This is a genomic window from Halomonas litopenaei (assembly GCF_017303055.1).
Taxonomy (GTDB): domain Bacteria; phylum Pseudomonadota; class Gammaproteobacteria; order Pseudomonadales; family Halomonadaceae; genus Halomonas; species Halomonas litopenaei_A.
Map to the genome: position 1 here is coordinate 519,045 of NZ_JAEKJT010000003.1, position 230,686 is coordinate 749,730.

Here is a 230,686-nt window from a genome sequence, read left to right on the forward strand (position 1 = left end):
CACAGATCGAGATTCCATGAACGTACCCATCAAGACGCCCGACGAAATCGAAAAAATGCGCGAAGCCGGCCGCCAGGCGGCCAGCGTGCTGGAGATGATCACCCCTCACGTCGTCGCTGGTGTCAGCACCGGCCACCTGGACAAGCTGTGCCACGACTACATCGTCAATGAGCTCGGCTCGACCCCTGCCCCGCTCAACTATCATGGCTTTCCCAAGTCCATCTGCACCTCGATCAACCATGTGGTCTGCCACGGCATCCCCGACGACAGCAAGAAGCTGAAGAAGGGCGACATCATGAACATGGACATCACCGTGAAGACTGCCGATGGCTACCACGGCGACTCCAGCGTCATGTTCATCATCGGTGACACCATTCAGGGCGAGCGCCTGTGTCGCGTCACCCAGGAGTGCCTGTACCGCAGCATGGCGCTGGTACGCCCCGGGGTGCGGCTGTCCGAGCTCGCCCGCGCCATTGAAAGCCATGCCCAGGCCAACGGCTACTCCGTCGTTCGGGACTTCTGCGGTCACGGCATCGGCGCCGGCTTCCATGAGGATCCCCAGGTACTGCACTACGATGGCTACGCCCCGGAAGCCGACATCGAACTGGCGGCCGGCATGTGCTTTACCATCGAGCCAATGATCAACGTCGGCGACCATCGCACCAAGGTGCTGCGCGATGGCTGGACGGCGGTCACCAAGGACAAGGGACTGACTGCCCAGTGGGAGCACACCCTGCTGGTGACCGAGACCGGGGTCGAGGTGCTGACCGCTCGCTCGGATGAAGACCTGTCCTTCCTCGAGCGCTGAGAGCCCATGCTGCTGCACCACTACCGCTTCGCACCGGAATTCGAGCTGTTCGACGTCGACGACTTTGCTCGCCAGCTCGACGGCCAACGTTCTCCCATCGCTCCGTTCAAGGGGGCGCTAAAGGAGATTCAGGCCCGACTCGATGAGCGCTTCCTGGGAGGCGCAGACATCCGTGATCTGGTACGCGGGCGGGCCTGGTGCCTCGACCAGCTGCTGGCCCTGGCCTGGTCACGTCAGACGGGACTGGACGACGGGGTGGCCCTGCTCGCCGTAGGCGGCTACGGCCGCGGCGAACTGCATCCGCATTCCGATATCGACCTGATGTTCCTGCTGAAAGACGATGACGACACCCCTTATCGGGAAGCGTTGACCTCGTTTATCACCTTTCTGTGGGACATCGGCCTGGAAATCGGCCATAGCGTGCGCTCGCTCAACGACTGCGCGCGCGAGGCCGAAGCCGACGTCACCGTCATCACCAACCTGCTGGAATCTCGCACCATTGCAGGGCGGGAGGCGCTGCGCCAGGCCATGCGTGAGCGGCTGGCGGCGGAGCACATGTGGCCGGCGGATCGCTTCTTCGAAGCCAAGTGGCAGGAACAGATCGCCCGCCACTATCGTTTCAACAACTCCGAGTATCATCTGGAACCGAACATCAAGAGCTCACCCGGTGGGCTTCGCGATATCCAGATGATCGGCTGGGTCGCCAAACGCCATTTCGATACCGAGTCCTACGAGGATGTGGTGGCCAAAGGCTTCATGAACGACGCCGAACACCGCATCCTGAGCCAGGGCCAGGCGTTCCTGTGGCAGGTTCGCTACGCCCTGCACATGCTCACCGGGCGCGCCGAAGACCGCCTGCTGTTTGACCATCAGAACACCATCGCCGAGCTGTTTGGCTATCGCGACAACCCTGAGCGTCTGGCGGTAGAGCAGTTCATGAAGCGCTATTACCGTCATGTCACCGCCCTGGCTGGGCTCAATGACATGCTGCTGCAGCACTTCGACGAGCAGATCCTGCGCCCCGACGAGCCGATTGCGGTCACCCCGCTCAACGAGCGCTTTGAAGTCGCCGGTGGCTACATCCAGGTACGCTCGCGCACCCTGTTTCGGGACCAACCCTCGGCCCTGCTCGAGCTGTTCTACCTGATGGCAGAACATCCTGAAATTGAGGGCGTGCGCGCCGATACCATTCGCCTGATCCGCGACCATCGACACCTGATGGACGATCGCTACCGCGATGACCCTCGCCACCAGGCGCTGTTCATGGCGCTGTTGCGCTCTTCCGGCAATGTCGCACGCCAGCTCCGTCGCATGAACCGCTATGGCGTACTGGGCAAGTATCTGCCGGCCTTTGGCCAGGCGGTCGGCCTGATGCAGCACGACCTGTTCCACATCTACACGGTAGATGCCCATACTCTGCGCCTGCTGAAATGCCTGCATGGATTTCGCAAGCCGGAGTCCAAGAAGGAATTTCCCGTCGCGGCCACCCTGATCCACCAGGTGCCGAAGATGGACATCCTGTGGATTGCCGGACTGTTTCACGACATCGGCAAGGGCCGCGGCGGTGACCATTCGCTGATCGGAGCGCGCGAGGTCGAGGTCTTCGCTGAGCGACACGGACTCAGCCAGCGCGACACCCGCCTGGTCAGCTGGCTGGTGGAGCATCACCTGCTGATGTCGATGGTGGCCCAGAAGCGGGACATCACCGACCCCGAAGTGATACGCGACTTCGCCGCCACGGTGGTCGATGAGACGCGCCTGGACTACCTGTACATTCTCACCGTCGCCGATATCACCGCCACCAATCCGACGCTGTGGAATGGCTGGCGCGCGTCGCTGATGCGCCAACTGCACGCCGAAACACGGCGCGCCTTGCGTCGCGGACTCGAGAACCCGCTGGAGCGTGACGACTGGGTGCGCGAAACCCGTGAAGAAGCCCACTCGCTACTGGCGACCATCGGCGCCGACATGGCGCGGGTAGATGCCCTGTGGCGCTCTCTGGGAGAAGACTTCTTTCTGCAGTACGCGCCGAGCGAAGTGGTCTGGCAGACCCAGGGCATGCTCGATCACGCCGGCAGCGACATGCCGCTGATCCTGATCAATGCCCCCACCGACGACATGCCCGAGGGCGGCACCAAGGTGTTCATCCATACCCGCTCCGTGGATGACCTGTTCGCCGCCACCGCCGCGGCAATGGAGCAGCTTGGTCTGTCGATCCACGACGCCCGCATCGCCACCTCGCTCAATGATTGGACGCTGAATACCTTCATCGTGCTCGACGATCACGACCAGCCGATTCGCGACGCCGTGCGCCTGGAGGAGATTCGCCGCCATCTGGTCGAGGAACTGGATGATCCGGACGACTACCCCACCATCGTGACGCGCCATACACCGCGCCAGCTCAAGCATTTCAAGGTCGCCACCCAGGTCGCCATTGAACAGGACCCCAACGGCGAACGCACCTTGCTGGAGCTTACTGCCCCTGACCGTCCAGGCCTGCTGGCCCGGGTCGGCAGCATCTTCATGGAGCAGGGCATCACACTGTCGGCGGCCAAGATCGCGACCCTGGGCGAGCGCGTCGAAGACGTGTTCTACGTCACCGACCGCGCCGGCCTCCCGATCACCGACCCGCAGCGCCAGCAGGCGCTGCGCGAGCGACTGATCGAAGTGCTCAGCGTGTAACGACGGGGAGCCGTCGGCGCCCGTGCATTTGAGGCGGGCCCGACGCTTCCCTATAATCGCCGACAGCCCCATTCCCGCGATGACAACGACGCCCCAAGGGCGCGCCAGGACCTCATGAACCCTGATCTCGATGCCTTGCAACCGTATCCCTTCGAGCGCCTGGCGGCGCTGAAGGCCGACCTGACGCCACCGGCGCACCTAAACCACAGGCCGCTGACCATCGGCGAACCCCAGCATCCGCCCTACCAGGCGGCACTGGACGCCCTGGTGCGCTATCAGGGGGAATTCGCGCGCTACCCCGCGATCGCTGGTCTGCCACCATTGCGCCAGGCCATCGCCGCCTGGGCCAGCCGCCGCTTTGCTCTGCAAGGCCTGGATGCCGAGCGCCAGGTATTACCGGTCAATGGCACGCGGGAAGCCATCTTCGCCTTCGTCCAGGCCTGCCTGGACCGCTCACGTCCGGCGCGTGTGGTGGTGCCCAACCCGTTCTACCAGATCTATGAAGGCGCCACCTTGCTGGCCGGCGGCCAGCCGCTCTATCTGGACTGCCGTGCTGACAACGGCTTCCGGCCAGACCTGTCCGCCATCGATGCCGACACATGGCGCGACGTTCAAATGGTGTTCATCTGCTCACCGGGCAACCCCACCGGCGCCGTAACGCCCCTCGAGGATTTTCAGCAGCTGATCCGCCTGGCCGACGAACACGATTTCATCATCGCCTCGGACGAGTGCTACTCGGAGCTGTATCTGGACGAACAGGCGCCACCTCCGGGCCTGCTCGAAGCTGCCGCCGCCATGGGGCGCCACGACTATCAACGTTGCCTGGTCTTCCACTCCCTGTCGAAGCGCTCGAACTTGCCGGGACTGCGTTCGGGTTTCGTTGCCGGTGATGCCGATCTGATCGCTCGCTTCCGTCGCTACCGCACCTACCACGGCTGCGCCATGGCCCTGCCGATTCAGCATGCGTCCATCGCCGCCTGGGCCGACGAAACCCACGTGCGCGACAATCGCGACGCCTATCGCGCCAAGTTCGCGGCAGTCACGGAGATTCTCTCGTCGGTGGTCGACTTTCCTACTCCGGAAGCCAGCTTTTATCTGTGGCCAGCAGTGCCCGACGGTGACGATGAGGCACTGACCCGGCGCCTGTATGCTGAAGCGCATGTCAGCGTGCTACCCGGCAGCTATATGGGCCGGATCGGTGCCGATGGCAGCAATCCCGGCAGTGGGCGCCTGCGCCTGGCTCTGGTCGATGAGCTCACCGCCACCTGCGAGGCAGCAGAACGCATTCGACACCTGCTGGCCAGCGGCTGACGTCGCTGCCACCACGACGCCCCACTTCGAGGACAGGCCATGCTGACGCTCTATGTGATCAAGAACTGCGACACCTGCCGCAAGGCGCAAAAGGCACTGGACGCAAGCGGACACCCCTACCAGGTGCATGATCTGCGCGCTGACGGTGTCTCTGCCGCCCTGCTCGAGCACTTTCTCGAGTCGGTTGCCGTCAAGACGCTGCTCAATACCCGCAGCACTACCTGGCGCCAGCTGCCCGACGACGACAAGCAGGACGTCGACGCCAACAAGGCCCGCGAGCTGATGCTGGCCAACCCGACACTGATCAAACGCCCGCTGCTCGACAAGGGTGATGACATCCTGGTCGGCTATCGCGACGGCGATTACGACGCTCTCTAACCCCGATTGAACACGTTCACTTTAAAGGACATACGGCATGCACAGCTTTGCACTTGGTATCGGCACTCAGAACACCCAGGGCGACTGGCTCGAGGTCTACTATCCGGCCCCCCTGCTGACCCCTGACGCCAGCCTGGTCGAGGCCGCAGCCAAGGTCCTCGATGCGCCCAAGGGCACCGCCGTGGTCAGCTTCCTGCCCGAGCACTGCCAGGCACTGGCTGATGCCCTGCGCGACGCAGGTCATCCAGAACAGGCCGACCTGGCCGCCAGCCTTGCTGCCAGCCAGCGCCCGCTGGTCGCGACCTTCATTGACCAGGACCTGCCTCCGCAGTCGGCCCCCGAGGTCTATCTGAAGCTGCACCTGCTGTCCCACCGTCTGGTCAAGCCGCACCAGCTCGACCTCACCGGCATGTTCGGTCTGCTGCGCAACATTGCCTGGACCAGCGAAGGTGCGATCGACGTCATCGAGCTGCCGGCGCGCCGCCTCAAGGCCCGCCTGGAAGGCCGCACCCTGTCGGTGGACTGCGTCGACAAGTTCCCCAAGATGACCGACTACGTGGTACCCGGCGGCGTGCGTATCGCCGATACCGCGCGGGTACGTCTGGGCGCCTACCTGGGCGAGGGCACCACCGTCATGCACGAAGGTTTCGTCAACTTCAATGCCGGTACCGAGGGCCCCGGCATGATCGAAGGACGCATCTCTGCTGGCGTGATGGTTGGCAAGGGTTCCGACCTGGGTGGCGGCTGCTCGACCATGGGCACCCTTTCCGGCGGCGGCAACATCATCATCTCCGTGGGTGAGGGCTGCCTGATCGGCGCCAACGCCGGTATCGGCATCCCTCTGGGCGATCGCTGCACCGTGGAGGCAGGCCTCTACATCACCGCGGGCGCCAAGGTCACCCTGCTCGACGACCAGAACCAGGAAGTTCGCACCCTGGCAGCCCGTGAGCTGGCGGGTCAGAGCGACCTGCTCTTGCGCCGCAACTCGACCAACGGCCGCATCGAGTGCCTGACCAACAAGAGCGCCATCGCCCTGAACGAAGCGCTGCACGCCCACAATTGATCCTGAGTGCGGCGGCCCCGGCCGCCGCCCCTCACCGAGACCGCCATGCCGACTACCGATCTTCCCGCCCCGACCGGCGCAACTGCGCCGTCCGAGACGCTTTCGCCCACCCTGGAGCTTGCCCTCGAGCTGCTGCGTCGTCCATCGGTGACACCGGACGACATGGGCTGCCAAACCCTGATGATCGAGCGCCTGGAGCGGCTTGGCTTCAACGTCGAAACGTTGCGCTTCGGCGACGTCGACAACTTCTGGGCGGTACATGGGCATCATGGCCCCGTCCTGGCCTTCGCTGGGCACACCGACGTTGTACCCACAGGCCCGGAGCACCAGTGGCAGACGCCTCCCTTCGCTCCTGAGATTGATGCCGACGGCATGCTCAGGGGGCGTGGAGCGGCTGACATGAAGGGCAGCCTGGCGGCAATGATCACAGCGGTGGAGCGGTTCATCCAGGAGCACCCCGATCATCCTGGGCGTATCGCCTTCTTGATCACCGCTGACGAGGAAGGACCGGCAGTGGACGGCACCCGTGCCGTCGTCGAATGCCTGCGCGAGCGCAACGAGCGTCTGGACTACTGTATCGTCGGCGAGCCGTCATCGACGGAGCGTCTGGGCGACGTCATCAAGAACGGGCGTCGCGGCTCGCTGGGTGGCGTTCTCACCGTGCGTGGCATCCAGGGACATGTGGCCTATCCGCATCTGGCGCGTAATCCGATCCACCAGATCGCTCCGGCTCTGGATGCGTTGGCCAACGAACACTGGGATTCGGGCAACGACTGCTTCCCTGCGACCAGCTTTCAGGTATCCAACCTGCGCGCCGGCACGGGAGCCACCAACGTCATTCCTGGCGAAGTGGAGGCCACCTTCAACTTCCGCTTCTCCACCGAGACGACCGACCAGGAGCTGCGTGATCGCACCGAAGCCATCCTGCGTGACTTCGACCTGGACTTCGATATTGACTGGACCTTGAACGGCCAACCCTTCCTGACCCGCGAAGGGGCCCTGGTCGATGCCGCCGTCGCTGGAGTACGTGATATCACCGGCATTACCCCGGTGCTGTCCACCTCCGGTGGCACCTCCGACGGCCGCTTCATTGCCACCCTGGGCACCCAGGTGGTCGAGCTTGGCCCGCTCAATGCCACCATCCATAAGGTGGATGAGCGTGTCCGCGCCGCCGATCTCGATGACCTCAGCCACGTCTATGAAGCCATCCTGACGCGGCTTTTCGCCAGCGCAACGAAGTGAGGTGATGATGGAGCGCTATCCCGATATCGAGATCTACCTGGGCGATTGCGACCCTGAGCGCATCAGTCGCTGGCTGGCAGAGACTATCGACGCTGCACCGCTGGTATCCCGCGGCAAGTTCAAGTGGAGCACTCAAGGGCAGCGCGAAGGCAGCGTGATCCCGGTGTTGCTGGTGGCCAAGGCGGCAGACGGTTTTGCCAGCCTGTGGCTCGACAGCGCCGACTCCCCTTGGGCTACTGACGCAGAGTTCGCCCGCGCGGCGGCCAAGGCGCTGGAGTGCGAGGTCCGCTGTTCCTTGGGCGGCTGGCAGCCTGGCGATGACCCTGACCGCTTCCTGCGGGTGCTGCCCGACGGCAGCGAAAGCGCCTTCGACTGGCCTGACTCCGGCCATTGAGGGACCGGCTCAAACGACGACGCCCCGCACATGGCGGGGCGTCTTCAGGGTAGCGACGATAGCGGAAAGGGGTCAGGTGATGACCGTTACATCGTCGGCTTGCAGCCCTCGCTCATTTTCGACCACGTAATAGCGGACCTTTTGGCCCTCGGCCAAGGTGCGATGTCCGCGACCGCGTATCGCCCGAAAATGCACGAACACATCGTCGCCACCATCACGTGTGATGAAGCCGTATCCCTTGTTGACGTTGAACCATTTGACCTCACCAATCTCGCGGTCGTCATCTTCGACATCAGCAAGATTGACCAGGCGCGGCGTCAGCGCATTAAGCGATAGGGTAGCCAGCAGCAACACGGCAAAGATGGCGCTGGCTGCAGCGACATAGCCGATCAGCAACGCCTCTTCACCGACAACCCCATGCAATGCCTCGACTGACACACCCGTGGCAAGACTCACCGCCAGGGCAATCAGCAGCGGCGCAGGAGCGGCCAGCAGCACACTGATCACACAACAACGAAAGAAAACCCTTTTATTCATGGACGTAAAAAACTCTCTTGGCATGATGAAGATAGATGGAAAGACCATGGGATCATCGTCTATGCCAATGACACAGGCGAGACCCTTCCGCCACGACTTCTTGGAAAAAGCCCAAGGCAGGCAGCAGACACGATGAACAGTGACACACCGCAACATGAGTCTATCACGGGTATTGACAAGCCGTCCGCCGATCTAGCAAAGCGTGTCGAAGATTTGGAGAGCCGGCTGGCCTATCAAGAACACTGGCTCGACAGCCTGGATGCGACCATCGCCTCCCAAGAGCGCCGAATGATGGAGCTGGAGCGCATCAACCGCCTGATGCAGCAGCGTTTGCGCGAACTGTCAGCGGATAATGAACGTGACCTTGGTGATGCTCCCGGCCCCGAGGACGAGCTTCCCCCCCACTACTGAAGCCCCCACCTCATAGATAAAAAAACACCGCCAGACGGATGCCTGGCGGTGCTGCTGTCAACGGCCTGACGGGGCGTCAGGCCGCTAGCGCTATGACTTTACACGAGACCGTCCAGATATCGCTCCACGTCCAACGCCGCCATGCAGCCGCTTCCGGCTGAGCTGACCTTGTGAAAAGGCGCCGGGCGATCACCTCAGACGAGGCTGTCCAGATACCGCTCTACATCCAACGCCGCCATGCAGCCGCTTCCGGCTGAGCTGACCTTGTGAAAAGGCGCCGAGCGATCACCTCAGACGAGGCTGTCCAGGTACCGCTCTACATCCAGCGCCGCCATGCAGCCGCTTCCGGCTGAGGTAATCGCTTGGCGATAGACATGGTCCATCACATCACCAGCGGCAAACACCCCAGCCACACTGGTCGCCGTGGCGTTACCTTCAAGGCCGGACTTGACCTTGATGTAGCCTCCGGCCATATCCAGCTGACCTTCAAAGATCGCGGTGTTCGGGCTGTGGCCGATCGCGATGAACACCCCAGGGGCGCTGATGTCGCGGGTTGCGCCGGTCTCGACGGACTTGAGTCGGGCACCGGTCACGCCGGTGTTGTCACCCAGCACTTCATCCAGCGTATGGTTCCATACCAGCTCGACATTGCCGTTCTCAGCCTTTTCAAACAGCTTGTCCTGCAGAATCTTTTCCGCCCGCAGGCTATCGCGACGATGCACCAGGGTAACCTTGGAAGCGATGTTGGACAGGTACAGCGCTTCCTCCACCGCGGTATTGCCTCCGCCGACGACGACCACTTCCTGATTGCGATAGAAGAAACCGTCGCAGGTGGCACAGGCAGACACGCCCTGTCCCATGAACTGCTGCTCGGAGGGCAGTCCCAGATAGCGGGCGCTGGCCCCGGTGGCAATGATCAGGGCATCACAGGTGTAGGTACCGTTATCCCCCTTGAGCGTGAAGGGGCGCTGACGCAGTTCCACTTCATGGATATGGTCAAACAGCACTTCCGTATCGAAGCGCTCAGCGTGACGACGCATCCGCTCCATCAGCTCGGGACCCTGTACACCAGCATCATCACCAGGCCAGTTGTCCACGTCGGTGGTGGTGGTCAGCTGCCCACCCGTCTGCATGCCGGTGATCAGCAGCGGCTTCAGGTTGGCCCTGGCAGCGTATACTGCGGCACTGTAGCCGGCCGGGCCGGAGCCCAGAATAATCAGACGTTCGTGGCGCGCTTCACTCATGGCTACCTCACTGGACCAGATGGCTGCAACGTCCAGAGAGAACGTGCAGCAAATTCAGAAAATGATTCGGCAGATTCGCCGCTGGTGACGTCGTCGTGCAGTCATCGAGGAGCTGCGTTCATCACCATGGGCCAAGCTGCGTCTTCTTCACCCTGCCTGCGGCCGACGGGGCGGGCTCGCCGCCCCGTCCACCACTGGCGCCAATCTACCCGAGACTGGCCCCAGCCATACCTTTACAGTGCGCTGGAGTGCGCGCCCAGGTACTTGGCAACACCTTCTGCGGTGTCCTTCATGCCTTCCTGGCCTTCTTCCCAGCCAGCGGGGCACACTTCGCCATGCTTCTGGTGATGCTGCAGCGCCTTGACCATGCGCAGCATCTCGTCAACGTTACGGCCCAGCGGCAGGTTGTTCACCACCTGGTGCTGTACCACGCCGTCTTCGTCGATCAGGAAAGAGGCACGCATGGCAACGCCGGCGTCCGGGTGCTCGATGCCGTAGGCCTGGGTGATCTCGTGCTTGACGTCGGCCACGATCGGGAAACCGACTTCACCGATGCCGCCGGCGTCGGGGCTGGTCTTGCGCCAGGCGTAGTGGGTGAACTGGGAGTCGATGGAGACACCGATCACCTCGACGCCCAGGTCCTTGAACTGCGCCAGACGGTTGTCGTGGGCGATGATCTCGGAGGGGCACACAAAGGTGAAGTCCAGCGGCCAGAAGAACAGCACGCGCAGCTTGCCGTTGCTGTCGGACAGCTTGAAGTTGTCGACGATCTCACCGCTGCCGGTTACGGCAGCAGCTTCAAAATCGGGAGCTTGACGTCCTACCAGTACGCTCATGAAAGTCTCCTTGGGGATTGAAGCGTGATAAGGGAAGCTATCTTTGTTCCCAGCAAGGCGTACAAGACAAGGGCATACCCTAGGCGAGCACGTCCTGCTGGGCCAATCGACCAGCATCACTGGTCCGATAGAGGCTCGCTATTGTCACCTGCCGAGGATGACGCCGCAATGACCCTGTCATTGCTCGGCGGTAACGCGCCTCGCGGCCGCCACTGGCCGGCCACCGCTCAAGCGCTTAGATGACCTCGTCATCGTCTCCGGCCACCACGGAGAGGATCTCTTCCGTCACCGGGTCCACCTCGATACGAAAATGAATGGGTGCGCAGCACTGAGAGCAGTCCTCCCAGGTTTCGTGGCTGCCCTGGGACGTGTCCACCAACACCTCGATGGTGGCATCGCAGTAGGGACAGTCGAGCGTCCACTCAGGCAATGTCGATTCATGCATGCCACGCCTCCGTGGTTGGCCAAGGCCTGTCGAAGGACCCACCATGGGGTTGGCCGACGCTGCTTTCAAGGCCCGATCCGGCACCCGATTTCATCACCATGGTTGAATAACGCAACTATGATGACCAAGTACTACTAAGGGATCTGCCGCAAGACCTCGCCGATCCCCGCGAACCTGGACCGTTCGACTCAATGCCTCAGGAGGAAAGCATGAGCAGTGATTCCCTACCGGATACTCGCCAGACCCTCGACGTTGGCGGGACGCAGTACGATTACTACAGCCTCGCCCAGGCCGCAGACGCCCTGGGGGATATCCAGCGCCTGCCGATGACCCTCAAGGTGCTGCTGGAAAACCAGCTGCGCTTTGCTGACGACGAGAGCGTGTCCAAGGAAGACCTGCAGGCCTTGGTCGACTGGCAGAAGGAAGGCCGCTCCGACCGTGAGATCGGCTACCGCCCGGCGCGGGTACTGATGCAGGACTTCACCGGGGTTCCGGGGGTGGTCGACCTGGCGTCCATGCGCGCTGCCGTGGAAACACTCGGGGAAGAGCCTTCACGGATCAATCCGCTGTCACCGGTCGATCTGGTGATTGACCACTCCGTCATGGTCGACAAGTACGGCGACCCATCCGCCTTCAAGGACAATGTGGCGCTGGAGATGGATCGCAACCGTGAGCGTTACGAGTTCCTGCGCTGGGGGCAGGATGCCTTCGACAACTTCCGCGTCGTTCCTCCGGGAACCGGCATCTGTCACCAGGTCAACCTGGAGTACCTGGGCAAGACGGTGTGGACGCGGGATGACAATGGCAAGACCCTGGCCTACCCCGATACGCTGGTCGGCACCGACTCCCACACCACCATGATCAACGGCCTGGGCGTGCTGGGCTGGGGCGTCGGCGGTATCGAGGCAGAGGCGGCCATGCTGGGACAGCCCGTCTCCATGCTGATCCCCGAAGTCATCGGCTTCAAGCTGACCGGCAAGTTGCGTGAAGGCATTACCGCCACCGACCTGGTACTGACCGTCACCGAAATGCTGCGCAAGAAGGGAGTGGTCGGCAAGTTCGTCGAATTCTACGGTGACGGCCTCAAGGACCTGCCGCTGGCTGACCGCGCCACCATCGCCAACATGGCCCCCGAGTACGGCGCGACCTGCGGCTTCTTCCCGGTGGACGATGAGACGCTGAACTACATGCGCCTGTCGGGCCGTGACGAGGCACAGATTGCGCTGGTCGAGGCCTATTGCAAGCAGCAGGGTCTGTGGCGAGAGCCGGGCCACGAGCCGATTTTCACCGATACCCTGGCGCTGGACATGGGCGACGTCGAAGCCAGCCTGGCCGGCCCCAAGCGCCCACAGGACCGGGTTGCCTTGAGCCAGCTCGCGCAGACCTTCGAAAAGCTGATGGCCGACGAGGGGACGCCATCGTCCGATAGCCGCAATGACAAGCTGGGCTCTGAGGGTGGCCAGACCGCCGTCGGTGTCGAGCGCAGCTATCGCCATTCCAGCAGCCAGGACGTCAACTACAAGGGCAAGGATTTCAGCCTTGACCCAGGCGCCGTGGTGATTGCCGCCATTACTTCCTGCACCAACACCTCCAACCCCAGCGTGATGATGGCCGCCGGCCTGCTGGCCCGCAAGGCCAAGCAAAAGGGCCTGACCACCAAGCCCTGGGTCAAGACGTCGCTGGCCCCCGGTTCCAAGGTGGTGACCGACTACCTGGCCGCAGCCGGGTTGCAGGATGATCTCAACGAGCTGGGCTTCAACCTGGTCGGCTACGGCTGTACCACCTGCATCGGCAACTCCGGGCCGCTGCCGGAACCCATCGAAGAGGCGGTGAAGGACGGGGACTTGACCGTGGCCTCGGTGCTGTCCGGTAATCGCAACTTCGAGGGCCGGGTGCATCCGCTGGTGAAGACCAACTGGCTGGCATCACCGCCCCTGGTGGTGGCCTTTGCCCTGGCCGGCAATGTGCGCTGCAACCTGGACAAGGACCCCATCGGCGAGGATAGCCAAGGTGAGCCGGTCTACCTGAAGGACATCTGGCCATCCCAGGCCGAGGTGGCCGAGGCCGTCGAGAAGGTCAACACCGAGATGTTCCACAAGGAGTACGCGGAAGTCTTTGATGGCGACGAGGTGTGGAAAGCCATCAAGGTGCCGGAAAGCGAGGTCTACGAGTGGGACGACAACTCCACCTACATTCAGCACCCGCCCTTCTTTGAGGGCATGGGCAAGGAGCCGGCCAAGGTCGAGGACGTCAAGGACGCCCATATCCTGGCGATGCTTGGCGACAGTGTCACCACGGACCACATCTCCCCTGCCGGCGCCATCAAGCCCGACAGTCCGGCTGGCCGCTACCTGCAGGAAAACGGGGTCAAACCCGTCGACTTCAACTCCTACGGCTCTCGCCGGGGCAACCATGAAGTCATGATGCGCGGCACCTTCGCCAACGTGCGCATTCAAAACGAGATGCTCGATGGCGTGGTCGGCGGCGAGACTCGCCACGTGCCCAGTGGTGAGCAGATGGCGATCTACGATGCGGCCATGAAGTACCAGCAGGAAGGTACACCGCTGGTGGTGGTCGCCGGCAAGGAATATGGCACCGGGTCCTCCAGGGACTGGGCCGCCAAGGGGACCTTGCTGCTTGGGGTACGCGCAGTGCTGGCGGAATCCTACGAACGCATCCACCGCTCGAACCTGATCGGCATGGGCGTGGTGCCGCTGCAGTTCCCCGAAGGCGAGGACCGCAAGTCGCTGGGCATGACCGGTGACGAGACCGTGTCCATCGAGGGGCTGGATAGCCTGCGTCCCGGTGGCAAGGTCAAGGTGACCATCAAGAGCGACAAGGGCGAGAAGACCTTGGATGCGCTATGTCGTATCGACACCGCCAACGAGCTCGAGTACTACCGCCACGGCGGCATTCTGCACTACGTCCTGCGCAAGATGATCGGCGCCGCCTGATCAGCCAGCCAGGAGCCCTCGCTCCTGGTGTTATCGCCATAAAGACCCTGCTCCGGCAGGGTCTTTTTTGTCTGTGCCGCTAGCGGCAGGCTGGAAGCTGCAGCTAAAAACACAGAACCCTGCCGACCGGCAGGGTTCCTCGTGTGGTGTTGACGTGCGGGATGATTAGAAGGCGCGACGCCGATAGTCCCTGTAATTCGGACTCCAGCAGCTCTTCTCGATATCCCGACGCAACTTGGTGCCGTCACTTTTCAACGCCACCCCTTCATGCTGGGCCTGGGCCGCGACGTCGAAGGCGATGGACTTGGAGATCTCGCGGATACGCGACAGCGGCGGCAGCATGGCGCCCTCGCCTTCCTTGACGATCGGGGCTTCACGCGCCAGCGCACGGGAGGCGGCCATCAACATGGCGTCGGTGACCCTGCGGGCGCCGCTGGCCACCACTCCAAGGCCAATGCCTGGGAAAATGTAGGCATTGTTGCACTGGGCAATGGGAATGGTGCGGCCGTTGATCTCGACCGGGGCGAAAGGACTGCCGGTGGCGACCAGCGCATCACCGTTGGTCCACTCCAGCACGTCAGCGGGCACCGCTTCAGCACGGGAGGTCGGGTTCGACAACGGCATGATCAGCGGCATCTGGCAGTTGGCATGCATCGCCTTCACCACCTGTTCGGTGAAGATGCCCTTCTGTCCGCACACACCAAGCAGCACCGTCGGTTGCACCTGCTTGACCACCTCCAGCAGGTCCTGGCCGTTCCAACCTTCGACTGACTGTGCGGGGTGTGCCAGGCGCCGCTGGAAGTCTCTCAGCCAGGTCTGATCATCGGTGACCAGGCCCTCGCGATCGACCATGTAGACGCGCTCACGGGCCTGGGACTCGGTCAGCCCTTCGGCCATCATCGCCACGACCACCATCTCGGCAATCCCGCAGCCGGCAGAACCGGCACCCACGAAGACGACCCGCTGACGAGCCATGCCTTCGCCACGCGCCTGGCATGCTGCCATCAATGTCCCCACGCAGACCGCAGCGGTGCCCTGGACATCGTCATTGAAGCAGCACATCTCGTCGCGATAACGCTCCAGCAACGGCATGGCGTTGGCCTGGGCAAAATCCTCGAACTGCAGCAATACCTTGGGCCAACGACGCTTCACCGCCTGCATGAAGGTCTCGATGAACTCGTCGTACTCTTCCTGGCTGATGCGCGGATGACGCCAGCCCATATAGCGGGGGTCATCCAGCAGCTGCTGGTTGTTGGTCCCTACGTCCAGCATGATCGGCAGGGTATTGGCGGGGCTGATGCCGCCACAGGCGGTGTACAGCGACAGCTTGCCGATGGGAATGCCCATGCCGCCGATGCCCTGATCCCCCAGGCCCAGGATGCGCTCGCCGTCGGTGACCACGATCACCTTGACGTTATCCTTGGTGGCACTTCTGAGGATGTCATCCATGTACTCGCGATCCGGGTACGAGATGAAAAGGCCCCGGTGGTTGCGATAGATATTGGAGAATTCCTCACAGGCCTTGCCGACCGTGGGGGTGTAGATGATCGGCAGCATCTCTTCGAGATGGCCGGACACCAAGCGGAAAAACAGCGTCTCGTTATCGTCCTGAATCGCCCTCAGATAGATATGGCGGTCCAGATCATTCTGGCACTGCTGGTACTGGTGATAGGCGCGCTCGACCTGCTCGTCGATGGTCTCGACGTTCTGTGGCAACAGGCCAATCAGGTTGAACTGCAGACGTTCCTTCTGGGTGAAGGCACTACCCTTGTTGAGCAGCGGCATCTCCAACAGAGAGGGGCCAGCGTAGGGAATATAGAGGGGACGCTTAGGTTCTGTGCTCATCTCTCGTCTCGTTTGGTGACTCGGTCAAGGGACTCTTGTCAATCGCCCTTCTCAGGGGGCTCGGTCGAGTCCGAGTACTCTTGCGGTACCCTTTGTGCCCACTCTAGCACGCCAGCGAGCAGGCCCCAGGAAAAGCGGTGGTGCTAGGGGACAGTCATGCGCAGTTTGGCTCAGACCCCAGGAGGCCGACCATAAGGATGCTGCCCCCGTGGGCCGGAGCCAGCATCCCTTGCGGCGTCAGACGAAGCGGCCAAGGCCTGAGGCAATGCGCAGGCGGTCCATCAAGGGAGCCGCCTCGGCCCGGGCACGCTCAGCGCCCTTCTTCAGCACTGACTCGATGTGGCCTGGGTCTTCCATCAGGGCGTGATAACGCTCCCGAGGCTCGCGCAGCTGCTCGTTGAGCAGCTCGAAAACGCGATTCTTGGCATCGCCCCAGCCGATACCGGCGACGTAATCGTCTCGCATGGCCTGAGTATCGGACTCGCTGGCAAACGCAGAGTAGATCTGAAACAGCGTACAGCTGTCGGGGTCTTTCGGCTCGCCGGGCTCGAGCGAATTGGTCTTGATCTTGCGCACCAGCTTCAGAAGCTTCTTCTCAGGCACAAACAGCGGAATGGTGTTGTTGTAGCTCTTGGACATCTTGCGTCCGTCGAGTCCACCAAGCACCTGCACGCGCTCATCCACCACCGCCTCGGGCAGCGTGAAGAAGTCTCCTTTGTACAGGTGATTGAAACGGCCAGCCATGTCACGCGCCATTTCAATGTGCTGAATCTGGTCACGCCCCACCGGCACACGATTGGCCTGGAACATGAGAATGTCCGCAGCCATCAGCACCGGATAACCGAACAGGCCCATGGTGACGCCCTTGTCCGGGTCCTGGTTGCCCGCCTCTTCATTGTCTGCCACGGCGGCCTTGTAGGCATGTGCGCGGTTCATCAAGCCCTTGGCGCAGACGCAGGACAGCATCCAGGTCAGCTCGGGAATCTCAGGAATGTCGGACTGCCGATAAAAGATGGCATTGTCGGTATCGAGCCCAAGAGCCATCCAGGTCGCTGCGATTTCCAGGCGTGATTGCTGAACCCGCTGGGGATCCTGACACTTGATCAAGGCATGCAGGTCGGCCAGGAAATAATAGGACTGGACGCTCGGATCGAGACTGGCTTCGATGGCAGGCTTGATGGCACCAACATAATTGCCCAGATGAGGCGTACCGGTCGTGGTAATACCGGTGAGAACCCGGGTCTTGTCGGAGGCTGCGGAAGTAGCGGACATGAACGACACTCTGTATCGGCAAATGCCCGCTATGGTAACGCCAAGGCCGAACGATGGCGACCTGCCCGGCCACATTGCGTCGTGCTGCCAGCAGCGACGCAGTGGACATGCTCAGGGCTCGCCAGTGGAGCGGCGAGCTCTGCCCATCGGGAACAGCGCAGCCCGTCAGCTTAGAACGCTGTCGACACTGACCACAGGAAGTGAGAACGCCTCGCCCACAGCCGCATAGGTCAGCTTGCCGTCGTGCACGTTGAGCCCCGCCGCAAAATGGCGGTCTTCCGCCAGCGCGCGGCGCCATCCCTTATCCGCCAGTGCTACCACAAAGGGTTGCGTGGCATTGGTCAACGCCTGGGTCGAAGTGCGCGCGACCGCACCCGGCATATTGGCCACGCAGTAGTGCACGACGCCATCGACAATATAGGTGGGCGCCGCGTGGGTGGTCGGCCGCGAGGTCTCGAAGCATCCCCCCTGGTCAATGGCCACGTCGACCAGCACCGCACCAGGCTTCATGTCGGCCAGCATGGCCCGGGTAATCAGCTTCGGAGCTGCCGCCCCAGGCACCAGCACCGCACCAATGATCAGATCGGACTCGCGCACCGCCTCATCCAGCGCATCGGCGCAGGAGAACACCGTTTTCATGCGCCCTTGATAGCGGTCATCCAGTGTTTCCAGGCGGGGAATCGACTTGTCCAGCACAGTCACCTCGGCGCCTAGACCCAGCGCCATACGGGCCGCGTTTTCGCCGACGACACCACCACCAATCACGGTGACCCGGGCCGGAGCGACGCCTGGCACGCCTGGCAATAGCACGCCAGCTCCACCCTGCGCCTTCTCCAGACTATGGGCACCCGCCTGTACCGCCATACGTCCTGCAACAGTGCTCATCGGGGCCAGCAGCGGGAGCCCGCCTTGGGCAGCGGTAATGGTTTCATAGGCGATGCAAGTAGCTCCGCTGTCCAGCAGACCCTTGGTCAGGGTTTCCTCGGCAGCCAGATGCAGATAGGTAAACAGGGTATGCTGGGGTCCTAGCCGAGCCACCTCTTCCGGCTGCGGTTCCTTGACCTTGAGAATCAGCTCCGCCGCCTGAAACAAGGCCTCGACGTCGGCCTCGATGGAGGCACCGGCGGCGATGTAGGCATCATCGCTATAGCCAGCACCGTCACCGGCACCGGACTGGACCACCACCTGATGACCACGCTCGCTCAATTCCCGCGCACCACTAGGCGTCAGCGCGACACGGTACTCATGGTTCTTGATTTCCTTGGGTACGGCGATCTGCATGATGGCGTTCTCCACACGTGATAACGATAGCGAGCACCTGTAGTGCTTTTCTCTTCATCACCAGTGAAGCACAAGATTTTTTTGCGGTGGAAGCGCCCCATCAAAAACGGAAAAATCCTTAAAAAGACAGCGACCAGGCAAAACAACCCTCTTCCGTCAGAGGGTTAAACAGCAAGACAGACTGGCAAGGCTGGGGGGGGAGGAGCGCAGCCCCCTCCCGAACGTCACGGCGTGGCAGCGAGCTGGGAGGGGGGCACTTCAAGAGGGTGGAGAGGTTCTTCGGCTTCTGCTCACACCTTCACTTAGTAAAGGGCAAGAAACGCCTTGATCGTATCTTTTAGCGCCATCTCCAGGGGCTGGCTTTCGTCTGTTGCTACTAGTGGATAGACACTCCTGATAAAACGCCTCACTCCATTCACCTCAGCATCAATATAAATAATAAATATCGATGCATCGTTGGGGTTTTCCTCCTCCGAGTACACGCCCCTTAAATACTCCTCACCTGAGAAATATTCTTCAAACTCATTCTGGTCCATGACCGTGAAGCTAAAATCCGCCTCATGGTTCATCATCGATGTCGCTACGGCTGCACCGATAAGCCCGAAAACACTACCTGCTGCCTGAGCTTTTAGCGCCTTTCGCATATTCGAATAGATAACAAAATGATGAACCTTGATTTCAACAGCATCCTCGTCAGGCGAAATAGCATCAAATGCCATATGCTGAAACAGCCTTAACGGAGACGGGTCTGTCGCATCATGATTCACACGGTATATACCGTAGGCATCGCTTGTCACTAGATAACTGAAGGTTTCCAACTCTGACTCTGAAGCCGGCCTAGAATCATGAATAATCACCGACTCCGATTCATGCAAATTATGTACATCCATTTTCATCGGACTGGCGGAGCACCCCACAAGCGCCAAGGCCAACATCAACCAAACCATACATCGCATCTTCACACTCCAGAACATTGTTATTTTCAACAAAAGATAACCTAAGCGTTGATCAAGGCAGAGCTACTACCGAAAGAGCTTAGCCGCAGGTTCTAAGGTCAACACCTGCGCACAAAGACTCCGCCTGTGGCACGCACAATGTGATGTCACACCTGCTTTTTTCATGCCGATACGATAATAGAGACACAGCCATCCGCCATTAGCATTAGCAGCTGGCGTCCTATCGATCGAGCAACATCACTGCCTCCGCCATCATAGAGCTGAGGCGGTCGCGCCCTGCCCCCCCCCTGTCGACAGCAAGCTCAAAGTACGACAATTAACCGAGGGGTTACCAGGCAGAATTATCCTGAATCCAGCATTCGAACGAACCACGTTAGTCACTATCGAGCAATCAAAGAAAAAGCAGAACAGAGTCATTTAAACCGATATCCTAGCTCGCCCTTTGGTGGGCGAAAAAAAGATAACTATCACACTATCTTGAAGTGCCCCCCTCCCGCGCTGCACAGGCTATAGTGCAGCCATCAAGAGGATGACATAAGAAACAAACCTACCGTGAAACGCTAGACTGTGAAGCGTAAGGCCGCTAATTAATGCAAACATCATCGCTGACGGTATGGTTCAGGGCGTCGCCGGTCTAAACCAGGCAGCCCTGTCTCAACCGCACAGGCATTGAGGTCCTTGGTGGCATGAAGGGCGTCGCCAAATGCTCCAGACTCCGGTAGATGCAATGAAGGACTGGCAGAAGAAGCGCCCGGAGCTATTTACCAAGAAAGCTTAGCCGCAAATTCTGAGTGCAACACCTGACCAAACCGGGAAGGTGTTGTATTTATGGCCTAATCCGGACTCTGCACTGAAGAAAGCGCCATGATCCAGGTTAGCCTCGAGCAAGGCTTGAGCATCCGGAAGATGGCGGCTCTGCTCCAGCGGTCTCCGTCGACGATTAGTCGGGAAATCCGTCGAAACGGCTCGCCCGATGGCCGATACCGTGTACCATATGCACAACAGCGTCGCCGAGATCGCAGGGCCGTCTGTCGGCCAAGGCGAAAGCTGCTTTCTGAAAGCCCCCGCTTCGCCTTGATTCAGCACATGTTGCGTCGACGCTTGTCTCCCGAGCAGATCAGCGGCAAGCTCAAGTATATGACTATCCCTAACCTCCGAGACGCCTACGTCGCCGTGAAACAATTTACAACGCTATCTATGCGTTGCCCGTTGGCGAGCTACGAAAAGAGCTGATCCACTGCTTACGGCAAGGAAAGTCCACCCGAAAGCCTCGGCGAGGGCAGGTCGATCGGCGTAATCAGATCCCTGATATGGTCAGCATTCATCTTCGTCCTCCCGAGGTGGAAAAACGTGAATTTCCTGGGCACTGGGAAGGCGACCTGATCAAAGGCAAGGGCAATGTATCCGCTGCTGGTACCCTTGTCGAACTGAAAAGCGGCTACCTGATCCTGGTGAAAATGGATGATGCGACCGCCACCTCCGCCGTGGAAAGTTTCAGCGCTGCACTGAACCTCATGCCACTGGCGGCACGGAAAAGCATGACATTTGACCAGGGGCACGAAATGACACGGCACAGAATACTGGCGTTGCCATCTATTTCTGTGACCCACACAGTCCGTGGCAAAGAGGCGCCAACGAAAACATCAATGGGCTCATACGACAGTACTTGCCCAAGGGGACGGACCTATCGATCTACAGACAGCAGGACCTGGATGACATCGCGCTGGAGCTGAACATGCGTCCACGGAAACGTTTCGACTTCAAGTGCCCCATTGAAATGATGAGTGAGCTAATGGCGAAGTACCATGAAGCTCCTCCATCAACCATTGATCGTGCTGCACTCAGAAACTGTATCCGCCAAGTCATTAATCATCCGGGACTTGACATCTACCTGCCGGCCCCAAAGTACTGCGGTTATTCTATGACTCCAGGATGATCAGTGGGCAGAGGGCGAAGTACTATGAGGTCCTCAATCGATCCATTGATCGTGTTGTACGCAAAAACTGCATCCTCCCTAATCTATTGCTCTACTATTTAAAGCTAAAGGACCTAGTTCGGTCACTGTGAAATATCTCGTTCTGATATCGCTAGCAGGCTCCAGCCCGCCAAAGAATTCGTCAACTTTAACGAAAGTCGAAATTGACAGCAATATCTCTTTAATTTCAGTCATATATATGTCTAACTCACACCACTCACATTCAAAAAACATATTCATGTCAATGCGAGCCACACTATTACAACTAACAAAAAAAATCTTATAAAAACAATAGACAACGTGAGATTATCCGAGATCTCTAACTCTCGAATCACTGTAGAAATATAAATGCTTTCCTCACACCTCTCCATTTTATAAACAATTTCATCAGTGAAACCACTATAGTATTCGCATTTTTCCCCATCAAATAGCGAAACCTCAAACGGTTCACGTGATTTACTCCACAAGTGTTGCATAAGCTTACCTAGATCTTGTATTTCGACGCCTTCTACAACAGCTTCAAAAGAGTCTTTCATATTCTATCAATCGATAAATCTCTTAATCTCCCCATCTGAGTTCAATCTTATTTCCCGACCATCATCAATCTTAGGCATCTTGAGAAGAAATAGTGCGAACTACTGGCATTTCAGTGCATAGTACCTCAACCCAGTCATTCTGAGTCAACACAGCCACATGGATAATGCTGTCTTCCAAGTAAACACCGCAACTTTGCTCTTGGAACCAGTCAAGGAAATCCGATCCTGTTACAATAACTATAGGCCCTATTGGCTCGTCACTTTCTTCCACATCCCAAGACATGGACAAGTAACTTCCTTCGTCCATACTTCTAACTGCCAAATTAGAATAACCAAAATCAACTTCAAAAATTTGTCGATGACCACTACCAAGCTCGGCCACACAAACTCTACACCCACGCTCATCCAACTGTAACGAAACAAAGTCAATCACAGAAGGAAGCTCAAGAGGGATTCTATGGTGAGTTCTTTTCTTCACGACTAATACCTAATTTTAATTCGTGTTCGATCAAGATTTTGAATCTCAAGAGTTGGCTGACTAAAATGCCCTGGAATTCTCTCTGAACTTCTCGAGCGTACTACAACCTTTCGTCCATCTGACAATGTCCCAACTCTTCCAGACCCACCGGAGGGCATAGAAATCTCTCGAACATTACTCAGACCAAGCGAGTCAAAGTCAGCATTTGCCCTGTCATACCCACCATTTTTCTGGAACTGAATGCTCTTTCCACCAGTACTTGGCAATCGAGAGCCTTGAGAGAGCAAATCATCAACAGTCTGTCTTAGTGAAACACCCGCCGCCCCCGATACCCGCGACTGCAGCAACCTTCTAATCCCCGACGCCGCAGCCTTGGCTGCAACACCACCACCCGATAGCGTCAGTACAATGTCAACATCGGTGGTGTCGACTTCAGCGCCGCCCCCCATGGCACTCCAGTAGGCCTGATCATACACCCTGGTGGTATCGGCGGAGCCAGCGCTGCCAATCGAAGCCATCTCGCCCTGGTGGTGGACAGTTGCTCCCAGACTATACGGTGAGTCGAGCCCACTTCCCCAGTAGCTGGAATCCACCGCTCCAAACAGGCTGCCATCTTGGTACTGGGCCTCGCTGGCTTGGAACATGATCACTGGCTCACCGTGAGCGACGATAACTTCTCCATCACTCCACCTGAGCGGCTGACCAACGTACTGTTGCCTTATTTCATTGTAGGCGGCCTGTGCGACCTGAAGGTCATCCAGAAAACGAGCATACTGTGGGTTGTTTGCATTGCTGGATGTGTCCAAGCTGGCGAGCAAGTCACTGAAGGCGGTGGTTTGGCTAGCATCCAACTGAGAGCCAGAGACCAACGCGAACATATCGTCCCAGCTCAGGTCACCAACACTAGGTTCACCCCGCTCCGCTGCTAGCTCGCGAGACCGGTCTGCCAGAACCTCCCGCTCCTGCGGATGCAGCAGCCGGTTATACTGCGTCGCACTGCTCGCCACTTGGGCGCCGATCTGCAGCTCGTTGTCGTCATTGCTAGCGATCTCGGCGGCGATCACGCCGATGATCTGGGAGTTCATTACCAGCAGCCGGCCTTTATCGGCCTGGTTCAGGTCGCTGTACTCTCCAGCGAGCTTGTCGACCAGCAGCTCGTTGGCCCCGGCGGCGAGTGCGCCGGTGGTGAAGTCACCGCCTGCGGCTTCGGCGGCCAGGCCGCCCATGACGGCATGCAGGGCAGCCTTGTTGAGGCTGCCGTTTTCAAGGGAGGTATTGCCGATGGCGTTGAAGCCAGCGGCGGCTAAGGTGTTGGCCAGGCTCGCCTGGAGCGCGTCACCCAGCTCGGCGTCGCCGCCCAGCGCCCGGTCCAGCAGCGCGGAGGTGGTGTTCTGCAACAGCTGATTGGCGCCGAACTGGCCCGCCCCTTGCCAGGTGCCAAGGGGGGCGCCTGTGACGGTCCCGCTATTAGGAAAGCCGGTGGTGGTGCCGGTCTGGGTGCCGGTCCAGCCGTCGTACAGGCCGCTGGTCAGCCCGGCGGTCACGCCCGCCACGGCGTAGCCACGCAGGGCATCACTGGAGGTGACGTCGCCCCAGGCCTCGCCCAGGTCCCCCTGTTGATTGATGGTGCTGACAGCGGCGTTGCTGGCCATGCCCGTCAAGGCGGCGGTGGCGGCCGCATTGGCCCAGCCCGCTGCAGTGGTGGTCGTGGCCGCGGCCCAGGCAGTGCCAGCGGCGGCACTGGCTCCCGCGCTGCTCGCGGCAGCGGCCACTAGCTCACTGGCCGCCCCTGCGGTGAAGTAGGCCACCACAATCGCCACCACCAGCTGCGCGGCGGCGCTCATACCCGAGTGGTCATAGTCCCACTGGTCATGGAGGGCCTTGACCTCGCGCCAGTCGACGTCGCCACGGGCTTCCATCTCGGCCAGCCAGGCTAGGCTCGGGTCGGCCTCGACCATGGCGGTGATGGTCTGGTGGATGCTCTGTTCATCGACCTGCTCGATGTCGACGTTGACGCCCTGGGCGGCGCGGATGATCCGCTCCCCCTGGGCCACCAGCTCACTCTGGCGCAGGGTCTCGACGGTCTCGCCTTCGCCCTTGGCCGACTGCCAGACGGCATTGCTCGAGCTCTTCTCGTGGGTCTCGCTATGCAGGTCGCGGGCATGGGCGAAGGTGATCTCGCCGCCGCTGTCCAGCACCAGGTCGTTGCCCGCATCGAGTCGGGCGCCTTCATAGGTCTGGTCGCCGTCGCTTGCGATGATCAGATCACCACCGCTTTCAATCTCGCTGCCCTGGGCGCGCAGGTCCTGCACTTCATCGAGACGATGCTTGTCACCGCCGAACAGGCCACCTCTCTCGTTCTTCTCGTAGCGGGAGTAATCCTCGTCGTTGGCGGCCAGCAGGGCCACGTCACCACCGGCATACAGATACGCCTCATCACCGGCACTGGCGGTGCTTGCCACCAGGGTGAGATCGCCCCCGGCGGCCACCGTCAGGTCGGTGCCGGCCGCCAACTCGCTGCCTTGCTGACGCACCGTGCGGGTGTCGTAGGTCTTGTTGGGCTTGCGGGTGTGGCTCTCGCTGGAGTTGGCCGCAGACGCCAGGGTGATGTCGCCGCCGGCGACCAGGCCCAGCCCCTCGCCGGCCTCGACGCGGCTGGCGAGCAGGCCGATATCGCCTCCGGCGCTAAGGCTCGCACTGCCTCCCGCCTCAAGAGTACTGCCCACCTGGGTCACGTTATCGGCGGTGGTGATCTGGCGACGACTGACGTCGCGGCTGGCGCCGCGGTCCTCGCCAGAGACAATGGCCATGTCGCGCCCGGCGGCCAGCACCAGGTCATCACCGCTTAAGACCTGACTGGCGTCGATCGCGATATCCCGTCCGGCCTGCCAGGTAAGATCGCCCCCGGCGGTGGTGGTTGAGCCGAGCGTCGTGGCGCTGTCCTGATAATCGCGACCACGGGCATCCTGCCAATGGCTGACGTCCACCACGGCTCCGGCCACGATGTCACGACCGGCGGTCACGGACAGGTCAGCACCGCTTGTCAGGCGGCCACGATTGATCACGTCACGCCCGGCCTGGATGTCGAGTTGATCGCGGGCGCTGATGCTGCCGCCCTGGTCGAGATAGCTGCGATAGTCCCGTGAGGTGCCAGCCGCCACGCTTAGGCGGTCGTTGACCACGTCCCCCTCAAGGGCCGTCAGGCTGACCCGATCGCCGCGAATCTGTCCCCCCATGGCGTTGCGGATATCGTCGCGGGCGGTGAGGGTCAGGGCGTCTCCGGCCTCGACCAGGCCGCCCTGCAACACTGACCCAGCAGCGTAGGCATTAAGATCGTGGGTGGCGCGCAGGGTGCCGACGTTGACCAAGTCACCGCCGCTGATCAGGTCGATGTCACGGCCCTGGATCACCCCACCACCGCGCACGTCTCGGCTGTCCAGGTTGGCCAGGTACAGCACCGGCGCGAGCACCGTCTGGCCGTCGATCTGACGCTCCTCCAGCCAGACGATGTCGTGGGTCAGCGCCGCCACCTGCTCGGGGCTCAAGCCCACCCCCAACGCCAGGGACAAACGGTCCTTCGAGGCCAGGGCGTTATCCATCAGGTAGCGATACTGGGCGTAGTCATCGCCCAGCCCCTCACTGAGATAGCGTTGGCCGGTAGTGGCCAACACCGCCTGGCGGATCAGCCGGGATTCATAGCGACCATCGCCGAGCAGCCGATAGGCCTCGTCGTCGGTGTAGCCGAGCTTGTCGAGCAGGTAGTCGGAACCGCGCCACTGCTCGAGGTTGGTGAATTCCGGGTTGGTCTCGACCAGATAGCGCCCCTGGGCCTCGGGGGCGCGCACGAACAGGCCATAGTCACCTTCCGGCAGCCGGAAGGACGGCGTCTGCGCGATATCGACCCGCAGGAAGGGCGCGTCGTCGAAGACCCAGACGCCGCCTCCCGCGTCAAAGCCAGCGCCCACGCTGGCGTCCAGTGCACCGTCAAGCCCCCCGCCAGCGGTGCTTGGCGTTGCGCCGATATCCACCAGCGACGCATCGCGGCTGGCACCACTGCGGTCCACTCGCGATGGCGCGTTCAGCCCCTGGGCACTGGCCTGGTCGGCATCACGGCCCAGGGTCATGGACAGCGTGGAAACCGGCCCCTGGGTCGCCGCATCACCAAGACGCCCCTGCAACTGGGCCAGGGTATGTTCCTGGATATCTCCGTTATGGAGTTGCTCGGTGGCGGTAATGGAGACACGGCCACCGGCGGAAATCACGGCGGGAGCACCACCAGGGAGAATGGTGCGGGTTTCCACCTCGCTGACCTTGACCACATCATCAGTGAGAAAAGGAAGAGGAAGAAGCGTGTTGCTGCTATCAAATCCACTCGTTGTATTCCAGCTATCGAATCGAGAGTTGGATTCATCAATGAACAATCGATAGAAACGGCCACCGCTGCCGCTATAGCCCATGCAGCGATTAAAGTTTTCTCTCTTTGTACAGGCTAGTGCGTCTTCGTCCGTTGCCAACACGGTGGTTTTTTCGACCAAGGTGTTGGACCGGCCGGTATTTTCCAAGGTGTCAGTACGAATCACCACATCGCCGTTGGCAGCGATGATACTGGCATCATTCACCAGTTCATCGGTGAGCAACGTGACATTACCCCCGGCCACTATTTCGGCAGCAGCGGACTCCAGGCTGACACTATTTTCGAAGCGCTCAACGAGCTGGTATTCACCGAAATGATCGATAGTGCCCAGAAGCGTGATGGTTTCTGTCGCTCCGCTCCCATCATGGCCGTCGTGGTCCACCGTTTTGCGATACATACGAACTTCGTACTGAGTGCCCGAAACTTCACGACCTACCAGCTGTTGCTCTGTAGAAAACGCATCAACGGTATTTGTGACATTGCTCACCGCGACCGTCATATCCCCCTCGGCCTCGATGGTGCCGGAGCGGTTTTCCAGCCGGTCCGCCTTGGCCAAGGCGCTGTTGCGTGCCAGGGTCAGGTCGCCCCGGCTATAGATGTCTCCATAGCGGTTGAACAGCTGCTGCGTATGCAGCGTCATGTCGCCACCGGCGAACAGCAGGGTATCGGGGGCATTGGTGATGCTGGCGCTATCCAGGCGCAGGTCGCCCAGGCTGCCCAGGGTGCCCTGGTTATCGAGCGAGGCCGCGCTCAGGGTCATGTCGCCCTGGCTGGTCAGGCGTCCCAGGTTGGTCACATCACCGCTCAAGCGGAAGGAAGCGTCGCCGGCACTGGCGATGCGCCCGCCGTCCTGGGTCAGGCCGGTGGCGGTCACCTCCAGACGGCCCTGGCTCGACAGCTGCCCGGTATTGTTCAGCGCGCCGTCCAGCGTCAGGGTCAGGCTGTCGTTGGCCGCCACCAGACCGGCATTGACCAGCCCCGCCGTCCGTAGGCTCAAGGCCATGGCGCTGGACAGACGCTCGCTTTGGCCGACGCTCAGCGCGGCGTCACTGGCGAGGACCAGCGGACCATTGGCCTGCCACTGCCCTACCCCCTCGACACGGCCAAGCTCGGCACTGACGCCACCGGTTCCCTGAAGGCGGCCGTTGAGGTTGGCCAACTGCTCGGCCACCAGCTGCACCACCCCGTCACCATCATGGCGTAGCGTTCCATCGCGGTTGTCGATATCCGCAGCGTTCACACGGGCGTCGCGGCTCCCCAGCTCGATCACGCCGCCACGGTTGTCCAGGCGCTGACGCGCGCTGAGGGTCGTCGTCTGACCAGACAGGCTTCTTAGCGTGCCGCCGCCATTGACCAGGCCATCGACGTCAACGCTCAGCGCGGCGCTGGACTCGACCAGGCCTTGCTGGTTGTCGAGCATGCCGGTGGTCAGGCTGAGACCACGACCGGCCAGCTGACCGCCCAGGTTGGTCAGGGCCGCGCTGTCCACCCCCAGCACGCCATTGGCCAGCATTCGTCCGTCGCCGTTATCCAGCGCTCCGCTGAGCTGCACCTCCAGGTCACGCTCCACCGCGGTCAGCGTGCCCTGACGGTTATCGAGGCGCGCCCCGGTCAGGCGGACGCCGTCGCCCTGCAGACGGCCTGCGCGATTGTCGACGGTGGCGATGTCCAGCGTCAGCTCGCCGCCCTGGGCGGCCAGCAGGCCGGCCTGGTTGTCGAGCCGGTCTGCCGTGATGGCGGCATTGCCCTGCACCGCCGCCAGCTGACCGTCGTGGTTATCAAGGCTCGCGGCCTCAAGGGTGAGCCGGTCGGCGCTGATCGACCCGGCCTGATTGTGGATCGCCCCCTCGGCCGCGACGATGGCGAGCGTGCCATCGGCCACGTCGATCACACCGTCGGCGTTATTAAGCGCAGCGTCCTGACCGGTGAGGGTGATCACCGCGCCGTCGCGCTCGGCCAGAATGGCGCCGCCCTGGTTGCCAAGGGTCGTTGCCCTCAGCCCGATCCGGTCCGCCAGCAGCCTGCCCTGGGTGTTGTCGACGCGGGTGGCCGCGACATTCAGCCGAGCGGCCTCCAGCGTGCCCGAGGCGTTGACCAGGTCCTCCTGAACGGTCAGGTCCAGCGTCTCGGCGGCGCTGATCAGCCCTTGCTGCGTGTTATCGACGGTGGTCGCCGCCACGCGGATCCCATCGGCGACGAGCTGGCCCTGTCGATTGTCCAGCCGACCGATATTGACGAGGGACAACTGCTGGCCTACCAGCACGCCCTGGCGGTTATCCACCTGGGTGGCGTCGCTCAACTGCAGCTGTCCGTCGGTGACCTGCAGCCGTCCTCCCTGGTTGTCGAGCGCGCCGTTCAGCGCCAGACCCAGCGCCTGCGTGGCACTGATCAGCCCCCCGGCGTTATGCAGTTCCGCCAAGGTCAGCACCAGCGACTGCCCCAGTACCCGCCCCTGGGTGTTGGACAGCGACCCGGCCGTCAGGCGCAGGTCATCGGCCAGCAGTAGGCCGCCGTCGCGATTGTCGATGCCCTGGTCCGGGTCCAGGCCAAGGTCCAGATCCAGCTGGCCGGCGCTCAGGGTGCCACCACGATTGTCCAGACGCCGGGCCGCGACCTGCAGCTCGCCGTGGTCGGCGTCGAGGACCCCGCCCTGGTTATCGAGGGCGTCATCGATGGCCAGCGTCAGATAGGAGGCGGTCAGGCGGCCGTCCTGGCGATTGTCCAGGCTCCCTGCATCCAGGCGCAGCTCGTCGCCGACCAGCTGCCCCTGACGATTGTCGACGGCGCCTTGCGAGGCCACGCTGAGCCGCCTGGCGACCAGGGTTCCCTGCTGATTGTCGAGGCTGCCCAGGCGCGCCTCGAGACCTCCCTCGACCACCTGAATCTGGCCCTGACGGTTGGCCAGCGCCTGGGTCACCGTCAGCGCCAGAGCATCGTCGGCACTGATCATGCCCCGGGCGTTGTCCAGGGTCTGGCTGTGGATCCGCACATCGCCTGCCAACAGCGCGCCATCACGGTTATCGAACTGCCCTGTGGTGAGCACGACCCGCTCGGCGCCCAAGGTGCCGCCGTCGCGGTTGGCCAGGTGGCCGCTCAGGGTGGCCGTCAGGTCGCCGTCGGCCACCACCTGGCCCCCTGGGTTCTCGAGATGCCGGGCGACGATGGCAAGTTGCCCGGCACTGATGCGACCGTCCGCGTTATCCAGGCTTTCGCTCAGGCTCACGTTCAGGGCGCCGGCGGCAACGGCCTTGCCGCCCTGGTTGTCGAGTTCCGCCGCGGTCAACGTCAGCGAGCCCTGACGGGCCTGCAACGTGCCCCCGGTATTGATGATCTCCCCGTCGCTGGCCAGCGCCAGCGCACCGGTCTCGGCGCTGATCAGACCACTGCGGTTATCGACCCAGGCCGCGCTCAAGGCGATGTCCTTGGCCGCCAGCTGACCCTCGGCATTGTTCCATTGACCGATGTCACCTTTGAGCGAGCCGTCCAGAACAACGCGCCCGCCCTGGTTGTTGAAGCGCTCCAGGTCGAGTCGCAGATCCTGCCCCGGGGCGAACACCAGCGAGCCGCCCAGGTTGGCCAGGCGTCGCGTCTCGAGCTCAAGGGCGCTACCGGCGGACAGGGTCGCCTGGTCTCCACGGTTGATCAGGTCCGGGGCCGACAGCGCCAGCCGCTCGGCGTACAGCGTGCCCTGATTATCGATGCGCGTGGCGCTCAGGCTGGCGTGATCGGCCTGAACACGCCCCTGCTGGTCGATGACATCCGCTGTCAGCGCGACACGCTGTCCCTCCACCAGCCCCTGGTTAGTGAGCTGGGTGGCGTTCAGGGACACGCTGTCCGCCAGGATCTCTCCGCCATTGTCCAGACTCTGGCGCGACGTCAGCGCCAGCTCGCTTGCCAGCATCTGGCCTCGGTTGTGGGTCACGCCGGAGGTCGCGGCCAGACGGTCACTGGCGTCGAGTCGGCCACGGTTGTCCAGGGTGGCGGCGGTGATCGCAAGCTCAGCCCCCGCGCGTCGCTGTCCGCCGCGGACGCCGGCCACTACATCACCGGTGGTGGTCAGGCGCTGCGCTGACAGCGCGATATCCCCACCGCTGGTCAGCCGGCCAGAGATGTCCAGGGCATTGTCGGCCTGAATGTCGGCCCCTTGGTCGGCATGCACGTCACCCCCAAAGCTAGCGTCACTGGACTGGGTGATCAGGCGCGCAGGGGTCGAGGCGTCGGCAAGCCTCAGCTGGCCATCGGCGGTGATGCGAATGTCGCCGGCACTGGCGGCCATGTCACCGGCCAGGCGCACGCCGACCCCGGCGTCGGTACCGACCAGGCGGATGCGCTCGGCGTACATGCCGCCCAAAGCGGAGGAATCGATGGCCAGGGCCGGACGGGACCCTGTGCCACTGCGAGGCGTGGCGTTCAGGCTCGCGGCATCGATATCGTTGGCACCTGCGACGATCGTCAGGTCCTGGGCGTGCAGCTCGGCGTTGAGCGCCGCGGCCCGGGTAAGGATCTCGAACTGATCCACCTCACGGGCGTCCAGCCCCAGCCCCTCGATGGCGACCTGCCCCTGGTCCACCGCGTAGTGGTCCAGCCGGCCATCCTCGATCACCGGCGCACCGGTGGTCAGGGTGACCCGGGGGCTGTTGATGAAACCGCAGCCATCACATGAGATGCCGTAGGGGTTGGCCACCACCACCTTGGCGGCCTGGCCGGCCACTTCGGTGTAGCCCGCCAGTCGGCTCGGATTGCCGCCATTGACCTCATTGAGGATGACCTGGGCCGCCTGACCGCGCAGATTGGCATTGCCGACCACGATGCCGCCAAGCTGGGTCGACTGAGTCTTGCCGGTAGCGTTGTTGAGGATGAGCCCGCGGGCGTCCACGTTGTAGTCGCGAAAGCGGTTGTGGGAGAGCCCCTTGTCGTTGGGGGTGGCGATGTTGACCACCGGCACGCCGTTGCCCGCCTGATCGAGCCGGGTGTTGCCCCCCGGCGCCACCACGATGCCGTCTGCCAGCACCACCACGGGATGCCAGAACAGGGCGTTGATCATGACGATGGCCAGATGGCGAAACAGCGGACGGCGTGGGTTCATCAAACGTCCCTCCTGGAGGGCATGGCACGTATCTGGCGCGGCCACTAGAAGCGCGCCTGAACGGTGAAATAGACGGGACTTTCGCGATGATCGATGGCATCGGGACGGTCAATGGACTTGGCCAGGGTGACACTGGCACTGAGGTAGTCGCCGCTGACGCCAAGCCCCAGGGCCATGCCACTGAGACGACCGTGCTGGTCGCCGCTATCGTCATCGTGGCGGATGACGCCCACATCGTAGGCAAGGCTTGCCTCGAGCCGATCCACCAGGGGGACCTCCGCAGGTAACGGACGGGCCCAGCTGATCTCATTGCGCCAGTACCCCCCGCTGTCACCGCTCAGGGTCTGGTCCTTGTAACCACGCACCGAGTGCTGGCCGCCCAGGCTAAGCCGCTGGGGGCTGTAAAGGGCATCGTCGCTCCATTGGCCGCTGGCCAGGCTGGTCACGGTCAGGGACTGGCCCAGCACCTCGAACGGTCGGGCATAGCTCAGCGTCAGGGTGGTGCGCTCGCCCTGGGCCTTGGGCGACCCCGCGGGCTGGTCGTCATCGTCCTGGGCGCCCAGGATGTCGAGGCCCTTGTGCCAGCCCAAGTCCGCGTTGATCAGCCCACGCCCGAGGCGGCGGCCATGGTTCAACCCCAGGCTCAGCTCGCTAAGACGCTGACTGCTGACCTCGATGCGCGTTTCGTCCAGGTCATTGCGCGTGCTCAGCCGGCTGACGCCGACGCTGGCAGAGGTGGTGCTGACGCGGTCCCGGTGCATCAGACGCTCGGCCGACAGGCTGTGGCGCTCGCTGGCACCGTCCAGGTCGAAGCGAAACCCATCGGCGCGGGCGATGCTGCGATAGTCGCTGCGGCTGTACTGATAGCGAAAGTTCCAGCGCCCCCAGGGCAGCCGATAGGCCAAATACTGGTTGCTGGAGCCAATGCCGGGGGCGCCAGTGACATCGTGACCGAACTGCAGACTGAGCTGATCGGCCAGCCCCAGAGGGCTGTCCCACTCGCCGCCCAGGGTCCACTGCTGCTCGCCGGTCTCGCGGCTGCCGTCATTGCTGCGACCCAGCGCGACGCGCACGGGGCGCCCTTGCCCGGCATCCGGGTCGATGCGCACGCGGCTGCCGCCCAGGTCGTCACCCGGCAGCAATTCCATCTGGGCGCGGCGTGATGGCAGGCGGTTCAACTGGTCGATCAGCTGTTCAAGATCACGCAGATTAAGGATGTCCCCCGGGCGCGTGGGTGACGCCATCAAGACTTCTCGGGGGGAAGGTCGCACTCCGCCGCTGTCCAACGCTTCCAGGCGACCTTCGGCAACGACCACCCGCAGCCGCCCCTGAGTCAGGTCCTGTTCTGGCAGATAGGCGCGGGTGGTGACGTAGCCACGTTCGAGGTACCACTGGGTCACCTCACCCAGCAGCCCATTGAGCTCAGCTGCTGACAGGCAGCGTCCCAGATAGGGCTGCAACAGCCGCCCTCGCTGCCTCTCGCTGAGCAGGCTCGCGCCTTCCAGTTCAATCTCATGAATATCCAGGCAGCCCCCGTCATCAGGGCGCACCTCTGGAGCCACCACGGCCTCACCGGGCAAGCGCTCCAGCTGATCCAGGCGTTCACGCTGCTGCTCAAGCAAGCGCTGCTGATCGTCACGAATGAAGTTTTCGTTGAAGGTGGCATTGGGTGGAACCGCTGAAGGCAGCGACACCGGTGGCTGTACCTGGGCGAGTACCGAGGTCGGACAGCACGCCACCATCGCCAACAGTGTTGCGCCAATCAGGCGTAAACACCTCGGGTCAACAAGAAACGCCACGCCCGGCCTAGACGCGTCGACGCAATGCACCATCATCTATGAGATTCCCCTGCAAGAGACACTGACTCGTGGTCGCTGGCCTGGCCTGCTCCACGTTTTATTGACGACGTTGAGCCGTCATATTGTTATGCTGATTCACGCACTCAAAGTGGCTACCTTTAACTTCTTTTTCGAATTGCTATCTCGACTTCTATCTTTCATTCCCATCTTGATTTTTTATCTCTAACTTCCGCCTCTAACTTCCACCCCTAGCGTCTATTCCTGGCTTCCATCCTTAGCGTCGTTATCTTTTTCCCTTCATTTTCTTCTACCCAACTCACCCACCACCCTGCGTGGCTGGCCATCCGGAAGCGTGGCAACAGCACGGCTACCGCGACACCTCGTTCGGCGTTATGGCGGACAACTATCGTGACTCGGCTCAAGATTGCCAGCCACATAATGTCTCTAACATTGACCCCCAGCCACTGCTGAGGTGGTTGACAGTAGCGTGATGCTACCTCAAGGAGTGAAAGTGGAAAAATGCACCAGAAATGAATGTCGTAGCGAAAAAGCACAACGATAGAAGGATTGACATAAAAAGGCCGAGGGCAGGAAAGCAGTTACTGAAAAGAGGTAATGCCGCCTCATCTAGCATTGTCCACTATTTCCTACAAACAAAACCGATATCTCTTAAAGAGGCGCGGCATGAATAACAAAAAATAGCCGACCTACTCCGCATCTCTCTGGGAAAGAGAATAAGCAAGAGCACGGATGGCAAGGGAGAGCAGGAAGCAGAAGGAAAGGGAAAGCAGGAAGCAGAAACGATCGCCGCCGTCAGCACAGGTATTCGCAGATAGCCAGGTGCATCGACAGCACTCGGCCGAAAAGCGAGGTTCCACGCTCTAAGCCTCTGCCACCAATGCCCCCCCATAGGCGCTGACAAACTCAGGAGGCAGACGACGTGGACGACCGCTGGACAGCGCAATACATGCGTAGCGCGTGCGTGCCCGCAACAGGGTCGCCCCATCATCGGGTCGGAAGAGTTGGAATCGACGTGTCAGGGTAAGGCGTGCGTCACAGGCCACGATCCAGGTCGCCATGGCCAGTTGCTGGCCCTCAAACCCTGGCGCCAGATAATCGAGTTCGTGGCGGTGCACCGCCATGGCACGATCCAACGCCCGGTAGTGATCCAAGGTCAGACCTAGCTGAGCCGAGTGTGCCCAGCTGGCCTGTTCGACCCAGCGCAGGTACTGGGCGTTATTGACGTGGCCGTAGTGGTCGATGGCATCCGCTGTCACAAGGATGTCGATGACGAAGGGATTAGGCAGGTCCCAGTTGGGCTGGCTGCAGACAGACACTATTTCTGATCCTCGCGCTCGGTACCACAGTACCAGCAGGTATCGAAGGCGACCTCCAGCTCCTCACCACACACCCGGCAGCGCCACTCGCCCCCAGGCGAGGATGCGCGCAACGCCTGATGAATGACCGCCTCGGCGCGCTGGCGATTGTGCTCGGCCACCCACACCTGGGGTTCACACTCGAGCGGTGGCAACTCGCCGGCACCACCCCCCAGGGTCATGTTGCGAAGCTCCGTGGGTATGCCTGCTCCATTGAGCAGGTTACGTACATGCCCCACCATCAGGGCATTGCTGTCGGAGAAGACCATCGTCCAGGGCACGTCGTTCATGGCGGATATCCTTATCGTTGCAAGGGCCGCAGCCTTACTGGCCACGATGCGCCCAACCCCGCCACAAGGACAAGCCCTGATCGATACTCGAACGACACTTGATCCCCCCGCCTTAACGAGGGTCGATCATGTCGCCCGCCCTCCTTGGAGCAGACGTCGTGGAAGGGGGTATCGCGCCGCCCTCAATCACGAAACACGCGAACGCCCAGCGCCTTCAGATAGGCGGTCTCGGGAATGGCGGGATGCACCGGATGGTCCGGGCCCTGATGTCCCTGGAACAGGATCTGGCCATGGCGATCCTGATGGCGCACTGCGCCGCGCACGACGTCGGTCAAACGCTCCGGCGCCAGATGCATGGAGCAGGAGGCTGACAGCAGCAGACCATCGCGCCCCAGCAGACGCATGGCATCGCGATTCAAGCGGGCATAGGCACGCTCACCGTTGGCAATATCCTTGCGGCGCTTGATGAAGGCGGGAGGGTCGAGCACGATCACGTCGAACTTCTCGCCATCTGCCTTGAGCGCGGCCAGCGCCTCGAAGGCGTCACCATGACCGACGGCGACGCGTTCGTGCTGACCGTTGAGGGCAGCGTTCTCCGCGACGCGGTCCAGTGCGGACTCGCTGGCATCGATACACAAGACCTCGCTGGCGCCATGGGCCGCCGCCTGGACACCCCAGCCACCGACGTAACTGAACAGGTCCAGCACTCGCTTGCCGGCGACCTGCTGGTTCAACCAGGCACGGTTGACGCGATGGTCATAGAACCAACCGGTCTTCTGCCCGTCCATGACGGGGGCGATAAACTGCACGCCATTTTCTTCCAGCAGCACCTGGTCGGGAAGCGCGCCCTTGACCACTTCAATGGTTTCGCCAAGACCTTCCTGACGACGGCCACTGGTGTCATTGCGCAACACCACACACCCTGGCGATACCACCTTGTCGAGGGCATCCAGCAGCTCGTCCTTCACCGCTTCCATGCCTGCTGTGTTCAGCTGTACCACCAGCACGTCGGCATAGCGATCGATCACCAGACCGGGCAGCAGGTCGGCTTCACCATGCACCAGACGGTAGAAAGGCTTGTCGAACAGGCGATCACGCAGGGCCAGCGCCTGGTTGAGGCGATGCACCAGCAGCGAGCGATCCAGGCGCTGGCTCGGATCACGCGACACGATACGTGCACAGATCAGCGAGTTCGGGTTGATATAGGCCAGCCCCATGGGCTTGCCATTGGCGGCTTCGACGATGACCTGTTCGCCAACCTCAAATGCCTTGAGCGGTGTCTCGGTGGTATCGACCTCGTTGGAATACAGCCATAGATGGCCAGACTTGAGGCGACGATCGGCATTCTTTTTCAAGCGCAGCGGTCGAGTCACGGTGATCACTCTCTTCAAGATATCTAAGGTGTGGAGGTGCCAGTGCTATCAGCGCTGACAGCGAGGACAAAAGACACTGGCCCTCTGCCCCAGGGTCACATGCTTGAGTTCGCCGCCGCAGCGGCGACAGGGCGCTCCAGCGCGACCATAGACATTGAGGCGCTGAGCGAAATAGCCTGGCTCGCCGGTGCCGCTGACAAAGTCACGCAGCGTCGTGCCCCCTTGGGTGATGGCTGCGGCAAGTACATCCTTGGCAGCCGCGGCGAGCCTGTCATAGCGCTCGCGGCCGATGCGCCCGGCTGCTCGCCGAGGGTCGATTCCCGCCAGAAACAACGCTTCGCTGGCATAGATATTGCCCACGCCAACGACCACAGTATTGTCCATCAAAAACGGCTTCACCGCGGCTTGCCGCCCACGGGAAAGGGCGTACAGGCGAGCGCCATCAAACGCTGGCGATAGCGGCTCAGGGCCGAGACGCGACAATCGCGTATCCTGAGACTCGTCCTCGCGCAGCCAATCGACAAAGCCAAAACGACGAGGATCGTGGTAGCGCAGAATCGCGCCGCCTTCGAGCACCAGGTCGACGTGGTCATGCTTCTTCGGCAGATCGCCAAGACGAGCGATCCGCAGGCTGCCCGACATGCCCAGGTGCCAGAGCAAGGTACCCCGTTCCCGGGGCGCTTCCACCTCGTCCGCCGTAGCGCTATCCGAGGGAGACAGGACAGGCAACAGCAAGTACTTGGCGCGACGACGAATCTGACCAATCCGCGCCCCTACCAGGCGCTCGGCAAGGGTCTCGGGCACGGGCACTCTCAGGCGCGACTGACGCACCAGCACCTCGCGCACTTCTCGCCCTTCCACATGGGGAGCGATACCGCGCCGGGTCGTCTCGACTTCAGGCAACTCGGGCATGTTGCACCTGCGGCAGTGAGGCTGATATCCGGACGTCAGGCGACACATTCTCGCCAGGCGCCGCGTCAGCACCTTCATACGCAAGAACCCGACCTCGGGGCCGGGTTCTCGTCGACAGGCGGCTCGCCTGCGGTGGAAGCGAGATCAAGCCTTACTTGATCTTGGCTTCCTTGTACATCACGTGCTTGCGAACCACCGGATCAAACTTCTTCATTTCCATCTTGTCCGGAGTGTTACGCTTGTTCTTGTCGGTGGTGTAGAAGTGGCCGGTACCGGCGCTGGACACCAGACGAATCTTGTCACGCATGAGAATTCTCCCAGATTGCTGCCTGGTACGTTCGCCACACCAGGCCAGTCATTCAAGTCGGCCGGAACCTGTGATACGAGCTACGCTCTACAGGCTCCGAGTGACGACATCCTTAGATGGCGTCGCCGCGCTTACGAATATCGCTGAGCACCTCGTCGATGCCCTTCTTGTCGATGATGCGCATGCCCTTGGAAGAGACGCGCAGAGTCACGAAACGCTTTTCGGACTCGACCCAGAAGCGATGGCTGTGAAGATTCGGCAAGAAACGACGACGTGTCTTGCGCTGGGAGTGTGAAACGTTGTTACCAGTCACCGGGCGCTTGCCGGTAACCTGACATACTTTGGACATGAGAGCCTCCAACCGCGTGGCGAGTTGTTCAAAACCTGTCGGGCAAACCGGGAAGGGCGAGAACCTTAACTGAATAAGTGGCGTGCCTGTCAGCCTGTGTCGCAAACCCGCCGCGCGGTGTCGACGCAGATCCGCAGTCATCAAGCCTCAGCAACCTCAAGCCCTGTCATGAGCCCCGTGCTTTCAACCCAAGGGAATTCAAAGGGTGCACTTTATACCAGAACCCTGCCGCCTGGGCAAGAGTTACGCCAAGCTTCGCCATCCCGTTCGCGCCGTTGCCTGTCTCGTGTGTTGCATCGAAGCGGCAAGGGTGCGTTCACGGCGGTGGCGTGGCGTTGTCGATGGTAGAGGATCCCGGTGTCGTCATGCGTCGTAGACGCCGCCGATAACCACCCGGTTCCTGCGCGCGGCGTATTATACCCACCCTCGCTCGGCAAATGACACCACTTCTGCGTCTCCCACCACAAAATGATCCAGCACACGGATATCGAACAGCCCCAGCGCCTCCCTCAGTCGTTCGGTAATTCGTCGATCTGCGCCGCTGGGCTCGGCAACGCCGGACGGATGGTTATGACACAGGATCAGCGCTCCGGCCCCCAGAGCGAGCGCCCTCTTGGCGACTTCTCGCGGATACACCGAGGCGCTGTCCAACGTGCCATGGAACAACACCTCGAATCGAATCACTCGGTGCTGGCTATCGAGAAACAGCGCGGCGAAGACTTCGTGGTCAAGGTGGCGCAGCTGGGCGGCCAGGAAGGCCCTCACTCGACTGGGGGAATCCAACGGCTGACCCCGTTCAAGGTGGCTCGCAAGGTGCCGGCGCGACATCTCCTGGGCAGCCTGCAGCTGGACGAACGTCGCCACCCCCAGGCCGCGCTGGGCGCAGACCTCTTGCTGGCGAGCTTCAAGCAGCGCGCGCAGGCCACCAAACGCCACCAGTACATCCCGAGCCAGGTCCACGGCGGAGCGCCCTGCCACACCGACGCGCAGCAGGATCGCCAGCAGCTCGGCATCTGACAGCGCACCGGGCCCCATGGTTAAAAGCTTTTCCCTGGGCCTTTCTCCTTCAGGCCAATCCCGTATCGACATCCCTGTCTCCTTTATGAACAGCGCTCTTGCCGCGCTTTCTGGTCAGCCTGTGTTATCCGCCCCTCTGGCCGCCCGCTGTTGTCAGCCTCTCTTGTCAGCCCCTCTTGTCAGCCTTTCTAGTCAGCTCTTGTTGTCTGCCCTTCTTGTCTGCCTGTCTGACCGCCCTCCCGCTGCCTTGTCCCGCTGTGGGTGGCGGCCTTTCCCTGGGTAGCGATGCGCGCCAGTGTCGGCGAGCGCCGACATACCTGATGAGTCTAGTGGCATCAGCGATGACCTGGGACGGGGGTGCGCGGCTACGCATGATCCGACACCGGTGGTAAGGTAGGACTCTTACCCCGGTCGTGGATCGTTTTGCATGCTTCAACCATCTTCCTCTACGCGCTATGGCCCTCCGGCGCTGCGCGCAGGACAGCGTGTGCTGCTTGGTATCAGCGCTGGCATTGCTGCCTATAAAAGTGCTGTGTTGGCTCGCTTGCTGGTGCAGGCAGGCTGCGAGGTCCAGGTTGTCATGACGGAAGGGGCACAGGCCTTCATCACGCCGCTGACGCTGCAGGCGCTGACGGGACGTGCGGTGAGGACATCACTGCTGGATCCGGATGCGGAACTGGGCATGGGGCACATCGAGCTGGCACGCTGGGCCGACCTGATCCTGATCGCCCCCGCAACTGCCGACCTCATGGCACGCCTGGCCCAGGGCATGGCCAACGACCTGCTGACGACCGCCTGTCTGGCTAGCGATGCGCCACGAGTAGTGGCACCGGCCATGAACCAGGCCATGTGGAGCCATCCGGCTACGGCGCGCAATGCCGCCCAGCTGCGCGACGATGGATGGCAGTTGCTGGGCCCCGATCAAGGCGATCAAGCCTGCGGTGATGTAGGCCCTGGACGCATGATGGAGCCCGAGCAGATCGTCACGGCCTTGTTCCGGGATACCACAGAGGCGACTGTCGCGGCACAGAGTGAAACGAGCACACCACCTTCCGCAGTGGCGCCCCATATCGTGATCACCGCAGGGCCGACGCGCGAGCCTCTGGATCCGGTGCGCTACCTGAGCAATCACAGCTCGGGCAAGATGGGATTTGCGCTGGCGCAGGCAGCTCGCGACAGCGGCGCCCGGGTCACGCTGATCGCTGGGCCTGTCAGCCTGCCTACCCCGGCCGGAGTGACTCGCATGGATGTGGATACCGCTGAGCAGATGCTCGCCGCGGCCGAAGGCCTAGTCGCCGAGTGCGACATCTTCATTGGCTGTGCAGCTGTGGCCGATTACCGCGCCGCGGCACCCGCCGAACACAAGATCAAGAAGCAGGAAGGCGAGGACGGTCTGACGCTGACACTGGTCAAGAACCCGGACATCATTGCCACCTTGGCGAGTCGTCACCCACGCCCCCTGATTGTCGGCTTCGCCGCCGAGACCCGTGACCTCGAGCGCTACGCCAAGGACAAGCTCAGGCGCAAGAATCTTGACATGATCGTGGCCAATGACGTTTCCCGCGCAGGACTCGGCTTTGGCTCCGATCGCAATGCGGCATTATTGATGTGGCGCGACGGCGACCAGGTCAACACACGCCACGAGGCCGAACAGGACAAGACGCGCCTGGCCGAGGCTGTCATCGCCCAGGCCAGCGCCTGTCTTGCCGCTCGCCAGCACCACGACTGACACTTCGCGCCGGTCGTGCGGTGCCGTGGCACTGTATCACTGCGGCCGACCATGCGGTCGCTGCACTACGCTCAACACGGGGGCCGGAAGCGCTCTCACGACTCAAGGATTTTGCATGTCCAGCACAGCCACTCGCCCCACCATGGCGGTCAGGATACTCGACGAGCGCATCAAGGACCGCATGCCGCGCTATGCCACTGAAGGCTCCGCCGGCATGGACCTGCATGCGCTGCTCGATGCGCCGTTGACGCTGGCGCCAGGAGACTGCGAGCTGGTGCGCACCGGCCTCGCCATCCACATTGCCGACCCGGCACTGGCCGGGTTGATCCTGCCGCGCTCAGGCCTCGGCCACAAGCACGGGATCGTGCTCGGCAATCTGGTCGGCCTGATCGACTCTGACTATCAGGGCGAACTGATGGTGTCCGTGTGGAACCGCTCGGACCGCTCCTTCACCCTGGAACCCTTTGAACGCCTCGCCCAGTACGTGCTGGTGCCGGTGGTTCAAGCCAACCTGGAAGTGGTCGACGACTTCTCCGCCAGCCTGCGCGGCGATGGCGGCTTCGGCAGTTCTGGCCGTCACTGATCGCGACTCACCTGACCCAGCGCTACGTCAAAAGGAAAGGACCTGCCCATGACACACGTACCTTCCACGATCTTTCGTGCCTATGACATTCGCGGCATCGTCGACGACACCCTGACCGAGGCGGGGGTCGAAGCCATTGGCCAGGCCATCGGCAGCGAGGCCCAGGACCGCGGGGAAACCCGGGTGGTCGTCGCCCGTGACGGCCGCCTGTCCGGCCCCCGACTGATCCAGGCCCTGACCCGCGGCCTCACCGCCAGCGGCTGCGATGTCATCGACATCGGCATGGTGCCGACCCCGGTGCTGTATTTCGCGACCCATACTCTCGACGGCACCAGTTCCGGGGTCATGTTGACCGGCAGCCACAACCCGCCGGATTACAACGGTCTGAAGATGGTCCTTGGCGGCGAGACGCTGTCCGGCGACGCGATCACCGCGCTCTACACGCGTCTTGAGAACGGTGATCTGCGTTCAGGTCAGGGCCAGGTCTCCGAGCAGGACGTTCGCGAGGCCTATCTCGCACGCATCCTTGGTGACGTTTCGGTATCCGGCAAGATCAAGGCGGTGGTCGACTGTGGCAACGGTGTCGCAGGTGAGCTTGGCCCACAGCTGGTCAAGGCACTGGGCGCTGACACCATCCCCCTGTTTGATGAGATCGATGGCACCTTCCCGAACCATCACCCGGATCCGGGCAAGCCAGAAAACCTCAAGGACCTGATCAAGGCAGTGGCCGAGCACGGCGCCGATATCGGCCTGGCCTTCGACGGCGATGGCGATCGCCTGGGTGTGATCACCCCCAAGGGGCGACTGATCTACCCCGACCACCTGCTGATGGCCTTTGCCGAAGACATGCTGAGCCGCAATCCGGACGCCCGCGTCATCTTCGACGTCAAGTGCACCGGCAAGCTGATCGAGGTGATCGAGCAAGCCGGCGGCACGCCTGAGATGTGGCGGACCGGTCATTCTCTGATCAAGGCTCGCATGAAGGAAACCGGCGCCCTGCTGGCCGGCGAGATGAGCGGCCACATCTTCTTCAAGGAGCGCTGGTACGGCTTTGACGACGGTCTCTACGGCGCGGCCCGCCTGCTCGAAATCCTGTCCCGCTTCGACGGTGACGCCGACACTTTCTTTGATCGCTATCCGCAGAACATCAGCACGCCGGAGATCAATATCGAAGTGACCGACGAGACCAAGTTCGATCTGGTCGATCGCCTGGCTCGGGAGGGGGATTTCGGTGACGACGGCGTCAAGACGACCCTCGATGGCATCCGTGTGGACTACGCTGACGGCTGGGGCCTGTGCCGCGCGTCGAACACCACGCCGATGCTGGTGCTGCGTTTCGAGGGCAATGATGGTGATGCCCTGGCACGCATTCGCGAGCGTTTTGCCAAGGCTCTGGCGGCGGTAGACGCCTCGCTCACCCTTCCGAACTGAACCCGCAGGAGACACTACGCCAATGAGCGAACAGGCTCACGATCCGCGCCTGGTGGTGGAGGTCCTCTCTGAGGCCCTCCCCTACATCCAGAAGTTTTCCGGCAAGACCGTAGTGGTCAAGTATGGCGGCAACGCCATGACCGAAGATGCCCTTATCGACTCCTTCGCACGGGACATGGTGTTGATGAAGGAAGTAGGGATCAACCCCGTCGTGGTCCACGGCGGAGGCCCTCAGATCGGCGAGTTGCTGGCGAAGCTCAACATCGAGTCACGCTTTGTCGGTGGCATGCGGGTGACCGACGCCGAGACCATGGACGTGGTGGAAATGGTGCTGGGCGGCCTGGTCAACAAGGACATCGTCAATCAGATCAACCAGTGCGGCGGCAAGGCCATCGGCCTCACCGGCAAGGACGGCGCGCAGATTCGGGCTCGCCAGCTCAAGGTGGAACACCAGAGCCCGGAAATGACCGCTCCAGAAATCATCGATATCGGCCACGTGGGTGAAGTGGAGCATGTCTCCACGGACCTGATCGAAATGCTGGCCGCGCGGGACTTCATTCCCGTCATCGCTCCTATCGGCGTCGATGGCGAAGGCCATAGCTACAATATCAACGCCGACCTGGTAGCGGGAAAGGTGGCCGAAGCGCTGGGTGCTGAAAAGCTGATGCTGCTGACCAATGTGGCAGGCCTGATGAACCGTGACGGCGAGGTGATGACAGGGCTGTCTACCGCGCAGGTCGACGAATTGATCGCCGATGGCACCATTCATGGTGGTATGCTGCCCAAGATCCGCTGCGCGCTGGATGCGGTCAAGGGCGGCGTGGTCAGCGCCCATATCGTCGATGGCCGCGTGCCCCACGCCACCCTGCTGGAAATTTTCACCAATGCCGGCGTCGGCACCCTGATCACCAACCACGCACCTGACTGATACCGCCCAGCGGCGCCAACAAGACTGACACGCAAGGAAGATGCGGTTCGCCAGCCAGATCGTCGAATCGCAAGGGAACTCGCCCGCCGGATAGCCTGGCGGGCCATCAACGATAAAGAACTCGACACCATGACGCAGGAAAACACCCCAAGCCGGCGGGACCAGATTCTGCAGGCCCTGGCCCTGATGCTGGAGGAAGACAGCGGCAAGCGCATCACCATTGCTGCCCTGGCCCGACAGGTGGGCGTCTCGGAAGCCGCGCTCTATCGCCACTTTCCGAGCAAGGCCAGGATGTATGAAGGTCTGATCAGCTTTATCGAGGAAACCTTGTTTGAACGCATCACGCGTATCCTCGACGAGCAGCAGGAGGCGCTGCCACGCTGCCATCAGATCATGACCCTGGTGCTGGCCTTTGCCGAGAAGAACCCCGGACTGTCGCGCCTGCTCGGCGGCGATGTACTGACCGGTGAAACCGCCAGGCTACGCCTGCGCATTCACCAGCTGTTCGAGCGCCTGGAAACCCAGTTCAAGCAGGTACTCCGCGAGGCGGAACTTCGTGAGGGACGTCGTCTGGCCATGCCGGCGAGCGCCAGCGCGAATCTACTGACAGCACAGATCGAGGGGCGTATCGCCCAGTACGTGCGCAGCGACTATCGCCACCGTCCCACCGAGTACTGGGAAGATCAGTGGCCTGCGCTGTCGTCTCAGTTGCTCAGAGACAGCGCGGTGCCCGCCTGATTCTGAGGGCTGCCGCGAACGGACCGGTCTTTACGCAAAGCGCCCGAACCTGACGGTTCGGGCGCTTCTTTTCGTGGGCTGGCACTGCTGCTGAACATAGCTTGCGTTTAGGCTTGCGTTCAGGCCAGTGCCGAAGGGACCTCCCCTACCGCCGCTTAGGCAGCCAGGGCATCGCCAAGACGCTCACGAATCTTCTTCATGGCGTTTTTCTCAAGCTGACGAATCCGCTCAGCCGATACCCCATAGACGTCCGCCAGCTCGTGCAGCGTCGCCTTGTTCTCGGCTAGCCAGCGCTGGGTCAGGATATCCCGGGAACGCTCATCCAGGTCCGCCAGCGCTCCTTGCAGGCGACGGGTGGCGTCTTCTTCCCAGTCGCTGTCCTCAAGCTGAGTCGCCGGATCCTGGCTGGCATCATCCAGATAATGCACCGGGGCCTGATACGCGCTTTCCTCGTCATCGGACGGAGCAGCATCGAAGCCGGCATCGTGGGAGGCCAGCCGGCCTTCCATTTCCCGCACCACCTCTGGCTTGACGTCCAGATCCTTGGCAATCGCATCGACTTCGTCGCTGTTCAGCCAGGCCAGACGCTTCTTGGCACCACGCAGGTTGAAGAACAACTTGCGCTGGGCCTTGGTGGTGGCGATCTTGACGATGCGCCAGTTGCGCAGCACGAACTCGTGGATTTCCGCCTTGATCCAGTGCACGGCGAAGGACACCAGCCTGACGCCCTGGGTCGGATCGAAACGCTTGACCGCCTTCATCAGGCCAACATTACCTTCCTGAATCAGGTCAGCCTGGGGAAGCCCATAGCCGGAGTAACTGCGTGCGATGTGCACGACAAAACGAAGATGGGACATGACCAGACGGCGGGCGGCTTCCAGATCACCTTCCTGTTGGAGGCGATGGGCCAGATCCTGCTCTTCTTCCACCGTCAGCAGGGGAATGCGGTTGACGGCTTGAATGTAGCCGTTCAGGTCGTGCCCCGGTGATAGATGACCCACCGGCAGAAGACTGTTGCTCATGTGCAGATTGTCTCCTCGAAGACCAACAAGATTTCGAATGCACCTTGGAGGAACACACGCTCAAAAAGTTCCCCTTTCGTCGTATAGCCCTTCAGGGTGCTTCCGACGAAACCACCTGGTGGCGCCTCAGGCTTCGCTGACGACTCACGTGCGCTATGAGATGACCGTGCGCAACGTGATGACCTAGCGGGGCTTGATGCCCGCCAGATGACGACTGACGGCGATCCAGGCACCTAACCAGCCCAATAGTGTACTACAACTCAGCAATATTGTAGAACCAGCCAGCCCCAGCGCGGGCAGCTGATAGTGTGCCCCATAGCTCGCAGCCAGCGACGCTACCGGGGCTGACAGCCAGTCACTGCCAAGAGTGAGCAATGCCCAGGCCAGCAGGCCACCGCCGAGCCCATACCAGGCACCGCTGTAAAGGAACGGGCGGCGCACGAAGGCATGGGTGGCACCAATCAGCGTCACCACTTCGATTTCCTTGCGGCGATTCTCCACCGCCAGCCGGATCGTGTTGCCGACCACCAGCAACACCCCCAGTCCGAACAGTACGCCTAACGCCAGCGTGACACGCCGTCCCACCTCGGCCAGCTGCCGCAAGCGTTCGATCCAGGCCAGATCAAGGCGTACCTCGGCAATGCCCGGCATGGCCGTCAGCCGTTCGGACAACGCCGTCATTGCCTCGGGTGACGGCGACTGCGGCGATATCACCACCGAAGCGGGCAGTGGATTGGTCTCGAGTCGGGCCAGCGCGTCGTCAAGACCAAGCGCCTGCTGGAACTCCGCCATGCCCTCAGCCGCGGTAATCAAGCGCGTACTGGCGATATTCGACTGTGCCTCGATGGCCTCGAGAATACGCTGGGCCTGGGCCTCATCCACGCCCTTGTCCAGATAGGCGGTCAAGGTGGCGCTGGCATCGAGCTCTGCATCGACCAGCTTGGCACTGTCCAGGGACAGCCACAGCGCACTAGGGAGCACCAAGGCAATGGCGATGGCCAGCATGGTCAGCAGGCTGCCCACCGGCTGGCGAATCAGCCGGCGCAGGCTGTCGAGGCACATGGCCCGGTGATGACGCAGCCATGACCGCCACTGTCCTTGCGGCCTGGCGGACTGCTGACGGGCACCACCCTGGGCCGGCGTACCCGCGGTTCGACCGGCTGGTCGGTCCGACCTGACGGCACCCCGACTGCGGGCTCCAGTGCTGCGCGGCGTGGCCGCTCTTCTACGGGGGGGATCTAGACTCACGCAGCCTCCTCATCACCCACCAGCCGTCCCTCGCTCAGGCGCAGGGTCCGGTGACGCAGGCGCGCAATCAGTGCCAGGTCGTGGCTGGCAATCATCACGGTGGTGCCGATGCGATGGAAATCTTCGAACAAGCCCATGATGTCAGCGGATAACTGGGGGTCCAGATTACCGGTGGGTTCGTCGGCCAGCAGCAGGGCCGGCTTGTTGACGACGGCACGGGCGATTCCAACACGCTGCTGCTCACCACCGGACAATTCGATCGGCAAGGCCTTCTCACGGTGCAACAGGCCGACCTTGTCGAGGGCGGCACGCACACGTCGAGCCGTATCTCGCGGCGGTAGTCCGCGGATTTCCAGCGGCAGCGCCACATTGTGATAGATGGAGCGATCAAACAGCAGCTGGTGATCCTGAAACACCACACCAATCTGACGCCGGTAGAAGGGCAGCTGGCTCGAGTGCAGCTTGTCGATGTCGTGTCCGGCCACCAGCACGCGCCCTCGACTCGGGCGCTCCAGGCGCATGATCAAACGCAGCAACGAGCTCTTGCCGGCCCCGGAATGCCCGGTGAGAAACACCATTTCTCCGCGGGAAACACGGAAGTCGATATTGGAAAGCGCCTCGAAGCGCCCTCCATAGCGCTTGCCGACGTGCTCGAAGGCGATCATTCGTCGCCGTCACTCGAGCGACGATCAAACAAGGCATCGACAAAATCCTCTGCCTTGAACGGTCGCAGGTCATCGAGGCTCTCGCCGACACCGATAAAACGAATCGGCGTCTTGAGTTGCTTCGCCAGGGCAAAGATGACGCCGCCCTTGGCGGTGCCATCGAGCTTAGTCAGAGTAATCCCGCTGACCGGCACGGCCTCGTTGAAGGTCGCCGCCTGGGACAGAGCGTTCTGGCCAGTGCCTGCATCCAGTACCAGCATGACCTCATGGGGCGCATTGGCATCCAGCTTGCCCATCACGCGGTGAACCTTTTTCAGCTCTTCCATCAGGTGGGACTTGTTGTGCAGACGCCCCGCCGTATCGGCGATCAGCACGTCGACTCCGCGAGCCCGCGCAGCGGCCACCGCGTCGTAGATGACCGAGGCACTGTCGGCACCGGTGTGCTGAGCCACCACGGGAACGCTGTTGCGCTCGCCCCAGACCTTGAGCTGCTCGACCGCGGCGGCACGGAAGGTATCTCCCGCCGCCAGCATCACGCTCTTGCCCTCGCGCTGGAAGCGCTGGGTCAACTTGCCGATGGTGGTGGTCTTGCCCACCCCGTTGACGCCCACCACGAGAATCACAAAGGGTCCGCCATCTTCCGTGGTCAGGGTCAGCGGATCGCTGACCGCCCCCAGCATACTGGCCAGCTCCTGCTGCAGGGCACGATACAGCGCCTCGGGATCCTTCAGCTCCTTGCGCGACACTCGCTCGGTCAGTGCCTCGATAATCTCACTGGTCGCCTCGATCCCTACATCCGCCATCAGCAGCTGGGTTTCGATATCCTCGATGAGGTCGTCATCGATCTGCTTGGCCCCCATGAACAGGTCGGCCAGCCCATCGCTAAGATTGGCCCGGGTCTTGCCCAGCCCCGCCCGCATGCGGGCAAACCACCCCTTTTTCTCTGCACCTTTATCGGCAGCCGCGGCCCTCGGCTTTTCCTGCAGCGCAGGCCCGCTGGAGCGGCTGGGCTCGATGACCTCGGCGTGCTCGAGACGCTGAGAGGAGGGCTCTAGCTCTAGCTCTGGCTCTGGCGACGCCTCGACCGTCGGCGCATTCTCGTGCCCCGCTTCGGTCTCGACGGGTCGCTGGGGAGCGGCATCAGCGGCAGGCGTCCTTGTTTCGGAGGCCTCCGACGCTGCCTGAAGATCTCGCTCGGTCTTTTGCCCAGCCGCTGTCTCAACCCCTGTCTCAACCCCTGTCTCAACCCCTGACTCAGCACCCGGCTCGCGCTCTGATTGGGCCGCAGGTGTGGCTGCGGCCTCGGGCTCGGCCTGCGAGGTGCTGGCCTCACGCAAGGCGTCAGGCTCGATGGGCTCCGGCACCAGCGCCTCGGCAGGCTCGCCAGCTGCTTGCTGCTGAGACTCGCTGTGCTGTTGCGCCGATGTGACATCCGAGTCTGCCCCGTGCTCAGCGGCCGGAGTCGACCTTTCCTCATCAGCCCGAGGTGCCGCATCGGGGGACGACTCAGCGTGATCCGGCGTCTCAGCAGGACCCTCGCTCGACCGCGTCTCTTCCTCGCGGGATGCCAGGTCCTGTGACTGCTGATCCTCAACGGGTGTTTCACCCGACTGCTTCTTCTTGCGCTTGAAAATACCGAACATGGATGACCTGCCGCCTCAGCCGGTGAACGAACCGCCACATCCTACCACCCTGCCCGTCTTCTGTGGACTCGCAAGGCAGGCTGTCGAACTCACTAGCGGACCTGTCAGCGGCTTTTGCGCCGTTCAGGGTCCAACCCAACCACCACCCGACGAACAAAGATGACGCTGAGGCCGTCCTTGGCATGACGCAGCCACTCGGCACGGGTAAAATCTCTCGCCATGAGCCGACATCGCCCTTCTCGACCGCGCCCCCGTCCCGGCGCCAAAACAGCAGCCACAGGCCGCGCCCCTGGCAAGCTGCGTATCATCGGTGGCGACCACCGACGCCGACTGCTGCCCGTCCTCGACAAACCAGGCCTGCGCCCGACGCCCGATCGCGTGCGCGAAACGCTGTTCAACTGGCTTGGCGGTACGCTCTACGGCAAGCGAGTGCTGGACCTGTTCGCGGGTACCGGCGCCCTGGGCCTGGAAGCGTTATCACGCGGCGCCAGGGCCGCCACCTTCGTCGAGCGTGATGGCCAGGTCGCCAAGGCCATCAACGACAACCTGGCCACGCTCTCCATCAGTAGCGCCGAGGTGATCACTCAAGATACCTTGACGATGCTCTCGAACCCGCCCGAGGTAGCGTTTGACATCGCGTTTATCGACCCGCCCTTCCGCCAGGCACTGGCCGAACCCTGCTGTTCTGCGCTGGAGCAAGGCTGGCTGACCGACGATGCCTGGATCTATGTCGAGGTGGAAAGCGGACTGGAGCTGAGCGTACCGGAGCACTGGCATCTACACCGGGAGGTCAAGGCGGGCGACAGTTTTGGGCGGCTCTATCGGCGTCATACGACGTCGAGCTGAGCCCTCTTACCGCCCCTTACGACGTGCTTTCCAGGCCTCTCGACCATTGCGCTGTGCCCCGGAGGGATACCGGCACTCTCTATCAGACAGCGTCGCCGCGTCGCGACGCTTGTCCACCGACGAGCTCGGCGTTACGCTCATGCCATCGGGGCGCGCGTTGCGCCCTCACCCCACGTCATGTCAGGAGACGAGGATGAGCACGGAACTCTTCAACCAACTCGAAAAGAAGGTCACCAGCGCGCTGGAGGCCCTGGAATTGCTGAAACTGGAAGCTGAGGAGTTGCGCGAGGAAAACGCTCGACTGAAGCAGGAGCGTGAGGAGTGGGAGCGCCGTCTGACGGCTATCCTGGGCCAACTCGACGACGTGGATGCAGAACAGGGCAGCGCGCAGCCAGCACCGGCGCACAGCGTCTAAGCATCACGATCCAGGCACCACGATCTAAGCACCGCGAGCCACACCGCCCGATCCGAGGGCTCCAAGAGGAGCCCTTGAAGAGAGCCCCTTGAAGAGAGCCCCTTGAAGAGAGCCCCTTGCATCTCGCGCGCTTAGGCCAGCGTCAACGACATCAGCACCGCGTCGACGCGTTCACCACCCGGCTCGTGGGCGGCGCAGTGAGCAGCATAGTAAGCGCGACGCAGCCCATCCTGGGTGAAGCCGAGCGCACGATAGAGGGCGATCGCCTCAGCGTTATCCGCGCGGACTTCCAGCAGCAGCCTTTCTGCCCCCCAATCTCTTGCTTGCTCTACCAACTGCGACAGCAACAAACGACCGAGCCCCTGGCGCCGCGCATCTGTGGCCACCAGTATGGCCTCCAGTTCGGCTTCAAAGGGCAGCCGCGACACCAGCGCGTAGGCGGCTAGACCTCCGTTGCTATCCTCGACTCCCAGCAGCAGGCGCTGCTCATCGACGAAGGCCTGCTCAAGGGCCTGTGGCCGAGACAGTCGATGGGTCTGGGACGCCTCGAGAGCCTCGAGAGCAGCCAGGTCATCAGGCCTCAACTGGCGCACCACGAAGGGCTCGGTGTCCCGTCCAGGCTGCTGCCCAGCACCCCGCCCGGCGGATCCGGTCGTCATGCCTCGCGGCCCTGTTGCCATAGGGTTTGCCAATCGGCACTCGACACCCACAAACGGCGCTTGGCCGTCGCACTGGTCAGCAGCTCATCAAGGCCTGGCCCACTCCATTGGGGGAGTGCCAGAGTGCTGGAATGCCCTGATTCACTGGCCGCTGTCGGTTCGGCGCCGGCAGCCTGCCCGGCTTCACCCAGGACCTGCATCAAGGCGTCTTCGTGGCCGAATACCAGCACGCGTTCAGGCGCCCAGCCCCGCCGGGCTCGACCAGCCACGAAGGCCTTGAGCCCTTGACGAGCCTCTTCCAGAGGACGCCTGACCGGCAACCCTTCCGCCAGAGGCCAGGTCAGCGTCTCGAATACCGGACGCTGCTCGGCCGTCACTCCACTGCAGTGCAGAATGTTGAACAGCAGCCGCTGATGCTCCACGCCCAACGGCGCCTGCTGGGCCACCAACAACAACCAGCGTCCATCGAGACAGGCCACCTGGCAGACAAAGCGCAGCGGCTCGGCGTCCTCGACACCCTCTTCTTCGCTGTCCAGTGCCGGTATGGCGCTGGTCGCCTCATCATCAGGCACCATATCGCCCAGCAGTGCTCTCGCCTTGCGGGCGACCGGCGCTGCAGGCTGAGACGGCTCTGGAGACGGCGCCTGGGCAGTGGACGCCGCCGTGACGGCGACGCTGCTGTCCTGGGCAGCTTCGTGGCTGCGCGCTGCAGGCACCTCATCCAACAGCGCGTGCAAGCCTCGGGCCCCCGTTTCCGGCGGCTGCTGAGGCTCCAGCTCAGGCCAGTCACAGACCTCGGTTTCCCGCGCATTGGGGAACTGATACCGGGCGACCCAAGCGGTCAGCCCCATGGCATCCAGATAGGCCAGTCGTGTCGGCTCAGGCGTCACGAGCGCGAGCCACCCATGCAGTTGGGCGAGTCAGGGCGTGCCGCGCCACGGCTCAGCCACTCGGCAGGGGTGTAGAGGTGAAGGGCCAGGGCATGCACCGGGCCGGACAGCTCATCGGCCAGCAACGAGTAGATCTGCTGGTGACGCTTGACCGGCATCAGGCCGGCGAAACGCTCAGACACCAGCGTCACCTTGAAGTGGGTTTCCGAATTCGGCGGCACGCTATGCATGTGGCTTTCATTCTCGACCACCATTTCGGTGGGTTCGAGAGCCGCGAGCTTGTGTTCAATGGTCGCCTGAATACTCATGATGAAATCTCTTGTCATTGCCTCGGTCGAGACGGCAAACATGGCTACGATGGACGTCAATTCGACGCACCCCTGCATGATTGTCGCGAAGGCACGACAAACCTTGCGGGCTGTCCTCAGTACTATGCCATTGTACGCATTCATAGCCTGGCTGACTAAGCTTGACCTGATGCCTCGCGGCGGGCCGCCTTCTTTTCTTCACGGGCGATACGGTACGCACGCTGGGCCATCGGCAGTCGCACCAGGCTGATCAACAGCGCCAGCAAGGTGGTGGCAGCGCCCACCCACAACGACTGCTGAACCCCCGCCCCGACCGCCAGACACAGGCCCACCAACGCCACCCCCAGCGACTGCCCCACCGTGCGGGTGGTACTCATCACGCCAGAGGCGTTGGCACTGCGAGACTTCGGCACGCTGGTCATCAACTCACGATTGTTAGGCGGCTGAAACAGGCCAAAGCCAGCGCCACACAGGGCCGTGCGCCATAGGCTATCGAGGGCCGTCGCATCGCTGTCCAGGCTGGCCAGGCTGAGCAACCCCACCAGCAGTACGGCAAGGCCGACACTAGCGACCAGACCGGGATTGAAGCGATCTGCCAGACGCCCGGCCAACGGACCGACAATCATGATGGTCAGTGGCCAGGGAGTGAACAACCAGGCGGTGTGCAGGGCGGAGTAGCCCATCTGCTGCTGATACAGAAACGACAGCGCGACGAAGGTCAGCCCCTGGCCGATAAAGGCCGTACCCTGGGCCGACACGGCCAGGCTGAAGCGTGGCTCGCGAAACAGTCCCAGCGGCAGCAGCGGATGCGGCGCTCGCCCCTGGCGATGGATGAAGGCCCACGCAGACCCCAGCGTCACTGCCAGCCACAACGCGATATCCAGCATCGGCGCACGATGGCCAATGGCATCCATGGCCATGAACAGCCCCGCCAGCATGGCCATGGACGCCAGCGCGCCAGGTCCATCGAAGCTACCCTCGCGGCGTGTTTCCCTGGGCAGCGCCTTCCACGCCATGAAGGCCGCGGCGATCCCCAGCGGCACGTTCAGCGCAAACAGCCATGGCCAGTTGGCCACCGACAGTACCAGCCCGCCGATGGAAGGACCTGCAGCATAGCCACCGGCCACCACCAGCGACGACAGGCCAAGTGCGCTACCCAACAGGCGCGAGGGAAAAATCGAACGATACAGGCTTGGCCCGATGGACAGCGTGGCTGCGGCGCCAACGCCCTGCAAGGCACGAAACACCAGCAGGGTCTCGAAGTTAGGCGACAGCGCGCTGCCCAGGGCGGCCAGCACAAACAGCGACAGCCCGGCGACGTAGACCTTGCGCCGACTGAGCAGCTCGCTGGCCGCTGCAAATACCAGCAGCATCGCCGCGCAGACCACCTGAAACAGGTTGGTGATCCATACGGCGCGGGCATCCGACACGCCGAGATCGCGAGCCATGGAGGGCAGCGCGATATTGATCATGGTGGTGTCGACCACCGCCATCAAGGTGCCCAACACCAGGGCGATGACCGCCAGACGACGTTCCGGCCCGGGCAAGCCATCGTCGCCGTCACGGGTAGAGAACAGTCGACTCATGCAGGTATCGTCCCGTCCTGGGGCGTCATGGGGAACCAGCGCGAACGCTGATAGGACCGGCCTGGGCCGGTCCTGTCAGCAAAGAGGCGCGTTGCACATGCGGCAAGCAGGCCTGCCGCTGGGTGCCGAGCTCAGTCCTGTTCGAGGTCGGCCAGCAACTCGTCGTCAACCTCGGAGATTTCAAGCGCCGCCTCGCTATCCAGATCGATGGCCAGATAGCTGTGCTCGACTTGAAGGAAACGCTGGAACAGCGCCCAGTCCAGCGATTCAGGCCACTGCCGCTCGTCCTCTTCCCAGGCGCGCAGCTCGTTCTCGAGCACCTCGAGATACCGCTCGCGAACGAAGGCTTCCAACGCCTCGGGAGTATCCATTTCTGGAATCAGGTAGACCGTACTCTCGCGGTCGACGTCGGACAGGTTGAGATCGTCATCGCCCATGGTCGGTTCCAGGGCATTGATCCAGTCAACAAAGTGCTGGGTGGGTCTGACGCTCAGTGCGGAGCGGTTGAGCAGTTTCATCGCGATCTCCTCGACGTCGAATCGCAGTCTCGAATCGCAGCCATTATGGGTGCTATGGGCGTCCCTTGCCAATAAAACCCGGCCACTGCGGCGCGGTTTCGCCTGCGGCCGCTCGGAAAGGCTCCCAGCGGCCGCCCGTTTGGTTCACGCGTCGCCGGCTTCCGGGCGCATGGCCGGGAACAGCAGCACGTCGCGAATCGACGGGCTGTCGGTGAACAGCATGACCAGACGGTCGATCCCGATACCCTCACCAGCGGTGGGCGGCAGCCCGACTTCCAGTGCGCGCACGTAGTCGGCGTCGTAGTACATTGCCTCCAGATCGCCGGCATCCTTCTCGGCAGCCTGGGCACGGAAGCGCTCGGCCTGGTCCTCGGCATCATTGAGCTCCGAGAAGCCATTGGCAATCTCACGGCCGCCGACGAAGAACTCGAAGCGATCGGTGACGAACGGGTTGGCGTCGTTGCGGCGTGCCAACGGGCTCACCTCCGCCGGATATTCGGTGATGAAGGTCGGCTGATCCAGACGCGACTCGGCCACTTCCTCGAAGATCTCGGTCTGCAGCTTGCCAAGCCCCCAGCCGTCCTTGACCTTGATACCCAGACGGCCGGCCAGGGCGCGGGCAGGCTCGAGTTCGTCGATGTCCGCTGCCTCGATGCCCTCGCCGTGGGCCAGAATCGCCTCACGCAGGGTCATGCGCACGAACGGCTGACCGAGATCGTAGGTGGAACCCTGGTAATTCAGGGTGGTGGTGCCCAGCACTTTCTGAGCGATCTCCCGCAGCATGGTCTCGGTCAGGTCCATCAGCGCCTGGTAGTCCACGTAGGCCCAGTAGAACTCGACCATGGTGAACTCGGGATTGTGGCGGGTGGAAAGCCCTTCGTTGCGGAAGTTACGGTTGATCTCGAAGACTCGCTCGAAGCCGCCTACCACCAGGCGCTTGAGATAAAGCTCCGGCGCGATACGCAGGTACATGTCGATGTCCAGCGCATTATGGTGGGTGACGAAGGGACGCGCGGTGGCCCCACCGGGAATCGGCTGCAGCATCGGGGTTTCCACCTCCATGAAGCCGCGATCCTCGAAGAAGCGGCGCATGGCGCTGATGATGCCGGCGCGAGTCTCGAACACCCGACGCGAGTCCGGATTCATGATCAGGTCGACATAGCGCTGGCGGTAGCGCGCTTCCATGTCGGTCAGGCCGTGGAACTTGTCCGGCAGCGGACGCAGGCTCTTGGTCAGGAGCTTGGCCTCACGCATCATCACGTACAGGTCGCCCTTGCCGGATTTGTGCACCGGGCCATGGCCAGCCACGATGTCGCCGATGTCCCAGCTCTTGATGTCCTCGAGCAGGGCGGGATCGAGCCCCTTCTTGTCGACGTAGAGCTGAATCTGGCCGCTGACATCCTGAATCACGATGAAGGGACCACGCTTGCGCATGATGCGCCCGGCCACGGCCGCCTCACGCCCCAGCGATTCCAGCGCTTCCTTGTCCTTGTCGCCAAGCTCGGCATCGAGTTCGGCCGCCAGGCTGTCACGGCGAAAGTTATTGGGAAAAGCACTGCCACCTTCGGCCTCGGCCAGCTTGCGACGGGCGGCAAGCTTGGCGCGGCGTTCCGCGATCAGACGGTTTTCTTCGGCGGCGGCGTCCTGAGGGGAAGGCGTATCCTGTTGGGCCATGGCTAGTCGTCTCTGTCACGAAGGGGAAGGCCAACGAACGACCTTCCCGGATGGTCCCGGCAGGGACCCATGAATGATGGTGGCGAAAGGCCCCAGGCACGAGCGCCTGGGGCTGGGTGGCGGCGTCGACGGTCGCTTAGAGCCCCTGCTTGAGGCTGGCGACGATATACTGGTCGAGGTCGCCGTCGAGCACCTTGTCGCAGTTGCTGGACTGCACGCCGGTACGCAGATCCTTGATGCGCTGGTCATCCAGCACATAGGAGCGAATCTGGCTGCCCCAGCCGATGTCGGCCTTGGAGTCTTCCGCTTCCTGCTTGGCGGCGTTGCGCTTCTGCATCTCCAGCTCCCACAGCTTCGCCTTCAACTGCTTCATGGCGAAGTCGCGGTTGGCGTGCTGGCTACGCTGGCTCTGGCAGGACACCACCACGCCGGACGGCTCATGGGTGATGCGCACCGCTGAGTCGGTGGTGTTGACGTGCTGACCACCGGCGCCACTGGAGCGATAGGTGTCGACGCGAAGGTCCGCCGGATTGATCTCGATCTCGAAGCTGTCGTCGATTTCAGGCGACAGAAACACCGACGCAAACGAGGTGTGGCGGCGACCGCCAGAGTCAAACGGACTCTTGCGCACCAGGCGATGTACTCCGGTCTCGGTGCGCAGCCAGCCGAAGGCGTACTCGCCCTGAATATGCACCGTCGCCGACTTGATGCCCGCCACTTCACCGGCAGACAGCTCAGTGATCTCGGCCTTGAAACCGTGGGCCTCGGCCCAGCGCAGATACATACGCAACAGCATGTTGGCCCAATCCTGAGCCTCGGTGCCGCCAGAGCCTGCCTGAATGTCCAGGTACGCGCTGTTCTCGTCCATCTCACCGGAGAACATGCGACGAAACTCAAGCTTCTCGAGATTGGCCTGAAGCGAATCAAGCTCCTTCTCGACTTCCGCCACGGTCGCTTCGTCGTCTTCCATCTCGGCCAGTTCCAGCAGGTCACGGCTGTCGCCGAGTCCCTGGTCCAGCTCGTCGATGGTGGCGACCACCAGTTCCAGCGAGGCGCGCTCCTTCCCGAGCTTCTGAGCGTAGTCCGGGTCGTTCCAGACCGCCGGATCCTCAAGCTCGCGGGTCACTTCTTCTAGCCGATCTTTCTTTTCGGCATAGTCAAAGATACCCCCTAAGAACATCTGTCCGCTCAGACAGGTCCTTGATCTGGTTGTGAATCGGATTGGTTTCCAACATGGTGCTCGCCTTGTGTTGTCCCTCGCCACAGGGCGGCCAGGGCACGTGAAATGGGCTTTGGTCGAACGTCGCCAGGGGCAACGCGATAAAGGGGGAGCATTGTAGCCAAAACGTCTAACCCCGTCATCCTGACCAGGGCGGCCACCCCTCATGGCAAAAGGGCTCGCGCCGGGCTATCGACGAAACGCAAGACGCTATGAAAATTTTCGTCTGGACAGCACCAGCGACTCAGCGCGATGGTCATTAGCGACTAAGCGGGCTTAGCCGATGTCGTACACCTTGTGCGACCTTCTCAGGCTCGCCGCAGGCGCTACCAACGGCCCTGCCCGCCACAACAATGCCAACATCAACAAGGAACTGACATGATCGCGATCCGTCCTCGCTGGGTGCGCCAGCTAGGGCTGGCCTCTGGCCTGACCCTGTCCACACTGGCTGCCGTCATCGCCGCACCGGCCATGGCCGAGACTCTCGACCTGGGCGTCACCGGCGAACTCGCCTCCTTCGACACCTCCCAGATCTCGGGCGGTATCTGGGAATCCCAGATCCTGATGGACGTCTACGAGGGCCTGGTCAAAAAGTCTCCGGAAGGTAAGGTCCTGCCCGGCATGGCCAGCGACTGGCAGGTCTCCGAGGACGGCAAGACCTGGACCTTCAGCCTGCGCGAGGATGCCCGCTGGTCCGACGGCGAACCGGTCACCGCCGAGGACTTCGTGTTCGGCTGGCGCCACCTGCTGGACCCGGCCAACGCTTCCAAGTACGCCTACATGCTGTATCCGCTGGTCAACGCCCGGGAGGTCAACACCGGCGAGCTTGCACTGGAAGAACTGGGCGTGGAAAGCCGTGACGATGGCCGCACCCTGGTCGTCCAGCTAAACCAGTCCACGCCTTACTTCCTGCAGCTGTTGACCCACTACACCGCCTACCCACAGCCGCAGCACACCTTCGAGCAGTACGGCAAGGAGTACGTGGATCTCGAACACATCGTCACCAATGGCGCCTTCACCCCTACCGAGTGGATCTCCCAGTCACGCATCACCACGGTCAAGAACCCCGAGTACTACGAGGCCGACCAGGTGGCGCTGGACGGCGTGCGCTACCACACCATCGAGGATCGCAACGCCGGCGTCTCGCGCTTTCGCGCAGGCGAGCTGGACATCATGCGCGAGTATTCCTCGAGCATGTATCCGCTGTTGAAGGAAGAGATCCCCGAGGCCACCCACATGGCCACCTACCTGGGCAGCTACTACTACGTGTTCAACCATCGCGACGGCCATCCCACAGCCGACCCCAGGGTACGCGAGGCGCTCAACATGGCCGTACGCCGCGACGTCATCGCCGACAACATCATGGGCGGCACCTTCCAGAAATCACTGTCCTTCGTGCCCGATGGCATCGATCACTACCAAGTCCAGAACGCAGCCTTCGACGACGCCGAGGGCAACGACATCACCGGCGATTTGAACGCCCGCATGGCCCGCGCCAAGGAACTTCTCGAAGACGCCGGCTACGACCAGGGCAACCCGCTGACCCTGCGCCTGCGCTATAACACCACTGACGAGCACAAGAAGATCGCGGTGGCAGTGTCCTCCATGTGGCGACCGCTGGGGGTCGAGGTGGAGCTGGTCAACGCCGAGGCCACGGTGCACTACCAGACCATCGCCGAGGGCGACTTCGACGTGGCCAGGGCCGGCTGGATTGCCGACTACAACGACGCCGAGAACTTCCTCGCGCTGCTGCGCTCCGGCGTCGGCAACAACTACGGGGCCTATGCCAACGAGGCGTTCGATACCCTGTACGACGAGGCGGCCACGACCCTCGACCTGGACGAGCGCAAGGCTATCCTGGAACGTGCCGAGGCCCTGGCCATGGACGACGACGCGCTGATCCCGATGCTCTACTACGTCTCACGCAACCTGGTGAACCCGGCGATCAGTGGTTGGGAAGACAACATCGAGGACGACCACCCCTCACGCTGGGTTTCCTTCGAGGAATAGACAAGGCTGTCACCGACAACCTGAGCTTCCCCGGTCCCGAGGCCCTCTCGGGACCGGGCCACTGTCTCCTCGCCGCTCCGCAAAGGATACCCCCCATGTTGCATGCCGATTCTCGTGCTGGCTCGTTCTCGACCTTGCGGTCCGTGGCCCGTGCGATCTTCACGCTGGCGTCCGCCTCACTGGCCCTCGGCGCTCAAGCCGCCACGCTGCAGGTAGGCAACGGTGCCGAGCCCAGTACCCTGGATCCGCAGAAGGTCAACGGCAACTGGGAGAGCCGGATCACCCGGGAGCTGTTTGATCGGCTGATCAATTACGGCCCCGACGGCTCACTGGAGCCGGGCCTGGCCGAATCCTGGACGCTGTCCGAAGACGGCCTGGTCTACACCTTCACACTGCGCCAGGCTCACTGGTCCGACGGCGAGCCGATCACCGCCGACGATGCCGTCTTCGCGCTGCAACGTCTGGTGACGCCGGCCACCGCCAACCACAACGCCAACCTCTACTACCCCATCGTCAACGCCCGAGCGATCAACACCGGGAAGGCCGAGCCGGAGAGCCTCGGCGTCAGCGCGCTGGACACCCACACCCTGGAAATCCGGCTGTCCGAGCCCACCGCCTATTTTCTTCAGGCCATGGCGATGACCGAGGCCGCCCCCCTGCCCCGTCACCTGCTTACCAGCGGCGTCGAGGACTGGACCCGGCCAGGCACCCTGGTGGCCAGCGGCCCCTTCGTGCTGGTCGACTGGAAGCCCCAGGACAAGGTCGAGGTTAGCCGCAACCCCCACTACTACGCCGCCGATGAGGTGGCCCTCGACGGTGTCGACTTCCACGCCATCGAGGACACCTCGGCGCTGATGAACCGTTTTCGCTCGGGCGAACTCGACATCGCCTACGGCGCGGTGCCTTCCGCGCGGTTCGAGTGGGCCCAGGAGAACCTGAGCGAATCGCTGCGGGTAGGTCCGCTGATCGGCAGCTACTTCTATATGCTCAACCTGCGTGACGGCACGCCGCTGAGCGATAAGCGAGTGCGCGAGGCACTGAATCTGGCGCTGGACCGCGAGGTCATCACCGAACGCCTGCTGGGCATAGGCCAGACGCCGTCTTACTGGTTCGTGCCGCGCACCATCGCCTCGCCCACCTCGGCCCGCCTCGACTTCCATGACCAGGACATGGACAGCCGCCGAGCCAGGGCCCGGATGCTGCTGGAACAAGCCGGCTACGGGCCCGATCGACCGCTTGAACTGGAGCTTTCCTACAACACCCTGGAAGACCACAAGAAGATCGCCGTGGCCATCGCCGCCATGTGGCGCCCACTGGGTGTGGAGATCGAACTGGTCAATCGCGAGGCGGCGGTGCACTTCGCCGGCCTGCGCCAGGGCGACTTCGAGATCGCCCGCTACGGTTTCGTGGCCACGGTCAACGACCCCTACGACTTCCTCAACGCCTACGCGGCGGGCGGCTCGGCGGCGGCCAGCACCGGCTACGCGGATCCCGAGTACGACGCCCTGGTCGAGGCCAGCACCCATGAGCTCGACGTGGACCGACGCGCCGCGCTGATGACCGAGGCCGAGAAGCGCCTGCTGGACGCCGACGTGATGCTGCCGATCTACGACTACGTGGTCGTCAATCTGGTCTCGCCGGACGTCGAGGGCTGGCAGCCCACGGCGCTCGATGTGCATCCGCTGCGCTACGTGTCCGTGGACGAGGCAGCCGCAAAATGAGCAAGCCCGGCCCCACCCTACCGCTGGGACACCCTCGCCCAGCCCCGATCCATGAACCCATTGGGCGCGGCCGCGAACGCCCCGCCCGCCGCCGCAAGCGAGGAACGGCACCATGCTGAGCTATACCCTCAAGCGCCTGGCTCAGGCCATTCCGACGATGCTGATCGTCATCACCATCGCCTTCTTTCTGATGCGCATCGCTCCCGGCGGCCCCTTCGACGGCGAACGCGCGCTGCCACCGGAGATCGAGGCCAACCTGATGGCCGCCTACCACCTGGACGAGCCGCTGTGGCAGCAGTACTTCCGCTATCTGGGCAACCTGGCCCAGGGCGACTTCGGCCCCTCGTTCAAGTACAAGGACTTCACCGTCACCGAACTGATCCTGCAGGGCTTCCCGGTGAGCCTGCAGATCGGCGGTCTGGCGATGCTGCTGGCGCTGGCGATCGGGCTGCCGCTGGGCATCATTGCCGCGCTGAAACGCAATACCGCCGTGGACTACGCGGTCATGGGCACGGCGCTGGCCGGGATAGCGGTGCCCAATTTCGTGGTCGCCCCGGTGCTGGCGCTGGTCTTCGGGGTCATGCTGGGCTGGCTGCCTGCCGGTGGCTGGAACGACGGCGCCCTGCCCAATCTGATCCTGCCGGTGATCGCCCTGTCGATCCAGCAGATCGCCTACATCGCCCGCATGATGCGCGCCAGCATGATCGAGGTGATGGGCAGTCACTATATTCGCACCGCCCGGGCCAAGGGCCTGACCGAGGCCGAGGTGGTCTGGCGCCACGCGCTGCGTCCGGCGCTGCTGCCGGTGACCTCCTACCTGGGTCCGGCCATCGCCGGCATCATCACCGGCTCGGTGGTGATCGAACAGATCTTCGGCATCCCCGGGATCGGGCGTTACTTCGTCCAAGGCGCGCTCAACCGGGACTATACCCTGGTGATGGGCACGGTGGTGTTCTACGGCGCGCTGATCGTGCTGATGAACCTGATCGTCGACCTGATCTATTCCGCCCTCGACCCCCAAATCCGCTACGACGACTGAGGCGACGCCATGACCACCGATACCCTCGCCCCCAGCGCCCCTGCCGGCGACAGCCTTGGCCGCGATGCCTGGCGGCGCCTGACTCAGAACCGCGCCGCCATGGTCAGCCTGTGGCTATTGGGCGCCATGACCCTGGCCTGCTTTATCGGCCCCTGGCTAACCCCCTGGGGGCTGGCCGACGTTGACTGGAACGCCTTTGATGTAGGACCCACCCTGGAGGGTGGCCACTGGCTCGGCACCGACGCCAACGGCCGCGACCTGCTGACCCGAACCCTCTACGGGGGCCAGGTATCGCTGTCGGTGGCGCTGGTGGCGACCTTCGTCAGCCTGATCATCGGCGTGCTGTATGGCGCCATCTCCGGCTATGTCGGCGGTCGCCTGGACAACCTGATGATGCGCTTCGTCGACATCATGTACTCGCTGCCCTTCATGTTCCTGGTGATCCTGCTGATGGTGGTATTCGGCCGCAACATCTTCCTGATCTACGCCGCCATCGGCGCGGTGGAGTGGCTCGACATGGCCCGCATCGTGCGCGGCCAGACCCTGGCGCTCAAGCAGCGTGAATTTGTCGAGGCGGCCCACGCGCTGGGCGTCAAGGACGGCAAGATCGTCACCCGTCACCTGATTCCGAACGCCATCGGCCCGGTGATCGTCTACGTCACCCTGACGGTGCCCAAGGTCATCCTGCTGGAGAGCTTCCTGTCCTTCCTCGGCCTCGGCGTGCAGGAGCCGCTGACCAGCTGGGGCGTGCTGATCTCCGAGGGGGCCGACATGATGCAGACCTCACCCTGGATGCTGCTGGTGCCCTCGGTGTTCCTGGCGCTGACGCTGTTCTGCCTGAACTTCCTCGGCGACGGCCTGCGTGACGCCCTGGACCCCAAGACCCGCTAAGTGACGACGGAGACGCGACCATGACCGACACACAACATAAGCCCACCCGTCGTCCCGCCCGCGAGGCGCTGCTCGAGATCGAGGGGCTCAGCGTCAGCTTCGAGCTGCCCCACGGCACCGTCCAGGCGGTCAAGGACGTGAGCTTTGCCATCAGCCCCGGCGAGACCCTGGCGCTGGTAGGGGAATCCGGCTCCGGCAAGTCGGTGACCTCCACCGCCGCCATGCGCCTGTTGCCGGAGCTGGCCCGCGCCGAGGGGGTGATTCGCTTCAAGGGCGAGGAACTGCTGAGCGCCACGCCCAAGCGCATGCGCCGGATTCGCGGTGGCAACATCGCCATGATCTTCCAGGAGCCGATGACCTCGCTCAATCCGCTGCACCGCATCGGCGACCAGATCAAGGAAGTCCTCGACCGCCACCAGAACGTGAAAGGCAAGGCAGCGACCGCCAAGGCCATCGACCTGCTCGAGCAGGTCGGTATACCCGAGCCAGAACGGCGCATCGCGAGCTATCCCCATGAGCTGTCCGGCGGCCAGCGCCAGCGGGTGATGATCGCCATGGCGCTGGCCGGCGAGCCGGAGCTGCTGATCGCCGATGAGCCCACCACCGCGCTGGACGTGACCGTTCAGGCCCAGATTCTGGATCTGCTCAAGGACCTGCAGCGCCGTTATGGCATGGCGATCCTGTTCATCACCCACGACCTGACCATCGTCAAGCACTTCGCCGACCGGGTCTGCGTGATGCGCCACGGCGAGCTGGTGGAACAGGGCGTCACCGCCGAGGTCTTCGCCCACCCACACCACGACTACACGCGCATGCTGATCGACGCCGAGCCGCGAGGGCGCAAGGCCACGGTGCCTGACAGCGAGCCCATGGTGCTGGAAGCCAAGGATATGCGCGTGCGCTTCGCCCTCAAGAAGCGCCTGTTCGGGCCCAGCGAGTACTTCGAGGCGGTGCGCGGCATCGATGTCACCATCCGCCGGGGCCAGACGGTGGGTATCGTCGGTGAATCCGGCTCGGGCAAGTCGACCCTGGGGCGTGCCCTGCTCAGGCTACTCAAGAGTCAGGGCGAGATACGCTTCCACGACACCCGACTCGACGTGCTCGACAAGACCGCCATGCGGCCGATCCGCTCGAAGCTGCAGGTAGTGTTCCAGGATCCCTACGGCTCGCTGTCGCCACGCCTGACCGTGGGCGACATCATCGGCGAGGGGCTCAAGGTCCATGCCCCGCACCTGTCCCGCGCCGAGCGCGACGCCCAGGTGATGGCCAGCCTGCAAGAAGTCTCGCTGGATCCCGCCATGCGCAACCGCTACCCCCACGAGTTTTCCGGCGGCCAGCGCCAGCGCATCGCCATCGCTCGGGCGCTGGTCCTCAAGCCCGAGTTCCTGCTGCTGGATGAGCCCACCTCGGCGCTGGATCGCTCGGTACAGGTCACCGTCATCGACCTGCTGCGCGAGCTGCAGCAAAAGCATGGGCTGACCTACCTGTTTATCAGCCACGACCTGGCCGTGGTGCGGGCGCTGGCCGACACCGTGCTGGTGATGAAGGACGGCCAGGTGGTGGAACAGGGCAGCGCCGAGGACTTGTTTGCTGCACCCAAGACCGCGTACACCAAGCGCCTGCTGGCCGCCGCCATGCTCGACCAGGTGGCGTAACGAAGGGTCGCCAGCATGACACCAGGCTCTGCCTAGACAGCGCCTGGTGTGCGATGGCAGCGGTCGCCGCCTTCGCTATTGCTCGCTTGGTGTCCTTACTCTGCCGGGTGCTCACCTGCGTAGACGCGCTCGGCCTGGGCCAGCGAGCAGCTCATCAACAGGTCCAGGGCACCCAGCGACTGGTCGCTGACGAAGGGGTGTGGAGCGCCTTCCTCACGCTGCTTCAAGGCCTCGATACGCTGAAGAGAGTTGTCCCGGGTGGGATGGTTGGAGAGAAAGACATCGACGTCATGTTCTGCGGCGATCGCCTTCATCCGCGCGGCTGAGGCTGAGTACTCACGCAAGCGAGCTTCATCCGGCCCGAAATTGAAACCGGTGCCTCCCCAGAGCACGGCGTGGTGGGTCGACTCACCATCCTTGAGTGGAATGACCAGCGACAGTGTGCCCGGCGTATGACCAGGGGTAACGTAGGCGTCGATAGAGGTATCACCAAGGGTGATCGCTTCGCCATCGGCCACGGTGACATCACGGACCGGAGGCTCGCCCCAGCGCGGGTTATCGATCGCCAGCTCCGGCTGCTCCAGCGCTATCCAGTCAGCATCGCTCATCACTACCTGGGCACCGTAGGCGTCGACCAGATATTGCTGACCACCATAGTGATCACCATGGGCATGGGTCACGATCAGGGTAGTGATGTCGCCAGGATCAAGCCCGAGATCGACGAGCCCTTGCTCGATAAAACGCTCGGCTTCCTCATTGTTGTTCAGGGCATCGATCAGAATGATGCCCTCACTGGTGGTGACCGCCCAGCTCGCGACGCCCGGAGTACCGACATAGTAGAGGTTATCAAACACCCGGGTCGGCATTGGTTCTGCCGGGCCGCGCCGGTTTTCCCGGTGGGACTCACGATGCTCGTGCTCGGCGCCACTGCCCTTGGGACGCTGCCCTGCCACCTTGAGACGAGTGGACAGGTCACACAGGCTAGCCAACCCCGGAAACGCCTGACCGGCAGCCAGGCCCCGTTCGGCGATCGCCTGAGCCAGGATATCGGGCGCTTCGCTGTCAGCAACGTCCGCCACTGCTGACAGGCTGATCAGCGCCACCGGCAGACCTAGACCCAGCGTGATCGCCTGCCGTGCCACGTTTCGCCGAGTCGGATTGGATAGGTGCTTCATTTTCAGTTCCTTAAACAAAATCAGGGCGGCATCGATTCGATAGAGGCCGGTCATCACGTGCTCAGAATTCCATCTCCAGCCCAACCCAATAGCGTCGTCCATCATCAACATGGCCGAAATTGTCGTAGTCGATATCCTTGTCAGTCAGGTTGTAGATGCCTGCCAATAGCTCTAGCCGAGGCGTCGCCTGCCATCCCAGGCCGGTGTCCCAGGTGGCATAGGATGGGGCACGAATGGAGGTACTGCTGTTACTCGACAAGTTGACCGGCTGGCTTTCCTCACCACGGAAGGTAAAGCGCAGCCAGGGCGCTAAGCTGTCACTGGCCTGCCAGTTCAGCGTGGTTGTGAACAGGTGGCGCGGCACCTGGGTCAGAGGCTGTCCCTCGTTGTCACCGCTCTTCTGCTCGGAGTCGGTGTAGGTGTATGACGCCAGGGCCTGAACTCGCTGCCCTACTGGTATGGTGAGACTAGCTTCCACTCCCTGGGTAATAGCGTCATCAATGTTGACGTTGGTGCGAGCATCCGGATCCCCCGTCGCCGCATCGCCGCAGTCACGGCCCCCGCAGCCCACGGTGGCAATCTTGTCATCGAAGTCGTTGTAGAACAGGGTCAGGCTGGCCTGCAGGCCTCCGGCGCCATCATGGACCAGCCCCATCTCGTAGCTGCGAGACTCTTCCGCATCCAGATCCGGGTTGCCGTAAATATCGCCCCCACGACTCTCCTGGACCCACTCCCCTGACAGCTCACGCAGGTTAGGCGCACGAAAACCAGTGGACATGCCACCTTTCATCGTCCATTCGTCGGCAAAGTCCCACACACCATAAAGACGGGGGCTGTAGTGGTCGCCGAAGAACTCGTGATCATCCATGCGAAGACCTGCGGTGAGGGCAACGCGGTCCGTCAGAAACCACTCATCCTCGACAAACAACGCGTACTGATAGACGGTGATCTCGTCGGTATCGGAGAGCGCATTGGTCGTCGTATCCTGAAGCCTTTCGTCTTCCCAGGTAGCGCCAAAGGTGACGAAGTGATCGGCCAACGGCAGCACCCAGCGCGAATCGGCTACGGTGTTGCGGATCTCGATATCGCGCCCAACGTTGTCGGTCTCTTCCCGCTGGAGGTAAGAATCGGAGGTCATGGCGCCCCACCTGCCCTGAAGGGAGAGCGCTAGCGTCTTGTGCCGGTTCTCGGTTTCGCTGTCGCTTGATCGCTCTGGCAATGAAAATCCCGCCCGGCTGGTGCGCTCCTGCTTGCGCCGACTGGCATCAAAGGAAAAGGCGTGCTCGTCGCTTGCCTGCCAGGAGAGGCGAGCCGCCAGATTGTCGAACTCGCGCTTGGCATAGCCCCGCTCGATCTTGTCTTCCTGACGATGCTGGTATTGGCCACTAAGCTGCACACCGAGCACATCGCTGATCAAAGGTCCCGACACATATAGCTGGTTGTTGAATTCGTTGCCGGAATCGCTGTCTTCCTGAATTGTCGCTTCGCTGCGCACGCTGGTGACCCATTCATCACTGACCTTGCGGGTGATGACGTTGATCACACCTCCTATCGCGTCGGAGCCGTAAAGAGTCGACATGGGCCCCCGGATGACCTCGATACGCTCGATGGCGCTGAGCGGCGGCAGCCAGTCCTTCTGAAAGCCGCCACCACCACTGGGCTGGGATTCCCGAGAGGTTTGGCGGCGGCCATCCACCAACCACAGCGTGTATTGGGGGGGCATACCCCGCAAGCTGATATCTTCACCGTCGCCACCTCCCGTGACGACAACCCCTGGAACATCCTGGAGAGCATCGGTGATGTCACGATATGCACGCCTCTCCAAGGACTCGCGAGTGACGACACTGACGGAAGCTGGGGCATTGCTGACGGTCTGCTCGTAACCCGCGGCAGTGACGACGATATCGTCAAGATTGATGTCATCCTGAGCGTGGACCACCAGCGGGGCAGCGCCACTAAGAGGAACAACCACCCAAGGGAGCAAAGATCGCGAAAGCATGGAGAACACCAGTATCGTCAATTCGTATTGAACGTTATTAGTTCTCAATTCTAGAGAGGTCGATGCCGTCCAAACAGCGTTAAGCGGCCTTTTGGCCATGCTTTCGTCACAACGGCATGTTCTATTTTCCGCAACCATGCCGCTCGTACCCATCGCCGCAGATGGCTATCGCCCTCGTCCACAGCGCCACGTTGACGGTTGCGCCAAGCGGCAATGCGAACCCTCGGGAAAGCGCTGAGCGCAATGAGAGACCAGGCGCCCGCAGCACAGTCCATGGCGCCTATGTGATACAGGTGAAGAATGAGAGCATCGCGCAACGTAGCGAATCGTCCGCGCAGCCGTTTCTACCGTGGTTCCTTAGCTACCTACCAACGACAGCGCCCCTCCAGGGAGGGGCGCTGTGGGGCCAGTGTCTGTGGCCGTGGCCGTGGTCTTGCGACCAAACGGATCAGAAGCGGTAGGTGACCTGGGCACCAAAGGCCTGGGCGGTGTTCTCGAAGTCCGCCTCGTAGGTGCCGCGGTTTTCCTCTTCCTGGGACAGTTCCGCGTCGGACTCATGAATGTAGCTGTAGGCCACGTCCACGGTCAGATCCGGCATCGGCGTCCAGCCGGCACCGAGTGAGAAGATGATGCGATCATCGGACGGCACCCGCACGCTGCGATATTCGTCCTTGATCGGTGTCTCGTCGTAGGCCAGGCCGGTACGCAGGACCCACTGGGGATTCAGCTGGTAGGTAGTACCCACGGAGTACTGCCAGCTGTCCTCGTAGTTCTGGGCCTCGACGATTTCACGCACATCATTCTCGACGCGCAGCTCGTCAAACTCGCTCCAGTTGGTCATGGCGGCACCGGCCATCACCGTCCATCGGTCGTTGATCTGGTGAGTGGCCGAGAAATCCCAGACGGCAGGCAGGGTAATGGACAGGGCGGCGTCCGCAGCCTGGGTCCGCGTACCTGCCGCGATTGTGCCAGGGAAGGGGCCGGCCTGCGCGCCACGGACGTTGGTAAAGCGCGCCTTGCCCTCCAGGTCATACTCCACTTCGGAGTGATAGGCGAAGCCGAAGGTGGTGTGTTCCCAGGGCTTGTACATGGCGCCCAGGGTATAGCCCCAGGCGTTGTCATCACCCTCAATGTCGACATCGCCTTCACCCGCGATACCATTGCCGCCCAGAGGCGCACCGGTTGCAGCGTCGAACAGGCCTACGGGGCCACCCTGGGTATTGGCGGTCAGCTCGCCGTCGATCTGGTTATAGGTCAGACCGAAGCCCGCCGAGAACTGTTCGCTGAACTTGACCGAGATGGTCGGCTGGACGGTCACCACCTCAACCTTGCTGCGATCGCCAAAGAAGCGGCCCTGGAATTGACCTTCGTAGTCGGTGATCAAACCGAAGGGCGCATACACGCCGAGACCGAAGTGCAGGTTGTCATTGATCGGCTGCACGTAGAAACCGAACGGAATCACACTGTTGGGCACCATATCGCCTTCGTTGGAACCCGTTGCGCTGCCATCGGCATTCTTGATATCGGTATCCACGGTCAGGAAGGCGGCACCGGCGGTGACCTGAGCGCGATCAAGAAACGACATGCCGGCGGGGTTGCCGAACACGATGCTGGCATCATTGACGGTAGAGGCGCGGCCCGCATTGGAAGTGCCCTGCCCGCTGACACCTTGCTCATTCAGCTGGAAGGCACCGGCCATGGCTTGACCAGAAAGAGCGGAGGCGGCCACGGCAACCGCCAGGGTCAACGGCTTGACTTTGTTATAGATCATCTCGACGTCCTTAATATCAGCAAGCGTGTCGGCGCATTTATTATCGGCTGGCACCGCCTTTGTTAGCGGGCTTGATCGCAGTGTTTGCGAAGGCGGGCTAGAGTTCAAGGCCAAACGTTCGTTTTAATAGCTAATTTGCTCATACTTTGGTCCAACGAATTTTGCTGATAACGTCAATTCAGTGACTTAGGACTTCATGCTTTGTTGTTTACGGCATACAAAATATCCCCTTGACCATTGGGTAACACAAAGGTTTTACACTGACATTGCACCACATCGCTCCCTGTCCCGCGCCACCCCGCCCAAGGAGACAAGATGAAAGTCAGTGAACTGGCCGTATCCGTAGGGGTCACGTCCGAGACCGTTCGTCACTACACCCGAGAGGGCTTGCTGTCCCCGAGCAAGGACCCAGCGAACGGCTATCACCGCTACTCGGAGCAGGATCGTGAACGCCTGAGCTTTGTTCAGCGTGCCCGCACCCTGGGCTTCAGCCTGGCCGACATACGCCAGATCCTGGTTCATGCGGACCAGGGAGACTCTCCCTGCCCACTGGTCCGCGACCTGTTGGCGGAGCGGCTGCCGAAGATACGCCAGCGTATTGCGGAACTGGAAGCGCTGGCTCAGCGCATGGAAGATGCCATGCACAGCTGGCAACACCTGCCCGACGGCGTCCCGGACGGACACAGTCTGTGCCGTCTGATCGAAAGCGTGCCGAAGGCGTCCGTACCGGAATCCACCACGGCCAGACAGCAGGAGTCATCATGAATCACCTCGAGGAGCACCAGTTTCAGGTGAGCGGAATGTCCTGCCAGGGCTGCGTCGGGCGCATGCGCCGGGCCATCCAGGAGCGTGACAACACGGCCAGGGTCGAAGGTGATCCCGGGAGCGGCAGGCTCTCGGTCGCCTCGGCACTCGGTGCCAGTGAGGTGAAAGCCCTGCTGGCACAGGCCGGCTACCCCGCCGAGCACACTGACGCCACCAACCCTCCGGTCTGTGACGACCCAGCGGCCTGTGGCAAGGCGACGACCTCCCCCGTACCGGACGAACCACCCTCACAACCCGACGCCTCCACCGCTTCGGCCCAGCGTCTGGCGATCCAGGGCATGACCTGCGCAGGCTGTGTCGCTAGCGTTCAAAAGGCTCTGGCGCATACCCCCGGTGTCGAACAGGCAGACGTCAACTTTGCCTCTCATACGGCACGGGTGCGGGGCAGCGTCGATCCCCAGGCACTGGTGCAAGCGGTCGAGTCGGTGGGATATGGCGCCACGCCCATTGTCGACCTGCGCGAGGCGGAAAAGCAGCGAGCACAGCGCAACCAGCAGGACTACCGGCGCATGCTCAAGGGCAGCATCGCCTCCCTGGGGCTCGCCGTCCCCCTGATGATCATGATGCTGATCCATCACCCGGCCCCAACCGGCGTGGCGCGTCTTGGCTGGGGACTGGTCGGTCTGGCGACCCTGGCAGTGCTGATCGGCCCGGGGCGCCAGTTCTTCCGTGGCGCCTGGAAAGCCCTGCGTCATCATCAGGCCAATATGGACACCCTGATTGCCCTGGGCACCGGTACCGCCTGGCTGTATTCCATGGTGGTGGTGCTGGCAGCGCCCTGGCTACCCGAGGCCGCCCGAGGCCTCTATTTCGAGGCGTCCGCCATGGTCATCGGTCTGGTGCTGCTGGGCAAGGCGCTGGAGCTGCGCGCCCAGGGGCATACCTCCGAGGCGCTGCATCGGTTGCTCGATTTGCAGAGTCAAACCGCCCGCCTGGTGACCCAGCATGGTGATCAAGAAGTCGCCATCGACGACGTCACCGAGGGCGACCTGATCCGGGTACGACCCGGCGAACGCCTGCCGGTGGACGGCCAGGTGACCGAAGGCAGCAGCTACATCGACGAATCGATGCTGTCAGGGGAGCCGGCCCCCGTCGCCCGCGGGCCAGGGGACGAGGTCAGCGCCGGCACCGTCAACGGACGCGGCTCACTGGTATTCCGCGCCACCCGCATTGGCGCGGACACGCGGCTGGGGCGGATCACCGAACAGGTGGCGACGGCCCAGGGGTCGAAGCCGCCCATCGGCAATCTCGCGGACCGGGTGTCTGCGGTCTTCGTGCCCAGCGTCATGATTATCGCGGTGTTGACCGCTCTGGCCTGGTACCACCTGGGCCCCGAACCGGCGGTGATTCACATGCTGGTCACTGCCACCACGGTGCTGATCATCGCCTGTCCCTGCGCCCTTGGGTTGGCCACGCCGCTGTCGACCATGATCGGGGTAGGCAAGGCGGCCGACCACGGCGTACTGATCCGCTCGGGCGAGGCGCTGCAGACGGCCAGTACGCTGACCACCCTGGTGGTCGACAAGACCGGCACACTGACCGAGGGACGTCCCAGAGTGACCGACGTGCACTGGTTCGATTCGCGTGGGCTCGAACGCTCATCGCTGCTGGCACTCATCGCGAATCTCGAGAGCCGGTCCGAACACCCGGTGGGGGAAGCGCTGGCGCGTTTCGCCGAGCAGCAAGCCGCCTCCGCTCACCACGGCGACGTCACCGTCGACGACTTCGAGAGCATCACCGGTCAGGGGGTCAAGGCACGAACAGCGCAAGGGCCTACGCTGGCGATCGGCAACGGGGCATTGATGGAGGCACGAGGCATCGATCTGCACGCCGCTGTTGACACGCTACCTGACTGGCAACAGCAGGCACGCACCCTGGTCTATGCTGCGCTAGACGATCAACTGACAGCAGCCTTCGCGATCGAGGATCCGCTGCGCGAGGACAGCCGAGACGCCATCGCTCGCCTCCAGGCCGATGGCATCAAGGTGGTCATGCTGACCGGCGACAACGCCGCCACCGCAACAGCCATCGGCGAAGCCGTCGGCATCGACGAGGTCCATGCGGAGCTGTCGCCCAGTGACAAGCATGCCGACATCGAACGACGCCAGGCCCAAGGGGAGATCGTCGGCATGGTAGGTGACGGCATCAACGACGCGCCAGCGCTGGCCCGCGCCAACGTGGGCTTTGCCATGGGCCAGGGCACCGACGTGGCCATTGAAAGCGCCGGCATCACGCTGATGCGGCCTTCTCTCCACGGGATCGCAGCGGCCATCGAGATCAGCCAGGCAACCTTGAGCAACATTCGCCAGAACCTGTGGGGCGCCCTTGGCTACAACGCCCTGTGTATCCCCATCGCTGCAGGTCTGCTGTATCCGCTGACAGGCACCCTGCTGTCACCGATGATCGCCGGCGCGGCAATGTCCGCTTCTTCCATCACCGTGGTCGCCAACGCCAACCGACTGCGTCTTAAACGGCTGCAGGGTGCTATGACGCAGCCCTCGGCAGACGCCGACTCTTCTACAGCGTCAGGAGTCTCTTCATGAGTATCATCGTGACATTGGCGGGGCTGGGGCTCATCGCGCTGATCATCTGGTGGTTCTGGCTATCCTGAAAGAGCACTCCCAGCGTAAGGACCACATCGCTGGGCCAGACAGGCGTGAAGACGGGAAAAGGAGGCAAGACCATGAGCCAAGCGGAATCGCCCACGGGCCCCACCCTCGATCGAGTGCTGGAAACGGCGCTGTATGTGGCCGACATGGCCAAGGCACGACAGTTCTTCGAGTCGGCCCTGGGCCTGTCCCCCTTTACCGCAGACCATCGCTTTACCGCCTATCAGGTGGGGCCCTCGGTACTGTTGTTGTTTCTGGAAGGGGGAACCCTGGAAACCGTCGTACTGCCGGACAACGGGGGCACCATTCCGCCCCACGACGGTCGCGGCTGGGTCCATATGGCCTTTGCCATTCGCCACGCAGAGTTGGCGGCATGGGAGTCCCGACTCCATGCCCATGGTGTCGAGATCGAAGGCCGAACGCGCTGGTCGCGTGGCGGAGAAAGCCTCTACTTCCGAGACCCGGATGGCCATCTGCTGGAACTGGCGACCCCGGGAGTCTGGCCCCATTACTGACGGCGACATCGTTGAGCACCGGGGCGAGCCCCTCACTGTCCCCCCAGGGAACGACCGTTCCACCTCAATCACGGCCGTTCCACCTCAATCACAGCCGTTTCACTTAGCTAGCTGGCGCGGTTCAGGGCTCGACGCTGGCCTGTGCTTGGAAGGTATCAATCGACGGGGTCTGCGTGTTCGACCATCAGCTGCAGGGTTTCGCGCCCACGGTAGCGATTGCGATTGAGCTTGTAAGCACAGTGCAACGTCGACCCCACATCAAAGTCGGGCAGTTGGCCAGGTGTCAGACAGCGAAACCAGATGGCTTTCAGCGTCAGCCCCTGACACGACAGTTCGAGTGACAGGTGACTGCCATCCCCTACTGGCTTGAGCCGCTCCACCACAAAGCGTCCCTCGAACAAGGGGGCCTCGAACTCGCGACCGAAGGGACCGAGCCCCTCGATCTCGACCAGGGTCTCGAGACGTAACTGCTGTTCAGAGAGCTCACCGTCGGTGTCGATACAGGGTACCAATTCCCGCTCGCCCAACTGTTCGCGTACCGCGGTCAGCATCGCAGCTCGAAAAGCGTCGAGACGCGACTGCACCACACCGACTCCAGCCGCACCGCGATGGCCTCCAAAACGGACCAGAGCATCGGGGGCAAGCTGATGGGCACGTTGCAGCGCATCACGCAGATGCAAGGCGTCTACTGAACGCCCGGAACCTGTCAGCATACCGGCTTCTGCCGCAGGAGTGAGCACCAGCGTGGGACGACCATAGGCCTGCACCAGGCGCGATGCGACAATCCCCTGAACGCCAGGATGCCCCTCCTCCAGATGCACGATGATCATCGGGTCATCGGCCTCCAGCGCCACTCTGGCCAATGCCTTGGCATCAGCCACCATCTCCGCCTCGATGGCCTTGCGTGACTGGTTGTCGGCATCCAGCGTCTCAAGATGGCGCCGCGCCACGCTGTCATCGCTGGCCAGCATGAAATGCAACGCGGCGTAAGGATCATCCAGGCGCGAGCGTGCGTTGATGCGGGGCCCCATCTGGAAGCCTAGAGTCTCGGCATCGAAGGGCACGCTATCCGCTCCCAGCCGCTCGGCCATCACTCGCCAGCACGGCTCGCCCATGCGATTGATCACGGCCAGACCGTGACGAACCACGGCACGATTGATGGCGCTTGCGCCCAGGGAGACACAATCGGCCACCGTGCCCAAGGCCACATAGGACAGCCAGGGCGACAGCTTGGGCGTCGACGGTGACAGCACCGCCTGCTCGATCAATGCCTGGCGCGTCAGCGACATCAACAGCCACGCCACCATGCAGCCGGCGATGGTGGCATCGGGATAGTCACAGTCCTGTCGGGTCGGGTTGACCGTGGCATAGGCCGACGGCGGCGGACCCTCCACGGGCAATGCGTGGTGGTCGCTCACCACCACGTCAATGCCGGCCTGCTTCAGCCGGGCAATACGCGCTTCATCACTACTGCCGCAATCGGCGGTGATCACCAGGCTTGGGCGGGGACTGAGCCGCAGGGTGCGCTCCACCAGCGGCAGGCTGATGCCATACCCATCATGAATGCGGTGACCAATCAGGCTGTGAAGTCGTGATGCCGGTACGCCAAACAGCTCGTTCAAGGTGCGCCGGATCACCACGTGGGACGTGATGCCGTCGACATCGTAGTCGGTAAGAATACCGATATGCTCCCCTTCGGCCACCGCCCTGGCGATGCGCTCGGCGGCACGCGGAGCATCGGCCAGGCGTTCAGGGTGTACCAGGTAGCGCAGACTGGGATCGACCAGGGGCTCGAGCTCACCTTTGTAGTCCACCAGGCGGCCAGCCAGCAGGCGTGCCTGCAGCTCGGACAGGCCGGCGTCCAGGCCCTGACGGTAGAGGGATTCATTGCGCTGACGGCGCTGTATTCTCGGACGTGGCTCGACAAAGGGACGCGGGGCACTGTCGATCACAGAAGACTCAGACATCGGACTCTCGGGATATGGGGGTAGGTGACGTTCCGGCGTCTATCCGGGGTCAGCGGGACAAATTGGCCCCTCGGCAGGTCAGCCACTCCCTCAGCAGGCGACGTCGGCCTCAGCTGATCGGCAGCATCACATGTTCGCGGTAGGCGGTGCGCTGGGTCAGCTTGCCGTACCAGGCCTCCAGGTGGGGAAGCGTGGGGCGTTCGATGTCCAGCTCAAACCACAGATAGACATAGGCCCCCAACGGAATATCGGCCAGGCCAAAGGCATCGCCCGATAGCCAGGGTTGCTTGGCCAGCACCCCGTCCGCCAGGCGCAGTGCTTTTTCGAACCCCGACAGCCCGCGCTCGATCGCGGCATCATCACGGGTCTCGGGCGTTCCCCGCACCAGGTTCATGATGAGGTCACGATAGGGCCCCGCCAGGCTGGCCAGGGCCCAGTCCATCCACATGCCCGAGCGACCGCGCTCGGCGGGAGTCGCCGTGTTCAGCTGAACGTTACCGTAGGCATCCGCCAGGTAGCGCACGATTGCATTGGACTCCCACAGGACGAGGTCGCCGTCTTCGAGGCAGGGAATCAGCCCGTTCGGATTCTTGGCCAGATAGTCCGGCGTATCCAGCCCTCCGAAAGGCCCTCCCACGTCGATCCGTTCGAGCGTGATACCGAGCTCGGCGGCACACCACATGGGCTTCTTCACGTTGACCGAATTGCTGCGTCCCCAAAGCTTCATGATTGTCTCCCTGGCGAAACGGAATGGTCGAAGCAAGATCCTCGCCTCGACCGGAACGGGCAAGCCTAGCGGCGGCGATGCTCGGCCACGAAGGCCTGTACCGCTTCGAGTCTAGCGGGAAGCACCTCGTAGCGTTCCTCACGCTCCAGCAGGTCTTCCATATGTGGCGGAAGCGGCACACCAGGGAAGCCCGCCTTGACCACTGCCTCGGCGAACTTGGCCGGATGGGCCGTTGCCAGGGTAATCATCGGCGTGGCGGCATCCCTGCGCTCGCGCTCGGCGGCACGGTAGCCTGTCGCGGTATGCGGGTCGAGAATTTCCTGGGTCCGGTGATGAGCCTCGCGGATCACCTCCAGAATGGTAGCGTCATCGACGCTATGGCTGGCAAAAATGTCGCGCAGTCGGCCCAGGGGCGCGTCGGCCAACGCGGTCGGCTCCTGCTGGAAGCGTGTGAGCAGCGCATCGACGGCTGCGCCGTCCCGCTCGTAGGCTTCAAACAGCAGACGCTCGAAGTTGGACGACACCACGATGTCCATGGACGGTGCCAGGGTGGCCAGCAGGTCCTTCTTGGAGAAGTCATTGTCGGCCAGGGTGCGGTGAAGAATGTCGTTGGCGTTGGTCGCGATGATGAATTGCTTGACCGGCAGTCCCATGCGATATGCCACATAGCCGGCAAAGACATTGCCAAAGTTGGCCGAGGGCACGCAGAAGCTGACCTGGCGCTGGGGCGCCCCGACGGCCACCGCCGACGCCACGTAATACACCACCTGGGCCATGATACGCGCCCAGTTGATCGAGTTGACGGCTACCAGCCTAGTCCCCTCGAGGAAGCTCTGGTCAGCGAAGCTCGCCTTGACCATGGCCTGGGCGTCATCGAAGTTGCCTTCGATAGCGACATTGAAGACGTTGTCGGCCAGCACCGTGGTCATCTGGCGGCGCTGCACCTCCGACACCCGGTTGTGGGGGTGAAGAATGAAGATATCCAGGTTGTCACAGTGGCGGCAGCCTTCAATGGCCGCAGAGCCGGTATCCCCGGACGTGGCGCCCATGATCACCGCGCGCTCGCCGCGCTTCTGCAGGAAGTGATCGAGAATGCGGCCCAACAGCTGCAGTGCCACGTCCTTGAACGCCAGCGTCGGCCCGTGGAACAACTCCAGCAGGAAGTGGTTGGCATCCAGCTGGTTGAGCGGGACGACCGCATCGTGGCTGAAGGTGGCGTAGGCGTCCCGGACCAGGCCGCGGAAGGTGTCGTCGTCGATCTCACCGCCGACAAACGGCTTCATCACACGAAAGGCGATCTCGGCATAGGAGAGACCGGCCATGTCGGCCAGATCATCCGCGCTGAGTTGGGGAAAGTCCTCGGGCACGTAAAGGCCGCCATCGGTGGCCATGCCGGTGAGAACGACATCTTCAAAGGACAGCGCGGGCGCCTGCCCACGGGTGCTGATATAGCGCATCTTGTGATTCCTTGCCGCCGCTGCAGCGCGGCCTGAGGGGTCCAGCGAAGCGCCATGGGGCATGGCCGCGGCCGCCCCATGGACATCGTCAATCCTGCTCGTCGAGGCTCTCGACACGGATTCGGGTCACCGAACCCGCGATGTCGGCCAGGGCCTCGATCCGGCGGATGGCCTCGTTCATCTGCTTCTCGAGGGTGCGGTGCGTCATCAGGATAATCGGCACCAGCTCACCTTCGGTCGCTTCCTTCTGGATCAGCGCCTCGATGGAGATGCCTTCCTCGGACAGGATGGTGGCCACACGAGCCAGCACCCCGGGACGATCAACCGCCAGCAGTCGCAGATAGTAGGCGGTGGTGATCTCCTCCATCGGCATGATCGGCAGCTCGTCACAATCGTCGCTGACGCCGCTGAAGGCCAGGTAGGGGGTCCGGTAGCGGTGCTCGGTGGAGATATCGCGGGCAACGTCCAGCAAGTCCGCGACCACGGCAGAGGCGGTCGGTTCGTCGCCGGCACCGGCGCCGTAATACAGGGTCGGGCCTACCGCATCCCCCATCACCGCGATGGCGTTCTTCACGCCGTGCACGCTGGCCAGCAGGCGCTCCTTGGGGATCAGGGTCGGATGCACCCGCAGCTCAAGGCCACAGCCGGTGCGCTTGGAAATCCCCAGGTGCTTGATGATGTAGCCCAGGTTATCGGCCTGCTCGACGTCCTCTGCGGTGATCCGCGAGATACCTTCGGTGTAGGCCTTTTCGAACTGCAGCGGCACGCCGTAGGCGATCGACGCCAGAATGGTCAGCTTGTGCGCGGCATCGATGCCCTCGACGTCGAAGGTCGGGTCCGCCTCGGCATAGCCAAGCGCCTGGGCCTCGGCCAGCACATCTTCAAAGGCACGGCCTTCGTCGCGCATGTGGGTCAGGATGTAGTTGCCGGTACCGTTGATGATGCCAGCCACCCAGCTGATGCGGTTGGCCCCAAGACCTTCACGCAGGGACTTGATGACCGGGATGCCGCCGGCCACCGCCGCTTCGAACGCCACAATCACGCCCTTGTCGTGGGCGGCCTTGAAGATCTCGTTGCCGTGCACGGCGATCAGCGCCTTGTTGGCCGTCACCACGTGCTTGCCATTGTCGATCGCCGTCATGACCAGGTCACGCGCCACCTCGTAGCCACCGATCAGCTCGACCACCACGTCCACGTTCGGGTTGGTCGCGACTTCGAAGACATCCTTGGTGGTACGGATACCGGTAAGATCACAGTCGGGGTTGATGCTGCGATGGGCGACCTGCTCAATGACAAGCGGACGCCCTGCCCTGCGGGCAATTTCATCGGCGTTTCGTGTCAGTACGTTGAAGGTACCGCCGCCGACGGTACCTAGCCCACAGATTCCCACTCTTACCGGTTTCAATGTCATTCTCCCTTACTCGCTGCCGCCACGGGCGGCAGTTGTGTCAGCGATGCGTGGTGGCCCGAATCTGCGTCGAGCCTTGTCGATGCGGGAGGCACCGGCCGCGCCAGCGCTCCCGCTCATTATTGGTCCGTCTTGCAGACAGCTGGCGATCAGCCGTCGATGCCCAGGCGTTCGGCCAGGCGCTCCGCCGGAACGTAGCCAGGCACCATGGTGCCGTCCGGCAACACGATGGCAGGCGTCCCCTGGACCCCGAGTTCAAGCCCCAGATGATACTGCTGCTCGACCGGATTGTCGCAGCTTGCAGCGTCGCTCGGAACCTCTCCCTCTTTGGCCGCGGTCATGGCTTCAGAGCGATTGTCGCTACACCACACCTGAGTGAGCTGACGCGCGCCCTCGCTCTGCATGCCGCCGCGCGGGAAGGCCAGATAGTTGACCTGAATCCCCAGCTCGTTCAAGCGCGGCACCTCTTCGTGCAGCTTGCGGCAATAGGGGCAGGTCGAATCGGTAAAGACGTGGATGGTGGCCTTCGGCTCGTCCACCCCACGGTAGACGATCTGGTCGGACTCGGCGACGGCGGCCAGACGCTCGGCGCGGCTGGCGTTGCGGCTCTGCTCGGACAAGTTGACCAGGCCGTCCTCGGCATTCTCGTAGAGATCGCCCACCAGAAAATGGCTACCGCTGGCGTTGGTGTAGAACGTTTCACCGGTTTCCAGACGAACCTCGTAGATCCCGCTCATCGGGGTGTCGAGCACTTGGCTCACCGGCATCTTCTGGCCATTCACGGACAGCTCGTTGAGCGCAGCGGGCGGCGCGGCAACGGCACTGCCGGCGGCCAGGGACGTGGCGAGCAGCGTGGCGGGAAGCACGCTGGTCAGCAGGGTCGCGAAGGAGGGGCGATTCATGAGTCAGCCTCGAGGATGATGATCGGCATGCAGGGCTTCCAGTCGCGCCTGCGCCACATGGGTGTATATCTGGGTCGTCGACAGGTCCGAGTGCCCCAGCAGCATCTGTACGACACGCAAGTTTGCCCCATGATTCAAAAGATGGGTGGCAAAGGCATGCCTCAGTGTATGGGGAGAGAGGGGGCGGTCGATACCCGCAACACTGGCGTAATGCTTGATTCGGTGCCAAAAGGTCTGGCGCGTCATGGCGTTGTCCCGCCTTCCGGGAAACAGCGCTGGCTTCTGGATATCGCTCATCAGTTCAGATCTGCCCTGGCGCAGATAGCGTTCCAGCCAGTCGCATGCCTCTTCGCCCAACGGCACCAGCCTGTCCTTCTGGCCCTTTCCGCGCACGCGCACCACGCCTTGCCGCAGGTTGATGGCGTCTGTGGTCAGGCCGATCAGCTCGCTGACCCTGAGCCCAGCACCGTACAGCACCTCAAGCATGGCCCGGTCGCGTAAGCCCAGGGCGGCGGTCACATCTGGCGCCTGCAGCAGGCGCTCGACCTCGTCCTCATCCAGGGTATCCGGCAACGCGGGACGCACCCGGGGCAGACGCACCTTGACCAACGGGTCCTCGTCGATCAGGCCTTCCGCCAGGGCCCAGCGGTAGAACCGCCGGAGACTCGACAACAGCCTGGCATTGCTGCTGAGCTGATAGCCTCCCTCGCGGCGCTGATCCAACCAGGCCGGCAGACTCTCTGCCCCCGGTGCCAACAGCGTCAGAGCGGCCTCGTCCAACCAGGCCTGCCAGGCCTCGAGGTCATGACGATAGGCACTCAGGGTATGGTCGCTCACCCCTTGTTCCAGCCACAGGGTGTCGAGAAAGGTGTCGATGATCTGACCGTGGCCTGCGCTCATTGCCTGCCTCGCTGCCTGGGCGACCGGACGAATGCCAGGGCCTCAATGCACAAACACCCCGCCCCACAGAGGTGGTGACGGGGTGTCGGGAGAGGGAGGAAGGTCCTCCCTCGGACTGACTGACGCTTAGGGGAAACACTGCATAAATGCCTGCGCGGACGAATCGCTGCGTTGCGCGCTGCTCGAACTCCTCACCTATACCGCATAGGCTCCGGGTTCTGCGCTGCGGGCGCCTGGCACCTCAATCCGCTCGGCTGATGTATTCAGCGCTTCCTCAGGCGTCTTAGGCCAGCTTTTCCTTGATACGTGCAGACTTGCCGCTACGCTCACGGAGGTAGTACAGCTTGGCCTGACGCACGTCACCGCGACGCTTGACGCTGATGGAGTCAACCAGCGGGCTGTAGGTCTGGAAAGTACGCTCGACGCCAACACCGTGGGAAATCTTGCGCACGGTGAAAGCGGAGTTCAGACCGCGGTTACGCTTGCCAATGACAACGCCCTCGAACGCCTGCAGACGCTCGCGGTTACCTTCCTTGACCTTGACCTGAACGACGATAGTGTCGCCCGGGGCAAAGTCCGGCACCTGCTTGCTCATCTGCTCGGCTTCGAGCGCCTGGATCACCTTGTTCTTGCTGCTCATTTCACTTGCTCCTGAAATCGTTGTGATCCATCGATCGGTCGTGGATGCCGATGGATCGTGATCCCGGCACTCGAAGCTCGAGCGCTCGGGTCGTTGATGACGCAGGTCCGTCAGCGGCGATTGGCCGCCCGGTCGACCTCGTGACCGTCGTCCTGCACCTCCGCCTTGTCGGCGTATTCGTCGATGAACTCGTTCAACAGACGCTGCTGCTCCTTTGACAGAGCCCTGCCCTCGAGCAGGTCAGGCCGTCTCAACCAGGTACGCCCCAGGGACTGCTTCATTCGCCACTGGCGAATCTGTCCATGGTGACCGCTGAGCAGCACATCCGGCACCTTGCGTCCGTCGATTTCCTCCGGACGGGTATAGTGCGGACAGTCCAGCAGACCGTCATTGAAGGAGTCCTCGACTGCGGAATCCTGATGCCCCAGTACACCCGGCACCAGCCTTGCCGCTGTGTCGATCAGCACCATGGCCGGGAGTTCACCTCCACTCAGCACATAGTCGCCAATGGACCACTCCTCATCGATGTCCGCTTCGACCACACGTTCATCGATGCCTTCATAGCGTCCTGCCACTACCACCAGGGGCGGGCCTGACGCCAACTCGCGCGCGCCCTGTTGATCCAGCCTGCGGCCCTGGGGCGACAGATAGATCACTCGGGGTCGCTGCCCGGTCGCGACGTGCGCCCGGTCGCGAGCAGCGTGGATTGCACAACGCAGGGTGTCGACCTTCATCAGCATCCCCGGACCTCCGCCGTAAGGGCGGTCGTCCACGGTACGATGGCGGTCGGTGGCGTAGTCCCGGGGATTCCAGAACTCCAGCGTCACCTGGCCTTTGTCTACAGCCCTGCCGGTCACACCGTGGCGAGTGATCGCCTCGAACATGTCCGGAAAGAGTGACACCACCCCAATCCACATCTCACTGATCTCCCGTCAACGCGCTGCTTGATCGCCAGGCGATCAAAACTCCGGGTCCCAGTCGACCAGTATGTCCCCCGCACCCAGGTCGACGCGCTTGATCACGTCATCGGGCAGATAGGGGAGAAGACGTTCACGGTCGTCCGGGGCATCGCTACCCTTCACGACCATCACGTCATTGGCACCGGTCTCGAACAGATAAGCCACCTTGCCCAGCACAACCCCCTCGAGGGTCACGACCCGCAGGCCTTCCAGCTGGTGCCAGTAGTACTCTTCACTGTCGAGCTCGGGCAGGTCCTGCTTGGCCAGCAGAATGTCCGCCCCGGCCATCACTTCGGCCCGGTCACGGTCATCGATGCCTTCCAGCTGGGCGACCAGCCCTTGTCCCTGCTTGCGCCCCTGCTTGAGGCGGTGGCGTGAAAGCTGTCCGTCATGACGGACCACCCACTCGGCATAATCAAGAATGCCTTCCATGGGCGAGGTATACGAATACACCTTCATCCAGCCCTTGATGCCGTAAGGACTGGTCAGCTTGCCCAGCACGACGTAATCATCGCTGTGGCGATCGTCTTGCGCCGCTGGCGACGCGTTGTTGCCTTGGGGCGATGCCATCTGGGTCAAACCTCATTCACACCGGGACTGTCACAGGCAAGGCGTTCGCCTCAGGCCTGCTTGCGTGCTTCCTTGACCAGCTCGGCAACGCGATCAGACAGCTGCGCGCCCTGAGACTGCCAGTGAGCAATGCGATCCAGGTCGATGCGCAGACGCTCTTCCTGACCACGTGCTACCGGGTTGAAGAAGCCCAGACGCTCGATGAAACGGCCATCACGGGCATTGCGGGAGTCGGTCACGGCGAGGTGGTAGAAGGGACGCTTCTTGGCGCCACCACGTGCCAGACGAATGGTAACCATACGTTGACTGTCCTTCGGTTGGGATTTTACGGATAACGGCGACGGACGGGTCTGCCACCGATGTTTTGCTCACGACGAGGGCCGCGCCAATGCACGGTCCTCGAACGAAGAGGCAGTATTCTACGGAAAACCGCCCCCCTTGGGAACCTTTTTTGCCTCACCGGCCTTGACGGCCGGCACCGGCAGGAGCAGGTATCAATGCGGTCTCAGCGCCAGGGCATGCCGCCGGGGCCGCCCATTCCGCCCATACCACCGGGACCGCCTGGGCCACCGCCACCCATCATTCCGGACATGCCTCTCATCATTTTCTGCATGCCGCCCTTCTTGCCTGCCTTCTTCATCATCTTCTGCATCTGTTTGTGCTGCTTCAGCAAGCGGTTGAGGTCGGGCACCTGCAAGCCCGCACCGGCAGCGATACGGCGCTTGCGCGATCCGTTGATGATGTCAGGGTTACGGCGCTCCTTGGGAGTCATCGAGTTGATCAGGGCCTCGAGCTTGCCCAGCTCCTTCTCAGGTCCAGGGCCCTGAGCCATATCGGCCATCTGCCCCATGCCCGGCAACTTGCCCAGCAGTCCGCTCATGCCGCCCATCTTCTTGAGCTGCTGCAGCTGTTCACGAAAGTCCTCAAGATCGAAGCCCTGGCCTTTCTTGACCTTCTTGGCGAGCTGTTCGGCCTTGCCCTTGTCGACGGTACGCTCGGCTTCCTCGATCAGGGACAGCACATCCCCCATGCCGAGAATGCGCGAGGCCACCCGGTCCGGATGGAACGGCTCGAGGGCATCGACCTTTTCGCCCACCCCCATGAACTTGATCGGGCGCCCCGTCACGTGGCGCACCGACAGCGCCGCACCGCCACGGGCATCACCGTCGGCCTTGGTCAACACCACGCCGGTAAGCGGCAGGGCGTCGGCAAAGGCGCGGGCCGTATTGGCAGCATCCTGGCCGGTCATGGAGTCGACCACAAACAGCGTCTCTGACGGCTCGATGGCCTGATGGAGACCTTTGATCTCCTCCATCATGGCTTCGTCGATGGCCAGACGGCCGGCGGTATCGACCAGCACGACGTCGTGGAACTGGATCTTGGCGTGCTTCAGGGCGGCGTTGGCGATGTCCACCGGCGCCTGGTCCGAGCGAGACGGAAAGAAATCGACGTCGACTTCCTTGGCCAATGTCTCGAGCTGGTCGATGGCCGCCGGACGATAGACGTCGGTGGATACCACCAGCACCTTTTTCTTCTCACGCTCGCGCAGGTACTTGCCGAGCTTGGCCACGGAGGTGGTCTTACCCGCCCCCTGCAGACCCGCCATCAGCACGACCGCGGGCGTCCCCTTGAGAGAAAGCCCTTCATTGGCCTCCCCCATGGTGACTTCGAGCTCTTGCTGGACGATCTTGATGAATTGCTGGCCCGGCGACAGGCTGCGCGACACTTCCTGGCCGACAGCGCGCTCACGCACGCGTTCGATGAACGCCTTGACCACGGGCAGCGCGACATCGGCCTCGAGCAGCGCCTTGCGCACCTCGCGCAGGGTGTCCTTGATGTTATCGTCGGTCAGGCGGGCCTGGCCCTTGATCGACTTCAGCGTCTGGGAAAGACGCTCGCTCAAGTTCTGAAACATGGAACTCTCCAAAATACGCGGAATGCGTTGGCCTCGTGCGCTGCGCGATACGGCTGGTGCGATACGGCTGGTGCGACCGGCCTTACGCGCCTCGCAAACTCTCCTCCGAGGCGGCCGCATGCCTGCGCGGCCTTGACGTTGGGGCAAATTATACGCCTTGTGGCGCCGACTCTCCATGCACTGACTCGTGGCCGGTCTCGCATCTCCTCTGCTGACGGGGAGCCCCGCTGGTTGGCGTTGACGACCAGCGCCTGCCGCCCTGACTCTGTTGGCTGGCTCTATTGACTGGCTCTGCTGACTGGCTCTGTCGACTGACACTGGCAGCCCAGTCCAGGCCACCAGGTCGTGGCGCACGGCCCCTGGCTGTCAGAAGAGGTACGATCCGGTATAGTCATTGCCAGGGGACAGGGAGAGCGCCCTGCCCCGACGGTTCACTTCTTACCCATTGGCGCCAGCGTGGCGCACGGACAGCACAGCATGCAGGCGTTACCTCTGGCCCTACTGGCCTTTGTCTTTTATCTGGCAGCCGCTTCCTGGCAAGGCTTGACGCTGATTCGCCGAGTTCCCCCTCGCGATCTTCTGGTGCGCAGCTTTGGCACCCTGGCTGCCGCCTTGCACCTGGTCGTGGCGGGAGGCCTTATCGGGCTGGAAGGCTCGATGCTGCCTGGCCTGTCCACCAGCGCCGTGCTGGTGACAGCGCTGGCCGTCGTCGTCCTGCTCGGTGCCAGCCTGTTCAAGCCGGTGCTCAATATCGCCGCGGTGCTGTTCCCCTTTGCCGGCATCGTGTTGCTGCTGGGCATCGAGCTCCCGACACCCACCGGGCAGAACGGCATGACGCCGGGTATCGCCTTTCACGCCGTCAGCTCCGCCCTCGCCTTTGCCGTACTGGCCATCGCTGCCTTGCAGGCGATTTTGGTGGGCATTCAGAACAAGGCGCTGAAACACCACAAGATACGCGGAGTGGTGCAGGCGCTGCCGCCCCTCACCACCATGGAGCGGGTACTGTTCGAGATGATCTGGGTTGGCCAGGCCTTGCTGACCCTGGCCATCGCCAGCGGCTTCGTGTTCCTCGACAACATGTTTGCCCAACACCTGGTCCACAAGACGGTCCTGTCTCTGCTGGCGTGGCTGGTGTTTGCGGTCCTGCTGCTGTGCCACTATCGTCTGGGGTGGCGGGGCATGCGTGCGGTTCGCTGGACCCTAGGGGGCTACCTGGCCCTGTTGCTCGCCTATTTCGGAAGCAAGTTTGTGCTGGAAATCCTGCTCGCGCACAGTTGATGGCAGGACTGTCACCCCGACGCTGACCACCAAGAATAAAGAGTGCTACAAACATGGGGTTAGGCCTAAACATCCGGCATCCTGCCAGGGCCTTGGCACGGCCTGACAAGGCCTGCGAGGGCGACGCACCCGCCTTTGCCGTGACCGGGGCGACCTTGACACTCCCTGAGCGACCCCCTACAACTCGTCCCTTACCCGCGACCAAGGATCCAACGTCTTGAACGACGACTTTCCGGTAGGCCTGCTGTTCGGCCTGCTCTTTCTGCTGATCACCCTGTCGGGCTTCTTCTCCAGCTCCGAGACGGGAATGATGTCGATCAACCGCTACCGGCTAAGCCACCAGGCCAACAGCGGACAACGCAACGCCAAGCGCGTCCTGCGCCTGCTGGCACGGCCAGACAGGCTGATTGGCGTCATCCTGATCGGTAACAACTTCGTCAACAACCTGGCGGCGTCGATTGCCACCATCATCGCCATTCACTTCTTCGGCGATGTCAGCGGCCCGGCCATTTCAACGGCCATCCTCACCATCGTGGTGCTGATCTTCGCCGAGGTCACGCCCAAGACCTTTGCCGCCGTCAAACCCGAGCGCATTGCCTACCCGGCGTCGATGATCCTCGAGCCCCTGCTCAAGCTCCTGTACCCGCTGGTATGGGTGGTCAACGTGATCTCCAATGGACTGCTCAGGCTCCTTGGCGTCAAGAGCATTGACGGCAGCGGCGACCACTTGACCCGCGACGAGCTACGTACGGTCGTGCACGAAGCAGGCACCCTGATCCCCCACCGCCACCAGGCCATGCTGCTGTCCATTCTGGACCTGGAGAATGTCACGGTGAACGACATCATGGTCCCGCGTCATGAGGTGGTGGGCATCGATCTGGACGACAGTCTGGAAGATATCCTGACCCAGATCCGCACCAGCCAGCATACGCGACTGCCGGTATTCAAGGGCGACATCAACAACATCATCGGCATGCTGCACCTGCGCAATGCCGCACGTTTTCTGTCCCGGCCCGAAGTGACCAAGGCGGCCATCGTTCAGGAGGCGCGGGAGCCCTACTTCATCCCCGAATCAACGCCACTGCACACGCAGCTGCTGAACTTCCAGAAGCAGAAACGCCGCATCGGCATCGTCGTGGACGAGTACGGTGACGTGGAGGGGCTGGTAACGCTGGAAGATATCCTCGAGGAGATCGTCGGGGAGTTCACCACTGACGTGGCCGGCCAGGAGCAGGACATGCTGCCCCAGAGTGACGGCAGCCATGTGATCGACGGCACCGCCAACATTCGCGATATCAACAAGTCGCTGGGGTGGCATCTGCCCACGGATGGCCCGAAAACGCTCAACGGCGTCATCCTTGAGCACCTGGAATCCTTCCCCGACGGCCCCGCTTGTCTGCAGATCGGCAATATCCGCATGGAAATTCTCGAGATGCGCGACAACCTGATCACCTCGGTCTGCTGCTGGCCCAGCACCCGCCGCGTGCTTAGCGATACCGACGCCTGAGACAGGCCCGCGACAACAACGCAGCCAGAAAGGGACGGCCATGGCCGTCCCTTTGCGTTTCTACCAGCGCCTTTGCCAGAGGACCCGCAACAGCGAGCCCCGATGGAGGGCGACCGCTCAGCCCCGATGGAGGGCGGCCGCTCAGCCTCAATGGAGGGCGGCCGCCCTACGGCTTGCCTGTCTCGACCCAACGATCAGCCTCGGCCTTCAACTCACGCACCTGGGCTTCCAGCAGCTGGCGACTGGCCTGCCCCGGAGGCACAGGCTCTCCGAAGTACAGCGCGACGCGGGCGCGGCAGCGCCTGGGCAGATGGGCCAGCGCCTTGCCGTGCCGATTGGAGGTCCATGACCCCCACAGGCCGGACAGGGCCGCCGGGATCACCGGCACCGGATCCTTGGCCAGAATGAGATCCAAACCTCGACGAAAGGTCCGAATCTCGCCGTCCGAGGTAAGCCGCCCCTCCGGAAACAGCATCACCACATCGCCATTGCGCAGCGCGCGACTGACTTCATCAAGCGCGCGCCGCACGTTGCCGGGGTCGCGACGATCCGACTCCACCGGAATGGCACCCACCATGCGGAACAGCCAGTTGAGCCAGATCGACTCGTAGATCGGCCGGTCCATCAAGAAGCGCAGGGGCCTAGGGCTCCCGCCTCCCATCACCAGGGCATCCATGAAACTGACGTGATTGCACACTACCAAGGCGGGTCCACGGGGAGGAACGAAGCGTCGCCCCTGGAAGCGAAGCCGATACAGCAGGTGGATGAGAGCAAAGACCAGGCGTCGGATGTAGACGGCGGGGGTCCGAGAGAAGCGCCAGACGGCGAGACAGGCAATAAGGCCAACCAGGCCCCAAAGGAAGATTTCGATCACGACACCCTGTTCGTCTGCGTAAGGCCCGCCAGGGTGGTGGATAGCAGCTGATCCAGCAGCTCCTCGACTTCAAAGGCGCCGCCCTGGGAATAGCCGAGTCGATCATTCAATCCCAGCTGAACCAAGCCATGCACGCTGCCCCACAGGGTACGGGCCAGGCGCTGGGCCTCGATGGTCTGAAGACCCGGCTGATACTCGGTCAAGGTGTCCTCGACCCGCGCAAAGAGCGCGCCGATCATGTCCGTCTGACGCTGATCCAGCTCACCTTCCTGGGCCAGGGGATAGTCGAACATCAGCTGCCAGCGATGCGCATCCTCCCGCGCGAAGGTCCAGTACCCCTGGGCGAGGGCGCGCAGGCGCGCCTCTGGCTCGGTGGTATCGACCAGCAGCGGCTCCATCACCGTGCGCAGTCGAGCAAGACTCTCGACATTGACGTGTTGCAACAGGTTGTTGAAGCTGCCGTAAAGCTTGAGCAAGGTGCTGGGGGCACAGCCTACCTCGCGTGCCAGCGAGCGCAGCGACAGCGCATGCACGGGCTGATCTGCCAGCCAGGCATCACAGGCGGCCATCACCTGGGCATGGAGCTCCTCGGGGGCGTGCTGTCTGGGACGAGCCATTGCTCTTCCTCGCTGTATCACTCGCGCCGAGCATCGGCGACCTTGGGTAAGCGGCGTTTTCCTGAGCATACATTAATCGAACACTGTTTTCGACAGAACGTTGAGGTATGCACGGCTCACCACAGTCAACGAGACTTTCGCGGCGTCTAGCTCTTGGGTAGGCTGACCGTCCAGATCGCAGGAGTCCTCATGACCGGCCGCCTCTATATCCCCGCTCGCGCCATCGAACATGCGCTCGATGACCTCGATGCACCGGTGCAGGCCATCAGCGGCGTCAACATGGCACCAAGGCGCCCCTTGTCGATCATCCGCCTGGAGGCAGGGCGCTTTACCTTGGGCACCGGCTTCTGGGGCCTGACACCACCATGGCTCAAGGTCCTCGACCACGCGCCGCACTGCGCCCGCGCCGAAAGCCTCGAGTCCCGGCCGATGTTTCGCGACGCCTTCCGGGCACGACGCTGTCTGGTGCCCGCGTCCGGCGCCTATGCCTGGCAACCCCGCCCCCACTACAAGCAGCCTTTTCTGATCACCCGGGCGGACCGGGGACCACTGCTGTTGGCGGGGCTTTGGTGTAGGTTTCACACTACCTTGACCGACTATACAGATTCGTTCGCCTTGATCACCGTTCCCAGCCCCGAGCTGCTGACCCCGCTCACCGACCGTGTGCCGGCCATCATCGAACGGCACCAGGCGCGGGCCTGGCTCGACCCGGCCAGCGACAGCGAGCCGCTGGAACAGATGCTGCGCACGCCTCCCGGGGAACTGTTGGGCGCTTTTCCGGTATCAAGACGAGTGAACAATCCATTGGAACAGGATCCGTCCTGCGCCCACCCCATCGGGCAGATGTGGCGACAGACACTTTAGGAGACGTGATGGCTTCGATCCGTATCAGGCGAGGCGCCCCCTGCCTCGCCACCGCCCTGGCGTGCATTTGGCTACCCATGGCACAGGCTGCTCCGGGGGATCAGGCTCCCCCGTCCAGCAGCGCCGAGACAGCTACCGCCACCACGTCCATTGCGGCGGCCACCTCGCCCATCGTCAGCCCTCACGACGACCGGGACTATCGCGTCCTGACCCTCGACAACGGACTCGAAGTGCTGCTGGTCAGTGACCCGGAGGCCGACAAGGCAGCCGCGTCGCTGAACGTCTCCGTCGGCAGTGCCCAGGATCCAGACGACCTGCAGGGACTGGCTCACCTGCTGGAGCACATGTTGTTTCTCGGCACCGAGGCCTATCCTGAAGCAGACGCCTACCAGGGCTACATCAGTCGCCACGGTGGCCGTCATAACGCCTTCACTGCGTCGCTCAACACCAACTACTTCTTTGATGTGGAAGCGGACGCCTTTGAGGGCGCCCTGGACCGCTTCAGCCGATTCTTCGTCGACCCGCTGTTCAATGCAGACCAGCTAGGCAGTGAGCGCAATGTCGTCCACTCCGAGTACCAGGCACGGCTGCGCGACGATGCCCGTCGTGAGAACGAGGTACTCGACGGCTTGCTTAACCCGGCAAACCCGACCGTTGGCTTCTCCGTCGGCAGCAAGGACACCTTGGCAGAGCGCCCCGAGGGCGAGCCAAGCCTGCGAGAGCGGGTCATGAGCTTCTACCAGAACCACTACGGCGCCAACGTCATGCATTTGGCGGTGGTCGCGCCGATGCCCCTCGATCAATTGCAGGGGATGGTGGCAGAGCGCTTCGCTGAGGTGCCAAATCGCGGCCTGACGGCGCCCGAGATCACCACACCGCTGGTGGATACGGCCAAACTGCCGCTGGCGGCGGAGGCCCACTCGTTGCGTGACGCCCGTCGCGTCAGCTTCTTGTTTCCGGTACCCGACCCGGTCCTCAGCTATCAGCGCAAGCCCGCCAGCTATATTGCCAACCTGATCGGCCACGAGGGGCCCGGCAGCCTGCTGAGTCGACTGCGTGATGCTGGCTGGGCCGATGGCCTGTCAGCGGGAGTGACCCGCGGTGATGGCCAGCATGCATTGCTGGCGGTGGATATCAGCCTGACACCGGAAGGCCGCCAGCAGCTCGAGCGCATTCAGGCCAGCCTGTTTGCCGCCATCGAGCGCATTCGCGAAGAGGGCGTCAGCGATGATCGCTATGACGAACAGGCCAGTCTTTCGGAACAAGCGTTCCAGTTCCAGCAGCACGGCGATGCGCTGGATGAGGCCATGCGCCTGTCCATCAGCTTGACGCACTACCCGCTGGAAGACGTCAATCGCGCCGGCTACCGCATGGATGGGCTGGACGTCGAAGAGGTTCGACAATGGCTCGGCGCCCTGCGTCCTGACAACATGATTCGGCTGTACAGCGGCCCAGAGGTGGAGGGCGACCAGCGCACCACCTACTACAACACCCGCTGGCAACAGGTAGCGCTGCCGACGTCGACGGCGGAGCCGCTGGACGGCCTGGCGCTGCCCGCTCCTAACCCGTTCATCGCCGAAGATCTTGCTCTGTTGGAAGATCACGCCGAACGACCCACTCTTATCACCGACACCGATCAGGCGGATGCGTGGTACAAGGCGGACGCCGAGTTCGACACGCCAAAGGCGTCCTGGCGCTTTAGCCTTCAGCATCCCGGCGCCAGCCAGACGCCACGCCAGGCGGTGCTGACGCAACTGCTGGCGGGCTGGCTGAATGACAGCCTCAATGAACGCCTCTACGCGGCGCGGCTGGCCGGGCAGAAGTATGAAGCCTACGCCCACTCTCGCGGCATGACCCTGTCCTTTACCGGCTGGCGCGACCGGCAGGATCGCGTCATGGCAGAGGTCATCGACCAGCTCAAGCAAGGCAGCATCGAAGATGACAGCGTCGCGCGGGTCCGCTTCGGGCTGGAGCGTGAATGGCGCAACGCCCCTCGCGATCCCCTCTACCACCAGGGCCAACGCACCCTGTCCGAGGCGCTGATCCGCCCCCAGTGGTCGCCCCAGGTGTTACTCGAGTCGCTGGCCGAGGTCACACCACAAGACCTGCGCGACTATCGCGATCTCTTCTTGAGCGAGCTCCACCTGCAGCTTCTCGCTGTCGGCAACCTCTCTCGCAGCCTCGCAGAAGAAGAAGCCTCGCTTGCCATCGAAGCCCTCGAACCCGGCCTTGATGCTGACGCCATCGCCGATCTAGAAGTGCTCAAGGCCACCGACCTGCCTAGCCTGACGCCCGACTCGGAGCGCGAGGAGTCATTGCTGCTGCGCTACCTGCAAGGACCCGATCAAAGCCTGCCTACCCAGGCTCGCATTGCGGTGCTCGGCAAGCTCTTGGAAACCCCGTTCTACCAGCGACTGCGCACCGAGCAGCAGCTCGGCTATATCGTCAATGCGGGCTATTCCCCGCTTCTGCATGCACCCGGCATCAGCTTGCTGGTGCAGTCACCCTCGACCCCCAGCGAAGAGCTGAAAACCCACGTCGATGACTTTCTTGACCAGGTTCCCGCCCAGCTTGAGGGACTCGACGAAGCGACCCTGGCCACCTACCGTCAAGCGGTCCATGACGAAATTACCCAGCGCGATGCCGGGCTGGAAGAGCGCACCAATCGGCTGTGGCGTGCACTATCCTTCGGCGATACCCACTTCGACCGCCGTGAGCGCCTGGCAGCAGCGGTGCTGGACGTGACGCTTGCCGACCTGCTGCCTAGCTGGCAGGCACTGCGCGACAACGCGGTGGTGGACGTCGCCTTCGATCCGGGCGCCACTCCCAGCGATATCATGGCGCTCAAGGGCGAGCTGGAAGTGCTGCCGGGGAACGAAGAGGCACCGCTATCGCCGCGCGGCGAAGAGGAGTCCGCCCAGGCGGTCAAGGTCGACACCCCCTGATCTGACAGGCCGCTGACATGGCGGTGGCGCGCCCAGCGTCACCGTCAGACACGACAACGCCCGGCTCGGACGATGACGTCCAGGCCGGGCGTTTTGATGGCACAGATAGCTCCACCGGTCGCGTGATGTCGCCGGTTGCGACGTCGCCGTTATCCGAACGCCTGTGCCGGCATAATGGACTCCACAAACATCACCATTTCCTCCAGGACCTGACGCTCACGACCACTCAGCGAGGTCTGATTGAGACGCTCGATCTCCCGCGCAAAGTCCTTCAGGGTCAGGCTCGACAGCGCGGCATCGTTCATGCGCTCCCAGCGGAAACTCTCCCAGCGCGCCTGCTCCTCCCCCGTCAGGGTGTCGGGGTAGCTGCGCGCACGGTAGCGAAACAGCATTTCCTCCAGACGTGGATCCTGGAAGGCAAAATGGGCATCGACCAGATCCCAAGGATCAGCTGCCCTCACCCGCTCCATCTGCTGTCGATCTGCCGGTGAGAAAAACCCACCGGAATACAACATTAGATCAGGATCGCGCGGCGGCTCCGGCGGCCCTTCGGCAAACACCTCCTGGACCTTGGCGGCGATATCCGGATCGCGGGAAAGACGTTGATAGTGACCACGACAGGCCTCCATGTCCAAGCCCATACGTGCCACGATATCGCCGTATTCTCCCTGCTGAGGACCCGACACGTCCTTGAGCGCGCTGGGAGGGAAGATCACCGGACACTTGTTGATGTGCACCACCTTCAGCGGGATACGGCTTTCTCCTTCCGCCAGGTCGTCGTTGCTGACAAACACTCTGGCACGAATCTCCTGGGGTGATAGCCGCAGAAGATCCTCTGGATCCAACGACAGATCGTAGACGATGATCCCGTTGGGGTTGGTCGGATGTTCAGCCAGAGGCAGCACCAGAGCCCCGCAGGCGCGGCTGGCCGGGTAGCGACGTGAAATGTGCACGATCGGCTTGCGCTGGGTCGCATCCAGGCGCTTACGCACTTCGCGCTTGGCCCGCAATGACAGCAGGTAGTCGAACAGGTTGGCATTGGCGTTGCGCAGCAGTCTCGCCAGGGCAATGGTGGCGCGCACATCGGCCAGGGCATCATGGGCGCCCACATGCTCGATACCATTGGCGGCGGTCAAGTCTTCGAGGCGAAAGCTGGGGCTGCCATCTTCCCGGGTCGGCCATTCGATACCTTCAGGTCTCAACGCATGAAACGCCCTTACGACATCGATCAGATCCCAGCGTGAGTTACCGTTCTGCCACTCTCGGGCATAGGGGTCCAGCAGGTTGCGATAGAACAGATGCCGACTGACTTCATCATCGAAGCGCAGGCTGTTGTAACCCACCGCGCAGGTGCCAGCCACGCTCATCTCATCTTGAATGGCACCCGCGAACTCGGCCTCCGGCAGGCCCTGGCGCCGGGCCTGCTGAGGCGTGATTCCGGTAATCAGGCACGCCATCGGATGGGGAAGAGCGTCATCGGCAGGCTTGCAGAACAGCTCCACCGGTTCACCTATTTCATTGAACTCGGCATCGGTACGGATAGCAGCGAACTGCGAGGGGCGATCACGCCGAGGATCGGCACCAAAGGTCTCGTAGTCGTGCCACAGGAAAGTGAGCGGAGCGGCTTTCGGCTGCGCCATGGCGATAGTGTCTCCACGCGGGCTGCTTGAGCCCGCCAGCCTAGCACAGGCAGGAGCCTGACTCAGCCAGATAACCACCCATCACCACGCGTCGCACTGGATCGGGGCAGTTGTCGGCGCCATCAAACGCAAACGGCGAGCCGCTCGCCAGAGCGACTCGCCGCAACCGCTTGCCCGCCGATGGCGGGCTCCGCAGGCTCAGCTGCGGGGCAGCGTCACGTTAAGCTCAAGCACAGAGCAGTTGTCTTCGCTGTCCAGCGACATATTGATCGCATCGTCATCCACTTCAACGTAGCGCCGGATGACTTCCAGCAGCTCTTTTTCCAGCATCGGCAGGAAATCGGGCTGGCCCCGTTGGCTACGCTGGTGGGCGACGATGATTTGCAGCCGCTCCTTGGCGACAGACGCGGACTTCTTGCGTTCTCGCTTCAGGAAATCGAGTAGTTTCACCGGCGACCTCCCCCTCCGAACATACGGCTCAGCAGCCCCTTCTTCTGGTATTCGTGGAAGCGCAGCGGCACGTCTTCGCCAATCAAGCGGCTGACCGTGTCCATGTAGGCCTGGCCAGCATCGCTGCTATCGTCATGGGTCACAGGAACGCCCTGGTTAGACGCCCGCAGCACGGCCTCGGACTCGGGAATCAGCCCGACCAGATCGATGGCAAGGATCTCGCGAATATCATCAAGATTGAGCATGTCCCCCTGATCGACACGACCCGGGTTGTAGCGGGTGATCAGCAGGTGTTCCTTGATCGGGTCCTTGCCCTGCTCCGCGCGCCGCGTCTTCGACGACAGCAGGCCGAGAATACGATCGGAGTCCCGTACCGACGAGACTTCAGGGTTGGTGACTACGATCGCCTCATCGGCGAAGTACATGGCCAGCTGAGCACCGCGCTCGATCCCGGCAGGCGAATCGCACAGGATGTAATCGAAATCCTTGGTCAGGGTCTCGAGCACCTTCTCGACCCCTTCCTGGGTCAGAGCGTCCTTGTCCCGGGTCTGTGAGGCCGGCAGGATATGCAGGTTGTCGACCCGCTTGTCGCGGATCAGCGCCTGATTGAGACCTGCCTCGCCCTGAATGACGTTGACCAGGTCATAGACCACACGGCGCTCGCAGCCCATGATCAGGTCCAGATTTCGGAGACCGACATCGAAGTCGATCACCACGGTCTTGTTGCCTCGCAGCGCCAAGCCAGTCGCTATGGCTGCCGCACTGGTTGTCTTGCCGACCCCACCTTTTCCGGAGGTCACAACGATGATCTTGGCCAAGTGTCGCATCCTGTCGTCGTAATGTTGTTGGTCCTGTGTGGCCACTCGGGTGGCCAGGCCATTAACGGTTCATGCCATCGTGGGCCTACTTGAGCGCGGTAATCCCTAGCTGGTCGTCACTCAGCACTACCTGCACCGATGACCCCAGCAGCTGAGGATCAATGTCCTCAAGACGCTTGTAGTTGCCCGCGACGGACAATAATTCAGCGTGCAGTTCACGGCAGAAGATGCCTGCCTGATGATCCCCATGGATGCCCGCCAGCGCCCGTCCTCGCAGCGCGCCATAAACGTGAACATTGCCCGCCGCCAGTACTTCGGCACCGGCGTTGACGGCGCCAATCACGGTCAGGTCGCCATCGGGAGCAGTGATCTGCTGGCCGGAACGCACGGTGCCACGAAACACGCGTCCGCCACGGGGCAACGCCGTCGTGACGTCCTCGGCCGCGATGTCAGCGACCTCGGGCTCGTCATCCTGGGTGGGCACGCTTTCCAGCGTGCGTGCCCGCGCCGCGTCCTGGGGAGGAAACCAGCCAAGGCCCAGTGCCCATGCCGACTGCTTGACCGGGTCAGTGCCCCCGCGTACCGCCACCGGCAGCAGCTTGTGCGCGCGACACACGGCGCAGATGCGCTCCAGTGCCAGGTGCGGCTCGTCGAGCTTCTCGACACTGAGCACTACCGGCGTATGCTGAAAGAAAGCAGGCGACTGCGATAACTTGCCCGCCAGCTGATCACGAATTTCCTCGGGATCGGCGCTGGAAAGCTCCATCACCGTCATGGGCAGCATCCCGCCCTTGAACGTAAACGCCATGCTGTCCCTGTCCACTTTGAGGCTCATTGCCGAACTCCACGTCGGGTGTTGGTCGGGGATTGCTCTCAAGCTATGCCAGAGCACCCGGTCCTGCAACCGATCATAAGCCTCTAACGGGTCCTTGTCAGTGTCTCCAATCAGCCACACGCCTCGGCAGAGACCTTTTCTGATGCTGGCGCGCATGCTTAGATTGATCTCTACCGTCTTCCACGCCTGGCACCCAGGGCTGCCATGACAAGCCGGTCGCTACAACAAGATGATGAGGCAGTCTCGTCACCGTCTATTTTTCTTCAGGAAGCCCCATGTCTGGACTCCTCCGCCGACTCTTTTCGCCTCGCTGGCGACACCCCGATCCCAAGGTAAGACGCGATGCTGCCGAGCGGCTCGACCCCCATGGCCAGCGCGATGCGCTCGAAACCCTTGTGCAGGACCCGGAACCCGAGGTTCGGCAGGCAGCCGTGGCACGCCTGGAAGACCCGCAGCAGTTGCTGGCACTGAGAGCGCGTCATGGCTCCCGCGAACTCGACCGCCAGCTGATCAGCCTGCTGATCGGCCGCCAGGGCGGTATCGAGCTCAGCCAGCGCCAGCGCGTGGTAGACGGCCTGGACGATCCCCAGCTGCTTGAGCAAATTGCCCTCCAGGGTGATAACCAACAGCTTCGGCTCAGTGCCCTGGCTCGACTCGATGACGAACAGGCCTTGATCCGCCAGGCCTGCGACAACGGCATCGCCGCTGTGCGCCACGCTGCCGCCGAGCGAGTGACGTCCGAAGAGGGGCTCAAGCAGCTGGTGCAGGCAGCTCGCCGTGATCGCCATGTCGCCCGCAATGCCAAGGAACGGCTAGGACGCCTGCGCGCCGACGCTGACGCCGTGGCCGAGGCGAAGGAGCGACGCGAGCAGCTATTGCAGAGTCTGGAGCAGCATGCTCGGGCCGCCTGGGAGCCGCTATATGCCGGTCGCTTCCGCCATCTGGAGCGCGAGTGGCTCAAATTGCCCGATCTGCCCGAGGACCAGCAGGAAAGGCGCTATCAGGAAGCCTGTCTACGCTGTCGCAAGGTCATCCACGATCACGAAGCCCAGGAGCATGCGCTGCGTGCCGATCGACAGCGCCGCGAGCAGGCCGACCACGATCGCGAAGCGCTGGTCATGGCGCTGGAAGAGAGTTTGTCCGCGCTGTATCAGGGCGACCATGTGGGCGAGCAGGATCTGGCCAGCCTGCGAGCACAGAAGCAGCTGCTGGCCAGCCGCTGGCAGGCGCTATCGGAGATTCACCTGGCCGACGACGCGCTGCGCCAGCGCTACGACGCCGCCCTGAAGACCTTTGACAACATCAACCAGGCGTATCAGCGCCTGGTGGAGCGCTCTCCGGCAATGGAAGAGGCCATCAAGAGCGGCGACGAAGCCACCCTCAGACAGCTCGTGGAGGCCTGCCGCTGGCCTGATAACCTGCCGCCAGAGCCGCGGCTCGCACGGGCTCGTCACTACCTGCGGCTGGAGCGCGACCTGGCCGCCCCGGCGCCGTCGGCAGAGCAGCTGGCACGTTTCGCTGAAGAACTCGACCGCCTTGACGCGCTGCTGGATGAGGGCTCCTTCAAGGGGGCCAGCCGACTGCATCAACGCCTGCGTCACCTGGCCGAGGCCCTGCCCGCCTCAGCCGAGTCGGAACGAAGCCGGCTCAAGCGCCTGGGTGCCAGGCTGGCAGAACTACGCGACTGGCGCGGTTTCGTCGCAGGCCCCAAACGTGAGCAACTGTGCCAGGCCATCGAGGCTCTGGAGCAGGACAGCACCCTGAGCGATCGGGATCGGGACCGCCGACACCGCCAGCTGGTCAAGGAATGGAAAGCCCTGGCCGATGCCGCAGCCAACAAGGAGCAGTCAGAGCGCTTTCGTGCCGCCTCTGACCGCATTCGCGAGTCCCTGGCTGGCTGGCGCCAACAGCAGCAGCAGTTGAGGGAGGCCAACCTGGCTGAGCGCGTCGCCCTGTGCGAACAGCTCGAAGCATTGCTGGCGCAGCCCTCTCACCACGCCGACCCAGATGCCCTCCGGGACATTCGCGAACACGCCCGCGATCAATGGCGACGCACTGCCCCGGTGCCCCGGGATCAAGCCGAGGCTATCGGCCGGCGGTTTGGCCGCATCCGTCATCAGCTGCAGGCGCTGATCGATCGTCGTGCCAACGAGATTGCCGAATCCAAGCGCGCGCTTATCGACCAGGCCAGGTCGCTGCTGGAGACGTCACTGGCCGCCCGCCAACGGGGCGAACAGGCCAAGGCATTGCAACAGCGCTGGCGCGAACTCGGGCGCGCACCCAAGGGTGAAGAGCAGACCCTGTGGCGCGAATTCCGCCAGCTGTGTGATCAGATCTTTGCCCAGCGCGATGCGGAACGAGACGACCGGGCTCAGCGAGCAAAGGACCGACTGGATCGCATGCAGGCGCTGATCGATCGCATCGACGCCTGGCAACCGACCACCAGTGAGGAGGCGGACTGGCTCGACAAGGCCGTCGACGAAGCCAACGCTCTGGAACCGCTGCCCTCGGGACGACGCAGCGAGGGGATGCGTAAACGTTGGACGGGCATCGTCCGCGCTCGCCGCGAGCGGCTTGAACGCATCGCGGTAGCAGAAACGGTCAGCCGCTGGCACCAGCTCAAGCCGCTTATCCTGGAGCACCTGAAAGCCGACGATGCCTGTCTCGCCGGACAGCAGTGCGGGGATGTGTTGATTCCCGACACGCTGACGCTCCCCAATGAACTGGCCACCGCACACGCCGAACGCAATGCCGCACGCCGCTCCCCGGACTCTCTGGACAGCGTCGCCGAGCGGCTGGCGCGGTTGCGCGTGCACCTGGCGCTGTTGGCGGGCCAACCTATAGGCCAGCATGACGAACCCCTGCGCCTGGCCATCCAGGTAGACCGTCTCAACGACAGTCTTGGCCAGATGCCCACACGGGAGGAAGAACTGTTGTCGGTACTGTGTGGGTTGCTGGCCACCGGGCCGGTATCCCGCCAGCTGTGGGACAAGGAGGTTCAGGAGTTGGACGCGCTGCTTGATGGGCTGCGCCAGCTGCCGCCGCCGTGATAGCGCTGCGGTAAGTTCGGGGAGACAAGGCGACGTCGCAGCCCCCCTCCAGCGCCCAACAACAGGAAAGCGAGGCTTGCGCCTCGCTTTTCTCTTGTTGCCGCTCTGTCATTGGCGTTCGCGGGTTGTCGTCGACGACATGGCCGACCGCCCAAATGACGTCGGAGCCTGCCAGGCTCCGACACGAGAGGGTTCAGCCCATGAACTGGCCACCATTGATGTCGATGTTGGCACCCGTGATAAAGCCGTTGTCCTTGCTGGCGAGGAAGCTGACCAGGCGCCCGATCTCTTCCGGCGTGCCGTAGCGCTTCATCGGGATCGTCTCGCGAATCGCCTCACGCACCTTCTCCGGAATCTTCATGATCATGTCGGTGGCGATATAGCCAGGAGAGACGGTGTTGACGGTAATCCCCTTGGTGGCGGTTTCCTGGGCCAGCGCCATGGTCAGACCGTGCATACCCGCCTTGGCGGCGGAGTAGTTGACCTGTCCAAACTGCCCCTTGCGCCCATTGATGGACGAAATATTGATGATGCGGCCGTAATTCTGCTCGAGCATGCTCTCGATGACGCTACGGCAGGTGTTGAAGACGCTATTCAGATTGGTGTCGATGACCAGGTTCCACTGATCGGGCGACATCTTCTTCATGGTGCCGTCCTTGGTGATGCCAGCGCAGTTCACCAGCACCGCGATCGGACCATACTGCTCCTCGATCTTCTTTACACCGTTCTGGCACGCCTCGAAATCGGTCAGATCAATACCGGCAACGTCGATATTGTCGTAACCATCAGACTTCTGAGCCTCCAACCAGGACTTGGCCTTCTCGGGGTTGTTGTAACCGGCCAGCACCTGATAACCGGCATCCGCCAGTTCGCGACAGATGGCACTTCCAATACCACCTGTGCCACCGGTGACCCATGCGACGGGCTTTTGCTGAGTCATTGACGACCTCCCTGATTGTCTATGCTTCCGCCGTTTGCCGACGGACCTTGTTGTAGCAAGCACGTTGTAGCAAGCACGTTGGGACGGATCGGCGGGAGACGATCCTCATCACAGTGTGTCGAGGCATCGCGCGTGGCCTCCTGCCACGTTGCGCCCGCCTGCCACCAACCTGACACCTGACGACAGCCCTGTCACGAATGACGCGCAACACGTCGTGGACGTCACACGCTTCGGAGCAAGCCGACGGTCATCTTCAGGCTAGCGTCCGCCACTGACATTTCCATGACAGCCCCTCCAGTATGGACCACTGCGCTCAACCGGTACGAGCCATCTCACGCGAATTCGCACAGGGTTGACGTGGGCCAAAAAATCCGTATACTTCGTCCTCGTTGATGCGGGGTGGAGCAGTCTGGTAGCTCGTCGGGCTCATAACCCGAAGGTCATCGGTTCAAATCCGGTCCCCGCTACCAAACATCATGAAACGGGGCAATCTCTTGAGATTGCCCCGTTTTCTTGTGCGCCACTGCTATCTCGACGCCTTGCTGATCGGACACCGGGTCGGCGCAGCCCCATCCTTCGACACGCACGTTCACTCGGCTGCGAGTGTTATGCCGCCCCACGCGAAACATGGGTCTATTTAGCAGAAGACTAAGTCCCATTTAACCTCCATCTTTAGTCGCATAGCGCTCATCAACGACCTTGCGACAGGCCTTGAAGTCGGCGACCAGCGACCGCATCTCTTAGCTCTATCCACTTATCAGACAAGGTTGCGTCCCCATGCCAATCGTCGACCCGCGCACCGGCGAGCCGTTGAGCACCGAACCCGCCCAGCACAGCGCTGGCCAAGCAGAGGCCGCTACCCAGGGGCCGGCCGACAGCGATCTGATCTTCGACGTTGATCGCAGCAATATTCAGCAGGTGCTGGAACTGTCCATGCGCGTGCCGATCCTCCTCGACTGCTGGGCCCCCTGGTGCGAACCCTGCAAGAACCTGATGCCGGTGCTGGAAAAGCTGACGCGCGAGTATCGCGGCACCTTTCTGTTGGCCAAGCTCAACATCGACGACAACCAGGACATCGCAGGCCAGCTGGGCGTGCGCTCGGTGCCCGACGTCAAGTTGATCAGCCAGGGCGGCCTGGTCGACCACTTCCAGGGTGCGCTGCCTGAAAAGGACATCCGTGAGTGGCTCGCACGCTACTTTCCGGCACCCGAAGATGCCCCCGCAAGTCCCGAGGAACAGGCAGAGCAGGCCCTGGCGTCCGGCGATACCGCGACGGCGCGCGGCATCTACCAGGAGCTGAGCGAGCAATATCCTGACCACGTGGCCTATCGTATCCAGCTGGCCAAGGTTCTGGTCGCTGAGGGCAGCAACGACGAGGCACGCCAGCTGCTCGACGCCCTAGCGCCAGAGGATCGCGACGGCCCCGAGGCCCGAGGCGTTCGTGCCAGCATCGAGTTCAGCGAGGAAGCCCCCGATGCGGCCACACTCGCGTCTCTGGAAGGGCGCGATGACAGTGAAGCCCACTACCAGAGGGCCCTGCGCCAGGTCGCCGACGGTGACTATGAGAACGGCCTGGAAGGACTGCTCACGGTAATGAAGCGTGATCGTGGTTACGGCGATGACCTGGCTCGCAAGACCCTGCTACGGGTGTTCGACGCCCTGGGGGCAGACCATCCGCTGACCGTCAGCTACCGGCGCAAGCTGTTCGCCCTGCTGTACTGAAGGCTGAATACCGCCCCCCCTCACCCGGCAGCGTCTGCCAACCACCACCAGCAGGGCCCTTGATGGGCCCTGCTGGCATTTAGCGAGTGCGCGCTACCGACATGGTCAGCCAGCGAGCACACGATCCATCCGTGCCAAGGCCTCACCCAGCTGGGCGGCGGTGGTACCAAAGTTGAGCCTGACAAAGCCCGGCCAGCCAAAGTCAGCCCCGTCTGACAACGCCACGCCAGCACGTTCGAGCAGCACCTTGGCGGGTGACTCCTGGCCCGACAGCGCCGACTGCCGCAGGTCCAGCCACGCCAGATAGGTAGATTCCGGAGCCGCACAGACCACACCCGGCCAGCCGGCCACATGCTCGGCCAATCGCTGGCGATTTTCTCGAAGCACTTCCAGCAGCGCCTGGCGCCAGGGCTCGCCGTGACGATAGGCGGCCTCTGCCGCCACCAGTCCCAACACATTGGCGTCCGGCATCAGCCCTTTTGCCCGGTCACGAAAACGCTGCCTCAATCGCCCATCCGGTATCACCGCGCAGGCAGCGGTTAGTCCCGCCAGATTGAAGGTCTTGGACGGTGCCCACAGCGTCACGGTGCGCTCGGCAAGCTGCGGCAGTGCGGCCGCCAGTGGCTCGTGTCGCGCCCCGTCTTCAAGCAGCAGATCGCAATGCAGCTCGTCGGACACCACGATCAGTTGATGGCGCTCGACCAGCGCCGCCAGGCCTTCGAGCTCGTCCCGTCGCCACTGGCGCCCGGTGGGGTTATGGGGATGGCACCATAACAGCAGTCGTGTGCGCTCGGTGATGGCCTCCTCGATGGCATCCAGGTCCAGCGCCCAGGACTCTCCTGGTGACGCCGGCGGCGTCATCTCGGCCTGCTGCGCCAGGCGACCGGTTCGTTCGGCCACCTGCAGGAAAGGAGGATAGATCGGGGTAATCGTCAGCACCCCATCGCCTGGCTTGGTAAATGCCAAGCTCGCCAGATGAAGGGCAGGCACCACCCCCGGCAACCAGTGCTGCCAGCGGGGGGAGATTTCCCAGCCGTAGTGCTCGCGACTCCAGTCGACCAGCGCCTGCTCGAGGCTTTCTGGCACCTTGCCGTAGCCGTAGACCCCGTGACCGACGCGCTCTGACAGGGCATCAATCACCGCAGGGGGTGAACGAAAGTCCATATCGGCCACCCACAGCGGCAGCACGTCATCGGCGTAGCGATGCCACTTCTGTGACGGCCACGGCGGGCACTGATCGGCATCCCGGGGCTGCCGTCGATCAATCGGCGTGGCAAAATCGAAGTTCATGGTCATCTCCCTGACGATGGCTGTTCGATTACCAGGTTACCCTGGCCAAGTATTTGAAGGACGCATTTTCCATGACAAGCACCATGCCGCATCACGGATTCTTCGCCAAGGTGTGTCGCGGAATGCCGGCGCTGATTGGCCAATGGCTGGCCTTGGGTCGCGGTGATCCCGATCGACTGGCATTGATCCTGGCCGAAACGGCCAGGGTGGCGGGACTCGGCGAGCCGGGCGAGACTCCCGACGGCGCGACGCTTGCTCTGTGGGCAGACCGCCAGGACGAGGACCTTCCGCCTCACTGGGCGGTGCGCACCGCGCTGTTCCTGCTGGTCCAGATGCCCGCTCGCCCGACGCCAGGAGATGAAGACGAGGCCTGCGCATGGGCTTACTGCTGGCTGCGCAATCGTGAATTCACCAGCCGCGACCAGGCCCTGGATGCGTTGCCGGAGCACCTCCGGGAATCCCTGGCACCAGCCCTGACAGCAGCCTGGACGGACCGTCAGGGATTGCGCCTGGTATAACCCCGCCGCGTCGCCGTGGCGACCAGATCATTGCCGCCGCCGGGTCGGTCGCTTCGGCCGAAATCCAGCGGGCTTGGTCGCCAGCCATTCAACGAAGGAACGAATATCAGGGTGTGCCAGCAGCGCGTCTCGACTGCGATAATGGTCCGCCAGTTCCCTCTCGCTGAGCACCGCATGCAAGTGGCGATGGCAACCATGACATACCCACAGGATGGCCGTCAGTCGCTCGACGCGGTCGTGCCGCCGTCGATAGCGCGCCTTGCCGTGTAGTGACCTCGGGATCAAATGGTGCTTGGTCAAGGGCGCGGCTCGCTCACACAGCTCGCAACATTCGGGGCGCGGCGGCGGCGACAGCTCTGTCATGTCGACCTCCCGGATCGGCATCATGCTTTAACGATAGCTTAAGGATCGCATTTTTCTTATGGACGTTCCCTTCCATTGGCAGCTGGCCAAGCTGCTCATTTCCATCGGCGTCGTGCTCGGCCTGTCAGTCATCGCCGAAAGAGTCAGCACTCGCGTCGCTGGACTGCTCTCCGGCTATCCCCTGGGCACGGCCATCGCCCTGTTCTTTATCGGGCTGGAGCTTTCCCCCCAGTTTGCCGCTGATAGCGCCGTGCATACCCTGGCAGGCTTCACGGCCACCCTGGCGCTGGGCGGCGGCTACCTGCTCGCGGCCCGTGGGGATGGCCTCAAAGGAGTCCTGACGGGCACTGCGGGAGGGCTCGTTGCCTGGCTGGCCGCCAGCAGTCTGTTGACCCAGCTCGACCTCAATCGCATCAGCGGAACCCTGATCACCCTCGTCGCCATTGCGCTATTCACTTGGCTCTATCGCGGGGTCCCGGACATCAAGGCCAGCCCCAAGGGTGGCTTTTCCTGGCCTGCCTTGGCACTAAGGGCTGGGCTCGCTGCCGCCATCATTTTCCTGATCACCGGCCTTGCCCACGCCGTTCCCAGCGCCTGGGCCGGGGTCATGGCCGCCTTCCCGGTGACCATGTACCCCTTTCTGGTGATTCTGCACCTGACCCAGGGTACCGCTCCAGTGGCCACGGTCATCAAGCACTACCCTGCCGGTCTTGGCTCACTGCTGTGCTATGCCCTGGTGGTATCGCTGACCTACGCGACGATGGGACTTTGGCAGGGCACGCTGCTGGGCTTCGTCGCCGCCACGCTGTGGCTGCTGGGCTGGATGCGACTGCAACAGTGGTGGGCAGCTCGCCGCCATCGTCGGCGCCAGCAGCGCACGTTGTGACCTGGAAGCGGGCTTGACCTAGCGCTTGCTTGGGTCAATCCTGAAGCACACCTTCCTGCACGTGAGAATGTCCATGCTGACCCGCACGATCGAGCCCGCTTTCTACGACACTGATGCCCTCGGCCATATTAACAACACACGCCTGCCGGCCTGGTTCGAGCTGGCCCGCAACGAGCTGTTCCGGCTGTTCACTCCAGACCTGGATCCCGCCAAATGGCGGCTGATCATGGCGCGCATGGAGATCGACTACCGGGCTGAGCTTCATTACGGTCACGACATCGAGATCCGCACCTATCTGTCGCGACTCGGCAAGAGTTCCTTTACCGTGACCCAGGAAGCGCACCAGCAAGGGGTCATGACCAACATCGGCCATACCGTGCTGGTGCATTTCGACCATCACACCAAGGCGTCGGTACCGATTACCGGCGCGCTGCGTGAGGCGCTGATGGAACACCTGCACGAGGCGGAAATGACCGAAGCCTGAGCACGTTGCCCCGATGGCAGGCCAGATCATCCGATAAGGGTACGGTTGGCCGTTCGCCTGGCCTCGCGGATAATGGCCTGCCTGCCCCACCCCAAGGAACCTTCATCGCCATGACCCCCGCCATCAAGGCCCTGGAAAGGGCCAAGGTCAACTTCAGCGTACTGAGCTATGAACACGATGCCCGCTCGGCGGCTTACGGCGAAGAGGCCGCCGAACAGCTTGGGCTAGACGCCGAGAGTGTGTTCAAGACCTTGCTGGCGAACCTGGACGGCCATCGACTGGTAGTGGCCATCGTCCCGGTCTCTGCCAAGCTCGACCTCAAGGCGCTGGCCCGCGCGGCGGGCGCCCGCAAGGCCAGCATGGCTGACCCCGCCGACGCCGAGCGCGCCACGGGCTATATCGTCGGGGGAATCAGTCCCCTTGGGCAGAAGAAGCGCCTGGCTACCTTCATCGACGACAGCTGCCAGAGGCTGCCCCAGATGCACGTCAGCGGAGGACGTAGGGGCCTTGAAATCTGCCTGGCCCCGGAGGACTTGGTGGTGTTGACGCGGGCAACCGTGGCTCCGCTCTTGCGCTAGTCCGTTGCCACTAGTGCGCTAGTCCGTTGCCACTAGTGCGCTACCCGAAGCCACGGGGTCTGGCGCGGCGGCCAGGCGATGGCGGAGGTCCTGATACGCTGGGTCTAAGGCGCAAAAAATGCTAGGTTGGCGCAACGTCAACTAGGATGCACTGCATGGCGATCCGCTATACCCTCTGGCTCGATCCGGACGATAAGGTGCGCCACCGCGCGGCTGAGACCAGCCTCGAGACCTTCTTTCTCGAGCGCTTCGCGGACTACCCGCACATCCGCTTGTTCGGTGCTGATCCCTACGACTATGATGCGCCCTTCAATCGACTCTACGACGTTCTGATCGCACGAGGCAGCGAGTACCTCGAGCGCGAACATGCCTATGTACCCACCCCGGAACAGCTCAATCGCGCGTTCTTCCGTGCCGTGGGCCGCTCCACCAAATTTGTAAGAGACAACCCCGATGGTGATCCATCCTGACACGACTCCCGACGCTGCCCAGATGGCCATCATCGCCGAGCAGCTGGGACGCGAGCCTCGCGGCATCGAGGCCCTGGCGGCCACCGACGGCAAAGGCACTCCTCTGGTCCTGCGCATGGCTCCCATCGTCGATGGCAAGCCTTTCCCGACCCTGTTCTGGCTGAGCTCCGACCTGCTCAAGGTCGAGCTGTCGAGAATCGAAGCCGCCGGCGTGATCAAGTCGCTGGAAGCGCGCCTGCAGGAAGACGAGGAATTTCGCGCGGCCTATCACGCCAGCCACCAGGACTACATCGACACCCGCTGGGCGCTGATGAGCGACGCCCAGCGTGCCGAGGTCGAGCGCCTGGGCTATGACCGGGTACTGCGCGAGCGAGGAATCGGCGGCATCGCCAACCACGACCAGGTTCGCTGCCTGCACACGCAGTACGCCCACCACCTGTGCGGCCACAATGTGATCGGACAATGGGTCGACGAGCACTACGGCATCATCGACCTGCTGCCGTAATCCCCTGGCCCGTGCCTCATCTCGGGCCTTCCTCGCGACCCCATCATTACCTCAGGGAGGCCTCAAATGGCCCAGATCTGCGTCTATCTCGGCTCACGCCAGGGTGAGGATCCACGCTTCATCGACGACACACGCGTGTTTGGCCGTCGCCTGGCCGAGCGCGGACATGGACTCGTCTACGGGGGCGCCAGCGTCGGCCTGATGGGGGCGCTGGCGAATGCAGCGCTGGACGCCGGTGGCCAGGTCGTTGGCGTCATGCCCCATCACCTGGTGGATCGAGAGTTGGCCCACACGGGTCTCAGCGAGCTGATCAGGGTCGCCGACATGCACGAGCGCAAGGCCCAGATGGCAGCCAGTGCCGACGCCTTCGTCATGCTGCCTGGTGGCATCGGCACGCTGGAAGAATTCTTCGAGACCTGGACCTGGCACTACCTGGGACTGCACGCCAAGCCGATCGGCATCCTGGATAGCTGCCAGTTCTACCGTCCGCTGCTGGACTTTCTGGAAGCCGGCGTTGCCCAGGGCTTCCTGGATGCTCGTACCTTGCAGACGCTGGTCACGGCCGCTACCCCGGACGAGTTACTGGACCGACTGGAGCAACGGCTGGCCCATCTGCCGGGCTGACCGCAGAGCCGTCGGCTCGGCGCCTTGCGCCACCACTGAACACCGACAAGGAGGATGTCACATGTACGCCATTCAACCAGACGGCGACCAGCTACGGTGGCAACGCAGCCAGGATCTCGCTCCACCGCAGGGTCGAGAGGTGCATATCGAGGTGGCCTGGGCCGGCGTCAACCGCGCCGACCTGATGCAACGCGCCGGGCACTATCCTCCCCCGGAGGGGGCCTCCAGCGTGCTGGGGCTGGAAGTCAGTGGCCGCGTGGCAGCCGTCGGTCCCGACGTCGAGCAGCTCAGACGTGGACAGCCCGTATGTGCCCTGCTGGCCGGCGGTGGCTATGCCGAGCGCGTGTGCGTCGACGAGCGCCAGGTCCTGCCCGTTCCGGCCGGTGTGGACCTGCGCGAGGCCGCTGCCTTGCCGGAGGTCTATGCCACCGCCTGGCTGAACCTGTTCATGGAGGGGGCGCTGGAGCCGGGAGAGCGCGTGCTGATCCACGCGGCCGCCAGCGGCGTCGGTACTGCCGCCATTCAGCTATGCCGAGAGTTCGACCACCCCTGCTTTGTCACCGTGGGCAGCGACGACAAGCTGGCGCACTGCCTCGCGTTGGGTGCCAAGTCCGGGGTCAATCGTCATCACGGAAGTTTTGTCGAAGCGGTGAAGGCGTTTGGCGAGATCAATGTGATTCTCGACCCAGTAGGCGCGAGCTATCTGGCAGACAACCAGCGCGTGCTCGCCGCCGATGGCCGACTGGTGCTCATCGGCCTGATGGGAGGGCGCCACGCCGAGCTGGATCTAGGGCGAATGCTGATGAAACGCCAGCGCCTGATCGGCTCCACCCTGCGCGCCAAATCCCCCCAGGCCAAAGGCAAGATACTGGATCAGCTGGCACGCCACGTATGGCCCAGGATAGAGCGCGGCGATCTGACGCCACAGATTGACGCCCAATGGCCCATTCAGGAAGTCGAGGCCGCCCATCGCCACGTCGACGCCAACGCCAACACCGGCAAGGTGCTGCTCCAGGTGGCCGAGCTCTGAAACACGACTTGTCCACAGACAGTCACTGGCTGGCCACTGTGGACAAGTTGTCTGGCTGACGCCAGCGCTCAGCGTCGCGCACTGAGCGCCTGGGTCCGTGCAAAGGTCATCTGCAGCAGCTTGGCGTCGTCACCGGCTCGGTGACGCTGAATACCCTGCTCGGCAATCATCGCTTCCTTGACGTCGCTCCACATGGCCATCTGGGCCTCGTCCAGCAAACGCCTCAAGGCTTCCAGACGGAAAGCGGGGATCATTCCGGCATGATGAAAGAGGAGTGACAGCCAGGTGTTGTCATAGCCCCAGCTGTCGCTATAGGCGATACCCACCTGATGCAGCTCATCATTCAGCCAGCGCGCCACGTGCCGCACGGGGTAGCCTTCCCGCTGCAAGCGTGCGCGGGAGATGCCATGCAACAGCTCGGCCTTGGGATCCCAATGGGTCCACTCATCAAGCGGCTGAATGAGAAAGGCACAGCAACTGCCATCAGGGCGGGCCAGCCCAACCTCGATGGGATAACTACCGCGCCCGAAACCAGACGCCTCGATATCGAGCAGAGTCGGTAACGCCACAGGCTGAGAACCTCGAAGTGACTGCCGGCCGAAACGCCGACTCGACGTTATCCGACAACGAAAACCCTTCCCGACGCCCAAACTGTCAGCGGCGGTCAGGGTAGCCTGAACCGCCGCTCGCATCGGCCTTACCGGGACCCGCGCGCAACCCGTGGTCGCGCTAGATCACCCTAGTGTCGCTGCTGGCCTTCTGCTTTGTCCAGCGAAGCGGTAGCGACATCGTCTCCACCGTCGCTTGTCGCCGGAGCCTGGCCGGGGCGGGCCAAGGATGCCCAGTAGTCAGCGCGCTCCCGATCAACGGGCAGCGACAGCTCTCCATGGCGGTAGGCCCGCTCAAGACGCGCGGCGGCCAGCGCATGACCGGCCTCGCCGGCTCTGGCGTACCAGGTGACGGCATGGTCGTGACGGGCGGGATACAGGGCGCACCCATTCTCATGGATTTGCCCGGCCTGATACTGGGCGCGAGCGTCTCCGCCGTGAGCGGCCTGAAGCACGTAGCGGGCGCCACGTGCCTTGTCTTGGGGAGCCCGTGACCGGTGAAACAGCATGTGCCCATAAAGGGATAGAGCCGCCGGATGGCCGGCGTCCGCACAACGCTGAAACAGACGCATGGTCAGCCTCTGGGTTCGCGGCGAGCGGGGCAGCCAGCGGGTATGAAACAACTGCTGGGCCAGACGATACTCGAGCCGCGTCTTCAGTGACGATGCCTGCTGCATGGCAACAACCTTGAATCCAAAGCGTGGAAGTCGGACCGGACACCTCCTGTGTCACGGGCGCTCTTCTGGTTCAATCTGCGGTGCCACGGACTCCTCCGGGGCAACGGGTTGGCAAGCATACGCCTGGCCCGAAGAGGACTCAACCCCTGAGGGTGGCGACGTATATCGGGCAAAGGTAACATTTCGGTGCCATGCAGCATTCACCGTTCGGTCGTGCCATTGTGCACGCACCGACACAAGGAGCTCCCATGCAGACCCGCCCTCTCGGCACTACCGGTATCGACGTCAGCCGCATTTGTCTTGGCACCATGACCTTCGGCGAACAGAACACGGAAGCAGAAGCCCACGCCCAGCTCGACCGAGCCGTGGCCTTTGGGGTCAATTTCATCGACGCCGCCGAGATGTACCCGGTGCCACCCAAGGCCGAGACCCAGGGGCTGACCGAGTCCTACATCGGCTCCTGGTTGAAGGGCCGCCAGAGCCGCGATGACGTGGTGATTGCCACCAAGGCCGCAGGCCCCGGTATCAGCCATATCCGCGGCGGCCCTCGCCTGGACCGCCAGCACCTGCACGAGGCGATCGATGGCAGCCTGTCGCGGCTGAACACGGACTACGTCGATCTCTACCAGCTGCACTGGCCTGATCGCTCCACCAACTTCTTCGGCCGCCTGGGATACACCCACGACGAGGACGAGCAGGCCACCGCTTTAGAGGAAACGCTGTCAGCCCTGAAAGAACTGGTCGACGCGGGCAAGGTACGTGCCATTGGCGTGTCCAACGAGACGCCCTGGGGGGTGATGCGCTGTCTTAAGCTGGCTGACACTCTCGGCGTACCCAGGGTGGCATCGATCCAGAACCCCTACAGCCTGCTCAACCGCACCTTCGAAGTCGGGCTGGCGGAGATTGCCCAGCGCGAGCAGGTGGGCCTGCTGGCCTACTCTCCCTTGGCCTTCGGCGTGCTGACGGGCAAGTACTTGAACGGCGCTCGCCCAGAGGGCGCACGCCTGACGCTGTGGGACCGTTTCAGCCGCTACAGCTCCGAACAGGCCACGGCCGCCACCGAAGCCTACGTGGCGCTGGCACGCGAGCACGGCCTCGACCCGGGCCAGATGGCACTGGCCTACGTCAACTCCCGCTCCTTCCTGACCAGCAACATCATCGGCGCCACCACCATGGATCAGCTGGAGAGCAACCTGGCCTCGGAGGCACTGACACTGTCGGAAGAAGTGCTGGAGGGCATCGAGGCGATCCACCAGCGGATCCCGAACCCTAGCCCCTGATCAAGGCCTAGGCTTTGTCGTGAGCTGCGACTTTCCTTCGACACACCATTGGCGCACGCCCTTGCCATGACGTCCCAGGCATAAGGGCGTGAGCCAGCTAGCCTGATACTCTGGCCTTATCTGCATCATAGCCCCGGCCTTCGCCGGGGCTTGATACACTACCCCTCTTTGATTGACGGCCTATAACGACCCCAGGAGCCCGCCCATGCTGAGCGTGATCTCACCTGCCAAAACGCTGGATTTCGAGACCCCGGCCACCACTGCCACCTGGACGGAGCCCGACTATCTCGAGCATTCTCGCGAATTGATCGACATCCTGCGGGACTACAGCCCGGCCAGGATCTCGGAGCTGATGGGAGTCAGTGACAAGATCGCTGGCCTCAATGCAGCGCGCTTTGGTCAGTGGCAGACACCCTTCACGCCGGACAACGCCAAGGTCGCGGCCCAAGCCTTTCAGGGCGACGTTTATGTCGGCTTGCAGGCAGACACCTTCAGCGATGACGACAATGCCTTCGCTCAGGACCATCTGCGGATTCTGTCTGGTCTCTATGGCCTGTTGCGCCCGCTCGACCTGATTCAGCCCTATCGACTGGAAATGGGCACTCGGCTTGCCAACGAGCGCGGCAAGGACCTCTATGCGTTCTGGAAGCCGCTGCTGACCGCCGAGCTGGATGCCGCAGTCACGCGCAGTGGCTCCCCGGTGCTGGTCAACCTGGCCTCCAACGAGTACTTCAAGGCCATCGACGCCAAGAGCCTCAACGCAGACGTGGTCACACCGGTGTTCAAGGACTGGAAAAACGATCGGTACAAGATCATCAGCTTCTATGCCAAGAAGGCACGTGGCCTGATGGCCGCCTGGATGATTCAGCAGCGCCTGGATGACAAGGAAGGCCTCAAGGACTTCAACGTGGCCGGCTACCGTTTCAGCGCCGCCGAATCCGAGGGCAACACCCTGGTATTCACCCGCGACACCCCCGCCTGAGGCAGCGGCCGAAGCGCCGGGGCCCGGCATGACAAGCCCTCTTCCGGGAGGGCTTACCGGATCTTTTTTCAAGGGCCCAGTTTCAGGGGCTGTTTTCCGCCCCCTCTCTACCAAGGCACTGTCTTTAAAGCCCTGTCTTCAAAGCCCTGTCTTCAAAGCCCTGTCTTCAAAGCCCTGTCTTCAAAGCCCTGTCTTCAAAGCCCTGTCTTCAAAGCCCTGTCTTCAAGAGACTCTAGTCACCATCCTCGGTTCAAGGTCCTCAGCTCCGGATCCTCAGGTCCCGAGTCGCAGCGGCCGCGACGCCCTGGGTCGCAGCAATTCACGATGCACCTCACGAAAGGCCTGGTCATCGCAGCGCTCGAGCCATTCGTAGGCGACCATGTCAGCGCTGACCAAGTGGGCGCCGGCCTGACGGGCCCGCTCGCCGGCAAGTCTCGCCTCCTCCCCGCGTCGGCTGACGCAACCCTCGACCAGCCAGAATACCTCGACCCCCTGCTTCAACAGTCCGAGCGCCGTTTGCAGCACACAGATATGGGCCTCGGCTCCGGCGATCACCACCTGACGCGGCGTTGCCGCCTCAAGGGCTTGCGCCACCTCGCGTTCTCGACAGGCGTTGAAGTGACTCTTGGTAAACCAGTGCGCGCTCTGTGGCAGGGCGCACGTCAGGCGCGGCTCCGTCGTCCCCAGCCCCTGGGGGTATTGCTCGGTCACCCACACCGGAACCTCCAGGCGCTCCGCCACGGCTGCCAGCCAGCCAATTTCGGTGATCGCCTGGTCCCCCCTCGCCACCACCGGCATCAAGGCCGTCTGTACGTCGACCACCAGTAGTAGACTATCGCTACGCTCGATCAGCATACTCTCTCCTCGCCTTTTCGTTGTACACGGCTTCCCGCGACGCTCGTTATCGCTAGAATGGACGAGCGACTCACCGGTGACCACCAGGGACACCGGTAAAGACAGGCCAACGCAGGCCGAATTATGGAGATGTCTAGATGCGTCACCTTCTCGTGATGATTCTTGTCGGCGTGATGGGCTTCGGCCTCGCCGTCGACAGCGCCGATGCCCGTCGCCTGGGCGGCGGCAAGAGTGTCGGCTCCTTCTCGCGTCAGGCCAGTCCCAGCGCCACCCAGACGCAAAACACGGCGCGTCCGAACGCGGCACCCACCGCGGGCAAGAAGAGCGGCCTGATGGGAGGCATGCTAGGCGGCCTGCTGGCCGGCAGCCTGCTCGGCGCACTGTTCTTCGGCGGTGCCTTCGATGGGCTTGGCATGGTCGATATCCTGCTGATGGCGGGCCTCGCCTTCCTGGCGTTCAAGTTGCTGGCCCGGCGTCGTTCGGCAACGGCATCGGCCGGAGGTGGCGGATATGGCATGCAGCGCGAGCAGGCCCCCTCTTCTCCGTTCCAGATGCCCGGCAGCTCCGGTACTTCCGGTGCCGCCTTCGGCGGTCCTCAGGGCGACCCAGAGTGGTTCGACCGTGAGCGCTTCCTCGGTGGTGCCAAGGAGCACTTCATGACCCTGCAGCGGGCCTGGGACAACAACGACCTCCCGCGCATCCAGGAGTACGTGACACCGGAGCTCTACAACCTGCTGCGCGAGCAGCGCGCCAGCGAGCCGGCCAACAACCAGACCGAGATCGTGCGTCTGTTTGCGGAACTCGGTGGGGTGCAGGAACTGGGCACCCAGGCCGAAGCCCGCGTGCTGTTCCATGGAGTGCTCAACGAAAACGGCACCGAAACAGAGTTCAACGAAACCTGGCACCTGGTGCGCGAAATGCGTGACGATGCCCCCTGGTACGTGCAGGGCATCGAACAAAACGCCTGACGGCAGTCTGTGCTACCCGCTGCCGGCAAGCGGTCGACGCTTATCGGCAGCGAACGCAAAAGGGGCCGAGATCCTAGGATCTCGGCCCCTTTTTCTTCATTTGCCGCGTGAACGATAGAGCGGTTCGAGCAACTCCGCACTATTCAGCTGAAGGCTGGCGGCGTGAGTCGGCACTTGGTGCCTAGCCGAGACAGGGCCCCAGGAGACAGCGCAGCGGCGTCAGACAGATTACTGCGCGGCCTTGTCGGTGGCCTGCTCAACTTCATCGCCGGCCTCTTCGACCGTCTCACCGGCGCTGTCCGCCATCTGGTCGGCCTCTTGCTCGGCCTCTGCGGCAGCCTCATCCATGGCCTGATCCGCATCGTCAGCAGCGTCAGCCATGCCGGCAGCGGCCTCGTCGGCTTCCTGCTCGGCCTCGGCGGCGGCGTTATCCATGGCCTGTTCCGCGTCGTCAGCGGTTTCCGCCATGCTGGCGGCGGCCTCGTCGGCTTCCTGCTCGGCTTCGGCGGCGGCGTTATCCATGGCCTGTTCCGCGTCGTCAGCGGTTTCCGCCATGCCCTCTGCGGCCTCATCCATGGCCTGCTCGGCATCCGCTGCAAGCTCCTGCGCCTGCTCCTCGACGGCTTCGCGAGTGTCATCCACCTTGGCGCCGGCTTCCTCGGCTGCATCATCCTCGCAACCGGCCATGACCAACATCAACGACGAAATAGCAGCAGCCAGGGCCAGGCGACGAAACGTTCCTTGCTTCATGTAAGACCTCCAGGGAATGATGAGTATGAACTCCCCATTTACATTAGAAGCCTGGGCGCGTCTTGGCTAGCCCTCTCCTTGCGCGTATTCCGCAAAGACCGTGCAGTTTCCAAGGAAACGACGCCACTGCAGCGACAGGCGGGCACATGCCAGCATGCACCCGCCAACCCTCAGCTTACTCGATCACGACCCGCGCATTGCGCGGCTGAATCGGGCGGTTGTTGTCATCGCCGATGGCCTGAGCAAAGGCAGTCATCTGGTCAGAGGACAGCGACTGCGGCGCTTTCATCACCAACCAGCGAACACCTTCGGTACAAGGAGGGGTGGTCAGCGAACCATTCAGACGAAAATATTCCTGGTCTTCCGGTAGCACCTGGGCGAAGTCAATGCCGCCATCTATTTCCGCCGTATCTCCGGCACTACTGGGCAAACTCGCCACAAGCCCGTCAAACACGGCATTTTGCTCACCTTCTTCGAACATCACGGACACGACTGCCAGATCTCCCTCCTTGTTGGCATGTACCAGGTGCGCCTCCAGCGGGAACTGGCGTCCATCCACCGTGTGCTCAGACGGAGCATGGAAATGCATCTGCAACAAGGTATAGACGTCACCATCCAGCGTCAGGGTATTGTCCTGAGAAGAGGCCACCTGAACCGTGTGGCCATTGTTGACCACCGCAGCCCCAGGCTGGCCATAGGAGAGCTCAAGCGGTGCCAGCGCCGCATCAACACCATAGGCGATATCCACCGGCGATTGGTTATGGCCCAGCCCGCACACCTCGTAACTGTTACTAAGTTCCGCCCAATGAGCCGGTCCGGTCTCACCCTGGTAGGACCAGTGAGGCGCTTCGGTGGCTGCCAGCGCGCTGCAGGTGAAAAGTGCGCAGCTAAGAAAGCTGGTGACCTTCAACAGAGTCATTTTCGTCATCCTTGTCCAACAAAAAAGAAAAGAGCCTGCCCCATAGGGCAGGCTCTTTATCCTACTGATCGTTGAAGGTCTCATGTGACCGATTGGCATACCAGCGTTGGCTGTATATCGCTAAAGCAAAGACTGCTCAATCGATCGCCAGCTCGGCCGGCTGGTCGGCGAACACTGGCATCAATGCCGGCTCGTCTGAGACAAGGCTCTTACCTAAAACGATGTATCGACAGGCTTAGTTGGTCGCGTCCTCGGCAGACTCTTCCATCTCCTCGCCCATCTCTTCCATGGATTCACCGGCATCTTCCACCGCCTGATCCATCTCTTCACCGGCCTGCTCCGCGGGTCCTTCCTCTTCGCAGGCTGCCAGGCCACCGGCCATCATGGCGATCACGAAAGCCATACCAAAACGACGCATCATGCTGTTCTTCATGACATCTCCTTGTACAACATTGGTCGAAGTTCACTATCACCCTAGCGTGCCAATGTGACACTGGCTAGGGGGCGAGCGCCCCACCGACGGAGCAGTTGCTCGGGAACTAAGTAAAATTGACACTGCGTGGCTTCATTTCGTCAGCCACATCAGAACGGATACTGTCGGGGCTCACGCTGAACGCTGACCCATTGCACGGTGGTCATCTCCTCCAGCACCCAGTCACCATTGAAGCGGCCGATGCCCGAGTTCTTCTCGCCACCGAAGGGCATATGAGGCTCGTCATTCACCGGCATGTCGTTGACATGCACCATGCCGGAGTCGATCTGCCGAGCGACGCGTTCGCCGCGCTCCAGGGAGCCGCTGAAGACGGCTGCGGAAAGGCCGTACTCGGTCGCATTGGCGATACGTACGGCGTCGTCTTCACCATGGGCCATGATGATTCCGGCGACCGGCCCGAAGATCTCATTGCAGGCCATATCCATCTGTTCACTGACGTCGCGAAATACCCAAGGCCGTAGACAGGGCCCTTCCAGAGAACCCTCAAGGGCAACCTTGGCCCCCGACTGCCGAGCCTTGTGCACGACCTCTTTCAAGCCCTCGAGCTGTTGCTCATTGATGATCGGACCAATGACCGTGTCGGCCTCGGCAGGGTCACCGACCTTGAGCCCCTTGACCCGCTCGACAAAGCGCTCGACAAACTCATCGTAGATGGTGGCATCGACAATCAGCCGATTGATCGCAATGCAGATCTGCCCCTGGTGCATGAACTTGCCCACCACGGCGGCTCTGACCGCCTGGTCAATATCTGCATCGTCGAGCACAACGAAGGGGCTATTACCGCCCAGCTCCAGCGCCACCGGCTTGATGAAGCGACCGCCCACAGCGCCCTTGGCAATCTGCCGTCCGACTTCCGTTGAACCCGTAAAGGAAATGAGCTTGGCCAACCGATGCTCGACGATGGGCGTCCCCAACTCACTGCCGGAGCCCACCACAACACTGAGCAGCCCGGCCGGCAGGCCTGCCTCTTCATACAGCCGAGCCAATAACAGTCCGCCGGTCAACGGCGTGTCGCTGGCAGGCTTCAGCACCACGGCATTACCCAAGGCCAACGCCGGCCCGATGGTGCGCTGGGTCAAGTGAAAGGGAAAGTTCCAGGGACTGATGACGCCGATGACGCCCAGTGGCTTGCGATAAACGCGATGTTCCTTGCCCGGCACGCTGGACGCGGCCATCGATCCTTGCACGCGGGTCGCCATGGCGGCGGCTTCCAGCGACATTTCCCGGGCATTGTTCCATTCAAGTTCCGCCTTGATGCGGGTACTCCCGGACTCACGAACCAACCATTCGATCAACTCATCCTTACGCGCCTCGAGACGCTCGGCCACCTTTCTCAGTACGGCTGCCCGCTCGATGGCACTGGTGGCAGACCACTGCTGCTGGGCCTGTTGCGCGGTCTCGAACGCCCGATCCACGTCATGACGGTCCGCCTGGACGATCTTGATCAACGACGTCTGATGATAGGGATCGTACACTTCCAGTGTCTTTCCAGATCCCCCGTCTCGCCATTCCCCGGCGATGGGCTGCAACTGCAAATCCTTGAGGCTCCACATACCGACTCCCTCCGTTTTGCACAACGTCCGTTTCGCGCAGCTCTTGGGTCACGCAGCTCATGCGTCGCGCAGCTCTTGCGTCGCACAGCTTTATGTCGCAAAGCTTTCGTTGCGAACAACTTTCGTACAACTATCGTCACAGAATCCTAGACAGCTCGCCGATCCCTCGCAAGGGGGCGAACAGTGACATTTTGTACCGCTCCGCCGTCTCTTCAGTGCCTCAGGTGGGTCATGCCAGCCTCGATGACTACCTCTCGCGGCCACCACTGAATCTCGCCAAACGCACGTCTCATACCCCGGTCCACGGATAGGCCGACCCCATGCTTGCGATCATCATGATGTTCGAAACGGTATATAAGCGGCGAAAAAGCTGACCTCTATCAGCAGCGCTGAATCGTGACAGCCATAGACTGACGGGGACAGGTCAAAGCCGCTTTTCAAGCCTCCTCCGTGGCACGCCTAACCAGGGAGCTGGAGGAGGTTTCGCAGGTTGCTTTTTGTCTTTCTATCTCTTGTCTGGAGGCCTCTGATGGCTGTTACCAATCTTGCTGAACTCGATGCCCTGGTGGAACGGGTCAAGGCCGCGCAGCGCGTCTTTGCCAGCTTCTCCCAAGAGCAGGTCGACACGATCTTTCGAGCGGCGTCGCTTGCTGCCAACCACGCTCGAATTCCGCTGGCCCGCCAGGCGGTGGAAGAAACCGCCATGGGCGTGCTCGAAGACAAGGTGATCAAGAACCACTTTGCCTCGGAGTTCATCTACAACAAGTACAAGGACGACAAGACCTGCGGTGTGATCGCCACCCACGACGAGGCTGGCACCATGACCATCGCCGAGCCGGTGGGGCTGATCTGTGGCATCGTGCCCACCACCAACCCGACCTCTACAGCCATTTTCAAGGCGCTGATTTCGCTGAAGACCCGCAACGGCATTATCTTCTCGCCCCATCCCAGGGCCCGCCACTGCACCAATGCGGCGGCCAGGCTGGTGCTGGAGGCAGCGGTGGCGGCAGGGGCGCCCAAGGACATCATCGGCTGGATCGACCAGCCTTCGGTGGAACTCTCGGAAGCCCTGATGCAGCACGAGGGCATCAACCTGATCCTGGCCACCGGTGGACCCGGCATGGTCAAGGCGGCCTACTCCTCCGGCAAGCCGGCCATTGGCGTGGGTGCCGGCAACGTGCCGGTGATCATCGACGAGACCGCCGACATCAAGCGGGCGGTCGCCTCGGTGCTGATGTCGAAGACCTTCGACAATGGCGTGGTGTGTGCCTCGGAGCAGGCGGTGATCGTGCTGGACGAGGTCTACAGCGAGGTACGTGAGCGCTTTGCTTCCCACAACGCCTATCTGCTGTCGCCCGCCGAAGCCGACCAGGTGCGTCAGATCCTGCTGAAGAATGGCCACCTCAACGCTGCCATCGTCGGCCAGTCGGCGGTCACCATTGCCGGGCTTGCCGGCATCCAGGTGCCCGCCGATACCAAGATCCTGATCGGCGAGGGCCCGCGGGTCGATATCGACGACGCTTTCGCCCACGAGAAGCTGTCGCCGACCCTTGGCATGTACCGCGCCAGCTCCTTCGAGGACGCCGTGGACCAGGCTTGCACCATGGTCGAATTCGGCGGCATCGGCCACACCTCGGGCCTGTACACCGACCAGGACACCCAAAAGGAGCGCATTCGCTACTTTGGCGACCGTCTCAAGACCGCGCGCATCCTGATCAACATCCCCACCTCCCACGGTGGCATCGGTGACATGTACAACTTCGACATGGCACCGTCGCTGACGCTGGGCTGCGGCTCCTGGGGTGGCAACTCCATCTCGGAGAACGTCGGTCCCAAGCACCTGATCAACACCAAGACGGTGGCCAACCGGGCGGAAAACATGCTGTGGCACAAGCTCCCCGAGTCGATCTACTTCCGTCGCGGCAGCCTGTCGGTGGCCCTGACCGACCTCAAGGACAAGCAGCGAGCTTTCATCGTCACCGACCGTTTCCTGTTCAACAACGGCTACGTCGATGAACTGACCGCGCTGCTCAAGGCCCAGGGCATGGAGGTCCACACCTTCTATGACGTCGAGGCCGACCCCACCCTGTCCATCGTCGACAAGGGCGCCGAAGCCATGGCCAGCTTCCAGCCGGACGTGATCCTGGCCCTCGGTGGCGGCTCGCCGATGGACGCCGCCAAGATCATGTGGGTCAAGTACGAGCATCCGGAGGTGCACTTCGAGGAGCTGGCCATGCGCTTCATGGATATCAGAAAGCGCATCTACCAGTTCCCCACCATGGGGGAGAAGGCCAGCCTGGTGTGCATTCCCACCACCTCCGGCACCGGCTCCGAGGTGACGCCTTTCGCCGTGGTCACCGACGACAAGACCGGCATCAAGTACCCGCTGGCGGACTATCAGCTGACCCCGAACATGGCCATCGTCGACGCCAACCTGGTGATGAAGATGCCCAAGTCGTTGACCGCCTTCGGCGGCTACGACGCGGTGACCCACGCGCTGGAAGCCTACGTCTCAGTGCTGGCCAATGAATTCTCCGATGGCCAGGCGCTGCAGGCGCTGAAGCTGCTCAAGCAGTACCTGCCGGTCAGCTACCGTGAAGGCGAGCGCAACGCCGTGGCCCGAGAGAAGGTGCATAGCGCCGCCAGCATCGCCGGCATGGCCTTCGCCAACGCCTTCCTGGGCGTGTGTCACTCCATGGCCCACAAGCTCGGCGCGGTGTTCCACCTGCCCCATGGTCTGGCCAACGCCCTGCTGATCACTAACGTGGTGCGCTTCAACGCCAACGACAACCCGACCAAGCAGACGGCGTTCTCACAGTACGACCGGCCCAAGGCGCGCTGTCGCTATGCCGAGGTCGCCGATCACCTGGGCCTGTCCCAGGCCGGAGACCGCACCGCCCAGAAGGTCGAGCGGCTGATCAACTGGCTCGACGAGCTCAAGCGCGACCTGGATATTCCTGCCTCGATCAAGGACGCAGGGTTTGCCGAGGCGGATTTCCTGGCCAAGCTCGACGAGGTCGCGGAAGAAGCCTTCGATGACCAGTGCACCGGCGCCAACCCGCGCTACCCCTTGATCAGCGAACTCAAGGAAGTGCTGCGGGCCTCCTACTACGGTGAGGTCTACGTGGAGGGTGAGACCTTCGCCGGCACCACCGTGATCAAGAAGCGCGAGGAGCCCAAGGCCGACGCAGAGGTCCCCAGTGCACCTGCATCGAAGGATCAGGGCGCCAAGGATCAGGCAGCCAAGACACCGGCACGCAAGGCGAGAAAGGCCAAGGCCGACGCCTGAGTCCAGGCTGGCGCCTGGCTCCTCGGCAGGGCTTGATCGACGGTGTCCCGCCACAACCACAGCCCCCGCGAGAGTGACTCGCGGGGGCTTTAGCGTCTTGCAGACATTCGCCAGACCACATCCCCTGAGCCAAGCGGCCAACCGACGTGCATGCCGCCAGCCAACCCACCTGCGCGATACCTGCGCTATAGTGTCGGAAAGATGGCGACATCGGTGTCCATTGCGAGACCTTGTGGTCGCCCCGCCCGTAAGGACACCCGCATGACGGCCGCCTTTACCACCCGACAGATCGACTCCCGAGAGCGCTTCGCCTTCTGGCACGACGTCGTCTGCCGTCACTGCATTCCCGCGGACAGTCAATGCCTCGACGAGCGGCCCTTCCATGGCAGTCTCAGCGTCAGGCAATACGGCGACGTCGCCATCAGCACGATGGCCGCCTCTTCCCACCGCTGGCGCCGGCAGTCCCATCACCTGTCCCACGACAGCGACGATGACCTGTGGCTCGGCTTTCTCGAGAGCGCCACGGCAAGGCTCGATCAGGATCAGCGGCGTATCACCATCGGGCCCGGCGACCTGGTGCTATACGATGCCTGCCGCCCGTTCGAATGGTGCCTGAGCGCCAGCGCGCTTCATCTTGTGCGCCTGCCTCGGGCGCCCCTGATGCGTCGCCTGGCCTCCACCGAGTCGCTGACCGCGCGGCCTATCCCGACGACCTTGCCGGGCGCCACCTCATTGAAGGCGTTGATCCACGACGGCGCCCGGCTGGACGCCGGGGCGTCGTCGACTGGGCTCGGCGAGGCGATGGTCGATCTGGCGGCGTTGGTGCTCGAGGGGCTTGGCGGCGCGGGAGACGATCGCAACGACGCTCTCTACCGACGCCTTTGTCACTACCTGCGACAACAGCACCAGGATTGCTCGCTGAGCCTTGAGCGCATCGCACGGGACAACCATGTCTCTCGGCGCACCCTCACCCGCCTGTTCGCTCGGCATGGTCAGACGCCCATGGCAGCACTGTGGGCGATTCGCCTGGAGCAGAGTCGCGCCACCCTGCGAGCAGGTGGTACCCGCAGCATCACCGAGGTCGCTCTGGAGCATGGCTTTACCAGTGTCTCCCATTTCAGCCGTAGCTTCCGTCGGGCCTATGGCCATTCGCCCTCTACCTTGCTGCGCGCAACTCGCCACGCACCCGAGACGATGTGACCCCACAAGCACGTCCTGGCCCTCTCGGGCCAACGCTTGGCCCGCTCAGGCAAACCTGCGTCCTGCCCGCTGCCTACCCTGAAGGTGTGCATTTTTTCTGACCATCAGGATGAGAACAATGACAGACCATCCGCTGCACTTTGACGGCCTTATCGAGATCGGCCGTCGTATCCAGTCCAGGGAGCTGAGCGCCGTCGAGGTCACTCGCACCATGCTCGAGCGCATCGACAGCATCGATATCACCCTGAACAGCTTTGTTACCATCATGGCCGACAGCGCACTTCAGCAGGCGGCCCAGGCAGACCGAGATCTGGCTGCCGGCAACCACAAGGGGCCGCTTCAGGGTGTTCCGCTGGCCGTCAAGGATCTGCTGTGGACCAAGGGGACCCCAACGACCCACGGCATGCCCCTGCACCGTGACCACGTGCCCCGAGAAACGGCCAGCGTGGTTACACGCCTCGACCAGGCCGGGGCCGTGCTGCTGGGCAAGCTGCAGCAGACCGAAGGCGCCTTCGCCGATCATCACCCCGACATCACGCCGCCCACCAACCCCTGGGGTGAGGCTTTGTGGTCAGGCGCCTCGTCCAGCGGTTCCGGCGTGGCCACCGCCGCCGGGCTGTGCTTTGGCTCGCTGGGCACCGACACCGGAGGCTCGATTCGCTTCCCCTCCGCCGCCAACGGCGTCACCGGCCTCAAGCCGAGTTGGGGCCGCGTCAGCCGACACGGCGCCTTCGAACTGGCGGCCTCGATGGACCACATCGGGCCGATCGCCCGCAGCGCCGCCGATGCCGGGGCGCTACTTGGCGCTATTGCCGGTGCCGACGAACGTGACCCCACCGCTGTCCCCCTCGCCGTGCCGGATTACCTGGCCGGCATGACACGCGGCCTGAAGGGTGTGCGTATCGGGCTCGACCCTCGCTGGGCCATCGAAGCGGTGGATGCCGAGACCCGAGGCGTCCTCGAACAGGCACTCTCCAACCTGGAACAGCTCGGTGCCCAGATCGAGGAAATCGACTTCCCCGACACCCAGCAGGCGGTATTCGACTGGGCGCCGTTGTGCGGCGTGGAGACCGCCGTCGCCCACGCCGAGACCTTCCCCAGCCAGCGTGAAGCGTACGGCCCTGGTCTTGCCGGCCTGATCGACCTGGGGCGCGCCCAGAGCGCTGTGGACCACCAGCAACGACTGCTGCGCCGGGCCGAGTTCAAGGGCCGGGTCGACCGCCTCTTGGCCAGCGTCGATCTGCTGATTGCCCCGGTCACCGCCTACGCCGCCCCGTCGATGGCCTTTATGGAGAAGTTCGGCGAGGATGAAGCACTGTTTTCCGGCATGCTGCGCTATACCTGTCCTTTCGACCTGAGCGGGCATCCGACCATTACCTTGCCGGCGGGCTTCAGCCAACAGGGCGGGCCCATCGCCTTCCAGTTCATCGCACCGATGTTCGAGGAAGCGATGCTGGTACGCGCCGGCTGGGCTTTCCAGCAGATCACCGACTGGCATCGTCGACATCCAGACCTGTCGCCCTCGAGCCTTTTCCCCTCGCTGGCTTCTGCTGGCACCCGGTGAAGGCTGATGGAATGACGCCGATGGCCTAAAGTCGGGTCAACAGACCCGATTTACGCCACGAGGTGCCCCATGTCCCTGCTCGATCAACTGGCCGAGACACGCATCCAGAAGGCGCAGCAGGAAGGCGCCTTCGATAATCTGCCGGACCGCGGCAAGCCCATCGAACTCGACGACGACAGCATGATTCCCGAGACGCTGCGGGCGGGTTATCGATTGCTGAAAAATGCGGGCTACCTGCCCCCGGAGCTTCAGCTTCAGCGCGAAATGCGTGAGGTGGAAGACCTGCTGGCACAGACACAGGAAGCCGCCGAGCGAGGCGCCTGCGACAAGCGCCTGCGCCTTCTGCGCGCACGGCTTGCCGAAAGCGGGCGGGGTGCCAGTCGGCTGCTGGAGCTCGGGCACTATCACGACCGACTGGTGGAGAGGTGGGAGGAAGACTGACCCTGCGGTTGGTATCAGCACAGTGCGCTAGCGTGAGTCCGACCGGGCGCTCGACGGGACGTGGTGTCGGCGCCAGCGCCACGACAGCCACAGCCCCACCAGCAGAAGCGCCCCGGCGACCAGCACCGGCAACATCGGCGGCGAAGCGGCGGTCTTCAGAGCCACCCCAAGCTGGGCATACAGCGAAGTGGCGCACAGCAGCAGCCCTGCCATGGGTATCGCCAGGGTTGCCCAGCGTTCTCCCCGGCGGAAGGGCCCCCACAACAGGGTGCCCACCAATACCGCCACGCCAAGGCAAGCACCGCCAAGGGCGCGCATCAACGCCAGCAGCACCTGCTGGGTCCCGCCGTCCACCGACACCCAATCCGACCCCATGGCCGCCGCGTGGTAAGGCATAAATTCACTGCGCGAAAGATAGACGACGCCGAATGCGACAAGGATCAACGCCGCCAGGGAATGGCAGGCAAGGGAACATCGTGAATAGCGCTGCATGACGTCATCCTGGTGCTGCGAACACAAACGCAGCGGGGAATCGTTGCCCGCCACACCGGTGAGAGTCGGCCACTTGGCTGCCCCGTACAACAACCCTAGCTGCATGCGCGGGCCGGCACCCCCGGCCAGAGGTACCAGACATGTGACGCTGATCTTTGCGGGCAGGTCTCAGCTCTTGCTACCTGCGCCATGCAACAGCTTCACCGCAACGCCGCCGATCACCACGCCCCAGAAGGCCGCGCCCAGTCCGAACAGGCTCATGCCTGAGGCGGTGACCATAAAGGCGATCACAGAGGCCTCGCGGTGATCATCGGCGGCGATCATGGCAGCCAGGTTGCTGACGATCGCAGCAATCAGCGCAAGCCCTGCCAGCACCGCCACGAAGGCCCCCGGCAGCGAGCTGAACAGCGCCACGATGGTACCGGCGAACAGCCCGCCGACCAGGTAGAAGACACCATTGGCGACCCCCGCCACATAGCGCCGTCCCGGGTCCTCGTGGGCCTCCTTGCCGGTGCACAGCGCGGCGGTGATGGCGGCGACCACGGTGGAAATACCGCCAAAGCATGCGGTCGCCAGAGACGTCACGCCCGCCACCGTCAGTATTGGTCTGGCCTCGGTGTCATAGCCCGCCCCCTGCAGGATCGCCATGCCTGGCAAAAACTGGCCGGTCAGGCTGACCACCACCAGCGGCAGCGCCAGGCTCAGGGTGCTGGCGAGGCTCCATTCCGGGGTGATCCACACCGGCACCGCCAGGTGCAGGCCGACGCCAGCCAGGCTGGCATCCTCCAGCAACACGGCCAGCACAATACCGGTGACCAGCAGCAGGATCAGGCAGTAGCGCGGCGCCACGCGCTTGAACAGCAGATAGGCCACCAGCATGCCGAGGGCAAGCGACGGCGACGTCTCGATCGCCGCAAAGGCGTCCAGCCCGAACTGGAACAGGATGCCGGCCATCATTCCGGCGGCCACGCCCTTGGGAATCAGCGCCATCAGCCGGTCGAAGCTGCCACTGACGCCGATGACCAGCATCAGTACCGCCGCGCTCAGGTAGGCCCCCACCGCCTCGCCCAGGGACAATTCGGGAAACAGGCTGACCAGCAACGCCGTGCCCGGCGCCGACCAGGCGGTCACCACCGGCACCCTGAGCCACAGGCTCAGTACGATGCCGGAGACCGCCGCCCCCAGCGAGATGGCCCACACCCAGGAGGTCATCATGGCGGGGGAAATGTCCGCCGCTGCCCCGGCCTGAAAGAAGATCGCCAGCGGCCCTGAATAGGAAATCAGTACCGCCACGAAGCCCGCCGTCACCGCCGACAGCGACAGATCCCGGGCCAGGGAACCTAGCCAGGAAGCGCTGGCCCGGTCGTTCCCGGTATCAGCAGAGGGATGGCGCATGGTTGGGCTCCTTGATCAGCCTGGGTCACCGCCAGCCACCGGCAGCACGCTACCGGTAATGTAGCTGGCGTCATCGGATGCCAGAAACAGGATCGGCCCCACCTGTTCATCCAGAGTGCCGTAGCGATGCATCAGGCTGGATGCCTTGGTCTGGTCGATCAGCTGCTGGTACCACCGCGCGTCCTGTTCGCTCTGGGGCTCGGCGTTGCGCGGCGTCAGCCGCGGTGGCGCCTCGGTGCCACCCGGCGCGGTAGCATTGACCCGTACCCCGTGCTCGGCCATATCGATGGCCAGCGCCACGGTCAGGGCGTTCACCCCACCCTTGGCCGAGGCGTAGGGCACTCGGTTGACGCCCCGCGTCGCCACCGACGATACGTTGACGATGTTACCGCCACTCTCGGTCAGATGAGGCAAGGCCGCACGGCAGCACCACAGGGTCGGGAACAGCGAGCGGCGCACCTCGGCCTCGATCTGATCCGGCGCATAGTGGGTGTAGGGCTTGGCCCAGATGGTGCCACCGACGTTGTTGACCAGCACGTCGATGCGCCCAAAGCGCTCGATGGCTCCCCCCATGGCGGCCTCGGCACCGTCCCAGGTTTCCAGATCGGCCGTCAGCGCCAGCGCCTCGGCGCCCTGGTCGGCCAGCGCACCCGCCACGTCATGCACGTGCTCGGCGCGGTCCACCAGCACCAGCCGGGCGCCCTCTTGTGCGGCCCTTTCCGCCAGCCGCCGCCCAATGCCCTGGGCGGCGCCGGTGATCAGCATCACTTTCTGTTCAAATCGTTTCATCTCACGATCCTGTTTTTACGGTCCTGTGCTTACAGTCCTATGCCTATGGTCCAGCGATGGGCACGACTCACCCCACGCCAAGGTGGGTATCAAGAATCGAGGGGTCGTCCCTGAGCGCCTGACTGCTGCCGTCGAACACCACCTTGCCCTTGACGATCAGCAGGTGGCGGTCGCCCACCTCGAGCAGGTTGTCGATGTTCTTGTCGACGATGATGCTGGCGATGCCCGAGGCCTTGATGGTGCGGATGATCGACCAGATCTCGTCACGGATCAGTGGCGCCAGCCCTTCGGTGGCCTCGTCAAGGATCACCAGCCGGGGATTGAGCATCAGCGCCCGACCGATCGACAGCATCTGCTGCTCGCCGCCGGACAGCAGCGAGCCATCGTGGCTGATCCGCTCCTTGAGCCGGGGAAAGGTGTCCAGCACCCGCTCGATGTTCCAGTCGCTGCGGCCATCGACGCCGGTGCGGGCGGCCATCACCAGATGTTCTCGCACACTGAGGCCAGGGAAGATGCCCCGTCCCTCCGGCACATAGCCGATCCCCTGGCGAATCACCTGCCAAGGCCGCCGCTTGCGGGTATCCACACCCATGATCCTGACCTCGCCATGGCGCGGTGGCACAAAGCCGAGGATCGACTTCAGGGTGGTGGTCTTGCCCATGCCGTTGCGGCCGAGCAGGCTCAACGTCTCACCGGCCTTCAGGCTGAGGTCCACGCCGTGCAGCACGTGACTCTCGCCATAGAAGGTGTGCAGGCCACGGGCGTCAATCAACGGCGCGCTGGTGTCGATCGTGTCTGCGCCACTTCCGCTGCCAGCGCCATTCATGGTGCGATCAAGACGGGCGTTCATGGCGCTACCTCGCGGCGCTGGGGGCGGTCATCGATATCGTCAGAGGCGTCGTCCTGGCCCGAGTCATGGCGACCCAGGTAGACGTCGCGCACGCTGTCGCTTGCACGAATGCTGTCGGTGCTGCCGCTTTCCAGCACGCAGCCGTCGACCATCACGGTAATGCGATCGGCCAGGCGGAACACCGAGTCCATGTCGTGCTCGATCAGCACGATGGTGTAGTCGCTGGACAACCGCTTGAGCAGATCGGCGACCTGGTCGGTTTCCTCGCGGCCCATGCCGGCCATGGGTTCATCCAGCAGCATCAGCTGCGGCTGGGTGGCCAACACCATGGCGATCTGCAGCTGACGCTGCTCGCCGTAGCTCATGCCGGAGGACAGCGTGTGGGCGCGGGGCACCAAGCCACAGGTGTCCAGCGCTGCCAGCGCCCGCTCGTCCACTTCCTTGGCGCGCTTGCGCGAGCGCCAGCTGCCGATGACCCCACCATGGTGAATGCGCGCCGCCAGCTGGCAGTTCTGCAGGCAGGTCAGGCGCGGAAAGATATTGGTCTTCTGGTGACTGCGCCCGATTCCCAGTCGCGCGACCTGGTGGGCTTTCTTGCCCTGGATGGCGCTGCCGCGATAGACGATCTCGCCCCGGGTGGGGGGAATCTCCCCGGACAGCAGGTTGATCAGGGTGCTCTTGCCGGCTCCATTGGGTCCCAGGATGGCGTGAATCTCGCCACGCTCGACCTGAAAGTCCACATCATTGACCGCCAGCAGGCCTCCGAAGCTGCGGGTCAGGCCGCGGGTCGACAGCATGCTGCTCATGACGACACCTCCCCGGCGGACTTGCCCGCCGACGCCTGCGACGCCGAGGCGACACGCTCTGCCTGCTGGGCATCTCTGGCCGCGCTCCAGGGCCCGAACAGCGACGTCTTGCGTCCTGGCGGATCGAGCAGCAGCCCGGCGATGCCCCGGGGCAGTACCAGCACCGCGACGATGATGGTCATCCCCATCAGGATCGGCCAGTGGTTGGTCAGGTGCTCATAGAAGTACAGCAGCAGTTCATAGGCAAAGGCGCCGAGGATCGGCCCAAAGATGGTGCCCATACCGCCAAGGATCACCATCATCAGCACCTCGCCGGAGTGGTGCCAGCCAAGTTGCGCGGGATTGGCGAAGCCGTACTGCATCGCCGCCAGCATGCCGGCGACACCGGCGATCATCGCCGACACCACGAAGGCAATCAGCTTGTAGCCGGTGGTGGCGTAGCCCAGCGCCTGCATGCGGTGCTCGTTGTCGTGGATGCCATCGAGCACCTGGCCGAAGTGGGAACGGGTCAGGGCGCGCAGGATAAGATAGACCGCCACCAATAGCGCCAGGCAGAAGTAGAAGAAGGTCAGCGGATTGTCGAGATCGACAAGGGGCGTCTCACCCATGGCGAGGCTCGGGCGGAACATGATGAAGACCCCATCGGTACCGCCGGTCATGCTGGATGTGCTGACGGTGTAGAAGAGCATCTGGCCAAAGGCCAGGGTGGTCATGATGAAGAAGATGCCCTTGGTGCGCAGCACCAGCACGCCGACGATGGCCGCCACCGCTCCGGTGACCAGCATCACCAGCGGCAGCATCCACCACAGCGAGGCCGGGCTGAAGTCAGGGCTGGCCATGGCCAGGGTATAGGCGCCAAGGCCGAAGAACAGCGCATGGCCCAGGCTCACCAGGCCAAGAATACCCACCAGCAGATCGAGGCTGACGGCGAACAGGGCAAAGATCAGCATCAGAGTCAGCTTCTCCATGAAGAAGGCGCTGGACTCCCCGAACAGGGCCGGCCCCCAGGCCGGATAGGCGATCAACAGCGCAAGACCTGCCAGCAGCAGAAACGTCACGCGCTTGGGATAACGGTGCAACATGGTCCCTCTCCTCCGGGCGGATACTCGCCCGTCAAGGTCGTGTCAGGGTGAGGCCTGCATCAGGCGAACAGCCCGCGCGGCTTAATCAACAGCACCAGCGCCATGATCAGGTAGATCAGCATGCTGGCGAGGCTCGGAATCAGCACCGGGCCGAAGGTCTCGGCCATGCCGATCAACAGGGCACCGAAGAAGGCCCCCTTGATCGAACCAATGCCGCCGATGACCACCACCACAAAACAGGTGATCAGGATGGAATCCCCCATCCCGGGGGTAATCGACGACAGCGGCGCCGCCATCATCCCGGCGAAGGCCGACAGCGCCACGCCGACGCTGAAGATCAGGGTGAACAGGGTGCGGATATTGATGCCAAGGCCCTCGACCATCTCGCGGTTGACGGCACCGGCGCGGATGACAATGCCCAGCCGGGTATGGCGAATGACCCAGTAGATGGCACCGGCCAGCGCCAGGCATACCGCCGCGACGAACAGCCGATAGACCGGGTACTGCAGGTTGTCGGTCAGCGCGATGGAGCCGTCGAAGGGCGCCGGCAACGCCACCGAGTGCACGTCGCCGCCCCAGATGATGCGCTGGGCCTCGTTGAGCACCAGGATCAGGCCGAAGGTCAGCAGGACCTGGTAGAGGTGGTCACGCTTGTACAGGGTGTCCAGAAACAGTCGCTCGATGACCAGGCCGAGAATCACCGCGATGGGGACCGCGATCAGGATGGCCAGCCAGAAGTTGCCGAGCCGCTGGGTCAGGTCGAAGGCCAGGTAGGCGCCGATCATGTACATGGCGCCATGGGCCAGGTTGATGATGCCCATGATGCCGAAGATCAGCGTCAGGCCACTGGCGATAAGGAACAGCAGCAGGCCGTATTGCAGGCCGTTGAGCAGCTGTACCCCGAAGAAGGCAAGATCCATCGTCGTTCTCCTCGTCTGGATGAGGGCAAGCAGGCGGCAGTACGCAAGCTCGCGCGGCCGCCTGCTGGGCTCAGCTCTTCATCGGGCAGGCGCTGTCGGGAACTTCCAGCTGCGGGCTTGCGATGGCGGTGACGTGGTGCTCACCGTCCTTGACCTCGCGCAGGTAGACGTTCTGGATCGGGTGATGGGACTCGGAGAAGCTGACCGGTCCGCGCGGGCTGTCGAGCTGCACCGAGCCGAGCGCGGCGATCAGCGCCTCCCGGGTCGGCTCGCCGTCGATCGCGCCATAGGCCTGGGCCAGCATCTTGCCAGCGTCATAGCCCTGCACCGCGTAGGTGTCGGGGACCTCGCCGTAGGCCTCCTGATAGGCGGCGACAAAGGCCTGGTTCTGCGGAGTGTCGAGGGTCTCGGCGTAGTGCATGGTGGTCTGCACGCCGTCGGCGGCGTCGCCCAGGGCCACCAGGTTGCCGTCGGTCAAAAAGCCCGAACCGTACAGCGGAATGCTGTCGTTGAGCCCGGCCGCGGCGTAGTCGCGCACAAAGCCGACTCCACCGCCACCGGCGAAGAAGGTGTAGACCGCATCCGGGGCGATGCTGGCGATCTGGGCCAGGTAGGTCTGGAACTCGGTGCTCGGGAAGGGCACCAGAATCTGCTCGACGATCTCGCCGCCGGCCTCGGTGAAGGCCTGCTCGAAACCGGCCAGGTCCTCCTTGCCACCGGCATAGTCCCAGGTGATGGTGACGATCCGGCGATGGCCCTGGTCATAGGCCACCTGACCCATGGGGTAGCTGTTCTGCCACATGCTGAACGAGGTACGAAAGACGTTGGGCATGCACAGCTGGTTGGTGGCGGCCTCGAGCCCGGCGTTGGGAATGATGGTGATCGCGCCGGTCTGCTTGGCCACCCGCAGCATGCCCATGGCAACGCCTGAGTGGACCGGACCGATGACCACGTCGACACCGTCGCCCTTGACCAGGCGACTCATGTTCTGGGGCGCCTTGGAGGGGTTGGCTTCGGAATCCAGGGCCACGTATTCGACGCCGTGGCCACCGAGGCTTCCGCCCTCCTGCTCAATGGCAAGCTTGAGCCCATTGGTGATGGATTCACCAAGGGCCGCGTAGGTACCGGAATAGGGCAGCATCAGGCCCAGCTTGACGTCATGGTCGGCCTGGGCCGGGCTGGCGGCCCCCAGGGTGAGGCCCAGGGCCGGCGTCAGGATCAGAGCGCCGAGCGCGGCTCGACGAGCGAAGAGAGAACGTGCGCCGGAGCGCTTCTTCATGGTTGTCATGGTCGATTCTCGTCAGGTTGTGATTGTCGTTATGTCTCCAGGGACACCGTCGGCGTGGGTCCCTGGCCTGGCTGGCGATTCACTCAGTTGGGGGTGAACTTCTCGTAGTGGAAGCTGGCGGGCTTGATGCCCTGCTGGTCGAAGTGCTTGAGCACCGCGTCCACCATCGGCGGCGGGCCGCACAGGTAGACATCGACATCACCGCCATGCAGCTTGCTCTCGTCCATGTGATGGGTGACGTAGCCCTTGCGCTCGTGGCTGCTGCCCTCGTCGGCGACCACCGTCAGATAGTCAAAGTCGGGCAGCGCCTCGACGGCGGCGTCCAGCTCCTCGCACTTGACCAGGTGATCGTCCTTGGTCACCCCGTAGATCATGTGGATCGGCTGGCCTGCGCCCTCGCCCCGCGCTTCCAGCAACGCCAGTTGCTTGAGCATCGACAGGAAGGGCGCGAGGCCGGTACCGCCCGCCAGCATCAGGATCGGGCGCTGGATGGCGCGCAGATAGAAGCTGCCCATGGGGCCGGTCACCGCCATGGCGTCACCGCCCTTGGCGCGCTCGCTGAGATAGCCGCTCATCAGGCCGTCAGGCACATTGCGAATCAGAAAGCTGGCACGGCTCTCCCCTGGCAGTGAGCTGAACGAGTAGCTGCGATGCTGCTCGGCTCCCGGCACCTCCAGGTGCACGTACTGACCGGGCAGGAACTGCAGCGGTTCGCCCTCGATGTCGATGGCAAGCTCAATGGAGTCCTCGGACAGCGACTCGACGTGCACCACCGAGGCGCTGCGGGTGTCCACCGCGGTCTTGCATACGGTCGAGGCCACCGGCACCGACAGCACGCAGTCCGATGACGGCACCATCTGGCAGGTCAGCACCTGGCCTTCGTGCAGCTCCTCGTCGGACAATGCCTCGTCGATGTACTCGTCACCCAGCTCGAACTCGCCCTGGTCGCAGTGGCACTTGCAGGTGCCGCAGACGCCATCGGAGCAGTCCATCGGCAGGTTGACCTTGTTGCGGTAGGCGGCATCGAGGACGGTCTCGCCCTCGTTGCAGTCAATGAAGCGCGACACTCCATCTTCGAAGTTGAGCGCAATGGTGTAGCTCATGGCCGTTCTCCTGCGACGCGCTAGACGTGGTACACGTCAATCACCTGGTGGATGTAATCGTTGTTGAGCTGCACCTTCTTGCGGGTGATAAGCGGACTCTCGCCGGACACGTCCAGGGTGTAGTAGGACACCCCGAAGTAGCTGTCGGTCTGCTTGTAGCGGTGGCTCAGGGTGTGCCAGTTGAAGCGCACCTCGACCACATCGCCCTCGTCCTTCAGCACCTCGATGTTGGTGATCTGATGGGTGGTACGAGGCTCAGGGGTACTGGCGCCGCTGCGCTCGGTCTTGATCCGATAGACGCGATCCTCGAGTCCCTCACGGTTGGGGTAGTAGATCAGCGAGATCTCGCTGTGGGGGTCTTGGGTCAAGGTGTCGTCATCGTCCCAGCAGGGCATCCAGAACTCGGCCTTCTTGGCATACAGGGTCAGCCATTCGTCCCACTGGCGGTCATCCAGCAGCCGCGCCTCGCGGTACACAAAGGCCTGGATATCGTGATAGCTGATGCTCATGATCATGCTCCTCTGTGTGGCGCTCAGGCGGTGGCCGTGGTGGTCGCGATGAACTGGCTGCGTTCCTTGTCGATGGCGCGCAGCATTTCCTCGACCCAGTGCTGGTGGTGCAGCACGTAGAGCCCTTCATCCTCTGGCGAGGCACCACTCTTGAGCGGCTTCATGTCGATGGCGGCGGCGTCTTCATCCGGACCATCGATCCACTGCTTGGCGCCGCGGGACAGGTCGTTCCACTCGGCCAGGGCGCCGTTGTAGCCGTTCTGGCAGCCACGGAATTCCTCCAGGTCGTCCGGCGTGCCCATACCGCTGACGTTGAAGAAGTCCTCGTACTGGCGAATGCGCACCCGGCGGTTCTCCGCCGACTCGCCCTTGGGCGCGAAGCAGTAGATGGTGACCTCGGTGCGGTCCACCGCCAGCGGCCGCAGCACCCGAATCTGGGTCGAGAACTGGTCCATCAGGTAGACGTTGGGGTACAGGCACAGGTTGCGGGTCTGGTTGACGATGTTGTCGGCGCGGGCCTCGCCCAGCTCCTGCTCGATGCGCTCCTTGTGCTCGTACACCGGGCGCACCTCAGGGTTGAGCAGCCGGGTCCACAGCATCATGTGGCCGTTCTCGTAGGAGTAGAAACCGCCCTTCGACTTGGACCAGCCGTCAGCGTCCACCGCCTTGGTGCCGCCCTCGTCATAGTTGCGGCGGTCCATGGTGGAGGCGTAGTTCCAGTGCACGGTACTGACGTGGTAGCCATCGGCCCCGTTCTCCGCCTGCAGCTTCCAGTTGCCGGTGTAGGTGTAGGAGGAAGTTCCCCGCAGGATCTCGAGGCCTTCGGGAGCCTGGTCGACGATGTTGTCGATGACCTTCTTGGTCTCGCCCAGGTAGTCCTCGATGGGCATGACGTCGGCGCTCAGGCTGCCGAACAGAAAGCCCTTGTAGTTCGCAAACTTCGGCAGTCGCTTGAGATCATGGGAGCCGTCCTGCTTGAACGCATCCGGGTAGGCGCCGACCTTCTCGTTCTTGGCCTTGAGCAGGCGACCATCGTTCTTGAAGGTCCAGCCGTGGAACGGACAGGTAAAGGTGCCCTTGTTGCCCTGCTTGCGGCGGCAGATGGTGGCGCCACGGTGGGCGCAGGCGTTGATCAGCGCGTGCAGCTCCCCGTCCTTGTCGCGGGTGATGACCACCGGCTGGCGCCCCATGTTCAGGGTAAAGTAGTCGCCGGGCTCGGCGACCTGACTCTCGTGGGCCATGAACAGCCAGTTGCCCTCGAAGATGTGTTTCATTTCGAGTTCGAAGAACTCGGGGTCGGTGAACATGCTGCGATGGCAGCGAAAGACGCCCTTCTCTGGGTTGTCTTCGACGGCACCGCGCACGCGGGCTTCGATCTGATCGAGTTTATTGCTCATCGTTGTTCTCCTCTCTCGTCCTCTATCTCGTCCTTTATCTCGTCCTCGCCTCGCCCGTCGCTTGTCGGCCTGTCGGGCCGGTCAGGGGCAAGGCACAGTCCGCGAACGAGACGCTCCTGTGTGAGTCAGGGGCCGGCACGGGTCCGGCGATCGGGCAGCGGGTGTGCGCGCCTCAGACGTCTTCGAGGGCACGCGGGCGCCTGTGGCGCGCCTGCAGGGCCTCATCACTGGTGGCGGCAAGCTCGATGTCGAACACCACCTCGGTGAAGGGTCCTTCAATGCCACGGGCACTGGCCTCGGCCTGGTCGTCGATGCGACTGGCGTCCACCACCAGCTCCTCGCGGGTGGCGAAGGCGAAGTCGTCGAAGGTGTAGGGGTCACCGGCCAGGTTGATCTGGGTGGTCAGGTGCTTGTGGCCTGGCGCCGAGATAAAGAAGTGGATATGCGCCGGGCGCTGGCCGTGACGGCCGAGCAGGTCAAGCACCTGCTGGGTCGGGCTGTCGGGGGGGCAGCCGTAACCGGAGGGAATGATGCTGCGGGCACGATAGCGGCCATCGGCGTCGGTGAAGATGCTGCGCCTCAGGTGATAGTCCGACTGGGAAGGGTCGAAGAAGCTGTAGTTGCCCTTGCTGTCGGCGTGCCAGATCTCGACCTTGGCCCCGGCGATGGGCTGGCCGCTGGTGTCACGGACCTGACCGGTCAGCCACATCACTTCGGCCTGAGTGTCGGAACCATCGTCCATGCGCGCCAGGCCCTCGGACTCAGGTGCGCCAGCCACATACAGCGGCCCTTCGATGGTGCGCGGGGTGCCGCCCTGAAGGCCGCGGGCCGCGTCCTCGGCGTCCATACGCATATCCAGGTAATGATCGAAGCCAAGACCCGGCGCCAGCAGGCCGAACTGGGTGCCGGCACCCAGTGCGTTGAGCACGCTGATACCCGCCCAGAACTCCTCCGGGGTGACGTCATAGTCGTCGATCAGTTTGTACAGGTCCGACAGCAGGCGATGCAGAATCTCCTTGGCGCGCTCGTCGCCGCCGTTCTTGTCGAAGCCGGCAACGGTGTTAAGGAAGTCCTGGACCTCCGGGGTGTCAAAGATACGGACTGGCGTGGTGGTGGTTAGCTTGTTCATCTCACACTCCTCACGGGATGGCGCTGTTATCGTTGTTATTGACGTCTTCGTTGACATTGGCGCGGGGTGAGCTGGCCGGGACGGCATCTGCCGTAGGCTCGTCAGGGGGCCGGCCGGGCTCGGGGATGACCAGGAAGGGAGCGTTACGCCCTTCCCGACGTGATTCAGCGATCGTCCTCGCGTACCGAGGACGGGTGGCGGCACAGCGGTTTGACGCGGATCTCCATGTAGGGAAACAGCGGCAGATTCGCGACCAGCTCCTGCAGTTCGGCGTTGTCCTCCACATCGAAGATGCTGACGTTGGAGTAGCTGCCCGCCACTCGCCACAGGTGGCGCCACTTGCCGGCGCGCTGCAGTTCCTGGGAATAGGCCTTCTCGGTGGCCTTGATCTCGGCGGCCCGGCTGGGGTCCATGTCCGGCGGCAGCTTGACGGTCATTTCGACGTGAAATAGCACGGCGTGTCTCCTGATGGTCGTGGGGTAAGGCGCCCTTAACGGCGGGCGTACTCGCGCAGCTTGTCTTCGTCCAGCTCAAGGCCAAGGCCGGGGCCATCCGGCAAGGCAACGCCGAAGTCGGTGTAGTGCAGCGGTCGGGTGACGATGTCGTCGGTCAGCAGCAAGGGGCCGAACATCTCGGTGCCCCAGGCCATCTCGGGCAGGGTGGCCCAGGCATGCAGCGAGGCGGCGGTGCCGATGGTGCCTTCGAGCATGGTGCCGCCGTAGAGCCCGATGCCGCCCGCTTCGGCCAGGTGGGCCAGGCGCAGCGCCCCCCGGGGCCCGGCACTCTTGGCAATCTTCAGGGCAAAGGCGCCGCTGAAGCCGGAGTCGATCAGCGCCAGGCCGCAGCGCAGGTCCTGAACGCCTTCATCGGCCAGCATGGTCACCTCGAAACGGCTGGACAGGCGCGCCAGTCCGGCCCGTTCATGGGCGGGAATGGGTTGCTCGATCAGCTCGACGCCGGCGGCCTCGAGCTCGGCAATCGCCCGCACCGCGGTGGCTTCATCCCAGGCCTGGTTGACGTCGACCCTGACACTGGCGCGATCCCCCAGCGCGGCCTTGATCGCGGCCACGTGCTTGACGTCACGCGCTACCGGGTTGGCGCCGATCTTGAGCTTGAAGTCGCGATGGCGACGCTGCTCCAGGCGCCGCTCGGCCTCCTCGATGTCCTTATCGGTGTCACCGCTGGCCAGCGTCCACAGCACCGGCAGGTGGTCATGGCGAGGGCCACCCAGCAGCGATGCCAGCGACACCCCGAGGCGCTTGCCCTTGGCGTCCAGCAGCGCGGTCTCCAGCGCCGACTTGGCGATGACGTTGCCCTTGGCCAGCTTGTCCAGTCGCGCCATGGCCAGATTGATGTTGTCTGCTGGCAGGCCCTCGAGCGCCGGCGCCAGATAGGTATCGATGTTGACCTTCATGCTCTCGGGGCTTTCCGGGCCATAGGCCAGACCACCAATGGTGGTGGCTTCACCCAGCCCCTCGATACCGTCGGAGCATCGCAGTCGCACAATCACCAGGGTCTGGGTGGCCATGGTGGCCATCGACAGCTTGTGCGGCCGGATGGTCGGAAGATCGACCAGCAACGTCTCGATGGATGCAATGGTGATGCTCATAGGAACTCCGGCACGTGACAGAACGGGAACAGGTGAACAAGCCATACCTGAGTAAGATTTTTCTTACTTAGAGGCGACTTCTCTCACACGCCATCTCTTATGGCCCATGATGCGAAACCCCCTGTTTACGGCGTCTTCACGAATTCTGGTTGTCTACGGACCGCGGAACCAATATGGTCTGGGTAATCAGGCATACCCTGGAGGTATCATGGAGCTTCGACACCTACGCTATTTCTGCGCTGCAGCAGAAGAGCTGAACATCACCCGGGCCGCCGCTCGACTGCATATGGCGCAGCCCCCATTGACGCGCCAGATCAATCAGTTGGAAGAAGAGCTGGGGGCCCAGCTGTTCATCCGTGGACCCCGTGGTCTGGCCCTGACGCCCACCGGCAAGTTCTTCCATGAGCATGCCCTGCAGATGCTTGAGAAGCTGGACACCACCGTGGCCGCCGTGCGCCGCATGTCCCGCAGCCACAAGGAGTTATTCGGTATCGGCTTCGTGCCATCGCTGTTCTATGGACAGCTGCCGCTGCTGGTGAGGGAGTTGCGACAAAAGGACGAGGTAGAGCTGACCCTGGCCGAACTGACCACGGTGGAGCAGGTGCAGGCGCTGAAGGCAGGCAGGATCGACATCGGCTTTGGGCGTCTGCGTCTCGACGACCCGGATGTGGAACAGGAAGTCCTGTTCGAGGAGCCGATGATGGCGGCGGTGCCGGAAGGACACCCGCTGGTGGGCACCACCCCGACCATGGCCGAGCTGGCGAGTTATCCGCTGGTGCTGTACCCGGCAAGCCCACGCCCCAGCCTTGCCGATATCGTGCTGGGGCTGTTTCGCCGACGCGGCCTCAAGGTCACGGTGGCCCAGGAGGCCAACGAGATGCAGACGGCGCTGGGCCTGGTGGTATCGGACTTCGGCATCACCCTAGTACCGGAACAGGTCAAGCGACAGAACCGCGACGGTATCCGCTACCTCTACCTGGCCGAAAAGCACATCACTTCACCGATCGTGTGCAGCCGCCGACGTGGCGAAGCGCCCAGCGAGACGATGCAGGCGGCCAACGCCATCCTCGAGGTACTGGTGGAGAATCGTCGCAGCGGGAAGTATCCGTGAAAAACGTCGCGGGACGGCAGGGCCAAGGCCCTGCCTGTGGCGGGTGGCTAACGCTTAGGTGTTACCGAAAATCATCCCCCGCCGCTGCCACGAAGGCCATTTCGACCAGCAGCTCGGGGTTGGCCAGCTCGGCCTTGACGCAGGCACGGCTGGGGGCGGTGCCGGGCTCGAACCAGCGCTCCCAAGCGATGTTCAGCGCATCGAAGTGGGCGAAGTCGGTCAGGTAGATGGTCACCGAGATGATCCGAGTCTTGTCACTGGCCACCTTGGCCAGCGACTCCTCGGCCTGCGCGAAGATCTGCTCGACCTGGCCGGTGATGTCGGCGCTGGTGTCCGCTTCGGCGACTTCGACGAAGTGGGCCATGCCGTTGAAAACGGTGATGTCGGACCAGCGGGGAGTGGGGTTGATGCGATGGATATCCATGGAGAAGCCTCGATGCCTGGGAGGAAAGGATCGCTAGCATAGGCCATGGAAGCGTCGCTGCAAACGCGGGCAAATAGCGACACGGACGACGCGGTTCAGGCCGCGACGTCCGTGTGATCAGGCGAACACGATCAGAAGTCGAAGAACACCGTTTCCCCCTCCCCCTGCAGCACGATATCCAGGCGATAGCGCGGCAGTCCGCCTTCACTGTCTTCACGACGAGCGATCAGGGTCTGACGACGGCTGGGTGACTCAATCGCGCCCAGCACAGGGCAGTCGGCATTGGCCTCGCCCTCGTCGTCAAAGTACAGGCGGGTCTGCAGATGGATATTCACGCCCCGGGCAAAGATCGCCAGGTTGATGTGGGGGGCCATGGTGCGGCCGTCGGGACGGCTGATGGCACCGGGCTTGACGGTAACAAAGCGCCATTCACTGTCACCCTCGGCGGTGGTCGCGGTGCGCCCGAAACTGTTGAACGGCGCCTTGAGGTCAAAGGCGGTTTGATAGTGGCCGCTGCTGTCGGCCTGCCACGCCTCAAGCAAGGCATCGCGGACCAGGTCGCCGTTGCCGTCGATGACCCGTCCTACCACTTCGATGCGCTGGCCGCTGGCACTGTCCTTGGCCAGTTCGTTCCAGATTTCTTCGTCGCGCTCGGGCAGGCCGGCGACGGCCAGTGCCAGACCGATATGCACGTAGGGGCCCGCTGTCTGGGACGCGGTCTCGCGCAGCATCAGATTGGCGGTGGGAGTGAAATTGGGCTGTTGCATGGAATCTCCTTGCCGTCGGACGCCATAGCCACACGTCCGCAGGGCATATCACTGTTGGTTGCCGGAAGCATTGCTGCCGAGCGTGTCACTGATTCTCGAAATAGGTCTGCAGCTCGCCGCGCACGACCAGGTCAAAGCGATAGGCCAGCGCGTCCATCGGACGCGAGCGCGCCATGTCGAGACGTCCGATCATGGTGCCGACGGCTTCCTTGTCGTTGAGCGTCTGCACGATCGGACAGATCGGAATCAGTGGATCGCCCTCGAAGTACATCTGGGTGATCAAGCGAGTGGAGATGGCTGGCCCCATGACGCTGACGTGGATATGCGCCGGACGCCAGGTGTTGATGCCGTTGGGCCAGGGGTAAGGGCCTGGCTTGATGGTGCGGAAGTGATACCAGCCGTCCTCATCGGTCAGGCAGCGCCCCACCCCGCCGAAGTTGGGGTCCAGTGGGGCCAGGTAGCTATCTTTCTTGTGGCGGTAACGGCCGCCCGCGTTGGCCTGCCACATTTCAACCAGGGTGTGGGGCACGGGCTTGCCGAACTGGTCGATGACCCGCCCGAACATGATGACCCGCTCTCCCACTGGCAGGCCGGGGGCGGTGCCATCGCGGAAGTTGAGCAACAGGTCGTTGTCATGGGGTCCCATGCGCAGCTTTTGAAAGTCCGGGCCGGTCAATTCCGACACGCTGGGAGTCTGCAGGCTGACCAAGGCCTGGGAAGGAGAGCGCGGCACCGTGGTCTTGTAACCGGGAGCATAGGCAGGCGGATGCGATTGGCGATCGCGCTCGACAAAACGACGACGAAGAGTCATAGGGCCAGGTCCTGACGTAAGGGATGATTATTGGTTGTTCAGACACGTCTCGCCGGCAAGGCGATGACGCCAGTGTGACCAGGCCCTCACGGACTGCCAATTGAGACCTTGACGAGCTTCCATAACCCATAGGTTATGGCCAGCTGATCCTGGCACCGATCACTATGGCCTAACGTTCAGTGCTGGCGCTCGGCGGCAGCCTGGCGCAGTGCCTCGGCGAAATCATCCAGCGCCAGGCTGGTGTCCACTGACGCGTTGGTACAGAGTCCTACCGATCCCCCCTGGTGCTCGAAGGCCAGCGACAGCTCCACCAGACGGCCTGCCTGCAGGTCGTCATCCACGGCATCGAAGGGCGCCACCCAGATGGCGTCGTTCTCCAGGGTGTAACGGCGGCTGAGCGTCAGCGACAGGGTCTCGAGACAGGGCGACGACAGGCTGATAGCGTGACGCACACAGAAGCTGTCGACCTGCTGTCGCAGGGTCGTCTGCTGGGGCGGCAGTACCCAGCGGCACTCCCCCAAGGGGGCGGTATCCTCAAGCGCGTGTCCGGCCAACCAATGGCCGGGACGTACCACCAGCCGCAAGGACTCGTAGTAGAGATGCTCAAAGGCCAGATCACGGATCTCTCGGGCTTCTGTCATCCGTCCGACTACCATGTCCAGCTCGCCAAGTGACAGTCGAGACAGCAGATAGGCGCTGGCGCCCGTGACCACCGTGACGCTGGTAGTGCGGCCGTGAGGCGATGTCTGGAAACGGCCGAGAGCCGCGGGCATCAGCCGTGACTCCACCGTGGATAGCGCACCGATCCTCAACCAGGCATGGCCACCATGGGCATCCGCCAGGGCACCCACACCCTCCTCGAGGGCCTTCAGCGCAGGGCCGGCGTGCCTTAACAGGGTGAGCCCGGCCTGGGTCAGGCTGACGCCCTGGGCGCCACGCTCGAACAGCGTGGCACCGACGATGTCCTCGAGTTCACGGATGGCCTTGGAAATGCCCGGCTGGGTGATCGCCAGGGAGTCGGCAGCCCGCGCAAAGCTGCGGCGCCGAGAGACCTCAAGAAAGGCGTTGAGATGACGCAGCTTGATACGGTGATTGAGCATAAAACGTCAGGACTTTGGGCATCAGGGCGCTGGCCATCTCAACGACGAGGGATGACAGGACTCACTGGCAAGCAGCGAGCACGCGTTCGATGGGCTCGCCAGACCCCATCAGCGAGAAGCGCGCTGGAAGCGTGTCCTGGGGAGTGATCACGGCGACGTTGCCTGACTGCAGGGTGCGCGTCAGGCGAGCCGGCGAAGGCGCGAACCAGACGCCATCCTTGGGTGAATGACGAGACTCCAGGCGATAGCCGATGCCATCCACCAGCACATCCAGAGGCTTGCGCCGGTCTGCACCCATGCCGGAGGCGTAACCCGCCACCGACACCATGGGCACCCCATTGAAGCACACCAGCGCCAGCGAATGGCCGTCGCCATCTTCTACCTTGGCCGCTGGCGCATCGCCAAACATCTGGTGGGCCTGGGTGAAACGCCAATCGGCCGCCGCCGAGTGGGCCACCAGCCCACCGAGCAACGCTGCCACACACGTCATGAACCGCATCTAGGAGTTACCTCTTGCCGCCAAATAAGGGCATGCACCGAGCCGCGTCCTCATACCCAGCATCCGTCCCCGTTCCAGTCTAGCAACGGCCCGAAACGTTAGGCCACTATCACGGGCACTCGGCCGTGTAGTGAACGACGGAATAGAGGGAAGCAGACAGCAAGGACTCGGCACTCCCTACTGGAACATTCAGCGCTGCCACTGTGTGACAGCTATGTATCACTCTTCCCCTGCGGCGACAACCGTGCGGCAGATGCAGATTATCCCTGCCCTACCCTGCCTAGCCCTCACCTTCACAGGCGCCCCAGCCCAGTTCCTTGGCCAGGGCAAAGGCGTGGTTGGCCGCCGGTACGCCAGCGTAGATGGCGACATGCATCAGTACCTGACGCAGTTCCGCCTCACTCAGCCCGATGCGCTTGGCGGTGTTCAAGTGCAGGGTCAGCTCCTCGCGCCCCAGGGCGGCGAGAATGCCGGTGGTGATCATGCTGCGCTCGCGTCTCGTCAGGTCGTCATTGGACCACAGCTCGCCCCAGGCCAGCCGGGTGATCATCTGTTGGAACGGCGCGTCCAGCGACGTGGCCTTGGCGGTGGAGCGCGCCACATGCGCCTCCCCCAGCACCTGCTTGCGCGTCTCTATCCCGACCGAATAGGCAACACCGTGCTCGGCCACATCGCCCAGCGCCGGCGCCAGCGCATCGAACAGCCAGTCGCACAAGCGCTGGGGTGCCTCCACTGAAGGCACATGGCCAACGCCATCGAATACCGTCAGCTCAGCACCGGGGATGTGTTCGGCCAAGGCCTCCAGCGAGGCGGGAGGCGTCGCCAGATCCTCACTGCCCGCCAGCAGGTTGACCCTTAGCGCTGGATGGCGATGACCCGCATCGCCGAGGCGGCCCCGGAAATCCGCCTGCCCCAGCATCTCGCACAGCTGGGCGTAGGACTCATCATCGCCACGGCCCATGGCCAGCTGCCAGCCTGGCGCCAGCGCCGGGTTGGCCTCAAACGCCCTGGCGGCGAACCAGCGCGGTACGATCTCGCCGGACATCGCGGCGAGCCCCTCAGCGCGCACGCGCCCGGCGCGGGTCGACCACAGTTCGAGATTGCCGATCTGCGCCCCGGTATTGGTCAGGCTGGCCGAGGCCAGTCGCTCGGGATGATGCGCGATCAACGCCTGGCCAATGACACCACCGATGGAGGTGCCGACGAAATGCAGGCTCGTGGTGTCAGCAATCCCCACCTCGGCCAGCAGCGCCAGCAGCTCATCCGCCAGGTCCTGCGGGGTGATCGCGCCGCCGGGCTCCAATGGGCCGCTGGCCCCGTGACCCGGCAGGTCCCAGGTCAGCACCCGATAGCGAGAGATCAGGCGCGGCAGCAACTCATCCCAGACCGACTGATTCATGCCCAGCGGATGGGCCAGCACCAGTAATGGCAGCGCCTCACTGCCCAGCAGGCGATAGCTCAGGGTGCGGTGGTGGATCTTGGCAAAGCTCATGGCGGTCTCCGTTGGCGGGATCAAACGCGCTCGATCAGGGTGGCGATCCCCTGGCCCACACCGACACACATGGTGCACAGGGCATAGCGCTTTTGCTGCTGATGCAGTTCGTGGGCGGCGGTCATCAATAGCCGCGCACCGGACATCCCCAGGGGGTGTCCCAGGGCGATGGCGCCGCCATTGGGATTGACCCGGGGGTCATCGTCGGCAATGCCCAGGTCCCGCATGCAGGCCAGCGCCTGAGCGGCGAAGGCTTCGTTGAGCTCGATCACGTCGATCTCATCGATACTTACCCCGGTGCGCGCCAGCAGGCGGCGTACCGCGGGCACCGGGCCGTAGCCCATGATACGCGGCTCGACCCCGCCGGTGGCCATCCCTAGGATGCGCGCCATGGGCGTCAGGCCGTGGCGCTCCACCGCGGCCTGACTGGCCACCAGCATGGCACAGGCGCCATCGTTGACCCCGGACGCATTGCCGGCGGTGACGCTGCCATCCTGCTTGAAGGGTGTCGGCAAGCTCGCCAGCTTGTCCAGGGTGGTGCCGGAGCGCGGATGCTCATCGCTGTCGAAGACCAGCGGCGGCTGCTTGCGCCGGGGAATCTCGATAGGCGTGATTTCCAGGGCAAAACGCCCTTGCTGCTGAGCCCGTGCGGTCTTCTCCTGGGAGCGCACGGCGAAGGCATCCTGGTCGGCCCGCGAGATAGCGAACTGCTCGGCCACGTTCTCGGCAGTTTCCGGCATCGAGTGGGTCTCGTAGACCTTCTTCATTAGCGGATTGACGAAGCGCCAGCCGATGGTAGTGTCCTCAATCTTCTGTCCGCGGGAGAACGCCCCCTCCGCCTTGCCCATGACGTAAGGCGCCCGCGACATGGACTCGACGCCACCGGCCAGGGCCAGATCCATCTCGCCGGCCTTGATCGCACGCATGGCGGTCCCCACCGCATCCATGCCGGAACCACACAGTCGGTTCATGGTAGTGCCCGGAACCGAGGTGGGAAGCCCCGCCAGCAGCGACGACATGCGCGCCACGTTGCGATTGTCCTCACCGGCCTGATTGGCGCAGCCCATGAAGACTTCTTCGATGGCCGCAGGGTCAAGATCGGGCGCTTGAGCCAGCACTGCCTTGAAGATATCGGCCGCCAGATCATCGGGACGTACGCTGGACAGGGTGCCGCCGAAGCGGCCGATGGCACTGCGGCGAGGATGGCAGAGATAGACGTCGCTCATGGCGGACTCCTTGCTGTCCCCACGCATCGGCGCAGGGCGTGTCGGAAATAGGGGAAAACCGGGGCCCTTACTGGCCGCTATGGGCGCGCTCGGTGCGGGCCTTCAGTTCGCGCAGCACCGCCAGTTCGTGGTCGCTGGGCTCGGGCGTCGCGGCAAGCTCGGGGGCAAAGCGGATATCCCAGCCCGTCGCTTCCTGCACCTGCTCGCGGCTCACCCCAGGGTGCAGCGAGACGACGGTGAGCTCGCGATCCACGGGATCGGGCTTCATCACGCACAGGTCGGTGATCACCCGGGTCGGGCCCTTTCCGATGTTGGGCACGCCGTCGCGTCCCTTGCCGTCGCGGCCGAAGCCCAGGGTGGTGATGAAGTCCACGTCGCGCACGAAGGCGCGTGGCGAATGCTTCAAGGTGATGAACACCTCGCCGGCGTTGGTGGCGATTTCCGGTGCCCCGCCACCGCCCGGCAGGCGTACCTTGGGCGCGGTGTAGTCACCGATCAGCGTGGTATTGAGATTGGCGTAGCGATCGATCTGCGCCGTGCCCAGAAAGCCGACGCTGACCTTGCCGCCCTGCAGCCAGTAGCGAAACATCTCGGGCACGGACACGGTGGTCAGCGCCGACTCACACAGCTCACCGTCGCCAATCGACAGCGGCAGCACATCGGGCTTGGTCTGCAGGGTGCCGGATTCGTAGATCAGCACTACCTCGGGAGCGTGGGTCAGGCGTGCCAGGTTGGCGGCTTCGGAGGGCAGACCAATGCCGACAAAGCAGGTCATGCCGTTCTCCAGCGCGCGGGCGGCGGTGACCGTCATCATCTCGGCGGAGGTGTAGTCGGTAGCGGTGTTCATCAGGCGTGCCCCCCTGTCTGGATGATGTTGTCGTCGATCCACCGGGTAAAGGCATCCCGGTCCCGTGCAATGGCGTCCCACTCCTTGTAGAAGCGGTTGTCCCGGGGGTAGTAACCGTGGGCGTAGGACGGCAGCGAGCCCTTTTCCGCCACGGCGATGGCGTCGATGGCCCAGCCAGGGATCACGCAGGCATTGGGGTGCGCCCCCAGGTCGTCGACGATCTCCTCGACGGTGACGATGGCGTGCTTGGCCGCAAGTACCGCTTCCTTCTGCACGCCGATGATGCCCTCGACCAGCACATTGCCGGCCCGATCCGCCTTCTGGGCATGCACGATGGACACATCCGGGCGTACCGACGGAACGGCGGCCAGGCGCTCACCGGTAAAGGGACACTCGATAAACTTGATCTGCTCGTTGACGTTGGGCAGCTCGCTGCCCACATAGCCTCGCAACACCGCCAGCGGCAGTCCTGCGGCCCCTGCTTCGAAGGCGCAGGCCATGGCCGCATGGCTATGCTCGAGAATCTCGATCTGATGGGGCCAGCCCTTCTCTACCGCATCGCGCAGTCGGTGCAGCGACCCCACGCCGGGGTTGCCCCCCCAGGAAAAGATCACCTTCTTGACGCAACCCGCACCGATCAGCTGATCGTAGACCAGGTCCGGCGTCATGCGGATCAAGGTGAGATCACGCTTGCGCTGGCGAATGACTTCATGCCCGGCGGCAAACGGGATCAGATGGGTAAAGCCTTCCATGGCAACGGTGGCGCCATCCTCGACGTAGCGCTTCACCGCATCACTCAGGCTCAGGATCTCGGCCATGTGGATTGCCTCATGTGTGTTCTGGAGGGGTGTGCTGAATGCTGTGCTCTTGATGTTGAGCTCTTGGTGCATTGCTCTTGATGCTGAGCTCTTGATGAAGAGCCCAGGACGCTGTTGCCTGGACCACGCATCTTTTTTGTTCGCTATGTGAACGTAGGTTTGTTATACGAACAAACCTACTGTCGATTCCCTCGATCGTCAAATGCAAAAAAGGCGAGCGCAGATCGACTCTGCGCTCGCCTTTACTGGAGGTTATCTTTTGCTTCAGAGGGTTATCAGCGCTGCAGCCACTCAAGCGCGGCACGGACCTGGTGTTTGCTGCTACCAATGTATAAGGCAGGATCGGTGGCCGCTCGTATCGCTTCGGCACTGGGCAGTGTGCTGGCTTGGCTGCTGGCAGCGGTGCTGGCATCGGCGCCGCCGTTCACCGCGTCACCACCTTCCTGCACCAGCGACACCAGCACGTCAGCGTAACGGCGCCCCTGCTGCCTGGCCTGTTCGGCGGCGTCTGCCGCCAGCGCCTTGGCGCGCTCGGGCCCTAGGGACGGGGTCAGCAGACGCGCCACCGGCTCGGCCATGATGGCGCCCCCGGTCACCGCCAGGTTGGCCGCCATGCGCTCGGGGTGGATCTCCAGGCCTTCGAGCAGCACCGCCGCCTGTTCCAGGGCGCCCTCCACCAGCAGCACCGATTCCGTCAGGGGCACCCACTCGGCATGCCACTCTCCCAGTCCGCGCTCCAGCGGCTGCGCCACGGCACCCAGCACCACGCTGGTGTGTCCATGCAGCCGACGAGCCGACGAGCGTATCAGCGCACAGCGCACCGGGTTGCGCTTGTGCGGCATCGACGAAGACTCACCCATGCCGGGGGCGCTGGGTTCACTGACTTCACCAACCTCGGTCTGGGTCAGCAGGGAGACGTCGAGCGCCAGGTTCTCCACCGCCCCGGCCACGGCGTCCAGAGCCGTCTGCAGGGTATGGATCGGCTGGCGATTGGTGTGCCAGGGCAATATCGGGCAGCTCAGCCCCAGCTCCTGGGCTATCGCCTGCATCAGGGCCATGCCTTCATCGCCCCATCCCGAGTGCACGCCTACCGCACCGCCAAACTGTACCGGCAGCCCTTGATCCGCCACCTCACCCAGCCGTCGCCTGGCTTGTTCGAGCCCCACCGTCCACTGGGCGACCTTGGCGCCGAAGGTGATCGGCAAGGCTTGCTGCATCAGCGTACGACCGACCATGGGCGTATCGGCATGTGTCCGCATCAGGGCCATGCCTGCGGTCCTGCACCGTTCAAGCAGTCCATCGATGGCTCCCAGACGAGGTGTCAGCAGATGCATCAAGGCCGAGTCCACCACATCCTGACTGGTGGCCCCCTGGTGCCAGTAACGCTTGAGATGATCCGGCAGCGCGCCACGGCCTGCCTTGACGAAGGGAATGGCCGGATTACCGCCACTGGCAACACCACGGGCCAGCTCGGCCACATCGAACGCGTGATGCTCCAGCCGCTCGGCCATGTCTGCGGTGGTACCGGACGGCACCGCCCCGATACGCTCCTGTGCACGCACCAAGGCCAGCTCGAAGGCCAGCATTGAGGCGATAAAGTCCGCATCACGACAGTCCTTGAGCGCATCTTGGCTCATGCAGGGGTGGCTTAGCAGGGCGGCAGTCATGGCGTTTCCTCTTGCGGTGCTAGGCGGGTGAACGGGGATATCTGAATCATGCCGCCTCGCCAATAGTCGTACAAGTGTTCGCAAGTCGAACATATATGCTAGGTTAACCACATGGACGGGAGGTCCGACACTCGCTAAGCGGTGTGTCGACACGCCCTCAGACCATTGCCGCACTGGTATCATCCACGCTTTATCTTTCCGAAAGGACACCTCGATGGATACGGCACCGACGGACGCCGCCCTGAGCCCGGACGATCGCGACTTTGTCACCGCTCTCGCCAGCGGCCTCGATGTCATTCTGGCCTTTGATGAGGCCCACCCACGCATGACGCTGAGCGAGGTGGCTGCACGTACGAGCATGAACCGCGCCCGTGCCCGACGCTTCCTGCTGACGTTGCATGCACTCGGCTATGTGCGCAAGGACCAGCGCCATTTTGAACTGGCCCCCAGGGTGCTGCAGCTTGGCTATGCCTTCCTGTCCGCCAACAATTATCGTCACCTGATTCAACAGGTGCTCGAGGACATCACCGCCGAGAGCGGTGAATCCTCATCGCTTGGCGTACTGGACGGCGACGAGGTCACCTATGTCGCCCGCTCGGCCTCGCGCCAGCGACTGATGGCGATTACGCTGGCCGTGGGCACTCGGCTGCCGGCCGCCTACACCTCGATGGGGCGGATGCTGCTGGCCCAACTCGATGACCAGGCGCTGGACGCCTTTCTCGAGCGCGTCACCCTGGAACCCTTCACCGACACGACCATCACCAACCGCAGCGCGTTGAAGGCAGCCATCCTGAGCGCCCGCGAGCTAGGCTATGCGATCGTGGACCAGGAGCTCGACTCCGGCCTGCGCTCCTTGGCAGTGCCCGCCTACGATGCCCACGGTGAGCTGCTCGGCGCCATCAACATCAGCACCAATGCCGCTCGGGTCGACCATGACACGCTGCTTGAGCGCTACCTTCCGCTACTGCAGGAGAAGGCACGCCAGATCCGCGCCAACGTCAGCTGATCTCGCCACCTGTTCGACCACGCTTGAGCTGACGCCGGCAGGGAGGCCTGAATGCTCGCCATACTCTCGATTACCACGCCGATCTTTCTGCTGATTGGCGTGGGCTTCTTGGCCAGGCGCTGGAACCTGGTATCGCCGGTCCAGCTGTCCGGCGTCGCCAACTTTGTGCTGTACGCCGCGCTGCCGGCGCTGATTGTCGGCGCGCTCACACGCAATTCCCTGGGGGAGGTCATCAGCCTGCCGCTGCTGCTTGCCTACGCACTGGGCTCGGTGGCCACCTTTGTGGCGTGCCTGTGGCTGCCGCGCAATCGCCGCCGCAAGACCGCCACGGAGCGTGCCATCCAGGCGCTGGGCATGTCGGCCTCCAACAGTGGCTTTATCGCCTACCCCATCGCGGCTCTGGCGCTGGGCCAGGCGGCGGCGGGTGTCATCCTGGTGCATACCATGATGGTCGAGGTGCTGCTGGTCATCCCCGGCGCGCTGGTACTGGCGGAAATCGGCCAGCAGGCGGATGCCAAGGCGGGCGCTGCCTTGCGTCAGACCTGCCAGCGCCTTACCCGCAACCCGATCCTGATCTCGCTGACGGCAGGCCTTGCCATCGCGGCCAGCGGGTTTCGCCTGCCCGATACCCTCACGCGGACCATCGAGCTGCTGGCAGGCGCCGCCGGGCCCGCCGCGCTGTTCGTCATCGGCGGCACCCTGTATGGCTTGAAGATTCGCGGCATGCTCAAGGACATGGGGCAGATCATGGCAGGCAAGCTGTTGCTGCACCCGCTGCTGGTGCTGGGCCTGCTGCTGGCCCTGGAGACGGTGACGGGACCGCTGCCACCCCACCTGTTTGCCGGCGCCATGATCTTCGCCGCCTGCCCGATGATCAGCATCTATCCCTTGATCGCCCAGCGCTTTGGCATGGAAGGGGTCGGGGCGGCCGCCCTGATGGCCAGTACCGTGGCCAGTTTCCTCACCTTAAGCGCGGTTCTTTGGGCGCTGTCCCGGGTGGGCCTGCTGCCGCTGCTTGGCTGACTTGCTGGCGCCCAATGGCGGGCTCACGTACCATGAAGCAATTCATTTAGCTTGCTACTTTTTGGCAGCATCGAATGCTGCCACCACGCCCCAACGCCAACGGCCCGCCATGTCCACGCCTTCATCGTCACCAGACACCGCTCTCCTGACGCCGCCGCGGGCCCTGAGCCGCGATCGTCCACTGAAAGGCATTGCCTTCATGTTGGCCGCGGGACTGCTGTTCTGCATGCTCGATACCGGCGTCAAGACTCTGGCTCAGGACTATTCACCGGTGCAGGTGGTGTGGGCGCGTTACGTCGGCCATATGCTGGTGCTGGTGGGCTACTTTCTGTGGCTGGGCCGGGGGCCAGGGATGGCCATGCTCAAGACCTCATCCTTGGGCGGCCAGTTCGTCCGAGGCCTGCTGCTACTGGGTGCCAGCACCTTCGCCTATCTGGCCTTCCGCAGTCTGCCGCTGCTGCAGGTCTATGTGATCAACTTCAGCTCACCGTTGTTGGTGACCTTGCTGGCGATTCCGTTGCTCAAGGAGCGGGTCGGCTGGCGCCAGTGGCTGGCGATCCTGGTCGGCTTCGCCGGAGTGCTGATCTGCGTGGGCCCGGTGGACTGGCGAGCCAACCCGGCCATTCTTCTGCCCTTTGGACTGACCGCCTGTTTCGCGCTCTACCAGCTGTCCACTCGGCGTTTCGGCCGCGAGGACCATCCGCTGACATCGCTGTTCTACGCAGGTCTTGCCGGTGCCGTGGTCAGTTCGCTGGTGGTCCCGGTCTTCTGGACTCCGGTGGCGCTGGGGGATCTGCCGCTGTTCATGTTTGTCGGGCTGATGGGCGCAGCCAGCCAGCTCACCCTGATCCTGGCCATGCGCTACGCACCAGCGTCGCTGGTATCGCCATTTCTTTACTTGCAGATCGTCTGGGCGGCTCTGTTCGGCTTTGTCTTCTTTGGCGATATCCCCCGTCCCGAAACCTGGATCGGCGCTGCCCTGATCACCGTCGCCGGTATCGTGCTGGCCACCTGTCGAAGAAAAAGTGGCTGAGCCAGTGCGCTGTCATTCATGTCGCGCCCCCCATCACGCCAGCGGCGTCACGACGTCAGCATCTCGCTGACCAGCACCCGGCCGCCCTGGCGAGCGGCCTTGTCCACCGCCAGAGTCGCGGCCAGGGTCATCGCCCCTTCCCTTGCGCTGACACGCGGCTCGGCCTCTTTTCTCACCACGGCGATGAAGTGACGCAGCTGCTCGGGATAGCAGTGGCTGCGCGGAGGCTGCAGACGCTCTCGCATCAGCGGCTCACGCCAGTGACCTTGGCCGGCATGACGCCACAGCGCCATACCCGGCACGCTGAGGCTACCGCGGGTGCCGCCAATCACGTAGCAATCACCCGGCTCATGCAGAAAGTTGGGGGACTGACCAGAAGCGACGTCCCAGATATAGGGTGAGGGCACCGCGTCACTGCCGACAAAGGAGCCGATCATGCCGTTGGCAAATGACAGGATGAGCGCAAAGCTGTCCTCCACCTCGAAGCCCCGCGCCTTGTTGGCGGTCACTGCCTGCACGCTCTCGATCTCACCGCACAGAAAACGCAGGCAGTCGATCTCATGAATCAGGTTGATCAGGATGGGACCGCCACCCGCTTCCCGCCGCCATGCCTGATCGAAATAGGGCTCGTCCTTGCGACACAGCCACATCCCGCTGACGGTGACCAGCTGACCCAGTTCTCCCGCCTGGATGGCCCGCAACGATTCGACCATGTCGGGACTGTGGCGACGGTGATGACCCACCAGCATGGGTACTCCCGCCGCCTCGCTGGCATCGGCTAACGCCAGCGCTCCCGCCACAGTGTCGGCAATCGGCTTCTCCATCAGCGTCGGCAGCCCCCGCTCGATGCAGGCGAGGCCCGCCGCCACATGCAGGGCATTGGGTAGCGCCACTATGACCGCGTCGAGCTCGACCTGATCGAGCATCTGGAGGTAGTCGGTATAGCAGGGCACGCCCAACCCGTCGGCGAAGGCGCGACCGGCGTCCGTCACATCGGCGATAGCCGCCAAGGTAGCGTCTGCCGACGCCTGTACCAACGCCACGTGTTCACGGCCGATGATGCCAGCCCCCATCACCCCGATACGTATGGGTCCCATACGGCCCTCCTTGTTGTTATGCATGCGTCTTCCAGGTCGCGACGTCTAGCGAGAGGCAGCCCCTTCACGTCACACCACGGGGTCGCTGAAACCCACCGTCACATTGTGGCGTCAGCCCTTCTTGATCAGCGCCTCCAGGGCGGCGTGATAGCCTTGGCTGCCGAGCCCCGCGATAACGCCATCGGCCCGCAACGACACGTAGGAGTGGTGACGGAAGCTCTCGCGCTTGTGCACGTTGGACAGGTGGACCTCGATCACGCTGCCGTCGAAGGCGTTCAGTGCATCCAGGATGGCCACCGAGGTGTGGGTGAAGGCGGCAGGATTGATGATGATGGCCACCGTGCCGTCCACACGAGCGGCATGAATGGCGTCGATCAGCTCGCCTTCATGATTGCTCTGCCGGCTACTCAGCTCCCATCCCGCGAGCAGCGCATGCTCGCGCAGCCCATTGTCGATGTCCGCCAGGGTTTCGTGACCGTAGATATCGGGCTCACGGGTGCCCAACAGGTTGAGATTGGGACCGTGCAGAACCAGCACCTTGCCACTCATCAGAGATTCTCCTTCAACAGTTCTCGCCGGTAGTGGGCGAACAGGGATGCGGCTTGCTCATCGGCGGCAGCACGCTGATGCTCATCCTCACAGAACCGCTTGAAGGCGTCCATGCACTTGACCGCGAACCGGTAGCGAGGTGCGACGCTTGAATCCACGGTCATGTAGCTTCACTAGGTATTTACCCTGATGCCCGGCCGTGCCTTGCCCTCTTGCGGTGTGCTGCACATGCGAGCGATGGCACCGCCGTCACTCACCCCTGCTCTGGCTCCAGCCAGCGCCGCCAGGCGTCGATGACCACCTGCCGATGGGCCTTGAACTCGACCACATCGCCGCGGGCGGTCTCCCGGGTCAGCGCTGCACGGTGGTTGGCGCTGCGCGCGGCCAGGTAGGCATCACGCAGGGCCTGGGCCTCGTCGGGGGCCAGGTGAGCGGTCTCTTCCAGGGTCTCGAGAATCCGCATGTTGTCGCTGAAGCGCATGAGCTCCGGCGTCTGATGGGACAGTGCCAGCACCGCGTACTGACACAAGAACTCGATATCGACCATGCCACCGGGGTCGTGCTTAAGGTCGAAGGTGTCGTCACTGCCCTTTGACCCCAGGTGGTCGCGCATCTTGTGGCGCATCTTGACCACTTCATCGCGCAGGGCGTCTTGGTCCCGCTCGCTGCCGAGGATATCGCGGCGTACCTGCTCGAAGGCCTCGGTCAGCTCGGCACTGCCGGCCACCACCCGGGAGCGCACCAGCGCCTGGTGCTCCCAGGTCCAGGCCTGCTCGCGCTGATAGTCGGCAAAGGCGCTCAGGGGACTGACCAGCAGACCGGCATTGCCCGATGGGCGCAGGCGCATATCGACCTCGTAGAGCGACCCGGCTGGCGTCACCGCCGACAGCAGGTGGATGATGCGCTGTCCCAGGCGGGTGAAAAAGACGGTGTTGTCGATCGGGCGCTTGCCGTCGGTCTCGCCCTGGGACGCGCAGTCATGCAGAAACACCAGGTCAAGGTCCGAGCCATAGCCCAGCTCAATGCCGCCGAGCTTGCCGTAGCCGACGACCAGAAACGCCGGGGTCTCGCCCACCCGCTCGCCCTCCTTGCCAAGCGGAAAGCCATGCTTGCGGGTCAGGGTCTTCCAGGCCATCACCAGCACCGCGTCGAGAATCACCTCGGCGATGTAGGTGAGATAATCGCTGACCTTCATCAGGTGACGGGTGCCGGCGATGTCAGAGGCCGCCACATGCAGCACCTGGGCGTGCTTGAACACCCGCAGGGCTTCCAGCTGGGCCTCTTCATCATCCTCGGGGATCCGCGCCAGGGTCTGGCGCAGCTCATCGGCCAGACGCTGCTTGTCGGCCGGGGTATAGAGGGTGTCAGGCGTCAGCAGCTCATCCAACAGGATCGGATAACGGGCGATCTGCTCGGCGATCCAGGGACTCGCGCCGCACAGCTTCATCAGGTGGCCCAGGGCGTCCGGGTTCTCCCGCAGCAGGGCCAGGTAGGCGGTGCGCCTGAGCACTGCCTCGATCAGCGGCAGCACTCGCTCGAGTGACGCATCGGGCGCCTCGCTGTCGGCCAGCGCGTCCAGCAGCATTGGCATCAGCGCGTCGAGACGCTCAAAGCCCACCCGCTGCATGGTCTGAACCTGACGCGACCCCGCCAGGCCCTTGATCCGCTTGAGCGCGGTGGTGGCGTCTTCGAAGCCAGCCCGCGTCAGCGTGGCCTCGGCCTCCTCGTCGTCCGGCTCGCCGCGCCACAGCTGGCGCCAGGTTTCGAGGTTGGCGCCCTCCTCCGTGTCCTCTTCGACCTCGTCTTCGGGATCGCTGATCACCGCATCGAAGTGCTGGCGGACCCGTGCGCGCACCTCATCCAGCTGCGCCATCAGCGCCGGCCAGTCCTTGGCGTCCATGGCCAGCGCCACTCGCTCGCGGTCGAGCTCGTCATCGGGCAGGGCCTGGGTCTGGCGATCCTCCAGCGCCTGGATGGCGTGCTCCAGATCACGCAGGAAGGCGTAATCCGGCAGCAGCTCGTCGACCACGCCCTGGGGCAACAGGCCGAGCTCCGGCAGACGCTGCATGGCGGTCTTCAACGAGGTGACCTGAAGCTCGGTATCACGCCCACCGCGAATCAGCTGAAAGGCCTGAACGATAAACTCGACCTCGCGGATGCCGCCGGGGCCCAGCTTGATGTTGCCCTGCATGCCCTTGCGCCGGACCTCGCGATTGATCATCGCCTTGAGCTCCCGCAGCGACTCGATGGCACCGAAGTCCAGGTACTTGCGATAGACGAAGGGGCGGATGCTCGACAACAGCTCGTAGCCGGCATCGATATCGCCGGCCACCGGGCGCGCCTTGAGCATGGCGTAGCGCTCCCACTCGCGGCCCTGATCCTGGTAGTAGCCTGCCAGTGAGGCAAAGCTGCCGACCAGTGGCCCGCCGTCCCCCAGCGGCCGCAGGCGCATGTCGACGCGAAAGACGAAGCCGTCGGCGGTCACCGGGTCCAGGGCCGAAATGAGCTTCTGCCCGAGCTTGGTGAAGTACTCGACGTGGTCCAGCGCCTTGCGCCCGCCCTGGGTCTCGCCCTTCTCGGGGTAGGCGAAGATCAGGTCGATGTCCGACGACAGGTTCAGCTCACCGGCGCCCAGCTTGCCCATGCCGAGCACCACCAGGCGCTGCTCGCTGCCGTCCCCGCGGGGCGCGGGGCGTCCCCAGCGGGCCTCGACAAAGCGCTCGAGCCAGCCAAGCGCCCCTTCCAGGCAGACCTCGGCCAGGCGCGACACCGCGGCACCAGTGGCCCAGGCATCGATGCCCTCAGGGCGATTGATATCACGCCACACGATCCCCAGCATGCGCGCGGCACGAAAGCGGCGTACGGCTGCCTGCATGGCAGCCTCGTCGTCGGCCGACGCCAGGACCTCATCCAACAGCTCCTGAAGCTCCGCAAGGCTCAGCGCACGATCCAGCTCGCCGCTGGAGTCCAACCAGCCCAACCACTGGGGATAGCGCACCAGCGTCTCGGCGGCAAACTCGGAGATCGCCAGCACTCGGGCGAGTTCGACCCGTCGATGGGTTTCGAGCGCCTGATACAGCTCACCGGGGGGCTCGCTGCCGCTCATCTCGGCGATGTTGTCCGCCTGATCGATACGCGCGGCCAGGCGTCCCCATGCCTTGTCCAGAGCACCGTGCAAGGCAGCCGGAATATCATCGCGGGGAAGAAAGTCCGGGCTCTGTTCCATGGCGGCTCTCCTTGTTCGTCATCGTCGCCGTGCGCTTCAGCCGGCGGTGTATGCCTCGGTTCATACCCTGAGCATAAACAAGCGCGGCGGTCCCGACACCCTCCGCTGGCGCAAGATGGCCGTTAGCCCATCAAGAACTTCTCGGCGGCCAGCAACGCCCAGGTCAATCCCGCCATGAACAGCGCCAGCATCACTGCGGCGGAACCAATATCCTTGGCTCGCCCGGACAGCACATGTCGTTCGGGCCCGATGCGATCGACCACACTTTCGATGGCGCTATTGACCAGCTCCACGATCAGCACCATGAAGCAGCTGCCCACCAGCAGGATCCACTCCACCGGGGTATCGCCAATCCACCAGGCCAGCGGTACCAGCACCATGCACAGCCCCAGCTCCTGGCGGAAGGCCGATTCATGACGAAAGGCCGCTCGCAATCCCTTCAATGAGTAACGCGTCGAGTGAATCAGGTGGCGCCAGCCGGTGTGTCCGGGCTTCATGAGACTTCCTCGTGCAGCGGGACGCGTTCCTGCGTCCCTCAGTGGTTGGCAATCATGCGATCCAGATCGAGAGATACCAGGTCAAGCACCCTGGACCAGCTGATATAGGGCGTGGAGGAGGTGCCGTTGACCAGCACCGTGAATACCCCGAAGCGATGGCTTGCGGTCCGGAAGTAGCCGGTCACGGCACGCACCGCCACCGGCTGGTTAAGCGTGCCGGTCTTCACCGTGACGTGGCTCTGGAAGGTCGACGACCCCCGCCGAATGAAGCGCATCGGGCCGTTGGTGGGCGCCTGCAGTCCTGCGTTGAACACCGGGAACAGGTCGGCTCGCTGGAACATGTACTCCAGCAGGGCGTTACCCCCCATGGCGGATATCTTGTTGCCCGTGGTCAGGCCACTGCCGCTTTCCATGGTCGCGGCGCCGTGACCTGGCACCTGGGCAATAAAGGTTTCCAGTGCCGTCCCGGCCTGGTCGAGCTCCGCCCTCGGCTGATCGACCAGATTCAGCGCCAGCACGTCGGCCATGTAGTTGTTGGAGTAGTTGAGCATACGCAGCAGAATTTCCTGCAGCGGCTTGCCATCCACCGCTGCCAGGCGCCGTGCGGAGGCCGGCGGCGGCTCGCTGGTCGTGGCCACGCCCCCTTCCACCGTGATTCCCATGCTCGCCAGCATGGCCTGGAAGGTGGCAGCCGTCTGCGCCGCGGGATCAGCGCTGGCACGGTAGACCTCACGGGGCAACGCGTTGGAGGAAATCTGTCCACTGACAGTCAAGGTCTCGCCGGTGCTGCCAGTGACTCGGGTGGCCTGCAGGCTGGTACCGGCATTGGCGCCCTGAGTGGTGACCTGATTGTTGACCGCGAACAGCGGCGCCTGGCTGTTGCAGCCGGTGATCCGCGCAGGGCCACCCACGGCGCCAGGGGCCACCTGCACGCACCAGCTGCCGTAGTTGACGCCGGCCGAGGTCAGCAGCGCACTGTAGGCATTGTCGGAACGCTCACGGGCGGTGCAGCGGTCGATGGTACGGCAGGTCACCGGACCAAAGCGCCACTGACTGACGACCAGCCTGCCGGAGACACGCCGCACGCCCGCCTGGTGCAGCCGCTGACCCAGGCGCCACAGGTCTTCGCTGGTCAAACTGGGGTCGCCGCCGCCCACCAGCACCAGGTCGCCCGCCACGGTCCCGCCGGCATCCGGACGAGCGGTGCTGACCACATCGGTGGTAAAGCGATGCTGTGGCCCCCAGGCATCCAACGAGGCTGCGGCGGTGTAGACCTTGGTGACCGATGCCGGCGTCAACAGGCGGCCCGGTTCCAGGCTACCCAGGGTTTCTGCTGGCGCGGCGCCCATTTCGAGCAAGCGTGCCTCGGCACTGACCTGGAAGCCCTGATTCGTCAATTCGGCAAGATTCGAGAAGCCCGCCGCCTGCACGCTGGCGGCAGGCACCATGACGGTAGCCAGCGTCAGCAACGCAGTGGTCATCAAGGCGGATATGGCGGATGAAGAGCGCGACGACATGAAGACTTCCCTGGGGTGGACGGACGTCACGCCGTTTCGACGCAACGAGGGCCGAGTCTACCGCCTGGCGCGACAGGATTCGACTGCGGGTCGATGACATGACCACGCCGCAGCGCTTATCGCTACCCGTCACGCTCATAGGGACGCCGACAACCCGTCACAGGGACGCCGAGAACCCGTCACAGGGACGCCGAGAACCGTCAGTGCGACGCCGTAGAAGAAAACAGCTGAATCACGCAGACCCCGCCAATGATCATGGCGAGCCCCACCAGGGCGGGCAGGTCGGGCTTCTCGCCGTAGACGATGATGCCGACCAGGGTCACCAGCACAATGCCAAGCCCCGCCCAGAAGGCGTAGGCGATCCCCACCGGTACGCTGCGCAGTACCAGCGACAGCAGGTAGAAGGCCGCCAGGTAGCCCACCACCACCACTACGCTGGGCCACAGCCGGGTGAATTCGTTGGAGGCCTTGAGCGCCGAGGTGGCAATGACCTCGGCGACGATGGCCAGTGCCAGATACAAGTAGCTCATCCGCTTGCTCCCTGAAGACGACGTTCGACAATCCGGTCGAACAGCGAATTGAAAACCATGGCATAGATCAGGAAGAACAGCATAAAGCCGGCGTCCAGCCAGAACGCTTCCACCAGACCGATGTCCATCCACCAGGCCACCGCAGGAAGCGTCATGACCAGTAGCCCTAGCTCAAAACCAAAGGCCTGGGCCAGACGCTGCTGCAAGGTGCGCCGGCGACTGGGGACCCAGCGATCGAACATCCAGTTCCACACCAGATTCCACAGCATGGCGGCGGTGGCGAGCCCGGCCGCCAGCACTCCCATTTCGGCGAGGCCGTGACCGCTGAGCATGCTGGCCAGCGGCGTGACGATCACCAGCCCACCCAGCTCAAATGACACCATATGTACCAGACGTTCCTTCAAGGACCGCATCACGTTCACTCCCGCCCGAGGGCGTTGTCGCTTGACGATGCCGCCTATTCTAGGCACTTGGCCGATGGATTCCAGCTAGCTACTATCAGGTAAACAGATAGGTAGGCCTTCCACCATGCATTGGACCCTGGACCAGATTCAGCTGTTCATCGCCTGCGCCGAGCAGGGCTCGTTCTCGGCCGCCGCGCGTCACCTTGGGCGTGCGCAATCGGCGGTAAGTACCGGCATTTCCCATCTTGAGCTGGACCTTGACTGCGAGCTGTTCGATCGCCGTTCGCGCTCCCCCACCCTGACCGCAGCGGGCCATGCGCTACTGCCGGAAGCCAGAGCCGTACAAGCGCAGTGCGAACGACTCAACGCCCGTGCGGCGACCCTGGCACAGGGCGAAGAGGCCCAGCTGGTGGTGGCCATGCATGAAGCCTTGATCGAGATGCCCCCGGTGGACGCGACGCTGGAGGCCCTTGCCGAGCATTACCCCGCACTGTCGCTGACCCTGCTGTACGGCGCCCAGGGGGACGTCGCCGAATGGGTTGAGCAGGGCACCGCCCACCTGGGCATTCTGCTCAGTCAGGTGCATGCGGCAGGCCCCCTCGAGGGCAGTCGCATCGCCCACCTGAAGCAGCGTTGGGTGGTAGGAAGCACTCACCCCCTGGCCCAGCAGGCAGCGGTAACGCCGTCGGCCTTGGCCAGCTATCGACAGCTGATGATGGCGTCACGCCATAGCGAGGCGACGGCACCGCCCCACACCGAGCCTTGCCTGAGCCCCATGCACTGGCGCCTCAATAGCTTCTATTCCATGGCGGAGCTGACGGCCCGCGGACTCGGCTGGTCGCTGGTACCGGAGCACGTGGCAGACTATCCGCCTTTTCGCGACAAGCTGCAGACGCTGACAGGACCGGGCCTTGGCGAGCCCCCGAGCATCGAGGTCGAAACGGTCATTCGCCGCGATGCCGCCAAGGGCCCTATCGCCCGCTGGCTGGTCGCCACCCTGGGCGAGAACTTCCGCGCCGTCAGCCATAGCCTGACCGCCCCCGGCGCCCGCTGACCCCGTCCGCTAGGGGGTTGGCATCAGCTGGGGGCGATGATCGAGCGTGGCGACCAGGCGCCACAGAGGTTGGTGGTGCTCGTGGTACTTGCGCTCGAAATGGGTCATCGGTGCTGCGCCGGGGTCGTGGGCCTCGACCGGCGCCGACACTCCAGTGGCCAGAGCCACCGCGGCGGCAAACTCCTCGACGTAGACCCTCCAGTTGGAGCGCACCTCAAGCCTCCCGCCCAACCCCACAATGGCCGGGAACACCGGGTGCCCGTGCCAGCGATGCTTCAGCTGGACCGACTTCGGGTAGGGATTGGGGTACAGCAGATAGTGCCGCTCGGGCTGCCAGCCCGTCGCCAGGGCCAGACGCCAGAAATCCACCAGGTCAGCACGCACCAGCAAGGCATTGTCCGGCAGCGGCCCATGGTCCCTGGACAGGCGGTCGGCGCTGCGGTCGACGCCGATTACGCTGTGCTCGGGAAACTGCTCGGCCAGCCTGCGTGTCGACAGACCGACACCACAGCAGGCATCGAGAATAAGCCCTCGCTCACCCTGGGAGCGACGCCAGGCCTCGGCATCGTCAAAGGCGTCTCGGGTGTGCTGAGCCAAAGGCTTGCGCCAGACATGGGACAGGCCACGAGTGACCCTGCGCAGCAGGTCCTCGTGAGGGCCGGTCTGGGCGGAGGTCACGATACGGGGAACATCAGACATATGCGGTCTCGAGCGGGGAAAGCGGCAACAGCGACATGCTGCCGTGAATAGCACAGCCAGTGTACCAAAGCCCCGGTAAGTGAGCAGGTACAGACGCCTCAGCCCAATGCTCGCCAGCGCAAGGGCAACGGCGCCACTCTCACCATGTGCAACACCTTGCAACACACCTGGTGCACGCTGTCGCAGCAGCACTGTCGCCCTGCTCACGCATGACGAAGGACCGACCAGGTGCTAACATCGCTGGCCTGAAATCCTATCCCGTGGCAATATCGAACGGCGTTTTGCTTGGGACACGGGCAGCATCGCGCGAGGCACGACTCCTCGCCACCTTGGCATCGAGGCATGAACACCAGCAGCACTGAAGCCAGACCGCCGAATCCACGGATTCCCGCTTCTGGCCTGTTGGCGTCACCTCGACCAAGGGCAGCACTGACGTGCTGATCTGCCCGGGTCTTCATCAGCGCCGTTTTCTGCGCTCCCAGAGCGAGCCTTTCACCCGCTTCAATACGAGGACTCCGGCTTGTCACACTTACCGGTGATCGTGGGCATGGGCGGCGTCAACCCGGCCGGCCGTACCTCGGGCCATCAGGCCTTCCGTCGCACCGTGCTCGACGCCCTTTCCGACGACGAGCAGACCTCCACCCTGCTCGGTCTGGCCGCCATGATGCGCCTGGCCCACTGCGATGCTGACCAGCACTGGCACAATGCCCAGGGCCAGGAGCTCGATGCCGCCCAACTGGCGCTCGAAACCCGTGACCAGGTACTTAGCCATACCCTGATTCGTCGCATCGAAGATCCGCGTTTCAACGACGAAGGCCTGCCGGCCAATCGTCGCGCCAACCTGGCACTGGAATCGCCGATCACCTTCCGCCTGCGTCGACGCCAGCTACCCGACGACCTGCCGCCTACCTGGCAGGTGCGTGAGGTCGACCGGCATCACCTGGAAGTTACCGTGCCAGCGGGGCAGATGGACGTCATGCTGCCCGAGACACGCCCTGCTCAGGTGCGCGCCGCCGGCCAGCTACCCAGCGGCTTTGATCCCAGCCAGCTGTATCGCAGCGTGCACCACCCCCGCGGTCTGTCCATGGCGGTGTTCGCTGCCAGCGATTGCCTGGGCGACAGCGGCCTCGACTGGGACACGCTGCGCGACCGGCTCGACCCGGATGCGATCGCCGTCTACGCCGGCAACTCGATCGGCCAGCTGGATGACGAAGGCTGGGGCGGTCTGCTCAAGAGCTTTGTGTCCGGCAAACGCGCCACCTCAAAGCAGATGCCGCTGGGCTACGGGCAGATGCCTGCCGACTTCCTCAACGCCTATGTACTGGGCAGCGTCGGCGCCACGGGCGCGGCACTGGGGGCCTGCGCCAGCTTTCTGTACAACCTGCGCCTGGGGATCGACGACATCCGCAGCGGCCGTCGCAGAATCGTCATGGTGGGCACCGCCGATGCGCCCATCACTCCCGAGATCATCGAGGGCTTCCGCACCATGGGGGCCCTTGCCGACGATGATAGCCTGAAGGCCCTGGACGCCCTGGAGCTGCTGACCGACGCCGACTACCAGCGTGCCAGCCGCCCCTTCGCCCGCAACTGCGGCTTTACCATGGGCGAGTCCAGCCAGTTCGTGATGCTGATGGACGACGCCCTGGCGTTGGAAACAGGCGCGGATATCCTGGCTGCTGCACCGGAGGTCTTCGTCAACGCCGACGGCTGGAAGCGCTCGATCTCGGCGCCCGGTATCGGCAACTACGTGACCCTGGGCAAGGCCTGCGCCTTGATCCGCGACATGCTTGGAGAAAAGAGCCTGCGCGAGCGCTCCTTCCTGCATGCCCACGGTACCTCGACACCGAAGAACCGCACCACCGAGTCCCACGTCTTTGACGCGGTGGCCAAGGCCAACGGCATCACCGAGTGGCCAGTGGTGGCCATCAAGGCCTTCCTGGGTCATTCCCAGGGCAGCGCCGCCGGTGATCAGCTCACCAGCGCCCTGGGCAGCTTCGCCCATGGCCTGCTGCCGGGGATCTGCACCCTGGACAAGGTCGCAGACGATGTCCACGCCGAGCGCCTTCGGTTCTTCCGTGAGACCCAATCCTTCGTCGCAGATGCCAGCCTGATCAATGCCAAAGGCTTTGGCGGCAACAATGCCACCGGCGTGCTGATTTCGCCGAATGCCACCGAGCGGCTGCTGACCCAGCGCCACGGGGCCCAGGCGATGGATGCCTGGCGTGAGCGCCGCGAGGCCACACGGGCCCAGGCCCGTGCCTATCATCAGCAGGCGGATGCGGGGCACTTCGCCGTGCGCTATCGTTTCGGTGAAGGCGTGCTCGAAGGGCCGGAGCTCGAGGTGCAGCACGACAGCATCCATATCCCGGGCTACGCCCAGCCGGTATCGCTGGCGGTGGACAACCCCTTTGGCCAGCTTGCCGACAACGACGACGAGAGACAGGAGCAAAGGTGATGACGACGGCCGTCTATCCCGGCACCTTCGATCCGATCACCAACGGTCACTACGACCTGATCGAACGGGCGTCACGCCTGTTCGAGAAAGTCGTGGTCGCCATCGCGGCGAGCCCCGGCAAAGGGCCCGCGCTGGACCTGGATACCCGACTCGAGTTGACCCGAGACGTGGTCGCCCCCCTTGGCAACGTCGAGGTTGTCGGCTTCAGCGGGCTGATGACCGACTTCATGCAAGCCCAGAATGCACGGGTACTGCTGCGAGGGTTGCGGGCGGTATCCGACTTCGAGTACGAGCTTCAGCTCGCCAACATGAATCGCGCGCAGATGCCTGATCTGGAAACCGTCTTTCTGACGCCAGAGGTCGAGAATTCCTACATCTCTTCCACCCTGGTGCGAGAGATTTCTCGCCTCGGTGGAGACATCAGCAAGCACGTGCACCCCAAGGTCGCACAAACCCTGCGTAGCCATTACAATACCTGACCATCACACTGGGATTTGACGCTGCGGATGCCTCTTGCGCTGCAGGACTGATCCCGTTGATCCCGAACACCGGGACCGGCAATGCCGTTTCCCCGGGCTGCCCGCCAGGCCAACCCCCGTCGCTGTGCGACGCGCCTGACCGGAAGCCCCGGCCCCAGGGCCGCGACTCTGCGTGAGGACCCTCAATGTCACTGATGATCACCGACGAGTGCATCAACTGCGACGTCTGCGAACCGGAATGCCCCAATGGCGCCATTTCTCCCGGCGAGGAGATCTACGTCATCGACCCCAACCTGTGCACGGAGTGCGTCGGTCACTACGACGAGCCTCAGTGTCAGCAGGTGTGTCCGGTGGACTGCATACCGCTGGACCCCGAGCGTGTCGAAAGCCACGAGACGTTGATGGAGAAGTACCACATCATCACGGCGGCCTGATCACATTCGGCCATCGTCGACCATACTGACGCTGATGTGCTGAGACTGACGTGCTGAGGCCGGCATGTCTATGCTGACAGTTCATGCTGACCGTTCATGCTGACCGTTAATGCTAGCAGGAGCCGCCCCAGGGCGGCTCCTGGCGTTTACAGCTTGACCACTGCACGCCCACTCAGGGCCTCCGGTAGGTCAGGCACGCTGATCCCCAGCAGGGTGAGCGGCGTGATCGCTGGCCGGCGCTCAAGGCACACGATCAGGCTGTCGCCCTCAAGACGCACTCTGGCACCATCAGCGCATCCTGGAGTCTGCTCGGCGCTCCAGCCCATGGCGCTGATACTGTCGAGTACCCGCTGCGCGGCGTCAGACTCGACGTCTTCCTCGGCGAGCCACGGGGCACTGGCGACCACCGCGGCAGACCTCGCCGCTTCGCTGGCCACCTGGGTCAACTGGTGCTGCTGCACCATGGCCACCGAGTAGCTGATCAAGGCGTACAGCAGCAGCAGGAAAATCGGCAGCACGACAGCGAACTCGATGGCCACGGCACCTCGCTGGCCCTGCACTCCCCTGCGGTGTCTGTTCATCGCTCCTCCACCGAGTCATTCGGTTGTCGTATCAGGGCGACTCGCCGTCCTGACAGCCTGCCCAGCTGGTGGCGCACCCCGTCAGCGACTCAACGCCCCCTGCATCCACCGCCAGCACCCGTACATCCAGGGTGTTGACGCCGATGCCCAAGCCCTCGAGCGCCGGCTCCAGCAAGGCCGTGTTGACGTCAGACAGCGTCGCCGACAGCAGGGAGGGCACACCAAGAGTGGATACCAGCCCACCAAGCAAGCCCAGCTGGTTGACCACACTCGTGACCAGTCCATTCAGCACCTGGGTCACCTGGGCCCCACCTTGGCCATCAAAGACCGCCCGGGACTGGTCGGGCCAGCCGAGTCGTCGCTGCTCCTTGGCGCCCTGGGCGCTGCCCGCGGTGGCCTCTTCGTCATTGGAGAAAAGCCCCAGCAACCTGACCTCCTGCTCGATCTGCACCAGCGAACGCTGGGCCACGACGCTAAGCTCGAGCCCGTCATCCAGCGCAGCCATGGCGTCGACCGCCGCGCGCCCTTCAGCCCCGGTCACCCGGGTGCTCACCTCCACATTCAGCAGTCCGGCCACGCCAAGCCCAAGCTCCAACGACAGCTCGAGCTGAGCATTGCGGGCGACGCTGGGATAGCAGGACGATGAACAGTCGCTGGCCAGACTTGCACCAGCGGGGCCCGGAGGTCCCACGGCGATGGTCGGAGGAGAGATGACCTCGAGTGCCAGCGACAGGTCGGCCAACCCCAGCCCGACGGCGATCGAGGAAAGGTCTGCCAGCCCGAGACGGACTCCGCCCTGCTTGCTGGCGTCGAGCAACAGCGCGCCTTCCAGCAGCTCGCGAACCGGCACTCGAGCGGTGAGAATATCGCGCACCGCGACCTCTCCCTGTGGGTCGATCGCCAGCAGCTCGGCCAGGGTGAAGCGCTCGCCAGGCGCCCCCGGACGCACCGGATTGGCGCCTACCGAGTCCAGTGCCTCACGGATACGCTGGCCCAGTGCCTCGAGATCCAGCGATTGCGCGAGTTGCTCTTCAAGGTCCACGTCCAGCGACTCGACCCCCAGCAGTTCGCCCAGGCTGAGCTCGAGCCCAACGCCGTCATACGCCCCCAGCACCGTCAGGTCGAGCCGAGCACCGACCAGTCGATCGAGCAGCAGCGCCAGGACTGCCGATTCGCTGGTATCGACCTCAAGCAGGCTGGTCCCGGCGCTCAGCGTTACCATCGAGGCGCGCCTTGCCACCCCGGTAGCGGTCAGCCGGGTGTTGTCGTCCACCTCGCCGCCGATCAGCTCACCCAGGTTGGCCAGCAGGCTGCTGGGCACCTCACGCTGAAGTCTGACCTCGACGCTGTTGGCGAGCCCTGACTCCGTGATGAACCTGCCACCGTCGTCAACCGCGCCCTGGGTCAGGGTCAGGGTGGCGTCCCCCGCGTCCACATCGATGCCATTTTCCTGAACGGCATCGATGGCCCACTGGCGCAGGCTGGCATGGCCACAGGCATCCCCCTGAAACAGCGCCTGGCAACTTGCCGCCGCGGATACTGCCGCCAGGTCCGCCGCCTGCTGCAGGCGACGCTGCTCCAGATACAGGCGCCCGGCATCCAGGGCCAGGGTCACCAGGGCGACCAGCCAGACCAGCAGGAAGGCGGTCATCACGCCGATGGCGCCTCGCTGTCGCTGCAGCCTGCCAGCCGATGTCATCGGTCGCCGTCGCGGTGTGTCAGCTTCAATCCTCGCCAAAGCCGGTCTCGATATAGCGCTCTGGAATCGGGTGGCCGAAGCTGTCCACATAGCGCTGATAGATCTGGCTCTGGACCTTGCCCGACAGCACCTGGACGGAGGGCGATGCCACGCGTCCCTCACGCTGTGCGGCCAGCATTGCTCGGGTACGTTCGCCGAAGGGGTCGCGACTGGCGGGAAGTCGCACGATGCCGGGATGGCTGTTAGCGCTCTGCTGCGCTTCCGCGCGATCCGGCCATAGCATCAGCGCCAGGCTCAGCAGCAGACAGACCATCGCCGCCACGATGAGGGTCTTGGGCTGGGTGACAATGTCCTTGCACATCACGGTCCATCGCTCCTTGCAGGAGCGCATCCTGCGTCGGCTCATCATGATTCCGTCCTCTCACCGGGAGATGCCGCCGGGGAGATCGTACGCGGCGGCGCCGCCAGCAGTCGGGCGTCGACTCCCAGGCGTCGTGCGGTGCGTTCGGCCTGAGCGGCTTGCCCGCTCAGCCGCAGGGCCAGCACCAGGTTGGCGGCCGCCTGCTGGTGGCTGGGGTCGAGCTCCAGCGCGGTGCGAAATTCCTCCGCCGCCTGCGGCGATTCGCCTGCCAGCAACAGCAGGTAGCCGAGATCATTGCGGATGCGTGGATCGATCGGCCGGGACTCCCGGGCCTGCCGCATCAGGGTCATGGCCTGGTCGTGACGGCCAGCGCGAAAGGCATTGCGTGCCAGCCCGCGATAGCCATCTGCCACCAGGCAGGTGCCCAGCAGGGCCTCGTAGGCGCGATTACTGCCCTCGACATCGCCGATGGCGCGTCGTGCATCGCCTTCAAGACGCCAGGCAAGCGGCAGCCCATAGTCACCTGCCTCCAGGTGAGCGGCGGCGGAGCGCGGCTTGCCGTCGTCCAGCATGCGCTCGATCAACGACAGCTCGACACCGATATCGGCAGCATAGCGGCGTCCACAGGGCCCGCTGCTCTGCTGCTGGGCGTCGCCCACCACCTCGACGGCCGGCGCGAACGCCGTCATGGGCATGGGCTGTGAAGACGCGCTGGTACATCCACTCAGCAGCGAGACTCCCAGCAGCGCGGCCAGGACGCACCACGCTGCCCCCATTCCGGAGTGCCGTGGCATGCCAGCTGGTGGTTGGCCGGAAGCGGCGAGGGTGGAGTGGCGATCTCTCGATGTCATCGGCGTCTCCCACCGGTAGTGAAGCAAAGGACTCGGCATCACGGCCCTCCCAGGGATCCCATCAGTCCACTCAGGTTGACCAAGGCGGGACCGGCCATGACGATCAACAGGGCGGGGAACAGACACAGCATCATCACCAGCGACATGGTTCCGGACAGCTGACTGACACGCTGTTGCAGACGTGTGCGGCGCTGGGCCCCAAGGCGCTCCACCAGGGTGGTCAGGCTATCCCTGGCGCGGCCTCCCGTTCTGGCCATCTGGGCAAACATCAGGAAGAACTGCTCGACGCCTTCGCTGGCCTGCACCGCGGCCAGCTCTTCCAGCACCTTCTCGCGATCCTGGCCGCTGTCGATGCGGTTGGCGGCGATCCGCAGTTCAAGCACCATATCCGGGGTCGTCGCACCCAGCTGTTGAATCAGTCGATGCAGCAGGCTTTCCAGGGTCATGCCGGTGTCCCACAGCATCCGCGTCACCTGCAGCACCAGTTCGATATCTTCATCGAGCCGCAGCGTTCGACGACGACGCTTGCGCTCCAGCGCGAGCCACCCCAGTCCCGCTGCGAAGCCCCCCCACAGGGCAGACATGACCACGATACCCGCCACAGGCCTGCCGCCCATGATCGCCAGCAGCCCGCCCAGCATGGCGGCGCCGACCATGACCACGGCCCACGCCAGCAGCACCGCCAGCTGAGCCTTGGCCCCCACATGCCCGGACTGCCGAAGACGCAAGGACAGCCGTCCCGCCAGACCAGGGCGGCTGGCGCGACTGCGCCATAGACCGCGCCCTTCCCGCAGTAGCCGCGACTCCTCCCGCCGGCGCTGTCCTTCCTCACCCACGGGCAGCCGCGTACTGATCAGCAAGGCTGCTGCCGCCAGGGCCAAGGCCACGACGGACCCGCTCCACCAAAGATTCCACATCAGCCGCCTGTTCTCCTTGTCTGTCCTACCCGCGTTGCAGCGCCGGCAGACGTTCGTTGCAGCGAGGGGGTCATACCGACTTGAGCATGCGCCACAGCAACCATCCCCCGCTCAGCTGCAGGACCACGGCCAGCGCCAGGGCCTGGCGACCTCCGCTGCTCTCCAGCATGGGCAGCAGAAACGCCGGCTGCGTCAGCTGGATAAACAGCGTCAACAGCAGGGGGGACAGGCCCAGTACCAGAGCACTGATGCGGGTTTCTCCGGTCATGGCCGCCAACTCACGACCGCTTTGCTCGCGCTGGTGCAAGGCGGCGGCAAAGGCATCGAGCATGTCGGACAGGCTGCCGCCATGGCGTTGGTTGATGCGCATGGCGGTAGCCAGCAGCCCCAACTCGTCGAGCCGCAGTATCTGCCCCTCACGGGCCAACCCTTCGTCCAGTTCCTGACCGAGCTGACGCCTCAACATGACGCGAGACAGCGCATCCGACAGTGGAGGACGTACCCGCCGTGTCGCGTGCACGAAGGCGGTTTCCAGCCCTTGACCGGCCACCAGGCCACGGCTGACCTGACTGAGAAATGGCGCCAGCTGGCGGCGTGCACGGCGCCGGGTGCGCGCGGCACGCAAACGAATCAGCGCATTGGCCAGCACCACCACCAGCACCACGGTCGCCGGGCCCCAGACGGCCCCCAGGCGTGACAGCAGCAACATCGCCAGCACCAGCAGACTGCCACCGGCCACAGCGACACTCAGTGGCGAGGCGGGCAACCCTGCCGCCGTCAGGCGCTCGACCAGCCATTCCATCAGCGAGTCATGGGTAACCAGCGAGCGGCGTCGCGCGGTGCGCTGACCGCCAGCCGCGCGCTCGGTGTGGGCACGCGCGCTCTTCATCAGTAGCCATGCAGCCGTGGCAAGGCATGCCGCCACCAGCGAAAAGACCACCCAGACATTCATGGGTGCGCCTCCTCAGCGCCATCTACCAGCGCCGCCAGCAGCCGCGGCCAGCAGACCGCAGACGCCTGGTCTGCTGGCCGCGCCGTGAGGTGGTCAGTCACCGGTTGCCCCTCTCGGTAGAGCGGCTCCAGGACCACCTCGCCCTGGCGTAACCCGACCACACGCAGCACCTCTGCTACCCGACGCTGACCGCTGCTGTCGCGAGCGACGTGTACGATCAGGTCGAGCGCAGTGGTGATGATTTGACGCACCAGCGCATCGGTCCCCTGAAAGCGCGACATGCGCACCATCATCTCCAGCCGTACCACGGCATCGGCGGCCGAATTGGCGTGAACGGTACTCATCGAGCCCTGATGTCCCGTGTTCATCGCCTGCAGCATGTCCAGCACTTCGTCGCCCCGACTTTCCCCCAGCAGGATCCTGTCGGGGCGCATGCGCAGGGCATTCTTGACCAGTGCACTGGCGCCGACCTCGCCTTCTCCTTCGATGTTGGGCGCTCGGGTTTCCAGCCGCACCACGTGGTGGCTGGCCAGCTGCAGCTCGGCACTGTCCTCGATGGTGACCACCCTCTGCTGAGGTGGGATCGCTGCGCTCAGCACGTTCAGCAGCGTCGTTTTGCCGGCCCCGGTGCCACCGCTGACCAGCAGATTGCAGCGCTCTTCCACCGCTCGGCGCAAAAAGGCCATGAGGTTGGCCGGCACGCTGCCCATGGCCACCAGGTCCTGCCCGGTCAGCGCCTCCCGCCGAAACTTGCGGATCGAGACGCTGGGCCCGTTCAGCGACAGCGGCGCAATGATGGCGTTGACCCGGGAGCCATCGGCCAGGCGGGCATCCACCATCGGACTGGATTCATCCAGACGCTTGCCAAGGGGCGCCAGCATGCGTCGCACGACCCTGAGAATGTGATCATCATCGAGGAAGGCGAGCTGACACGGCTCCAGCCGGCCACGGCGTTCGACGTAGACCTGGCGATGACCATTGATCAGGATGTCGGAGATGGTGTCATCGGCCAGCAATGGCTCCAGGGGCCCGAAGCCATTGAGCTCGCGACAGACATCCTCGACCACAGCGTCGACACTGTCGGTCGGCGTGGCGTAGCCCCGCAGGCTAAGCGCCTCTGTCACCAGCTCGCGCACCTGCTGACGCAGCTGCATGGGCTCATCGGCGATGCCCCTGACGTCATCCTCCAGGCGCTCGACCACCAGCTGGTGAAGCTCGCTGATCAAGGCAGGCTCTGCCCCCGGCGCCGCCTTCCGCTGACTGACCTCGGCACGCTTTTGACGAAATGGCATGGCGCTCTCCTCTCACCCCACCCGCAACCACCGATCAGCGACTGAAGCCCACCTCGGACACGCGCTCTATGGCTTGTGCATCCTGTGGATCGAACATCAGTTCCAGGAAGTTCGGGTCATAGCTCTCGAACGCGGCGCCAGGCATCGGCCCCAGATCCACCCCGGCGGCCAGCGGCCTGACAAGGTGCGGCGTCACGATCATGACCAGTTCCTTCTCGTCACGATCCAGGCGTGTCGAGCGGAAGAACGCGCCGATGACCGGGATATCACCAAGTCCAGGGATCTTGTCGACGCTTTGAATGATGTTGCGGCTGACCAGACCACTGATGATGAAGCTCTCGCCGTTGCCCAGCTGCACCGTGGTATCGGTGCGGCGGACATTCAGCGCCGGCACCGCGATCCCGGCAGTCTGCACCCCGCGGGAAAAGTCCAGCTCGGACACTTCGGGCGCCACCTTGAGCATGATGCGACGCTCGTCCAGCACCGTCGGCGTCAACTGCAGACGGATACCGAACTCCTTGAAGTCGACGCTGATCTGGTCGTCACCGCTTTGCACGGGAAAGGGAAATTCGCCACCGGCAAGAAAGCTGGCGCTCTGGCCAGACAGGCTGACCAGGCTGGGCTCTGCCAGGGTATAGGCAAAGCCATTGGCGCTCAGGGCGCTGAGTGCCGAGAGCACGCCACTGGTATTGACCTGAATGATCGAGAAGCCGCCGTCACCCGCATTGGGGGCCACCGCACCGCCCGCCAGGAAGTCGAGCGTCTCATCGCTGCGGCCCAGGGCAAAGCGGGTCGAGCCTGCCTGGTTGCGCCCGATGAAGAAGCCCGCGGAGGCCATGCGGCTGCGGTTGACCTCTACCACGCGGATGTCGGTCTGGACCTGGACCGGCCCGGCCTGGGTGGTCCCATCAATGGGATCGCTGGCAAAGCGAGAGATCGCCTGATCATGGCGTTCGAGGGAGCGCGTCACGCCACGCACGTCAGGACGCGAGGTGCCGGGGGCCAGAGAGTACTCCGACTCGAGCCCCTCGCCACCGGCGGGGCGCACCTGAATCAGAGTTTCCCGGGGTTGGCTGGCACCGTCGACCCATACCTTGAGGCTGGTGCTTCCGGGGCCGACGGCGGTCACCAGCAGCGACCGCGGGTCCAGCACCTGGGCGTCAATGATGTCCCCCCGCCCCACCGCGGTGCGGGTGATACGTCCTGGCTGGCCCAGCCACTGCTGATCACCGACGGCCAGGCTCAGTCGTGACTCGGGTGACTGCGCCAGCCCCACAGCGGGGATCAACGCCACTGCCAGCAGCAGCGCGGCTACCAGGCGTTTGCCTGGCGCCAGTCCGCGCCCTGTCCCGCGGGCACACACTCTCCAGCACACCGACTTCGGTCGGGCGATCTTGCCATCTAGCTGCATGCTTGGTCCTGTTCCCTGCGCGGGTTCCGCTAGCCATGGCGACTGCCGCCACCGCTGCCGAACCTCTCATTATGATGTCAGTCTGTTGACCGCCCGTTTCCAGCCTTCCTACCGCTGGCTGCCCGCGATCACGGCAGTGAGACCACTCGACTGCGGGCTCCGACGTGTTGCACCACCTGGTATCCCTGGGCGCGTGACGCCTGCGCCGCCGGTCTGGGCGGTTGTCGCTCGATACCGGTAAGCTCATCGAAGCTGACGCTATTGCCGGGCTGGCTCAGGCTCTGGCCCAGCGATACCGGCAGGACGCTCTGCCCCAGCGCGAAGCGCAGACCGTCATCGAAGGATTCGCCCAGAGCCGCTTCCTGGTTGCCCACCACTGCCAGTCGCAGCCGCCCCGTCGCCTCGGCCAGCAGCAGCCGCGCGGTCTGGGTTTCCGGCATGGCCAGCACGGCCGTACGCTCGGAGCCACTGTCTTCCTGGCGGTCGCCACCTACCAGGCGCTCGCCTACCCCGAGCACGCTGACATCGGAAAACAACCGCCGTGCCAGCCGATGGCGCTGACCGTTGCCGTCATCCGTCTCGGCAAAGAACAACACGTCGACCCGGTCCCCCGGCGCCACGAAACCACCGCCGCCGATGACCGCGTCGATACCCACCCCGACGGCACGAAAGCCTGGGGGCACCACATCGGCCAGGGCACCACCGCCGACGAATCCGCCCGGCCTCAGTACATCGCCCTCACCGAGGGGCCGCGCCAGGCGCGCATCCGGCACCTGGGCCAGCTCAGCAAAGCTGCCATCCAGCGGGGTAGGAAAATAGGCCAGCCGCAACGCATCGGGCAGGTCAGAGGGACGCTCCCCCGCACTCAGCTCCCGAGCGGCCACCAGCACCGGATAGCCCAGTGGTTCGGGCGGCGCAGAAGGTTGCATCGACTCAATCCCCGCATCCAGCGGAGGTGCTTCGGTACTGCTCGTGTACCACCCTAAGCCTGCCAGCATAATGGCCAATAGAATGAGCACCGTTGCCGCGACTCGCAGCCCTTTCACTCCCACTCCGCTCGCCTCGTTTATAGCCGCCATTGATTAGCCACCGACATCGACAATACCCAAAGGAGTTCGATACAGCTGAAGTGACTCAGTCTCCCGCAGAGCCAGTGATGCCGAGAGTTGTCTTTACGTCATCAAGGAGGCTGCTGATCATATCGGCCAGAGATCCACCACCTGCGTCTCCTGCACCAAATACAAAGAAGAGCGCTGCGGCGATCAAGGCGACGATAACGCCGTATTCAATAGCGGTTGCCCCGCGCTGACGGCGGCGCTGGGGGCACTGAGGCTGCCTGGCAGCGACCTTGACGGCCTTGGGGCAAAGGGGGTTCGCGAAAAAGAGAGGGGACTTTTTCATTGTGGATACTCCTGCGTAAAATCGATATTTTTATATACGTTATATCTTAATTACCGATTCATCATTGTTCGTCACACGGTCACCAAGATCGCCAGTCTTTATGGGGCTGTTCCTTCTCACCCGTGATGTCTACTGGCTGCTTCTTACTCCTTCTTGCTAGTCCTTTTTTATTAATTCATAGGATTATCTTATTAGTAGCCAGAAGAGGTATTTATGTCACCTTAGAGATGGCAACGGAATGTAATTTTTTGGTAGTGACTGATACTAAACATTTCATTCGGATATCAATGAACCAGCATTCAATATGTCTGACATTGCACACGCTGTGCCGTTATGAAGGACGCAACCAACGGACCAGCGGCCATTCCGTGGCCATCCATCGCACCATGACGATCCGGATGACGCCATTGCGTCATGACCGCCAAGGCGTCCCGCTTGACCCGTGAGGTCGGCGCCGGGACACTGCGCTCCTCACCCGAATCTTCATCAGCCGAGCAGACGTGCAACCGTGGCCAGTCTTCCACCCTCTTCCCCCAGCGGCCTAGCCGACACCCTTGGTCGACTGCCGCGCATCGCTGCGCTGGCCTGGCCGATCATCCTGTCCAACATCACCGTGCCCCTGCTGGGGCTCGTGGATACTGCCGTGGTCGGCCACCTGCCGGACTCACGCTACCTGGCCGGTGTGACCCTGGGGGCCACGCTGTTCGGCTTTCTCTACTGGGGTTTCGGCTTTCTGCGCATGGGCACCACCGGCCTCACTTCCCAGGCCATGGGGCGCAGTCGAGATGACCAGGTCCGTCATCTGCTCGGCCAGTCACTGCTGCTGGCCGGCGCCATCGGCGTGCTGTTGATCCTGCTGGGGCGCCCGCTGATTGCGCTGGGGCTATGGCTGCTCGATGGCAGCCCGCAAGCCAGTGAACTGGCCGCCAGCTACGCCGAGATCAGGCTGCTGTCGGCCCCTGCGGTCCTGGCCAACTACGCCATCCTGGGCTGGTTCCTGGGGCAACAGAACAGTCGTGTGACGCTGGCACTGCTGCTGACCAATAACGGCGTCAACATCGTCCTCGACCTGCTGTTCGTGGTGGGCCTGGACATGACCAGTGACGGCGTCGCCTGGGCCACGGTGATCGCGGACTACTGCACGGTGGCGCTGGGGCTATGGTGGTGCCGGCACCGCCTCGGCCGCTTGGGAGGCCACTTCGAGCGGGCCCGGCTGTTTACCGTGGGCGCCTATCGCGAGCTGTTCTCGGTCAATGCCAACCTGTTCGTGCGCACGCTGGGGCTGCTGTTTGCCCAGGCATTCTTCACCGCCCAGGGGGCCGCCCAGGGGGATACGGTGCTGGCGGCAAATGCGGTGCTGCTGCAGTTCATCATGCTCACCTCCTATGGCCTGGACGGATTCGCCAATGCCGCAGAAGCGCTGACCGGCCATGCCATCGGCCGCCGGCGCTTCGATGACTTCGCCCTGTCGGTGCGAGCGGCTGCCCTGTGTTCGCTGGCGACCGCCGCCCTGGCAAGCCTGGCCTTTGCCCTGGGCGGTAACGCCTTGATCGCCCTGCTCACCGGGCTTCCCGAGGTACGCGCCAGCGCCGCGGATTTCATGCCCTGGGTGATCCTGATGCCCTTGGTGGCGGTATGGAGCTACCTGCTCGATGGGGTCTTCATCGGCGCCACCGCCATTGCCGAAATGCGCAACTCGATCTTTATTGCACTGGCCGCCTATCTGCCCCTGTGGTGGCTGACCCAAGGCATGGGAAATCATGGACTTTGGTTAGCCTTTACGACTTTTACCGCAGTGCGTTCCGGGGTCCTTGTGGCCTACTATCTTCGCTATCGCAGCACGCGCTGGAGCAGCACGGGTTAAGGCCTTCGCCCGGTCGATGCCCCTGCTGTCAGCTCAGATGCCGGTGTATGCCCAAACGTCATCGCTTGAAAGGTGACTTTGACGCCCGGCGGCGGACTGCGGCACCGTTGACGCCAGGTGGCCGGGAAGGCCATTTTCACAACCAGAAGAAGCGAAATACGCCATGTTGAGAGCTCTGTCACGACCCGCCGTGAAACTGGTGGAGCGCTATCTACCAGATCCCTATGTCTTCGTCCTGCTCCTGACCATCATCGCTGCGGCAGCGGCCATCGCGGTGGAGCGCCAGTCGCCCATGGCGGTGCTGACGTACTGGGGCGACGGTTTCTGGAACCTGCTGTCCTTCTCCATGCAGATGCTGCTGGTACTGGTCACCGGCTTCATGCTGGCCAGCTCGCCACCGGTCAAGCGCCTGCTGGCAAGTCTGGCTCGCATCGCCAATAACGCGGGTGCCGCCATCCTGCTGGTCACCCTGGTGTCGCTGGCCGCCAGCTGGATCAACTGGGGCTTCGGCCTGGTGGTGGGCGCCCTGTTCGCCAAGGAGCTGGCCCGCGTCGTGCGCGTCGACTATCGCCTGCTGGTCGCCAGTGCCTACTCCGGCTTCGTGGTCTGGCATGGCGGCCTGGCCGGATCGGTCCCCCTGACGATTGCCACGGAAGGGAACCCCTGGGCAGAGCAGATCGGTGTCATCGGCACCGGCGAAACCATCTTTTCCTACTTCAATCTGCTGATTGTGCTGGCTCTGTTCATCGCGGTGCCGCTGGTCAACCGCATGATGCTGCCGGGGGAAAAGGAAAGCGTGTACGTCGATCCGGCCCTGCTGGGAGAGGAAGAAGACCGCCGCGTGCGCATCAGCCGCCCGGCCGAGCGCCTGGAAAACAGCATGACGCTGGCGCTGCTGGTGGGTATGCCAGGTCTGATCTACCTGATCAGCTACTTCGTCGGTGGCGGTGGCCTGAACCTGAACGTGGTCAACTTCATGTTCCTGTTTCTGGCCATCGTGCTGCATCGCACCCCTCAGAGCCTGCTGAACAGCCTGAACGAGGGGATCAAGGGCGGGGCCGGCATCGTCATCCAGTTCCCCTTCTACGCCGGTATCATGGCCATCATGGTGCAGTCAGGACTCGCCGAGACCATGTCGCAGGCCATGGTGTCCTTCGCTACCGAGACCACCCTGCCGTTCTGGACCTTCATCAGCGCCGGCATCGTCAACATGTTCGTGCCTTCGGGCGGAGGCCAGTGGGCCGTCCAGGCACCTGTCGTCATTCCTGCCGCTCAGGCGCTTGGCGTGGACATCCCGCGTGCCGCCATGGCGGTCGCCTGGGGCGATGCCTGGACCAACCTGCTGCAGCCTTTCTGGGCGCTGCCGGTGCTGGGAATTGCAGGACTGAAGGCCAAGGACATCATGGGCTTCTGCCTGGTTCAGCTGTTCATCACCGGCATCATCATCTCGGTGTGTCTGACCTGGCTATGAGCCGCCCGAGCCGGGCGAGATGATGGCAAAGGCGGGCCGATCGGTCACCGCCCCGCTGTACAGTGCCGGCAACAACTGAGTTTCAACGTGCGCCTTGTCTCCGCTCGCGGAGGCAAGGCGTTATGCTATGTGCATCACAGACCGAACTGCATGCTTGAGGAGCCATCCATGCTAGAACAGAGCCTCCCGGGTCAGCACGAACTGACCATGACCGTGCTGATGACACCCGACATGGCCAATTTCAGTGGCAAGGTGCACGGTGGCGCCATCCTCAAGAAACTCGATGAGGTGGCCTATGCCTGCGCCAGTCGCTACTCAGGTCACTATGTGGTCACCCTGTCGGTCGACCAGGTGCGCTTCAAGCAGCCCATCCATGTGGGTGAGCTAGTGACCTTCCTGGCCAGCGTCAATCACGTCGGCCGCTCGTCAATGGAAATTGGCATTAAGGTGGTGGCGGAAGACATTCGCCAGAAGATCATTCGCCATACCAACAGCTGCTACCTGACCATGGTCGCGGTGGACTCGGACGGACGCCCCGCCACGGTGCCGCCGCTGACGCTGGACACGCCGATACGCAAGCTGCGCTATGAAAAAGCCACCCTGCGCAAGAAGCTGCGCAAGCAGGCAGAAGAAGAGGAGCAGCGCACCCAGCAGGAGCTGGGCCAACGCTGAGACACCCGAAGCCGTATCCGACGAGGTCGGCGATGACCCGACAGGCCAGCCGCTAGGCGGCCTGTCGCAGCCTGCGGTTACGGTGCTGGTTCCTGTTACGGTTCCTGGTTGCTGGCCCGCACCATCACGATGCCGGCCAGCACGAGGGATCAACCGCAGCCCAGCTCGACAATCGTATCGGCGTCATCCAGGCGCACGTTCAAGCGGTCCAGGCGCAGGTCCATGGTCGCCACTCCGCCCGGTCTCAGCACGCGCAGGGTCTTGGCACCACTTTCGGCTTTCAGGCGTTCATCCTGTGCCTCCTGGTAATGCTGCCCCACCCAGTCCTGAACAGCCGCCGCGTCACAGGCTTCAGCCAAGGGAGCCCGCTTGGGCGGCAACGGAGCGGGCTCACCGGTCCCGCCCGACGACGCGCTGCACCCTGCCAGCGCAGCAACCATGAATAACGGAAGAAGAGCTTTCATCATCGGCCTCCAGTGCCTGAATGTCCTTTCGTCTGGCCCATGGCAAGGGGCCACTTGCTGCCTGAACGCTGGCGCCAGGCGGCCCTGCACATGACAAGGGGCCAGCATAGCAGATGCCTTGGACCATGCTTGGCGTCCCCTCCTGACTTGCCTCATGTTCCTTATTTTTTCATCACTGGCTAGGCGCCTGCCCTGTCCACAAAAAAGCGGTGATGCACCTGAGTGACATCACCGCCGTTTGTGTTTCTGTTTCTTTTACTTTGCGTATTCCTATTCCTGTCGCTGGATCAGCATCCCTGCGTTGCCGTGGCTCTCTGCCAGGGCCTTGCTGCCAAGACCTTGCTGCCAAGGCCTTGGAGAAAGCCTGGCGGAGTGCAGGTTTGTGGCCAGCGATCAGGCGGTGCTGTTCTGGATGGCTTCACCACCCTTCTCGATGTCCTGGCCGACACCCCGCACCGTGTTGCAGCCACTCAACAGCGCCAGGGTAAACATCGATACCAGAATCAATGCCAGCGTCCTTTTCATTGTCCCTTCTCCTTGCAGCCAGGTGGGTAAGCAAAATACATCATCCTCAGATAATCTAGCACGATGACGTTCATTCGCTAGGCTTTGTGTCGCGCTTTTCGAGGGTCTGCACAGCACTCAGTAGAGGGCCAGGCGCAAAATGATCACGGCAATCACCGCCACCGTCAGCCATTTGACCACCATGGCGCCCCGGGAACTCATGTTGACCTTCACCGCCAGCCAGGCACCGGTCATGCTGCCGGCGGCCAGCACCAGGCCGTAGCTCCAGCGCACCTGGTCATGCCACAGAAAGATGCCCAGGGCAGGCAGGGTGTAGACAAGGATGATCAGCACCTTGAAGGCATTGACCTGGCCAAGATCGATCTTGAGCATGCGATACAGCACGATCATGAACAGAATCCCGACCCCGACCTGCAGGAAGCCGCCGTAGACACCGATCACGAACATCGCCAGATAGATGCCAGGGGTCAGCCGCTCCACCGTCAGGGGCCGAGTGTCGATCTTCGGTTGTGGCAGCAGCATGATCACTGCCGCGGCGACCATCACCACCATCAGGATCGTCTCGAACAACGCATCGCTGACCTGAAGCGCCAGCCACACGCCCAGCATCGAGCCCAGTACAGCAGGCACCGACAGGCGCAGGCTGAGCCCGATATGACGGGCTCCTGCACGAAAGAAGTTGGCCACCGCTGACACGCTCTGCAGAGTGATCGACACCCGATTGGTGCCGTTGGCCACCTGAGGGGGAAGTCCGAGAAACATCAACAGCGGCAGCGTCAGCATCGAACCGCCCGCCGCCAGCACATTGATAAAACCTGCCACGATACCTGCCGTCAGCAGGGCCGCTCCCTCGACCAGGGTCATCGTCTTTCCTCTCTCGCTTGTATCGAATAGGGGGTGTATCGAACTGGGGGTGTATCGAGCAGGGGTGACGTCGAACAGGAACTTCGTCGAATAGATGCCCCTGTCGTGGCCGCCTGATGTACCCTGCCTGAAACGCCATTCAGGAGCCCGCCATGAGCGATTTCGTCATCGACCCACGCCTTGTCGCCGACACCTATCCCGTCACCGAACTACCGTTGTGTCAGCTGCGCCTGATGGATGATGCCCGCTACCCCTGGCTGGTACTGATTCCCAGGCGGGCCAACGTCACCGAGGTGTTCGACCTGTCGGAAGCCGACCAGCAGCAGCTGTGGCGAGAAGCCACTCGCCTGGGCCAGGCGCTGAAGACCCACGCCGGGGGTGACAAGCTCAATATTGCCAGCCTCGGCAACATGGTGGCGCAGCTGCACGTGCATGTGATCGTGCGGCGAGAAGACGACGCGGCCTGGCCAGGGCCGGTGTGGGGCCACAGCCAGGCCATCGCCTACGACAAGGACAGCTTGGCCGCCACCAAGGACCGTGTGCTGGCGCTGGCCGGCGGGCTGTCCTTGCACCCCTGACGGGCTGTCACACGCCGAGGCCACCACTGCGACTACCTGGCGCCATCAGTGGCAAGCCAGGATCCGATGCGCCAACCTGCAGCATCAGCAGAACGCCCAGTCCGATGATCAGCACGCCACCGGTCAGTGCCACCATGGCGGCCAGGCGTGCCACGGCGCGACTTCGCGTGGCGGATGTCCGCGCCACGCGAGCGGACACCCAGTCCCGTGCCAGCACGCTGGCGATGCCCAGGGTGGAGACCGTCATGGCGGTACCCAGCGACATCGCCAGCACCGCTGCCACCCCCATCCATGGCTGGCCCAGCAGGCTGGTCACGCCCATCAACAGCACGGCCCCCGAACATGGCCTGGCACCGATCGCCAACACGGCCAGCCAGGCCTCGCGACCACTGCCATCCGGCGATACATGGTGATGACCGCCACAACACTCGTGATGATCATGATGCGAACCATGAGCATGATGCCCGTGGGACGGATGTTCGTGGTGGTGCGCCTCGATATGGTGCGGCTCGTGATGGTGTGCCCCATGGTGCTCAGACCCAGCAGACTGCTGCGCTGGGCGCGACAGCGACACCAGCCGCTTCAGCGCGCGTCCGCTCAGCCACAGCCCCAGCAGTGCGACCAGGGCGAAGCTCAACCGCTCGACCCACACCACACTGCCCAGTGCCTCGCGGGTCAGCCAGCCCAGCCCCTGCACCAGCGCCAGTATCAGCAGGATGGCGACCGCTCCCTGCATCAGCGCGGCTCCCACCGACAGAGCCAGGGCGCGACGCCAGGCGCCTCCCTGGGAGACCAGGTAGGCGCTGATCACAGCCTTGCCATGTCCTGGTCCTGCCGCGTGGAAAACGCCGTAAAACAGGCTCAGGCCTATCAAGGTGGCCCAGGCTGCAGCGGACGGCGTCTGGTCGATCAGTGTGACCGCCTGAGTCAAGCGACGATGCAGGTCGGCCTGCATGGCGAGCACCCAGTGGCCGAGCGTATCCAGCGCGCCGGTCACCGCCAGCAGCAGCAAGACGCCCGCGACGGCGCCCACCGCGAGACACACCTGAACCCACGGTTGTTGCAGCTTCAGCACGCTACACGCCCCGTCTCGGCAAAGAAGCGTCCTAACCCTTCCGGCGCACTGTCGTCGACATCCAGCTGGGCGGCCGCCATCACCTTGTCCGGATCGGGTTCGGCAATGATGACCGATGCCTGACAGCCGTCGGGCGCTGTCAGCGCTTCGTCCAACGGACCATCCGCATCGGCCTCATGGACCACCTCCACGTAGTAGGAGGGGTCATATACCCGGTACTCGAGGGTGCTGCCGGCAAGCTCCATGGGTTCGGCCAGGGGCAGGCGAAAGTGCAGCACGATACGCTCATCGCGCTCCATCACCGTGGCATCGCTGACGCCCTGAAAGACCACTTTTTCGCCGTCGATCTCGGCTTCGGTGAAAAAGTCCCGGGGAGCCAGACTGGTCAGCATGTCCCCTCCCAGGCGGTCGAGGGCCGCATCGCGCCCTTCCTCGTCGGCATCGATCTCTTCCAGCAGCACCAGACTGTAGAACGGATCAAGACGCCAGATCTGGCGTAATGCCACCACCCGGCCTTCGCTATCGGTCTCGAGCTGGACCGACAGATCGACCCAGCTATGGGGGTGTGACAGCGCCACCTGGCTTGCCCAGGGCCCCACCAGGACAAGCACGAGACTGGTCATCGTCATCAAGCGGCGAACACGTGGCCACAGCGAATGGCGATCCCCACAGGTGGCACGCCGCTTCGGCGAGACAGCCGCGGCCAGGACGGATTGTAGAGCGTACATCAACGGGCAAGTCTTCCCTGTAGTTGAACAAACAGCGGTTCTACGACGTCAGCGGGCAGCGTGCGACCGCCACGAAATCCCTGCAGGCTGACACTGGCCTGGGTGTCTCCAACGTCCTCGACCCGCACCTCGAGACGATAGCCAGGCGGCCGCGCCAAGGAGGCATCGATGCGTCCAAGTGCACCATCTGCCTGGGTGATGACGTAGCCTTGCTCCATCAACAGGGCAAGCGCCTCGTTCAGGGTCTGCTCTGCGCTCACGGCCACCTGCATCTGCCGCGGCGCTTCCGTGGTGACCGATGGGCCGGCACAGCCGCTGAGCAACAGCAGCACGAGTATTCCCCAGCAACGGCTCATTCGATGCCTCCCGAGACACCCGCCTGGGATGCCAGCTGCTGGCGAATCGAGGTGCAGAACGAGGCATCGCTGGCGGTACGCGACTCCCGTAGCTGGCCGGTCCAGTCAAACAGACGAATGTCACGCGTCAGCTGAACCTGCTGGTCGGTCAGCGCCACGGACACGCGCTCCACTCGGGTGGCATCATCGCTGCCGCCCCAGCCCCAGGAACCGAACCCTACGCCAACTCCGGCGCCGACATGCCCACCGCTACCCCCCAGCACGAAGCCACCAAGGCGTGGCCTGACCGCATCGGCATTATGGTAGGTCGTGCGCTCGGTCTTCTCGGCACTGACCACCCCCAGCGCGGTATCGGTATCGCGCACCAGAAAGTCACGGCCTTCGAGCACGGCCACCACATCCGCAAGACTCACTGCCCCGTCAACGACGGGCCACTGGCAGGCTTGCGACGGGGCTGGCTCCGCCACCGGCATCTGCTGAGGTGTGGTCTGACAGGCGCTGAGCCACGGCAACAGACACAACGCCGCCACGCCTGAGCATTTCGCCCAATCGGGGCGGCTTGAAGGACGCCATTTTTTGGACACTTGCATCAGGACCTCCTGCCGATGACGTGAAATACTTCCGAGAGTCTACGCTGTCCCGAGTCAGGGGCAAACGCTGGTCCAGCAGGACATTCCGACCAGGGGGCTGTCCATGTCGTCCCCCCTATCACCAGTTCATGTCACCAGCTCATGTCACCCGCTCATTTCTTCGAACCGGAGAGGCCACCCATGAATGTGTTGATCTGCCCCGATAGCTACAAGGATGCGCTGAGCGCCACCGATGCTGCCCGCGCCATCGCCGAGGGTGCGCGACGCGCCGACCCCACCCTGACCATGGATGAATGTCCGATGGCAGACGGGGGAGAAGGCAGCCTTGAGGCCCTGCTCAGCGCCACCGGCGCCGAGCGCCGTACCGCCACCGTGCAGGATGCTCTGGGCAGACCAGGCGAGGCTGCCTGGGGATGGCATGCCGCCAGCCAGACGGCCTATATCGAACTGGCAGAGGCCAGCGGACTGCAGGCACTGAGCCCCGAAGAGCGTACGGCGCTTCACAGCACTACCCACGGCGTCGGGGAGCTGGTCCTGGCGGCCCTCGACGCCGGCGCCCAGCGCATGCTGATCACTCTGGGCGGGAGTGCCACCAATGATGGCGGAGCCGGCATGCTGGCAGCGCTGGGGGCACGGCTGCTGGATGCCGATGATCAGCCGATTTCCCCCACTGGCGCCGGCCTCGAGCACTTGGCCAGGGTCGACCTTTCCGGGTTAGACCGGCGCCTCGACTCGGTCGTGGTCGAGGCCGCCGTGGATGTGGACAATCCGCTGCTGGGCGAGCGTGGCGCCAGTGCCATCTTTGGCCCTCAGAAGGGCGCCTCCCCGGAGGACGTCGAGCGCCTGGATGCCGCGCTATCACGCTGGGCCGACAAGGCCGCGGAGCAGCTGGGCCAGGATTGGAGAGATGCGCCAGGCACCGGCGCCGCTGGTGGCATGGGCTTCGCGGTAAAGGCCTTCCTCGGGGGGCAGCTGCGCCCGGGTATCGAGATGATCATGGAGCAGGCCGGGATGGAGCAGCGGCTGGCCAATGCCGACCTGGTGATCACCGGCGAGGGCCAGCTCGATGGCCAGAGCCTGTCGGGCAAGACGCCGATAGGTATTTCCCGTGCGGCACGGGCCAGAGGCATACCGGTCATCGTGCTGGCAGGACGCATGGCACCCGGCTGGCAGGCCGCTCTGGACGAGGGCGTCAGCGCCGCCTTTGCACTGGCAGATGGGCCCATGAACCTCGATGAAGCCTTGGCTCGCTGTGCCGAACTGCTGTCTGATCGCACGGAAAATCTGCTGCGTGCCATGCTCGCTACGTCAGGCCGCTAAGGTCCGTCGACAAGCGCTCTTGCTGGGACTGGTGGAACACGCCGCCTTGGACACGCCCCTTGAAAATGCAGGGGGTCATCACTATGTCATTAGGAGCGGTCATCAATGGGCCCTATCGCGGCGATGGAGGTAATTGGTTTCACTCCCGCCCACCGGTATCGATACCCTGTCGGGATATACAGGACCACAGCGATCAAGGAGGTATTGCATGAGCGACACCAACGCCATCGGCCTGCACCAAGGCAGCGCCAGCGACCTGGCTAACAAGCTCAACGAACTGCTGGCCAACTACCAGATCTTCTACATGAACGTGCGTGGCTATCACTGGAACGTGAAGGGCCCCAACTTCTTTGAGCTGCACGAAAAATTCGAGGAGTTCTACACCGACCTGCTGGTCAAGGTAGATGAGGTCGCAGAACGCATCCTTACGCTGGGGCACAAGCCCGTCCACGCCTACAGTGACTACACCACCCTGTCGCGGATCAGCGAAGACAAGGACGTGCACGACGGAGAGGCCTGCGTGCGCGGCGTGCTCCAAGGGTACCAGCAGCTGATCGAGCTACAGCGCGAAATCCTGTCGGTGGCCTCGGATGCCGACGATGAGGGCACCGCCTCTCAGGTCGGGGACTACATCCGTGAGCAGGAGAAGACCGTGTGGATGCTGGGCGCCTACCTGGGCTGACCACACCGCCACACCGGCCTGAATGATCTCGCCCCGCGCGCCAGCCACTGGCGTGCGGGGCGTTTTGCTTCCAACCACCCGACCGTCACCACCGCGCTGCCTGCGCGAGTCCTCTGACGTCGGAGCGGGTTCCAGGGCGACGTTCAAGGCGGATTCCGGGGCAGCCGTCAGGACGACCTGCCGTGGCCTTCATGGCTGCTGGCCTCATCAGTGCCGGTCAGCGTGCTGGAAGCCTCCGCCGCACGCTTCAACTCCTGAGGCAGCGGCTTTTTCATGCGCGCGCCAAGACGCTCGAGCTCCACGGCCTGGGCCACCAGGCTACCCTGCCCGCGAGACAGCCGGTTCATCGCTTGCTGATGGCTGTTACTGGCCCGTTCCAGGTGCTTGCCCACATCGTCGAGACTCTCGACGAAGCCAGAGAACTTGCCCAGCAGACGCTCGGCCCGGGACACGATGATGCGCGCGTTCTCATTCTGGCGCTCCATGCTCCACAGTCCCGCCACGGTGCGTAGACTGGCCAGCAAGGTGGTCGGCGTGACCACCACCACCTGGCGATCGAAGGCTTCCTGAAACAGCGAGGGATCCCGCTCAAAGGCCGCGGCGAAGGCCGGTTCCACCGGCACGAACAGAAACACGAAATCCGGTGAATGCAGCCCCGGCAACGCCGGGTAATCCTTGGCGGCGAGCCCGCGTATATGGCTACGCAGGGAGGTCAGGTGGGCACTCATGGCCGCTTCTCGCTCTGCCTCATCGTCGGCATTGACCACCCTCGTCCAGGCGGTCAGCGAGACCTTGGCATCGATGATCAGGTGGCGATCCTCGGGGAGATAGATGATGGCGTCGGGCCGCTGGCGCCCCTGTTCACCATTCATCGAGACCTCTCGCCGGTACTCGATGTCGCGCCTCAAGCCGCTGCGTTCCAGCACCGTTTCGAGCATCAGCTCGCCCCAGCCCCCCTGGGCCTTCTGATCACCCTTGAGCGCCCGGGCCAGGCCCGCGGCTTCTTCTCCCAGTCGCGCGTTCAAGCTGGCCAGTTGCTCGATCTGGGACTTCAGCGACACCGCTTCACGACTGTGCTGTCCCGTCAGTTCCTCGACCCGTCGCCGGAACTGATCGACCTGCTCACGGAAGGGCTTGAGCAATGACTCCATGCCTTCTCGACTCTGCGCCTGATACGCCTGCTGACGCTCCTCGAAGACCTGGCCGGCCAGCTGGTGGAACTCCTGCTTGAGGTTGTCCCGTGCCTGCTCCACCAGCGCCATCTGCTCACGGTGGCGTGCTGTCATCTGCTCGCGTTCGGTTTCCAGCCGGGCATTGTGCTCGCGCACCTCGGCCATATGCTCACGCAGGCTATCCCGTTCGCGCCGCAGGGTCTCCAGTTGCTCTCGACTGGCATCCAGCTGGGCATCGCTGATCGCCAGCTCCTGCTCCAGCTGACGCGAGGCCTGCTGACGCTCTTCCAGACGCTGTGTCAGCTGCTCCAGCGCTTGATCCTGGCGGCGGCGATGCTGGCGACCACGCCAGACCAGCCACAGCGCCACCAGGGCCAACAGCGAGACGCCGGCAAAGGCCGGCGTCATCGGGGTCGTAAGCAACGCCTCTTTCATCTCAGTCAGGGGTCCTTGCCAGGTCACTGATCACGGCCTTCAGCAGGTCATAGAATGCTTCCACCGTGGAGATCTCGACACGCTCATCGGGGGAGTGAGCACCACGAATCAGCGGGCCGAAGGAAATCATCTCCAGGTGTGGATACTTGCCACCGAGAATACCGCACTCGAGCCCGGCGTGGATGACCTTGATCTCCGGCGCCACACCCAACTGCTCCCGATGCAGCGTGCAGAAGCGCTCGAGCACGCTGCTGTCAGGCTGTGGCGTCCAGCCAGGATAGCCGTTCTCAATGCGGGTCCGAGCCCCGATCAGCTCAAACAGGGCACTGAAACGTTCGGCCAGGTCGGCGGTGGCACTGTCACGCAGCGAGCGCACCAACGCACACAGGTGAAAGCGGCCTTCTTGCAGGCGGATCACGCCAAGATTGTTGGAGGTCTCGACCACGCCCGGAACATCGACGCTCATGCGCTCGACGCCGCAGGGGGCAGCATGCAAGGCCGCCACCAGCAGCCGGCTGGCGTGACAGGTCAGCGCCTCATGACGAGGCTCTGGGCAGGGCTCCAGGGTCAGGCGCAGGCCCTCATCCACGCCGCTCAGCTCCTGACGCAGCTCCTCCTCCAGCTGGATGACACGGCCGTGCACGTGCTCGACCTCGTCCCGGGGCACCATGATCACCGCCTGCGCCTCCCGCGGGATGGCATTGCGCAGGGTGCCGCCCTGGTATTCCACCAGGCGCACTTCTCCGCCATCAAGGGCACGCAGCACCCGCACCAGCAGCCGGTTGGCGTTGCCCAGCCCCTTGTCGATGTCGATCCCGGAATGCCCACCCCGCAGGCCTTTGAGGCTGAGCGTCAGCGCCTGCTCGTCCTCGCTGGTCGACTCCATCGGTAGCTGGGCCTCGACCACCACATCAGCACCGCCGGCACAGCCAATGTAGACCTGACCGGGCTCCTCGGAATCCAGATTGAGCAGTATGCTGCCGGTCAGCCAGTCCTTGGCCAGGTTGAGAGCGCCCCCCATGGAGGTCTCTTCTTCCAGGGTAAAGATGGCCTCAAGGGGTCCGTGGACCAGCTCCGGCTCCTCGAGAATGGCCAGCGCAGCGGCAACGCCCAGTCCATTATCGGCGCCCAGGGTAGTGCGATCGGCCTTGAGCCAGCCCTCTTCGACCCGGGTCACGATGGGGTCACGAGTGAAGTCGTGGGGCATGTCGGCATTGGCCTGGGCCACCATGTCGAGATGGCCCTGGAGAATGACGCCGGGGGCCTGTTCGTGGCCCGGGCTGGCGGCCTTGGACAGGCGCAGGTTGCCGTAGGCATCACGGTCGTGAGCGATCCCTTGCTGCTCGGCCCAGGCCTCGATAGCGGCCACCAGGGCGGCTTCATGGCCCGACGGGCGCGGTGTGTTGCACAAGGTACGGAAGTGGCGCCAGACAATGGCAGGCGCGAGGGTGTCGAGATGTTGGTTCATGCAGGTGATGCCCAGGTTTTGCAGATGCAGGCACTCTACCCCTGCTCCGCCGGCTTGGAAAGGTGACCGATCACGTCCAGGCCATGTCCCACTGCGTCCCGAAGCCATTGTTTGACCTGTGCCTTGCCGCTGAGCGAAAGCGCCGCGGCCAGGGAACTTTCCGAGCGGCCTTGAAACGCCCAGGCCGCGAGCCACGCCAGGTCGCCATTCCCCCCCTGATCGCCACAGGTGATGGCCTGGTGAGACAGCCGGGCCAGGGCAACGATCAGGGCCTGGATAGCCGGTCGCGACAAAGCGGGTTCACGCAGGCCCCGCGCCAGATCCGTCAGCTCTCCCAGGTCATGATCATCCGGCGGCGCCAGGGTGGAATGGGCCAATAACGCCATCACCACCTGCGGCGGCAGCAGCGGCAGCTCGAACGCCAGAAGCCCTGGCAGCTGTCGCTGGAAGCGCTGGGTCAGGCGCTCAAGGATCCGCTGCCCGTCATCTGTCAGGCTCCGGGCCAGCATGACCGCGTGCTCGCCGGTGGCCGCTTCCCGGGTCAGGCCGAGGCGCACCGGACGATAGTCCCGGCTGTACCAGAAGCTCAGCAACTCGGGATCTGCACCGAAGCTGGTCCCCAGCAGCATGCAGCCATCTAGCGACGCTTGATCGGCGACATCATCGAGCAGGCGCGCCCCGCATCCGCAACGACGCCAGTCAGGATGCACGGCAATTCTGGACACCCGGCGCAACGACCCGGTCAAGGCACCTCGCTCGCCGGCGTGTGCGGCCAGGGACTGGGCCATCAGGTGTCCCCGTGGACGCCGCTGCCCCAGCAGCACCTGCTCTGCCAGGTCGTCGTCAAAGCGGCCTTCATCGATGGTCACGCAGACCGCCACCGGATGGGCCGGCGGGCCCAGCACCCACAGGCGGGTGTCAGGACCATCCAGCAGCGCCCGCAGGTCACTGGGGGTGGTGCGATAATGGGCCTGCACCAGCAGCCCGAACATCCCGCGCAGGGCATCCTCATCTTGCGCCAGGGCCGCCCGATCGATGACTGACGACGGCAGCGCCGCGACCTGGGACGCCAGGTCGCCAGCTGCCACCGGTACGTCGGGCATCTCCGCGTCCAGACACAGCAGAGCCGATATCGCCGCTTCCAGGGGATCACCGGCCGCCCAGCGTATCGGCGCGGTCAGCTCCATGGCCTGCCACTGCGGTGTGATAGCGTCGAGCTGACGCCTGAAGCGCAGCGCAAAGCCTCGACCAGAGCCTTCATAGCCGTGCACGGTGGTAGCGAAGGCGACACGCGGAAATGCCTTCAGCCACTGACCCAGCAGCGCTGCCGGAATCGCCGCAGCCTCATCCACCAGCAGGACGCTGCCGGCGCCGCCGGCTTCGCCCGTGGTCACGGCATCGGAAAGCCCATCTGGGGCCATGAAGCGCAGCCGCCCGGCGGCCAGGCAGTAGTCATTGCCGTCACGCACACCCTCCGGCAACAGCGCCGCCAGACGGGCGAACACCGCCTCCACGGATGACACCCTGGGGGCGGTCAGCAGGATCTCGACCGGCGAATCGGCGGAGGCGTGCTCCAGCATTCGCGCGCAGGCGATGCCCAGCGCCGCGGACTTGCCACGACCACGGTCTGCGGTGATCACCAGCGGACGGCGGCGCTTGAGGCGAGACAACCGGCGCACCGCCTCGGCCTGGTCCGCGGTGAGGCAGTCAGCATCCGAGGACGGTGACACCGTTTCGGATTGAGTCGGCGATAAGGACGCCGGAGCCCGAGTTGAAGCGAGGTCTGAAGCCTGGGCCGGGGCCCCATCTAAAGAGCGCGCTGGCGACAGGCCGGCATCGCCATGCCAATGCATGACGCCATCCAGCTCGCCCAGCAAGCGGTGCAGGCGCTTAAGATAGTGACTGGTCAGCGACGCCGACGCCCAGGGGTGAGCGGCGATACGCCGGTAGTCCCGGTCAGGCTGGCGGCCGCCGTCGTCTGGCATCAGCAGCAGCAGCAGACCGCCGGCGACCAGGGTACCGGACAGCGCGCCCAGCGCATCGGGGTCGAGCCCCGAGGCGGGTGACAGGGCATCGACGATCAGCAGATCGTGTTCATGCCCCAGGCGCATCCTGGCCTTGCCGAGCGCCACCATCTCCACTTCGTCCCGTGCGGGTTCTGCCACGACCTCAAGGTCCATGCCCGCCCACAGCGGCGCCTCCCAGCCCCCTTGTGCGAGACACTCCAGGGCTCGACGACGGACCTGTTCCGGCGACCCCGTCATCCACACCATCCCGCGCTGACGCTGCTGGGCCAGACGCGCACGATAGTCGCGTAGGCGCTCGAGATCGGCATGGGTGACGAGGCTATGCATGGCGGCTCCAAGATAAATCAACTTTGGTCTAATGAAAGCACCGATTAAACGCTCGTGCGATCTATGGCGGTGCAGCATAGATCCGCTTCTAACTTATTCATTTTCTTGAATTGTCGATACTTTTTATCGCTTCAAGAGCTGTGCATATGCCAAAAAAGCGTGGTGATTCATCGACATGTGTCGCATCGAACAACGCTTGTGGACCGTGCTAGCTTGATGAAGCCGAGGCGACAGCGAGGGTCCCCCCGCTGTTCGGCCACTACTCCCAGGCACCGCCACCATGGATGCCAAACGCCAACCTGGAGAGGCAGCGACCGCCTCCTTTGCAGAATCACAACAACCCACGGGGAGCACCTGCATGAAGCACACCACCACATTCACGCTTACCGGCCTGGTGGCTGGTATCGCCCTGGCCACCATGTCCAGCTCGGCGATGGCCCAGGAAAAGTGGACCATGACCACCACCTGGCCAGAGAACCTCGACCTGATCGCCATCGACAAGCATTGGGCTGAGCTGGTCAACCAGCTGGCCGGTGACGAAGTCCAGATCGAGTTCTACGCCGGCGGCACCCTGATGCCTGGCACCGAAGTCTTCGATGCCACCGAAACCGGCAGCATCCAGGCCGCCGGTGACTGGCCTGGCTACTGGGCCGGTCGCAGCCCGGCATTTTCGCCGCTGGCAACGACCACCAGCCTGTTCAACGGCGTCGACTACCTGAACTGGATTACCCAATGGGGGGGCTTTGAGCTCTACCAGGAGATCTACGGCCAGTACAACATGGTCTACCTGCCCTACGGTATCACCAACAATGAATCGGGTTTCCGTGGTGGCACGCCGATCGAGTCCATCGCCGACATCGAAGGCAAGCGCCTGCGCCTGTCCGGTCGCGACCAAGGCCGCGTCCTCGAGCAACTCGGCGGCTCTCAGGTCACTCTGGCTGGCGGTGAAATCTATCAGGCCATCGAACGTGGCGTGGTGGATGGCGCCGAATTCTCCACCCCTGGGGTGGACTACAAGGCCGGCTTCTCCGAGGTGGCTGACTACTGGATGACCCCTGGCTGGCACCAGTCCGCCAGTGTGTTCGGCGTCATGATCAACAAGGATGCCTGGGACGCACTGTCCGAGGAAACTCAGGCCAAGCTGAAGATCGCCTCTGAAGCCACCATGGCCTGGTCACTGGCCTGGTCCGAGAAGCAGTCGACAGAAGGCACCGCCAAGTTCATCGAGGATGGCACCACCATCAACCAGCTGTCCGAAGAGGATCTGGCCAAGATCCAGGACATCACCAACGAGGTGATCGTGCAGGGTGCCTGCGAGGACCCGATGCATGCCAAGGTCTATCAGTCGATGATCAGCTACCTGCAGGACTACGCCCAGTGGCGTGACGTCTCAGTGCCCTTCAACATGAGCCGCGTCACCGACAACATCCCGTCGCTCGACGACATCGAAGCCTGCATGAACTAGGCAACACGCTTGCCTTCACCGGCCGGCGGCCTTGATCAGGCCGCCGGTCATCGTTGGATATCGACGAGACTTCCACCATGAACGCCATTGCCAAGGCCATTGACTGCTTGAACGAGTGGTTCGGCCGTTTGATCGCTCCGCTGATCGCGATCATCACCCTCGTGGTGGTCTACGACATCGCGATGCGCTTCTTTTTCGGACGCCCCAGTGACTGGGCCTTCGACATCACCACCATGCTGTTCGGTACCCACTTCATGCTGATGGCCGCCTATGGGCTGCGTCATCACGCCCACGTGGAGGTGGATATCGTCAAGCAGCTGTTGTCCCGCCGTGGCCGGGCGCTGATCGACCTGCTGGGTTACCTGCTGTTCTTCACCCCCTTCATCATCATGTTCATCACTTATAGCTGGCGCTTCTTCGAACGCTCATGGAGCCGCGCCGAGTCCACCTACGGCATCGTCTCCATTCCGGTGTACCCGGTGAAGGCCGTGTTGGTCATCGCCGGTGTCCTGATCCTGCTGCAGGCCGTCGCCATCGTCATCCGCGCTATCACGGAGCTGACTACCCACGACAGGGAGGAGGCCCGATGAGTGCCGAACTTCTTACCATCTTCATGTTCTCCGGACTGATGCTGGGGCTCTTCATGGGCCACCCGCTTGCCTTCGTGCTGGGTGGCATGGCGGTGCTGGGTGCCTGGTTGGGCCCCGGCCCACAGGTGCTGGGCATCATCATCAACAACATCTACGGGCGCGCCATGGACAACTATGTTCTGGTGGCGATCCCGCTGTTTATTCTGATGGCACGCTTTCTCAACGACTCCGGCGTCACCGAGAAGATGTTCGAGAGCATGCGACTGTTGCTCGGACGTGTGCGCGGCGGCCTGGCGCTGACGGTGGTCATCGTCTCGGTACTGCTGGCGGCCACTACCGGCATCGTCGGTGCCTCCATCGCCGTCATGGGACTGATCGCTCTGGCGCCGATGCTCAAGTACGGCTACCACAAGGGGCTGTCCGCCGGGGTGATCATGGCAAGCGGCTGTCTCGGCATTCTGATCCCGCCGAGCATCATGCTGATCCTGATGGCCAGCTACTCTCCCGTGTCGGTCGGCGCACTGTTTGCCGGCGCCCTGGTGCCTGGCCTGCTGCTGGGGGGCATGTATGCGCTGTATGTGCTCATCGTCTGCCTGATCAAACCTGACTTCGGTCCCCCGGTAGGTGTCGAGGAACGCGCCGAAACCAGTACCGGCGAGCTGATCGTACGCTTGTGCAAGTATGTGCTGCCGCCCATGAGCCTGATCCTTGGCGTGCTGGGAGCCCTGTTCACCGGTATTGCCACGGCCACGGAAGCCTCTGCCATTGGCGTGACGCTGGCGTTCTGCCTGTTCTTGATCTTCGGCGACCGCAAGCTGTCGACCTGCTATACCACCTTCATCGAGGCCGGCAAGACGACGACCATGGTGATGTTCGTGCTGGTCGGCGCCACCGCCTTCACCGGAGTGTTCTCGATTGGCGGGGGCATGGATGTGATCAGCGAGCTGGTTCTGGCCATGCCGGGCGGCACCACGGGTGCGCTGATCCTGATGTTCCTGCTGGTATTCGTCCTGGGGATGTTCCTCGACTGGACCGGCATCGTACTGTTGAGCTTCCCGATCATGCTCCCCATCGTGGAGACCATGGGTGTCGACATGCTGTGGTTCGTGGTCATGGTCGCCGTGGTGCTGCAGACCTCCTTCCTGACCCCGCCCTTCGGCTACGCGCTGTTCTACCTCAAGGGCGTGGCCCCGCCCGAGGTCGAGACGCTGGATCTGTACAAGGCCGTCATTCCCTTCTGCGCGCTGATCCTGCTGGCCTGCGTGCTGATGTCGTACTTCCCCTGGCTGGTCACCGGCCTGCCCTCCAAGCTGCTCGGATAAGTACACGCAAGATCACCGCGACGGTACGAGTGAGCCTCCGCTTCGGCGGGGGCTTTTTTACTTTGCAGCGACGAGATTTCCAGTACCGAGAGAGCATACTCTTCGGCTTTTCACCCTCCCGCGCTACCGTTTTGGTAAAGCCTCGACCTAGTTCCTGCGCCGTATTACTTATCGAGAGATCCCGACCTCTCGATCCACCTACCGTGCAGGGCCCAACCGATGGCCAATGTCTCTCGCTTTACCCTACCTGCCGCCGACGCCTATCCGCTCGGCGCCAGCCTCTTCGAACCCGACCAGGACCCGCGAGGAGTGGTGATCATCCATCCCGCCTCCGCTGTCTCCCAGCGTCTCTATCAGGGGTTTGCCAATGCCCTGTGTGAACGAGGGCTGACGGTGATCTGCTATGACTACCGCGGGATAGGCCGGTCGCGACCGGAACACCTCGACCAGCTACAGGTGAGCATGCAGGATTGGGCAGAACTGGACGCCGACAGCGTGACGCGCTGGGCGCACCAGCGCTGGCCGACGCTCCCGATGCTGGCGGTGGGACACAGCTTTGGCGGGCATGCCATTGGCTTGGGCGAGGCCAGTCGACTGCTGAGCGCCGCCGTGCTGATCGCCTGCAACGCCAGTTGCCTGCGCTTCATCACGTCACCGTGGCTTCGCCTGCGGGCCTATGTGCTGCTGAAGATCCTGTTTCCTCTGCTGTCCCGCGTCGCCGGCTATGTCCCCTGTCGGCGCTTGGGGGTCAGTGAAGACGTCCCCTGCGGCGTTGCCCGCCAGTGCAGCCACTGGATCAGTCTGCCGCGCTATTTCTTCGATGATCCTGAGCTTGCCGCGGAGGCCCGTTTCGCCAGGCTGACCATACCGCTGCTGGTGGTCGGTTTCGATGACGACCCCTACGCCAGCCGCGACAGCATTGACCTGCTGGCGTCCTATTTCACCCAGGCCCCGGTGACGCGTCTGCAGCTCACTCCTGAGACGCTGGGCAGTGGCACACTGGGACACCTGGACGGCTTCCGCCGACGCCACCGGGAGACCTTGTGGCCCCTGCTGACGGGGTGGCTGGAGCAGCACTTGGCGTCCGCTGACCCGCAGGCACAGAGCACGCCGGATACCTCTGCCGTCACACCGAATCGCGAACTCTATGCCCCCGGCGGCTGACGTCGCCGGGAGCTATCACTGCCCACTCTCAGCTCGCGCGAATGCGCATCAGCGTGCAGTACACCACCGGCACCATCACCAGCGTCAGCAGCGTCGCCACCCCCAGGCCGAACACGATCACCACGGCCATGGAGGCAAAGAACGCATCGGTGAACAGGGGCAACATGCCCAACATGGTGGTGATCGCCGCCATGGTGACCGGGCGTACACGACTGACGGCGGCCTGGACCACCGCATCATGGGCATCGTCCTGAAGCTTGCGCTGGACGTTGATCTCTTCCATCAGGACGATGGCATTTTTCAGCACCATGCCGATCAGGCTCAGGGTGCCGAGCAGCGCCATGAAGGTGAAGGGTGCTCCCAACAGGGCCAGGCCGCCAATGATGCCGATCATCATCAATGGCACGATGGACCAGATGGCCAGCGACTGTCGCAGGCGCCCGAACAGCAGCACCGTGATGATGAACATGCCAAGCAAGCCCATCGGCAGCGACGACAGCAGCGCCTGCTGAGCTTCGCTGGCGGTCTCGTACTCACCGCCCCACTCGATGGCGTAGCCTGGCGGCAGCTCGATGGCCTCCACCTGGGGCCGCAGCCGTCCCAGCACGCTGGCAGCGGTCTCACCGGAGAGCGGCATGGGCTCTGCGTAGACGGCCAACATCCGCCGCCTGTCACGGCGCTTGATCAAGGGGTCCCGCAGCTCGGTACGCAGCTCACCCAGCACGTTGCCCGCACTCAGGTAGCACCCTTGCTCTTCACTCCAGACGTTGATGGCGCCCAGGTTATCGATGTCGTGACGCTGCCCCTCCTGGGAGCGCATCACGATCGGGATCAGCTCACTGCCTTCCCGATAGACGCCGACCTGCTCGCCATCGTTGTTGAGACGGAAGGCCTGCTGCAGACCATCGCGGGTTACCCCCACCCGGCGTGCCTGCTCATCCAGGAACTCGGGGACAATGACACTCTCGCGGTTGCTCCATGACAGGCGAATGCTGTCCGCCATGGGTTCATCCTGAAAGATGCCGCGCACCTGTGCCCCCAGTTCACGCAGGGTCTCGGGGTCATCACCGTAGATACGCGCCTCGATGCTGGCCTTGGCCGATGGGCCTACCTGCAGCGCCTGCACCTTGTACTGAACCCGCGGGAAGTCTTGTCGCAGCGTCTCGATCACGTCGCGCATGCGCGCCTCTCGGCTGTCGCGATCACGAGTCTCGACGATCAACTGGCCAAAGCTCGCGTAGCGGTCTTCCGGGGCATAGGTCAGGGTAAAGCGCTGGGCGCCGCCACCGATCACACTGGTCACCTGGGTCACGCCTTCCATCTCGAGGACCTTCTGCTCCAGCCGCTCGACGGTGCGCTCGGTATCGAGAATATCGGTCCCTTCCGGCAGCCACACATCGGCGAAGAACAGCGGGGTGGTGGCATCTGGGAAAAAGGCGTTCTTGACCTGACCGGACACCGACAGAGCGCCGGCCAGCAGGGCGACCGCCAGCAACAGCGTCAGGTAGCGAAACCGTATACCCAGGACAAGCATGCGCCGGAAGACCCGAAACAAAAGCCCGCGGTAGGGGTCCACGTCGTCACTCTGGTCATCGCCCGCGACGCGGTCCTTGAAGAACAGATCAAAGAAGAACGGTGTCAGGGTCAGGGCGGTGATCCAACTGAGAAACAGCGAATAGCACAGCACCCAGAACAGCGACCCGACGAACTCACCGGTGGCATCAGGAGACAGCCCTATCGGGGCAAAGGCGGTGATGGCGATCACCGTGGCCCCCAGCAAGGGCAGCCGGTTCTGTCCAACCACTTCGAGCGCCGCCTGGCGCTTGGTCTTGCCTCTGGCCATGCCGATCAGCATGCCTTCGGTGACAACGATAGCGTTGTCCACCAGCATGCCCAAGGCGATGATCAAGGCGCCCAGCGATATCTTCTGCAGCTGAATCCCATGGATCGACATCATGATGAAGGTGCCGAGAATGGTCAGCAGCAGAATCAAGCCCATCAGCAGTCCGCTGCGCACGCCCATGAACAGCAGCAGTACCAGGATGACGATGCCAACGGCTTCCGCCAGGTTGATCAAAAACCCGTTGACCGCGTCTTCCACGACGTGGGGCTGGTGATACACGGTCTCCAGCTCCATCCCTAGCGGCATGCGCTGGGACAGCTCAGCGAGTCGGGCCTCTACCCGCTCGCCGACCTCCACCACATTGACCCCGGAGGCGAAGGAAATCCCGATGGACAGCGCCGGCTGGCCGCCCGCGTGATACAACAACTGGGGCGTGTCGCTGAGCTCACGCGACACCTCGGCGATATCCCCCAGCCGAATCAGGCCGTTACCCGGCCGCCCTACCACCAGCTGCTCAAGCGCTTCGACGCTGTCGAACTCGCCGGTCGGCTGCAGCGACAGGGACAGGCCATCCAGCTTGATGTGACCGGAATCGCCGACCACGTTCTGCGCATTGAGCAGGTCGCTGAGCTGTTGCGGCGAAATTCCCAGCGCCTTCATGCGGTCACGATCGAGGGACACCACCACCTGCTCCTGCACCGTGCCGGCGATGGCCACCTTCTTGACCCCCTCGACCAGGCGCAGTTCGCGTTGCAGCAGGTCGGCATGATCTTCCAGGTCCTGCTGACCGTAGTCCGGCCCCGTCAAGGTCAGCAGCAAGCCGAAAACGTCACCGAAGTCATCATTGACGATCGACGTGCCCGCTCCAGGAGGCAGCTGAACCTGGGCATCATTGATCTTGCGGCGCAGCAGGTCCCAGTACTGATCCAGCTCGTTCTCGCGCACCGTGTTCTCCAGCTCCACGGTGATCTGCGACAGCCCGTCGGCATTGACCGAGCTGACACGCTTGAGGTCAGGCATCTGCTGGATGGCTTTCTCCAGACGCAGCGTGACTTCTTCTTCGACCTGCTCAGGCGTCGCGCCAGGGTACTGGGTCGAAATGATAGCGTTGCGAATGGTGAATTCGGGGAACTCGAGCTGGCCCAGACCGAAGAAGGAGACGACGCCGCCGATGGCCAGCAGCAGGGTGATCATCCAGCTGATCACCTTCTGGCGCAGGAAAAAATCGACCATTGATCAGAGCCCCTCTTCCTTGATCCACGGGCGCACCTGTCGCCCTTCCTGCATCCGCTCTGCACCGGCAGCCACCAGCCGATCACCGGCCTCAAGCTCGCCTTCGATCAACATCCCCCGGGTGGTAATCGGCCCCGGCGTCACCGGCACGGCCTCGACCTTGCCGGGGCCTTCAGCGGCGGCGGGATCATCCGGCACAAAGCGCCACACCACTGGCTGCTCAGGGGCTGACTCGCGAGTGGTCACCGCGGCCACCGGCACGCGCCAGGGGTCTCGGCTGTCACCGGTGAGCGCACTCATGTCGAGCAGCACCGTCGCACTCATGCCTGACAGCACGGTGATGTCCTCCGGCTCAGGCAGGGTCAGGGTCACCTCATAGCTCAGTGAGCCCTGGCTCACGCTGCTGTCGTGCTCCTTGTAGCGGGCCGGGTACCGCTGCTGCTGATTTTCGGCGAAGGTGACCCACACCACGGCCTCATCACCGTCCTGCACCGCCTGAGCACGCTCGTCGTTGATCCGGCGCACCTGCTGTTCCGGCAGCTGAAAGGTGACATCGATGGAACCTGGCTGCTGCAGCTCGGCGATGGTCTGCTGGGCGGTGACCACTTGGTAGTTATCGACAGGCACCGAGGCAATCACACCGCTGAACGGCGCCGTCAGCTCGGTGTAGCTGACCTGGTCCTGTGCTTGCTTGAGCTGGGCCTGGGCCGAGAGGTATTCGGCCCTGGCCTCGTCGAAGCGTGAGCGGCTGATGGCGCCGCGCTCCAGCGAGATACGCATGCGCTCGTAGGTCGCCTCCGCCAGGCTGTAACTGGAGCGAGCGCTGGCCAGTTGACTCTCGGCGTCGCGGTCGTCCAGCCGAGCGATCAAGTCGCCGGCTTCAACCTCATCGCCTGGCTGTACGGCAAGCTCGCGCAGCTCTCCGCCAACGCGAAAGGAGAGCTCCGAACGCTCAGACGCCTGAACCTGACCGGGATAGCGCATCAGCATGCCTTGGCGCTTGGCATCCAGCGCTACCAGCTTCACCGGATGCACCTGTTGCTGCGTCAGTGGCGGCTGGTCGGCCTCACAGCCGGCTATCACAACGACGGCAAGCAGCGTGGCAACAAGGCTTCGTCGACGAAGAATCAGGCGCTGGCGGAAAGGGATCATGGGGGCTCCAATGCATCCAGGGGTCTTGGGTCAGGGGCTATCGGGGGTCAGTATTCAGTTTTGTTTCAATGTCTTGCGTCAGGCTCTTGGTTCAGGCTGTTGCGCCAACAGGACGTATTCAGCGACAGCCTTGCGTAGCCGCCTCCGGACTGGCGGCTATCGCATCCCAGGCCATGGCAAAGGCCAGCTCGATATTGGCGTCACTGGGGTCGAAGGGGTGGCACTGCTGGCCGTGCACCAGCTGATAGATCGGCAAAAACAGAAAGCAGTGCACCAGGGCGCGACCGGCGGGCTTGAGCACACCGCTGCGCTGGCCCTGGTCCACCACGTCAAGCAGCGGCGACAGTCGGCAGTCGTTGCGCTCACGCAGTGCCTCGGTCATCCATACCGAGTGACTAAAGGCATCGTGAAAGCGAAACAGCCGCGGCTGCTCCAGCGCCAAGCCGAACAACGCCCGCCAGATCGCCTTGAGCCCTGCACGCAAGTCGACTTCGTCATCGAAGGCTTCCAGCGCGGTATCGATCAAGCGGTCACACACGTGCACAAAGGTCGCTTCGAGCAGCGCGGTCTTGTCGGTGAAGTGGATGTAGACCGTCGCCGGCGAGACCTTGGCGCGACGCGCAATACGCGCGACCGAGGCGACCTGAAAGCCGTGCTCTGTCACTTCGACCAGAGTGGCTTCGAGCAGTCCCACTCGCTTGCTGTCATCACGGGGTCGCACGATGTAAAAGCCTCCTGTCAGATGCCTTTTAAAATAAATGAATACTCATTCACTTTCAAAGCCATCCTGTGGTTGCCTGGCAGGAATACCTGAGCGATACCGCGCCCCTGCCCCTTTCCACTGACTGCAGCATCGGCGACGGGCTGGTATCATCTTGCGTCCCGCCCGACCTGCGGTGTCCGACCAGGAGTATCCTCTTGTCCAGCAGTTCTTCCTCAATGGCCAACGCTCCATCACGACGGCTATCTCGCTGGGGCTGGCTCACTCTGGGTGTTGCCGCCGTGGTCGCCTTGCCGGTGCTGGTCATTCTTGGCCACATTCTTGTGCCTGCTGGCGATATCTGGCGCCACCTTGCCGACACTGTGCTGAGTCGCTACCTGGTCAACACCCTGCTGCTGGTCCTGAGCGTCGGCCTTGGCACGCTGGCGATCGGTACCGGCTGCGCCTGGCTGGTGGTCATGTGCCGCTTCCCGGGCAAGCGCCTGTTCGAGTGGGCCATGCTGCTACCACTGGCGGTGCCTACCTATGTCATCGCCTATGCCTATACGGACTTTCTGCAGTACGCAGGCCCACTGCAGAGCCTGCTGCGGGAGACCTTCGAGTGGTCGCGCGGTGACTACTGGTTCCCCGACATTCGCTCCCTGCCTGGGGCGGCCACCCTGATCACCCTGGTGCTCTACCCCTACGTCTACATGCTGGCGCGAGCCGCCTTTCTGGAGCAGTCGGTGTGCATGCTGGATGTGGGACGAACGCTGGGTCGCACGCCCTGGCAGATGTTCACCCAGGTAGCGATGCCGTTGGCGCGTCCGGCTCTGGTGGGCGGGGTATCGCTGGCGCTGATGGAGACCCTCAATGAGTTTGGCGCCGTGCAGTACTTCGGCGTCGATACCTTCACCACGGGCATCTACCGCACCTGGTTCGGCCTGGGCGAGCAGGTCGCCGCCGCCCAGCTGGCCGCCTGCCTGCTGGCCTTCGTCATCCTGTTCGTGCTGCTCGAGCGCTGGTCACGGGGCAAGCGCCGCTTTCATCACACCTCGCACCGCTATCAGCAGCTGCCGGAGTATCGACTTAGAGGTGCCCGTGCCTGGGGGGCGACACTGGCTTGCGCCGTGCCGGTGACCGTGGGCTTCGTGCTGCCCTGCCTGTTGCTGGGCAGCATGGCCCTGAAGGCTGGCGACAGCGTGCTGGGAGGCGCCTTTCTGGAGTACGCCGGCAACAGCCTGCTGCTGGCCATCAGCGCCTCGCTGGTGGCGGTGGGACTGGCGGTCATCCTGAGCTACGGCGCCAGACTGGAAGCCAGCGCGGTGACCCGCACGGCAACGCGAATTGCCTCCCTTGGCTACGCCATCCCGGGGTCCGTCGTGGCCGTCGGCATCCTGATTCCCTTTGCCTGGGTCGACGACCATGTCAATCAGCTCTACAAGGCCGCCACCGGCGAGGTGATCGGGCTCATTCTCAGCGGCACCGCCTTCATCCTTATCTACGCCTACGTAGTGCGCTTCCTGGCGGTGTCCTTCAACGCGGTGGAAGCCAGCCTGGGCAAGGTCACACCGTCGATGGATGCCGCTGCACGCACCCTGGGGGAGACCGCTACCGGCACGCTGCGCAAGGTGCACACGCCGATCATGCGAGGCAGTCTGCTGGCCGCCGGTATCCTGGTCTTTGTGGATGTCATGAAGGAATTGCCGGCCACGATCATTTTGCGTCCGTTCAACTTCGACACCCTGGCGGTCAGGGCCCACAACCTGGCCGCCGACGAGCGGCTCGCCGAGGCGTCCACGTCCTCGCTGGCGATCGTGGCGGTGGGGATCATTCCGGTGGTCCTGCTGAGCCTGGCCATGCGCCGCTCGCGCCCTGGCCACAGAGGCGCCTGATCAGACCGGGCGTCAGCCGGGCCAGCTCATGTCACCTGATATCAGACCATGTCGGCCGGATAGACGAAGGCCTGGGCCGGATCGAGACTGACCTGGACGGCCTGGCCTTCGCGGGGAAGAAAGACGCCGGGTACGCGGGCGTGCATGTGGGCTTCCTGGCCATCACTGCCATGCACGCAGAGGTGCAACAGGCTGCTGCGTCCCAGTAGGCGTGCCATCAGCACGTGGCTGTGATGTTCGTGCGCCTTGGGGCTGTCGATTTCCACCACCCGCAGCGCTTCCGGTCGCACCAGCACCTGTGCACGCGAACCCTCGGCCAGGTCGCTTGCCACCGGACCCACGGCCGTGCGCACATAGCCCCGCTGCACCGTCCCTTCAAGACGATTGACGTCCCCGAAGAAGGTCACCACGAAGGGCGTCGCGGGCGCACAGTAGAGCTCTTCCGGGGTGCCTGCCTGCACCACCCTGCCTTCTCGCATCAAGACGATACGATCGGCCATGAACATGGCCTCTTCCGGGTCATGGGTCACCAGCAGGGTGCCAGCGCCCAGCTGCTTCAGCACGTGCAGGGTATCGTCCCGAATCCGGTCCCGCAGTCGTGCATCGAGGCTGGAAAAGGGCTCGTCAAGCAACATCAACTTGGGCGAAGGCGCCAGGGCTCGGGCCAGGGCCACGCGCTGCTGCTGACCTCCCGACAGGGTATGAGGAAATGCCTCGGCATAACCGTCCATGCCAAGCTGGGCAAGCAGTTCCAGCGCCCGCTGTCGGCGCTTGGCTGACGGCAATCCCTTAAGCCCGAAACTGACGTTGTCGAGCACGCTTAGGTGAGGAAACAGCGCCGACTCCTGAAATGCCAGGCCGACGCTGCGCTTTTCGGGGGGGACATGGGCCAGCCCGGGGGCCGCAAGGCGCTCCCCATCGAACACCAGCTCCCCGCTTTGCAGCGCCTCAAGCCCCGCCACAATGCGCAGCAAGGTCGTCTTGCCACAGCCGGAGGGCCCGAGCAGGCACACCACTTCCCCTGGCGCTATCGAAAAGGACACATCACGCACCGCCAGCGCATCAGCGTAGCGATGCTGGACCTTGTGCATGGTCATCAACGGTGTCTGTTCGAGTGCTAGCTGCTCGGCAGCAGCGGAGGCAGAGTGTGGGGGCATGACGGTCATCGCACCTGAAGAGCCGAAAACAAGAGTGGCGGGTGTCAGGCCCTGCGGCCTCGGGACGCCCACCAGCGCCGCTGGGCAGGCCATGGTAACGCGAATCCTTCCAACACGCCTTCCTCCTTTTTCTGTTACCAGACGCCGGCCAGCTCCCTTCACCAGACCGGCCAGCTCCCTTCACCAGACGCTGGCAAGCGCCGGTATGTGCCCCGCACCGCCTGTCACACCCCTGGCAGGCGCAATCCTCGTCGAGGCTACTGCCTCTATTGAGGTAACTGCCCCTATGGTAGCGGGCTTCCCTCGGATGAGCCGTGCCGACTATGCCGAGTGAAGCCATCGCCATCGCTCCGTGGAGGCACAATGATTGACGCCACCGGCAACAAGCCGTTCAATATCATCGCAGAATGACACGTATTATCATTCCCCACTACAAGAGGTCTCCGATGTCAAACGCCACTCGCCTCGCCGCTGCCATTGCCCTGGCAAGCGCTTCCGGCCTTGCCTACGCCGACGGCAGCGTCAACGTGTACTCCGCTCGTCACTATGACTCAGACCAGGCCATGTACGATGCCTTTACCGAGGAGACCGGCATCGAGGTCAATGTGCTGCAGGGCGATTCCGATCAGTTGATTCAGCGCATCAAGCGCGAAGGCGAAGCCAGCCCGGCAGACATCATGATGACCGTGGACGCTGGCCGTCTGTGGCGTGCCGAGGAAGAAGGCATCTTCGCGGCGGTGGACTCCGAGGTGCTCAATGAGCGCCTGCCCGCCAGCATGCGCCACCCTGAAGGTGACTGGTTCGGCTTCAGCCAGCGTGTGCGTGCGATCTTCTACAACCCGGAGACCATCGATCCTGAACAGGTCGACACCTACGAGAAGCTTGCCGACCCGAGCCTCAAGGGCAAGATCTGCATTCGCTCGTCCAACAACATCTACAACCAGTCACTGCTGGCATCGATGATCGAGCACCACGGCGAGGAAGGGGCTGAGGAGTGGGCCCAGGGCGTCGTCGATAACATGGCGCGGGACCCGGAAGGCGGTGATCGTGACCAGATCAAGGGCGTGGCCAGCGGTGAGTGCGATGTGGCCGTCGCCAACCACTACTACTACGTGCGCCTGCTGACATCCGACAACGACGACGAGCGCGAAGCCGCCGAGAGCGTCCAGATCCTGTTCCCCAATCAGGATGACCGTGGTGCCCACGTCAACGTCGGCGGCGCAGGCCTGGTCAAGGGTGCGCCGAACCACGATAACGCGGTGGCCTTCCTTGAGTTCCTGGCATCCGACAAGGCCCAGGAGCTGTTTGCGGTGGGCAATCACGAGTTCCCGGTGGTGGAAGGCGTCGCCCTCGATGAGGTGCTGTCTTCCTGGGGCGAGTTCAAGAAGGACGACGTCAACGTCAGCGTGCTGGGTGAAAACAACCCGGAAGCGATCAAGATCTTCGACCGCGTTGGCTGGCGTTGATCCGTCGCTGAGGCCAGCGACTGCCAAGTTGCAGGCCTGACGCAAAAAAAGCCCCGAGCCAGTCGATGGCTCGGGGCTTTTTCGTTCGCAGCGTCTTGGATCGCGGCGTGTTCGTCCGCAACGTCGAGATGGCGCTCAGCGGCCGGTGGACTCCAGTCGCAGATCATCCGGGTGCTGCCAGACATCCAGGCTGGCCATGCGGCGCCCACGATCATTCAGGAAGGTTTCCAGTGACACGGTGGTGTCGGTGCCTGCCTTGGAGAAGATCAAGCGGTCGCTGCCTTCCTCACGAGTCGAGGACCAGTCCGCACCGAGACATTGCCCCAGCGCCTCCCCACCGACCGTGAGCGCCCCGCGCGGATCATCGCTGTCCATGCGGCCGAAACAGGAATAATGATCGGGACGCTGGGATGAGCTGATCAGGCAGGACTCATGAAACGCCTGCACGTCGGTTTCCCAGGTGCGGGTCAGACGGTTGTCTTCGAAACGCCCCTTGATGCCAGCAAAGCCTCCTTCGGCACTCGCCACCGCCTGATTGAGCGCACTACAGTCAAACATTTCCGCGGCGGTCTGTGGCTGCGAGGTCGACGCACAGCCTGCCAGCGTCACCATGGCAAGCGCTGCCCATCCCATCTTTACCCGTGTCATATCCTTGTCTCCGGCAATGGGGCCGTGGCATCCACGACCAATTTGGCATTCCATGACCGACACCATAGCACCCGCAACACGATCTCGGCAGTGGTGAATGACCACTTGTCGAGGCGGACTACCTGGCGAGCAAAGCCAGCGCCCAGGCATCACCAGATTCCAGGGTCATTACCCTTAGCCTCCAGGGACTGGCCCACTAGCACTGTAGTGCGCGGGCCAGGTCCGTCAGCGAGCTGGCGTGAAGGTCGTTGGCGGAGGATCCCTCCACCGGCTTGGGGGCATCGGCGCCAAACTCGTGGGGGCGCTCGATGTAAGCGGTCTTGAGGCCACAGCCGCGAGCGGCGTCGAGGTCGTCCTGGTGGGCGGCCACCAGCATGACCTCCGATGGGTCCACCTCGAACACCTCGGCGACGCCTAGGTAGGTGTCCGGATGGGGCTTGTAAGCGCGGAAGACCTCTGCTGACAGAATCAGGTCCCAGGGCAGTCCTCCTAGCTTGGCCATATCGGCCAGCAGCCCCAGATTACCGTTGGACAGGGTGCAGATCACATAGCGTTGCTTGAGTCGCGTAAGCCCCTCGACGCTGTCGGGCCATGGCGCCAGCCGGTGCCAGGCAAGGTTGAGCTGCCTCCGCCCCGGCTCGTCCAGCGCCAGGTGATACTGATCGAGCAGCTCGTCCAGAATCATCCGGTGCAAGTCGTCGATGCGCGTCCAGCCCAGCTCGCCTGACATCACCCGAGCCATCGCAGGCCTGTAGCCCGCCCGCCAGGCTCGGGCAAAGTCAGCTGGCGTCAGCGCACAGCCGGGACCGTCAAGCAGGCCCAGGGCCTCGACCTCGCGCACGACACTGCCGTGCCAATCCACCACGGTGCCGAAGATATCGAAGGCCAGTATCTTGGGTCGTTGCCAGGGCGTCGCCATGCTGTTGCTCTCCTTGTTTCGCTGCCGGTGGATCTTGTCCGAAGTCGTAGCGCTAGCAGACGTCAGGACAAGGACTTGGCCTAGGGCTTGTCTGAAAAGTGCCTAGTGTTTTGCGCCCGACGCCTCGGGCGCCAACCTCGCCCGGAGTGACTCGGCAAGAAAGTCGATAAACAGGCGTATACGCACAACCTGACGCATGTCCTGGTGGGCCAGCAGCCACAGGCCCACCGTCAACGCCTCCTGCTCATCTCCTACCTGTTTCAAGTCGGCATCCGCATCGCCCAGATAACAAGGAAGCACTACCGCCCCCAGGCCACGTCTGGCGGCCTGCTGCCGCCCCAGCAGGCTATCGCAACGGAAGCGAACCATGTCTTGTTCGACCTTGTCTTCCATCCAAGCCGCCAGCGCCGCATCGTCGGGGCGCTGTCCCTGATCGATCCAGGCGGTGATGTCGCCCGGCTCGGAGATGTCGCCGTCGCGAGCCACGTAGATCGCCTGGCGAATCGAGCCGACTCGCCGACCGACCAACGTCTCCGGCGGCTGATTGGAGGGACGAATTGCCACCTCGGCGTCACGTGCGGCTAGATCATAGAGGGCATTTGACACTGAGACATCAAGCACGATGGCGGGGTGGCGTCGCTGGAACGCCTCGAATACTGGCATCAGCAGCCCCTGCAGCAAGGAGTCTGTCAGGGTGACGCGAATGACGCCCTCCAGCCTTTGATCCCGCCCCTGGATGCGGCGCGTCACTCCTTCTACCTCCTGGTGCACGCGCGCTGCCGCCTGTGCCATCTCTTCCCCCGCCAAGGTGGCCTGGTAACCACCAGGTGAGCGTTCGAACAACAGCACACCCAGACGCCGCTCGATGTTCTTCAGGCGCCGAAACACGGTGGCGTGGCTGACGCCAAGCTGGCGTGCCGCCCCTGAGAGTGAGCCCGAGCGCGAAATCTCGAGCACCGTCCTCAAGTCGTCCCAACTGTTCATTTTTGCAAAGCCTGCCGACAAGAATAGGGAATTTCGTTGCACAAGTGTAAGGCATAGCCTGAACCACACCCACCGCCATGGAGTCGACCATGAATGTGCTGATTGTTCACTGTCACCCCGAGCCCCAATCCTTGAACGGCGCCTTGTCCGCCATCGCCGTCGACATCCTGACCACCCAGGGACACAGGGTGGAGATCAGCGACCTGTACGCTGAAGGCTTCGATGCCATTGAACACCCACGCCACTATCGCCATCGTCAGGATTCACAGGTCTTCAATGCACTGACGGAACAGCGCCATGCCTTCGAAGGCGAACAACTTCCCGAGGATGTGGCAAGAGAAATCCAACGGCTGCAACAGGCGGACCTAGTGATTTTTCAGTTTCCACTGTGGTGGCATGGCCCACCGGCCATGCTCAAGGGTTGGTTTGATCGCGTGATGGTATACGGAGGCATGTATTCCGGCAGTCGCCGCTATGATCGCGGGCGGCTCAAGGGCAAGCGCGCCATCTGTGCAGTAACGACCGGGTCGCCGGCGGAAGCCTTCGAGCCAACAGGACGGGCGGGAGACATCGTTAAGCTGATGTACCCCCTCCACTGCTCCCTCTATTACCTCGGCCTTGAGGTGCTGCCGCCCCAGCTCGCCTTCGGCATCCAGGGCGGCGGCCTTGCCTACCAGGAGGAGGCCGCGTTCCGCTGCCACCTCGAAAGCACCAAGGCCGACTGGCGAGCCAGGCTTGATAGCCTGGAAGGGGAGTCGACGATCCCCTTCTCTGGCTGGGACGACTGGGATGAACACGGCCGCCTTGGCCTGCGTCACCCCCTGCGCTGGCGCTGAAAGGCGCGCAGTGGTGGTCCAGCACTCCCCCTGGCCTCAGTGGGCCTCGTCCCAGTTGGCACCGCTCTCGGCTTCGACAATCAGGGGCACATCGAGGCTGGCAGCATTCTGCATGCGCGCCTTGACCTCGGCCATGAAGGCGTCCACCTGGTCTTCCTTGACCTCGAACACCAGCTCATCGTGGACCTGCATCACCATCCAGGCATCGAAGCCATTGCTGCCCGCCTGGTCGGTCAGCCAATCGTCCATATCGATCATGGCCTGCTTGATGATGTCTGCCGCCGTCCCCTGCATGGGCGCATTGATGGCGGTGCGCTCGGCGCCCTGGCGACGAGCGCGGTTCTGAGAGTGAATTTCCGGCAGATAGAGCCTGCGCCCGGCCACTGTCTCGACATAGCCATCCTCGGCCGCCTGAGCACGGATACGCTCCATATAGCGGGCTACCCCGGGGTAGCGATCGAAGTAGCGATCGATGTAGGTCTTGGCCTGGCTCTGCTCGATGTGCAGCTGGCGACCCAGCCCCCAGGCGCTCATGCCGTAGATCAGCCCGAAGTTGATCGCCTTGGCACTGCGGCGCTGATCACTGGACACTTTGTCCAGGCCGACACCGAACACCTCAGCCGCAGTGGCGGCGTGAATGTCCTTGTCATCGGCAAAGGCCGACAGCAGGCCCTTGTCGCCGGACAGGTGCGCCATGATGCGCAGCTCGATCTGAGAATAGTCCGCCGCCACGATGCGATAGCCAGGCCGTGCCACAAAGGCCTGACGGATGCGGCGTCCTTCGTCGGTACGAATCGGGATATTCTGCAGATTGGGATCTGACGACGACAGACGACCGGTGGCCGTCACCGCCTGGTGATAGCTGGTGTGCAGACGACCGGTGGACGGGTTGACCAGCCTGGGCAGCTTGTCGGTATAGGTGGAGCGCAGCTTCGAAAGGCCACGATGCTCCATGATCAGCTTGGGCAGCGGATAATCCAGTGCCAGCTCCTCAAGCACCGCCTCGGCGGTGGACGGCGCGCCTTTAGGGGTCTTCTTGATCACGGGAATGCCCTGCTCTTCGAACAGGATCTGTCCCAGCTGCTTGGGCGAACCCAGGTTGAACTCTCGTCCGGCCAGCTCGAACGCCCTGGCCTCGAGCTCACGGATGCGCTCGGCCAGCTCCTGGCTCTGGGTGTGCAGCAGTTCGACGTTCAACGCTACCCCGTTGCGCTCCATCCGCGACAGCACCCGAACCAGCGGCCGTTCAAGCCTGTCGAGCACCTCGGCCAATCGCCCCGTCTGCTCGAGGCGGGGGCGCAATTCGTGGTGAAGGCGCAGGGTGATATCGACGTCCTCGCAGGCGTAGGGAGCCGCCTGTTCCAGGGCAATCTGGTTGAACGTCAGCTGCTTGGCACCCTTGCCGGCAATATCCTCGAACTTGACCGTGCCCTCGCCCAGGTACTTCAGCGCCAGGGAGTCCATGTCATGCCGGGTGGCGGTGGAGTCCAGCACGTAGGACTCGAGCATGGTATCGATCAGAGGCCCGGCGACCGCCATCTCGTAGCGTGCCAGTACCGAGATATCGTACTTCAGGTTCTGGCCAATCTTGGCGATGCGCTCATCGGCCAGTATCGGAGCAAGCGACGCCAACACCTGCTTGCGATCGAGCTGGGCAGGGGCATCCAGGTAGTCATGGGCCAGCGGGATGTAGGCGGCCTCGCCCGGGGCCAGGGCAAGGCCAATACCGACGATCTCGGCCTCCATATAGTTGAGGCTGGTGGTTTCCAGATCGAAACAGAAGGCCTCGGCGTCGGCCAGCCGCTGGAGCCAGGCGTCCAGCTCGGCCTGCTCGAGAATCACGTGATCCTCCCGCGTGTCCCCCGCGGCGATCTGGCCACCCTCGGCGTCATCGCTCCCCGCCGGGGTGGCCGTGCCACCCGCCACGTCGTCAACGCCCTCGTCCTGACCGGCCAGCAACTCCGCCAGCCAGTTCTTGAACTCCAGGCGCTGGTAAAGCGTCTTCAGCGCCTCACGGTCCGGCGCAGCGATGGCCAGGTCATCGAGGCCGAGCTCCAGCTCGCAGTCGGTCTTGATCGTGGCCAGCGTGTACGACAGATAGGCCTGATCGCGATGTTCCTCGAGCTTCTTGGGCAACGTCTTGGCGCCACGAAAAGACAGGGTCTTGACCCTGTCGAGATCGCCATAGATCACATCCAGCCCGCCTTCCATGCCCTGTAGCAGGCCGATAGCGGTCTTTTCGCCAACCCCCGGCACACCTGGGATGTTGTCGACCTTGTCGCCCATCAATGCCAGGTAGTCGATGATCAACTCCGGCGGCAGACCAAACTTGTCCTTCACCCCGGCCACATCCAGGGTTTCGTCCTTCATGGTGTTGACCAGGGTAATATGGCCATTGACCAGCTGCGCCATGTCCTTGTCGCCGGTAGAGATCACGGCGTCGCGGCCGGCGTTCGTCGCCATCCGAGCCAGGGTGCCAATGACATCATCGGCCTCGACCCCCTTGATGCACAGCAGCGGCAAGCCCAGCGCCCTGACGCAGTCGTGCAGCGGCTCGACCTGAGCGCGCAGGTCATCCGGCATCGGCGGCCGCTGCGCCTTGTACTGATCGTACAGCTCATCACGAAAGGTCTTGCCGGGCGCATCGAAGACCACCGCCATGGGACTGTCCGGATAGTCCTTGATCAGGCGCTTGAGCATGTTGATCACGCCCTTGATGGCACCGGTAGGCTGACCTTCGGAGGTGGTCAGCGGCGGCAGGGCGTGAAAGGCACGGTAAAGATAGGAGGAACCGTCGACGAGAACGATGGGGCTAGAGGCCATGGATCGGCGTCCCTGTAAGAAAGAATGTCTACGTTGCCACACATGATACGCATCCCGTGCGTCTTTTGCCGGTCGCTTTTCGCCGAGTGAAGTCCAGAGCGTCGCTCCACCCTGGCACCAGCGTCTGCCCGCTGCGGCGCGACCACAACGCCTTTGCCGGGGAACCCCGCGACACGTATCATGGTCTTATCGAACACCGTTCTACCAAACCGTTTGACGATGAACTGTCATCAGGAGGCTTACCATGATGATTCAACGCCTCACCAGCGCTAGCCTGCTGGCCCTGACGCTACTGGCGACAGCGGCACCCGCTGTGGCGCAGGTGCAACCGGATGTCAGCGTACGCCAGGAAGCCGGCCAGACCCTGAGCGAGTACCGAGTCAACGGCAAGCTGTATGCCATCAAGGTGGAGCCCAAGGGTGGCAGCACCTACTTCCTGGTGGACCGCAATGGCGACGGCAACTTCCAGCGCCAGACCAGCGATAGCGTCGACGTGCCAGGCTGGGTCCAATAGCCAAGCAGGGTCCAATAGCCTGGCCGGGGCCAATCGACGAGCGTCGTCGCTCCGCCTTCGCTGCCCGCCCGTTGTGCTCACCTTGCACGTTTGCTGTCTGCGACCTGCGCGCCCCAGGCCCTCTGCCGGGCACTTGCCCCAAGCGGCACTGTCATTCCGCTGAGATTACGTTTCTCGATCACGTGCAACTCGTTGCCAAGTCGCTACAATAGGCGCCTTGGCAACCCCGGGCGAGACGATCCATGGCCGTATTCACTCCGCTTGAAGACTCACAGGTCTCAGGCTTTCTCAGCCGTTTTGACGTCGGCGAACTGACAAGGCTGCAAGGGGTGCCCGCAGGCACCGAAAACAGCACCTTCTTTGTCACCACCGACAGGCGAGAACTGGTGCTAACTCTGTTCGAGCAGGGTGAACACGAAGAACTGCCATTCTTCGTCGAGCTGCTGGACTTCCTCGACGAGCATCGCATCCCCGTCGCTGGCCCTATTCACGACCGCGACGGCGTCGCATTGCACGAGTTGGCGGGTCGCCCTGCGCTGCTTTTCCCGCGCCTGCCGGGCAGCCACCCCAAGGCCCCCAATACCGCTCAATGCCGGGCGCTGGGACAGGCCCTGGGCGAAATGCACCGCGTCTCGCGTCATTTCAGCGGACACCGCCCCAACCCTCGTGACATTCACTGGCTGAGCGCCATGCATCACAAGGTGCTGGTCTATCTGTCACCCGCAGACCAGGCGCTGATGCAGGATGAAGTGGATGCCTACCAGGCGGCCCTGGAAACCCTTGAGCAGCCTTTGCCCCAGGGCGCGCTGCACGGTGACCTGTTCCGCGATAACACGCTGTTCGACGGCGAGCAGCTGGGCGGCATCATCGACTTCTACAATGGTTGCACCGGTGACCTGCTGTTCGACCTGGCCATTGTCATCAATGACTGGGCCACCGATGGCGATGGCCATCTCGACCAGCAGCGCCACGATGCGCTGCTGGAGGCCTACCTCGCCGAGCGCCCCTTGACCGCCCAGGAACGCGCGCTATGGCCGCTGATGCTGCGCCTGACGGCGTTGCGCTATTGGCTGTCGCGCCTGCTGGTGGTGTATGTGGACCCGCCGGCCCATGACCTGACGCCCCATGACCCAGAGCAGTTCCGGCGCATCCTGCGCTCGCGCCTGGAGCATGGCGCTCTTCCCCTGCCCGACACCGAGGTTCGCTTGTGAGCCAGAAGCCGCAACCTGATGCAGCCGTGCAACGCGCCCGCCGTACCTGGAACATTGACCAGTGGGGCAGTGGCTACTTCGACGTGGATGAAGCCGGACAAGCGCTGGTGCGGCCTCTCGGCGAGGTTGAGCCGGGCCCCAGCCTGCCCCTGATCGGCCTGGTCGAGCAGGTACGCAAGGCCGGCCTGCGCCTGCCGGTGCTGATCCGCTTTACCGATATTCTGCATGACCGGGTCGAGCAGCTGTGCGCGGCCTTTGACCAGGCCATGGCAGAGGAAAACTTCACCAGCGGCTACACCGCGGTCTACCCGATCAAGGTCAATCAGCAGCGTCGCGTGGTCGAGGAAATTCTCGCCACCAACGAGCGCGGGCGCGATCGCGTAGGTCTGGAAGCAGGCAGCAAGCCAGAGCTCTTGGCGGTGCTGGCCCTGTCAGGGGATGGCCCGTCGCTGATCGTGTGCAACGGCTACAAGGACCGCGAGTACATTCGTCTGGCGTTGATGGGCGAGAAGCTCGGCCACCGGGTCTACCTGGTCGTGGAAAAGCTGTCCGAGCTACCGATGATTCTGGAAGAGGCCGAACGCCTGGGCGTGACGCCACGCATCGGGCTGCGTGCTCGGCTGTCATCCGTGGGACGTGGCAAGTGGCAGGATACCGGCGGAGAGAAGTCCAAGTTCGGCCTGACCGCTGGCCAGATCCTGGCGGTGGTCGAGCGCCTGAGCGAGGCAGGCCGCCTCGACAGCCTGCAGCTGGTGCACTTCCACCTGGGGTCCCAGATCGCCAATATCGGTGATATTCAGCGCGGCCTGCGTGAATGTGCCCGTTTCTACCAGTACCTGCACCAGCTGGGTGCCCCGGTGGACACGGTGGACGTGGGCGGCGGACTGGGTGTCGACTACGAAGGCACCCACTCGCGCAATTTCTGCTCGATCAACTACTCCATGCTCGAGTACGCCCGCAACGTGGTCTATGCCTTCAATCAGGTATGTAGCGCAGAGGACCTGCCTCAGCCGCACCTGATCAGCGAGTCGGGCCGAGCGCTGACCGCGCACCACGCCGTCCTGATCACCAACGTGATCGGCGAAGAGAGCGTGGACACCCAGCCGCCCAGCGAGCGCCGGAGCGACGACCCCGAAGTGGAAGCGCTCTGGCGTACGCTGGACTTTCTGCAGCGTGAGCCCGAGCCGCGCGGCCTGATGGAAGCCTGGCACGACCTGATTCAGGACATGGGCGATCTGCATGATCGTTTCGTGCTGGGAGCCGCCGACCTGGCAGCGCGGGCCGAAGGCGAGGGCGTCTACTTTGCCGCCTGTGCCGCCCTACGTTCACAGCTGGACCCCCGCAATCGCGCCCATCGCGAGATCCTTGATGAACTCGCCGAGAAGCTCGCGGACAAGCTGTTCGTCAACTTCTCGCTGTTTCAGTCGATGCCCGATGTCTGGGGCATCAAGCAGATCTTCCCGGTGCTGCCGCTGTGCGGACTGGACCGCGAACCCAGCCGTCGCGGCGTCATTCAGGACATCACCTGTGACAGTGACGGACGCATCGACAGTTACGTGGATGGCCAGGGGGTAGAGACCACCCTGCCCTTGCCCGAGTGGCATGAGGGGGATGAGCGCTTGCTCGGCTTCTTCATGGTGGGCGCCTACCAGGAAATTCTGGGCGATCTGCATAACCTGTTCGGTGATACCGATGCGGTGGATGCCTCACTGGATCGCGACGGCGGCTGGCGCTTGACCAACCTGCAGTGGGGCGACCGGGTATCCGACGTGCTGGGCTACGTCAACTTCAATGCTGACGTGCTGCGCGAACGCCTGCGCGTGCAGCTCACCCGCAGCAATCTGGATCCTCGCGAGCAGCGTCACTTCCTGGATGACCTGTCGGAGGGGCTCGACGGCTACACCTATCTGGAGTAAGCCTTCCCATACCGCTGGGTGCCAGCCAGCCCAGCCATCCCAGACCAGACAAGCCCCGCGCCCACCGCCTGTTGCCGCGCCCGCCGACACTCCTCGTGTCTGCGGGCGCGCTACCTTGCGTAGCACTTGCACCCAGCCGTCAGCCATGGCGAGATAGGTCGTATGCGCCGTGCCACAAGCCACCAGGAGGATGCCGTCATCGATACCTCACGCCCTACCGATTCCAGCTCCCCTTCCTCTTCCTTCACTCCACCGCCAACCATGCTGGCCGTCGTCACCCTGGGCAATGGCGGCTACGACAAGCTGAGCTACCAGCGCGTGGCCACCCCGGAGCCGGGGCCTGGAGAGGTGCTGCTGCGGGTCCTGGCCGCCGGCATCAACAATACCGAGATCAATACCCGCCTGGGTTGGTATTCGTCCAGCGTCACGAGCGATACCCAGGCGTCATCGGACAGCGCCCTGGACGACGATGCAGGCAATAGCGACGACGGTGGCTGGAATGGGGCAACGCCCTTCCCACTGATTCAGGGTACCGATTGCTGCGGCGAGGTGGTCGCCCTGGGAGAAGACGTCGACGCCACCGAGCTGATCGGCAGGCGCGTGCTGGTGCGAGCCTGCATGCGCACTAAGGGCTTCGAGCACTGGGATTCGGTGTGGATGGCATCGGACTTCGATGGCGCGTTTGCACAGTTCGTCAAGGTGCCCGCCAGTGAGGTGTTTGCCGTCGACTGCGATTGGCGCGATGCAGAGCTTGCCACCATCCCCTGTGCCTATGGCACCGCCGAAAACATGCTGCATCGTGCAGGGGTCACGGCAGGCGACAGGCTGCTGGTGACCGGTGCCTCCGGTGGCGTTGGCTCAGCGGTCGTGCAGTTGGCCAAGCGTCGTGGCGCCCACGTCACTGCGGTGGCCAGCCAGGCCAAGCATCCGGCGATCCAGGCCTTGGGGGCCGATCGCCTGCTTGATCGTCATGATGACCTGGTATCGGCGCTGGGAGAATCCGCCATCGACGTGGCGGTGGACAATGTGGCGGGCCAAGGCTTTGGCGGCGTTCTGGAGGTGCTTGATCGAGGTGGGCGCTACGTGTCTTCCGGGGCCATCGCCGGGCCAGTGGTGGAACTCGACATGCGCAAGCTGTATCTCAAGGATATCCGCTTGATCGGTTCCACCGCCTGGGATGAGCCCGTCTTCCCCAACCTGATCGGCTACATCGAGCGCGGCGAGATTCGCCCGCTGCTGGCCGGAATCTTTCCTTTGCAGGACATCGTCGAGGCCCAGAAGAGCTTCCTCGAAAAACACCACGTCGGCAACCTGGTCCTGATACCGCCCCCGCTGGACTGAACCCGCTACCTGCGGACAAGGCCCACCGCGGGGTCTGCAGGGTGGGGCGTCGCCAGCCTGAGCTCGCGCTGATCAGCGCTACTTAGCACTGATCAGCGCTCTTTAGCTCTTATCAGCCTTGGGCGAGCCTGTGCCGCCTAGCCCACCACCTTGGTCTGGAGCTGGTGGCTCTGGCCGTTGGGCAGAGACAGTTCAAAGGCCAGAGAGGCCCCCTTTTCCAGCTTGCCGACGCCAGCGGGGGTGCCGGTCAATACCACGTCACCGGGGGCCAGGGTAAAGTGCTGGCTCATTTCGGCCAATAGCGCGGGAATCGGGAACAGCATCTGGCTCGCCATGCCGTGCTGGCGACGTTCGCCGTTCATGTCCAGGCTGAATTCGATGGCAGACCAATCCATCGGCGCCTCGACCGGAATAAAGCGTGACAGCGGGCAAGCGCCGTCAAAGCCCTTGGCGATCTCCCATGGATGCCCCTTTTTCTTCAGTGCGGACTGCACGTCACGCAGCGTCAGGTCCAACGCCAGGCCCACGCCCACCACCGCAGCTTCTGCCTGCTCCGGGGTGGCTTCACGCAGCGTCTCGCCAATCAGCAGCGCCAGCTCCGTCTCGAAGTGCACATCGCTGCGCTCGAACGGACCCTTCACGTCATCCTCAAGCGGCACGACACTGGTCGCCGGCTTGATGAACAATATCGGGGCGTCGGGCACAGGATTATCGAGCTCCCTGGCGTGTTCTGCGTAGTTACGACCGACGCAAACCACCTTGCCAAGCGGCTGTGAAAAGGTGTCGCCATCGACAAAGCTCGGGACGAGAGACATGACAGGCTCCTGAGATCAGTAGAGAGGTCACGAGCAGGCGGCAACCTGCCGCGACACTCGCAAAAAAGGCGCGCCATTGGCGCGCCTCTCGAGTCTATCCCAGCTTTTGCTGCTCCCGCGACCACTGTCACCCGTCTCCCTCAAGGATGCCAAGGCGGCTGAGGCGGCAGAACCTCAGGGCTCGAATCGACCCTCCGGCTCGTGGGCCAGGAAGTCAGGGCGACGGCCTTTGGCGGCAAAGGGCTCGCCGCAGCGATTGTCCACTCGGTTGTAGACGAAGAACGCGTTGCTGCGGGGATCCGGCGACATATTGGCGTTGGAGCCGTGCAGGGTATTGCAATCGAACAGCAACAGGCCGCCGGCGCTGCCCTTGGGTGCCTCGATGCCGTTGCGTTCGATCAGCTGCCGCAACGCCTCCTGGCTGGGGACACCCACCTCCTGCTTCTTCAACGACGTCTCGTGGTTGTTGTCCGGCGTCTCGCCGATGCACGGAACAAACACACGATGCGAGCCGGGAATCAGCATCAAGGGCCCATTGAACTCGTGATTGTCGGTCAACACGATCGAGGCGCTGACCGCATTCATCTCGGGCATGCCGTCCTCGGCGTGCCAGGTCTCGAAGTCCGAGTGCCAGTTGAAGCCCTTGCCTTCAAACCCTGGCTTGTAGTTGATCCGCGACTGGTGCACATAGGTCTCGCCACCCAGAATCTGACGAGCCCGGCCGACCAGGCGTTCATTATTGGCCAGCCGCGCAAACACCTCGGACAGGTAATGCACGGCAAACAGCGAGCGGATTTCCTTGCCGCTCGGTTCCACGACGCTGTAATCCTTGCCACGGAACGCATCGTTTTCGAGCAGTACCTTCAATTCCTCGCGCAGCAAGGCGAGCTCATCACCGGAAATGAAATTCGGCTCGAACAGAAATCCCTTGTTCTCGAATTCATCCAGCTGCTGCTGGCTCAGGGGCCCTTGCTCGGCGCTTCCCTTGATCACAGGGCCGCGACGATCCACCCAGAGGCTCTGCATCGGCTGAGGGAGCCGGGTCGGATAGCCTTCACCACCCTGGTCAAGGGCCTGATAAGAGGCCTGGTTGGCGCTCTGTGTCTGCTGCTTGAGATGGGCGCCACGGCGAGCGTGACGCTGTCCGTCATGTTGGCTCTGACGCGCGCGATGCGCCATGCCGCCACGACGGTTGACTGTTTGCGGATTGGACGACGTCTGCACTTCCATCCGATCACCCTCCATTGGTATTGATCAGCTTTCAGATTCGAACTCGTACCAGCGACGCAGCCAGCGAGGCATGACAATGAGAAGCCCACCTCATCGGGTCTGCGCCGCTTGCAGGGGGCCGTCTGCCCCCTGCCACAAGCTACCCACTCACCCCTCTTCATGCAACCCTTTAAATGCAACTTTTGCACAAGATCGGTTTAAGTATTGTTCGCTACCCTAGCTCGTCCGCGCAGTCACCCGCACAGTGCTTGCCTAGCGGCTTGCGTCACCGAAATATCTGCCGGCGCCATTGGCAGGCACCGAGGTCGGCGCCAGGTAGATGGGAGCAGCGAAGCGATCCGCTGGGCAGCCAGCAAAGGCTGTCCCCGGCAACAGCAGCCAGTCATGACGATTCTGGTGGCCCAGTTCGACGGCCTGGCCAAGATCTCCACAGCTCAGCGCCTCCAGATCCTTGTCCACCACCAGCATCCAGCGTTGTTCGGGGGCCTCGGCCAACCAGGCCATGGCTGTCGGCACTTCTTTCTCCAGCGGCGTCATGTCACCGAAATGCACGCTGCGAGACCGCGCATGCAGCAGGATTTCTTCATCGAAGTTCAACAGCGCGACCTCACCGTTGGGCCCCACCTCCTGAGAGACGCGAGCCATCATGTCACGGGGAGAGCGCTCCGGATCCATCCAGGCATAGCCAAAGGTGCTCCACCACCCCCACAGGCAGAAGAAGAACAGCGTGATGGCCGTCATTCCACGGCGTGGCTTGAGGGCCAGCGCCAGAGCAAGGGCGATAGCGCCCAGCGCCAGCCACTCCCACCACGGTGTCACACCGTAGCGATGGGCCAGGCGCTCCAGCGGAGCGAAGCCCACCAATCCCAGGACGCCCGCCGTCGCCAGCAAGAGGGCGAAAAACACCAGGCCACCGAAGCCGGCTCGATTAGGTCCCTTTCGCCGGACCAGGGCCGGCAGCAACGGGGCCAATGCCATGACCATCAACGGCAGCGTCGGCAGCATATAGACGCCTCGCTTGCCCGGTGAAAGCGAGAAGAACACCACGATCAGGATGACGGCTGTCAGTGGCAGCAGTACCTTGGCATCGCCGCGCTTCACTCGGCGCCACCAGTTCGGCAGCGCCCAGGGCAAGGTCAGCACCAATGGCATCCAGGCCCAGGGCAGCACCTGCACGATGTAGTAATACCAGGGCCGCAGGTGGGCCCAGGCATCGGCATAGCGCTCGCCGGTCTGCTTGAACAGGATGTTGTCGCGGTAGGCCGCCAGCGCCGGATCATCGGACAACGACGTGATAAGGATCATCGGCAGCCCCCAGGCCAGCACCACCGCCAGCAGGCACGCCAGGCCTTCCACCAGGTCGCGCAGGCGCAGTGGTGTGACCCTGGCCTGTCCCTGGTGACGACCGCACCAACTGATTACGCCCCAGACGGGCAACAGCGCCAGCGGCAGAAAGCCCACGCCTTTGGTCAGGATGCCGGCCCCCATGGCGACGAAGCCTGCCCGCCACCAGCCCCGGGCGGGTCCGAGCAAGGCGTGACGCAACACGCCGTAGGTACCCAGCGTGGTGAAAAATGTCAGCAGCATGTCGATCTGAGCGGTCTTGGCTTGCAGCACGAACTGCAACGTGGCCAGCGTCGCGATACCCGCCAGCAGACCCACCCGGGGGCCATGCAGGCGACGACACAGATCCACGATCAGGCCCAGGGTGCCGAGCCCCGCCAACAGCGAGGGCAGCATGAAGCCGATACGCATGGATCCGGTCAGCCAGATGAAGAAGGCGCTGGCCCACATGAAGATCGGGGGTTTGTCGGCATACAGCTCTCCGCCCCGATGAGGAATCCAAAACTCGCCGGTGACCAGCATTTCCACCGCGTTGAGCGCAAAACGTGGTTCATCGGCGGGCCACGGATCCCGCCAGCCAAGCCCCAGGGCCAACAGCGCCACGGCAAAGACGACAAGGCCAAGCCACCAGCCCCAGCCGGGGCGTCGGGGTAATCCCACTACGAACATGCTGCTTTCCTCAACAGGGTTCTGAACAGGCACGCTGGCCTCGAGCAGAGCACAGACACTCCACCAGGGCCCGCTCGGCGTCTACGCCGCCTGGCGAACGTTACGGTCACGCTGGGACGCCTTGCGCATCAGCATTAGATTGCGCAAATAGATGAACAGGCCCGCACCCTGCCCCATGATGAACACCGGGTCGCGACGATGGATCGCATAAGCCAGCAACGTGGCACCGCCCCCCAGGCTTAAGAACCAGAAAGCCACTGGCATGACACTGCGCCGCGCCTTCTCGCTGGCAATCCACTGCACGATAAACCGAGCGGAGAACAGCGCCTGGCCAAGAAAGCCGACCAGCAACCATAGGTTCCAGGTCATCGCACCGGCTCCAGCGTCGGCACTGCAGGCACTGATTGGTCATTGGTCGCTTGGGTCGCGATGAAGTGAGATGGAAGCGCTGTGCTATCGCTGACCCGAGGCAGGTCCAGGGCATTGTCCACGCAGCGGCAGTCCACCGGCAGGCGACTGCGTCGCTGAAGCCACATGACCCCGAGCATGTCGACGATGCCTACCCATAGCCGATTGCCGAGACCGTAGTGGGAAGCTCCCTGACCACGGGGCCGGTGATGGACTGGCCGAGCCAGGCAACGACCTCCCTGGCTGGTGATCAGGGCAGGAAGGAAGCGGTGCATATGATCGAAGTAGGGCAAGGAGGCGAATGCTGCTCGACGGATGACCTTGATGCCACAGCCGCTATCGGGGTAGCCGTCGCCCAGCAAACGAGCGCGAACCGCGTTGGCCACCTTCGAGGAAAACAGCTTCAGGGAGCTATCCTGGCGACGGACTCGATGGCCGCCGACAAGGTCGGCTCGTTCGGCAATGGCGACCTGCAACAACGCAGGAATATCGGCGGGATCATTCTGACCATCCCCATCCAGCGTGGCCAACCACTCCCCCCGCGCATGTCGGGCGGCCTGCCACAGCGCCGTGCTCTGGCCTGCACTGCTGTGATGACGCAGCGGTCTAAGCGTCGGCTGTCGGTTAGCCCGGCTGACCAGTACCGTCCAACTGTCATCATCCGAACCATCGTCCACCACAATCACTTCGTGGTCATGGTCCGCCAGGGCTTGGGCAATTTCGTCGAGCAGGCCGGGCAGATTGGCCGACTCATTGTGGGCGGGGATCAGTACCGACAAGGTAACGGGCGCCATCTTGGCCTCTCCATCAGCAAGTGCAGGAGGGACAGCATGGACCGCCAACCTTAAGCGGGCCTTAATTCACCGCAACATAAGATTACATAACGCGCATATATCTATGCTTTGTCGATCGACGTCATTGACCGGGAACGCCGCCCTTCAAAACGACGACGTTATGGCACATAACCTGGCGAAAATAGGTCGTCATGACAGTGGACGTCTCCTGCCACGAAGCCCTGACACGGCTGACTTGATAGCCACTCGCGGCCTGGGTACGCATTTCGCCGGATGCGGCCTAGCCTTGTAGACTGTGATCGGAGACTGTGATCGGAGACTGCGATACACAAGTCCGTGGCTGGCCCGGCCAGGCGCCAGCATCTTCGAGGACCCTTATGTTTCAGTTCAAGCAAGATGATCTGACTCACCCCGACATGGTGGCCATGATTCGCGCCCACCGCCGAGACCTCAAGCGACTGGCGCCAGACTCTCCTCCGGAGAGCCAGCACGCACTTAGCCTGGACGAATTGAAGGGCGATGACGTCACCCTGTGGGGGCTGTGGGAGCAGGATCGACTTGTCGGCTGCGTGGCGCTGAAGGCGATTGGCCACGATCACGGCGAGATCAAGTCAATGCGCACTGCTGCGGATCAACTGAGACGTGGCATCGCCACGCGGATGCTCGAACACCTGATAGCGGCAGCTCGTCAGCGCGGCTACCGACGCTTGAGCCTTGAGACGGGCTCCCAGCCTGGGTTTGCCCCGGCCCGGCGCTTCTATGCACAGCATGGCTTCGTCACCTGCGCGCCCTTCGCCGACTATGTCGTCGATCCTAACAGCGTCTACATGACCCTGGAGCTCGCTCCCCACCACCCCGGGATACCGGGCCAAGCGGTGAGAGACAAGGCCACGCCATGAGCGATAGCAACAGACACCCAGAGCCCATTCGCCAGGTGGAATTTCCTAGCCAAGGCACCCGTTGCCACGGCTGGTGGCTACCGTCGGCGTCAGCGACGCCGGACAGCGGTGCCCTGGTGGTCATGGCCCATGGCCTTGGCGGCACCGTCGAGGGCGGCTTGATGCCCTACGCCATGGCGCTCCAGCAGGCGGACCACAGCGTGCTCGCCTTCGACTATCGCCATTTCGGACGCTCCGCTGGGGAACCGCGCCAGCTGCTCGGCATTCGCCGTCAGCAGCAGGACTACCTCGCGGCCATCGATCATGCGCGCAGCCTCGAACCGCTCCGTCCGCTGGTGCTATGGGGGACGTCATTTTCCTCCGCCCACGTCCTCCAGCTGGCGGCACGGCGTCGGGATATCGCCGCCGTCATCGCCATGAATCCTATGCTGGACGGCCAGGCCTCATCACTGGTGAAGCTGAAGGACGAAGGGATCGGGACCTTCCTGCGCATGACCGGCGCGGGCCTTGCCGACTTGATACGCGGCAGCCTCGGGCGGTCCCCACACTATATCCCGCTGGCAGATGAGCCGGGCACGCTGGCCGCACTCACCGCACCCGATGCGCTGGAAGGCATTCAGCGCTTCGCCAGTGACGATTTCGACAACCGCATTGCCCCGCGTGCGCTGCTGGCGCTGGGACTCTATCGGCCCGTCAAGATCGCCCACCGGCTGTCCTGTCCGCTGCTGCTGCAACTTTGCCTCCGCGATAGCGTGACGCCGATTGCCCCCGGCTACCGACTGGCCGACAGCCTCAAGGGCCGGGTCACCCTCAAGACCTACGACACCGGCCACTTCGCGATCTACGAATCCCCCTGGCAACCCCGCCTCGCCGAGGACCAGGCAAACTTCCTGGCGCATTTATGCCAAGGGCCGTCTCAACGCTTCGGCTGATGCCGGTGAGCGAGCCAGCCTGGCGCAGCGGGGCAGGTCTGCCCATCCGTTGAGCACACTCAACACAGCGCTGACCACTAGGCTGGCTATACTAGCGGCAACTGATGTATTGCCGTTGATCGAGGACGCCTCAATGCGCCACTACCCCTGTCACCGCTGCGACAATCGGCTGTTCTTCGATAACACCCAATGCCTGGTCTGCGCGACGGAGGTGGGCTGGTGTCCGGGATGCAATGCCCTGGTCGCCATGGAGCGGCAAGCTGACGGGCGCTACCGCTGTGTCGACGACGGCTGTGGCACCCTGCTGGTCAAGTGTCATAACTATGCGGTGGAGGGGGTGTGCAATCGCATGCTCACGGCCCAGGAGGCCGACCAGGGGATAACCCTGTGTGACTGCTGCCGCCACAACCGGGCCATTCCTGACCTGTCCATCGAAGGCCATCGCGAGCGCTGGGCCAAGCTCGAGAGTGCCAAGCGACGCCTGTTCTATACCCTTGATCTGCTGGGGCTTCCCCATGAGGTCAGCCCAGACAAGGCCGACCCGCCATTATCCTTTTCGTTCCTGGCGGACGAAGTACCGGTGGAAGGAGGATGGCACAGCAGCGAAGAAGGCATGCCGGTGTTTACCGGGCACGCCGGCGGTCACATCACCATCAACGTCAAGGAGGCCGATGATGTCGAACGCGAACGGCTGCGCACCGACTTCAATGAGGCTCATCGGACGCTGATCGGGCATTTCCGACACGAGATCGGTCACTACTATTGGGAGCTGCTGATCAAGGGGAAAGACGAAGACGCCTGCATCGCCGTCTTTGGTGACCATCGCCACCCCAGCTACAGCGACGCCCTCGAGCGCCACTACCAGCAGGGCCCACCTGCAGACTGGCGAGAGCACCATCTGTCCGCCTACGCCACCATGCACCCCTGGGAGGATTTCGCCGAGACCTTCGGCTTCTACCTCGATATGGTGGCGATCCTCGATACCGCCGGACACTTCGGCATCACCCCCACCGGCTTTGACGAGGACCTGGACGCCATGCTCTACACCTTTGGTCGCTTGAGCCTGGGCTTCAATGAAATGAACCGCGAGATGGGGCTGCTCGACCTGGTCCCGGAAGTGATTACGCCGACTATTGCCGCCAAGCTGCGCTACGTCCACGAGATGGTGCTGTCTGCCCGCCATGCAGACGCCGCGTCACAGCAAACGCTTGCCTGACCCCTTTACCGTCAGCAAGCGACAGCAGGCATGGAAGGCCATACGGGTGATGGCGGACGTCAACAACTCGACCGCTCAGGATTCTGCCATGGCGCCGACAGCGAGTCGGCGCATGGCGTAGCTACCGTTCGCGACGTCCCGCTATTCCTCGTTGGCCACCGTCGCCAGCGCCACTTCTTCCAGGTCATCCAGCGTCGGAAAGTACGTGCGGGCAATGGCGGCATGCAGCTCTGCAACGCCCTGCTGCAGGGTGTCGATGAACTCGTGCAGCGCCTCGGGAGAACGAACCAGCGCCAGCACGTCGGCTTCGGCCACATCGGCGTGAACCAGCGTCGCGGTGGCCAATGCCCTGTCATGCCGCGGCAGCGAGCGCAGCGCACGCATGCTGTCCTTCAGACTGCGCGACACCGAGCGTGGAAACTTGCCGTCCTGCACCAGAAAACGCAGTACGTCAGTGGCTCTTACTCGACAACGCACGTGCTGGCGATACATCTGGTAGGCGGTCAGTGACTTCAGCACACTCATCCACTGCAGGTGCTCGAAGGGCCGAATCTCATCACTGTCTCGCTGCAGCAGGTTGGCCGAACGCACATCAATGATGCGGGTGATCATGTCGGCACGCTCCAGCTGGCGACCCAACATCATGAAGGTCCGCGGACCGCCGTAGCTCAGGGTACCTTCGATCAGGCCAATCAGCGTCTGACAGCCACGAATCACCAGCTTGAGAAAGACCTCGCGACGGCCAGGTCCCAACCCGGCATCTGCCTGGGCGCTGGCATTCATGTAGAGCTGGTTGATCTCTTCCCAGACTTCCCGGGGCACCACGTCCCGGGTAGTCCTCAGGTTTTCCCGGGCCTGAGCCAGGGCGGACAGAATCGACCCGGAGTAGCGCCGGTCAGCACACAGAAACTGGATGACGTTGCGGTCATTGGGCTCATCGTAAAGGGTGGAAAAAAGCTCCCCGCCTCCGGTGATATCGACCATCGCCGCCCATCCCAGCGGCTGTCGATAGGGCATGTCGAGCATCAGGTGGCTGGAGACATTGATCAGGCGCGCGGTGTCCTCGGCCCGTTCGATATAGCGGGCCATCCAATACAGGTTCTCGGCGACTCTTGAAAGCATCAGCATGGTCTCAGTCCTCCCCCGTCTCGACGATCCAGGTGTCCTTGCTACCCCCGCCCTGGGACGAGTTGACCACCAGCGAGCCCTTTACCAGCGCAACACGGGTCAAGCCGCCGGTGGTGACATAGGCACCATCCTGGCCAGACAGGATGAAGGGCCGAAGATCGACGTGGCGAGGCTCAGGCCGACCGTCGAACAGGGTCGGCGTGGTCGACAGGTTGAGCATGGGCTGGGCCATGTAGTTGCGCGGGTCCTGCTGGATCAACTTGGCGAAGGCGTCGCGTTCCGCCTGGGAGGCCTGAGGGCCCATCAGCATGCCGTAGCCGCCTGACTCGTTGGCCGGCTTTACCACCAGTTCATGCAGGTGCTCCAGCACGTAGCGCCGATCCTCCTCAAGCATGCAGAGGTAGCTCGGTACGTTCGGCAGCAAGGCATCCTGGTCCAGGTAGTACTTGATCAGCTGCGGCACGAAGGCATAAACGACCTTGTCATCGGCCACCCCGGCCCCGGGGGCATTGGCCAGTGCCACCTTGCCGCTGCGCCAGGCCCGCATCAGTCCCGGCACCCCCAATACAGAGTCGGCACGGAAGGCCTCCGGGTCGAGGAAGGCATCATCGATACGCCGATAGATGACGTCTACCCGGGTCAGCCCCTGTACCGTGCGCATGTAGACCACATCGTCATCATCGACGACAAGGTCAGAGCCCTGGACCAGCTGCACCCCCATCTGCTGCGCCAGATAGGCATGCTCGTAGTAGGCAGAGTTGTAGATCCCCGGCGTCAGCACCACCACTTGCGGGTCGTCCCAGGGACGAGGCGACATGCCGGCCAGCATGTCGTAAAGCTGGGGCACATAATCGTCCACGGGAAGAATCTTGCCCGAGGCAAACAGCTCCGGCAGCACGCGCTTGGTCACGTTGCGGTTCTCGAGCATGTACGAGACGCCGGAGGGGATTCGCAGGTTATCTTCCAGCACGTAGATCGTGCCGTCCCCACCGCGCACCAGGTCGGACCCACAAATGTGTGCCCAGACGCCGTGGGGCGGGTCGATACCGACACACTGGGGACGAAAGTTGACCGACTGCGCCAGCACATCGGCGGGCAAGACCCCATCCTTGATGACCTTCTGGTCATGGTAGAGGTCGTCGATAAACAGGTTGAGCGCCTCGACGCGCTGCTTCAGGCCGGCTTCGGTACGCCGCCATTCATCGGCGGGAATGATCCTGGGTACGATATCGAAGGGCCAGGCCCGATCGATCATGCTGCCTTCCGAGTACACCGTGAAGGTGATGCCCATGGTTCTGATGGCAATCTCTGCCGCCGTCTTGCGCTCAGCCAGCTCATCCGGCGCAAATCCCTCCAGCACGTCGCACAGCATCTTGGCCGCGTCCCGCGGCATCCCGGGCATGGCCACCAGTTCATCGTAGAACCCAGCGCAGTTGTACTGCTGCCAATCCACATGGCTCATCGGCACACCCTCTTGTTATCAACAGCGGTCTACCCTGCTATGCCTTCGTCCACCGGGGCATCCTGCACCGGATCGTGATGCACCAGACTGGCGTACATCCCATCGACATATCGGGGTCCCCTACCTGCTGTATAGCAAGGTCTGTACCAGAACACAGAAAATCTGCCGTATCGGACACAGGTAAGTTAGCCGCCGGGACAATCGGCACCGCAACGGCCACATGGCGACGCATGCGTCACTCCCCTGGTAGGCTGCTGGCTCGTCCTCGGGGCACTTCTGCCGACGCGCGCACCAGGACAGTGCGTCACGACGGGCTGACGCCGGCCTCTCCAACCTCAACAGGATGTGGATGCTTTGTCGCCGCCAAAGGGGTGTGGATGGTTTGGCCACGAGAGTTTGGTCTGGAGAGTTTGGTCTGGAGAGCTTGGTCAGGAAAGCGAGCCAAGCTCATGGACCCACCTGCGGATACTTGCCAGGGGTCCTGAGGGATGAGGTTCTGAGGGTATAAGGTTACAGTGCAGCTCAACGGGCATACGGCGGACTTGAGCCGATGCCCAGCCTGGGGTACATCTTGATCACAGCGCCACGGGTGCTGTATCCCTTCGTCATCAGGAGACACATCGCACTCATCATGTCCTCGTATGCCGGGACCGCAGGACGGTCCATCCTTGGCCATGACGTGCCTGCCAGCCGGCGCTGCGTCATGCGCGTATCAGGCCCTCGCTCGGGCACTGCAAGATGAACTATTACCTGCGCCATACCACCCGCTATCGCTATAGCGAGATCGTGACGCTCAGCGAGAACGAAGCCTGTCTGTCCCCTCGCGTGCTGGGCTGGCAACAGGTGGCCTTCGCGCGCCTGTCCACATCGCCCCTGACTCCGCTGCACCAGCAACGCTGCGATGCCTTTGGCAACCGTATCAACCTGTTTGCCATCGACACGCCGCACCAGGTGCTGGAAGTGACCCTGGAAGCGCGGATCACCACCTCCCCACGGCCCCAGCCCCCTGCCAATGCCATGTCCTGGGAAACCTGCCGCGACCTGTTGGCAACACCTGGCACCACGAGCTACTGGGAAGCTCAGCCATTTCTCGAAAACTCGGCCTATATCGAGCGTCGTCCACTGCTGGCGGCGTGGGTGGAGGCCTGCTTTCCCCCTGGCGGCGACCTGGTGGAGTGTGTGGATGCCCTTAATCGCCGTATCTATGACGAGTTCTACTACGACAGTCAGTTCAGCAACCTGGAAACCACGCCGTCGCAGGTACTGGTAGAGCGTCGCGGGGTCTGCCAGGATTTTGCCCATCTTGCGATCGCCGCCCTGCGCTCTATCGGCCTGGCCGCTCGTTACGTCAGCGGCTACCTGGAGACCAGTCCGCCTCCTGGGCAGCCCCGCCTGCTAGGGGCAGACGCCTCACATGCCTGGTTCGCGGTGCTGATACCGGGGTGGGGCTGGCTGGACCTCGACCCCACCAACGGTGTGCGCGTTGGCGAGCGTCACTTGCTGCTGGGTTGGGGCCGAGACTATGACGACGTAGCGCCGATCAAGGGCGTCGTGACCGGTGGCGGCCGGCAACAGCTTGAGGTCGAAGTCGATGTCCTGCCCATCGCCAGCGACCCGGACGCCAGCGCCGGGGGTCATGGGGACAATAGCGACAGCATGGACGAGCCGCTGGCCAGCTGAAACGGCACGGCCCGAGCCGCTAGCACTTGGAGCCTGAGCGTTACACCACACTGGGATGTTCGCATTGCGTTCCCGCTCGCCAATCGCCACTATCGGCGTCTTGGCGCCTGACGATTCCCTGGGGCGCACTGCTGGAGAGGTGTCATGCAGGACCTGCTGATCTGGATCGCCACAGGCTTCGGGCTAGGCCACTCGCCCTGGGCCCCCGGAACCGTCGGAACCTTGATCGGCATTCCCGTGGCCTGGTACTTGCTGCGGCTGCCGCCGGCACGACGGCTTGCGATCGCGCTGCTGCTGATCCTGACCGCCGTTCCCATCTGCCACTTTGCCTCGCTGTGGCTGGGTGGCGGCGATCTCTCCCAGATCGTGCTGGATGAGTGGGTAGCCCTGCCGCTGGTAGTTCTGGCCTTCTCGCGCCACCGCCGCCGGATCATGCTGCCGCTCGGATACCTGCTGTTTCGTCTGTTCGATATTTCCAAGCTATCCCCCGTGCGGGAGATCGAAGGCATCGGCGGCGGCCTGGGCATTGTCGCGGATGATGTCATGGCCGCCGTCTATGCGGCCCTGACTCTGGCCCTGCTGGTACGCCTGACACGCCGTTACTGGCGCACCGACAGCCCTCGCTAAGGAAGTGCTGAAGGCATCAGCCTAGCGGCGCAAGGCCCACGCAGCGCCGACCCCGGAGCCTAGGCGGTATAGGTGAGGAGATCGAGAAGCGCGCAACGAAGCGAAGGAATTTATGCAGTGTTTCCCTACGCCTGTTCATGACAAAAAAAGCCGCCCTGAAGGGCGGCAAGACGGGACAGGATTCGATCGAAACCTATTAGTCAGTCCAGAACTCACTCCGGAATCAGCACAGCGTCAATGATGTGGATGACACCATTGCTTGCCTGAATGTCACGTTCTACCAGCGTCGCGTTGCCTACTTGCCAATCACCATCCTGCTCCTCGACCGACATGTCGGTACCCTGCAGGGTGGTGACAACATCGCTGTCGCCTGGCTGCCACGCGCCATCCACGAGATGATAGGACACGACTTCGACCAGACGACGATGCTGAGTCTTGTCGTCGCTTAGCCAATCGTCGAGGCGGCCTTCGGGCAGCGCGTCGAAGGCTTCCTGGGTCGCCGCGAAGACCGTCATCTCCCCTTCCTCGCTCATGCGCTCGTCCAGGTCGGACGCCTCCACCGCAGTAGCAAATGTCGTCAGGCGCTCATCGTCCTGAATCACCTGCCACAGCGTGTCGCCCTCAGCCGCTGCTGCGCTGGTGCAAACTGCCGAGGCGCTGAACAGCAACCCGGCGACCAAAAGTCCCTTTGCCTTCATGCTCCTTCCTCCTGACATCATGCCTTCGGTGGACCTGTCGGCTCGTGGCACCGGAGCCCTACCCACCAGGGCTTCTTAACCTGCGTTCCGCAAACCCGGCTCCTTAAACCAGAGCTCCTGAAACCTGGCTCCTGAAACCGAGGCCCCGTAAACCAAGCCCCGTAAACCAAAGCCCTGTGAACCAAGGCCCTGT

At 63.3% G+C, this 230,686-nt stretch carries 203 protein-coding genes, 1 tRNA gene and 1 pseudogene; 77 read left to right on the top strand and 128 right to left on the bottom strand.

Annotated features, from left to right (window positions below; genetic code table 11):
* Positions 1–16 precede the first annotated feature (16 nt).
* From map to JF545_RS06270, 7 genes are all read left to right on the top strand, one after another.
* The gene (map, locus tag JF545_RS06240; RefSeq protein WP_206940323.1) at positions 17–808 is read left to right on the top strand and encodes a type I methionyl aminopeptidase; all 792 of its coding nucleotides are present in this window, start codon (positions 17–19) and stop codon (positions 806–808) included.
* A 6-nt stretch (positions 809–814) separates the two neighbouring features.
* The gene (locus tag JF545_RS06245; RefSeq protein WP_206940325.1) at positions 815–3,490 is read left to right on the top strand and encodes a [protein-PII] uridylyltransferase; all 2,676 of its coding nucleotides are present in this window, start codon (positions 815–817) and stop codon (positions 3,488–3,490) included.
* A gap of 114 nt (positions 3,491–3,604) precedes the next feature.
* Complete coding sequence (dapC, locus tag JF545_RS06250; RefSeq protein WP_206940327.1) at positions 3,605–4,801, top strand: succinyldiaminopimelate transaminase; 1,197 nt, start codon at positions 3,605–3,607, stop codon at positions 4,799–4,801.
* A gap of 39 nt (positions 4,802–4,840) precedes the next feature.
* Positions 4,841–5,179 carry an arsenate reductase gene (locus JF545_RS06255; RefSeq protein ID WP_206940329.1) on the top strand — a complete coding sequence of 113 codons (339 nt, stop codon included), beginning with the start codon at positions 4,841–4,843 and terminating at the stop codon, positions 5,177–5,179.
* Positions 5,180–5,216: 37 nt separating this feature from the next.
* Positions 5,217–6,242 (top strand): 2,3,4,5-tetrahydropyridine-2,6-dicarboxylate N-succinyltransferase, encoded by a 1,026-nt coding sequence (dapD, locus tag JF545_RS06260; protein ID WP_206940332.1) that lies wholly within the window; start codon positions 5,217–5,219, stop codon positions 6,240–6,242.
* A gap of 45 nt (positions 6,243–6,287) precedes the next feature.
* On the top strand, positions 6,288–7,484 hold the full coding sequence (gene dapE / locus JF545_RS06265; RefSeq protein WP_206940334.1) for a succinyl-diaminopimelate desuccinylase: 1,197 nt from the start codon (positions 6,288–6,290) through the stop codon (positions 7,482–7,484).
* A gap of 7 nt (positions 7,485–7,491) precedes the next feature.
* Positions 7,492–7,878: a hypothetical protein gene (locus JF545_RS06270; RefSeq protein ID WP_206940833.1), complete on the top strand. Its 387-nt coding sequence runs from the start codon at positions 7,492–7,494 to the stop codon at positions 7,876–7,878.
* A gap of 72 nt (positions 7,879–7,950) precedes the next feature.
* Here JF545_RS06270 and JF545_RS20060 read toward each other — a convergent pair whose 3' ends face one another.
* A complete protein-coding gene (locus JF545_RS20060) occupies positions 7,951–8,415 on the bottom strand; it encodes a cold-shock protein (protein WP_206940336.1) in 465 nt (154 codons plus the stop codon).
* Positions 8,416–8,547: 132 nt separating this feature from the next.
* On the opposite strand from JF545_RS20060, the gene JF545_RS06280 reads away from it, so the two are divergent.
* On the top strand, positions 8,548–8,826 hold the full coding sequence (locus JF545_RS06280) for a SlyX family protein (RefSeq protein ID WP_206940338.1): 279 nt from the start codon (positions 8,548–8,550) through the stop codon (positions 8,824–8,826).
* A gap of 290 nt (positions 8,827–9,116) precedes the next feature.
* Here JF545_RS06280 and trxB read toward each other — a convergent pair whose 3' ends face one another.
* The 3 genes from trxB to JF545_RS06295 form a co-directional block, all read right to left on the bottom strand.
* Positions 9,117–10,070 carry a thioredoxin-disulfide reductase gene (trxB, locus tag JF545_RS06285; protein WP_206940341.1) on the bottom strand — a complete coding sequence of 318 codons (954 nt, stop codon included), beginning with the start codon at positions 10,068–10,070 and terminating at the stop codon, positions 9,117–9,119.
* 233 nt (positions 10,071–10,303) lie between these two features.
* Entirely contained in the window at positions 10,304–10,906 is a 603-nt protein-coding gene (locus JF545_RS06290; RefSeq protein ID WP_206940343.1) for a peroxiredoxin, read from the bottom strand.
* A gap of 235 nt (positions 10,907–11,141) precedes the next feature.
* Positions 11,142–11,351, bottom strand: a complete 210-nt coding sequence (locus JF545_RS06295; RefSeq protein WP_206940345.1) for a CPXCG motif-containing cysteine-rich protein — start codon at positions 11,349–11,351, stop codon at positions 11,142–11,144.
* Positions 11,352–11,560: 209 nt separating this feature from the next.
* On the opposite strand from JF545_RS06295, the gene acnA reads away from it, so the two are divergent.
* Complete coding sequence (gene acnA / locus JF545_RS06300; protein ID WP_206940347.1) at positions 11,561–14,305, top strand: aconitate hydratase AcnA; 2,745 nt, start codon at positions 11,561–11,563, stop codon at positions 14,303–14,305.
* Between the two features lie 165 nt (positions 14,306–14,470).
* Here acnA and JF545_RS06305 read toward each other — a convergent pair whose 3' ends face one another.
* The 4 genes from JF545_RS06305 to JF545_RS06320 form a co-directional block, all read right to left on the bottom strand.
* A complete protein-coding gene (locus JF545_RS06305) occupies positions 14,471–16,150 on the bottom strand; it encodes an NAD-dependent malic enzyme (RefSeq protein ID WP_206940349.1) in 1,680 nt (559 codons plus the stop codon).
* A gap of 237 nt (positions 16,151–16,387) precedes the next feature.
* Positions 16,388–17,422 (bottom strand): tryptophan--tRNA ligase, encoded by a 1,035-nt coding sequence (gene trpS, locus JF545_RS06310; protein WP_206940351.1) that lies wholly within the window; start codon positions 17,420–17,422, stop codon positions 16,388–16,390.
* A 165-nt stretch (positions 17,423–17,587) separates the two neighbouring features.
* Complete coding sequence (ald, locus tag JF545_RS06315; protein WP_206940353.1) at positions 17,588–18,703, bottom strand: alanine dehydrogenase; 1,116 nt, start codon at positions 18,701–18,703, stop codon at positions 17,588–17,590.
* Between the two features lie 302 nt (positions 18,704–19,005).
* A complete protein-coding gene (locus tag JF545_RS06320; RefSeq protein WP_206940355.1) occupies positions 19,006–19,650 on the bottom strand; it encodes a hypothetical protein in 645 nt (214 codons plus the stop codon).
* Between the two features lie 873 nt (positions 19,651–20,523).
* On the opposite strand from JF545_RS06320, the pseudogene JF545_RS06325 reads away from it, so the two are divergent.
* A pseudogene (locus JF545_RS06325) lies at positions 20,524–21,481 on the top strand (IS30 family transposase); the annotation flags it as partial.
* A 759-nt stretch (positions 21,482–22,240) separates the two neighbouring features.
* Here JF545_RS06325 and JF545_RS06330 read toward each other — a convergent pair.
* The 10 genes from JF545_RS06330 to radC all read right to left on the bottom strand — a co-directional run bounded on the left by JF545_RS06330 (position 22,241) and on the right by radC (position 39,643).
* Positions 22,241–22,648, bottom strand: coding sequence for a hypothetical protein (locus tag JF545_RS06330; RefSeq protein WP_206940357.1), 408 nt, complete (start codon positions 22,646–22,648; stop codon positions 22,241–22,243).
* Between the two features lie 2 nt (positions 22,649–22,650).
* Positions 22,651–32,148, bottom strand: coding sequence for a DUF637 domain-containing protein (locus tag JF545_RS06335; protein WP_206940359.1), 9,498 nt, complete (start codon positions 32,146–32,148; stop codon positions 22,651–22,653).
* 44 nt (positions 32,149–32,192) lie between these two features.
* Positions 32,193–33,983, bottom strand: coding sequence for a ShlB/FhaC/HecB family hemolysin secretion/activation protein (locus JF545_RS06340; RefSeq protein ID WP_242520701.1), 1,791 nt, complete (start codon positions 33,981–33,983; stop codon positions 32,193–32,195).
* A gap of 845 nt (positions 33,984–34,828) precedes the next feature.
* Positions 34,829–35,284, bottom strand: coding sequence for an acyl-CoA thioesterase (locus tag JF545_RS06345; protein ID WP_206940361.1), 456 nt, complete (start codon positions 35,282–35,284; stop codon positions 34,829–34,831).
* A complete protein-coding gene (locus JF545_RS06350) occupies positions 35,284–35,613 on the bottom strand; it encodes a DUF2007 domain-containing protein (protein ID WP_206940363.1) in 330 nt (109 codons plus the stop codon). The genes JF545_RS06345 and JF545_RS06350 overlap by 1 nt, the downstream gene beginning before the upstream one ends.
* A gap of 182 nt (positions 35,614–35,795) precedes the next feature.
* The gene (locus tag JF545_RS06355; protein ID WP_206940365.1) at positions 35,796–36,986 is read right to left on the bottom strand and encodes a class I SAM-dependent rRNA methyltransferase; all 1,191 of its coding nucleotides are present in this window, start codon (positions 36,984–36,986) and stop codon (positions 35,796–35,798) included.
* A 48-nt stretch (positions 36,987–37,034) separates the two neighbouring features.
* The gene (gene mutM / locus JF545_RS06360) at positions 37,035–37,898 is read right to left on the bottom strand and encodes a bifunctional DNA-formamidopyrimidine glycosylase/DNA-(apurinic or apyrimidinic site) lyase (protein ID WP_206940367.1); all 864 of its coding nucleotides are present in this window, start codon (positions 37,896–37,898) and stop codon (positions 37,035–37,037) included.
* Positions 37,899–38,049: 151 nt separating this feature from the next.
* Positions 38,050–38,205, bottom strand: a complete 156-nt coding sequence (rpmG, locus tag JF545_RS06365; RefSeq protein WP_016856547.1) for a 50S ribosomal protein L33 — start codon at positions 38,203–38,205, stop codon at positions 38,050–38,052.
* A 112-nt stretch (positions 38,206–38,317) separates the two neighbouring features.
* A complete protein-coding gene (rpmB, locus tag JF545_RS06370; RefSeq protein ID WP_206940369.1) occupies positions 38,318–38,554 on the bottom strand; it encodes a 50S ribosomal protein L28 in 237 nt (78 codons plus the stop codon).
* Between the two features lie 414 nt (positions 38,555–38,968).
* On the bottom strand, positions 38,969–39,643 hold the full coding sequence (gene radC / locus JF545_RS06375) for a RadC family protein (RefSeq protein ID WP_206940371.1): 675 nt from the start codon (positions 39,641–39,643) through the stop codon (positions 38,969–38,971).
* Positions 39,644–39,998: 355 nt separating this feature from the next.
* Here radC and coaBC point away from each other — a divergent pair, with 355 nt between their 5' ends.
* The 5 genes from coaBC to slmA all read left to right on the top strand — a co-directional run bounded on the left by coaBC (position 39,999) and on the right by slmA (position 44,980).
* On the top strand, positions 39,999–41,300 hold the full coding sequence (gene coaBC / locus JF545_RS06380) for a bifunctional phosphopantothenoylcysteine decarboxylase/phosphopantothenate--cysteine ligase CoaBC (RefSeq protein WP_206940373.1): 1,302 nt from the start codon (positions 39,999–40,001) through the stop codon (positions 41,298–41,300).
* Between the two features lie 142 nt (positions 41,301–41,442).
* Positions 41,443–41,883 carry a dUTP diphosphatase gene (gene dut, locus JF545_RS06385; RefSeq protein WP_374107049.1) on the top strand — a complete coding sequence of 147 codons (441 nt, stop codon included), beginning with the start codon at positions 41,443–41,445 and terminating at the stop codon, positions 41,881–41,883.
* 48 nt (positions 41,884–41,931) lie between these two features.
* Positions 41,932–43,314: a phosphomannomutase/phosphoglucomutase gene (locus JF545_RS06390; protein WP_206940377.1), complete on the top strand. Its 1,383-nt coding sequence runs from the start codon at positions 41,932–41,934 to the stop codon at positions 43,312–43,314.
* 22 nt (positions 43,315–43,336) lie between these two features.
* A complete protein-coding gene (argB, locus tag JF545_RS06395; protein ID WP_206940380.1) occupies positions 43,337–44,242 on the top strand; it encodes an acetylglutamate kinase in 906 nt (301 codons plus the stop codon).
* 129 nt (positions 44,243–44,371) lie between these two features.
* Entirely contained in the window at positions 44,372–44,980 is a 609-nt protein-coding gene (gene slmA, locus JF545_RS06400) for a nucleoid occlusion factor SlmA (RefSeq protein WP_206940382.1), read from the top strand.
* Between the two features lie 155 nt (positions 44,981–45,135).
* Here the strand turns inward: slmA and rpoH are convergent, their stop codons facing one another.
* The 4 genes from rpoH to ftsY all read right to left on the bottom strand — a co-directional run bounded on the left by rpoH (position 45,136) and on the right by ftsY (position 49,279).
* The gene (gene rpoH / locus JF545_RS06405; protein WP_206940385.1) at positions 45,136–46,002 is read right to left on the bottom strand and encodes an RNA polymerase sigma factor RpoH; all 867 of its coding nucleotides are present in this window, start codon (positions 46,000–46,002) and stop codon (positions 45,136–45,138) included.
* Positions 46,003–46,185: 183 nt separating this feature from the next.
* Complete coding sequence (gene ftsX, locus JF545_RS06410) at positions 46,186–47,250, bottom strand: permease-like cell division protein FtsX (protein WP_347401315.1); 1,065 nt, start codon at positions 47,248–47,250, stop codon at positions 46,186–46,188.
* A complete protein-coding gene (gene ftsE / locus JF545_RS06415) occupies positions 47,247–47,915 on the bottom strand; it encodes a cell division ATP-binding protein FtsE (RefSeq protein WP_206940388.1) in 669 nt (222 codons plus the stop codon). The genes ftsX and ftsE overlap by 4 nt, the downstream gene beginning before the upstream one ends.
* A complete protein-coding gene (gene ftsY / locus JF545_RS06420; protein ID WP_431606260.1) occupies positions 47,912–49,279 on the bottom strand; it encodes a signal recognition particle-docking protein FtsY in 1,368 nt (455 codons plus the stop codon). Before ftsY ends, ftsE begins: the two co-directional genes overlap by 4 nt.
* Before the next feature lie 498 nt (positions 49,280–49,777).
* Here ftsY and rsmD point away from each other — a divergent pair, with 498 nt between their 5' ends.
* Together rsmD and zapB are read left to right on the top strand one after the other, a co-directional pair.
* The gene (gene rsmD, locus JF545_RS06425) at positions 49,778–50,404 is read left to right on the top strand and encodes a 16S rRNA (guanine(966)-N(2))-methyltransferase RsmD (RefSeq protein ID WP_206940390.1); all 627 of its coding nucleotides are present in this window, start codon (positions 49,778–49,780) and stop codon (positions 50,402–50,404) included.
* 193 nt (positions 50,405–50,597) lie between these two features.
* On the top strand, positions 50,598–50,819 hold the full coding sequence (gene zapB / locus JF545_RS06430) for a cell division protein ZapB (protein WP_206940392.1): 222 nt from the start codon (positions 50,598–50,600) through the stop codon (positions 50,817–50,819).
* 131 nt (positions 50,820–50,950) lie between these two features.
* Here the strand turns inward: zapB and JF545_RS06435 are convergent, their stop codons facing one another.
* The 7 genes from JF545_RS06435 to prfB all read right to left on the bottom strand — a co-directional run bounded on the left by JF545_RS06435 (position 50,951) and on the right by prfB (position 57,689).
* On the bottom strand, positions 50,951–51,478 hold the full coding sequence (locus JF545_RS06435; RefSeq protein WP_206940394.1) for a GNAT family N-acetyltransferase: 528 nt from the start codon (positions 51,476–51,478) through the stop codon (positions 50,951–50,953).
* Complete coding sequence (locus tag JF545_RS06440; protein WP_206940395.1) at positions 51,475–52,368, bottom strand: hypothetical protein; 894 nt, start codon at positions 52,366–52,368, stop codon at positions 51,475–51,477. The genes JF545_RS06435 and JF545_RS06440 overlap by 4 nt, the downstream gene beginning before the upstream one ends.
* On the bottom strand, positions 52,365–52,676 hold the full coding sequence (locus tag JF545_RS06445) for a BolA family protein (RefSeq protein WP_206940397.1): 312 nt from the start codon (positions 52,674–52,676) through the stop codon (positions 52,365–52,367). Before JF545_RS06445 ends, JF545_RS06440 begins: the two co-directional genes overlap by 4 nt.
* Before the next feature lie 155 nt (positions 52,677–52,831).
* Complete coding sequence (locus tag JF545_RS06450; protein WP_206940399.1) at positions 52,832–54,262, bottom strand: MFS transporter; 1,431 nt, start codon at positions 54,260–54,262, stop codon at positions 52,832–52,834.
* A gap of 131 nt (positions 54,263–54,393) precedes the next feature.
* Positions 54,394–54,780: a hypothetical protein gene (locus JF545_RS06455; RefSeq protein WP_206940401.1), complete on the bottom strand. Its 387-nt coding sequence runs from the start codon at positions 54,778–54,780 to the stop codon at positions 54,394–54,396.
* Between the two features lie 144 nt (positions 54,781–54,924).
* Positions 54,925–56,454, bottom strand: coding sequence for a lysine--tRNA ligase (gene lysS / locus JF545_RS06460; protein WP_206940403.1), 1,530 nt, complete (start codon positions 56,452–56,454; stop codon positions 54,925–54,927).
* A gap of 136 nt (positions 56,455–56,590) precedes the next feature.
* Positions 56,591–57,689, bottom strand: a protein-coding gene (gene prfB, locus JF545_RS06465; protein ID WP_347401316.1) for a peptide chain release factor 2 whose coding sequence is annotated in 2 segments (ribosomal slippage) — positions 56,591–57,613 and positions 57,615–57,689 — 1,098 coding nt in all. Because the reading frame shifts where the segments join, the coding sequence is not laid out codon by codon here.
* A 362-nt stretch (positions 57,690–58,051) separates the two neighbouring features.
* Between prfB and JF545_RS06470 the strand changes: the two genes are divergently transcribed.
* The 5 genes from JF545_RS06470 to JF545_RS06490 all read left to right on the top strand — a co-directional run bounded on the left by JF545_RS06470 (position 58,052) and on the right by JF545_RS06490 (position 64,989).
* A complete protein-coding gene (locus tag JF545_RS06470; RefSeq protein WP_206940405.1) occupies positions 58,052–59,683 on the top strand; it encodes a peptide ABC transporter substrate-binding protein in 1,632 nt (543 codons plus the stop codon).
* Positions 59,684–59,778: 95 nt separating this feature from the next.
* Positions 59,779–61,404, top strand: coding sequence for a peptide ABC transporter substrate-binding protein (locus JF545_RS06475; protein ID WP_206940407.1), 1,626 nt, complete (start codon positions 59,779–59,781; stop codon positions 61,402–61,404).
* Positions 61,405–61,516: 112 nt separating this feature from the next.
* Positions 61,517–62,443: an oligopeptide ABC transporter permease OppB gene (gene oppB, locus JF545_RS06480; RefSeq protein WP_206940409.1), complete on the top strand. Its 927-nt coding sequence runs from the start codon at positions 61,517–61,519 to the stop codon at positions 62,441–62,443.
* Between the two features lie 9 nt (positions 62,444–62,452).
* A complete protein-coding gene (locus JF545_RS06485; RefSeq protein WP_206940411.1) occupies positions 62,453–63,334 on the top strand; it encodes an ABC transporter permease in 882 nt (293 codons plus the stop codon).
* A gap of 20 nt (positions 63,335–63,354) precedes the next feature.
* Positions 63,355–64,989: an ABC transporter ATP-binding protein gene (locus JF545_RS06490; protein ID WP_206940413.1), complete on the top strand. Its 1,635-nt coding sequence runs from the start codon at positions 63,355–63,357 to the stop codon at positions 64,987–64,989.
* A gap of 95 nt (positions 64,990–65,084) precedes the next feature.
* Here JF545_RS06490 and JF545_RS06495 read toward each other — a convergent pair whose 3' ends face one another.
* From JF545_RS06495 to JF545_RS06505, 3 genes are all read right to left on the bottom strand, one after another.
* Positions 65,085–66,164, bottom strand: a complete 1,080-nt coding sequence (locus JF545_RS06495) for an MBL fold metallo-hydrolase (RefSeq protein ID WP_206940415.1) — start codon at positions 66,162–66,164, stop codon at positions 65,085–65,087.
* Positions 66,165–66,225: 61 nt separating this feature from the next.
* Positions 66,226–68,163: a TonB-dependent receptor domain-containing protein gene (locus JF545_RS06500; protein WP_206940417.1), complete on the bottom strand. Its 1,938-nt coding sequence runs from the start codon at positions 68,161–68,163 to the stop codon at positions 66,226–66,228.
* A 448-nt stretch (positions 68,164–68,611) separates the two neighbouring features.
* The gene (locus JF545_RS06505; RefSeq protein ID WP_206940419.1) at positions 68,612–69,934 is read right to left on the bottom strand and encodes an OmpP1/FadL family transporter; all 1,323 of its coding nucleotides are present in this window, start codon (positions 69,932–69,934) and stop codon (positions 68,612–68,614) included.
* Positions 69,935–70,249: 315 nt separating this feature from the next.
* On the opposite strand from JF545_RS06505, the gene JF545_RS06510 reads away from it, so the two are divergent.
* From JF545_RS06510 to JF545_RS06520, 3 genes are all read left to right on the top strand, one after another.
* On the top strand, positions 70,250–70,699 hold the full coding sequence (locus JF545_RS06510; protein WP_206940421.1) for a MerR family transcriptional regulator: 450 nt from the start codon (positions 70,250–70,252) through the stop codon (positions 70,697–70,699).
* Complete coding sequence (locus JF545_RS06515) at positions 70,696–73,302, top strand: heavy metal translocating P-type ATPase (protein ID WP_242520704.1); 2,607 nt, start codon at positions 70,696–70,698, stop codon at positions 73,300–73,302. Before JF545_RS06510 ends, JF545_RS06515 begins: the two co-directional genes overlap by 4 nt.
* Before the next feature lie 140 nt (positions 73,303–73,442).
* Positions 73,443–73,883 (top strand): VOC family protein, encoded by a 441-nt coding sequence (locus JF545_RS06520; RefSeq protein WP_206940423.1) that lies wholly within the window; start codon positions 73,443–73,445, stop codon positions 73,881–73,883.
* A 155-nt stretch (positions 73,884–74,038) separates the two neighbouring features.
* Here JF545_RS06520 and recJ read toward each other — a convergent pair whose 3' ends face one another.
* The 11 genes from recJ to ffh form a co-directional block, all read right to left on the bottom strand.
* On the bottom strand, positions 74,039–75,850 hold the full coding sequence (gene recJ, locus JF545_RS06525) for a single-stranded-DNA-specific exonuclease RecJ (protein WP_206940425.1): 1,812 nt from the start codon (positions 75,848–75,850) through the stop codon (positions 74,039–74,041).
* Positions 75,851–75,959: 109 nt separating this feature from the next.
* Positions 75,960–76,577, bottom strand: a complete 618-nt coding sequence (locus tag JF545_RS06530) for a glutathione S-transferase family protein (RefSeq protein WP_206940427.1) — start codon at positions 76,575–76,577, stop codon at positions 75,960–75,962.
* A 65-nt stretch (positions 76,578–76,642) separates the two neighbouring features.
* Positions 76,643–78,034: a threonine synthase gene (gene thrC / locus JF545_RS06535; protein ID WP_206940429.1), complete on the bottom strand. Its 1,392-nt coding sequence runs from the start codon at positions 78,032–78,034 to the stop codon at positions 76,643–76,645.
* 88 nt (positions 78,035–78,122) lie between these two features.
* Complete coding sequence (locus tag JF545_RS06540; RefSeq protein ID WP_206940846.1) at positions 78,123–79,439, bottom strand: homoserine dehydrogenase; 1,317 nt, start codon at positions 79,437–79,439, stop codon at positions 78,123–78,125.
* Positions 79,440–79,591: 152 nt separating this feature from the next.
* Positions 79,592–80,344, bottom strand: coding sequence for a DsbC family protein (locus JF545_RS06545; RefSeq protein ID WP_206940432.1), 753 nt, complete (start codon positions 80,342–80,344; stop codon positions 79,592–79,594).
* Positions 80,345–80,347: 3 nt separating this feature from the next.
* On the bottom strand, positions 80,348–81,244 hold the full coding sequence (xerD, locus tag JF545_RS06550; RefSeq protein ID WP_206940434.1) for a site-specific tyrosine recombinase XerD: 897 nt from the start codon (positions 81,242–81,244) through the stop codon (positions 80,348–80,350).
* Positions 81,245–81,527: 283 nt separating this feature from the next.
* Positions 81,528–81,884, bottom strand: coding sequence for a 50S ribosomal protein L19 (rplS, locus tag JF545_RS06555; RefSeq protein ID WP_045991330.1), 357 nt, complete (start codon positions 81,882–81,884; stop codon positions 81,528–81,530).
* Between the two features lie 110 nt (positions 81,885–81,994).
* Entirely contained in the window at positions 81,995–82,801 is an 807-nt protein-coding gene (gene trmD, locus JF545_RS06560; RefSeq protein WP_206940436.1) for a tRNA (guanosine(37)-N1)-methyltransferase TrmD, read from the bottom strand.
* 42 nt (positions 82,802–82,843) lie between these two features.
* Entirely contained in the window at positions 82,844–83,413 is a 570-nt protein-coding gene (rimM, locus tag JF545_RS06565; protein ID WP_206940438.1) for a ribosome maturation factor RimM, read from the bottom strand.
* Between the two features lie 50 nt (positions 83,414–83,463).
* Positions 83,464–83,712, bottom strand: a complete 249-nt coding sequence (gene rpsP, locus JF545_RS06570) for a 30S ribosomal protein S16 (protein WP_206940440.1) — start codon at positions 83,710–83,712, stop codon at positions 83,464–83,466.
* A 206-nt stretch (positions 83,713–83,918) separates the two neighbouring features.
* Complete coding sequence (ffh, locus tag JF545_RS06575; protein ID WP_206940442.1) at positions 83,919–85,328, bottom strand: signal recognition particle protein; 1,410 nt, start codon at positions 85,326–85,328, stop codon at positions 83,919–83,921.
* Between the two features lie 477 nt (positions 85,329–85,805).
* Here ffh and JF545_RS06580 point away from each other — a divergent pair, with 477 nt between their 5' ends.
* Positions 85,806–86,606 carry a cytochrome C assembly family protein gene (locus JF545_RS06580; protein WP_206940451.1) on the top strand — a complete coding sequence of 267 codons (801 nt, stop codon included), beginning with the start codon at positions 85,806–85,808 and terminating at the stop codon, positions 86,604–86,606.
* A 217-nt stretch (positions 86,607–86,823) separates the two neighbouring features.
* Positions 86,824–88,113, top strand: a complete 1,290-nt coding sequence (locus JF545_RS06585; protein ID WP_206940453.1) for an HlyC/CorC family transporter — start codon at positions 86,824–86,826, stop codon at positions 88,111–88,113.
* 166 nt (positions 88,114–88,279) lie between these two features.
* On the opposite strand, the gene JF545_RS06590 is transcribed toward JF545_RS06585, so the two are convergent.
* Together JF545_RS06590 and JF545_RS06595 are read right to left on the bottom strand one after the other, a co-directional pair.
* The gene (locus JF545_RS06590) at positions 88,280–88,987 is read right to left on the bottom strand and encodes a 1-acyl-sn-glycerol-3-phosphate acyltransferase (protein ID WP_315857905.1); all 708 of its coding nucleotides are present in this window, start codon (positions 88,985–88,987) and stop codon (positions 88,280–88,282) included.
* The gene (locus tag JF545_RS06595) at positions 88,984–89,604 is read right to left on the bottom strand and encodes a TetR/AcrR family transcriptional regulator (RefSeq protein ID WP_206940455.1); all 621 of its coding nucleotides are present in this window, start codon (positions 89,602–89,604) and stop codon (positions 88,984–88,986) included. Before JF545_RS06595 ends, JF545_RS06590 begins: the two co-directional genes overlap by 4 nt.
* A gap of 189 nt (positions 89,605–89,793) precedes the next feature.
* On the opposite strand from JF545_RS06595, the gene JF545_RS06600 reads away from it, so the two are divergent.
* Positions 89,794–90,468: an SOS response-associated peptidase gene (locus tag JF545_RS06600; protein ID WP_206940457.1), complete on the top strand. Its 675-nt coding sequence runs from the start codon at positions 89,794–89,796 to the stop codon at positions 90,466–90,468.
* Positions 90,469–90,476: 8 nt separating this feature from the next.
* Positions 90,477–93,413 carry an insulinase family protein gene (locus tag JF545_RS06605; RefSeq protein WP_242520705.1) on the top strand — a complete coding sequence of 979 codons (2,937 nt, stop codon included), beginning with the start codon at positions 90,477–90,479 and terminating at the stop codon, positions 93,411–93,413.
* 149 nt (positions 93,414–93,562) lie between these two features.
* Here JF545_RS06605 and sbcB read toward each other — a convergent pair whose 3' ends face one another.
* The 4 genes from sbcB to minC form a co-directional block, all read right to left on the bottom strand.
* Complete coding sequence (gene sbcB, locus JF545_RS06610; protein WP_206940459.1) at positions 93,563–95,053, bottom strand: exodeoxyribonuclease I; 1,491 nt, start codon at positions 95,051–95,053, stop codon at positions 93,563–93,565.
* A gap of 198 nt (positions 95,054–95,251) precedes the next feature.
* Positions 95,252–95,503: a cell division topological specificity factor MinE gene (gene minE / locus JF545_RS06615; protein ID WP_206940461.1), complete on the bottom strand. Its 252-nt coding sequence runs from the start codon at positions 95,501–95,503 to the stop codon at positions 95,252–95,254.
* Positions 95,500–96,321, bottom strand: a complete 822-nt coding sequence (gene minD / locus JF545_RS06620; protein ID WP_206940463.1) for a septum site-determining protein MinD — start codon at positions 96,319–96,321, stop codon at positions 95,500–95,502. The genes minE and minD overlap by 4 nt, the downstream gene beginning before the upstream one ends.
* A gap of 85 nt (positions 96,322–96,406) precedes the next feature.
* On the bottom strand, positions 96,407–97,156 hold the full coding sequence (gene minC, locus JF545_RS06625) for a septum site-determining protein MinC (RefSeq protein ID WP_206940465.1): 750 nt from the start codon (positions 97,154–97,156) through the stop codon (positions 96,407–96,409).
* 275 nt (positions 97,157–97,431) lie between these two features.
* Between minC and JF545_RS06630 the strand changes: the two genes are divergently transcribed.
* A complete protein-coding gene (locus JF545_RS06630; protein ID WP_206940467.1) occupies positions 97,432–100,206 on the top strand; it encodes a DUF349 domain-containing protein in 2,775 nt (924 codons plus the stop codon).
* Between the two features lie 193 nt (positions 100,207–100,399).
* On the opposite strand, the gene phbB is transcribed toward JF545_RS06630, so the two are convergent.
* Positions 100,400–101,146 carry an acetoacetyl-CoA reductase gene (gene phbB / locus JF545_RS06635; RefSeq protein WP_206940469.1) on the bottom strand — a complete coding sequence of 249 codons (747 nt, stop codon included), beginning with the start codon at positions 101,144–101,146 and terminating at the stop codon, positions 100,400–100,402.
* A 393-nt stretch (positions 101,147–101,539) separates the two neighbouring features.
* Between phbB and JF545_RS06640 the strand changes: the two genes are divergently transcribed.
* Both JF545_RS06640 and JF545_RS06645 read left to right on the top strand, forming a co-directional pair.
* Positions 101,540–101,616, top strand: a tRNA-Met gene (locus JF545_RS06640).
* Between the two features lie 307 nt (positions 101,617–101,923).
* Positions 101,924–102,868 carry a thioredoxin family protein gene (locus JF545_RS06645; protein ID WP_206940471.1) on the top strand — a complete coding sequence of 315 codons (945 nt, stop codon included), beginning with the start codon at positions 101,924–101,926 and terminating at the stop codon, positions 102,866–102,868.
* Between the two features lie 105 nt (positions 102,869–102,973).
* Here JF545_RS06645 and JF545_RS06650 read toward each other — a convergent pair whose 3' ends face one another.
* Positions 102,974–104,158: a MalY/PatB family protein gene (locus JF545_RS06650; RefSeq protein ID WP_206940479.1), complete on the bottom strand. Its 1,185-nt coding sequence runs from the start codon at positions 104,156–104,158 to the stop codon at positions 102,974–102,976.
* A gap of 83 nt (positions 104,159–104,241) precedes the next feature.
* On the opposite strand from JF545_RS06650, the gene JF545_RS06655 reads away from it, so the two are divergent.
* Positions 104,242–104,676 carry a hypothetical protein gene (locus JF545_RS06655; protein WP_206940852.1) on the top strand — a complete coding sequence of 145 codons (435 nt, stop codon included), beginning with the start codon at positions 104,242–104,244 and terminating at the stop codon, positions 104,674–104,676.
* 27 nt (positions 104,677–104,703) lie between these two features.
* On the opposite strand, the gene JF545_RS06660 is transcribed toward JF545_RS06655, so the two are convergent.
* A complete protein-coding gene (locus JF545_RS06660; RefSeq protein WP_206940481.1) occupies positions 104,704–105,039 on the bottom strand; it encodes a hypothetical protein in 336 nt (111 codons plus the stop codon).
* A gap of 58 nt (positions 105,040–105,097) precedes the next feature.
* Between JF545_RS06660 and JF545_RS06665 the strand changes: the two genes are divergently transcribed.
* From JF545_RS06665 to JF545_RS06695, 7 genes are all read left to right on the top strand, one after another.
* Positions 105,098–105,925 (top strand): hypothetical protein, encoded by an 828-nt coding sequence (locus JF545_RS06665; protein WP_206940484.1) that lies wholly within the window; start codon positions 105,098–105,100, stop codon positions 105,923–105,925.
* 73 nt (positions 105,926–105,998) lie between these two features.
* Complete coding sequence (locus JF545_RS06670; protein ID WP_206940486.1) at positions 105,999–106,409, top strand: acyl-CoA thioesterase; 411 nt, start codon at positions 105,999–106,001, stop codon at positions 106,407–106,409.
* Positions 106,410–106,519: 110 nt separating this feature from the next.
* Positions 106,520–106,987 carry a Cys-tRNA(Pro) deacylase gene (ybaK, locus tag JF545_RS06675; RefSeq protein ID WP_206940497.1) on the top strand — a complete coding sequence of 156 codons (468 nt, stop codon included), beginning with the start codon at positions 106,520–106,522 and terminating at the stop codon, positions 106,985–106,987.
* Positions 106,988–107,142: 155 nt separating this feature from the next.
* A complete protein-coding gene (locus tag JF545_RS06680) occupies positions 107,143–107,457 on the top strand; it encodes a hypothetical protein (RefSeq protein ID WP_206940499.1) in 315 nt (104 codons plus the stop codon).
* A complete protein-coding gene (locus tag JF545_RS06685; protein WP_206940501.1) occupies positions 107,441–107,962 on the top strand; it encodes a DUF501 domain-containing protein in 522 nt (173 codons plus the stop codon). The genes JF545_RS06680 and JF545_RS06685 overlap by 17 nt, the downstream gene beginning before the upstream one ends.
* 66 nt (positions 107,963–108,028) lie before the next feature.
* The gene (locus JF545_RS06690) at positions 108,029–108,586 is read left to right on the top strand and encodes a TIGR00730 family Rossman fold protein (protein WP_206940503.1); all 558 of its coding nucleotides are present in this window, start codon (positions 108,029–108,031) and stop codon (positions 108,584–108,586) included.
* A gap of 61 nt (positions 108,587–108,647) precedes the next feature.
* Positions 108,648–109,616 carry an NAD(P)H-quinone oxidoreductase gene (locus tag JF545_RS06695; protein ID WP_206940505.1) on the top strand — a complete coding sequence of 323 codons (969 nt, stop codon included), beginning with the start codon at positions 108,648–108,650 and terminating at the stop codon, positions 109,614–109,616.
* Positions 109,617–109,684: 68 nt separating this feature from the next.
* Here the strand turns inward: JF545_RS06695 and JF545_RS06700 are convergent, their stop codons facing one another.
* Together JF545_RS06700 and JF545_RS06705 are read right to left on the bottom strand one after the other, a co-directional pair.
* Positions 109,685–110,185: a hypothetical protein gene (locus tag JF545_RS06700; protein WP_206940507.1), complete on the bottom strand. Its 501-nt coding sequence runs from the start codon at positions 110,183–110,185 to the stop codon at positions 109,685–109,687.
* 170 nt (positions 110,186–110,355) lie between these two features.
* A complete protein-coding gene (locus JF545_RS06705; protein WP_224852123.1) occupies positions 110,356–110,901 on the bottom strand; it encodes a tetratricopeptide repeat protein in 546 nt (181 codons plus the stop codon).
* A 248-nt stretch (positions 110,902–111,149) separates the two neighbouring features.
* Between JF545_RS06705 and JF545_RS06710 the strand changes: the two genes are divergently transcribed.
* Positions 111,150–112,181: an NADP(H)-dependent aldo-keto reductase gene (locus tag JF545_RS06710; RefSeq protein ID WP_206940509.1), complete on the top strand. Its 1,032-nt coding sequence runs from the start codon at positions 111,150–111,152 to the stop codon at positions 112,179–112,181.
* A 205-nt stretch (positions 112,182–112,386) separates the two neighbouring features.
* Entirely contained in the window at positions 112,387–113,163 is a 777-nt protein-coding gene (gene yaaA, locus JF545_RS06715; protein ID WP_206940511.1) for a peroxide stress protein YaaA, read from the top strand.
* Between the two features lie 273 nt (positions 113,164–113,436).
* On the opposite strand, the gene JF545_RS06720 is transcribed toward yaaA, so the two are convergent.
* Positions 113,437–114,018: an isochorismatase family protein gene (locus tag JF545_RS06720; RefSeq protein ID WP_206940514.1), complete on the bottom strand. Its 582-nt coding sequence runs from the start codon at positions 114,016–114,018 to the stop codon at positions 113,437–113,439.
* A gap of 137 nt (positions 114,019–114,155) precedes the next feature.
* On the opposite strand from JF545_RS06720, the gene JF545_RS06725 reads away from it, so the two are divergent.
* Entirely contained in the window at positions 114,156–114,986 is an 831-nt protein-coding gene (locus JF545_RS06725) for a Tim44 domain-containing protein (RefSeq protein WP_206940516.1), read from the top strand.
* 228 nt (positions 114,987–115,214) lie between these two features.
* Here JF545_RS06725 and JF545_RS06730 read toward each other — a convergent pair whose 3' ends face one another.
* The 4 genes from JF545_RS06730 to JF545_RS06745 form a co-directional block, all read right to left on the bottom strand.
* Positions 115,215–115,736, bottom strand: a complete 522-nt coding sequence (locus tag JF545_RS06730) for a hypothetical protein (RefSeq protein WP_206940518.1) — start codon at positions 115,734–115,736, stop codon at positions 115,215–115,217.
* 175 nt (positions 115,737–115,911) lie between these two features.
* Complete coding sequence (locus JF545_RS06735; protein ID WP_206940520.1) at positions 115,912–116,655, bottom strand: carbonic anhydrase; 744 nt, start codon at positions 116,653–116,655, stop codon at positions 115,912–115,914.
* Positions 116,656–116,890: 235 nt separating this feature from the next.
* Entirely contained in the window at positions 116,891–117,088 is a 198-nt protein-coding gene (locus tag JF545_RS06740; RefSeq protein ID WP_206940522.1) for a hypothetical protein, read from the bottom strand.
* 149 nt (positions 117,089–117,237) lie between these two features.
* Positions 117,238–118,701 (bottom strand): aldehyde dehydrogenase family protein, encoded by a 1,464-nt coding sequence (locus JF545_RS06745; RefSeq protein ID WP_206940524.1) that lies wholly within the window; start codon positions 118,699–118,701, stop codon positions 117,238–117,240.
* Positions 118,702–119,230: 529 nt separating this feature from the next.
* Here JF545_RS06745 and adhE point away from each other — a divergent pair.
* The 4 genes from adhE (at position 119,231) to JF545_RS06765 (ending at position 125,195) form a co-directional block, all read left to right on the top strand.
* The gene (gene adhE, locus JF545_RS06750) at positions 119,231–121,990 is read left to right on the top strand and encodes a bifunctional acetaldehyde-CoA/alcohol dehydrogenase (RefSeq protein ID WP_206940526.1); all 2,760 of its coding nucleotides are present in this window, start codon (positions 119,231–119,233) and stop codon (positions 121,988–121,990) included.
* 261 nt (positions 121,991–122,251) lie between these two features.
* Positions 122,252–123,190, top strand: a complete 939-nt coding sequence (locus JF545_RS06755; protein ID WP_206940528.1) for a helix-turn-helix domain-containing protein — start codon at positions 122,252–122,254, stop codon at positions 123,188–123,190.
* Positions 123,191–123,308: 118 nt separating this feature from the next.
* Entirely contained in the window at positions 123,309–124,754 is a 1,446-nt protein-coding gene (locus tag JF545_RS06760; RefSeq protein WP_206940530.1) for an amidase, read from the top strand.
* A gap of 69 nt (positions 124,755–124,823) precedes the next feature.
* Complete coding sequence (locus tag JF545_RS06765; RefSeq protein ID WP_206940532.1) at positions 124,824–125,195, top strand: DnaJ family domain-containing protein; 372 nt, start codon at positions 124,824–124,826, stop codon at positions 125,193–125,195.
* 27 nt (positions 125,196–125,222) lie between these two features.
* Here the strand turns inward: JF545_RS06765 and JF545_RS06770 are convergent, their stop codons facing one another.
* The 14 genes from JF545_RS06770 to JF545_RS06835 all read right to left on the bottom strand — a co-directional run bounded on the left by JF545_RS06770 (position 125,223) and on the right by JF545_RS06835 (position 138,564).
* Positions 125,223–125,687, bottom strand: coding sequence for a hypothetical protein (locus JF545_RS06770; RefSeq protein WP_206940534.1), 465 nt, complete (start codon positions 125,685–125,687; stop codon positions 125,223–125,225).
* A 168-nt stretch (positions 125,688–125,855) separates the two neighbouring features.
* Positions 125,856–127,082 (bottom strand): benzoate/H(+) symporter BenE family transporter, encoded by a 1,227-nt coding sequence (locus JF545_RS06775; protein ID WP_206940536.1) that lies wholly within the window; start codon positions 127,080–127,082, stop codon positions 125,856–125,858.
* 15 nt (positions 127,083–127,097) lie between these two features.
* A complete protein-coding gene (gene benD / locus JF545_RS06780; protein ID WP_206940538.1) occupies positions 127,098–127,871 on the bottom strand; it encodes a benzoate diol dehydrogenase BenD in 774 nt (257 codons plus the stop codon).
* Between the two features lie 67 nt (positions 127,872–127,938).
* Positions 127,939–128,721: an ABC transporter ATP-binding protein gene (locus tag JF545_RS06785; protein ID WP_242520706.1), complete on the bottom strand. Its 783-nt coding sequence runs from the start codon at positions 128,719–128,721 to the stop codon at positions 127,939–127,941.
* A complete protein-coding gene (locus JF545_RS06790) occupies positions 128,718–129,527 on the bottom strand; it encodes an ABC transporter ATP-binding protein (protein WP_206940540.1) in 810 nt (269 codons plus the stop codon). Before JF545_RS06790 ends, JF545_RS06785 begins: the two co-directional genes overlap by 4 nt.
* Entirely contained in the window at positions 129,524–130,609 is a 1,086-nt protein-coding gene (locus tag JF545_RS06795) for a branched-chain amino acid ABC transporter permease (RefSeq protein WP_206940542.1), read from the bottom strand. Before JF545_RS06795 ends, JF545_RS06790 begins: the two co-directional genes overlap by 4 nt.
* A 59-nt stretch (positions 130,610–130,668) precedes the next feature.
* A complete protein-coding gene (locus JF545_RS06800) occupies positions 130,669–131,529 on the bottom strand; it encodes a branched-chain amino acid ABC transporter permease (protein ID WP_206940544.1) in 861 nt (286 codons plus the stop codon).
* 70 nt (positions 131,530–131,599) lie between these two features.
* Positions 131,600–132,817, bottom strand: a complete 1,218-nt coding sequence (locus JF545_RS06805; protein WP_242520707.1) for an ABC transporter substrate-binding protein — start codon at positions 132,815–132,817, stop codon at positions 131,600–131,602.
* 83 nt (positions 132,818–132,900) lie between these two features.
* Positions 132,901–133,920, bottom strand: a complete 1,020-nt coding sequence (gene benC / locus JF545_RS06810; protein WP_206940546.1) for a benzoate 1,2-dioxygenase electron transfer component BenC — start codon at positions 133,918–133,920, stop codon at positions 132,901–132,903.
* A 20-nt stretch (positions 133,921–133,940) separates the two neighbouring features.
* Entirely contained in the window at positions 133,941–134,429 is a 489-nt protein-coding gene (gene benB, locus JF545_RS06815) for a benzoate 1,2-dioxygenase small subunit (protein WP_206940548.1), read from the bottom strand.
* 23 nt (positions 134,430–134,452) lie between these two features.
* Positions 134,453–135,826, bottom strand: coding sequence for a Rieske 2Fe-2S domain-containing protein (locus JF545_RS06820; RefSeq protein WP_206940556.1), 1,374 nt, complete (start codon positions 135,824–135,826; stop codon positions 134,453–134,455).
* Positions 135,827–135,998: 172 nt separating this feature from the next.
* Positions 135,999–136,955: a catechol 1,2-dioxygenase gene (gene catA / locus JF545_RS06825; RefSeq protein ID WP_206940558.1), complete on the bottom strand. Its 957-nt coding sequence runs from the start codon at positions 136,953–136,955 to the stop codon at positions 135,999–136,001.
* 164 nt (positions 136,956–137,119) lie between these two features.
* On the bottom strand, positions 137,120–137,410 hold the full coding sequence (gene catC, locus JF545_RS06830) for a muconolactone Delta-isomerase (protein WP_206940560.1): 291 nt from the start codon (positions 137,408–137,410) through the stop codon (positions 137,120–137,122).
* 35 nt (positions 137,411–137,445) lie between these two features.
* The gene (locus JF545_RS06835) at positions 137,446–138,564 is read right to left on the bottom strand and encodes a muconate cycloisomerase family protein (protein ID WP_206940561.1); all 1,119 of its coding nucleotides are present in this window, start codon (positions 138,562–138,564) and stop codon (positions 137,446–137,448) included.
* Positions 138,565–138,772: 208 nt separating this feature from the next.
* Here JF545_RS06835 and JF545_RS06840 point away from each other — a divergent pair, with 208 nt between their 5' ends.
* Positions 138,773–139,675 carry a LysR family transcriptional regulator gene (locus JF545_RS06840; protein ID WP_206940563.1) on the top strand — a complete coding sequence of 301 codons (903 nt, stop codon included), beginning with the start codon at positions 138,773–138,775 and terminating at the stop codon, positions 139,673–139,675.
* A 61-nt stretch (positions 139,676–139,736) separates the two neighbouring features.
* Here the strand turns inward: JF545_RS06840 and JF545_RS06845 are convergent, their stop codons facing one another.
* The 10 genes from JF545_RS06845 to JF545_RS06890 form a co-directional block, all read right to left on the bottom strand.
* A complete protein-coding gene (locus JF545_RS06845; protein ID WP_206940565.1) occupies positions 139,737–140,099 on the bottom strand; it encodes a RidA family protein in 363 nt (120 codons plus the stop codon).
* A 131-nt stretch (positions 140,100–140,230) separates the two neighbouring features.
* On the bottom strand, positions 140,231–140,866 hold the full coding sequence (pcaG, locus tag JF545_RS06850; protein WP_206940567.1) for a protocatechuate 3,4-dioxygenase subunit alpha: 636 nt from the start codon (positions 140,864–140,866) through the stop codon (positions 140,231–140,233).
* An 85-nt stretch (positions 140,867–140,951) separates the two neighbouring features.
* Positions 140,952–141,677, bottom strand: a complete 726-nt coding sequence (gene pcaH / locus JF545_RS06855; protein ID WP_206940569.1) for a protocatechuate 3,4-dioxygenase subunit beta — start codon at positions 141,675–141,677, stop codon at positions 140,952–140,954.
* Positions 141,678–141,853: 176 nt separating this feature from the next.
* Positions 141,854–142,777: a pca operon transcription factor PcaQ gene (gene pcaQ, locus JF545_RS06860; RefSeq protein ID WP_206940571.1), complete on the bottom strand. Its 924-nt coding sequence runs from the start codon at positions 142,775–142,777 to the stop codon at positions 141,854–141,856.
* Positions 142,778–142,838: 61 nt separating this feature from the next.
* On the bottom strand, positions 142,839–143,276 hold the full coding sequence (locus JF545_RS06865) for a hypothetical protein (RefSeq protein ID WP_206940573.1): 438 nt from the start codon (positions 143,274–143,276) through the stop codon (positions 142,839–142,841).
* A gap of 280 nt (positions 143,277–143,556) precedes the next feature.
* Complete coding sequence (locus tag JF545_RS06870; RefSeq protein ID WP_206940575.1) at positions 143,557–144,768, bottom strand: alpha/beta fold hydrolase; 1,212 nt, start codon at positions 144,766–144,768, stop codon at positions 143,557–143,559.
* A 20-nt stretch (positions 144,769–144,788) separates the two neighbouring features.
* Positions 144,789–145,994 (bottom strand): 3-oxoadipyl-CoA thiolase, encoded by a 1,206-nt coding sequence (gene pcaF, locus JF545_RS06875; RefSeq protein ID WP_206940577.1) that lies wholly within the window; start codon positions 145,992–145,994, stop codon positions 144,789–144,791.
* A 67-nt stretch (positions 145,995–146,061) separates the two neighbouring features.
* Positions 146,062–146,841 (bottom strand): CoA-transferase subunit beta, encoded by a 780-nt coding sequence (locus JF545_RS06880; protein ID WP_206940581.1) that lies wholly within the window; start codon positions 146,839–146,841, stop codon positions 146,062–146,064.
* Entirely contained in the window at positions 146,841–147,659 is an 819-nt protein-coding gene (locus tag JF545_RS06885) for a CoA transferase subunit A (protein WP_206940583.1), read from the bottom strand. The genes JF545_RS06880 and JF545_RS06885 overlap by 1 nt, the downstream gene beginning before the upstream one ends.
* Before the next feature lie 275 nt (positions 147,660–147,934).
* A complete protein-coding gene (locus JF545_RS06890) occupies positions 147,935–149,326 on the bottom strand; it encodes a class-II fumarase/aspartase family protein (protein ID WP_206940584.1) in 1,392 nt (463 codons plus the stop codon).
* 214 nt (positions 149,327–149,540) lie between these two features.
* On the opposite strand from JF545_RS06890, the gene JF545_RS06895 reads away from it, so the two are divergent.
* The 3 genes from JF545_RS06895 (at position 149,541) to JF545_RS06905 (ending at position 152,388) form a co-directional block, all read left to right on the top strand.
* A complete protein-coding gene (locus JF545_RS06895; RefSeq protein ID WP_206940586.1) occupies positions 149,541–150,332 on the top strand; it encodes an IclR family transcriptional regulator domain-containing protein in 792 nt (263 codons plus the stop codon).
* Positions 150,333–150,383: 51 nt separating this feature from the next.
* Positions 150,384–151,355, top strand: a complete 972-nt coding sequence (locus tag JF545_RS06900) for an AEC family transporter (protein ID WP_206940588.1) — start codon at positions 150,384–150,386, stop codon at positions 151,353–151,355.
* Positions 151,356–151,464: 109 nt separating this feature from the next.
* Positions 151,465–152,388 carry a DMT family transporter gene (locus JF545_RS06905; protein ID WP_206940590.1) on the top strand — a complete coding sequence of 308 codons (924 nt, stop codon included), beginning with the start codon at positions 151,465–151,467 and terminating at the stop codon, positions 152,386–152,388.
* 47 nt (positions 152,389–152,435) lie between these two features.
* Here JF545_RS06905 and JF545_RS06910 read toward each other — a convergent pair whose 3' ends face one another.
* The 8 genes from JF545_RS06910 to JF545_RS06945 all read right to left on the bottom strand — a co-directional run bounded on the left by JF545_RS06910 (position 152,436) and on the right by JF545_RS06945 (position 160,217).
* Positions 152,436–153,485 carry a Gfo/Idh/MocA family protein gene (locus JF545_RS06910; RefSeq protein ID WP_206940592.1) on the bottom strand — a complete coding sequence of 350 codons (1,050 nt, stop codon included), beginning with the start codon at positions 153,483–153,485 and terminating at the stop codon, positions 152,436–152,438.
* Between the two features lie 111 nt (positions 153,486–153,596).
* Positions 153,597–154,037 carry a type II 3-dehydroquinate dehydratase gene (gene aroQ, locus JF545_RS06915; protein ID WP_206940858.1) on the bottom strand — a complete coding sequence of 147 codons (441 nt, stop codon included), beginning with the start codon at positions 154,035–154,037 and terminating at the stop codon, positions 153,597–153,599.
* On the bottom strand, positions 154,034–154,198 hold the full coding sequence (locus tag JF545_RS06920) for a hypothetical protein (protein WP_206940594.1): 165 nt from the start codon (positions 154,196–154,198) through the stop codon (positions 154,034–154,036). Before JF545_RS06920 ends, aroQ begins: the two co-directional genes overlap by 4 nt.
* Before the next feature lie 89 nt (positions 154,199–154,287).
* A complete protein-coding gene (gene glnE / locus JF545_RS06925; RefSeq protein WP_206940595.1) occupies positions 154,288–157,260 on the bottom strand; it encodes a bifunctional [glutamate--ammonia ligase]-adenylyl-L-tyrosine phosphorylase/[glutamate--ammonia-ligase] adenylyltransferase in 2,973 nt (990 codons plus the stop codon).
* Between the two features lie 122 nt (positions 157,261–157,382).
* Positions 157,383–157,757: a diacylglycerol kinase gene (locus JF545_RS06930; protein ID WP_206940597.1), complete on the bottom strand. Its 375-nt coding sequence runs from the start codon at positions 157,755–157,757 to the stop codon at positions 157,383–157,385.
* 38 nt (positions 157,758–157,795) lie between these two features.
* The gene (dacB, locus tag JF545_RS06935; RefSeq protein WP_242520708.1) at positions 157,796–159,274 is read right to left on the bottom strand and encodes a D-alanyl-D-alanine carboxypeptidase/D-alanyl-D-alanine endopeptidase; all 1,479 of its coding nucleotides are present in this window, start codon (positions 159,272–159,274) and stop codon (positions 157,796–157,798) included.
* Between the two features lie 200 nt (positions 159,275–159,474).
* Positions 159,475–159,804, bottom strand: coding sequence for a DMT family transporter (locus JF545_RS06940; protein ID WP_206940600.1), 330 nt, complete (start codon positions 159,802–159,804; stop codon positions 159,475–159,477).
* Entirely contained in the window at positions 159,801–160,217 is a 417-nt protein-coding gene (locus JF545_RS06945; RefSeq protein WP_206940601.1) for a PACE efflux transporter, read from the bottom strand. The genes JF545_RS06940 and JF545_RS06945 overlap by 4 nt, the downstream gene beginning before the upstream one ends.
* Before the next feature lie 115 nt (positions 160,218–160,332).
* Between JF545_RS06945 and JF545_RS06950 the strand changes: the two genes are divergently transcribed.
* Positions 160,333–161,262, top strand: a complete 930-nt coding sequence (locus tag JF545_RS06950) for a LysR family transcriptional regulator (RefSeq protein ID WP_206940603.1) — start codon at positions 160,333–160,335, stop codon at positions 161,260–161,262.
* A gap of 9 nt (positions 161,263–161,271) precedes the next feature.
* Here JF545_RS06950 and trmB read toward each other — a convergent pair whose 3' ends face one another.
* On the bottom strand, positions 161,272–161,961 hold the full coding sequence (trmB, locus tag JF545_RS06955; protein WP_206940605.1) for a tRNA (guanine(46)-N(7))-methyltransferase TrmB: 690 nt from the start codon (positions 161,959–161,961) through the stop codon (positions 161,272–161,274).
* A gap of 547 nt (positions 161,962–162,508) precedes the next feature.
* On the opposite strand from trmB, the gene JF545_RS06960 reads away from it, so the two are divergent.
* The 3 genes from JF545_RS06960 to JF545_RS06970 all read left to right on the top strand — a co-directional run bounded on the left by JF545_RS06960 (position 162,509) and on the right by JF545_RS06970 (position 165,329).
* Positions 162,509–164,416 (top strand): beta-ketoacyl synthase, encoded by a 1,908-nt coding sequence (locus JF545_RS06960; RefSeq protein ID WP_206940862.1) that lies wholly within the window; start codon positions 162,509–162,511, stop codon positions 164,414–164,416.
* Positions 164,416–164,895 carry a pantetheine-phosphate adenylyltransferase gene (gene coaD, locus JF545_RS06965; RefSeq protein WP_206940607.1) on the top strand — a complete coding sequence of 160 codons (480 nt, stop codon included), beginning with the start codon at positions 164,416–164,418 and terminating at the stop codon, positions 164,893–164,895. Before JF545_RS06960 ends, coaD begins: the two co-directional genes overlap by 1 nt.
* Positions 164,896–165,080: 185 nt before the next feature.
* Entirely contained in the window at positions 165,081–165,329 is a 249-nt protein-coding gene (locus tag JF545_RS06970) for a YfhL family 4Fe-4S dicluster ferredoxin (RefSeq protein ID WP_206940609.1), read from the top strand.
* Positions 165,330–165,475: 146 nt separating this feature from the next.
* On the opposite strand, the gene JF545_RS06975 is transcribed toward JF545_RS06970, so the two are convergent.
* The 10 genes from JF545_RS06975 to JF545_RS20210 all read right to left on the bottom strand — a co-directional run bounded on the left by JF545_RS06975 (position 165,476) and on the right by JF545_RS20210 (position 174,794).
* Positions 165,476–165,910: a TadE/TadG family type IV pilus assembly protein gene (locus JF545_RS06975; RefSeq protein ID WP_206940611.1), complete on the bottom strand. Its 435-nt coding sequence runs from the start codon at positions 165,908–165,910 to the stop codon at positions 165,476–165,478.
* A gap of 31 nt (positions 165,911–165,941) precedes the next feature.
* Positions 165,942–167,609 carry a pilus assembly protein TadG-related protein gene (locus JF545_RS06980; RefSeq protein ID WP_206940613.1) on the bottom strand — a complete coding sequence of 556 codons (1,668 nt, stop codon included), beginning with the start codon at positions 167,607–167,609 and terminating at the stop codon, positions 165,942–165,944.
* Between the two features lie 25 nt (positions 167,610–167,634).
* Entirely contained in the window at positions 167,635–168,018 is a 384-nt protein-coding gene (locus JF545_RS06985) for a DUF3613 domain-containing protein (protein ID WP_206940614.1), read from the bottom strand.
* Positions 168,015–168,821 carry a tetratricopeptide repeat protein gene (locus tag JF545_RS06990; protein WP_206940616.1) on the bottom strand — a complete coding sequence of 269 codons (807 nt, stop codon included), beginning with the start codon at positions 168,819–168,821 and terminating at the stop codon, positions 168,015–168,017. The genes JF545_RS06985 and JF545_RS06990 overlap by 4 nt, the downstream gene beginning before the upstream one ends.
* A gap of 38 nt (positions 168,822–168,859) precedes the next feature.
* The gene (locus JF545_RS06995) at positions 168,860–169,738 is read right to left on the bottom strand and encodes a type II secretion system F family protein (protein ID WP_206940619.1); all 879 of its coding nucleotides are present in this window, start codon (positions 169,736–169,738) and stop codon (positions 168,860–168,862) included.
* Positions 169,739–169,808: 70 nt separating this feature from the next.
* Positions 169,809–170,690 (bottom strand): type II secretion system F family protein, encoded by an 882-nt coding sequence (locus JF545_RS07000; protein WP_206940628.1) that lies wholly within the window; start codon positions 170,688–170,690, stop codon positions 169,809–169,811.
* On the bottom strand, positions 170,687–171,982 hold the full coding sequence (locus JF545_RS07005; RefSeq protein WP_206940629.1) for a CpaF family protein: 1,296 nt from the start codon (positions 171,980–171,982) through the stop codon (positions 170,687–170,689). Before JF545_RS07005 ends, JF545_RS07000 begins: the two co-directional genes overlap by 4 nt.
* Positions 171,983–172,016: 34 nt before the next feature.
* Positions 172,017–173,393 carry a type II and III secretion system protein family protein gene (locus JF545_RS07010; RefSeq protein WP_206940631.1) on the bottom strand — a complete coding sequence of 459 codons (1,377 nt, stop codon included), beginning with the start codon at positions 173,391–173,393 and terminating at the stop codon, positions 172,017–172,019.
* A gap of 128 nt (positions 173,394–173,521) precedes the next feature.
* Complete coding sequence (gene cpaB, locus JF545_RS07015; RefSeq protein WP_277987374.1) at positions 173,522–174,472, bottom strand: Flp pilus assembly protein CpaB; 951 nt, start codon at positions 174,470–174,472, stop codon at positions 173,522–173,524.
* Between the two features lie 55 nt (positions 174,473–174,527).
* Complete coding sequence (locus JF545_RS20210) at positions 174,528–174,794, bottom strand: Flp family type IVb pilin (RefSeq protein WP_206940635.1); 267 nt, start codon at positions 174,792–174,794, stop codon at positions 174,528–174,530.
* 508 nt (positions 174,795–175,302) lie between these two features.
* On the opposite strand from JF545_RS20210, the gene JF545_RS07025 reads away from it, so the two are divergent.
* The 3 genes from JF545_RS07025 to JF545_RS07035 all read left to right on the top strand — a co-directional run bounded on the left by JF545_RS07025 (position 175,303) and on the right by JF545_RS07035 (position 178,801).
* The gene (locus tag JF545_RS07025) at positions 175,303–176,658 is read left to right on the top strand and encodes an MATE family efflux transporter (protein WP_224852129.1); all 1,356 of its coding nucleotides are present in this window, start codon (positions 175,303–175,305) and stop codon (positions 176,656–176,658) included.
* A 163-nt stretch (positions 176,659–176,821) separates the two neighbouring features.
* Positions 176,822–178,129: a short-chain fatty acid transporter gene (locus JF545_RS07030; protein WP_206940637.1), complete on the top strand. Its 1,308-nt coding sequence runs from the start codon at positions 176,822–176,824 to the stop codon at positions 178,127–178,129.
* A gap of 168 nt (positions 178,130–178,297) precedes the next feature.
* Positions 178,298–178,801 carry an acyl-CoA thioesterase gene (locus JF545_RS07035; protein ID WP_206940639.1) on the top strand — a complete coding sequence of 168 codons (504 nt, stop codon included), beginning with the start codon at positions 178,298–178,300 and terminating at the stop codon, positions 178,799–178,801.
* 149 nt (positions 178,802–178,950) lie between these two features.
* Here the strand turns inward: JF545_RS07035 and JF545_RS07040 are convergent, their stop codons facing one another.
* The 3 genes from JF545_RS07040 to JF545_RS07050 form a co-directional block, all read right to left on the bottom strand.
* Positions 178,951–179,265: an I78 family peptidase inhibitor gene (locus JF545_RS07040; protein ID WP_224908615.1), complete on the bottom strand. Its 315-nt coding sequence runs from the start codon at positions 179,263–179,265 to the stop codon at positions 178,951–178,953.
* A gap of 393 nt (positions 179,266–179,658) precedes the next feature.
* Positions 179,659–179,790, bottom strand: coding sequence for an entericidin A/B family lipoprotein (locus JF545_RS07045; protein ID WP_206940644.1), 132 nt, complete (start codon positions 179,788–179,790; stop codon positions 179,659–179,661).
* Between the two features lie 117 nt (positions 179,791–179,907).
* A complete protein-coding gene (locus tag JF545_RS07050; protein WP_206940646.1) occupies positions 179,908–180,654 on the bottom strand; it encodes a sulfite exporter TauE/SafE family protein in 747 nt (248 codons plus the stop codon).
* Positions 180,655–180,806: 152 nt separating this feature from the next.
* Between JF545_RS07050 and JF545_RS07055 the strand changes: the two genes are divergently transcribed.
* Positions 180,807–181,232, top strand: coding sequence for an HIT domain-containing protein (locus tag JF545_RS07055; protein ID WP_206940648.1), 426 nt, complete (start codon positions 180,807–180,809; stop codon positions 181,230–181,232).
* A 7-nt stretch (positions 181,233–181,239) separates the two neighbouring features.
* Here JF545_RS07055 and JF545_RS07060 read toward each other — a convergent pair whose 3' ends face one another.
* The 4 genes from JF545_RS07060 to JF545_RS07075 form a co-directional block, all read right to left on the bottom strand.
* On the bottom strand, positions 181,240–182,307 hold the full coding sequence (locus tag JF545_RS07060) for a nickel/cobalt transporter (RefSeq protein WP_315899991.1): 1,068 nt from the start codon (positions 182,305–182,307) through the stop codon (positions 181,240–181,242).
* Positions 182,301–182,930, bottom strand: a complete 630-nt coding sequence (locus JF545_RS07065) for a DUF1007 family protein (protein WP_206940650.1) — start codon at positions 182,928–182,930, stop codon at positions 182,301–182,303. The genes JF545_RS07060 and JF545_RS07065 overlap by 7 nt, the downstream gene beginning before the upstream one ends.
* A gap of 104 nt (positions 182,931–183,034) precedes the next feature.
* Positions 183,035–183,391: a hypothetical protein gene (locus JF545_RS07070; protein WP_206940652.1), complete on the bottom strand. Its 357-nt coding sequence runs from the start codon at positions 183,389–183,391 to the stop codon at positions 183,035–183,037.
* Positions 183,388–183,981 carry a hypothetical protein gene (locus JF545_RS07075; RefSeq protein ID WP_206940654.1) on the bottom strand — a complete coding sequence of 198 codons (594 nt, stop codon included), beginning with the start codon at positions 183,979–183,981 and terminating at the stop codon, positions 183,388–183,390. Before JF545_RS07075 ends, JF545_RS07070 begins: the two co-directional genes overlap by 4 nt.
* A 180-nt stretch (positions 183,982–184,161) precedes the next feature.
* Between JF545_RS07075 and JF545_RS07080 the strand changes: the two genes are divergently transcribed.
* A complete protein-coding gene (locus tag JF545_RS07080; RefSeq protein ID WP_206940656.1) occupies positions 184,162–185,301 on the top strand; it encodes a glycerate kinase in 1,140 nt (379 codons plus the stop codon).
* A 208-nt stretch (positions 185,302–185,509) separates the two neighbouring features.
* A complete protein-coding gene (locus tag JF545_RS07085; protein WP_206940658.1) occupies positions 185,510–185,983 on the top strand; it encodes a Dps family protein in 474 nt (157 codons plus the stop codon).
* Between the two features lie 167 nt (positions 185,984–186,150).
* On the opposite strand, the gene rmuC is transcribed toward JF545_RS07085, so the two are convergent.
* The 3 genes from rmuC to JF545_RS07100 are packed head-to-tail and all read right to left on the bottom strand — an operon-like array spanning position 186,151 to position 191,412.
* The gene (rmuC, locus tag JF545_RS07090; RefSeq protein ID WP_242520709.1) at positions 186,151–187,590 is read right to left on the bottom strand and encodes a DNA recombination protein RmuC; all 1,440 of its coding nucleotides are present in this window, start codon (positions 187,588–187,590) and stop codon (positions 186,151–186,153) included.
* Position 187,591: 1 nt separating this feature from the next.
* Complete coding sequence (locus tag JF545_RS07095; protein ID WP_206940660.1) at positions 187,592–189,058, bottom strand: aminoacyl-histidine dipeptidase; 1,467 nt, start codon at positions 189,056–189,058, stop codon at positions 187,592–187,594.
* Positions 189,059–189,093: 35 nt separating this feature from the next.
* Positions 189,094–191,412, bottom strand: a complete 2,319-nt coding sequence (locus JF545_RS07100) for a tRNA(Met) cytidine acetyltransferase TmcA (protein ID WP_206940662.1) — start codon at positions 191,410–191,412, stop codon at positions 189,094–189,096.
* A gap of 358 nt (positions 191,413–191,770) precedes the next feature.
* Here JF545_RS07100 and dctP point away from each other — a divergent pair, with 358 nt between their 5' ends.
* From dctP to JF545_RS07120, 4 genes are all read left to right on the top strand, one after another.
* Positions 191,771–192,877, top strand: coding sequence for a TRAP transporter substrate-binding protein DctP (gene dctP, locus JF545_RS07105; RefSeq protein ID WP_206940665.1), 1,107 nt, complete (start codon positions 191,771–191,773; stop codon positions 192,875–192,877).
* A 77-nt stretch (positions 192,878–192,954) separates the two neighbouring features.
* Positions 192,955–193,467: a TRAP transporter small permease subunit gene (locus JF545_RS07110; RefSeq protein ID WP_206940667.1), complete on the top strand. Its 513-nt coding sequence runs from the start codon at positions 192,955–192,957 to the stop codon at positions 193,465–193,467.
* Positions 193,464–194,789: a TRAP transporter large permease gene (locus JF545_RS07115; protein WP_206940669.1), complete on the top strand. Its 1,326-nt coding sequence runs from the start codon at positions 193,464–193,466 to the stop codon at positions 194,787–194,789. Before JF545_RS07110 ends, JF545_RS07115 begins: the two co-directional genes overlap by 4 nt.
* Positions 194,790–195,008: 219 nt before the next feature.
* Positions 195,009–195,953, top strand: coding sequence for an alpha/beta hydrolase family protein (locus JF545_RS07120; RefSeq protein WP_206940671.1), 945 nt, complete (start codon positions 195,009–195,011; stop codon positions 195,951–195,953).
* A gap of 28 nt (positions 195,954–195,981) precedes the next feature.
* Here the strand turns inward: JF545_RS07120 and JF545_RS07125 are convergent, their stop codons facing one another.
* From JF545_RS07125 to JF545_RS07135, 3 genes are all read right to left on the bottom strand, one after another.
* Entirely contained in the window at positions 195,982–199,029 is a 3,048-nt protein-coding gene (locus JF545_RS07125; protein ID WP_206940673.1) for an efflux RND transporter permease subunit, read from the bottom strand.
* A 3-nt stretch (positions 199,030–199,032) separates the two neighbouring features.
* Entirely contained in the window at positions 199,033–200,181 is a 1,149-nt protein-coding gene (locus tag JF545_RS07130; RefSeq protein WP_206940677.1) for an efflux RND transporter periplasmic adaptor subunit, read from the bottom strand.
* Between the two features lie 118 nt (positions 200,182–200,299).
* Positions 200,300–200,902, bottom strand: a complete 603-nt coding sequence (locus tag JF545_RS07135; protein ID WP_206940679.1) for a TetR/AcrR family transcriptional regulator — start codon at positions 200,900–200,902, stop codon at positions 200,300–200,302.
* 218 nt (positions 200,903–201,120) lie between these two features.
* On the opposite strand from JF545_RS07135, the gene JF545_RS07140 reads away from it, so the two are divergent.
* Positions 201,121–202,776 (top strand): ABC transporter permease, encoded by a 1,656-nt coding sequence (locus JF545_RS07140; protein WP_206940870.1) that lies wholly within the window; start codon positions 201,121–201,123, stop codon positions 202,774–202,776.
* Positions 202,777–202,817: 41 nt separating this feature from the next.
* On the opposite strand, the gene JF545_RS07145 is transcribed toward JF545_RS07140, so the two are convergent.
* Complete coding sequence (locus JF545_RS07145) at positions 202,818–203,933, bottom strand: ABC transporter ATP-binding protein (RefSeq protein ID WP_206940681.1); 1,116 nt, start codon at positions 203,931–203,933, stop codon at positions 202,818–202,820.
* Positions 203,934–204,379: 446 nt separating this feature from the next.
* Here JF545_RS07145 and JF545_RS07150 point away from each other — a divergent pair, with 446 nt between their 5' ends.
* Positions 204,380–205,399 carry a Fe(3+) ABC transporter substrate-binding protein gene (locus tag JF545_RS07150; protein WP_206940683.1) on the top strand — a complete coding sequence of 340 codons (1,020 nt, stop codon included), beginning with the start codon at positions 204,380–204,382 and terminating at the stop codon, positions 205,397–205,399.
* A 135-nt stretch (positions 205,400–205,534) separates the two neighbouring features.
* Here the strand turns inward: JF545_RS07150 and JF545_RS07155 are convergent, their stop codons facing one another.
* The 3 genes from JF545_RS07155 to JF545_RS07165 all read right to left on the bottom strand — a co-directional run bounded on the left by JF545_RS07155 (position 205,535) and on the right by JF545_RS07165 (position 207,950).
* Complete coding sequence (locus JF545_RS07155) at positions 205,535–206,047, bottom strand: hypothetical protein (protein WP_206940685.1); 513 nt, start codon at positions 206,045–206,047, stop codon at positions 205,535–205,537.
* A 196-nt stretch (positions 206,048–206,243) separates the two neighbouring features.
* On the bottom strand, positions 206,244–206,966 hold the full coding sequence (locus JF545_RS07160) for a haloacid dehalogenase type II (protein ID WP_206940695.1): 723 nt from the start codon (positions 206,964–206,966) through the stop codon (positions 206,244–206,246).
* 102 nt (positions 206,967–207,068) lie between these two features.
* Positions 207,069–207,950, bottom strand: coding sequence for a LysR family transcriptional regulator (locus JF545_RS07165; RefSeq protein ID WP_206940697.1), 882 nt, complete (start codon positions 207,948–207,950; stop codon positions 207,069–207,071).
* Positions 207,951–208,039: 89 nt separating this feature from the next.
* Between JF545_RS07165 and JF545_RS07170 the strand changes: the two genes are divergently transcribed.
* Positions 208,040–208,786, top strand: coding sequence for an NAD(P)H-dependent oxidoreductase (locus JF545_RS07170; protein WP_206940699.1), 747 nt, complete (start codon positions 208,040–208,042; stop codon positions 208,784–208,786).
* 36 nt (positions 208,787–208,822) lie between these two features.
* Here the strand turns inward: JF545_RS07170 and polA are convergent, their stop codons facing one another.
* Positions 208,823–211,609 (bottom strand): DNA polymerase I, encoded by a 2,787-nt coding sequence (gene polA, locus JF545_RS07175; protein WP_206940702.1) that lies wholly within the window; start codon positions 211,607–211,609, stop codon positions 208,823–208,825.
* 244 nt (positions 211,610–211,853) lie between these two features.
* Between polA and JF545_RS07180 the strand changes: the two genes are divergently transcribed.
* From JF545_RS07180 to JF545_RS07195, 4 genes are all read left to right on the top strand, one after another.
* Positions 211,854–212,123 (top strand): DUF2782 domain-containing protein, encoded by a 270-nt coding sequence (locus tag JF545_RS07180; protein ID WP_206940704.1) that lies wholly within the window; start codon positions 211,854–211,856, stop codon positions 212,121–212,123.
* Positions 212,124–212,365: 242 nt separating this feature from the next.
* Complete coding sequence (locus JF545_RS07185; protein ID WP_206940706.1) at positions 212,366–213,334, top strand: homoserine kinase; 969 nt, start codon at positions 212,366–212,368, stop codon at positions 213,332–213,334.
* On the top strand, positions 213,331–215,250 hold the full coding sequence (gene speA, locus JF545_RS07190) for a biosynthetic arginine decarboxylase (RefSeq protein ID WP_206940708.1): 1,920 nt from the start codon (positions 213,331–213,333) through the stop codon (positions 215,248–215,250). The genes JF545_RS07185 and speA overlap by 4 nt, the downstream gene beginning before the upstream one ends.
* Before the next feature lie 162 nt (positions 215,251–215,412).
* A complete protein-coding gene (locus tag JF545_RS07195) occupies positions 215,413–216,591 on the top strand; it encodes an alcohol dehydrogenase family protein (protein ID WP_242520710.1) in 1,179 nt (392 codons plus the stop codon).
* 137 nt (positions 216,592–216,728) lie between these two features.
* Here JF545_RS07195 and JF545_RS07200 read toward each other — a convergent pair whose 3' ends face one another.
* The 5 genes from JF545_RS07200 to JF545_RS07220 all read right to left on the bottom strand — a co-directional run bounded on the left by JF545_RS07200 (position 216,729) and on the right by JF545_RS07220 (position 221,851).
* Positions 216,729–217,406, bottom strand: a complete 678-nt coding sequence (locus JF545_RS07200; RefSeq protein WP_206940710.1) for a fumarylacetoacetate hydrolase family protein — start codon at positions 217,404–217,406, stop codon at positions 216,729–216,731.
* Between the two features lie 174 nt (positions 217,407–217,580).
* The gene (gene thpD / locus JF545_RS07205) at positions 217,581–218,432 is read right to left on the bottom strand and encodes an ectoine hydroxylase (RefSeq protein WP_206940874.1); all 852 of its coding nucleotides are present in this window, start codon (positions 218,430–218,432) and stop codon (positions 217,581–217,583) included.
* Positions 218,433–218,888: 456 nt separating this feature from the next.
* The gene (locus tag JF545_RS07210; RefSeq protein ID WP_206940711.1) at positions 218,889–220,649 is read right to left on the bottom strand and encodes an ArnT family glycosyltransferase; all 1,761 of its coding nucleotides are present in this window, start codon (positions 220,647–220,649) and stop codon (positions 218,889–218,891) included.
* Between the two features lie 81 nt (positions 220,650–220,730).
* Positions 220,731–221,018 (bottom strand): lipid-A-disaccharide synthase N-terminal domain-containing protein, encoded by a 288-nt coding sequence (locus tag JF545_RS07215; RefSeq protein ID WP_206940714.1) that lies wholly within the window; start codon positions 221,016–221,018, stop codon positions 220,731–220,733.
* Complete coding sequence (locus tag JF545_RS07220) at positions 221,015–221,851, bottom strand: glycosyltransferase family 2 protein (RefSeq protein WP_206940716.1); 837 nt, start codon at positions 221,849–221,851, stop codon at positions 221,015–221,017. Before JF545_RS07220 ends, JF545_RS07215 begins: the two co-directional genes overlap by 4 nt.
* A 377-nt stretch (positions 221,852–222,228) precedes the next feature.
* Between JF545_RS07220 and JF545_RS07225 the strand changes: the two genes are divergently transcribed.
* From JF545_RS07225 to JF545_RS07235, 3 genes are all read left to right on the top strand, one after another.
* Positions 222,229–222,750, top strand: coding sequence for a GNAT family N-acetyltransferase (locus tag JF545_RS07225; protein WP_206940717.1), 522 nt, complete (start codon positions 222,229–222,231; stop codon positions 222,748–222,750).
* Complete coding sequence (locus JF545_RS07230) at positions 222,747–223,682, top strand: alpha/beta hydrolase (protein ID WP_206940719.1); 936 nt, start codon at positions 222,747–222,749, stop codon at positions 223,680–223,682. Before JF545_RS07225 ends, JF545_RS07230 begins: the two co-directional genes overlap by 4 nt.
* Positions 223,683–223,815: 133 nt before the next feature.
* Entirely contained in the window at positions 223,816–224,898 is a 1,083-nt protein-coding gene (locus JF545_RS07235) for a zinc-binding metallopeptidase family protein (RefSeq protein ID WP_206940721.1), read from the top strand.
* Between the two features lie 141 nt (positions 224,899–225,039).
* Here the strand turns inward: JF545_RS07235 and JF545_RS07240 are convergent, their stop codons facing one another.
* Together JF545_RS07240 and JF545_RS07245 are read right to left on the bottom strand one after the other, a co-directional pair.
* Positions 225,040–226,026 carry an alpha-E domain-containing protein gene (locus JF545_RS07240; protein ID WP_242520712.1) on the bottom strand — a complete coding sequence of 329 codons (987 nt, stop codon included), beginning with the start codon at positions 226,024–226,026 and terminating at the stop codon, positions 225,040–225,042.
* Positions 226,027–226,030: 4 nt separating this feature from the next.
* On the bottom strand, positions 226,031–227,488 hold the full coding sequence (locus tag JF545_RS07245) for a circularly permuted type 2 ATP-grasp protein (protein ID WP_206940723.1): 1,458 nt from the start codon (positions 227,486–227,488) through the stop codon (positions 226,031–226,033).
* Positions 227,489–228,226: 738 nt separating this feature from the next.
* On the opposite strand from JF545_RS07245, the gene JF545_RS07250 reads away from it, so the two are divergent.
* Together JF545_RS07250 and JF545_RS07255 are read left to right on the top strand one after the other, a co-directional pair.
* Positions 228,227–229,168 carry a transglutaminase family protein gene (locus JF545_RS07250; RefSeq protein WP_206940725.1) on the top strand — a complete coding sequence of 314 codons (942 nt, stop codon included), beginning with the start codon at positions 228,227–228,229 and terminating at the stop codon, positions 229,166–229,168.
* 144 nt (positions 229,169–229,312) lie between these two features.
* Positions 229,313–229,795, top strand: coding sequence for a phosphatidylglycerophosphatase A family protein (locus tag JF545_RS07255; RefSeq protein ID WP_206940727.1), 483 nt, complete (start codon positions 229,313–229,315; stop codon positions 229,793–229,795).
* Positions 229,796–230,007: 212 nt separating this feature from the next.
* Here JF545_RS07255 and JF545_RS07260 read toward each other — a convergent pair whose 3' ends face one another.
* On the bottom strand, positions 230,008–230,493 hold the full coding sequence (locus JF545_RS07260) for a fasciclin domain-containing protein (RefSeq protein ID WP_206940729.1): 486 nt from the start codon (positions 230,491–230,493) through the stop codon (positions 230,008–230,010).
* Positions 230,494–230,686: the final 193 nt, after the last annotated feature.

Excerpts from the sequence above, each read along its gene's own strand:
- JF545_RS06605 (WP_242520705.1), top strand. The coding sequence starts at position 90,477 with ATGGCTTCGATCCGTATCAGGCGAGGCGCCCCCTGCCTCGCCACCGCC.
- JF545_RS07200 (WP_206940710.1), bottom strand. The coding sequence starts at position 217,406 with ATGTCTCTCGTCCCGAGCTTTGTCGATGGCGACACCTTTTCACAGCCG.
- JF545_RS06910 (WP_206940592.1), bottom strand. The coding sequence starts at position 153,485 with ATGGGACCCATACGTATCGGGGTGATGGGGGCTGGCATCATCGGCCGT.
- thrC (WP_206940429.1), bottom strand. The coding sequence starts at position 78,034 with ATGCGCTATATCAGCACCCGTGGGCAGGCGCCCGCGCTGTCCTTTGAA.
- JF545_RS06740 (WP_206940522.1), bottom strand. The coding sequence starts at position 117,088 with ATGAAGAACAGCATGATGCGTCGTTTTGGTATGGCTTTCGTGATCGCC.
- JF545_RS06600 (WP_206940457.1), top strand. The coding sequence starts at position 89,794 with ATGACCGGCCGCCTCTATATCCCCGCTCGCGCCATCGAACATGCGCTC.
- JF545_RS06515 (WP_242520704.1), top strand. The coding sequence starts at position 70,696 with ATGAATCACCTCGAGGAGCACCAGTTTCAGGTGAGCGGAATGTCCTGC.
- JF545_RS06245 (WP_206940325.1), top strand. The coding sequence starts at position 815 with ATGCTGCTGCACCACTACCGCTTCGCACCGGAATTCGAGCTGTTCGAC.
- JF545_RS06695 (WP_206940505.1), top strand. The coding sequence starts at position 108,648 with ATGTACGCCATTCAACCAGACGGCGACCAGCTACGGTGGCAACGCAGC.
- mutM (WP_206940367.1), bottom strand. The coding sequence starts at position 37,898 with ATGCCCGAGTTGCCTGAAGTCGAGACGACCCGGCGCGGTATCGCTCCC.
- JF545_RS07160 (WP_206940695.1), bottom strand. The coding sequence starts at position 206,966 with ATGGCGACGCCCTGGCAACGACCCAAGATACTGGCCTTCGATATCTTC.
- JF545_RS07125 (WP_206940673.1), bottom strand. The coding sequence starts at position 199,029 with ATGGTCGATTTTTTCCTGCGCCAGAAGGTGATCAGCTGGATGATCACC.
- JF545_RS06290 (WP_206940343.1), bottom strand. The coding sequence starts at position 10,906 with ATGAGCGTACTGGTAGGACGTCAAGCTCCCGATTTTGAAGCTGCTGCC.
- rimM (WP_206940438.1), bottom strand. The coding sequence starts at position 83,413 with ATGGCATCGCCCCAAGGCAACAACGCGTCGCCAGCGGCGCAAGACGAT.
- radC (WP_206940371.1), bottom strand. The coding sequence starts at position 39,643 with ATGTCGATACGGGATTGGCCTGAAGGAGAAAGGCCCAGGGAAAAGCTT.
- JF545_RS06495 (WP_206940415.1), bottom strand. The coding sequence starts at position 66,164 with ATGAAGCACCTATCCAATCCGACTCGGCGAAACGTGGCACGGCAGGCG.
- JF545_RS06790 (WP_206940540.1), bottom strand. The coding sequence starts at position 129,527 with ATGAGCAGCATGCTGTCGACCCGCGGCCTGACCCGCAGCTTCGGAGGC.
- JF545_RS07210 (WP_206940711.1), bottom strand. The coding sequence starts at position 220,649 with ATGTTCGTAGTGGGATTACCCCGACGCCCCGGCTGGGGCTGGTGGCTT.
- cpaB (WP_277987374.1), bottom strand. The coding sequence starts at position 174,472 with ATGGCGGCTATAAACGAGGCGAGCGGAGTGGGAGTGAAAGGGCTGCGA.
- JF545_RS06595 (WP_206940455.1), bottom strand. The coding sequence starts at position 89,604 with ATGGCTCGTCCCAGACAGCACGCCCCCGAGGAGCTCCATGCCCAGGTG.
- JF545_RS07075 (WP_206940654.1), bottom strand. The coding sequence starts at position 183,981 with ATGCAAGTGTCCAAAAAATGGCGTCCTTCAAGCCGCCCCGATTGGGCG.
- dctP (WP_206940665.1), top strand. The coding sequence starts at position 191,771 with ATGAAGCACACCACCACATTCACGCTTACCGGCCTGGTGGCTGGTATC.
- JF545_RS06975 (WP_206940611.1), bottom strand. The coding sequence starts at position 165,910 with ATGAACAGACACCGCAGGGGAGTGCAGGGCCAGCGAGGTGCCGTGGCC.
- JF545_RS07145 (WP_206940681.1), bottom strand. The coding sequence starts at position 203,933 with ATGCCCCCACACTCTGCCTCCGCTGCTGCCGAGCAGCTAGCACTCGAA.
- JF545_RS07185 (WP_206940706.1), top strand. The coding sequence starts at position 212,366 with ATGGCCGTATTCACTCCGCTTGAAGACTCACAGGTCTCAGGCTTTCTC.
- JF545_RS06505 (WP_206940419.1), bottom strand. The coding sequence starts at position 69,934 with ATGATCTATAACAAAGTCAAGCCGTTGACCCTGGCGGTTGCCGTGGCC.
- JF545_RS06770 (WP_206940534.1), bottom strand. The coding sequence starts at position 125,687 with ATGCAGCGCTATTCACGATGTTCCCTTGCCTGCCATTCCCTGGCGGCG.
- JF545_RS06950 (WP_206940603.1), top strand. The coding sequence starts at position 160,333 with ATGCATTGGACCCTGGACCAGATTCAGCTGTTCATCGCCTGCGCCGAG.
- JF545_RS06730 (WP_206940518.1), bottom strand. The coding sequence starts at position 115,736 with ATGAAGCAAGGAACGTTTCGTCGCCTGGCCCTGGCTGCTGCTATTTCG.
- benC (WP_206940546.1), bottom strand. The coding sequence starts at position 133,920 with ATGAGCTACACCATTGCGCTCAACTTCGAAGATGGAGTGTCGCGCTTC.
- JF545_RS07165 (WP_206940697.1), bottom strand. The coding sequence starts at position 207,950 with ATGAACAGTTGGGACGACTTGAGGACGGTGCTCGAGATTTCGCGCTCG.
- phbB (WP_206940469.1), bottom strand. The coding sequence starts at position 101,146 with ATGACTCAGCAAAAGCCCGTCGCATGGGTCACCGGTGGCACAGGTGGT.
- pcaG (WP_206940567.1), bottom strand. The coding sequence starts at position 140,866 with ATGCAACAGCCCAATTTCACTCCCACCGCCAATCTGATGCTGCGCGAG.
- JF545_RS07255 (WP_206940727.1), top strand. The coding sequence starts at position 229,313 with ATGCAGGACCTGCTGATCTGGATCGCCACAGGCTTCGGGCTAGGCCAC.
- benB (WP_206940548.1), bottom strand. The coding sequence starts at position 134,429 with ATGAGCATCAGCTATCACGATATCCAGGCCTTTGTGTACCGCGAGGCG.
- JF545_RS07045 (WP_206940644.1), bottom strand. The coding sequence starts at position 179,790 with ATGAAAAGGACGCTGGCATTGATTCTGGTATCGATGTTTACCCTGGCG.
- JF545_RS07250 (WP_206940725.1), top strand. The coding sequence starts at position 228,227 with ATGAACTATTACCTGCGCCATACCACCCGCTATCGCTATAGCGAGATC.
- rpsP (WP_206940440.1), bottom strand. The coding sequence starts at position 83,712 with ATGGTTACCATTCGTCTGGCACGTGGTGGCGCCAAGAAGCGTCCCTTC.
- coaD (WP_206940607.1), top strand. The coding sequence starts at position 164,416 with ATGACGACGGCCGTCTATCCCGGCACCTTCGATCCGATCACCAACGGT.
- JF545_RS06725 (WP_206940516.1), top strand. The coding sequence starts at position 114,156 with ATGCGTCACCTTCTCGTGATGATTCTTGTCGGCGTGATGGGCTTCGGC.
- JF545_RS07240 (WP_242520712.1), bottom strand. The coding sequence starts at position 226,026 with ATGCTGATGCTTTCAAGAGTCGCCGAGAACCTGTATTGGATGGCCCGC.
- JF545_RS06530 (WP_206940427.1), bottom strand. The coding sequence starts at position 76,577 with ATGAAGCTTTGGGGACGCAGCAATTCGGTCAACGTGAAGAAGCCCATG.
- JF545_RS06960 (WP_206940862.1), top strand. The coding sequence starts at position 162,509 with ATGGGCGGCGTCAACCCGGCCGGCCGTACCTCGGGCCATCAGGCCTTC.
- JF545_RS20060 (WP_206940336.1), bottom strand. The coding sequence starts at position 8,415 with ATGAATAAAAGGGTTTTCTTTCGTTGTTGTGTGATCAGTGTGCTGCTG.
- JF545_RS06705 (WP_224852123.1), bottom strand. The coding sequence starts at position 110,901 with ATGCAGCAGGCATCGTCACTGAAGACGCGGCTCGAGTATCGTCTGGCC.
- JF545_RS06475 (WP_206940407.1), top strand. The coding sequence starts at position 59,779 with ATGTTGCATGCCGATTCTCGTGCTGGCTCGTTCTCGACCTTGCGGTCC.
- minC (WP_206940465.1), bottom strand. The coding sequence starts at position 97,156 with ATGAGCCTCAAAGTGGACAGGGACAGCATGGCGTTTACGTTCAAGGGC.
- JF545_RS06485 (WP_206940411.1), top strand. The coding sequence starts at position 62,453 with ATGACCACCGATACCCTCGCCCCCAGCGCCCCTGCCGGCGACAGCCTT.
- JF545_RS06520 (WP_206940423.1), top strand. The coding sequence starts at position 73,443 with ATGAGCCAAGCGGAATCGCCCACGGGCCCCACCCTCGATCGAGTGCTG.
- JF545_RS06835 (WP_206940561.1), bottom strand. The coding sequence starts at position 138,564 with ATGAGCATCACCATTGCATCCATCGAGACGTTGCTGGTCGATCTTCCG.
- JF545_RS06995 (WP_206940619.1), bottom strand. The coding sequence starts at position 169,738 with ATGTGGAATCTTTGGTGGAGCGGGTCCGTCGTGGCCTTGGCCCTGGCG.
- JF545_RS06920 (WP_206940594.1), bottom strand. The coding sequence starts at position 154,198 with ATGACCGTGGATTCAAGCGTCGCACCTCGCTACCGGTTCGCGGTCAAG.
- JF545_RS07180 (WP_206940704.1), top strand. The coding sequence starts at position 211,854 with ATGATGATTCAACGCCTCACCAGCGCTAGCCTGCTGGCCCTGACGCTA.
- ftsE (WP_206940388.1), bottom strand. The coding sequence starts at position 47,915 with ATGATCGCCTTCGAGCACGTCGGCAAGCGCTATGGAGGGCGCTTCGAG.
- ybaK (WP_206940497.1), top strand. The coding sequence starts at position 106,520 with ATGACCCCCGCCATCAAGGCCCTGGAAAGGGCCAAGGTCAACTTCAGC.
- JF545_RS07095 (WP_206940660.1), bottom strand. The coding sequence starts at position 189,058 with ATGAACCAACATCTCGACACCCTCGCGCCTGCCATTGTCTGGCGCCAC.
- JF545_RS07230 (WP_206940719.1), top strand. The coding sequence starts at position 222,747 with ATGAGCGATAGCAACAGACACCCAGAGCCCATTCGCCAGGTGGAATTT.
- JF545_RS07260 (WP_206940729.1), bottom strand. The coding sequence starts at position 230,493 with ATGAAGGCAAAGGGACTTTTGGTCGCCGGGTTGCTGTTCAGCGCCTCG.
- JF545_RS07000 (WP_206940628.1), bottom strand. The coding sequence starts at position 170,690 with ATGAATGTCTGGGTGGTCTTTTCGCTGGTGGCGGCATGCCTTGCCACG.
- JF545_RS06305 (WP_206940349.1), bottom strand. The coding sequence starts at position 16,150 with ATGAGCACAGAACCTAAGCGTCCCCTCTATATTCCCTACGCTGGCCCC.
- dapC (WP_206940327.1), top strand. The coding sequence starts at position 3,605 with ATGAACCCTGATCTCGATGCCTTGCAACCGTATCCCTTCGAGCGCCTG.
- JF545_RS06490 (WP_206940413.1), top strand. The coding sequence starts at position 63,355 with ATGACCGACACACAACATAAGCCCACCCGTCGTCCCGCCCGCGAGGCG.
- JF545_RS06450 (WP_206940399.1), bottom strand. The coding sequence starts at position 54,262 with ATGAGTCGACTGTTCTCTACCCGTGACGGCGACGATGGCTTGCCCGGG.
- JF545_RS06280 (WP_206940338.1), top strand. The coding sequence starts at position 8,548 with ATGAACAGTGACACACCGCAACATGAGTCTATCACGGGTATTGACAAG.
- JF545_RS06800 (WP_206940544.1), bottom strand. The coding sequence starts at position 131,529 with ATGGATCTTGCCTTCTTCGGGGTACAGCTGCTCAACGGCCTGCAATAC.
- JF545_RS07140 (WP_206940870.1), top strand. The coding sequence starts at position 201,121 with ATGGCCAACGCTCCATCACGACGGCTATCTCGCTGGGGCTGGCTCACT.
- JF545_RS07065 (WP_206940650.1), bottom strand. The coding sequence starts at position 182,930 with ATGACCAGTCTCGTGCTTGTCCTGGTGGGGCCCTGGGCAAGCCAGGTG.
- JF545_RS07130 (WP_206940677.1), bottom strand. The coding sequence starts at position 200,181 with ATGATCCCTTTCCGCCAGCGCCTGATTCTTCGTCGACGAAGCCTTGTT.
- JF545_RS06340 (WP_242520701.1), bottom strand. The coding sequence starts at position 33,983 with ATGATGGTGCATTGCGTCGACGCGTCTAGGCCGGGCGTGGCGTTTCTT.
- JF545_RS06945 (WP_206940601.1), bottom strand. The coding sequence starts at position 160,217 with ATGCGGTCCTTGAAGGAACGTCTGGTACATATGGTGTCATTTGAGCTG.
- ald (WP_206940353.1), bottom strand. The coding sequence starts at position 18,703 with ATGCAGATCGCCGTACCCAAGGAAATCAAGAACCATGAGTACCGTGTC.
- JF545_RS06775 (WP_206940536.1), bottom strand. The coding sequence starts at position 127,082 with ATGCGCCATCCCTCTGCTGATACCGGGAACGACCGGGCCAGCGCTTCC.
- JF545_RS06795 (WP_206940542.1), bottom strand. The coding sequence starts at position 130,609 with ATGTTGCACCGTTATCCCAAGCGCGTGACGTTTCTGCTGCTGGCAGGT.
- JF545_RS06660 (WP_206940481.1), bottom strand. The coding sequence starts at position 105,039 with ATGACAGAGCTGTCGCCGCCGCCGCGCCCCGAATGTTGCGAGCTGTGT.
- JF545_RS06970 (WP_206940609.1), top strand. The coding sequence starts at position 165,081 with ATGTCACTGATGATCACCGACGAGTGCATCAACTGCGACGTCTGCGAA.
- JF545_RS06255 (WP_206940329.1), top strand. The coding sequence starts at position 4,841 with ATGCTGACGCTCTATGTGATCAAGAACTGCGACACCTGCCGCAAGGCG.
- JF545_RS06390 (WP_206940377.1), top strand. The coding sequence starts at position 41,932 with ATGACACACGTACCTTCCACGATCTTTCGTGCCTATGACATTCGCGGC.
- trmB (WP_206940605.1), bottom strand. The coding sequence starts at position 161,961 with ATGTCTGATGTTCCCCGTATCGTGACCTCCGCCCAGACCGGCCCTCAC.
- argB (WP_206940380.1), top strand. The coding sequence starts at position 43,337 with ATGAGCGAACAGGCTCACGATCCGCGCCTGGTGGTGGAGGTCCTCTCT.
- ffh (WP_206940442.1), bottom strand. The coding sequence starts at position 85,328 with ATGTTTCAGAACTTGAGCGAGCGTCTTTCCCAGACGCTGAAGTCGATC.
- sbcB (WP_206940459.1), bottom strand. The coding sequence starts at position 95,053 with ATGGCGCAGCCGAAAGCCGCTCCGCTCACTTTCCTGTGGCACGACTAC.
- lysS (WP_206940403.1), bottom strand. The coding sequence starts at position 56,454 with ATGGCCCAACAGGATACGCCTTCCCCTCAGGACGCCGCCGCCGAAGAA.
- JF545_RS07120 (WP_206940671.1), top strand. The coding sequence starts at position 195,009 with ATGGCCAATGTCTCTCGCTTTACCCTACCTGCCGCCGACGCCTATCCG.
- benD (WP_206940538.1), bottom strand. The coding sequence starts at position 127,871 with ATGAAACGATTTGAACAGAAAGTGATGCTGATCACCGGCGCCGCCCAG.
- JF545_RS20210 (WP_206940635.1), bottom strand. The coding sequence starts at position 174,794 with ATGAAAAAGTCCCCTCTCTTTTTCGCGAACCCCCTTTGCCCCAAGGCC.
- JF545_RS07155 (WP_206940685.1), bottom strand. The coding sequence starts at position 206,047 with ATGACACGGGTAAAGATGGGATGGGCAGCGCTTGCCATGGTGACGCTG.
- JF545_RS07005 (WP_206940629.1), bottom strand. The coding sequence starts at position 171,982 with ATGCCATTTCGTCAAAAGCGTGCCGAGGTCAGTCAGCGGAAGGCGGCG.
- JF545_RS06720 (WP_206940514.1), bottom strand. The coding sequence starts at position 114,018 with ATGCTGATCGAGCGTAGCGATAGTCTACTACTGGTGGTCGACGTACAG.
- JF545_RS06940 (WP_206940600.1), bottom strand. The coding sequence starts at position 159,804 with ATGAGCTACTTGTATCTGGCACTGGCCATCGTCGCCGAGGTCATTGCC.
- JF545_RS07215 (WP_206940714.1), bottom strand. The coding sequence starts at position 221,018 with ATGACCTGGAACCTATGGTTGCTGGTCGGCTTTCTTGGCCAGGCGCTG.
- JF545_RS07080 (WP_206940656.1), top strand. The coding sequence starts at position 184,162 with ATGAATGTGTTGATCTGCCCCGATAGCTACAAGGATGCGCTGAGCGCC.
- JF545_RS06890 (WP_206940584.1), bottom strand. The coding sequence starts at position 149,326 with ATGACTGCCGCCCTGCTAAGCCACCCCTGCATGAGCCAAGATGCGCTC.
- JF545_RS07070 (WP_206940652.1), bottom strand. The coding sequence starts at position 183,391 with ATGAGCCGTTGCTGGGGAATACTCGTGCTGCTGTTGCTCAGCGGCTGT.
- JF545_RS06900 (WP_206940588.1), top strand. The coding sequence starts at position 150,384 with ATGCTCGCCATACTCTCGATTACCACGCCGATCTTTCTGCTGATTGGC.
- JF545_RS06885 (WP_206940583.1), bottom strand. The coding sequence starts at position 147,659 with ATGGCCGAGATCCTGAGCCTGAGTGATGCGGTGAAGCGCTACGTCGAG.
- JF545_RS06500 (WP_206940417.1), bottom strand. The coding sequence starts at position 68,163 with ATGCTTTCGCGATCTTTGCTCCCTTGGGTGGTTGTTCCTCTTAGTGGC.
- JF545_RS06270 (WP_206940833.1), top strand. The coding sequence starts at position 7,492 with ATGGAGCGCTATCCCGATATCGAGATCTACCTGGGCGATTGCGACCCT.
- slmA (WP_206940382.1), top strand. The coding sequence starts at position 44,372 with ATGACGCAGGAAAACACCCCAAGCCGGCGGGACCAGATTCTGCAGGCC.
- dut (WP_374107049.1), top strand. The coding sequence starts at position 41,443 with ATGGCGGTCAGGATACTCGACGAGCGCATCAAGGACCGCATGCCGCGC.
- JF545_RS06735 (WP_206940520.1), bottom strand. The coding sequence starts at position 116,655 with ATGACTCTGTTGAAGGTCACCAGCTTTCTTAGCTGCGCACTTTTCACC.
- JF545_RS07220 (WP_206940716.1), bottom strand. The coding sequence starts at position 221,851 with ATGGCGCCCGTTACCTTGTCGGTACTGATCCCCGCCCACAATGAGTCG.
- JF545_RS06710 (WP_206940509.1), top strand. The coding sequence starts at position 111,150 with ATGCAGACCCGCCCTCTCGGCACTACCGGTATCGACGTCAGCCGCATT.
- JF545_RS06985 (WP_206940614.1), bottom strand. The coding sequence starts at position 168,018 with ATGATGAGCCGACGCAGGATGCGCTCCTGCAAGGAGCGATGGACCGTG.
- trmD (WP_206940436.1), bottom strand. The coding sequence starts at position 82,801 with ATGTGGATTGGGGTGGTGTCACTCTTTCCGGACATGTTCGAGGCGATC.
- JF545_RS07225 (WP_206940717.1), top strand. The coding sequence starts at position 222,229 with ATGTTTCAGTTCAAGCAAGATGATCTGACTCACCCCGACATGGTGGCC.
- JF545_RS06655 (WP_206940852.1), top strand. The coding sequence starts at position 104,242 with ATGCCGCATCACGGATTCTTCGCCAAGGTGTGTCGCGGAATGCCGGCG.
- rsmD (WP_206940390.1), top strand. The coding sequence starts at position 49,778 with ATGAGCCGACATCGCCCTTCTCGACCGCGCCCCCGTCCCGGCGCCAAA.
- JF545_RS07035 (WP_206940639.1), top strand. The coding sequence starts at position 178,298 with ATGCTAGAACAGAGCCTCCCGGGTCAGCACGAACTGACCATGACCGTG.
- JF545_RS06680 (WP_206940499.1), top strand. The coding sequence starts at position 107,143 with ATGGCGATCCGCTATACCCTCTGGCTCGATCCGGACGATAAGGTGCGC.
- JF545_RS06545 (WP_206940432.1), bottom strand. The coding sequence starts at position 80,344 with ATGAATCGCCCCTCCTTCGCGACCCTGCTGACCAGCGTGCTTCCCGCC.
- polA (WP_206940702.1), bottom strand. The coding sequence starts at position 211,609 with ATGGCCTCTAGCCCCATCGTTCTCGTCGACGGTTCCTCCTATCTTTAC.
- JF545_RS06905 (WP_206940590.1), top strand. The coding sequence starts at position 151,465 with ATGTCCACGCCTTCATCGTCACCAGACACCGCTCTCCTGACGCCGCCG.
- JF545_RS07050 (WP_206940646.1), bottom strand. The coding sequence starts at position 180,654 with ATGACCCTGGTCGAGGGAGCGGCCCTGCTGACGGCAGGTATCGTGGCA.
- JF545_RS06765 (WP_206940532.1), top strand. The coding sequence starts at position 124,824 with ATGTCCCTGCTCGATCAACTGGCCGAGACACGCATCCAGAAGGCGCAG.
- JF545_RS07150 (WP_206940683.1), top strand. The coding sequence starts at position 204,380 with ATGTCAAACGCCACTCGCCTCGCCGCTGCCATTGCCCTGGCAAGCGCT.
- JF545_RS07100 (WP_206940662.1), bottom strand. The coding sequence starts at position 191,412 with ATGCATAGCCTCGTCACCCATGCCGATCTCGAGCGCCTACGCGACTAT.
- JF545_RS06685 (WP_206940501.1), top strand. The coding sequence starts at position 107,441 with ATGGTGATCCATCCTGACACGACTCCCGACGCTGCCCAGATGGCCATC.
- JF545_RS06320 (WP_206940355.1), bottom strand. The coding sequence starts at position 19,650 with ATGGTTTGGTTGATGTTGGCCTTGGCGCTTGTGGGGTGCTCCGCCAGT.
- oppB (WP_206940409.1), top strand. The coding sequence starts at position 61,517 with ATGCTGAGCTATACCCTCAAGCGCCTGGCTCAGGCCATTCCGACGATG.
- JF545_RS06690 (WP_206940503.1), top strand. The coding sequence starts at position 108,029 with ATGGCCCAGATCTGCGTCTATCTCGGCTCACGCCAGGGTGAGGATCCA.
- JF545_RS06350 (WP_206940363.1), bottom strand. The coding sequence starts at position 35,613 with ATGAACGACGTGCCCTGGACGATGGTCTTCTCCGACAGCAATGCCCTG.
- JF545_RS06470 (WP_206940405.1), top strand. The coding sequence starts at position 58,052 with ATGATCGCGATCCGTCCTCGCTGGGTGCGCCAGCTAGGGCTGGCCTCT.
- JF545_RS07055 (WP_206940648.1), top strand. The coding sequence starts at position 180,807 with ATGAGCGATTTCGTCATCGACCCACGCCTTGTCGCCGACACCTATCCC.
- rpoH (WP_206940385.1), bottom strand. The coding sequence starts at position 46,002 with ATGAGCAACAGTCTTCTGCCGGTGGGTCATCTATCACCGGGGCACGAC.
- glnE (WP_206940595.1), bottom strand. The coding sequence starts at position 157,260 with ATGGAACAGAGCCCGGACTTTCTTCCCCGCGATGATATTCCGGCTGCC.
- acnA (WP_206940347.1), top strand. The coding sequence starts at position 11,561 with ATGAGCAGTGATTCCCTACCGGATACTCGCCAGACCCTCGACGTTGGC.
- JF545_RS06930 (WP_206940597.1), bottom strand. The coding sequence starts at position 157,757 with ATGAAGCCCGGACACACCGGCTGGCGCCACCTGATTCACTCGACGCGT.
- zapB (WP_206940392.1), top strand. The coding sequence starts at position 50,598 with ATGAGCACGGAACTCTTCAACCAACTCGAAAAGAAGGTCACCAGCGCG.
- JF545_RS06335 (WP_206940359.1), bottom strand. The coding sequence starts at position 32,148 with ATGAACCCACGCCGTCCGCTGTTTCGCCATCTGGCCATCGTCATGATC.
- dapE (WP_206940334.1), top strand. The coding sequence starts at position 6,288 with ATGCCGACTACCGATCTTCCCGCCCCGACCGGCGCAACTGCGCCGTCC.
- trxB (WP_206940341.1), bottom strand. The coding sequence starts at position 10,070 with ATGAGTGAAGCGCGCCACGAACGTCTGATTATTCTGGGCTCCGGCCCG.
- yaaA (WP_206940511.1), top strand. The coding sequence starts at position 112,387 with ATGCTGAGCGTGATCTCACCTGCCAAAACGCTGGATTTCGAGACCCCG.
- JF545_RS07195 (WP_242520710.1), top strand. The coding sequence starts at position 215,413 with ATGCGCCGTGCCACAAGCCACCAGGAGGATGCCGTCATCGATACCTCA.
- JF545_RS07170 (WP_206940699.1), top strand. The coding sequence starts at position 208,040 with ATGAATGTGCTGATTGTTCACTGTCACCCCGAGCCCCAATCCTTGAAC.
- JF545_RS07235 (WP_206940721.1), top strand. The coding sequence starts at position 223,816 with ATGCGCCACTACCCCTGTCACCGCTGCGACAATCGGCTGTTCTTCGAT.
- pcaF (WP_206940577.1), bottom strand. The coding sequence starts at position 145,994 with ATGAGCGACGTCTATCTCTGCCATCCTCGCCGCAGTGCCATCGGCCGC.
- JF545_RS06435 (WP_206940394.1), bottom strand. The coding sequence starts at position 51,478 with ATGACGACCGGATCCGCCGGGCGGGGTGCTGGGCAGCAGCCTGGACGG.
- JF545_RS06455 (WP_206940401.1), bottom strand. The coding sequence starts at position 54,780 with ATGAAACTGCTCAACCGCTCCGCACTGAGCGTCAGACCCACCCAGCAC.
- JF545_RS07245 (WP_206940723.1), bottom strand. The coding sequence starts at position 227,488 with ATGAGCCATGTGGATTGGCAGCAGTACAACTGCGCTGGGTTCTACGAT.
- JF545_RS06820 (WP_206940556.1), bottom strand. The coding sequence starts at position 135,826 with ATGAGCAATAAACTCGATCAGATCGAAGCCCGCGTGCGCGGTGCCGTC.
- JF545_RS07115 (WP_206940669.1), top strand. The coding sequence starts at position 193,464 with ATGAGTGCCGAACTTCTTACCATCTTCATGTTCTCCGGACTGATGCTG.
- JF545_RS06845 (WP_206940565.1), bottom strand. The coding sequence starts at position 140,099 with ATGGATATCCATCGCATCAACCCCACTCCCCGCTGGTCCGACATCACC.
- rmuC (WP_242520709.1), bottom strand. The coding sequence starts at position 187,590 with ATGAAAGAGGCGTTGCTTACGACCCCGATGACGCCGGCCTTTGCCGGC.
- JF545_RS06670 (WP_206940486.1), top strand. The coding sequence starts at position 105,999 with ATGCTGACCCGCACGATCGAGCCCGCTTTCTACGACACTGATGCCCTC.
- JF545_RS07030 (WP_206940637.1), top strand. The coding sequence starts at position 176,822 with ATGTTGAGAGCTCTGTCACGACCCGCCGTGAAACTGGTGGAGCGCTAT.
- JF545_RS06650 (WP_206940479.1), bottom strand. The coding sequence starts at position 104,158 with ATGAACTTCGATTTTGCCACGCCGATTGATCGACGGCAGCCCCGGGAT.
- JF545_RS07085 (WP_206940658.1), top strand. The coding sequence starts at position 185,510 with ATGAGCGACACCAACGCCATCGGCCTGCACCAAGGCAGCGCCAGCGAC.
- JF545_RS06990 (WP_206940616.1), bottom strand. The coding sequence starts at position 168,821 with ATGACATCGAGAGATCGCCACTCCACCCTCGCCGCTTCCGGCCAACCA.
- dacB (WP_242520708.1), bottom strand. The coding sequence starts at position 159,274 with ATGTCGTCGCGCTCTTCATCCGCCATATCCGCCTTGATGACCACTGCG.
- adhE (WP_206940526.1), top strand. The coding sequence starts at position 119,231 with ATGGCTGTTACCAATCTTGCTGAACTCGATGCCCTGGTGGAACGGGTC.
- thpD (WP_206940874.1), bottom strand. The coding sequence starts at position 218,432 with ATGCAGAGCCTCTGGGTGGATCGTCGCGGCCCTGTGATCAAGGGAAGC.
- JF545_RS06510 (WP_206940421.1), top strand. The coding sequence starts at position 70,250 with ATGAAAGTCAGTGAACTGGCCGTATCCGTAGGGGTCACGTCCGAGACC.
- JF545_RS06580 (WP_206940451.1), top strand. The coding sequence starts at position 85,806 with ATGCAGGCGTTACCTCTGGCCCTACTGGCCTTTGTCTTTTATCTGGCA.
- trpS (WP_206940351.1), bottom strand. The coding sequence starts at position 17,422 with ATGTCCGCTACTTCCGCAGCCTCCGACAAGACCCGGGTTCTCACCGGT.
- JF545_RS06785 (WP_242520706.1), bottom strand. The coding sequence starts at position 128,721 with ATGAACGCCCGTCTTGATCGCACCATGAATGGCGCTGGCAGCGGAAGT.
- JF545_RS06760 (WP_206940530.1), top strand. The coding sequence starts at position 123,309 with ATGACAGACCATCCGCTGCACTTTGACGGCCTTATCGAGATCGGCCGT.
- JF545_RS06645 (WP_206940471.1), top strand. The coding sequence starts at position 101,924 with ATGCCAATCGTCGACCCGCGCACCGGCGAGCCGTTGAGCACCGAACCC.
- pcaQ (WP_206940571.1), bottom strand. The coding sequence starts at position 142,777 with ATGCTCAATCACCGTATCAAGCTGCGTCATCTCAACGCCTTTCTTGAG.
- JF545_RS06295 (WP_206940345.1), bottom strand. The coding sequence starts at position 11,351 with ATGCATGAATCGACATTGCCTGAGTGGACGCTCGACTGTCCCTACTGC.
- JF545_RS06865 (WP_206940573.1), bottom strand. The coding sequence starts at position 143,276 with ATGCGGTTCATGACGTGTGTGGCAGCGTTGCTCGGTGGGCTGGTGGCC.
- recJ (WP_206940425.1), bottom strand. The coding sequence starts at position 75,850 with ATGTCTGAGTCTTCTGTGATCGACAGTGCCCCGCGTCCCTTTGTCGAG.
- rpmB (WP_206940369.1), bottom strand. The coding sequence starts at position 38,554 with ATGTCCAAAGTATGTCAGGTTACCGGCAAGCGCCCGGTGACTGGTAAC.
- JF545_RS06840 (WP_206940563.1), top strand. The coding sequence starts at position 138,773 with ATGGAGCTTCGACACCTACGCTATTTCTGCGCTGCAGCAGAAGAGCTG.
- JF545_RS07110 (WP_206940667.1), top strand. The coding sequence starts at position 192,955 with ATGAACGCCATTGCCAAGGCCATTGACTGCTTGAACGAGTGGTTCGGC.
- dapD (WP_206940332.1), top strand. The coding sequence starts at position 5,217 with ATGCACAGCTTTGCACTTGGTATCGGCACTCAGAACACCCAGGGCGAC.
- JF545_RS07040 (WP_224908615.1), bottom strand. The coding sequence starts at position 179,265 with ATGAAAGCTCTTCTTCCGTTATTCATGGTTGCTGCGCTGGCAGGGTGC.
- JF545_RS06445 (WP_206940397.1), bottom strand. The coding sequence starts at position 52,676 with ATGAGTATTCAGGCGACCATTGAACACAAGCTCGCGGCTCTCGAACCC.
- xerD (WP_206940434.1), bottom strand. The coding sequence starts at position 81,244 with ATGAGCGCAGGCCACGGTCAGATCATCGACACCTTTCTCGACACCCTG.
- catA (WP_206940558.1), bottom strand. The coding sequence starts at position 136,955 with ATGAACAAGCTAACCACCACCACGCCAGTCCGTATCTTTGACACCCCG.
- pcaH (WP_206940569.1), bottom strand. The coding sequence starts at position 141,677 with ATGACTCTTCGTCGTCGTTTTGTCGAGCGCGATCGCCAATCGCATCCG.
- JF545_RS06895 (WP_206940586.1), top strand. The coding sequence starts at position 149,541 with ATGGATACGGCACCGACGGACGCCGCCCTGAGCCCGGACGATCGCGAC.
- rplS (WP_045991330.1), bottom strand. The coding sequence starts at position 81,884 with ATGAGCAGCAAGAACAAGGTGATCCAGGCGCTCGAAGCCGAGCAGATG.
- JF545_RS06630 (WP_206940467.1), top strand. The coding sequence starts at position 97,432 with ATGTCTGGACTCCTCCGCCGACTCTTTTCGCCTCGCTGGCGACACCCC.
- rpmG (WP_016856547.1), bottom strand. The coding sequence starts at position 38,205 with ATGCGTGACAAGATTCGTCTGGTGTCCAGCGCCGGTACCGGCCACTTC.
- JF545_RS06880 (WP_206940581.1), bottom strand. The coding sequence starts at position 146,841 with ATGAACACCGCTACCGACTACACCTCCGCCGAGATGATGACGGTCACC.
- JF545_RS06980 (WP_206940613.1), bottom strand. The coding sequence starts at position 167,609 with ATGACATCGGCTGGCAGGCTGCAGCGACAGCGAGGCGCCATCGGCGTG.
- JF545_RS06745 (WP_206940524.1), bottom strand. The coding sequence starts at position 118,701 with ATGTGGAGCCTCAAGGATTTGCAGTTGCAGCCCATCGCCGGGGAATGG.
- coaBC (WP_206940373.1), top strand. The coding sequence starts at position 39,999 with ATGCTTCAACCATCTTCCTCTACGCGCTATGGCCCTCCGGCGCTGCGC.
- JF545_RS06665 (WP_206940484.1), top strand. The coding sequence starts at position 105,098 with ATGGACGTTCCCTTCCATTGGCAGCTGGCCAAGCTGCTCATTTCCATC.
- JF545_RS07010 (WP_206940631.1), bottom strand. The coding sequence starts at position 173,393 with ATGCAGCTAGATGGCAAGATCGCCCGACCGAAGTCGGTGTGCTGGAGA.
- map (WP_206940323.1), top strand. The coding sequence starts at position 17 with ATGAACGTACCCATCAAGACGCCCGACGAAATCGAAAAAATGCGCGAA.
- JF545_RS06805 (WP_242520707.1), bottom strand. The coding sequence starts at position 132,817 with ATGACAACCATGAAGAAGCGCTCCGGCGCACGTTCTCTCTTCGCTCGT.
- JF545_RS06870 (WP_206940575.1), bottom strand. The coding sequence starts at position 144,768 with ATGAGCTTTGCCAAGATCCACCACCGCACCCTGAGCTATCGCCTGCTG.
- JF545_RS06755 (WP_206940528.1), top strand. The coding sequence starts at position 122,252 with ATGACGGCCGCCTTTACCACCCGACAGATCGACTCCCGAGAGCGCTTC.